This is a genomic window from Streptomyces sp. NPDC017676 (genome assembly GCF_044329325.1).
Classification (GTDB): Bacteria; Actinomycetota; Actinomycetes; order Streptomycetales; family Streptomycetaceae; genus Streptomyces.
In genome coordinates this window covers 114,249-340,105 of sequence record NZ_JBIRJA010000010.1, presented here as the reverse complement: position 1 = coordinate 340,105, position 225,857 = coordinate 114,249, and the positions used below count along the sequence as shown (strand labels likewise).

Annotated in this window: 193 protein-coding genes, 1 tRNA gene and 3 pseudogenes (2 of these 197 cut by a window edge); 95 read left to right on the top strand and 102 right to left on the bottom strand. The window is 72.5% G+C overall.

From position 1 onward, the window contains the following. From pcaH to ACH4LD_RS23805, 5 genes are all read left to right on the top strand, one after another. Positions 1-565, top strand: partial view of a protocatechuate 3,4-dioxygenase subunit beta gene (pcaH, locus tag ACH4LD_RS23825; protein WP_398053757.1) — the 3' portion only. 209 nt of this gene lie to the left of the window's left edge; 565 of the gene's 774 nt are visible here — the last part of the coding sequence; its start codon lies beyond the left edge, outside the window; it ends in the stop codon at positions 563-565. Positions 566-570: 5 nt separating this feature from the next. Continuing rightward, entirely contained in the window at positions 571-1,173 is a 603-nt protein-coding gene (gene pcaG, locus ACH4LD_RS23820) for a protocatechuate 3,4-dioxygenase subunit alpha (protein WP_398053756.1), read from the top strand. Next, positions 1,170-2,510 (top strand): 3-carboxy-cis,cis-muconate cycloisomerase, encoded by a 1,341-nt coding sequence (pcaB, locus tag ACH4LD_RS23815; RefSeq protein WP_398053755.1) that lies wholly within the window; start codon positions 1,170-1,172, stop codon positions 2,508-2,510. Before pcaG ends, pcaB begins: the two co-directional genes overlap by 4 nt. Then, entirely contained in the window at positions 2,507-3,628 is a 1,122-nt protein-coding gene (gene pcaD / locus ACH4LD_RS23810; protein ID WP_398053754.1) for a 3-oxoadipate enol-lactonase, read from the top strand. The genes pcaB and pcaD overlap by 4 nt, the downstream gene beginning before the upstream one ends. Before the next feature lie 77 nt (positions 3,629-3,705). Beyond that, entirely contained in the window at positions 3,706-4,497 is a 792-nt protein-coding gene (locus ACH4LD_RS23805; RefSeq protein WP_398053753.1) for an SDR family NAD(P)-dependent oxidoreductase, read from the top strand. Between the two features lie 49 nt (positions 4,498-4,546). Here ACH4LD_RS23805 and ACH4LD_RS23800 read toward each other — a convergent pair whose 3' ends face one another. Continuing rightward, the gene (locus ACH4LD_RS23800; RefSeq protein ID WP_398053752.1) at positions 4,547-7,228 is read right to left on the bottom strand and encodes an ATP-binding protein; all 2,682 of its coding nucleotides are present in this window, start codon (positions 7,226-7,228) and stop codon (positions 4,547-4,549) included. A 271-nt stretch (positions 7,229-7,499) separates the two neighbouring features. Between ACH4LD_RS23800 and ACH4LD_RS23795 the strand changes: the two genes are divergently transcribed. Continuing rightward, the gene (locus ACH4LD_RS23795; protein ID WP_398053751.1) at positions 7,500-8,615 is read left to right on the top strand and encodes a DUF2510 domain-containing protein; all 1,116 of its coding nucleotides are present in this window, start codon (positions 7,500-7,502) and stop codon (positions 8,613-8,615) included. Between the two features lie 137 nt (positions 8,616-8,752). On the opposite strand, the gene ACH4LD_RS23790 is transcribed toward ACH4LD_RS23795, so the two are convergent. Further along, positions 8,753-9,367: a TetR/AcrR family transcriptional regulator gene (locus ACH4LD_RS23790; RefSeq protein WP_132782627.1), complete on the bottom strand. Its 615-nt coding sequence runs from the start codon at positions 9,365-9,367 to the stop codon at positions 8,753-8,755. Between the two features lie 221 nt (positions 9,368-9,588). Between ACH4LD_RS23790 and ACH4LD_RS23785 the strand changes: the two genes are divergently transcribed. Then, positions 9,589-10,389: a phosphatase PAP2 family protein gene (locus ACH4LD_RS23785; RefSeq protein ID WP_132782628.1), complete on the top strand. Its 801-nt coding sequence runs from the start codon at positions 9,589-9,591 to the stop codon at positions 10,387-10,389. Continuing rightward, positions 10,386-11,348 (top strand): hypothetical protein, encoded by a 963-nt coding sequence (locus ACH4LD_RS23780; protein ID WP_398053750.1) that lies wholly within the window; start codon positions 10,386-10,388, stop codon positions 11,346-11,348. Before ACH4LD_RS23785 ends, ACH4LD_RS23780 begins: the two co-directional genes overlap by 4 nt. 90 nt (positions 11,349-11,438) lie before the next feature. On the opposite strand, the gene ACH4LD_RS23775 is transcribed toward ACH4LD_RS23780, so the two are convergent. From ACH4LD_RS23775 to ACH4LD_RS23735, 9 genes are all read right to left on the bottom strand, one after another. Continuing rightward, positions 11,439-12,251 carry a phospholipid scramblase-related protein gene (locus tag ACH4LD_RS23775; protein WP_398053749.1) on the bottom strand — a complete coding sequence of 271 codons (813 nt, stop codon included), beginning with the start codon at positions 12,249-12,251 and terminating at the stop codon, positions 11,439-11,441. Positions 12,252-12,317: 66 nt separating this feature from the next. Next, positions 12,318-14,366, bottom strand: coding sequence for a phosphocholine-specific phospholipase C (locus ACH4LD_RS23770; protein WP_398053748.1), 2,049 nt, complete (start codon positions 14,364-14,366; stop codon positions 12,318-12,320). 239 nt (positions 14,367-14,605) lie between these two features. Next, positions 14,606-16,783: a discoidin domain-containing protein gene (locus ACH4LD_RS23765; protein WP_398053747.1), complete on the bottom strand. Its 2,178-nt coding sequence runs from the start codon at positions 16,781-16,783 to the stop codon at positions 14,606-14,608. 123 nt (positions 16,784-16,906) lie between these two features. Beyond that, positions 16,907-18,514 (bottom strand): glycoside hydrolase family 13 protein, encoded by a 1,608-nt coding sequence (locus ACH4LD_RS23760; protein WP_398053746.1) that lies wholly within the window; start codon positions 18,512-18,514, stop codon positions 16,907-16,909. A 33-nt stretch (positions 18,515-18,547) separates the two neighbouring features. Beyond that, on the bottom strand, positions 18,548-19,429 hold the full coding sequence (locus tag ACH4LD_RS23755) for a carbohydrate ABC transporter permease (protein WP_398053745.1): 882 nt from the start codon (positions 19,427-19,429) through the stop codon (positions 18,548-18,550). Further along, entirely contained in the window at positions 19,426-20,379 is a 954-nt protein-coding gene (locus ACH4LD_RS23750) for a carbohydrate ABC transporter permease (RefSeq protein ID WP_398053744.1), read from the bottom strand. The genes ACH4LD_RS23755 and ACH4LD_RS23750 overlap by 4 nt, the downstream gene beginning before the upstream one ends. Before the next feature lie 5 nt (positions 20,380-20,384). After that, the gene (locus ACH4LD_RS23745) at positions 20,385-21,737 is read right to left on the bottom strand and encodes an ABC transporter substrate-binding protein (RefSeq protein WP_398053743.1); all 1,353 of its coding nucleotides are present in this window, start codon (positions 21,735-21,737) and stop codon (positions 20,385-20,387) included. Between the two features lie 128 nt (positions 21,738-21,865). Continuing rightward, complete coding sequence (locus ACH4LD_RS23740) at positions 21,866-22,864, bottom strand: LacI family DNA-binding transcriptional regulator (protein WP_398053742.1); 999 nt, start codon at positions 22,862-22,864, stop codon at positions 21,866-21,868. A gap of 459 nt (positions 22,865-23,323) precedes the next feature. Next, entirely contained in the window at positions 23,324-23,995 is a 672-nt protein-coding gene (locus ACH4LD_RS23735) for a hypothetical protein (protein WP_398053741.1), read from the bottom strand. A gap of 241 nt (positions 23,996-24,236) precedes the next feature. On the opposite strand from ACH4LD_RS23735, the gene ACH4LD_RS23730 reads away from it, so the two are divergent. From ACH4LD_RS23730 to ACH4LD_RS23720, 3 genes are all read left to right on the top strand, one after another. Then, positions 24,237-24,893 carry a helix-turn-helix transcriptional regulator gene (locus ACH4LD_RS23730; RefSeq protein ID WP_030643317.1) on the top strand — a complete coding sequence of 219 codons (657 nt, stop codon included), beginning with the start codon at positions 24,237-24,239 and terminating at the stop codon, positions 24,891-24,893. 14 nt (positions 24,894-24,907) lie between these two features. Then, positions 24,908-25,471 (top strand): toxin-antitoxin system, toxin component, encoded by a 564-nt coding sequence (locus tag ACH4LD_RS23725; protein WP_132782638.1) that lies wholly within the window; start codon positions 24,908-24,910, stop codon positions 25,469-25,471. A gap of 333 nt (positions 25,472-25,804) precedes the next feature. Beyond that, on the top strand, positions 25,805-26,032 hold the full coding sequence (locus ACH4LD_RS23720) for a hypothetical protein (RefSeq protein WP_132782639.1): 228 nt from the start codon (positions 25,805-25,807) through the stop codon (positions 26,030-26,032). 78 nt (positions 26,033-26,110) lie between these two features. Here ACH4LD_RS23720 and ACH4LD_RS23715 read toward each other — a convergent pair whose 3' ends face one another. Together ACH4LD_RS23715 and ACH4LD_RS23710 are read right to left on the bottom strand one after the other, a co-directional pair. Further along, entirely contained in the window at positions 26,111-26,803 is a 693-nt protein-coding gene (locus tag ACH4LD_RS23715; protein WP_398053740.1) for a 4'-phosphopantetheinyl transferase, read from the bottom strand. Beyond that, positions 26,751-27,656: a metallophosphoesterase gene (locus ACH4LD_RS23710; protein ID WP_132782640.1), complete on the bottom strand. Its 906-nt coding sequence runs from the start codon at positions 27,654-27,656 to the stop codon at positions 26,751-26,753. The genes ACH4LD_RS23715 and ACH4LD_RS23710 overlap by 53 nt, the downstream gene beginning before the upstream one ends. 444 nt (positions 27,657-28,100) lie before the next feature. Here ACH4LD_RS23710 and ACH4LD_RS23705 point away from each other — a divergent pair, with 444 nt between their 5' ends. The 5 genes from ACH4LD_RS23705 (at position 28,101) to ACH4LD_RS23685 (ending at position 34,326) form a co-directional block, all read left to right on the top strand. After that, a complete protein-coding gene (locus ACH4LD_RS23705) occupies positions 28,101-29,219 on the top strand; it encodes an ATP-grasp domain-containing protein (RefSeq protein WP_398053739.1) in 1,119 nt (372 codons plus the stop codon). Positions 29,220-29,416: 197 nt separating this feature from the next. Next, a complete protein-coding gene (locus ACH4LD_RS23700) occupies positions 29,417-31,102 on the top strand; it encodes a carbohydrate binding domain-containing protein (protein ID WP_132782642.1) in 1,686 nt (561 codons plus the stop codon). A 356-nt stretch (positions 31,103-31,458) separates the two neighbouring features. Further along, complete coding sequence (locus tag ACH4LD_RS23695; RefSeq protein WP_398053738.1) at positions 31,459-32,853, top strand: glycoside hydrolase family 16 protein; 1,395 nt, start codon at positions 31,459-31,461, stop codon at positions 32,851-32,853. A gap of 65 nt (positions 32,854-32,918) precedes the next feature. Beyond that, positions 32,919-33,965 carry an NADP-dependent oxidoreductase gene (locus tag ACH4LD_RS23690; protein ID WP_398053737.1) on the top strand — a complete coding sequence of 349 codons (1,047 nt, stop codon included), beginning with the start codon at positions 32,919-32,921 and terminating at the stop codon, positions 33,963-33,965. Further along, positions 33,952-34,326, top strand: a complete 375-nt coding sequence (locus ACH4LD_RS23685; protein WP_398054118.1) for a MerR family transcriptional regulator — start codon at positions 33,952-33,954, stop codon at positions 34,324-34,326. Before ACH4LD_RS23690 ends, ACH4LD_RS23685 begins: the two co-directional genes overlap by 14 nt. Positions 34,327-34,378: 52 nt before the next feature. Here the strand turns inward: ACH4LD_RS23685 and ACH4LD_RS23680 are convergent, their stop codons facing one another. After that, positions 34,379-35,269 (bottom strand): AraC family transcriptional regulator, encoded by an 891-nt coding sequence (locus ACH4LD_RS23680; protein WP_103817291.1) that lies wholly within the window; start codon positions 35,267-35,269, stop codon positions 34,379-34,381. Positions 35,270-35,415: 146 nt separating this feature from the next. On the opposite strand from ACH4LD_RS23680, the gene tkt reads away from it, so the two are divergent. The 8 genes from tkt (at position 35,416) to ACH4LD_RS23640 (ending at position 45,914) form a co-directional block, all read left to right on the top strand. Then, the gene (gene tkt / locus ACH4LD_RS23675) at positions 35,416-37,491 is read left to right on the top strand and encodes a transketolase (protein ID WP_398053736.1); all 2,076 of its coding nucleotides are present in this window, start codon (positions 35,416-35,418) and stop codon (positions 37,489-37,491) included. Between the two features lie 51 nt (positions 37,492-37,542). Beyond that, entirely contained in the window at positions 37,543-38,688 is a 1,146-nt protein-coding gene (gene tal / locus ACH4LD_RS23670) for a transaldolase (protein WP_132782647.1), read from the top strand. Continuing rightward, on the top strand, positions 38,685-40,274 hold the full coding sequence (gene zwf, locus ACH4LD_RS23665; protein WP_398053735.1) for a glucose-6-phosphate dehydrogenase: 1,590 nt from the start codon (positions 38,685-38,687) through the stop codon (positions 40,272-40,274). Before tal ends, zwf begins: the two co-directional genes overlap by 4 nt. After that, positions 40,271-41,197 (top strand): glucose-6-phosphate dehydrogenase assembly protein OpcA, encoded by a 927-nt coding sequence (opcA, locus tag ACH4LD_RS23660; RefSeq protein WP_398053734.1) that lies wholly within the window; start codon positions 40,271-40,273, stop codon positions 41,195-41,197. The genes zwf and opcA overlap by 4 nt, the downstream gene beginning before the upstream one ends. Position 41,198: 1 nt before the next feature. After that, positions 41,199-42,851: a glucose-6-phosphate isomerase gene (pgi, locus tag ACH4LD_RS23655; RefSeq protein WP_398053733.1), complete on the top strand. Its 1,653-nt coding sequence runs from the start codon at positions 41,199-41,201 to the stop codon at positions 42,849-42,851. Positions 42,852-42,853: 2 nt separating this feature from the next. Then, complete coding sequence (gene gnd / locus ACH4LD_RS23650; protein ID WP_398053732.1) at positions 42,854-43,732, top strand: phosphogluconate dehydrogenase (NAD(+)-dependent, decarboxylating); 879 nt, start codon at positions 42,854-42,856, stop codon at positions 43,730-43,732. A gap of 6 nt (positions 43,733-43,738) precedes the next feature. After that, positions 43,739-44,326 (top strand): histidine phosphatase family protein, encoded by a 588-nt coding sequence (locus ACH4LD_RS23645; protein WP_398053731.1) that lies wholly within the window; start codon positions 43,739-43,741, stop codon positions 44,324-44,326. A gap of 124 nt (positions 44,327-44,450) precedes the next feature. Then, positions 44,451-45,914, top strand: coding sequence for a membrane-associated oxidoreductase (locus ACH4LD_RS23640; protein ID WP_398053730.1), 1,464 nt, complete (start codon positions 44,451-44,453; stop codon positions 45,912-45,914). On the opposite strand, the gene ACH4LD_RS23635 is transcribed toward ACH4LD_RS23640, so the two are convergent. Together ACH4LD_RS23635 and ACH4LD_RS23630 are read right to left on the bottom strand one after the other, a co-directional pair. Beyond that, the gene (locus tag ACH4LD_RS23635) at positions 45,901-47,691 is read right to left on the bottom strand and encodes a TIM barrel protein (RefSeq protein WP_398053729.1); all 1,791 of its coding nucleotides are present in this window, start codon (positions 47,689-47,691) and stop codon (positions 45,901-45,903) included. The two genes, ACH4LD_RS23640 and ACH4LD_RS23635, sit on opposite strands and share 14 nt — an antisense overlap. Positions 47,692-47,839: 148 nt before the next feature. Further along, entirely contained in the window at positions 47,840-48,724 is an 885-nt protein-coding gene (locus tag ACH4LD_RS23630; RefSeq protein ID WP_398053728.1) for a shikimate dehydrogenase, read from the bottom strand. Between the two features lie 163 nt (positions 48,725-48,887). Between ACH4LD_RS23630 and ACH4LD_RS23625 the strand changes: the two genes are divergently transcribed. Both ACH4LD_RS23625 and ACH4LD_RS23620 read left to right on the top strand, forming a co-directional pair. Further along, positions 48,888-49,553 carry a TetR/AcrR family transcriptional regulator gene (locus tag ACH4LD_RS23625; protein WP_030983784.1) on the top strand — a complete coding sequence of 222 codons (666 nt, stop codon included), beginning with the start codon at positions 48,888-48,890 and terminating at the stop codon, positions 49,551-49,553. Positions 49,554-49,812: 259 nt separating this feature from the next. Then, positions 49,813-51,183, top strand: a complete 1,371-nt coding sequence (locus ACH4LD_RS23620; RefSeq protein ID WP_398053727.1) for an MFS transporter — start codon at positions 49,813-49,815, stop codon at positions 51,181-51,183. A gap of 249 nt (positions 51,184-51,432) precedes the next feature. On the opposite strand, the gene ACH4LD_RS23615 is transcribed toward ACH4LD_RS23620, so the two are convergent. Then, positions 51,433-52,023, bottom strand: coding sequence for a TetR/AcrR family transcriptional regulator (locus tag ACH4LD_RS23615; RefSeq protein WP_398053726.1), 591 nt, complete (start codon positions 52,021-52,023; stop codon positions 51,433-51,435). A 102-nt stretch (positions 52,024-52,125) separates the two neighbouring features. Here ACH4LD_RS23615 and ACH4LD_RS23610 point away from each other — a divergent pair, with 102 nt between their 5' ends. Then, the gene (locus ACH4LD_RS23610) at positions 52,126-53,004 is read left to right on the top strand and encodes an NAD(P)-dependent oxidoreductase (RefSeq protein WP_398053725.1); all 879 of its coding nucleotides are present in this window, start codon (positions 52,126-52,128) and stop codon (positions 53,002-53,004) included. Between the two features lie 97 nt (positions 53,005-53,101). On the opposite strand, the gene ACH4LD_RS23605 is transcribed toward ACH4LD_RS23610, so the two are convergent. Next, a complete protein-coding gene (locus ACH4LD_RS23605) occupies positions 53,102-53,539 on the bottom strand; it encodes a PPOX class F420-dependent oxidoreductase (protein WP_398053724.1) in 438 nt (145 codons plus the stop codon). A gap of 119 nt (positions 53,540-53,658) precedes the next feature. Between ACH4LD_RS23605 and ACH4LD_RS23600 the strand changes: the two genes are divergently transcribed. The 3 genes from ACH4LD_RS23600 to ACH4LD_RS23590 all read left to right on the top strand — a co-directional run bounded on the left by ACH4LD_RS23600 (position 53,659) and on the right by ACH4LD_RS23590 (position 57,377). After that, on the top strand, positions 53,659-54,243 hold the full coding sequence (locus ACH4LD_RS23600; protein WP_398053723.1) for a TetR/AcrR family transcriptional regulator: 585 nt from the start codon (positions 53,659-53,661) through the stop codon (positions 54,241-54,243). Beyond that, positions 54,240-55,610 (top strand): MFS transporter, encoded by a 1,371-nt coding sequence (locus ACH4LD_RS23595; RefSeq protein ID WP_398053722.1) that lies wholly within the window; start codon positions 54,240-54,242, stop codon positions 55,608-55,610. The genes ACH4LD_RS23600 and ACH4LD_RS23595 overlap by 4 nt, the downstream gene beginning before the upstream one ends. Before the next feature lie 543 nt (positions 55,611-56,153). Further along, positions 56,154-57,377 (top strand): serine hydrolase domain-containing protein, encoded by a 1,224-nt coding sequence (locus ACH4LD_RS23590; RefSeq protein ID WP_398053721.1) that lies wholly within the window; start codon positions 56,154-56,156, stop codon positions 57,375-57,377. Positions 57,378-57,389: 12 nt separating this feature from the next. Here ACH4LD_RS23590 and ACH4LD_RS23585 read toward each other — a convergent pair whose 3' ends face one another. From ACH4LD_RS23585 to ribA, 4 genes are all read right to left on the bottom strand, one after another. Then, a complete protein-coding gene (locus ACH4LD_RS23585; RefSeq protein ID WP_398053720.1) occupies positions 57,390-58,547 on the bottom strand; it encodes a saccharopine dehydrogenase family protein in 1,158 nt (385 codons plus the stop codon). Beyond that, positions 58,544-59,602, bottom strand: coding sequence for a saccharopine dehydrogenase (locus ACH4LD_RS23580; protein WP_398053719.1), 1,059 nt, complete (start codon positions 59,600-59,602; stop codon positions 58,544-58,546). The genes ACH4LD_RS23585 and ACH4LD_RS23580 overlap by 4 nt, the downstream gene beginning before the upstream one ends. Further along, on the bottom strand, positions 59,599-60,744 hold the full coding sequence (locus ACH4LD_RS23575) for an NAD(P)/FAD-dependent oxidoreductase (protein ID WP_398053718.1): 1,146 nt from the start codon (positions 60,742-60,744) through the stop codon (positions 59,599-59,601). The genes ACH4LD_RS23580 and ACH4LD_RS23575 overlap by 4 nt, the downstream gene beginning before the upstream one ends. Positions 60,745-60,821: 77 nt before the next feature. Continuing rightward, entirely contained in the window at positions 60,822-61,493 is a 672-nt protein-coding gene (ribA, locus tag ACH4LD_RS23570) for a GTP cyclohydrolase II (RefSeq protein WP_103813321.1), read from the bottom strand. 38 nt (positions 61,494-61,531) lie between these two features. Between ribA and ACH4LD_RS23565 the strand changes: the two are divergent. Next, positions 61,532-62,290: pseudogene (locus tag ACH4LD_RS23565) on the top strand (creatininase family protein); the annotation flags it as partial. On the opposite strand, the gene ACH4LD_RS23560 reads toward ACH4LD_RS23565, so the two are convergent. The 5 genes from ACH4LD_RS23560 to ACH4LD_RS23540 all read right to left on the bottom strand — a co-directional run bounded on the left by ACH4LD_RS23560 (position 62,176) and on the right by ACH4LD_RS23540 (position 67,695). Continuing rightward, the gene (locus ACH4LD_RS23560; RefSeq protein ID WP_398053717.1) at positions 62,176-63,411 is read right to left on the bottom strand and encodes a lysylphosphatidylglycerol synthase transmembrane domain-containing protein; all 1,236 of its coding nucleotides are present in this window, start codon (positions 63,409-63,411) and stop codon (positions 62,176-62,178) included. The pseudogene ACH4LD_RS23565 and the gene ACH4LD_RS23560 sit on opposite strands and share 115 nt — an antisense overlap. A 209-nt stretch (positions 63,412-63,620) precedes the next feature. Further along, positions 63,621-64,526: a class I SAM-dependent methyltransferase gene (locus ACH4LD_RS23555; RefSeq protein WP_398054117.1), complete on the bottom strand. Its 906-nt coding sequence runs from the start codon at positions 64,524-64,526 to the stop codon at positions 63,621-63,623. Positions 64,527-65,019: 493 nt separating this feature from the next. Then, the gene (locus tag ACH4LD_RS23550) at positions 65,020-66,201 is read right to left on the bottom strand and encodes a glycosyltransferase family 4 protein (protein ID WP_398053716.1); all 1,182 of its coding nucleotides are present in this window, start codon (positions 66,199-66,201) and stop codon (positions 65,020-65,022) included. After that, the gene (locus tag ACH4LD_RS23545; protein ID WP_132782667.1) at positions 66,198-66,596 is read right to left on the bottom strand and encodes a 6-carboxytetrahydropterin synthase; all 399 of its coding nucleotides are present in this window, start codon (positions 66,594-66,596) and stop codon (positions 66,198-66,200) included. The genes ACH4LD_RS23550 and ACH4LD_RS23545 overlap by 4 nt, the downstream gene beginning before the upstream one ends. Before the next feature lie 109 nt (positions 66,597-66,705). Continuing rightward, positions 66,706-67,695, bottom strand: coding sequence for a zinc-binding alcohol dehydrogenase (locus tag ACH4LD_RS23540; protein ID WP_398053715.1), 990 nt, complete (start codon positions 67,693-67,695; stop codon positions 66,706-66,708). A gap of 107 nt (positions 67,696-67,802) precedes the next feature. Between ACH4LD_RS23540 and ACH4LD_RS23535 the strand changes: the two genes are divergently transcribed. The 3 genes from ACH4LD_RS23535 (at position 67,803) to ACH4LD_RS23525 (ending at position 72,679) form a co-directional block, all read left to right on the top strand. Continuing rightward, positions 67,803-68,567 (top strand): CDP-alcohol phosphatidyltransferase family protein, encoded by a 765-nt coding sequence (locus tag ACH4LD_RS23535; RefSeq protein WP_398053714.1) that lies wholly within the window; start codon positions 67,803-67,805, stop codon positions 68,565-68,567. Positions 68,568-69,126: 559 nt separating this feature from the next. After that, positions 69,127-71,967, top strand: a complete 2,841-nt coding sequence (locus tag ACH4LD_RS23530) for an ABC transporter substrate-binding protein (protein ID WP_398053713.1) — start codon at positions 69,127-69,129, stop codon at positions 71,965-71,967. A gap of 109 nt (positions 71,968-72,076) precedes the next feature. Further along, on the top strand, positions 72,077-72,679 hold the full coding sequence (locus ACH4LD_RS23525) for an HD domain-containing protein (protein ID WP_398053712.1): 603 nt from the start codon (positions 72,077-72,079) through the stop codon (positions 72,677-72,679). 121 nt (positions 72,680-72,800) lie between these two features. Here the strand turns inward: ACH4LD_RS23525 and ACH4LD_RS23520 are convergent, their stop codons facing one another. The 8 genes from ACH4LD_RS23520 to ACH4LD_RS23485 all read right to left on the bottom strand — a co-directional run bounded on the left by ACH4LD_RS23520 (position 72,801) and on the right by ACH4LD_RS23485 (position 82,680). Next, positions 72,801-73,217: a hypothetical protein gene (locus ACH4LD_RS23520; protein ID WP_398053711.1), complete on the bottom strand. Its 417-nt coding sequence runs from the start codon at positions 73,215-73,217 to the stop codon at positions 72,801-72,803. Between the two features lie 455 nt (positions 73,218-73,672). Further along, positions 73,673-74,662: a hypothetical protein gene (locus ACH4LD_RS23515; RefSeq protein WP_398053710.1), complete on the bottom strand. Its 990-nt coding sequence runs from the start codon at positions 74,660-74,662 to the stop codon at positions 73,673-73,675. Positions 74,663-75,533: 871 nt separating this feature from the next. Continuing rightward, the gene (locus ACH4LD_RS23510) at positions 75,534-76,028 is read right to left on the bottom strand and encodes a hypothetical protein (protein ID WP_398053709.1); all 495 of its coding nucleotides are present in this window, start codon (positions 76,026-76,028) and stop codon (positions 75,534-75,536) included. Positions 76,029-76,082: 54 nt separating this feature from the next. Continuing rightward, positions 76,083-77,957, bottom strand: a complete 1,875-nt coding sequence (locus ACH4LD_RS23505) for a discoidin domain-containing protein (protein ID WP_398053708.1) — start codon at positions 77,955-77,957, stop codon at positions 76,083-76,085. Positions 77,958-78,106: 149 nt separating this feature from the next. Next, positions 78,107-79,471, bottom strand: coding sequence for a GH1 family beta-glucosidase (locus ACH4LD_RS23500; protein ID WP_398053707.1), 1,365 nt, complete (start codon positions 79,469-79,471; stop codon positions 78,107-78,109). 29 nt (positions 79,472-79,500) lie between these two features. Continuing rightward, complete coding sequence (locus tag ACH4LD_RS23495) at positions 79,501-80,340, bottom strand: carbohydrate ABC transporter permease (RefSeq protein ID WP_398054116.1); 840 nt, start codon at positions 80,338-80,340, stop codon at positions 79,501-79,503. A 31-nt stretch (positions 80,341-80,371) separates the two neighbouring features. Further along, positions 80,372-81,358, bottom strand: coding sequence for a carbohydrate ABC transporter permease (locus ACH4LD_RS23490; protein WP_398053706.1), 987 nt, complete (start codon positions 81,356-81,358; stop codon positions 80,372-80,374). Positions 81,359-81,363: 5 nt separating this feature from the next. After that, positions 81,364-82,680 carry an ABC transporter substrate-binding protein gene (locus ACH4LD_RS23485; protein ID WP_398053705.1) on the bottom strand — a complete coding sequence of 439 codons (1,317 nt, stop codon included), beginning with the start codon at positions 82,678-82,680 and terminating at the stop codon, positions 81,364-81,366. Positions 82,681-82,997: 317 nt separating this feature from the next. Between ACH4LD_RS23485 and ACH4LD_RS23480 the strand changes: the two genes are divergently transcribed. Beyond that, the gene (locus ACH4LD_RS23480; RefSeq protein WP_398106185.1) at positions 82,998-84,191 is read left to right on the top strand and encodes a phospholipase D-like domain-containing protein; all 1,194 of its coding nucleotides are present in this window, start codon (positions 82,998-83,000) and stop codon (positions 84,189-84,191) included. A gap of 128 nt (positions 84,192-84,319) precedes the next feature. On the opposite strand, the gene ACH4LD_RS23475 is transcribed toward ACH4LD_RS23480, so the two are convergent. From ACH4LD_RS23475 to sucC, 4 genes are all read right to left on the bottom strand, one after another. Next, positions 84,320-84,404, bottom strand: a tRNA-Leu gene (locus ACH4LD_RS23475). A gap of 164 nt (positions 84,405-84,568) precedes the next feature. Further along, positions 84,569-86,143: an aldehyde dehydrogenase family protein gene (locus ACH4LD_RS23470; protein ID WP_398053703.1), complete on the bottom strand. Its 1,575-nt coding sequence runs from the start codon at positions 86,141-86,143 to the stop codon at positions 84,569-84,571. Positions 86,144-86,233: 90 nt separating this feature from the next. Next, positions 86,234-87,115, bottom strand: a complete 882-nt coding sequence (sucD, locus tag ACH4LD_RS23465) for a succinate--CoA ligase subunit alpha (protein WP_398053702.1) — start codon at positions 87,113-87,115, stop codon at positions 86,234-86,236. 11 nt (positions 87,116-87,126) lie between these two features. After that, entirely contained in the window at positions 87,127-88,257 is a 1,131-nt protein-coding gene (gene sucC / locus ACH4LD_RS23460) for an ADP-forming succinate--CoA ligase subunit beta (protein ID WP_398053701.1), read from the bottom strand. 264 nt (positions 88,258-88,521) lie between these two features. Here sucC and ACH4LD_RS23455 point away from each other — a divergent pair, with 264 nt between their 5' ends. The 5 genes from ACH4LD_RS23455 (at position 88,522) to ACH4LD_RS23435 (ending at position 96,510) form a co-directional block, all read left to right on the top strand. Beyond that, on the top strand, positions 88,522-90,204 hold the full coding sequence (locus ACH4LD_RS23455) for a thiamine pyrophosphate-binding protein (protein WP_398053700.1): 1,683 nt from the start codon (positions 88,522-88,524) through the stop codon (positions 90,202-90,204). Between the two features lie 10 nt (positions 90,205-90,214). Next, a complete protein-coding gene (gene frc, locus ACH4LD_RS23450) occupies positions 90,215-91,456 on the top strand; it encodes a formyl-CoA transferase (protein WP_398053699.1) in 1,242 nt (413 codons plus the stop codon). Positions 91,457-91,460: 4 nt separating this feature from the next. Continuing rightward, positions 91,461-93,605, top strand: a complete 2,145-nt coding sequence (locus tag ACH4LD_RS23445) for an acetate--CoA ligase family protein (RefSeq protein ID WP_398053698.1) — start codon at positions 91,461-91,463, stop codon at positions 93,603-93,605. Between the two features lie 116 nt (positions 93,606-93,721). Continuing rightward, on the top strand, positions 93,722-95,110 hold the full coding sequence (locus ACH4LD_RS23440) for an OFA family MFS transporter (RefSeq protein ID WP_132782694.1): 1,389 nt from the start codon (positions 93,722-93,724) through the stop codon (positions 95,108-95,110). A 2-nt stretch (positions 95,111-95,112) separates the two neighbouring features. Beyond that, the gene (locus ACH4LD_RS23435; RefSeq protein WP_398053697.1) at positions 95,113-96,510 is read left to right on the top strand and encodes an OFA family MFS transporter; all 1,398 of its coding nucleotides are present in this window, start codon (positions 95,113-95,115) and stop codon (positions 96,508-96,510) included. 136 nt (positions 96,511-96,646) lie between these two features. Here the strand turns inward: ACH4LD_RS23435 and ACH4LD_RS23430 are convergent, their stop codons facing one another. From ACH4LD_RS23430 to ACH4LD_RS23415, 4 genes are all read right to left on the bottom strand, one after another. After that, positions 96,647-97,324, bottom strand: a complete 678-nt coding sequence (locus ACH4LD_RS23430) for a GntR family transcriptional regulator (protein WP_103813342.1) — start codon at positions 97,322-97,324, stop codon at positions 96,647-96,649. A 185-nt stretch (positions 97,325-97,509) separates the two neighbouring features. Then, positions 97,510-98,457, bottom strand: coding sequence for a beta-ketoacyl-ACP synthase III (locus ACH4LD_RS23425; RefSeq protein WP_398053696.1), 948 nt, complete (start codon positions 98,455-98,457; stop codon positions 97,510-97,512). Between the two features lie 138 nt (positions 98,458-98,595). Beyond that, the gene (locus ACH4LD_RS23420; protein ID WP_398053695.1) at positions 98,596-98,724 is read right to left on the bottom strand and encodes a hypothetical protein; all 129 of its coding nucleotides are present in this window, start codon (positions 98,722-98,724) and stop codon (positions 98,596-98,598) included. Continuing rightward, positions 98,699-100,027: an OFA family MFS transporter gene (locus ACH4LD_RS23415; protein WP_398053694.1), complete on the bottom strand. Its 1,329-nt coding sequence runs from the start codon at positions 100,025-100,027 to the stop codon at positions 98,699-98,701. The genes ACH4LD_RS23420 and ACH4LD_RS23415 overlap by 26 nt, the downstream gene beginning before the upstream one ends. 260 nt (positions 100,028-100,287) lie before the next feature. Between ACH4LD_RS23415 and ACH4LD_RS23410 the strand changes: the two genes are divergently transcribed. The 5 genes from ACH4LD_RS23410 to fdhD are packed head-to-tail and all read left to right on the top strand — an operon-like array spanning position 100,288 to position 106,719. Then, positions 100,288-101,259, top strand: coding sequence for a 2-dehydropantoate 2-reductase (locus ACH4LD_RS23410; protein WP_398053693.1), 972 nt, complete (start codon positions 100,288-100,290; stop codon positions 101,257-101,259). Beyond that, positions 101,256-103,175: a molybdopterin oxidoreductase family protein gene (locus tag ACH4LD_RS23405; protein WP_398053692.1), complete on the top strand. Its 1,920-nt coding sequence runs from the start codon at positions 101,256-101,258 to the stop codon at positions 103,173-103,175. The genes ACH4LD_RS23410 and ACH4LD_RS23405 overlap by 4 nt, the downstream gene beginning before the upstream one ends. A gap of 7 nt (positions 103,176-103,182) precedes the next feature. Next, a complete protein-coding gene (locus ACH4LD_RS23400; protein ID WP_398053691.1) occupies positions 103,183-105,006 on the top strand; it encodes an NADH-ubiquinone oxidoreductase-F iron-sulfur binding region domain-containing protein in 1,824 nt (607 codons plus the stop codon). Further along, positions 105,003-105,863 carry a 2Fe-2S iron-sulfur cluster-binding protein gene (locus ACH4LD_RS23395; RefSeq protein WP_398053690.1) on the top strand — a complete coding sequence of 287 codons (861 nt, stop codon included), beginning with the start codon at positions 105,003-105,005 and terminating at the stop codon, positions 105,861-105,863. Before ACH4LD_RS23400 ends, ACH4LD_RS23395 begins: the two co-directional genes overlap by 4 nt. 7 nt (positions 105,864-105,870) lie before the next feature. Next, positions 105,871-106,719, top strand: coding sequence for a formate dehydrogenase accessory sulfurtransferase FdhD (gene fdhD / locus ACH4LD_RS23390; protein WP_398053689.1), 849 nt, complete (start codon positions 105,871-105,873; stop codon positions 106,717-106,719). A gap of 252 nt (positions 106,720-106,971) precedes the next feature. Here fdhD and ACH4LD_RS23385 read toward each other — a convergent pair whose 3' ends face one another. After that, positions 106,972-107,493, bottom strand: a complete 522-nt coding sequence (locus ACH4LD_RS23385) for an isochorismatase family protein (RefSeq protein ID WP_398053688.1) — start codon at positions 107,491-107,493, stop codon at positions 106,972-106,974. Between the two features lie 19 nt (positions 107,494-107,512). Next, a complete protein-coding gene (locus tag ACH4LD_RS23380; protein ID WP_189886858.1) occupies positions 107,513-107,950 on the bottom strand; it encodes a MarR family winged helix-turn-helix transcriptional regulator in 438 nt (145 codons plus the stop codon). Between the two features lie 129 nt (positions 107,951-108,079). Here ACH4LD_RS23380 and ACH4LD_RS23375 point away from each other — a divergent pair, with 129 nt between their 5' ends. Together ACH4LD_RS23375 and ACH4LD_RS23370 are read left to right on the top strand one after the other, a co-directional pair. Beyond that, positions 108,080-108,997, top strand: a complete 918-nt coding sequence (locus ACH4LD_RS23375; RefSeq protein ID WP_398053687.1) for a zinc-binding alcohol dehydrogenase family protein — start codon at positions 108,080-108,082, stop codon at positions 108,995-108,997. A 115-nt stretch (positions 108,998-109,112) separates the two neighbouring features. Continuing rightward, a complete protein-coding gene (locus ACH4LD_RS23370) occupies positions 109,113-110,978 on the top strand; it encodes an exo-alpha-sialidase (RefSeq protein WP_398053686.1) in 1,866 nt (621 codons plus the stop codon). On the opposite strand, the gene ACH4LD_RS23365 is transcribed toward ACH4LD_RS23370, so the two are convergent. Further along, entirely contained in the window at positions 110,928-111,944 is a 1,017-nt protein-coding gene (locus ACH4LD_RS23365) for a bile acid:sodium symporter family protein (RefSeq protein ID WP_398054114.1), read from the bottom strand. The genes ACH4LD_RS23370 and ACH4LD_RS23365 overlap by 51 nt on opposite strands. A 168-nt stretch (positions 111,945-112,112) precedes the next feature. On the opposite strand from ACH4LD_RS23365, the gene ACH4LD_RS23360 reads away from it, so the two are divergent. Together ACH4LD_RS23360 and ACH4LD_RS23355 are read left to right on the top strand one after the other, a co-directional pair. After that, positions 112,113-112,982, top strand: coding sequence for a LysR substrate-binding domain-containing protein (locus tag ACH4LD_RS23360; RefSeq protein WP_398053685.1), 870 nt, complete (start codon positions 112,113-112,115; stop codon positions 112,980-112,982). A 312-nt stretch (positions 112,983-113,294) separates the two neighbouring features. After that, complete coding sequence (locus ACH4LD_RS23355) at positions 113,295-115,121, top strand: AMP-dependent synthetase/ligase (RefSeq protein ID WP_398053684.1); 1,827 nt, start codon at positions 113,295-113,297, stop codon at positions 115,119-115,121. Here ACH4LD_RS23355 and ACH4LD_RS23350 read toward each other — a convergent pair. Both ACH4LD_RS23350 and ACH4LD_RS23345 read right to left on the bottom strand, forming a co-directional pair. Further along, positions 115,109-118,534, bottom strand: a complete 3,426-nt coding sequence (locus ACH4LD_RS23350; protein ID WP_398053683.1) for a glycosyl hydrolase family 28 protein — start codon at positions 118,532-118,534, stop codon at positions 115,109-115,111. The genes ACH4LD_RS23355 and ACH4LD_RS23350 overlap by 13 nt on opposite strands. 9 nt (positions 118,535-118,543) lie before the next feature. Continuing rightward, positions 118,544-119,320 (bottom strand): heparin lyase I family protein, encoded by a 777-nt coding sequence (locus ACH4LD_RS23345; protein ID WP_398053682.1) that lies wholly within the window; start codon positions 119,318-119,320, stop codon positions 118,544-118,546. A gap of 633 nt (positions 119,321-119,953) precedes the next feature. Here ACH4LD_RS23345 and ACH4LD_RS23340 point away from each other — a divergent pair. Beyond that, positions 119,954-120,790, top strand: a complete 837-nt coding sequence (locus ACH4LD_RS23340) for an aldo/keto reductase (RefSeq protein ID WP_398053681.1) — start codon at positions 119,954-119,956, stop codon at positions 120,788-120,790. A gap of 108 nt (positions 120,791-120,898) precedes the next feature. Here the strand turns inward: ACH4LD_RS23340 and ACH4LD_RS23335 are convergent, their stop codons facing one another. Continuing rightward, positions 120,899-121,510 (bottom strand): hypothetical protein, encoded by a 612-nt coding sequence (locus tag ACH4LD_RS23335; RefSeq protein ID WP_398053680.1) that lies wholly within the window; start codon positions 121,508-121,510, stop codon positions 120,899-120,901. A 207-nt stretch (positions 121,511-121,717) separates the two neighbouring features. Here ACH4LD_RS23335 and ACH4LD_RS23330 point away from each other — a divergent pair, with 207 nt between their 5' ends. After that, on the top strand, positions 121,718-122,410 hold the full coding sequence (locus ACH4LD_RS23330; RefSeq protein ID WP_132782711.1) for a glycoside hydrolase family 75 protein: 693 nt from the start codon (positions 121,718-121,720) through the stop codon (positions 122,408-122,410). Positions 122,411-122,423: 13 nt separating this feature from the next. On the opposite strand, the gene ACH4LD_RS23325 is transcribed toward ACH4LD_RS23330, so the two are convergent. Both ACH4LD_RS23325 and ACH4LD_RS23320 read right to left on the bottom strand, forming a co-directional pair. Beyond that, positions 122,424-123,125 carry an SDR family oxidoreductase gene (locus ACH4LD_RS23325; protein ID WP_398053679.1) on the bottom strand — a complete coding sequence of 234 codons (702 nt, stop codon included), beginning with the start codon at positions 123,123-123,125 and terminating at the stop codon, positions 122,424-122,426. Positions 123,126-123,401: 276 nt separating this feature from the next. Continuing rightward, positions 123,402-124,316, bottom strand: coding sequence for a class I SAM-dependent methyltransferase (locus ACH4LD_RS23320; protein ID WP_398053678.1), 915 nt, complete (start codon positions 124,314-124,316; stop codon positions 123,402-123,404). A 123-nt stretch (positions 124,317-124,439) separates the two neighbouring features. Here ACH4LD_RS23320 and ACH4LD_RS23315 point away from each other — a divergent pair, with 123 nt between their 5' ends. After that, positions 124,440-125,210, top strand: coding sequence for a phytanoyl-CoA dioxygenase family protein (locus tag ACH4LD_RS23315; protein WP_398053677.1), 771 nt, complete (start codon positions 124,440-124,442; stop codon positions 125,208-125,210). Positions 125,211-125,246: 36 nt separating this feature from the next. Here ACH4LD_RS23315 and ACH4LD_RS23310 read toward each other — a convergent pair whose 3' ends face one another. After that, entirely contained in the window at positions 125,247-127,043 is a 1,797-nt protein-coding gene (locus ACH4LD_RS23310; RefSeq protein ID WP_398053676.1) for a glycoside hydrolase family 6 protein, read from the bottom strand. Positions 127,044-127,100: 57 nt separating this feature from the next. Further along, entirely contained in the window at positions 127,101-128,576 is a 1,476-nt protein-coding gene (locus ACH4LD_RS23305; RefSeq protein WP_398053675.1) for a cellulose binding domain-containing protein, read from the bottom strand. Positions 128,577-128,837: 261 nt separating this feature from the next. On the opposite strand from ACH4LD_RS23305, the gene ACH4LD_RS23300 reads away from it, so the two are divergent. The 3 genes from ACH4LD_RS23300 (at position 128,838) to ACH4LD_RS23290 (ending at position 135,250) form a co-directional block, all read left to right on the top strand. Then, the gene (locus tag ACH4LD_RS23300; RefSeq protein WP_398053674.1) at positions 128,838-131,750 is read left to right on the top strand and encodes a glycoside hydrolase family 48 protein; all 2,913 of its coding nucleotides are present in this window, start codon (positions 128,838-128,840) and stop codon (positions 131,748-131,750) included. Between the two features lie 69 nt (positions 131,751-131,819). Then, entirely contained in the window at positions 131,820-134,489 is a 2,670-nt protein-coding gene (locus tag ACH4LD_RS23295) for a cellulose binding domain-containing protein (protein WP_398053673.1), read from the top strand. A 302-nt stretch (positions 134,490-134,791) separates the two neighbouring features. After that, positions 134,792-135,250, top strand: a complete 459-nt coding sequence (locus ACH4LD_RS23290; protein WP_398053672.1) for a cyclic nucleotide-binding domain-containing protein — start codon at positions 134,792-134,794, stop codon at positions 135,248-135,250. 55 nt (positions 135,251-135,305) lie between these two features. On the opposite strand, the gene ACH4LD_RS23285 is transcribed toward ACH4LD_RS23290, so the two are convergent. Beyond that, complete coding sequence (locus tag ACH4LD_RS23285; RefSeq protein WP_398053671.1) at positions 135,306-137,027, bottom strand: GAF domain-containing protein; 1,722 nt, start codon at positions 137,025-137,027, stop codon at positions 135,306-135,308. 460 nt (positions 137,028-137,487) lie between these two features. Here ACH4LD_RS23285 and ACH4LD_RS23280 point away from each other — a divergent pair, with 460 nt between their 5' ends. Next, positions 137,488-137,919: an STAS domain-containing protein gene (locus ACH4LD_RS23280; RefSeq protein ID WP_398053670.1), complete on the top strand. Its 432-nt coding sequence runs from the start codon at positions 137,488-137,490 to the stop codon at positions 137,917-137,919. 52 nt (positions 137,920-137,971) lie between these two features. After that, positions 137,972-138,673, top strand: a complete 702-nt coding sequence (locus ACH4LD_RS23275; RefSeq protein WP_398053669.1) for a response regulator — start codon at positions 137,972-137,974, stop codon at positions 138,671-138,673. Between the two features lie 21 nt (positions 138,674-138,694). Here ACH4LD_RS23275 and ACH4LD_RS23270 read toward each other — a convergent pair whose 3' ends face one another. Continuing rightward, entirely contained in the window at positions 138,695-139,459 is a 765-nt protein-coding gene (locus ACH4LD_RS23270; protein ID WP_398053668.1) for a class I SAM-dependent methyltransferase, read from the bottom strand. A gap of 5 nt (positions 139,460-139,464) precedes the next feature. Continuing rightward, positions 139,465-139,770: a 4a-hydroxytetrahydrobiopterin dehydratase gene (locus ACH4LD_RS23265; RefSeq protein WP_132782723.1), complete on the bottom strand. Its 306-nt coding sequence runs from the start codon at positions 139,768-139,770 to the stop codon at positions 139,465-139,467. A 147-nt stretch (positions 139,771-139,917) separates the two neighbouring features. Between ACH4LD_RS23265 and ACH4LD_RS23260 the strand changes: the two genes are divergently transcribed. The 3 genes from ACH4LD_RS23260 (at position 139,918) to narJ (ending at position 142,359) form a co-directional block, all read left to right on the top strand. Further along, on the top strand, positions 139,918-140,745 hold the full coding sequence (locus tag ACH4LD_RS23260) for a helix-turn-helix domain-containing protein (RefSeq protein ID WP_398053667.1): 828 nt from the start codon (positions 139,918-139,920) through the stop codon (positions 140,743-140,745). Between the two features lie 87 nt (positions 140,746-140,832). Continuing rightward, entirely contained in the window at positions 140,833-141,696 is an 864-nt protein-coding gene (locus ACH4LD_RS23255; RefSeq protein WP_103813496.1) for a helix-turn-helix transcriptional regulator, read from the top strand. A gap of 171 nt (positions 141,697-141,867) precedes the next feature. Continuing rightward, positions 141,868-142,359 carry a nitrate reductase molybdenum cofactor assembly chaperone gene (gene narJ / locus ACH4LD_RS23250; RefSeq protein ID WP_398053666.1) on the top strand — a complete coding sequence of 164 codons (492 nt, stop codon included), beginning with the start codon at positions 141,868-141,870 and terminating at the stop codon, positions 142,357-142,359. A 45-nt stretch (positions 142,360-142,404) separates the two neighbouring features. Here the strand turns inward: narJ and ACH4LD_RS23245 are convergent, their stop codons facing one another. The 3 genes from ACH4LD_RS23245 to ACH4LD_RS23235 form a co-directional block, all read right to left on the bottom strand. After that, entirely contained in the window at positions 142,405-142,830 is a 426-nt protein-coding gene (locus ACH4LD_RS23245) for an OsmC family protein (protein ID WP_398053665.1), read from the bottom strand. Between the two features lie 173 nt (positions 142,831-143,003). Continuing rightward, positions 143,004-145,172, bottom strand: a complete 2,169-nt coding sequence (locus ACH4LD_RS23240) for a phage holin family protein (RefSeq protein ID WP_398053664.1) — start codon at positions 145,170-145,172, stop codon at positions 143,004-143,006. Positions 145,173-145,325: 153 nt separating this feature from the next. Further along, a complete protein-coding gene (locus ACH4LD_RS23235) occupies positions 145,326-145,757 on the bottom strand; it encodes a hypothetical protein (RefSeq protein ID WP_030643559.1) in 432 nt (143 codons plus the stop codon). 84 nt (positions 145,758-145,841) lie between these two features. On the opposite strand from ACH4LD_RS23235, the gene ACH4LD_RS23230 reads away from it, so the two are divergent. Together ACH4LD_RS23230 and ACH4LD_RS23225 are read left to right on the top strand one after the other, a co-directional pair. Then, a complete protein-coding gene (locus ACH4LD_RS23230; protein WP_132783398.1) occupies positions 145,842-146,615 on the top strand; it encodes an MBL fold metallo-hydrolase in 774 nt (257 codons plus the stop codon). Positions 146,616-146,668: 53 nt separating this feature from the next. After that, complete coding sequence (locus ACH4LD_RS23225) at positions 146,669-147,232, top strand: DedA family protein (protein ID WP_398054113.1); 564 nt, start codon at positions 146,669-146,671, stop codon at positions 147,230-147,232. A gap of 20 nt (positions 147,233-147,252) precedes the next feature. On the opposite strand, the gene ACH4LD_RS23220 is transcribed toward ACH4LD_RS23225, so the two are convergent. From ACH4LD_RS23220 to ACH4LD_RS23210, 3 genes are all read right to left on the bottom strand, one after another. After that, positions 147,253-148,323: an MBL fold metallo-hydrolase gene (locus ACH4LD_RS23220; RefSeq protein ID WP_398053663.1), complete on the bottom strand. Its 1,071-nt coding sequence runs from the start codon at positions 148,321-148,323 to the stop codon at positions 147,253-147,255. Beyond that, positions 148,320-149,579 carry an aminotransferase class I/II-fold pyridoxal phosphate-dependent enzyme gene (locus tag ACH4LD_RS23215; protein ID WP_398053662.1) on the bottom strand — a complete coding sequence of 420 codons (1,260 nt, stop codon included), beginning with the start codon at positions 149,577-149,579 and terminating at the stop codon, positions 148,320-148,322. Before ACH4LD_RS23215 ends, ACH4LD_RS23220 begins: the two co-directional genes overlap by 4 nt. 457 nt (positions 149,580-150,036) lie before the next feature. Then, positions 150,037-151,083: a hypothetical protein gene (locus tag ACH4LD_RS23210; protein WP_132782730.1), complete on the bottom strand. Its 1,047-nt coding sequence runs from the start codon at positions 151,081-151,083 to the stop codon at positions 150,037-150,039. A 448-nt stretch (positions 151,084-151,531) separates the two neighbouring features. Between ACH4LD_RS23210 and ACH4LD_RS23205 the strand changes: the two genes are divergently transcribed. From ACH4LD_RS23205 to ACH4LD_RS23190, 4 genes are all read left to right on the top strand, one after another. Further along, positions 151,532-153,328, top strand: a complete 1,797-nt coding sequence (locus ACH4LD_RS23205) for a thiamine pyrophosphate-requiring protein (RefSeq protein WP_398053661.1) — start codon at positions 151,532-151,534, stop codon at positions 153,326-153,328. A gap of 88 nt (positions 153,329-153,416) precedes the next feature. Then, positions 153,417-153,794: a DUF2795 domain-containing protein gene (locus ACH4LD_RS23200; protein WP_103813378.1), complete on the top strand. Its 378-nt coding sequence runs from the start codon at positions 153,417-153,419 to the stop codon at positions 153,792-153,794. Continuing rightward, complete coding sequence (locus ACH4LD_RS23195) at positions 153,791-154,444, top strand: diguanylate cyclase (RefSeq protein WP_132782732.1); 654 nt, start codon at positions 153,791-153,793, stop codon at positions 154,442-154,444. The genes ACH4LD_RS23200 and ACH4LD_RS23195 overlap by 4 nt, the downstream gene beginning before the upstream one ends. Positions 154,445-154,450: 6 nt before the next feature. Further along, complete coding sequence (locus ACH4LD_RS23190) at positions 154,451-154,993, top strand: type 1 glutamine amidotransferase domain-containing protein (RefSeq protein WP_132782733.1); 543 nt, start codon at positions 154,451-154,453, stop codon at positions 154,991-154,993. Between the two features lie 114 nt (positions 154,994-155,107). Here the strand turns inward: ACH4LD_RS23190 and ACH4LD_RS23185 are convergent, their stop codons facing one another. Then, positions 155,108-155,395 carry a DUF6158 family protein gene (locus ACH4LD_RS23185; RefSeq protein ID WP_103813381.1) on the bottom strand — a complete coding sequence of 96 codons (288 nt, stop codon included), beginning with the start codon at positions 155,393-155,395 and terminating at the stop codon, positions 155,108-155,110. Between the two features lie 57 nt (positions 155,396-155,452). On the opposite strand from ACH4LD_RS23185, the gene ACH4LD_RS23180 reads away from it, so the two are divergent. Then, entirely contained in the window at positions 155,453-156,571 is a 1,119-nt protein-coding gene (locus ACH4LD_RS23180; RefSeq protein WP_398053660.1) for a Vms1/Ankzf1 family peptidyl-tRNA hydrolase, read from the top strand. Between the two features lie 28 nt (positions 156,572-156,599). On the opposite strand, the gene ACH4LD_RS23175 is transcribed toward ACH4LD_RS23180, so the two are convergent. Beyond that, complete coding sequence (locus tag ACH4LD_RS23175) at positions 156,600-158,219, bottom strand: ABC-F family ATP-binding cassette domain-containing protein (protein WP_398053659.1); 1,620 nt, start codon at positions 158,217-158,219, stop codon at positions 156,600-156,602. 455 nt (positions 158,220-158,674) lie between these two features. On the opposite strand from ACH4LD_RS23175, the gene ACH4LD_RS23170 reads away from it, so the two are divergent. Continuing rightward, complete coding sequence (locus tag ACH4LD_RS23170; protein ID WP_398053658.1) at positions 158,675-160,171, top strand: bifunctional phosphatase PAP2/diacylglycerol kinase family protein; 1,497 nt, start codon at positions 158,675-158,677, stop codon at positions 160,169-160,171. 130 nt (positions 160,172-160,301) lie between these two features. Next, positions 160,302-161,123: a class I SAM-dependent methyltransferase gene (locus tag ACH4LD_RS23165; RefSeq protein ID WP_398053657.1), complete on the top strand. Its 822-nt coding sequence runs from the start codon at positions 160,302-160,304 to the stop codon at positions 161,121-161,123. A gap of 91 nt (positions 161,124-161,214) precedes the next feature. On the opposite strand, the gene ACH4LD_RS23160 is transcribed toward ACH4LD_RS23165, so the two are convergent. The 13 genes from ACH4LD_RS23160 to ACH4LD_RS23100 all read right to left on the bottom strand — a co-directional run bounded on the left by ACH4LD_RS23160 (position 161,215) and on the right by ACH4LD_RS23100 (position 171,084). Then, positions 161,215-161,511: a gas vesicle protein K gene (locus ACH4LD_RS23160; RefSeq protein ID WP_398053656.1), complete on the bottom strand. Its 297-nt coding sequence runs from the start codon at positions 161,509-161,511 to the stop codon at positions 161,215-161,217. Next, positions 161,508-161,696 (bottom strand): gas vesicle protein, encoded by a 189-nt coding sequence (locus tag ACH4LD_RS23155; RefSeq protein ID WP_014676017.1) that lies wholly within the window; start codon positions 161,694-161,696, stop codon positions 161,508-161,510. The genes ACH4LD_RS23160 and ACH4LD_RS23155 overlap by 4 nt, the downstream gene beginning before the upstream one ends. Further along, the gene (locus ACH4LD_RS23150; protein WP_132782739.1) at positions 161,693-162,496 is read right to left on the bottom strand and encodes a GvpL/GvpF family gas vesicle protein; all 804 of its coding nucleotides are present in this window, start codon (positions 162,494-162,496) and stop codon (positions 161,693-161,695) included. The genes ACH4LD_RS23155 and ACH4LD_RS23150 overlap by 4 nt, the downstream gene beginning before the upstream one ends. Further along, entirely contained in the window at positions 162,493-162,828 is a 336-nt protein-coding gene (locus ACH4LD_RS23145; protein WP_031025541.1) for a gas vesicle protein, read from the bottom strand. The genes ACH4LD_RS23150 and ACH4LD_RS23145 overlap by 4 nt, the downstream gene beginning before the upstream one ends. Further along, positions 162,825-164,051, bottom strand: coding sequence for an SRPBCC family protein (locus ACH4LD_RS23140; RefSeq protein ID WP_132782740.1), 1,227 nt, complete (start codon positions 164,049-164,051; stop codon positions 162,825-162,827). The genes ACH4LD_RS23145 and ACH4LD_RS23140 overlap by 4 nt, the downstream gene beginning before the upstream one ends. Beyond that, positions 164,048-164,695 carry a DNA primase gene (locus ACH4LD_RS23135; RefSeq protein ID WP_207928176.1) on the bottom strand — a complete coding sequence of 216 codons (648 nt, stop codon included), beginning with the start codon at positions 164,693-164,695 and terminating at the stop codon, positions 164,048-164,050. The genes ACH4LD_RS23140 and ACH4LD_RS23135 overlap by 4 nt, the downstream gene beginning before the upstream one ends. 2 nt (positions 164,696-164,697) lie before the next feature. Continuing rightward, complete coding sequence (locus ACH4LD_RS23130) at positions 164,698-164,955, bottom strand: gas vesicle protein GvpG (RefSeq protein ID WP_132782742.1); 258 nt, start codon at positions 164,953-164,955, stop codon at positions 164,698-164,700. A 31-nt stretch (positions 164,956-164,986) separates the two neighbouring features. Then, entirely contained in the window at positions 164,987-165,757 is a 771-nt protein-coding gene (locus tag ACH4LD_RS23125; RefSeq protein ID WP_398053655.1) for a GvpL/GvpF family gas vesicle protein, read from the bottom strand. After that, positions 165,754-166,173: a gas vesicle structural protein GvpA gene (locus ACH4LD_RS23120; protein WP_132782744.1), complete on the bottom strand. Its 420-nt coding sequence runs from the start codon at positions 166,171-166,173 to the stop codon at positions 165,754-165,756. The genes ACH4LD_RS23125 and ACH4LD_RS23120 overlap by 4 nt, the downstream gene beginning before the upstream one ends. Positions 166,174-166,247: 74 nt before the next feature. Beyond that, positions 166,248-166,625 carry a gas vesicle protein gene (locus ACH4LD_RS23115; RefSeq protein ID WP_132782745.1) on the bottom strand — a complete coding sequence of 126 codons (378 nt, stop codon included), beginning with the start codon at positions 166,623-166,625 and terminating at the stop codon, positions 166,248-166,250. Positions 166,626-166,670: 45 nt separating this feature from the next. After that, complete coding sequence (gene ligD, locus ACH4LD_RS23110; protein WP_398053654.1) at positions 166,671-167,606, bottom strand: non-homologous end-joining DNA ligase; 936 nt, start codon at positions 167,604-167,606, stop codon at positions 166,671-166,673. Then, positions 167,603-169,450, bottom strand: coding sequence for a transketolase (locus ACH4LD_RS23105; protein ID WP_132782747.1), 1,848 nt, complete (start codon positions 169,448-169,450; stop codon positions 167,603-167,605). The genes ligD and ACH4LD_RS23105 overlap by 4 nt, the downstream gene beginning before the upstream one ends. A 62-nt stretch (positions 169,451-169,512) precedes the next feature. After that, on the bottom strand, positions 169,513-171,084 hold the full coding sequence (locus tag ACH4LD_RS23100; protein ID WP_398053653.1) for an FAD-dependent oxidoreductase: 1,572 nt from the start codon (positions 171,082-171,084) through the stop codon (positions 169,513-169,515). Between the two features lie 230 nt (positions 171,085-171,314). Here ACH4LD_RS23100 and ACH4LD_RS23095 point away from each other — a divergent pair, with 230 nt between their 5' ends. Next, complete coding sequence (locus tag ACH4LD_RS23095; protein WP_398053652.1) at positions 171,315-172,268, top strand: LLM class F420-dependent oxidoreductase; 954 nt, start codon at positions 171,315-171,317, stop codon at positions 172,266-172,268. Between the two features lie 37 nt (positions 172,269-172,305). Here ACH4LD_RS23095 and ACH4LD_RS23090 read toward each other — a convergent pair whose 3' ends face one another. After that, complete coding sequence (locus tag ACH4LD_RS23090) at positions 172,306-172,740, bottom strand: phage holin family protein (RefSeq protein WP_398053651.1); 435 nt, start codon at positions 172,738-172,740, stop codon at positions 172,306-172,308. Between the two features lie 81 nt (positions 172,741-172,821). Here ACH4LD_RS23090 and ACH4LD_RS23085 point away from each other — a divergent pair, with 81 nt between their 5' ends. After that, positions 172,822-173,169, top strand: coding sequence for a VOC family protein (locus ACH4LD_RS23085; RefSeq protein ID WP_132782751.1), 348 nt, complete (start codon positions 172,822-172,824; stop codon positions 173,167-173,169). A gap of 5 nt (positions 173,170-173,174) precedes the next feature. Here ACH4LD_RS23085 and ACH4LD_RS23080 read toward each other — a convergent pair whose 3' ends face one another. The 9 genes from ACH4LD_RS23080 to ACH4LD_RS23040 form a co-directional block, all read right to left on the bottom strand. Further along, positions 173,175-173,720: a GNAT family N-acetyltransferase gene (locus ACH4LD_RS23080; protein ID WP_398053650.1), complete on the bottom strand. Its 546-nt coding sequence runs from the start codon at positions 173,718-173,720 to the stop codon at positions 173,175-173,177. A 138-nt stretch (positions 173,721-173,858) separates the two neighbouring features. Then, the gene (locus ACH4LD_RS23075) at positions 173,859-174,782 is read right to left on the bottom strand and encodes an LD-carboxypeptidase (RefSeq protein WP_398053649.1); all 924 of its coding nucleotides are present in this window, start codon (positions 174,780-174,782) and stop codon (positions 173,859-173,861) included. Then, complete coding sequence (locus ACH4LD_RS23070) at positions 174,779-176,734, bottom strand: prolyl oligopeptidase family serine peptidase (RefSeq protein ID WP_398053648.1); 1,956 nt, start codon at positions 176,732-176,734, stop codon at positions 174,779-174,781. Before ACH4LD_RS23070 ends, ACH4LD_RS23075 begins: the two co-directional genes overlap by 4 nt. A gap of 15 nt (positions 176,735-176,749) precedes the next feature. After that, complete coding sequence (locus ACH4LD_RS23065; RefSeq protein WP_398053647.1) at positions 176,750-178,066, bottom strand: M20/M25/M40 family metallo-hydrolase; 1,317 nt, start codon at positions 178,064-178,066, stop codon at positions 176,750-176,752. Then, positions 178,059-178,892: a M55 family metallopeptidase gene (locus ACH4LD_RS23060; protein WP_398053646.1), complete on the bottom strand. Its 834-nt coding sequence runs from the start codon at positions 178,890-178,892 to the stop codon at positions 178,059-178,061. Before ACH4LD_RS23060 ends, ACH4LD_RS23065 begins: the two co-directional genes overlap by 8 nt. 70 nt (positions 178,893-178,962) lie before the next feature. After that, a complete protein-coding gene (locus ACH4LD_RS23055; RefSeq protein ID WP_398053645.1) occupies positions 178,963-179,682 on the bottom strand; it encodes a class I SAM-dependent methyltransferase in 720 nt (239 codons plus the stop codon). A gap of 137 nt (positions 179,683-179,819) precedes the next feature. Next, entirely contained in the window at positions 179,820-182,273 is a 2,454-nt protein-coding gene (locus ACH4LD_RS23050) for a SpoIIE family protein phosphatase (protein ID WP_398053644.1), read from the bottom strand. 143 nt (positions 182,274-182,416) lie between these two features. Further along, a complete protein-coding gene (locus ACH4LD_RS23045; protein ID WP_398053643.1) occupies positions 182,417-184,831 on the bottom strand; it encodes an MFS transporter in 2,415 nt (804 codons plus the stop codon). A gap of 162 nt (positions 184,832-184,993) precedes the next feature. Then, on the bottom strand, positions 184,994-185,437 hold the full coding sequence (locus ACH4LD_RS23040) for an SRPBCC family protein (RefSeq protein WP_103813408.1): 444 nt from the start codon (positions 185,435-185,437) through the stop codon (positions 184,994-184,996). A gap of 134 nt (positions 185,438-185,571) precedes the next feature. Between ACH4LD_RS23040 and ACH4LD_RS23035 the strand changes: the two genes are divergently transcribed. The 4 genes from ACH4LD_RS23035 to ACH4LD_RS23020 all read left to right on the top strand — a co-directional run bounded on the left by ACH4LD_RS23035 (position 185,572) and on the right by ACH4LD_RS23020 (position 189,416). Beyond that, positions 185,572-186,615 (top strand): Rv2578c family radical SAM protein, encoded by a 1,044-nt coding sequence (locus tag ACH4LD_RS23035; RefSeq protein ID WP_398053642.1) that lies wholly within the window; start codon positions 185,572-185,574, stop codon positions 186,613-186,615. Between the two features lie 149 nt (positions 186,616-186,764). Then, a complete protein-coding gene (locus tag ACH4LD_RS23030) occupies positions 186,765-188,324 on the top strand; it encodes an alpha/beta hydrolase (protein WP_398053641.1) in 1,560 nt (519 codons plus the stop codon). A 157-nt stretch (positions 188,325-188,481) separates the two neighbouring features. After that, a complete protein-coding gene (locus ACH4LD_RS23025; RefSeq protein WP_398053640.1) occupies positions 188,482-188,901 on the top strand; it encodes a RidA family protein in 420 nt (139 codons plus the stop codon). Next, positions 188,898-189,416, top strand: a complete 519-nt coding sequence (locus tag ACH4LD_RS23020) for a GNAT family N-acetyltransferase (RefSeq protein WP_398053639.1) — start codon at positions 188,898-188,900, stop codon at positions 189,414-189,416. The genes ACH4LD_RS23025 and ACH4LD_RS23020 overlap by 4 nt, the downstream gene beginning before the upstream one ends. A gap of 7 nt (positions 189,417-189,423) precedes the next feature. On the opposite strand, the gene ACH4LD_RS23015 is transcribed toward ACH4LD_RS23020, so the two are convergent. Continuing rightward, complete coding sequence (locus ACH4LD_RS23015; protein WP_398053638.1) at positions 189,424-190,005, bottom strand: adenylosuccinate lyase; 582 nt, start codon at positions 190,003-190,005, stop codon at positions 189,424-189,426. A 387-nt stretch (positions 190,006-190,392) separates the two neighbouring features. Here ACH4LD_RS23015 and ACH4LD_RS23010 point away from each other — a divergent pair, with 387 nt between their 5' ends. From ACH4LD_RS23010 to pssA, 9 genes are all read left to right on the top strand, one after another. Further along, on the top strand, positions 190,393-192,204 hold the full coding sequence (locus ACH4LD_RS23010) for a 3-hydroxyacyl-CoA dehydrogenase family protein (protein ID WP_398053637.1): 1,812 nt from the start codon (positions 190,393-190,395) through the stop codon (positions 192,202-192,204). A 160-nt stretch (positions 192,205-192,364) separates the two neighbouring features. Beyond that, complete coding sequence (locus tag ACH4LD_RS23005; protein ID WP_398053636.1) at positions 192,365-193,183, top strand: TetR family transcriptional regulator; 819 nt, start codon at positions 192,365-192,367, stop codon at positions 193,181-193,183. Between the two features lie 395 nt (positions 193,184-193,578). After that, on the top strand, positions 193,579-194,916 hold the full coding sequence (ccrA, locus tag ACH4LD_RS23000; RefSeq protein WP_398054112.1) for a crotonyl-CoA carboxylase/reductase: 1,338 nt from the start codon (positions 193,579-193,581) through the stop codon (positions 194,914-194,916). Positions 194,917-194,933: 17 nt separating this feature from the next. Then, positions 194,934-196,985 carry a protein meaA gene (locus ACH4LD_RS22995; protein ID WP_398053635.1) on the top strand — a complete coding sequence of 684 codons (2,052 nt, stop codon included), beginning with the start codon at positions 194,934-194,936 and terminating at the stop codon, positions 196,983-196,985. After that, positions 196,982-197,947 (top strand): CoA ester lyase, encoded by a 966-nt coding sequence (locus ACH4LD_RS22990; protein ID WP_014675984.1) that lies wholly within the window; start codon positions 196,982-196,984, stop codon positions 197,945-197,947. Before ACH4LD_RS22995 ends, ACH4LD_RS22990 begins: the two co-directional genes overlap by 4 nt. A gap of 5 nt (positions 197,948-197,952) precedes the next feature. After that, the gene (locus tag ACH4LD_RS22985; RefSeq protein WP_398053634.1) at positions 197,953-198,465 is read left to right on the top strand and encodes a MaoC family dehydratase; all 513 of its coding nucleotides are present in this window, start codon (positions 197,953-197,955) and stop codon (positions 198,463-198,465) included. A gap of 2 nt (positions 198,466-198,467) precedes the next feature. Continuing rightward, positions 198,468-199,673: an acyl-CoA dehydrogenase family protein gene (locus ACH4LD_RS22980; protein ID WP_031096077.1), complete on the top strand. Its 1,206-nt coding sequence runs from the start codon at positions 198,468-198,470 to the stop codon at positions 199,671-199,673. 170 nt (positions 199,674-199,843) lie between these two features. Beyond that, entirely contained in the window at positions 199,844-200,500 is a 657-nt protein-coding gene (locus ACH4LD_RS22975; RefSeq protein ID WP_356339719.1) for a phosphatidylserine decarboxylase, read from the top strand. Between the two features lie 22 nt (positions 200,501-200,522). Continuing rightward, positions 200,523-201,341: a CDP-diacylglycerol--serine O-phosphatidyltransferase gene (gene pssA / locus ACH4LD_RS22970; RefSeq protein WP_014675980.1), complete on the top strand. Its 819-nt coding sequence runs from the start codon at positions 200,523-200,525 to the stop codon at positions 201,339-201,341. Between the two features lie 70 nt (positions 201,342-201,411). On the opposite strand, the gene ACH4LD_RS22965 is transcribed toward pssA, so the two are convergent. After that, the gene (locus ACH4LD_RS22965; RefSeq protein ID WP_398053633.1) at positions 201,412-202,554 is read right to left on the bottom strand and encodes a glycerate kinase; all 1,143 of its coding nucleotides are present in this window, start codon (positions 202,552-202,554) and stop codon (positions 201,412-201,414) included. Positions 202,555-202,731: 177 nt separating this feature from the next. Here ACH4LD_RS22965 and ACH4LD_RS22960 point away from each other — a divergent pair, with 177 nt between their 5' ends. Together ACH4LD_RS22960 and ACH4LD_RS22955 are read left to right on the top strand one after the other, a co-directional pair. After that, positions 202,732-203,805, top strand: a complete 1,074-nt coding sequence (locus ACH4LD_RS22960; RefSeq protein ID WP_398053632.1) for an ADP-ribosylglycohydrolase family protein — start codon at positions 202,732-202,734, stop codon at positions 203,803-203,805. A 28-nt stretch (positions 203,806-203,833) separates the two neighbouring features. Further along, positions 203,834-204,328, top strand: a complete 495-nt coding sequence (locus ACH4LD_RS22955) for an NUDIX domain-containing protein (protein WP_398053631.1) — start codon at positions 203,834-203,836, stop codon at positions 204,326-204,328. 24 nt (positions 204,329-204,352) lie between these two features. Here ACH4LD_RS22955 and ACH4LD_RS22950 read toward each other — a convergent pair whose 3' ends face one another. Next, positions 204,353-204,553, bottom strand: a complete 201-nt coding sequence (locus tag ACH4LD_RS22950; protein WP_103813424.1) for a type II toxin-antitoxin system VapB family antitoxin — start codon at positions 204,551-204,553, stop codon at positions 204,353-204,355. 109 nt (positions 204,554-204,662) lie between these two features. Between ACH4LD_RS22950 and ACH4LD_RS22945 the strand changes: the two genes are divergently transcribed. Next, positions 204,663-205,388: an SIR2 family NAD-dependent protein deacylase gene (locus ACH4LD_RS22945; protein ID WP_398053630.1), complete on the top strand. Its 726-nt coding sequence runs from the start codon at positions 204,663-204,665 to the stop codon at positions 205,386-205,388. Positions 205,389-205,415: 27 nt separating this feature from the next. Here ACH4LD_RS22945 and ACH4LD_RS22940 read toward each other — a convergent pair whose 3' ends face one another. The 3 genes from ACH4LD_RS22940 to ACH4LD_RS22930 form a co-directional block, all read right to left on the bottom strand. Next, on the bottom strand, positions 205,416-205,907 hold the full coding sequence (locus ACH4LD_RS22940) for a methylated-DNA--[protein]-cysteine S-methyltransferase (protein WP_398053629.1): 492 nt from the start codon (positions 205,905-205,907) through the stop codon (positions 205,416-205,418). Between the two features lie 9 nt (positions 205,908-205,916). Continuing rightward, positions 205,917-207,395, bottom strand: a complete 1,479-nt coding sequence (locus tag ACH4LD_RS22935) for a DNA-3-methyladenine glycosylase 2 family protein (RefSeq protein WP_398053628.1) — start codon at positions 207,393-207,395, stop codon at positions 205,917-205,919. Between the two features lie 88 nt (positions 207,396-207,483). After that, complete coding sequence (locus ACH4LD_RS22930) at positions 207,484-208,356, bottom strand: methylenetetrahydrofolate reductase (protein ID WP_398053627.1); 873 nt, start codon at positions 208,354-208,356, stop codon at positions 207,484-207,486. A 618-nt stretch (positions 208,357-208,974) separates the two neighbouring features. Here ACH4LD_RS22930 and ACH4LD_RS22925 point away from each other — a divergent pair. From ACH4LD_RS22925 to ACH4LD_RS22915, 3 genes and pseudogenes are all read left to right on the top strand, one after another. Beyond that, entirely contained in the window at positions 208,975-209,691 is a 717-nt protein-coding gene (locus ACH4LD_RS22925) for a B3/4 domain-containing protein (RefSeq protein ID WP_398053626.1), read from the top strand. Positions 209,692-209,698: 7 nt separating this feature from the next. Beyond that, positions 209,699-209,974, top strand: a pseudogene (locus ACH4LD_RS22920) (GntR family transcriptional regulator); the annotation flags it as partial. A 477-nt stretch (positions 209,975-210,451) separates the two neighbouring features. Next, positions 210,452-211,594 (top strand): annotated as a pseudogene (locus tag ACH4LD_RS22915) (PLP-dependent aminotransferase family protein); the annotation flags it as partial. A 68-nt stretch (positions 211,595-211,662) separates the two neighbouring features. Here the strand turns inward: ACH4LD_RS22915 and ACH4LD_RS22910 are convergent. The 5 genes from ACH4LD_RS22910 to ACH4LD_RS22890 all read right to left on the bottom strand — a co-directional run bounded on the left by ACH4LD_RS22910 (position 211,663) and on the right by ACH4LD_RS22890 (position 217,098). Next, positions 211,663-212,115 carry a hypothetical protein gene (locus ACH4LD_RS22910; protein WP_398053625.1) on the bottom strand — a complete coding sequence of 151 codons (453 nt, stop codon included), beginning with the start codon at positions 212,113-212,115 and terminating at the stop codon, positions 211,663-211,665. 164 nt (positions 212,116-212,279) lie between these two features. Beyond that, the gene (locus ACH4LD_RS22905) at positions 212,280-212,789 is read right to left on the bottom strand and encodes an O-acetyl-ADP-ribose deacetylase (RefSeq protein WP_398053624.1); all 510 of its coding nucleotides are present in this window, start codon (positions 212,787-212,789) and stop codon (positions 212,280-212,282) included. A gap of 22 nt (positions 212,790-212,811) precedes the next feature. Then, a complete protein-coding gene (locus ACH4LD_RS22900) occupies positions 212,812-214,230 on the bottom strand; it encodes a phytoene desaturase family protein (RefSeq protein ID WP_398053623.1) in 1,419 nt (472 codons plus the stop codon). Between the two features lie 87 nt (positions 214,231-214,317). Next, on the bottom strand, positions 214,318-215,163 hold the full coding sequence (locus ACH4LD_RS22895) for an inositol monophosphatase family protein (RefSeq protein ID WP_132782779.1): 846 nt from the start codon (positions 215,161-215,163) through the stop codon (positions 214,318-214,320). A 114-nt stretch (positions 215,164-215,277) separates the two neighbouring features. Continuing rightward, positions 215,278-217,098 carry a gamma-glutamyltransferase family protein gene (locus ACH4LD_RS22890; RefSeq protein ID WP_398053622.1) on the bottom strand — a complete coding sequence of 607 codons (1,821 nt, stop codon included), beginning with the start codon at positions 217,096-217,098 and terminating at the stop codon, positions 215,278-215,280. A gap of 292 nt (positions 217,099-217,390) precedes the next feature. On the opposite strand from ACH4LD_RS22890, the gene ACH4LD_RS22885 reads away from it, so the two are divergent. The 4 genes from ACH4LD_RS22885 (at position 217,391) to ACH4LD_RS22870 (ending at position 220,720) form a co-directional block, all read left to right on the top strand. After that, positions 217,391-218,389 (top strand): isopenicillin N synthase family dioxygenase, encoded by a 999-nt coding sequence (locus ACH4LD_RS22885; RefSeq protein WP_398053621.1) that lies wholly within the window; start codon positions 217,391-217,393, stop codon positions 218,387-218,389. 168 nt (positions 218,390-218,557) lie between these two features. Continuing rightward, positions 218,558-219,517 (top strand): zinc-binding alcohol dehydrogenase family protein, encoded by a 960-nt coding sequence (locus ACH4LD_RS22880; protein WP_398053620.1) that lies wholly within the window; start codon positions 218,558-218,560, stop codon positions 219,515-219,517. Between the two features lie 103 nt (positions 219,518-219,620). Further along, positions 219,621-220,052, top strand: coding sequence for a group 1 truncated hemoglobin (locus ACH4LD_RS22875; RefSeq protein WP_398053619.1), 432 nt, complete (start codon positions 219,621-219,623; stop codon positions 220,050-220,052). A 44-nt stretch (positions 220,053-220,096) separates the two neighbouring features. Beyond that, entirely contained in the window at positions 220,097-220,720 is a 624-nt protein-coding gene (locus ACH4LD_RS22870) for an NADPH-dependent FMN reductase (RefSeq protein ID WP_398053618.1), read from the top strand. An 824-nt stretch (positions 220,721-221,544) separates the two neighbouring features. On the opposite strand, the gene ACH4LD_RS22865 is transcribed toward ACH4LD_RS22870, so the two are convergent. Continuing rightward, complete coding sequence (locus ACH4LD_RS22865) at positions 221,545-222,996, bottom strand: MFS transporter (protein ID WP_398053617.1); 1,452 nt, start codon at positions 222,994-222,996, stop codon at positions 221,545-221,547. Between the two features lie 325 nt (positions 222,997-223,321). On the opposite strand from ACH4LD_RS22865, the gene ACH4LD_RS22860 reads away from it, so the two are divergent. Next, positions 223,322-223,795 (top strand): MerR family transcriptional regulator, encoded by a 474-nt coding sequence (locus tag ACH4LD_RS22860; protein WP_132782786.1) that lies wholly within the window; start codon positions 223,322-223,324, stop codon positions 223,793-223,795. Positions 223,796-223,963: 168 nt separating this feature from the next. Here the strand turns inward: ACH4LD_RS22860 and ACH4LD_RS22855 are convergent, their stop codons facing one another. The 3 genes from ACH4LD_RS22855 to ACH4LD_RS22845 form a co-directional block, all read right to left on the bottom strand. Further along, positions 223,964-224,719 carry a cyclase family protein gene (locus ACH4LD_RS22855; RefSeq protein WP_398058711.1) on the bottom strand — a complete coding sequence of 252 codons (756 nt, stop codon included), beginning with the start codon at positions 224,717-224,719 and terminating at the stop codon, positions 223,964-223,966. Next, a complete protein-coding gene (locus ACH4LD_RS22850) occupies positions 224,716-225,537 on the bottom strand; it encodes an aromatase/cyclase (protein WP_398058712.1) in 822 nt (273 codons plus the stop codon). Before ACH4LD_RS22850 ends, ACH4LD_RS22855 begins: the two co-directional genes overlap by 4 nt. A gap of 309 nt (positions 225,538-225,846) precedes the next feature. Continuing rightward, positions 225,847-225,857, bottom strand: the end of a protein-coding gene (locus tag ACH4LD_RS22845) for an NAD(P)H-binding protein (RefSeq protein WP_398058713.1). Its footprint extends 871 nt past the window's final position; 11 of the gene's 882 nt are visible here — the last part of the coding sequence; the start codon falls outside the window, past its right edge; it ends in the stop codon at positions 225,847-225,849.

The following is a 225,857-nucleotide window of genomic DNA, read 5'->3' as shown; positions in this document are numbered from 1 at the left end:
CTTCGGGGAGCGCGACCTCACCGAGGTCGACAACGACCTCACCCGGCAGCACACCGGGGAGCCCATCGGCGAGCGGATCACCGTCTCCGGGCGGCTGCTGGACCGGCACGGACGCCCGGTCCGCGGCCAGCTGATCGAGATCTGGCAGGCCAACTCGGCCGGCCGCTACGCCCACCGGCGCGAGCAGCACGACGCCCCGCTGGACCCGAACTTCACCGGCGTCGGCCGCGCCCTCACCGACGCCGAGGGCCGCTACCACTTCACCACCATCCAGCCGGGCCCCTACCCGTGGCGCAACCACGTGGGCGCCTGGCGCCCGGCGCACATCCACTTCTCGGTGTTCGGCACGGCATTCACCCAGCGGCTGGTGACGCAGATGTACTTCCCGAACGACCCGCTCTTCCCGTACGACCCGATCCTGCAGTCCGTGACGGACGACGCGGCCCGGCAGCGGCTTGTCGCCACCTACGACCACGGCCTGTCGGTGCCGGAGTTCTCCCTCGGCTACCACTGGGACATCGTGCTGGACGGCCCGGCCGCCACCTGGACGGAAGAAGGACGCTGACCGCCATGACGATCATCGATCCGAGCAGCGCGGAGCAGGTGCTGCCCACGCCGTCGCACACCGTCGGCCCGTTCTACGGCTACGCGCTGCCCTTCCGCGGCGGCGAGGAGATCGCGCCGCTCGGCCACCCGGACACGGTCACCGTGCACGGGTACGTCCTCGACGGCGACGGAGAGCCGCTGCCCGACGCGCTGATCGAGCTGTGGGGTCCGCGTCCCGACGGCACCGTCCCGCACGTGGACGGCTCCCAGCGGCGCGACCCGGCCACCGGCGGTCACCTGGGCCGCAACGGCGTGGAGTTCACCGGCTGGGGCCGCGTCCAGACCGACGCCGACGGCCACTGGTACGCCCGTACGCTCCGGCCCGGCGCCCGCGGGCGGAACGCGCCGTACCTCAGCGTGTGCGTCTTCGCGCGGGGCCTGCTCGTGCACCTGTTCACCCGGATCTACCTGCCGGGCGACGAGGCCGCGCTGGCCGCCGACCCGCTGCTGACCCGGGTGGGTGACCGGCGCGACACGCTGATCGCGCGCGAGGAGGCGGACGGCGCCTACCGTTTCGACATCCGCCTTCAGGGCGAAGGCGAGACGGTCTTCCTGGAGTTCGAGTGACATCCGCTTCCCCTCCCTGCGCCGACACCGGCCTGCTCGCCCCGGAGTGGGCACGGTCGGGCGCCGCGTCCGAGACGAGCGACCACGGGTATCTGCGGGCCCTGCTCGACGCGGAGGCCGCGCTGACCCGGGCGCAGGCCGCGCTGGGCCTCGCCCCGGCCGGGGCCGCGGCGGCGGTGACCGAGGCGGCCGTCCCGGACCGGTTCGGCATCCGCTCCCTGGCGGCGCGGACCGCGGACGGCGGCAACCCGGTCATCCCGCTGGTCGCCGACCTGACCGCGGCGGTCGGCGCCGAGTACGGCTCCTACGTCCACCGGGGCGCCACCAGCCAGGACATCATGGACACGGCGACGATGCTGGTCGCCGCGCGCACCCTGGCCCCGGTCCTGGCCGACCTCGGCCGCACCGAACGGGCGCTGGCCCGCCTCGCCGCCGCACACCGGGACACGGTGCTGCCGGGGCGGACGCTCACCCAGCACGCCGTCCCGACGACGTTCGGGCTGAAGGCGGCCGGCTGGCGCTCGCTGGTCCTGGACGCGCGCGACCGGGTCACCCGGGTCCGGGACGCGCTGCCCGTCCAACTCGGCGGCGCCGCCGGGACCCTGGCGGCCTTCCGGGCGTACGGCGCCGAGGACGCGACCGCTCTGACGCGGGCCTACGCCAGAGAAGTCGGCCTAGCCGCCCCGGCGTTGCCCTGGCACACCCTGCGCACCCCGGTGGCGGACCTGGCGGGGTGCCTGGCCTTCACGGCGGGGGCGCTGGGCAAGTTCGCCGTGGACGTCCTGACGCTGTCGCGCACCGAGATCGGCGAGGTGAGCGAGGGCAGCGGCGGCGGCTCGTCGGCCATGCCGCACAAGGCGAACCCGGTGCGCGCCACGCTCCTGGCGTCCGCCGCCCGGCGCGCCCCGCAGCTCGCGGCCTCGCTGTACGGCTGCCTCGCCGCCGAGGACGAGCGGCCGGCCGGCGCCTGGCACGCCGAGTGGGAGCCGCTGCGCGACCTGCTCCGGCTGGTGGGCGGCGCGGCCACCCACGCGGCGGAGCTGGCCGAGGGGCTGCGTGTGCACCCGGCGGCGATGCGCCGGAACCTCGGCATCACCCGGGGCCTGATCGTCTCCGAGCGGCTGTCGGCCGCCCTCGCGCCCGTCCTCGGCCGGGCACGTGCCAAGGAACTGCTGACCGAACTGGCCCGCCGCGCCCACGCCGAGGACCGTCCGCTCTCCGAACTGCTGCCTGAAACAGACGAGTTGAAGGACGTCGATCTCGACGACCTGCTCGACCCCGCCCACTACACCGGCTTCGCCGGTCCCCTCACCGACCGCGCCCTGGAGCGACCTTGACCGTGAAACTCCTCAACCACCAGGAAGAAGGCCCGGCTTCCGCTCCCCCGCTGCTGCTCGGTCCCTCGCTCGGCACCTCCCTGGCCCTGTGGGACCAGGTCGCGCCCGAACTGTCCGCAGCCCACCGGGTCGTCCGCTGGGACCTGCCCGGGCACGGGGGCTCGGCGGCGGACCTGATCGCGGCGGGCGCGACCGTCGGCGACCTTGCCGCGCTGGTGCTGGAGCTGGCCGACGCCCTCGGCATCGACCGGTTCGCGTACGCGGGCGTGTCCCTGGGCGGCGCCGTCGGCCTGCACCTGGCCGTCCACCACCCCGAGCGGCTGTCCTCGCTGGCAGTGCTGTGCTCCTCCGCCCACTTCGGCGGGGAGGCCCCCTGGCGGGAGCGGGCGGAGCGGGTGCGCCGCGAGGGCCTGGACGGGCTGGCGGACAGCGCCGAGGGGCGCTGGTTCACGCCCGGGTTCAGCGTGCCGGGGCTGGTCCGCGACCACCGGGAGGCCGACCCGGAGGCGTACGCCGCCTGCTGCGACGCGCTCGCCGCGTTCGACCTGCGCGACCGGCTCGGCGACATCACCGTACCGACGCTGCTGGTGGCGGGCCGGCAGGATCCCGCGACCCCGCCCGCCCATCTGCGGGAGATCGCCGACGCGGTGACGGCGGCGACGCTGGTGGAGCTGCCCGGGGCCTCCCATCTGGCGCCGGCGCAGTGCCCTCGGGCCGTGCTGACCGCGCTGCGCACCCACCTCGACGGGCCGCCGGCGAGCGGTACGGCGGTGCGCCGGGAGGTGCTGGGCGACGCCCATGTGGACCGCGCACAGGCCCGGCAGACCCCGTTCACGGCCCGCTTCCAGGACTTCATCTCCCGCTACGCCTGGGGGGAGATCTGGACCGACCCGACGCTGTCCCGCCGCGAGCGCAGCATGATCACGCTGACCGCGCTGGTCGCCCACGGCCACCACGACGAGCTGGCGATGCATGTCCGGGCGGCGCGGCGCAACGGGCTGACGCCGGAGGAGATCGGCGCGGTGCTGTTGCAGACCGCCGTGTACTGCGGGGTGCCGGCCGCCAACTCGGCGTTCGCGACGGCCCAGCGGGTCCTCGCCGAGGAGGAGACGGGCTGAGGGACGAGGGTGACCCTGCCGGTCGTACTTCCGGCAGCAACTCGTTCCCGGCGCCCGGGCGTGCCTAGGCTGGCGGCATGTCCACTGTTCTGATCACCGGCGCCACCTCCGGGCTCGGCCGGTACGTCGCCTTCGAGCTGGTCCGCTCCGGTCACCTCGTCCTGGCCCATGGTCGTGACCGGGCGCGCACCGAGCGGCTGGTCGAGGAGCTGCGCACGGAGGGCGCGGCGGAGGGGTTCGTCGCCGATCTGGCCCGGCTGGCCGAGGTCCGGGAGCTGGGCGCGCGGGTTGCCGAGGCGCATCCCGGCCTCGACGTGCTGATCAACAACGCGGGCGTGGGCGGTGGGACACCGGGCTCCGGGCGGGAGCTGAGCGCTGACGGGCATGAGCTGCGGCTCGCCGTGAACTACCTCGCGCCCGTGGTGCTGACACGCGCCCTGCTGCCGGTGCTGCGGGCGAATCCGCCGGCCCGGATCGTCAACGTCGGCTCGGCCGGCCAGGAGCCCGTCGATTTCGCCGATCCCGGACTCTCCCGTGGCTACAGCGGGATCTCGGCCTACTGCCGCAGCAAGTTCGCGCTCGCCGCGTACACGTTCACCCTGGCCGAGGAGCTGGCGTGCAGCGGCGTGTCGGTGAACGTGCTGCACCCCGCGACCTACATGGACACGGCGATGGTCCGCGAGGGCGGCATCACCCCGTGGAACTCCGTCGCCGACGGGGCACCGGGCGTGCTGGCCCTGGCCACCCGGGAGACGGGCAGCGGCGGGTACTACGACGGGACCCGGCCGGCGCGGGCACACGAGGCGGCGTACGACGGTGACGTGCGCGAGCGGCTGGCGGCGGTGACGGAGCAGCTGCTCGGTCTGTGACCCGGGGGACGCCGGGTGAGTGCGAGCCCCGCCCCGCCTCCGGCACGGCTCAGCGCAACCCCCGTCCCGTCTCCAGCACCCCCCGTGCCTGGGCCACCAGGTGCTCCGCGCCGCACGCCCGGGCCAGGTCCAGGCCCCGGCCCAGTTCGGCGACCGAGCGGGCGGCGATGCCGTACTCGACGCGGGCCGCCGCGTGCTCGTACTGGCAGGGTGAGGCCTCCAGGTAGGTGACGGCGCGGGCGGCGAGCTGCACCGCCCGCTGTCCCGTCGCCAGGGCGGCGGCGCAGCGCAGGGCCTCGCCTATGGCGGTGTCCGTGCCGAAGCGCTCGGCCTGCCGGCGGGCGTCGGCCGCGAGCTGGGCGGCACGGTCCGGGTCCTGCCCGGCGAGCGCCTTGGCGAGGTCGATGGACCAGGGCGCGAGGACCGGGTTGTGGCCGCCACGGGAGGCGGCGGTCTTCTCGGCGGCCTCCAGTTCGTTGATGCCGTCCTCGGTGCGGCCGACGGCGAGCAGCAGCCGGCCGCGTACCGAGCGGATGTCGGGCAGCACGATGGTGGAGGGGTACGGCGGCGCGAAGCCGTACCGTTCGGCGACCGACCAGGCCTCCTCGACCCTGCCCCGGGCCAGCAGGGTGTCGACCAGACCGCAGGTGGCGGACCAGTACAGGGGCAGGCGGCGGCCGACGCGTTCGGCGAGGACCAGGGCCTCGCGCAGCGTGGACTCGGCGTCGCGCAGCCGGCCCTGTCTGCGGTAGGCGAGCCCGAGGAAGGCGTTGGCCAGGGAGAGGTGGCCGCCGCGCCAGCCGGCCGTGGTGTAGACGCGCCGGGCTTCGGCGAACAGGCTCTCGGCGCGGTCGAGCCGGTCGGCGTAGGTGTAGGCGCTGCCGAGCATCATCAGCAGTTCCATGCCCCACTCGGTGTCGGTCCAGCCGAGGCCGGGCGCGAGGCGGCCGTTGACCAGGGCGCGGTCGCACAGCTCGATGACCTCGTCGGCGCTCTCGCCGTGGGTCATCGCGTCGAAGCCGCGCAGGATCAGCAGGGCGCGTTCGGCGTTGTCGCGGCCGGCACAGGTGCTCGCCAGCTCGGCCAGGCGCCGGGAGCGGGCCGGGGAGACGGTCTCGCCGTGGATGCCCTCCCACATGAACTGGAAGGCTTGCAACCGCATCCGGACGGGACCCGCCTCGTGCCGGGCGGCCTCGGCCTCTACCGTGCGGACGGCCTCCTCCAGCTGGTCGTTGTGGAGCAGTGCCTGGGAGAGGCGGACGACGGCGTCGACCCGGTCGTCGCCGTCGAGGCCGGGCATGGCGAGGGCGCTCTGCAGATGGTCGATGGTGACCGCGGGGTTGGTCAGCAGGGTGGCGCAGCCGAGTTCGTAGAGGACGTGCGCGTGCACCTCGGGGAGGGGCGGTTCCGCCAGGGCGCGTTCCAGGCAGCGGCGGGCCGCGTCGGGCGCGCCGACGGCGAGGTGTTCGCGGGCGGCCTCGCGCAACTGCTCGACCAGTTCCTCGTCGTCGTCCGGGTGCACCTTCAGCAGGTGGCGGGCGGCCTCGGCGGCGCCGCGGCCGCGCTCGGTGATCATCTGCGCGGCGACGCCGTGCATGGCGGTGCACACGCCGGGCGGGATGGAGTTGTAGACCGCGGTGGCGATGAGGGGGTGGACGAACTCCAGCTCGCCGCCGGTGCGTTCGGTGCCGGCGGACGGTCCGGGTTCGGTGAGGATGCGGGCGGTGCAGAGGAGTTCGGCGCACGTGCGGGCCAGTTCGTCGTTCATGGTGGCGAGTTGGGCGACCATGTCGACGGTGATGCCGGTGCCGAGGATGGCGGCGGCCCAGGCGAACCGGGTGGCCTCCAGGCCGAGGCCCTTGAGCCGGTCGACCAGTCCGCCGCCGCGGGCGGCGCGGTTGAGGGCGCGCAGCTCTCCCGCCTGCGCCTCGACGGGCGGCAGTTCGCTGTCCTGGACCTTGGCGAGGAGTTCGACGGTGTCGTAGGGGTTGCCGCCGGTGACGGCCCAGACCTCGCGGCAGAACGCGTCGTCGGCGTGCCGGCCGACGGTGGCGCGGGTGAGTCCGGCGGTGGCGTCCGGGGTGAGGGCGCTGAGGGTGGGGACGGGGCGGCCCGCGGCGGCCACCGCGTCGAGCAGGCGGGCGCTGTCCCCGGTGACCTCGCCGGGCCGGCGGGCGACCACGACGAGGACGGACAGGTCGTCCAGGCGTTCGGCGAAGGCGGCGAGCCAGCGCAGGGTCTCCTGGTCGGCCCAGTGCGCGTCGTCGACGAGCAGGACCAGCGGCCACTGGCGGCGGGAGAGCCGGCGCACGGCGGCGACGAGCCCGTCGCAGACGTACTGCGGGTCGGCGTTGTCGGCCTGCGGTTCCGCTATGCCGAGGGCGGGACCGGCGATGTCGTACCAGTCGCCGAGGTACTCGCGGGCCTCCTCGGGCAGCAGGGACAGCAGCGCGGGCTGGAGGAGCTGCCGTACGACGTGGAACGGGACGGATCTCAGCGTCTCGGCGCCGCGTGCGGACCAGACGGCGCAGCCCCGGCGTTCGGCGATGCGCCGGGTCTCGGCCAGCAGCGCGGTCTTGCCGAGTCCCGCCTCGCCCCGGATGACCAGCAGGCTGCCCCCGGACGACTGGTCCGCGCACAGGACGTCGAGCGCCTGCGCGACGGTGGCGAGCTCGGCGTCCCGTTCCCACAGGGGAGCCGAGCCGGCCGCCGACGGCCGTCCCTCCGTCATCCCGTTACCTCCCCAGGTCGCCCGAATGACGTACAGACCCCGAGCGTAGTCGTCGGGCGGGGCCTTCGGTGGCCGCTCGCGGCAGCTCTTGCCCGGCCGGGTGAAACAGGGGGCGGGCAGGCGACGCGACCGCCCGCGCGACCAGCGGACGGGGTGTCAACGGCCCCTGTGGGAAGGCGCACCGAGAAATCGGGGGAAAAATACTCCGCTTCGTCCCGTTGGCGGCGGATCCTCTCATCCCGCTTTCACGCTCGCCTCATACGGTGGGGGCATGACGCAGGTGACTCCTCCCGGGTGGTACCCCGACCCCGGGCAGACGAACGACGGTCCGCCCACCGAGCGCTGGTGGGACGGCAAGGCCTGGACGGACCGGACCCGCCCCGCCGGCACGTCCGCCACGTGGGGTCCCCCGGGCGGGCCGGCGGCGGACGGCGCACCGCAGCCGGCCGGGCCGGTCCACCCGGCGGGTCCGGCGGCGCCCTCGGCTCCCGCCGGGTTCGGCGCCTACCCGGGGTATCCGGAACAGCAGGGGCATGCGGGCGGGCAGGGGTATCCGGCGTACCCGGCCCCGCCACCCGCCCCGTCCCGGCGCCGGCTGCGCACGGGCATAGCCGTCGCGGTGACGGCCGCGGTCCTGGCGAGCATCGGGGTCGGCGTGTACGTCCTCACCAAGGACGGCGGGGGCGGCGACGACCGCGCCGGGTCGCGGCAGGGGCCGGGCGGCGGGCAGGACGGCGGCCAGGGCGGGCCGTTCGGCGGGCCCGGCGGCGACTCGGGCGGGAGCGGCGGCTCCGGAGGCTCCGGCGGGTCCGGTGGGGCCTCGCCGTCCCCGGGCCAGTCGGAGGCGCCGAAGGTCAAGGGCGGCGGCTCCGTGACGGACCCGGTCAACGGCATCAGCCTGCCGGTGCCGAAGGGCTGGACCGGACAGGCGATCAGCGTCGGGGCGCAGGTGACCTCCGACGACGCCTACAAGTGCCCCGGCAACCCGGCCCAGACGTGCACCGCGGGCGGCGCCTACACGGCCCCGGCGGTGGCGCTGGGCATCGAGGCCGACACGGCGGAGAAGGTCGCGAAGGCGGACATCGCCGCCAACGCCAAGCAGTCGTACGGCGGTACCACCTACGGCAGCATCACCTCGCACGAGGTGCTGGCCTCCGAGGCGGTGACGGTGGCCGGGCAGAAGGGTTACCTGGTGCGCTGGAAGGCGGTCACCAGCAAGGGATCCGACGGCTATGTCGAGTCGGTCGCCTTCCCCTCCCCCAACGAAGCCCGGCAGATCGTGGTGGTCCGCTTCGGCGTGGACGTCGGGCAGAAGCTGTCCGTCATCGACGAGATCCTCAAGGGGATCAAGGTCTCGTCCGGCGGCGGGAGCGGTCAGGACGTCTGAGAGACGGATCGGCCGGGTGGGATTCCCCTCCGCTCAAGGGGAACCCCACCCGGCCGGGGGGTGCGCGCCGCCCCCGTCCCCACGGTGCGGCGCGGGCAGGTCGCCGTCCAGTCATCCCGTGAACGGCGGCCTGGGTCTCATGTCAGTCCGAGCGAGGGCAGCACGGCGGCCTCCACGAAGCGGACGAGGTAGTCGGAGTCGGCGTAGTGGCCGTCGAGCACCGGCCGCACGCGCAGGACGCCGAACATCATGGCCGGGATGTACTCCAGCGCCGGGTGGTCCGGCCGGACCTCGCCCCGGGCCACGCCCCGGGCCAGGATCTCCTCCAGCGCGGCGATCTCCGGGTGCACCAGTGCCTCGCGCAGCGCCTGGGCCAGCTCCTGGTCCGCCGTCACCGCGTGCCCCAGCGCCTGGAGCAGCCGGGTGTCCTTGCCGGACCAGTCGCCGGCGGTCCGTGCGGCCTGGCGCAGGTCCTCCGCGAGCGATCCGGTGTCGATGCCGGCGAACCTCACCCGGCGGTTGGCGCGCAGCGCCGCCGCGACGAACTGCGGCTTGGTCTTCCACTGCCGGTAGAGCGTGGACTTGCTGCACCGGGTGCTGGCGGCGATGCCCTCCATGGTGACGGAGTCGTATCCGCACTCGCGGATCTGTTCCAGCACGGCGTCGAAGAACTCCCGCTCACGCTCCGGCGTGATCTTGGAGCGGCGCGAGGCGACGACCGTGTCCGGTGCGTCCGCGGCCTGCGACGTCATGCGGTGCTTCCCCTCACTCGTGCCTGTTTCCCGTGCTGCGCGGTGCCTGGTCCCCGTGCGTGTCTCCAGTGTGGCGCACATCAATCGATACGCCAGTGTACCGGTACTCGACCGTATCGGTACACTGGCGTATCGGTACGGCAACGTATCGATGAGTTCCGGTGCGGACCGGGGCTCGTCCGCACCACGACACGCACCATCGTCAGCGAAGGGGCCGGGGGATGAATGCCCGAACCGAGCCTGCGGAGGCGGAGGGGGAACCGGAGACTCCGGCCCGTCCGTCCCTGATACGTGAGTTCCTGCTCGTCGCCGGGCTCTTCCTGGTCTACAAACTGGGCCGCCAACTGGCCACCGGCCACACCGCGGACGCCTTCCGCAACGCCCGGCACGTCTGGCACCTGGAGCGGAGCGTCCACCTCCCCCGCGAGACCGCCGTGCAGTCGGCGCTGCTGCACGGCGACACCCTCGTCCACCTGGCGAACACCTACTACGCGACCGTCCACTTCCCGGCCACACTCGCCTTCCTGGTCTGGCTGTACCTGCGGCGGCCCGCGCACTACGTCTGGGCCCGACGGGTCCTCGCGGTCCTCACCACCGCCGCCCTCGTGCTGCCGTTCACGTTCCCGCTGGCCCCGCCGCGCATGCTGACCGGGACGGGCCTGGTGGACACCGCCCGGATCTACGGCCCGTCGGTGTACGGCCCGCCGTCCAGCGACCACCTCTCCAACCAGTTCGCGGCCATGCCCTCGCTGCACTTCGGCTGGGCGCTGATGGTGGCGATCGGCCTGATGGCCGCCACCCGGTCCCGCCGGCGCCGGCTGTGGCTGCTGCATCCGCTGGTCACCCTGCTGGTGATCGTGGGCACGGCGAACCACTACTGGCTCGACGCGATCGTCGCCACGGCCATGCTCGGCCTCGCCCTCGCGGTCGTCCCTCCGCCGCGGCGCACGCCCACTACGGCGGGCCGCGGCACCGGTCTGCTGAAGCCGCGCGAGGCCGTCCTGGCGGGAGCGGGCCGATGAGCGCCGCCACCCTGGCCGCCCTCGGCCTGTCGCTGGTGTCGGCCGTCGCCTACGCGCTGGCCGCCGTCGCCCAGGAACGGCTCGCCGCGCGCAGCGCCGGCACCGGTCTGCTGCGACTGCTGGGCACCGGCGCCTGGTGGTCGGCGGTCGGGCTGAACGCCGTCGCCGCGCTGCTGCACGTCGTCGCCCTCAAGTACGGCCCGCTGACCGTCGTACAGCCGCTGGGCGCGCTCACCCTGGTCGCCGCCGTGCCCCTGGGCGCGCGGGCGGCCGGCCGGCGGGTCAGCGCGGTGGAGTGGCGCGGTACGGCGCTCACCCTGCTGGGGCTCGCCGCGCTGCTGGTCACCGCCTCCGGTCCGGCGCCCGCCCGGGTGCTGTCGCTGACCGAGGCCCTGGTGGTCGCGGGTACGACCGCCGCCGCGATCGGTCTGCTGTCCTGGCCCGGCGCCCGGCCGGGCCTCAGGCACGCCACCGCGTCCGGCTTCGCCTCCGGGGTCGCCTCCGCGCTCACCCAGACGGTGACCGTGGCGGCGACGGACCGCTCGGGCCCGGTGCTGAGCACGGAGGTGATCGTGGTGGCCGTGCTCGTCGCCGGGTTCGCCGTCGGCGGGCTGCTGCTGTCCCAGACGGCCTATCGCGGCGGACTCGGCGCCCCGCTGGCCGTGGTCACCCTCACCAACCCGGTGGCCGCCGCGGTGATCGGCCTGACGCTGCTGGGGCAGGGCCTCCAGGGCGGTGCCGCCGGGGTGCTGCTGGCCCTGGCCGGCGCGGGGCTGGCCTCCTGGGGCGTGGTGCTGCTGACCAGGGCGGCACCCGCGCCCGCCGGCCAGGACGAGTCCGGCGGCGACGACGAGCACCCGGTGGCGGCCGTGCTGGCGCTGGAGCCGGGTACGGCGACCGCGGAGCCGGTGCTGCTGCCCCGGCAGCCGGACCAGCCGGGGCACCTCACGGCCCTGTGACCACCCGGGCACACGGCGGCGGCCGGTGCGCGCGTTCCGCGGGCACCGGCCGCCGTCGCCGTGCTGCTTCCTGCCGTCCGGGCGTCCCGGTCAGCCCCAGCCGCGCGCGTCCTGCTTGAGCGCGGTGTCCACCGTCAGCGCCGTGGCCACCACGAGGCTCAGCAGCGGTTCGGGCAGTTGGTAGTGGATCTGCAGGACGTAGTTGTCCGCCGTCGTGAACAGGGTCTTGGCGAGGCCTTCCCAGGTCTTGGTGATCCGGGCGACCTCGTTGTCGGCGTGGTCGACGATCGCGAAGTTCCAGGCGCGCCAGTTCTCCGCCTTGATCGCGCCGACCTGCCGGCCGTTCGCCGTCATCGCGAAGTTGATCTTCCCGATCATGTTCTTCTGGACGATCTCGCCGACCGGTGAGCCGTCCGGGCGGGTCACGACCACCCGCGACTTGAAGATCTTCGCGGGCCGGGTCAGCAGCAGCTGCGGCCGGCCGTGGGCGTCGCGGATCTCCAGCTTGTGGGTGAGGAACTGGTCCAGGCTGGAGACGAAGCGCAGGATCTTGCGCAGCACGCCCTGACCGACCTGGGTGACCGAGCCGATCTCCCGGCCGTTCTGGTCCATGACCTTGTACTCGTTGGTCAGCTCGATCAGCTTGGCCTTCTGGTTCACGACCAGGACGGGCTCGGTGAAGAGGGTGCCGCCACCGGGGCCGCCGCCCGCGACGCCGGCCTGCTGCTGCACCTGGCGCTGCACCTTGGCGTCACCGGCCTGCTGCGGCGGAACCTGCCCGGCCTGCTGCTGGGCCGGGTTGGTGTGCTCGGTCCACTGCGTGCCGTCCCAGTAGCGGAGCGTCTGGGCCGCTCCGTGCGGATCCGGGTACCAGCCTGCAGGAGTGTTCGATTGCGTGGTCACCGGGGCACACTACCCTGATATGACCGGTACCTGACCAGTCCGCACGGAGCGGTGTTCATCGCCCGTTCACCCCGTGACGATCGCCGGGTCGCTGACGCCGGGCCGCCCGTTCTCCACGTGCCCGGCGAAGCCGCGCAGGAAGGCCGGGTCGGCGTCGAAGGTCACGGTCAGGTCGTACCAGCGCTTGCTCGCCGCGAGTGCGACGGTGTGCCGCACGGTCGCGCCGGGCCGGACCGTCACCGTCACCGGCTTGCCGCCGTAGCCGTCGACCAGCTTCAGCTTCGCCGTGCCGGAGCCCTTGTTGGTGAAGGTGAGCTCCACGTCGTCGCCCTTGTGACGGGCGGTGACCTCGGGGCCGGCGGCCTTGTTGCGGCCCTTGAAGACGCGCAGGAAGCCGTTGGGGCCGTGCACGGTGAGGTCGTAGTCGCCGCCGGAGTACACCGAGTTCCAGGTGTCCGAGAGCGTCTTGCCGGCCTCCGTGGTGTACGTCCAGGGGCCGTCGGTCCGGCTGTCGGACGTCACGAGGAAGACCGCGCCCGCGTGCGCCCCGGAGCCGAACGTGAGCGTGAACTTGCCGGCCGCGGTGTCCGCCGAACCGTCCACCAGGGGGGCGTACTTCAGCGGACGGGTGGGCCTGCTGCCCCGCTCCTGCCGGGGAAGCGTTCCGTTGGCGGGAGGCTTGGGCACGTAGTCGGGGTGGCGGTCGTGGTCCTTGGGCTGGTAGCCGGCCGTGGAGGGCAGCACGACCCGCGCGGTGTCCTTGCGGGAGAAGTCGAAGGCACTGGTCAGGTCGCCGCACACGGCCCGCCGCCAGGGCGAGATGTTCGGCTCCTGGACACCGAAACGACGCTCGATGAACCGGATGATCGAGGTGTGGTCGAGGGTCTCGGAGCAGACGTACCCGCCCTTGCTCCAGGGGGAGACCACCAGCATCGGCACGCGCTGGCCGAGCCCGTAGGGGCCGGCGACGTGGCCGGCGTCGCCCTTGAACAGGTCCGGCGCGGGGTCGACCGTCGACTTGCCCTGGGCGGCCGAGGCCGGCGGGTAGGGCGGGATGACGTGGTCGAAGAAGCCGTCGTTCTCGTCGTAGGTGATGAACAGCGCGGTCTTCCCCCACACGTCGGGGTCGGAGGTGAGCGCGTCGAGGACTTGGGAGACGTACCAGGCGCCGTAGTTGGCGGGCCAGTTCGGGTGCTCGGTGAAGGCCTCGGGGGCGACGATCCAGGAGACCTGGGGCAGCTTGCCGCCCTGGACGTCCGCCTTCAACTGGTCGAAGAAGCCCTCGCCCTTGCGGGCGTCGGTGCCGGTGCGGGCCTTGTCGTACAGCGGGTCGCCGGGCTTGGCGTTCCGGTACTGGTTGAAGTACAGCAGCGAGTTGTCGCCGTAGTTGCCGCGGTAGGCGTCGTTGATCCAGCCCCAGCCGCCGTTCGCGTCGAGGCCGTCGCCGACGTCCTGGTAGATCTTCCAGGAGACCCCGGCCCGCTCCAGGCGCTCGGGGTAGGTGGTCCAGCCGTAGCCCGCCTCGTCGTTGCCGAGGACCGGGCCGCCGCCCTTGCCGTCGTTGCCGGTGCAGCCCGTCCACATGTAGTAGCGGTTCGGGTCCGTGGAGCCGATGAAGGAGCAGTGGTAGGCGTCGCAGATGGTGAAGGAGTCGGCGAGCGCGTAGTGGAAGGGGATGTCGTCGCGGGTGAGGTACGCCATCGTCGTGGCGGACTTGGCGGGCACCCACTTGTCGTACTTGCCACCATTGAAGGCGGTGTGTCCGTCGTTCCAGCCGTGCGGGAGGTCCTGGATGAAGGCCAGGCCCAGGTCGTCGGCGTCCGGGTGGAAGGGCAGGACGTCCTTCGTGCCGTCGGACTGCTTCCAGACGGACCTGCCGTTCTGGGTGACCGAACGGGGGTCGCCGAAGCCGCGGACTCCTCGGAGCGAACCGAAGTAGTGATCGAAAGAACGGTTCTCCTGCATGAGGACGACGATGTGCTCGACGTCCTCCACCGATCCGGTGCGGTGGTGGGCGGGCAGGGCGGCCGCGCGCTGGATGCTGCTGGACAGCGCCGTGAACGCCGTGGTGGCGCCCGCGATCTGGAGGAAGCGCCGCCGGTTGACTTCGGGCATGGGTGAGGGTCCTCTCGTCCTGACGTACGCGATACCCGCCAGATGACGGAATCCGCGCGGAGCGAGTGTTCCAAGAGCAGCGAACGTCAGGGAAGGGTGCGATGGCGCGCACATGAAGTCGTGGGTACGGGAGGAAACCGGGTGCCGCCCGGACTCTCACCGGCCCCATGGGTGTGTGCGGGCGCCCCGGCCCGTCGTGGTGCCGGGGCGCCCGGTCCGGGCTGTGCGGGTCGGGGCGGTCAGGGGGTCTGGTACGCCTCCACCTCGCTGAACTGGCCCGCCGGCCAGCCCGTGTTCGCGGTGACGGTCAGGCGTAGGTAGCGCAGGTTCGTGCCGCTCGGCAGAGTCACGGTCGCGGTGTTGCCGGTGGCCGGGTCGAAGCGGTAGCCCTGCGCGCCCAGTACGGTCGAGTAGCCGGAGCCGTCGGTGCTGCCGAGCACCGTGACGGTCTGGGTGCGGGCGCCCCAGGCCGAGGACGGCGGCAGCTTCAGCACCAGGCGGCGCACGGCGTAGGAGGAGCCGAGGTCGACGGTGAGGGACTGCGGGAAGGCGTTGTTGGTGGACTCCCAGTACGAGTTCGCGTCGCCGTCGACCGCCTTGCCGGGGGTGTAGACGTCCTGGGAGCCGGTCGCGGTGGCCGGGCGGCCCTTGGCGAGGTTGCGGTTCGGGTCGGGTTCCGGGTTGCCCTGCCCCGGCTGCGGCCAGGTGGAGCAGTCCGACCAGGTGCTGGACCAGCCGGAGTTGCCGCCGCCGTCGGTGAGGGCGAAGGAGCCGGAGTTCGCCGGGTAGGGGCAGTTGTAGACGCCGGCCGCGCCGACCTGGGTCGCGGTGACGTTCTTGAAGGTCGCCGCGCCCTGGGCCTCGGCCTGGACCACGACCGTGCCGGTGTTCCGCACGGTCGCGCCGGTGACGTTGACGTTCCGCACCGGGTAGCCCTGGCCGCCGCCGGAGACGAACTCGAAGGCGCTGTAGGGGCTGTCGGTGATCGTCGTGTTGGTGATGTTCACGGTCGCGTTGATGGCGCTGTCGTAGGAGTCGACGCGCAACGCGCCCATGGGGTGGTTCCAGTTGGGGTTCATCGCGCCGGTGCGCACCAGCGTGTTGCCGTCGACCGTGATGGTGCCGGCGAGGGGGTGGAACGGGTCGAGGAACTTCTGGTTGGAGATGGCGATACCGCTGCCGAGGGCGTTGGTGTCGGAGACCAGGTTGTTGCGCACGGCGATGTCGGTGCCGCCGTAGATGGCGATGCCGTTGGCGAGGTTGGGCTGCGAGATCGTGTTGTTCTCGAAGCTGGAGTCGGTGTCCGGGGAGTACAGCGACCACATGGCGAGGGAGTCGTCGCCCTGGTTGCGCAGGAAGTTGTTGCGGACGCGGACGCCCTTCGCCGTGCCGTTGAGGTTGAGTCCGTCGGCGGTGGTGTCGAGGATGCGGTTGTTCTCCACCACCAGGTTGTCGTTGTTGCCCGTGAGCCACAGGCCGACCTTCAGGTGCTGGATCCACATGCCGGAGACCGAACTGTTCGGTCCGAGTGAGCCGTTGACGAAGTTGTCCGGGCTGGAGTCGACGCGTTCGGTGACCTCGCCGATGACCGCGAAGTCCTTGATGCGGACGTTGCCCGCCGAGCCGGACTGGTCGATGAAGCGCGAGGTGTGCACGACCGAGTACCAGCTGCCCGCGCCCTGCAGGGTCACGTTCTGGACGCCGCTGAGCGAGGACGTGACACGGTAGTCGCCCGGCGGTATCCACACCGTGCCGCCCTGGGCGGCGGCGATGGCGTCGCGGAAGGCCTGGGTGGAGTCGCCGTTGCCGCTGGGGTCGGCGCCCTTGGAGACGACGGACACCGAACCGGCGGGCTGGCCGGCGGCCGGGGCGACCTGTTCGAAGTCGGCGACGTCGACGGTGACCTGGACGCCGGCCGCCTCCACGGCGACCTTGTCGCCGGCCTGGACGTTCTGCCCGATCAGCAGCCGGGTGTTGTCGAAGAAGTGGTGCGTCTTCGCGCCGGGGATCCAGCCGGTGTCGACGTAGGAGTACTTGGAGGTCACCGGGAGGGTCTTGGCGAGCTTGGTGCCGTTGACGTACACGTTCAGGGATCCGGACTGACCGTCCGGCACGCTGTAGGCGACGTTCACCGCGTTGGCGGCGCGCGGCACGGTGAACTCCACCCGCTGCCCGGGGGACAGCCGGACGGCCTGCCGGCCGGAGGCCTCCGAGGCGAGGCTGCCCTGGGTGTAGTCCGGACCGATCTTCGTGCCGTTGCCGGTCGCCGACTCGGCCTCCACGGAGGTGAAGGGGAGGGTGGCGCCCGCGACCGCGTGGGCGGCCGGGGCGACGCTGACGAGCATGCCCGCGGCCAGGGCGACGACCGCCCCGATGGCCGGCATGCGCCGGAGGTGTCCGGCGGTGCTGGGGTGCATGTGCTGATCCCTTCGTGGTGGGGGTGCGGGGGATAGCAAGGTGCGTATCTACGGGCGCGGCTCGGACGCGCGACCAGCCGCCGTACGGCCCGGCTCGGGCGCGCCACCGGGCCGCCGCGCGGCTCAGGCGCGCAGCCAGGCCGCCGTGTCCTGCGGCAGCCGGCCCGCGTCGTCCAGCGGGCCGCTGCTGAGCAGGAGCCGGGAGTGCGCGGGCAGGTCGGCGGGCGTGGCCGCGAGGTTGACCACGCACAGCGCCGCGTCCGCGCGGGAGAAGGCGAGCACGCCGTCGGGGGCGGGCAGCCAGGTCAGGGGGCCGTCGCCGAACTCGGGGCGCAGCGCGATGGCCTGGCGGTAGAGGGTGAGCAGGGAGTGGGGGTCTCGCTGCTGCCGGTCGACCGCGTACGAGGGCCAGTCGGCCGGCTGCGGCAGCCAGGGCTCCTCGCGGGAACCGAAGCCCGCGTACGGCAGACCGGCGGCCCAGGGCAGCGGCACCCGGCAGCCGTCACGGCCGGGGTCGGCGCCCCGCGAGCGGAAGTACATCGGGTCCTGGATGCGGTCGGCCGGGATCTCGGCCTCCGGCAGGCCCAGCTCCTCGCCCTGGTAGAGGTACACCGATCCGGGCAGCGCGAGCGACAGCAGGGCGGCGGCCCGCGCCCGCCGGGTGCCGAGCGCCAGGTCGGTGGGGATGCCGGAGGCCCTGGTGGCGAAGTCGAAGGCGGTGTCCTCGCGGCCGTACCGGGTGACCGTGCGGGTGACGTCGTGGTTGCACAGCACCCAGGTGGCCGGGGCGCCGACGGGGGCGTGCTCGGCGAGGGTGGTGTCGATGGAGGCGCGCAGCCGGCCGGCGTCCCAGGGGCAGGACAGGAACGAGAAGTTGAAGGCGGTGTGGAGTTCGTCGGGGCGCAGGTACCGGGCGAAGCGTTCGGCGTCGGGGAGCCAGACCTCGCCGACGAACACCCCGCCGTACTCGTCGGCCACCCGGCGCCAGGAACGGTAGATGTGGTGGAGTTCGTCGCGGTCGACGAACGGGTGCGGCTCCGGGTGGGCGGCGAGGTCGGGAAGGTCCGGGTCCTTGGCGAGGAGGGCCGCCGAGTCGATGCGGACGCCGGCGACGCCCCGCTCGAACCAGAAGCGCAGGATGTCCTCGTGCTCCTGGTGGACCGCCGGATGCGCCCAGTTGAGGTCGGGCTGTTCGGGGGTGAACAGGTGCAGGTACCAGTCGCCGTCGGGCAGGCGGGTCCACACCGGGTCGGTGGAGCCGACGAACTGGGACGGCCAGTCGTTCGGCGGGAGTTCACCGTGCGCGCCGCGTCCGGGCCGGAAGTGGAACAGCTCGCGCTCGGGGCTGCCCGGCCCGGCGGCGGCCGCGGCCCGGAACCAGGGGTGCTGGTCGGAGACGTGGTTGGGCACGATGTCGACGATGGTGCGGATGCCCAGCTCACGGGCCTCGGCGATGAGTTTCTCGGCCTCGGCGAGGGTGCCGAAGGCGGGGTCGATGGCCCGGTAGTCGGCGACGTCGTAGCCGCCGTCCTTCAGCGGGGACACGTACCACGGTGTGAACCACAGGGCGTCCACGCCGAGTTCGGCGAGGTACGGCAGCCGGGCGCGGACGCCCGCGAGGTCGCCGGTGCCGTCGCCGTCGCCGTCCGCGAAGCTGCGGACGTACACCTGGTAGATGACGGCCGAGCGCCACCAGTCAGGGTCTTTCCGGGCATGGCTGGGCTGTCCCACTGGGCTTGCCTTTCTGTAGACGGGGCGGCGGCGTCAGCCCTTGGTGCTGCCCGCGCTGATCCCGGCGATGATGTGCCGCTGGAAGACGAGGAACAGCGCCACCATCGGGATGCTGGCGATCACCATCGCGGCGATGAGCACGGTGAGCTGGATGTTCTGCGACAGCTGGACCAGGGCGACGCTGATCGGCTGCTTGCCGGTGTCGGAGAAGACCATCAGCGGCCACAGGAAGTCCTGCCAGACGGCGACCAGCGCGAAGATCGACACCACGCCGAGCACCGGCCTGGACATGGGCAGGACGACGGACCACAGGACGCGGAGCCTGCCGGCGCCGTCGATCTCGGCGGCCTCCAGGACATCGCGCGGCAGCTGATCGAAGAATCGTTTGAGCAGGTAGAGGTTGAAGGCGTTGGCGACGGCCGGCAGCCAGATGGCGAGAGGGTCGTTGAGCAGGCTGGTGTGGATCAGCGGCAGGTCGGCGACGGTCAGGTACTTCGGGACGACCAGCGCCTGCGCCGGGACCATGAGCGTGGCGAGGATGCCGCCGAGGACCACTTTGCCGAAGGCGGGCCTCAGCTTGGACAGGGAGTAGGCGGCGGCCGTGCAGAACACCAGCTGGAAGGCCCAGGCGCCGGCCGCCTGGACGAGCGTGTTCCCCAGGTGCCGGGGGAGCTCCATGAGGTCCCAGGCGTCGGTGTAGCCGCTCAGGTGCCAGTGCTCGGGAAGGAGCGTCGGCGGGGTGCGGGCCACCTCGTCCGGGGACTTCAGGGCGCCGGTCGCCATCCAGTACACGGGGAAGAGGAAGGCGAGCGCGAAGAGGACGACGGCGGCCGTGAACACCGTCCAGTAGAGGATCCTCCCGCGCGGGCGGGCGAGGGTGACCGGGGAGATCAGGGTGCGGGTGCCGGTGGTCATGCGTCCGCCTCGGAGCGGGTGAGCCGCAGGTAGACCGCGGAGAAGGTGCCGAGCAGCAGCAGGAGCATCACGCTGAGGGCGCAGGCGCCGCCGAAGTCGTTGTAGAGGAAGGCGTACTTGTAGATGAGGTAGAGGACGGTGACGGTGGCGTTCTCGGGGCCGCCGCCGGTGATGACGAACGGTTCGGTGAACACCTGCATGGTGGCGATGATCTGGAGGAGCATCAGCATCAGGATCACGAACCGGGTCTGCGGGACCGTGACGTGTCGGACGCGCTGGAGGAGGTTCGCGCCGTCGAGTTCGGCCGCCTCGTAGAGCTCGCCGGGGATGGACTGGAGGGCGGCCAGGTAGATGAGGACGGTGCCGCCCATGTTGGCCCACGTGGCGACGATGACCAGGGAGATCAGGGCGGTGTCGGTGCCATTGGACCAGTTCGAGGTGGGCAGGTGCAGGAAGCGCAGCGTCTCGTTGGCGAGGCCGGCTCCGGGGTCGTAGAACCACTTCCACAGCAGGGCGCTGACCACCGGCGGGATCATCACCGGCAGGTAGACCACGACCCGGAAGAAGGCTTTGGCGTGCCGCAGTTCGTTGAGCACCAGGGCCAGGACGAAGGGGATCGCGAAGCCGATCAGGAGGGCCAGCAGGGTGAAGGTGAGGGTGTTGCGCCAGGCGGCCGTGAACTCGGGGTCGTGCAGGACCCGGGTGAAGTTGGCGGTGCCGACCCACTCGGGCGGTGAGCCCGGGGTGTACTTCTGGAAGGCGATGACGACCGCGCGGATCGCCGGGTACCAGGAGAACAGGGCGAAGCAGAGCAGGCCGCCGAGGAGGAAGCCGTAGGCGTGGACCTGGTCGGTGAGGCGGCGCCGCCTCCGGTCCCCTGCCGGGGGCGGCGCCGGGACCGGGGGGACGGCGGCGTGCGCCGAGGGCCGTCGCTCGGCCGTCTTCGTCATGGTGGTCAGCTCCGGGCCAGAATGCTGTCGATCTTGCCGGACGCCTCCTTGAGGAGCTGGTCGACGTCGGCGTCCTTCTTGGTGAGGACGGCGGAGACGGTGCCGTCGAGGACGGAGTAGATCTGCTGGGCGTGCGGCGGTTCGATCTTCAGCTGGAGCTTGTGGTTGCCGTCGAGGAACGCCTGGTAGTTCTCCACCGGGACGTTGGCGTTGGCCTTCTTCACCCGCTGGTCGGTGGCGTCGGCGGCACCGGTGAACAGGCGCGGCTCGGGCAGGCCGACGGGGGCGTCGTGCTTCTTGGCGCGCGCGTAGTCGCCGAGGAAGCCCTTGCCCGGGGTGAGGAACATGTGGTCGAGCCACTTCAGGCCGGCCCGGATCTGGGCGGGCGTGGCCTTCTTGTTGAACATGTAGCCGTCGCCGCCGATGAGGGTGCCCTTGCCGCCCGGCATGGGGGCCAGGGCGAGGTCCTTGTAGTTGCCGCCCTTCTCCTTGACGAGGATCGGGATGTTGTCGGGGGCGGCGAGGTACATGCCGAGCTTGCCCGAACCCATCATCTGCTGCGCGTCGTTGATGATGAGGAGCTGCTTGCTGCCCATCGAGTCGTCGGTCCACCGCATGTCGTGCAGGTTCTTCAGGACGGCGCGGCCCTCGGGGGTGTCGATGGTGGCCTTCTTGCCGTCGGCGCTGACGACGTCGCCGCCCTGGGAGTACAGCTCGGCGGTGAAGTGCCAGCCGCCCTGGTTCTGCGCGCTGTAGTCGGCGTAGCCGACGGTGCCGTCGCCGAGGGCGGCGATCCTCTTGGCGGCGGCGCGGACCTCGTCCCAGGTCGCCGGGGGCTTGTCGGGATCCAGTCCGGCCTTCTCGAAGAGCGCGCGGTTGTAGATCAGCCCCATCGAGTATCCGGTGCGCGGGATGCCGTAGACCTTCCCGTCGACGGTGTAGATGTCCCGCAGCTGCTTCTGGATGCTGTCGTAGTTCTTGAGTTCCTTGAGGTACGGGGTGAGGTCGGCGGCCTGGCGGACGTCGACGACGTGCCGCGCGTCCGTGAAGTACGTGTAGAACACGTCCTCCATCTGGCCGCCGGCGAGCTTGGCGTCGAAGGTCTTCGGGTCCTGGCAGGGGAAGGCGTCGTGCGCGACGACGTCGATGTCCGGGTTGGCTTCCTCGAAGGACGCGACGTCCGCCTCGAAGAAGGAGCGGTCGAGCTTGGCGCTCCTGGGCGGCTCGCAGTTGACGGTGATACGGGTCTTGCCGCTCGCCGAATCGTCGTCACCGGACCCGCAGGCGGTGGCGGCGAGGGCGAGGGACGAACAGACGCCGATCGCGAGGACGGCACGGCGGAACCCGGTGTGTCTCATCGGTGGACCCCTCATGGCACTCATGGCAGGAGCGGTGGGCGTCGCACACTCAAGCACCGCCGACATCGGACCGCAAGATGTCGCGCAGAATCTGCAATTGTTTGACAGCGTGACGGAGCTATCTGATCTCAGTCGCGCGGGGCTTGCGCGGTGGAGCCGCGCACCACCAGCTCCGGCTCGAACAGCAGCTCCTCGGCGGGTACGGCGGTGCCCCCGATCTGCGCGTTCAGCAGCTCCACGGCCGCGCGCCCCATGGCTTCGATGGGCTGGCGGACGGTGGTCAGCGGGGGCTCGGTGCAGTTCATGAACGCCGAGTCGTCGTAGCCGACGACCGAGATCCGGCCCGGGACGCTGTACCCCTTGCGGCGCGCCGCCCGGACGGCGCCGAGTGCCAGCGGGTCCGAGGCGCAGATGATGCCGGTGACGCCCCGGTCGATCAGGCGTGCTGCGGCGGCGTGACCGCCCTCGATGGAGAAGATGGCCCGCGCGACGAACTCGTCCGGCAGCTCGCCGGCGATCGCGCGGGCGGCGGCCAGCTTGCGCGCCGACGGCACGTGGTCGCCGGGGCCGAGCACCAGGCCGATGCGCTCGTGCCCGAGGGAGGCCAGGTGCCGCCAGGCCTGCTCGACGGCGACGGCGTCGTCGCAGGACACGCCCGGGAAGCCGAGGTGTTCGATGGCCGCGTTGACCAGCACGACCGGGATGTTGCGCTCGGCGAGCAGCCGGTAGTGGTCGTGCGGCGCGTCGGCCTGGGCGTACAGGCCGCCGGCGAAGACGACTCCGGAGACCTGCTGCTGGAGCAGCAGCTCCACGTAGTCCGCTTCCGACACCCCGCCCTTGGTCTGGGTGCACAGCACCGGGGTCAGCCCGAGCTGGGCCAGGGCACCGCCGATGACCTCGGCGAACGCCGGGAAGATGGGGTTCTGCAACTCGGGCAGGACGAGACCGACGAGCCGGGCGCGCTCACCGCGCAGCTGGGTGGGACGCTCGTAGCCGAGGACGTCCAGAGCCGTCAGCACCGCCTGCCGGGTGACTTCGGAGACTCCGGGCTTGCCGTTGAGGACCCGGCTGACCGTGGCCTCACTGACCCCGACCTTCTTCGCCACTTCCGCAAGTCGTCGCGTCATGAGCGCAAGCGTAGCGCAAATCATGCAAGCGGTTTGCGTCAAGGGGGCGCGTGGAGTCGGGGCGCGGGAGGACTCGGGGGCCCGGGAGGAATCGGGGGGGCGTGCGCAAGGCGTCTGGGGCGCGCGCCAGGAGGTGGGTCCGCATGGGGAGTCGGGGGTCCGGGCGAGAGTCGGAGCCATGCGCAACGAGTCGGTGGTGCCCCACGAGTCCGGGGCGTGCCCCACGAGTCCGGGGCGTGCGCAAGAAGCCCCTGGCGTGCGCAAGAAGCCGCCGGCGTGCGCAAGGAGTCCGGGGCATGTGCCGAGAGTCGGGGGCGTATGCCAGGAGTCGATGGCGCGCGCCGGGAGTCCCCCGGGGTGCCCGCCGGGAAGGCAGCGGCGCCGCTCGGCCCGTGTGCGGCCGGTGTTCCGGTCCGGCGCCCGGCGCCGTCGGTGGCCCGGAACGCCGGCGGTGCCGGGTCAGTCCTCCGTGGACGGCACGACCGTCAGGTGCGAGGCGGCGTCCCGCGGGCGGCGCGGACGGCGGACCGGTACGGCGGGCCGGCGGGGGTCGCGCAGGACCATCGTCAGACGCCGGTAGCCCAGCTCCCGCAGCACCGGCGGGATCTCCTCGACGATGCGGCACTCGGTGCGCCCGCGCCGCGGGTCCGGGTGGTGCAGGAGGCGTACCGCGCCGTCGAGGCGGGTCGCGGCCTCACCGACGGCCCGTATCCAGTGCGGCAGGCCCTGCCGGTAGGCGGCCTCCATGATCGGGTCCTGGGCGATCTCCCGGCGCACCGCCTGGAGTTCGTGGTCGTGCGTGTGGGTCTCCAGGGCGGTGCGGAGCTGGGCCAGCATCGGCAGGCACCAACCGGGCTCGTGCTCGCCGAGGACCTCGCCGGCGTCCGGGTGGAAGAGCACGAACCGGAGGAAGTTCTCCCCCGGCATGGCCGTGGGGTGGGGGCGCACACCGTGGAAAAGTGTCTCGAACGCGCTGTTCGCCATGACCACGTTCCAGTGGTGGTCGACGACCAGGGACGGGCAGGACTGTGACTCCAGCAGCGCTCCGTAGTCCTGGAGGTACGCCTGGATCTCGCAGGTGTCGGGGACGGGCCGCGGTGCCGGCCGCTGCCCTCCTGCCTGATGTGCCATCGGGAGGTCACCCCTCTTGCCTCTGCGGCCTTTCTCGCGGCGATGCGATCCTGGTGCCCAGGCAAGAGCCATGTCAACTATCGTGGCATTTCGTGCCGGTCGACGGCTGAAATTCGCCACAGTTGTGGCGACACCTGGATGCGAGTTCGAGGCACCCGCTACTCTCCGGGAAGTTCACGGCGATCGCTCGTGAGAAGCACGGACGCATCTGAAGCCCTCTAGAGACGTAGGAGTTCTGTCGGTGACGGATGGCTACGAGGATCCGGGCGCCTCGGCGACCGCCCAGCTGCCGGCCGTCGTCGCCCGCGTCACCGCGCTCGCCGACCGCCTCGGCGTCCCGCACGCCGAGGTCTTCGACGTGGGGCGGCTCTCCATCGCCTGCGGGGTGCCGGAGCCGGTGGTCAAGGCTCTGCTCAGCGGTCGGCCCGCGGGCGAGCCGGACGTCCAGGCCCGCTTCCTCCAGCGCCTGGACCTGCTGCGCCGCACCCGGCTGAAGCCGGGCGGCCGCCGTTACACCCAGCAGGAGATCGCCGACGGCGCGGGCATGTCACGGCAGCAGGCCGGTGCCCTGATCAACGGCGACCGGCGGCCCACCATGGAGCACTGCGACGCCCTCCAGCGCTTCTTCCGGGTGCACGCCGGCTTCCTCACCGCGGAGGACCCCGAGGCGCTGGCGGGCGCGCTGCAACGCACCGAGCAGGAGCTGCTGCAGAAGCTCGCGGACCGGGAGCGGGCCGCCGCCGAGGACCCGGAGGATCCGCTGGAGCGGCTGCTGCAGGACCACGGCGTGCGCGGAATCGCCTGGCGCGCCGCGCAGTTGCCCACCGACCAGCACCGGGACAAGGTCGCTGAGTGGCTCGACATGCTCCTGGAGAGCGTCAAGCGGCCCGAGTCGTGAGCCGGGGGAGAACTGTGGGCATCGGCAGGGACATGCGCCGGCTGTGCAACGAACTGGTGGGCGGGCTCACGCTGCCCGTGCCCGCGCCTCCGGGTGAGCTGTACCGCGCGCTGTGCGAGGCGATGAGCCACCGGCGTGGGCGTCCGGTGCACTTCCGTACGGCCGTCTTCCCGCCCGGCACGGCCAGCGGACTGTGGCTGGACCTGACCGACCGGGACGTCGTCGTGGTGGAGGAACGCACCGCGCCCGAGCACCAGTTGGTGATCCTGGGCCACGAGCTGTGGCACATGCAGGCCGACCACTGCGGGCTCCACATGGACGGCGTCGGCGTCGGCGCCGCGACCCGGCTGCTGGGCGACCACACCGACCAGGAAGCGCTCCAGGCGGCGGTGCAACGCGTCGCGGCCCGCAGCCGCTTCGACGCCGCCGATGAGCGGGACGCCGAGACGTTCGGACTGCTGCTGGCCAGCAAGTGCCGTACGTGGTTGGCCGGTTCGGCGCTGCGCGGGCCCGTGCAGCGGGACGGCGTGGCCGGCCGCATCGAGGCGTCGCTGGGATACCCGGGTCCACAGGGCTGAACCGGACGGGTCTCGCCGGCCGGGCGGCTCCGCGGCGCCCGGGGTGCGCTCGACGCCGTGCACGCGAGAAGCCGACACCGCACCGGACCCGACCGGACCGGACCGGACCGGACCGGGTTGTGACGCACGGAAGTTGAGAAACGTTTCGCCGGGTCGGGCAGCACGTCGTGCGGGACGATCGGGGCGGTTCCGCCTCGGCTGAGCGGGCTAACCGGCGCGGAGCCGGGCGGCGTTGTCAGTGGTGGGCGGCAAGCTGGGAGTGTGCGCCGTACGACGCGGTGCACGGCGCCGCAGGGCGCGTGACCGTGACGCCTACTCGGGGAGAGCCGACCGATGCCCACCGCCGTACTGACCGACCGCGAGCGTACCGCCGTACAGGCCTACCTGCGCCTGCTGCATACGGTGCGCGCCGCCTTCGACGGGCCACCGGACGAGGACCGGCCCGCCGTCGTCCCGCCCGTCGTGCTCGCGGAGGCCGAACAGGCACTGGCCCGGGCGGGGCTCGCGGGCAACGAGGCGGAGTTCTTCCGGCTCCTGCACGACTGGTGCCGGCCAAGCTGAGCGTCGTGACGGCTCAGCGCCGCCGCCGTCACCCGTACGACGCGGTGACGGCGGCGGTGGCGGCGGCCTGGGCCGCTGTCAGAGGTGTGGGGCGGGGTGCGGTATGACCACCGACGTGGCCACCACGCCGTGCCGTACGGTCCACCGGCCCTCGAAGGTCTGGAGCCGGTGCCCGCCGACCAGGGGGCCGGGGACGAGGAGCTCGGCGTGCAGGGCGCCGGAGGTTTCGCCCTCGGCGTCCGGCCGCACGGTGATGTCGGCCTCGGAGAAGTCCAGCCAGGTGCGGGTGAGCGGGAACCACGCCTTGTAGACGGACTCCTTGGCGCTGAACAGCAGCCGGTCCCAGTGCACGGCGGGCCACCGCGCGGCCAGCCGGCCGAGCCGCTCGGCCTCGGCGGGCAGGAAGACGGAGGGGCCCACCCCGTCCGGCAGCGGTCCGTGCGGTTCGGCGTCGATCCCCAGGGAGACGAGGTCGGTGGCGCGGACCAGCGCGGCGGCGCAGTAGCCGTCGCAGTGGGTCATGCTGCCGAGCAGCCCGTCCGGCCAGCGCGGGGCGCCCCGCTCGCCGGTGAGCACGGGCTGCCCAGGCACGCCGAGCTTCTCCATGGCGCGCCGGGCGCAGCCCCGGGCGGCCGCGAACTCACGGCGCCGCTTGGCCACCGCGCGCGCGACGAGCGCCTCCTCCGCCGGGTGGAGCGGGGAGTCCCACAGCGGGTCGTCAGCGCGCGCCTCCACGGCCACGACCGACTCCGGGAGCAGCTCCTCGATCACCTGCTTCGACCTCCATCGGCAGGACGCGGCGCAGCCTTCCCGGCGGATCCGGGCGCTTGCGCCACTCGCGTGGGTATCCCACGGAGACCTCCATGAACCGGACTCCGTCGTGCCAGGTGGTGCGGGGGATGTGCAGATGGCCGTAGACCATGGTGGCGACCCGGAACCGGCGGTGCCAGTCGGCGGTCAGCGTGGTGCCGCACCACATGGCGAACTCGGGATGCCACAGGACCTCGGTGGGGTGCCGGTCCAGCGGCCAGTGCCCGGCCAGCACGGTCGGCAGGTCCGCGGGCAGCTCGGCCAGCCTGCGCTCGGTCTCGGCGACCCGGGCCCGGCACCACGCCTCACGGGTCGGGTAGGGGTCGGGGTGGAGCAGGAACTCGTCGTTGCAGACGATGCCCGTGCTCTCCGCGTAGGCCAGGCCCTCCGCCTTGGTGGCGGAGCCGGCCGGCAGGTACGAGTAGTCGTAGAGCAGGAACAGGGGGGCCACGACGACCGGACCGCCCGCGCCGTGCCAGACGGGGTAGGGGTCCTCGGGGGTGACGACGCCCAGCTCGCGGCACACCTCGACCAGGTGCTCGTAACGGGCGACGCCACGCAGCGTGACCGGGTCGCTCGGATGGGTCCACAGCTCGTGGTTCCCGGGTGCCCACAGCACCTTGCGGAAGCGGCTCGCGAGGGTGCCGAGGGCCCAGCGGATGTCGGCGACGGTCTCCGCGACATCGCCGGCCACGATCAGCCAGTCGTCGTCGCTCTCGGGGCGCATGCCGTCGATCAGGGCGCGGTTGTCCGGATAGCCGATGTGGAGGTCGCTGATGGCCAGCAGCTGTCCGGCCCCGGCCGTCGACTCCACCCCGCACACCCCTTCCGATCATCTGATGACACAACGAGAACACATGCCCGGGGCACCGGACAAGAGGTTCCCCCCGCCGCGTGTCGCGATCCGGGCCCGGTCCGCCGCCTGTCGCGATCCGGGCTCGGTCGCCTCGCGCGCGTCCGGGACGGGACGGCCCGCGCCTCCGTGACCGGACGGCCCAGGAATCCGTGATCGGACGGCCCGCGCCTCCGTGACCGGACGGCCCGCGCCTCCGTGACCGGACGGCCCGCTCCTCCGTGACCGGACGGCCCGCGAATCCGTAACACCCGCGTTGCACGGCGGACCCTTGGAAAGCCGTATGATCGCCCCAACACCAGCGCCCTCAACCCCCCTTTTCCCGGGGCTGTTTGGTGACCCTTCCTCCCTCCTGCCCGGGCACGGGCCGCTCCGCCCTGCCCGCACACCCGAAAGGCGGCCTGCATGCTCTCTCGCGTACGCGTCTGGCTCAACCGCACGTACGCGGAGAACGTGTTCTTCATGGATCAGCTGCGGAGAAATCCCAGCGACCGCGCGGTCGAGATCCACGCCACGCACGGCGACCCGGACTCCCCGGTGCTGGCCGCCGCCGACACCGCCGAGCTGGAGCCGGAGGGCCTGTCCCCGGCCGCGTACGTGGAGTACGCCCTCGACCAGTGCGCCCGGCGCGGCATCGACGTGTTCGTGCCCCGGCTGCACCAGGCCGCGATCGTGGCGCACCGGGCCGAGTTCGCGGCGGCCGGTACGGCGCTGCTGGCACCGACACCCGAGGCGGTCGCCGTGTTCGAGGACAAGGGGATCGCGTACGAGGCGGTCCGCTCGGTGGGTGTCCCGGTACCGCCGTGGCACCGGGTCCGCACGGCGGACGAACTCGTCGCCGCCGTCGAGGAGTTGGAGGCGGCCGGGCACCGGGCGTGCTTCAAGCCGGCCGCAGGCGCGGGCGGGGTCGGCTTCCGGATGATCACCCGGGCCCCCTTCTCGCTCACGCACCTGACCGGCTTCCCGGGCCCGTACGTACAGCTCGACCTGGTCGTGGAGGCGCTGCGGCGGGCCGAGGAGCCCGTGGACTGGCTGGTGATGCCGCGCCTGGAGCAGCCCGAGGTGTCCGTCGACTGCCTGACCGGGCCGGACAACCGGGTCCGGCTCGCGGTGGGCCGCACCAAGAACGGCCGCCGCCGGGGCTTCACCCTGGACGAGCGGTGGCTGGCGCCGGCCCGGCTGATCGCGGAGGGCTTCGGACTGCACCACCTGTCCAACATCCAGTTCCGGATGCTCGGCGACCGGCCGGTGCTGTTGGACGTCAACACGAGGCCCGCGGGTGGCCTGCACCAGCTGTCGCTCTGTGGGGTGAACGCGCCGTGGGCCGCCGTGCAGGTGGCACTGGGCGAGGACCCGGGGGTGATCGAGCCGCCGTTCCTGGGGCAGGACTACACGGTGGTGTCGGGGCCGCGTCCGCTGGCGCCCGCGGCGCTTCCGCGGCAACGCGTGGAGTCCGAGGTCCTGCTGCCCGCGGTGCCGGCGCCCGTGCGGGCGGCTTCGGCCGGCGAGGTGCTGCCGCTCTAGGTCGCCGGGCGGCCGCGGGTGCGCCGTGGCTCGTCGCGCGCTTCTCCGTGACCTTTCCCGGGCGCCGGGGCCCACCGGTATGGACCAATTCCGTTCTTCTCCTTGACAGGGCGGATTGGTCCATACCAAATTCGTTGACGCAACGCTTCCGCACTCCCCTGCACTCCCGAACACCCCACCCCTGACAGGGAGATCGCGTGCGCGACACACTCGGGCGTCCCAGACGCCGGCTTCTCGCCCTGCTCGGCTCCGCCGCCCTCGCGGTCGGCGGGGCCATCGCCCTCCCCGGTACGGCCCACGCGGCCAACATCCTCACCAACCCCGGCTTCGAGTCCGGCGGCCTCTCCCCCTGGACCTGCACCGGCAACCTCGGTTCGGTCGTCTCCTCCCCCGTGCACGGCGGCGCCAAGGCGCTCCAGGGAGCGGTGACGTCGAGCGACAACGCCCAGTGCAGCCAGACGGTCGCCGTGCAGCCGAACACGACGTACAGCCTCAGCGGCTGGGTGCGCGGCAGTTACGTGTACCTGGGCGTCAACGGCGGCGCGTCCACCTGGACCTCGTCCCCGTCGGCGTACAGCCAGCTCAGCGTCTCCTTCACCACCGGCGCCTCGCAGACCAGCGCCACCATCTATGTGCACGGCTGGTACGGCCAGGGCACCTACTACGCCGACGACATCGGTCTGGACGGCCCGGGCGGCGGAGGTGGCGGTGACACCCAGGCGCCGACCGCGCCGAGCGGGCTCACCTCCACCGGCAAGACGTCGTCGAGCGTGTCGCTGAAGTGGAACGCGGCCACGGACAACACGGGCGTGACGGCGTACGACATCTACAGCGGGGCCAACCAGCTCCTGAGCGTCTCCGGTACGTCGGCCACGGTCAGCGGGCTGTCGCCGAGCACGAGTTACACCTTCACCGTGAAGGCGCGGGACGCGGCGGGGAACACCTCGCCGGCCTCCAACTCCGTCACCGTGACGACCGACGCGGGCACCGGCGGCGGCACCGGCTTCAAGCAGGCGGCGCCGTATCTGTACCAGGGCTGGGGCGACCCGCCGAGCCCGACCACGGTGATGAACGCGACCGGGGCCAAGTGGTTCACGATGGCGTTCGTGCTGGACTCCGGCGGCTGCACCCCGGCCTGGGACGGCAGCCGGCCGCTGACCGGCGGCGTGGACCAGTCGGCGATCAACCAGATCCGGTCCGCCGGTGGTGACATCGTCCCGTCGTTCGGCGGCTGGTCGGGCAGCAAGCTCGGTGCCAACTGTTCCTCCGCGAGCGCGCTCGCCGGGGCGATCCAGAAGGTGGTCGACGCGTACGGCCTGAAGGCCATCGACTTCGACATCGAGAACTCCGACGAGTTCGAGAACGAGGCCGTGCAGGCGAAGATCCTCACCGCGCTGAAGACGGTCAAGGCCAACAACCCCGGCCTGAAGACCATCGTCACCTTCGGCACGTCCACCACCGGGCCGACGTACTACGGCAACCGGCTCATCGAGCAGGCGCAGGCGCTGGGCGCGAACATCGACGTGTTCACCATCATGCCGTTCGACTTCGGCGGCGGCTCGGACATGTACGGCAACACGGTGAACGCGGCGGAGGGGCTGAAGAACAAGCTGAAGTCCACCTTCGGCTGGGACGACGCCACCGCCTACGCGCACATCGGCATCTCCGGCATGAACGGCCTGTCCGACCAGCAGGAGACGACGACTCCCGCGATCTGGACGCAGATCCGGGACTGGGCCAACTCGCACCACATCGCGCGGCTGGCCTTCTGGTCGGTCAACCGCGACCGGCCCTGCCCGGGCGGCGGTGTCGCCGAGAACTGCTCCGGGATCAGCCAGAGCAACTGGCAGTTCACCTCGATCACGGCCGGCTTCACCGGCTGACGCTCCGGTGAGGTGACGCGGAGGGCCGCTCGGCGGAGCGGCCCTCCGTTGTCGTGTGCGACACGCCGGGGGCGCACCGCATACCCCCCCGGCCCGGGAAGGGGCCCTGCGGACCGCTGCCGAAGCTGTGCTGGGCGGACTGGGCGGCGGGCAGCGCGGTCTGCGCCGGTACGGGCGGCTTCACCCCGTGAACTGCCCTACGCTGCAAGGACTTTCCTTGCTTCAACTCTTGACGGTCCCGGGGGCGGGGAGCACATTGGCGGCACCGTGAGAGCGCTCTCAAGCACGGACACCGGGGCACGTTTGAGAGCGCTCTCACGGAACCCCCGCACACACCCGTACCCGAGAGGCTCCCCATGAGCGCATCCTCCGGCATCCCCAGACCCCGCCCGCTGCGGCGCGCGTTCACCGCCGCCGTCGCCACGCTCGGCCTGGCCGCGGCCCTCGCCACGGCCGCCACCGCGCCCGCCGACGCCTCCGCGCCCGCGCCGCCCTCGGGCTGGACGCAGATCTTCGCGGACGACTTCAACGGCGCGGCCGGCTCCGGCGTCAACACGGCCGACTGGCAGTACGACACCGGGACGTCCTACCCCGGCGGCGCCGCCAACTGGGGCACCGGCGAGGTGGAGACGATGACGTCGAGCACCAGCAACGTCGCGCTCGACGGGAACGGCAACCTGCTCATCACCCCGCGCCGTGACGCCTCCGGCAACTGGACCTCCGGCCGGATCGAGACCACCCGCACCGACTTCCAGCCCCCGGCCGGCGGGAAACTGCGCGTCCAGGCGCGCATCCAGATGCCGAACGTCACCGGCGCCGCCGCGAAGGGGTACTGGCCGGCGTTCTGGATGCTCGGCGCGCCGTTCCGCGGCAACTACTGGAACTGGCCGGGCATCGGCGAGCTGGACATCATGGAGAACGTCCAGGGCCTGAACACCGACTGGGCCACGATGCACTGCGGCACCAACCCGGGCGGCCCCTGCAACGAGACCTCCGGCATCGGCAGCTCCACCTCCTGCGCCGGCACCACCTGTCAGGCCGGCTTCCACACCTACGCGATGGAGTGGGACCGCTCGACCAGTCCCGAGGAGATCCGCTTCTACCTCGACGGCGTCAACTTCCACACGGTCAGGGCGAACCAGGTGGACGCGACGACGTGGGCGAACGCCACGAACCACGGCTACTTCCTCATCCTCGACGTCGCGATGGGCGGCGGCTTCCCGGCCGCGTTCGGCGGCGGCCCGGACAGCGGGACCGAGCCGGGCCACCCGATGGTCGTCGACTACGTACAGGTCCTGCGGTCCTCGGGCGGCGGCACCACTCCCCCGCCGACCGGCAACCGGGACGCCTACAGCCCCGTCCAGGCCGAGTCCTACGACAGCCAGTCCGGTGTCGTCACGGAGACCACCACGGACACCGGCGGCGGCCAGGACATCGGGTCCCTCGCGAACGGCGACTGGGCGCTGTACAAGGGCGTCGACTTCGGTTCCACGGCGGCGAAGCAGTTCTACGCCCGGGTCGCGAGCGGTGCGGCCGGCGGGGTCAGCGGTCTGGTCGAGGTGCGCCTCGACAGCCGTGGCAACGCGCCCGTCGGCAGTTTCGCCGTGGCCAACACGGGCGGCTGGCAGTCCTGGCGGACGGTCCCGGCCAACATCGGCGCGGTGACCGGTACGCACGACGTCTACCTCACCTTCACCAGCGGCCAGCCGGCCGACTTCGTGAACGTGAACTGGTTCGACTTCGGTCACTGACCGGAGGAAGCCCGCGGCGCTCGGGGTTGACCTTCACGCATACGTCAACCCCTAGCGTCACCGGCATGACGACCACACCGACCTTCACCCGCACGGGCCTTGAGGTCCGCCTCGCCGCCCGGCCGCAGGGACTGCCCGCACCCGGTGACATGGAGATCGCCGAGGTGGCCGTGCCGGATCCGGCGCCGGGCGAGGTCCTCGTCCGCAATCTGTTCCTCTCCCTGGACCCCGGCATGCTGCTGCTGATGGCGGAGGACGCCCTGCTGCCGCTCCCCCGCTACGAGATCGGTGCGCCGATGCACGGGGACGCGGTGGGCGAGGTCCTGGTCTCCGCGCACCCCTCCCTCTCCCCGGGCGACCTGGTGGTGCACCGGCTGGGCTGGCGGGAGTACGCGGTGGCCGGCGCCGGGGCGTTCCGGCGGGTCGACCGGGACGCCTACCCGACCCCGTCCCTGCACCTGGGCTTCGGGCTCGTCGCCTACGCGGGCCTCGTGCAGGTGGCCGGGCTCCGGCCGGGCGACACGGTGTTCGTGTCCAGCGCGGCCGGTGCGATCGGCGGTCTGGCCGGGCAGATCGCCCGGCTGATGGGAGCGCGGCGGGTGATCGGCAGCGCCGGCTCGGCGGCGAAGGTGGCGCACCTGACCGGGCGGCTCGGCTTCGACGCGGCTTTCGACCACCACGACGGGCCCGTCCTGGACCGGCTCCGCGAGGCCGCGCCCGACGGCGTCGACGTCTACTTCGACAACGTCGGCGGCGAGCAGCTGCGGGCCGCGATCGAGGTGATGAACGAGCACGGCCGGATCGCCCTGTGCGGAGCGCTGCACCGGCAGTCCACCGGCCGTCCCGATCCGGGGTTCGGCGATCTCGTGACCGTCATCGCGAAACGGCTGACCCTGCGCGGCTTCACGGTCCGCGAACACCTGGACCGGGCGGCCGAGTTCGGGGAGCGGTTCCGCGGCTGGCTGCGGGACGGCTCGATCGTCTACGACGAGACGGTCGTCGACGGTCTGCGGGGCGCCCCGGCCGCGCTGACCGACCTGGTGCGCGGCCGGTACACCGGGAAGACCGTGGTCCGGCTGGGCGTTGCGAGCGACCGTGATGCTGATCGGTGAACTCGCCTCGGCGACGGGCGCGACCACCCGGGCCCTGCGCTACTACGAGGAGCAGGGCCTGCTGGAGTCGGAGCGGTCCCCGGCCGGGTACCGGGTGTACCGGCCGGAAGCGGTGACCCGGGTCCGCAATGTGCGCGACCTGCTGGCCTCCGGGTTCACCGTGGAGAACGTGAAGTCCTTCGTCCGCCACCTCGACAGCGACCTGCCGGAGGTGTTCGCGTACGCGGAGTCCTGCGCGGGCAACTACGCGGTGGGCGCACGCCGGGTGGCCGAGCTCCAGGAGCGGATCGAGTCGCTGACCCGGATGCGGGACACCCTCGTGCGCCGGATGCCGTGGCTGGCGGGCGAGCCGCCGGCCTGAGCGGGTCCGGGCGGGCCGGCGCGGTGCCGCGGTCCGGCAGCGGCCCGAGCACTCAGCGCAGCTCGGCCCGGAAGGCCACCGGTGTCTGGCCGGTGTGCAGGTGGAAGAACTTGGAGAAGTTCGCCGCGTCGGGGAAGCCCACGGCCACCCCGACGCGGCCGATCGGCAGGTCCGTGTGGGCGAGGAGGCGCTTGGCCTCCAGCACGACGCGCTTGTCGATGAAGCCCTTGGGTGTCTCGCCGGTGGCCGCGCGGACGGCGCGGACCAGGGTGCGGCGGGAGTAACCGAGCGCGTCCGCGTAGGCGCTGACGCTGTGGTTGGTGGGGAAGCCCCGCTCGACGGCGTCCCGGAAGCGGGTGAAGGTGCTGTCGGCGTGCTGCCGGGAGGTCTCGGCCGAACTGGCGGCGAGATGCGCGAGGCGCAGCAGGCACGCGGTCAGACTGTGCCTCAGGACGGCCGTGTGCAGGCTGAGCGGGAGCGTCTCGGTGTCCTCGTACTCGCGGCGGAGCTGGTCGAAGGCCGCGTGGAGCGCGGCGAGCTGCGCGGGGTCGGGGTGCAGCAGCGGCGGCAGGTCGTAGCGGTACAGGCCGGCGGCCTCGACGGTGGCGCGGGGCAGGAAGCCGGGCTGCATGGTCAGGACGGTTCCGCGGTACACGGATTCACGGGAGAACCGGTGCACCTGTCCTGGGCGGATCCACAGCAGGTCGCCGGCCGTGGCCTCGTACTCGGCGAAGTCGATCATGTGCCGTACCGGGCCGTCGATGAAGAGCATGACGACGTGGAAGTCGATACGGTGGACGCGGTGCAGGGGGGCGTCGACGTGCCAGCGGTGGTCGGTGCCCATCGGGCCGATCTGCATGCCGACGCCACCGACGGCCAGGTCGGCCGGGAAGGGGAACGTTCTGATCCCGTCACCCTCAGCTTGGTGTCTTATGCCCGTCATGCCCGGTTCATCCTATCCCTGTCGCGTGATCACTGTCCCAGATTCACCACAGGCTGACACACCCCGACCTTTCCTCGAAAAAGTCAGACTTTTAAGTTTGAACGCGTCCGGCCAGCCATCCCGTACTGAACGAGGACTTCTTGAAGATGACTACGCAGACTTCCGAGAGCTTCGAGTGGACCGACCTCGACCGGCGCGCCGTGGACACCGCCCGACTTCTGGCGGCCGACGCGGTGCAGAAGGTGGGCAACGGACACCCGGGCACCGCGATGAGCCTGGCCCCTGCCGCGTACACGATCTTTCAGAAGGTGATGCGTCACGACCCGGCCGACCCGGAGTGGACCGGCCGTGACCGGTTCGTCCTCTCCCCCGGCCACACCTCGCTGACCCTCTACACACAGCTCTTCCTCGCCGGCTACGAGCTGGAGCTGGACGACCTCAAGGCGTTCCGCACGCACGGCTCGAAGACGCCGGGCCACCCCGAGTACGGGCACACCGCGGGCGTGGAGACCACCACCGGCCCGCTCGGCCAGGGCGTCGCCAACGCCGTCGGCATGGCGATGGCCGCCCGCTACGAGCGCGGTCTGTTCGACCCGGAGGCCCCCGCCGGCACCTCCCCCTTCGACCACACCGTATGGGCCATCGTCTCCGACGGCGACCTGGAGGAGGGTGTCTCCGCCGAGGCCTCCTCGCTCGCCGGCCACCAGAAGCTGGGCAACCTGGTCTTCGTCTACGACGACAACCACATCTCCATCGAGGGCGACACCGCGACCGCCTTCTCCGAGGACGTGCTGAAGCGGTACGAGGCCTACGGCTGGCACACCCAGCGCGTGGAGCCCACCGCCGAGGGTGACATCGACGTCCCCGCCCTCCACGCCGCGCTCAAGGCCGCCCAGGCCGAGACCGAGCGGCCCTCGATCATCGCCATGCGCACGATCATCGCCTGGCCGGCCCCGAACGCCCGGAACACCGAGGCCTCCCACGGCTCCGCGCTCGGCGAGGAGGAGATCGCCGCCACCAAGCGCCTCCTCGGCTTCGACCCGGAGCGGACCTTCGAGGTGGCCGACGAGGTCCTGCGGCACACCCGGCGGGCCCTGGACCGGGGTGCCGAGGCGCACGCCGCCTGGGACAAGCGGATCGCCGAGTGGCGTGCCGCCAACCCCGAGCGGGCCGAGCTGTTCGACCGCGTCAGCAAGGGCGAGCTGCCCGAGGGCTGGGAGGAGAGCATCCCGGTCTTCGAGGAGGGCAAGTCGGTTGCCACCCGCGCCGCCTCCGGGAAGGTGCTCCAGGCGCTCGGCCCGGTGCTCCCCGAGCTGTGGGGCGGCTCCGCCGACCTGGCCGGCTCGAACAACACCACCATCGACAAGAGCAGCTCCTTCCTGCCGCAGGGCAACCCGCTGCCCGGGGCCGACCCGTACGGCCGTACCGTGCACTTCGGCATCCGCGAGTTCTCCATGGCCGCGGAGATGAACGGCATCGCCCTGCACGGCAACACCCGGATCTACGGCGGCACCTTCCTGGTGTTCTCCGACTACATGCGCAACGCCGTCCGGATGTCGGCGCTCATGCAGCTGCCGGTGACGTACGTGTGGACGCACGACTCCATCGGCCTCGGCGAGGACGGCCCCACCCACCAGCCGGTCGAGCACCTGGCCTCGCTGCGCGCCATCCCGGGCCTGAACGTCGTCCGCCCGGCGGACGCCAACGAGACCGCGATCGTCTGGGCCGAGATCCTGAAGAGGCACGCCACGCACCCGGCCCCGCACGGGCTCGCGCTCACCCGCCAGGGCGTGCCGGTGTACGCGCCGAACGCGGACGCGGCCAAGGGCGGCTACGTGCTGCGCGAGTCCTCGACGGAGGTCCCGGAGGTGATCATCATCGCGACGGGCTCCGAGGTGCAGCTCGCCGTGGCCGCGCGGGAGCGGCTGGAGGCCGAGGGGATCGGTACGCGGGTGGTGTCCATGCCGTCCGTGGAGTGGTTCGAGGAGCAGCCGCGCGAGTACCGCGAGCGGGTGCTGCCGCCGGCCGTGAAGGCCCGGGTCGCCGTCGAGGCCGGCATCGGCCTGACCTGGTACCGGTTCGTCGGTGACGCCGGACGCATCGTCTCGCTGGAGCACTTCGGTGCCTCCGCCGACGCCAAGACCCTGTTCGCCGAGTTCGGCTTCACCCCAGAGAACGTCGCTGCGGCGGCCCGCGAGTCGCTCGCCGCCACCCGCGCCTGACACCGGCGCACACCGAGCACACCGACGCACAGAAGACGCACAAAAAGAGAGATGAGCACAGTGACCGAAGCAATCCCGACCCCGGGAGCCCTCAAGCGCCTCGCCGACGAGGGGGTGTCGATCTGGCTGGACGACCTGTCCCGCAAGCGGATCACCTCGGGCAGCCTCGCCGAGCTGGTGGCGAGCGGAAGCGCCGTCGGTGTCACCACCAACCCGTCCATCTTCCAGGCCGCCATCGGCTCCGGTGAGGGCTACGAGGAGCAGCTGACCGACCTCGCCGTACGCGGGGTGACGGTCGACGAGGCCGTACGGATGATGACGACCGCGGACGTGCGGGACGCCGCCGACATCCTGCGTCCCGTGTACGACGCCTCGGGCGGCCGTGACGGCCGGGTCTCCATCGAGGTCGACCCGCGCCTCGCCCACGAGACCGAGGCCACGGTCGCCGAGGCCAAGCAGCTCGCCTGGCTGGTGGACCGGCCCAACGTGATGATCAAGATACCGGCGACCAAGGCGGGTCTTCCGGCGATCACCGAGGTCATCGGCCTCGGCATCAGCGTCAACGTGACCCTGATCTTCTCCCTGGAGCGCTACCGCGAGGTCATGGCCGCCTACCTGGCCGGTCTGGAGAAGGCCCGCGAACGGGGCATCGACCTCTCCACGATCCACTCGGTGGCGTCCTTCTTCGTCTCCCGCGTGGACAGCGAGATCGACAAGCGGCTGACCGCCCTCGGCACCGAGGAGGCCCTCGGCCTCAAGGGCCGCGCGGCCCTCGCCAACGCCCGTCTCGCCTACGAGGCGTACGAGGAGGTCTTCGCGTCCGACCGCTGGCTGGCGCTCGCCGGGGACAAGGCGAACAAGCAGCGCCCGCTGTGGGCGTCCACCGGTGTGAAGGACCCCGCGTACAAGGACACTCTGTACGTGGACGAGCTCGTCGCGCCGGGCACCGTCAACACCATGCCGGAGGCCACGCTGAACGCGGTCGCCGACCACGGCGAGATCACCGGTGACACGGTGACCGGCGGCTATGCGCAGGCCCGCGCGGACCTGGCCGCCGTCGAGCGGCTCGGCATCTCCTACGACGAGGTCGTCCGGCAGCTGGAGGACGAGGGTGTCGCCAAGTTCGAGGTGGCCTGGCAGGACCTTCTGGACGCCGTAGCGAAGTCCCTGAAGAGCAAGGGAGTTGACGCCCGATGACCGAGAACGCACCCGCCCAGGCGCCCGCACCCGAGGAGGTGCGCGTGCCGGTGGCCCCGGCCGCCGACTGGGAGAACCCGCTGCGGGACGCCCGGGACCGCCGGCTCCCCCGCATCGCCGGGCCGTCGGGCCTGGTCATCTTCGGAGTGACCGGCGACCTGTCCCGCAAGAAGCTGATGCCGGCCGTGTACGACCTGGCCAACCGCGGTCTGCTGCCGCCGGGCTTCTCCCTCGTCGGGTTCGCCCGCCGGGACTGGGCCGACCAGGACTTCGCGCAGGTCGTGCACGACGCCGTGAAGGAGCACGCCCGCACCCCCTTCCGCGAGGAGGTGTGGCAGCAGCTCGCCGAGGGCATGCGGTTCATCCCCGGCGACTTCGACGACGACACCGCGTTCAAGCAGCTGAAGGACGCCGTCGACGAGCTGGACTCCTCCCGGGGCACCGGCGGCAACTTCGCCTTCTACCTCTCGGTGCCGCCGAAGTTCTTCCCGAAGGTCGTGCAGCAGCTGAAGAAGCACGGCCTGGCCGGCCCGCCGGAGGGTTCCTGGCGGCGCGCGGTCATCGAGAAGCCGTTCGGGCACGACCTGGACAGCGCGCGCGAGCTGAACAAGATCGTGCACGAGGTGTTCGAACCGGACCAGGTGTTCCGGATCGACCACTACCTCGGCAAGGAGACCGTCCAGAACATCCTGGCGCTGCGCTTCGCCAACCAGATGTACGAGCCGATCTGGAACCGGTCGTACGTCGACCACGTGCAGATCACCATGGCCGAGGACATCGGCATCGGCGGCCGGGCCGGCTACTACGACGGCATCGGCGCCGCCCGGGACGTCATCCAGAACCACCTGCTCCAGCTCATGGCGCTGACCGCCATGGAGGAGCCGATCGCGTTCGACGCGGAGGCGCTGCTCACCGAGAAGCTGAAGGTGCTGAAGTCGGTGCGGCTGCCGGAGGACCTGGGCCGGCACACCGTGCGCGGCCAGTACGCGGCCGGCTGGCAGGGCGGCGAGAAGGTCGTCGGCTACCTCCAGGAGGACGGCATCGACCCCAAGTCGAAGACCGACACCTTCGCCGCGATCAAGCTGGGCATCGACAACCGCCGCTGGGCGGGCGTCCCGTTCTACCTGCGCACCGGCAAGCGGCTCGGCCGCCGGGTCACCGAGATCGCGGTGGTCTTCAAGCGGGCCCCGCACTCGCCGTTCGACTCCACCGCCACCGAGGAACTGGGGCAGAACGCGATCGTCATCCGCGTCCAGCCGGACGAGGGCATGACCGTGCGCTTCGGCTCGAAGGTGCCGGGCACGTCGATGGAGATCCGGGACGTGTCGATGGACTTCGCCTACGGCGAGTCGTTCACCGAGTCGAGCCCGGAGGCGTACGAGCGGCTCATCCTGGACGTACTGCTCGGCGACGCCAACCTGTTCCCCCGTCACCAGGAAGTGGAAGAGTCCTGGAAGATCCTCGACCCGATCGAGGAGTACTGGGCGTCGCACGGCAGGCCGGCGCAGTACGCGTCGGGCAGCTGGGGACCGAGTGAAGCCGACGAGATGCTCGCACGAGACGGACGGAGCTGGCGCAGGCCATGAAGATCGACCTGACCGACACCACGGCAAGCAAGATCAACAAGGCGTTGGTGCAGGGCCGCCGCGCCATCGGGACGCCCGCCGTGGGCATGGTCCTGACGATGGTCATCGTCACGGACGAGGAGAACGCCTACGACTCGATCAAGGCGGCCGAGGAGGCCTCGCACGAGCACCCCTCGCGCACCCTGGTCGTCATCCGGAGGCAGGCCCGCACCCTGCGCGACCGCACCCACTCGCGGCTCGACGCCGAGGTCCGGGTCGGCTCCGAGGCCGGCTCCGGCGAGACGGTGGTGCTGCGCACCTACGGCGAGGTGTCCGACCACGCCGACTCGGTGGTGCTGCCGCTGCTGCTGCCGGACGCCCCGGTGGTCGTGTGGTGGCCGGGGGACGCGCCCGAGGCGCCGTCCAAGGACCCGCTGGGCGCGCTCGCCCAGCGCAGGATCACCGACCTGTACGCCGTCGAGCGGCCGCTGGAGGTCCTGAACGCCCGGGCCCGCACCTACGCGCCCGGTGACACCGACCTCGCCTGGACCCGGCTGACCCTGTGGCGGTCCATGCTGGCCGCGGCCCTGGACCAGGCCCGGGTGAAGGTGACCTCGGCGGCCGTCGAGGCCGAGGCCGACAACCCCAGCGCCGAGCTGCTCGCCCGCTGGCTCCAGGCCCGCCTGGGCGTCCCGGTGGACCGGGTGCACAGCGCCGGCCCGTTCGTGACGGCCGTACGCCTCGGCACCGCGAACGGCGAGATCGTCGTCGACCGCCCCGAGGGCCCGCTGGCCACGCTGACCCTGCCGGGCCAGCCGCCGCGCACCCTCGCCCTGAAGGTCCGCCCCACCTCCGAACTCATCGCCGAGGAACTGCGCCGCCTCGACGCGGACGAGATGTACGCCATCGCCCTCCAGGGCGAGGGCACCAAGGAGAACGCCTGAGATGGCCGAGTACCCCAAGCTCACCCACCGGCCAGAGTGGACGGCGCTGGCCGACCACCGTGCCCAGGGCCAGCCGCACCTGCGCGAGCTGTTCGCGGCGGACCCCGGCCGCGCCGAGCGGTACGTCGTGCGGGTCGGCGACCTGCACATCGACTACAGCAAGCAGCTGATCACCGACGAGACCCTGGCACTGCTCCAGGAACTCGCCACCGCCACCGGCGTGTTCGCGCTGCGGGACGCCATGTTCCGCGGTGAGAAGATCAACCTCACCGAGCGGCGGGCCGTGCTGCACACCGCGCTGCGCGCCCCCCGGGACGCGGTGGTCGAGGTCGACGGCGAGAACGTCATACCGAAGGTGCACGCCGTGCTCGACAAGATGGCCGGCTTCGCCGAGCGGGTCCGCTCCGGCGAGTGGACCGGTCACACCGGCCGACGCATCAGGAACATCGTCAACATCGGCATCGGCGGCTCCGACCTCGGCCCCGCGATGGCCTACGAGGCGCTGCGCCCGTACACCGCACGGGAATTGACGTTCCGGTTCGTGTCGAACGTGGACGGCTCCGACCTGCACGAGGCCACCCGCGACCTGGACCCGGCGGAAACGCTCTTCATCGTGGCGTCCAAGACGTTCACGACGATCGAGACGATCACCAACGCCACCTCCGCCCGCTCCTGGCTGCTGAACGGCCTGGACGGCGACGAGAAGGCCGTGGCGAAGCACTTCGTGGCGCTGTCCACGAACGCCGAGAAGGTCACCGAGTTCGGCATCGACCCGGACAACATGTTCGAGTTCTGGGACTGGGTCGGCGGCCGGTACTCGTACGACTCCGCCATCGGCCTCTCCCTGATGATCGCCATCGGCCCGGACCGCTTCCACGAGATGCTGGACGGCTTCCGGATCGTCGACGACCACTTCCGCACCGCGCCCGCCGAGGCCAACGCCCCGCTGCTGCTGGGCCTGCTGGGCATCTGGTACGACAACTTCTTCGACGCCCAGACCCACGCGGTGCTGCCGTACTCGCACTACCTGTCGAAGTTCACCGCGTACCTCCAGCAGCTGGACATGGAGTCCAACGGCAAGTCGGTGCAGCGCGACGGCAATCCGGTGGAGTGGCAGACCGGCCCGGTCGTCTGGGGCACCCCGGGCACCAACGGGCAGCACGCCTACTACCAGTTGATCCACCAGGGCACCAAGCTCATCCCGGCCGACTTCATCGGCTTCGCCCGCCCCATCGGCGAGCTGAGCGACGAACTCAAGGCCCAGCACGACCTGTTGATGGCCAACTTCTTCGCCCAGACCCAGGCGCTCGCCTTCGGCAAGAGTGCCGAGGAGGTCCGCGCGGAGGGCGTGGCCGAGGAGCAGGTCGCGCACCGCACCTTCCGCGGCGACCACCCCACCACCACCATCCTCGCCACCGAGCTGACCCCGTCGGTGCTCGGCCAGCTCATCGCCCTCTACGAGCACAAGGTGTTCGTCCAGGGCGCCGTGTGGAACATCGACTCCTTCGACCAGTGGGGCGTGGAGCTGGGCAAGGTCCTCGCCAAGCGCGTCGAACCGGCCCTCACCGAAGGCGCGGACGTGCCGGGTCTCGACCCGTCCACCACGGCCCTCGTCGCCGCCTACCGCACTCTCAAGAACGCATCGGAGAACTGATCATGCAGCTCGGTCTCATCGGTCTCGGCAAGATGGGCGGCAACATGCGCGAGCGGATCCGCCGCGCCGGCCACACCGTCGTCGGCTACGACCGCAACCCTGAGGTCTCCGACGTCAAGAGCCTCGCCGAACTGGTCGAGAAGCTCGAAGCGCCCCGCCAGGTGTGGGTGATGGTCCCGGCCGGCACGGCCACCCAGACCGTCATCGACGAACTCGGCGACCTGCTCTCCCCCGGTGACACGGTCATCGACGGCGGCAACTCCCGCTGGACGGACGACGAGAAGCACGCCGCCGCGCTCGGCATCAAGGGCATCGGCTTCGTCGACGCCGGCGTCTCCGGCGGTGTGTGGGGCCTGGAGAACGGCTACGCGCTCATGGTCGGTGGCGACAAGGAGAACGTGGACCGGCTCCAGCCGATCTTCGACGCGCTCAAGCCGGAGGGCCCGTACGGCTACGTCCACGCGGGCCGGGTCGGCGCCGGGCACTTCTCCAAGATGGTCCACAACGGCATCGAGTACGCCATGATGCAGGCCTACGCCGAGGGCTGGGAGCTGCTGGAGAAGGTGCACTCGGTGGAGAACGTCCGCGAGGTGTTCCGCTCCTGGCAGGAGGGCACGGTCATCCGTTCCTGGCTGCTGGACCTCGCGGTCAACGCCCTGGACGAGGACGAGCACCTGGAGAAGCTGCGCGGCTACGCGGAGGACTCCGGCGAGGGCCGCTGGACCGTCGAGGCGGCCATCGACAACGCCGTACCGCTCCCCGCGATCACGGCGTCCCTGTTCGCCCGGTTCGCCTCGCGGCAGGACGACTCCCCGCAGATGAAGATGATCGCCGCGCTGCGCAACCAGTTCGGCGGCCACGCGGTCGAGAAGAAGGACTGACCTGCCGTGGGGGACCTCCTGCTGGTCCGCCACGGTGAGACGGAGTGGAGCCTGTCGGGACAGCACACCAGCTTCACCGACCTGCCCCTCACGGAGCACGGCGAGGAACAGGCCAAGTCCCTCGCCCCGCTCCTCACCGGCCGGACCTACGCCCTGGCGCTCGCCAGCCCGCTGAGCCGCGCCCTGCGCACCGCCGAACTGGCGGGCATACCCGGGGTCGTACCCGACCCCGACCTGCACGAGTGGGACTACGGCGGCTACGAGGGCGTCACCACCGCCGAGATCCACCGCACCCGGCCCGACTGGGACCTGTGGACCGACGGCGTGCCACCCGGCCCGGCGGGACATCCGGGCGAGTCGCCCGAGGAGATCGGCGCCCGCGCCGACCGGGTCCTGGCCCGCCTGTCCCCGGCCCTCGCACAGGGGGACGTGGTCCTCGTCGCCCACGCCCACTTCCTGCGCGTCCTCACCGCCCGCCGGCTGGGCCTGCCGCCCGCCGAGGGCCGGCTGTTCCAGCTCGCCACCGGCACGGTCAGCCGTCTGTCGACGGAACACGACCGCCCGGTGATCACGGAGTGGAACGTACGGCCGTAGCCGGCACCACACAGCCGTGTGCCCCCGGTCCGCCGACAGCGGCGCACCGGGGGCACACGCGTGCAACGCCCCGGCGGTCCGGGCGGATTGACAGGTACCTGGCCCTCGGGTGAGAGTCCCGCTGATGGAGATCAACGATCTGACGGCGGCCGAGGAACGGGTGTGGCGGGCGTTTCCGCGCGGGGAGGCCGTGGACTTCCGGGAGTCGCCCGGCGAGGACCCCGCCGACGGGGCCGGCTGGGGCGCCGGACGGACCGTGCGGGCCCAGGTGTTGCGGGCGCTGCTCCTCGGCGGGCCGCGGCAGGACGGGGAGACCGCCGCGCTCAGTCTCGCCGGCGCCCGGATCACGGGCCGGCTGGACCTTCAGTACGCGACCACCGACCACCCGGTGCGGCTGCGGCACTGCCACTTCGACGAGGCCCCGCGGTGCCACGCCGCCCGGCTGCGCGAGCTGAACCTCAGCGAGTCCGTCCTGCCCGGACTGGTCGCCCACGCCGTGCAGGTCGACGGTGTCGTGCGGCTGACCCGCGCCCGGTGCACGGGGATCGTGCGGCTGGGCGGCGCCCGGATCGCCGGCAGCCTGTACCTGGAGGGCGCCGAGGTGGCCGCGCCGGACGCGGAGGAGCCGGTGCTCCAGCTCAACCAGGCCGCGGTCGGCGCCGACCTGTGGGCGCCGGGGCTGCGCACCCACGGGCGGACACGGCTCAGCGGCGCGACCGTCGCCGGGTCGGTCAACCTCAGCGAGGCGCGGCTCGGGAATCCCGGGCACGACGCGCTGGAGGCGGAGACCTTCGCCGTCGGCGGCGACATGCTGGTGCGGTACGCGCAGGTGCGCGGCTCGATGGGCCTGCGCGGCGCCCGCATCGCCGGGCGCCTCGACCTGTCGTACACCGCCCTCTCCCATCCGGGGGGTTCGGCGCTGCGGGCCAGCAGTACGGCCATCGGCGAGCTCTGGCTGCGCAAGGGGCCGCCGATGGAAGGCGCCCTCAACCTGCGCCGCGCGCAGATCGACGTCCTGTTCCTGGAACCGGAGTCGGCGCCCGGCGAGGTGCTCCTCAACCACCTGTCGTACACCTCCCTCGTCCCGCACGAGCCCGCCGAGCGCCGTCTGCCCATGCTGGAGCGCGACCGCGACGGCTACACCCCGCACGCCTACGAGCAGTTGACGGCCGCCTACCGGCGCGTCGGCGACGACCACGCGGCCCGGCTGGTGCAGCTCGCCAAGCAGCGCCGGCACCGCCGCACGCTCCCCTGGTACGGCCGGCTGTGGGGCCTGGTCCAGGACGTCACCGTCGGCTACGGCTTCCGGCCGCTGCGCGCCGCCGGCTGGCTGCTCTCGCTGCTCGCGCTCGGTTCCGTCGTCTTCGCGCTGCACCACCCCCGGCCGCTGAAGGCGGGCGAGGCACCGCCGTTCGACCCGGTGTTCTACACGCTCGACCTGCTGCTGCCGGTGATCTCCTTCGGGCAGGACTCCGCGTTCGCTCCGCGCGGCGGCTGTCAGGTGCTCGCCTACGTCCTCGTCCTCACCGGCTGGATCCTGGCGACGACGGTGATCGCCGGCGTCACCCGCGCGGTCAGCCGCCAGTGAAGCCGCGCACCGCGTGCTGGGCCGCCAGCCGCACCGGGGCGTTCACGGCGCCGTAGCCCTGGTAGCCCGGATCACGCTGGACGAGCTCGAAGAAGACCCGGCCGACGGTCTCGGTGTAGCAGTGCCGGAAGGCGCCGCCCGCCTCGCGGTCGTACAGGATGCCGAGCTCGCGGTACGTCTCCAGCTCACCGTCGGCGAACTCGTACCGGGCGGCCAGGTCGTCGTGGTAGTTGGCCGGTACCGGCAGCAGCCGTCCGCCCGCCGCGCGGAAGGCGCGGGCGGCGGCCACCACGTCGTCCACGGCGAGCGCGATGTGCGCCGCGTGCAGGGTGTCGTCACCGGGGGCCGCGCCGACCGCGAGGGCGATCCGGACGCTGCCGTCGGCATTGGTGACGGCACGGCTGCGCAGGAGGCCGTAGGGGTCGGCGAGGTCGACGCTCTCCTGGGCGTGCAGTCCGAGGACGCTGCGGTGGAAGAGCGTCGCCTCGTCGAAGTGGTGCCAGGGCTGGGCGAGCGCGAGGTGGTCGATGCGGGCGACCGAGACGGGTACCTCCGCCAGGTCCTCGAAGTCGGCGCGCCAGTCGGGGAGTCCGGGGCGTCCGGTGGCGCAGAAGAAGAGCTCCGTGCCGTCGGGTGCGGCCACCGCGTCGAGCGCGACGTCCTCGGGGGCCCGGCGCCGGGGCAGCACCGGGGCCAGCAGGGCCTCCGCGCGGCGGGCCGCGCCGGCCGGGTCCGGGGACTCCAGGCCGATCGCGGCGAGCCGGGTGCCCGCGCGGCGGGCGGCGGGGCCGGTGTTGACCAGGACGCGGGCCGCGCCGCGCTGCCACAGGTCGACGGGTTTGCCGCGGTGCCGTGCGGCCCGGGTGAAACCGAGGGCACCGAGCAGAGCGGTGACGGGTTCGGCGTCCGGGGTGAGGAGTTCGGCGAAGGCGACGCCGGCCGGGACGACAGGGGCGGGCAGCCCGGCCACCCCGACGGCCTCCTGGAGGAGCAGCAGGGAGCGGTGGGCGTCGACGGCGGTGGGACCGGCGTCGGCCTGCCGGAAGACGTCGTTGAAGACCTCCAGGGAGAGCGGGCCGCGGTAGCCGGTGCGCAGCACATGGGTGAGCAGGCCCGGGAGGTCGAAACCGCCCTGGCCGGGGAAGCAGCGGTAGTGGCGGCTCCACTGGAGGACGTCCATGGCGAGCAGCGGGGCGTCCGCCAGCTGGAGGAAGAAGATCTTCTCGCTGGGGATGTCCTCGATGCCCTTGGGGTCGCTGCCCCGGGACAGGATGTGGAAGCTGTCCAGGCAGGTGCCGAGGGCGGGGTGCCCGGCGGCCTCGACGATGCGCCAGGCGTGGTCGTACGTACTGACGTGCCGCCCCCAGGCGAGCGCCTCGTACGCCACCCGGATGCCGAACTCGTCCGCCAGGTCGGCGAGCCGGCTGAGCTGCTCGGCGGCGAGGGCGTCGTCGTCCAGGGCGTCCGGGGAGACGTTGGAGCAGACGAGGACGGTGTCGGCGCCGAGCCGCCGCATCAGCTCGCACTTGTGCCGGGCACGGCGGAGATTGCGCGCGAAGACCTCGTCCGGCACGGCCTCGATGTCCCGCATCGGCTGGTAGAGGTCGATGGCCAGACCGAGGTCGGCGCAGCGGGCCCGGATCTCCTCGGGCGACAGGGGGCAGGCGAGGAGATCGTTCTCGAAGATCTCCACCCCGTCGAACCCGGCACGGGAGGCGGCGGTGAGCTTCTCGGTGAGGGGGCCGCTGAGGGAGACGGTGGCGATGGAGGTGTGCACGGGGTGGACTCCTTGGGGTTCAGGGTGCCTGTGCCGCGCCCCCCCGGGGGGGTGCGGGGCGTGTTCGCGCGGGCGGCCCGGCGACGGGTGGGACCGTCACAGGTGGCTCCGCCGCGTGGGCGCGACCGCCACGACGGGCCCGCGGCCGTCAGCCGGCGACGCTCCCCGAGCGCTCCGCCCCGGCCAGTTCCTCGATGTCGGCCAGCATCCGCGCACTGTCCGGCTCCCGCCCGGTGAACAGCCGAAACGCGTCGGCGGCCTGGAAGACGGCCATCCCGCCCCCGCCCAGCACGGCGCAGCCGACCGCCCGGGCGGCCCGCACCAGCTCCGTCTCCAGCGGTCGGTACACCACTTCGGCGACCCACAGGCCGCGCCTCAGCAGCTCCGCCGGCAACGGCAGACCGGGATGGGCGGCCATACCGGTCGGCGTGGCGTGCACGAGGCCGTCGGCGTCGCGCAGCAGCTCCGCCAGCCGGTCCGCCGTCGCCGCCACCGCCCGGCCGGGGCCGAAGTGCCGCTGGAGGGAGGCCGCCAGGGTGGCGGCCCGGTCGGGCAGGGCGTCCACGACGGTGACCCGGCCGGCACCGAGGGTGAGGACGGCGTGCGCGACGGCCGCGCCGGCGCCGCCCGCGCCGAGCTGGACGACCCGTTCCATCGGGGCGTCCGGGAGGCCGCGGGCGAAGGAGGCGGCGAAGCCGGTGACGTCGGTGTTGTGCCCGACCGCCCGGCCGCCGTCGAAGACGACGGTGTTGACCGCCCCGAGCGCCTCGGCCCGCGGGTCGAGCGCGTCCAGGTGCGGCAGGACGAGCTGCTTGCAGGGGTGGGTGATGTTGAGCCCGTCGAAGCCGAGGTCGCGGGCGGCGCGGACCAGGTCGCCGACCGCCTCCGGCGGCACGCCGAGGACGTCGGTGTCGAGCAGCCGGTACAGGTACCGCAGACCCTGCCGGTCCGCCTCCCGGTGGTGCAGGGCCGGGCTGAGCGAGGGGCCGATCCCGGACCCGACCAGCCCGACGAGATACGAGTCCTTGGCCACGCGGGACCTCCCAGGGCGAGCTAATGTACGAACCAGTACGTTAGCTATATCAGCCGTACGGGTGGTTCGGAAGACCCCCGCCGCGCTCCGGAGCCCTGCTTCTACAATCACCGGCACGCGAACGAGCGCGCCGCCCCGGCGCCTCACGGCCCGAAGGACAGCGATGACCAGCGTCGACGAACCGGTACGACCCGGCGGGCGGGTGCGCGACGCCGCCCGCACCAAGGCCGAGATCCTCGACGTGGCCACGCAGGAGTTCGCCCGGGCCGGCTACGACGGCGCCCGCGTGGACGAGATCGCCGCCCGCACCCGCACCACGAAGCGGATGATCTACTACTACTTCGGCGGCAAGGAGCAGCTGTTCACGGCCGTGCTGGAGCGGGCGTACGGGGTGATCCGGGACGCCGAGCAGGAGTTGGACGTGGACCACCTGGACCCGGTGGCCGCGATCCGGCGGCTGGCCGAGCTGACCTTCGACCACCATGAACGGCACCCGGACTTCATCCGGCTGGTCAGCATCGAGAACATCCACGGCGCCGAGCACATCGCGGCCTCCGAGAAGCTCGGCCGGATCGGCTCCCCGGCACTGGACGTGATCCGCCGCATCCTCGCCGCCGGGCAGGAGTCCGGGCTGTTCACGGCCGACGTGGACGCGGTCGACCTGCACGCGATGATCAGCTCGTTCTGCTTCTTCCGGGTCGCCAACCGGCACACGTTCGGCGCCCTGTTCGGCCGGGACCTGGTGGACCCGGCGCAGCGGGAGCACTACCGGACCATGCTCGGGGACATGGTGATCGCCTATCTGACGGCGGAACGGGCGGCCGGCTGACGGTTTTTGCGGGCGGTCGGCCGACGGTTTCGCGGGCGGCCGGGTGACGGTTTCGCGGACCAGCCCGCCGACGGCTTCACGGGCGGACTGTCGGGACCGGGGGCGCGCGAGCCCTTGACAGCGGGGAAACACGGGCGCAACATCCCACCCAACCACGACTAACTACCCAGTGGGTTAATTAGCCGCCGCGATCCGGCCCTCGCCCCCGCTCACTCCCCCTCCCTCCGCAGGGTGGAGTCCTCCCCGAAGGAGCACCGCCGTGTCCGTCCCCGCCCCCGCCCCTGCTCCCGCCCCCGGCCCCGCGGCCCCGCCCGGCCAGCCCTGGAAGGCGGCCACGGCCGCCTGGATCGGCAGCGCGCTGGAGTACTACGACTTCTTCCTCTACGGCAGCGCCGCCGCCCTGATCTTCCCGAAGGTGTTCTTCGACGCCTCCGACCCGGCGACCGCGACCCTGCTCTCGCTCGCCACCTTCGGCGTCGCCTACGCGGCCCGGCCCCTCGGCGCGCTGGTCCTCGGGCACGTCGGCGACCGGCTCGGCCGCAAGAAGATCATGGTGTTCACGCTCGTACTGATGGGCCTGTCGACGTTCCTGATCGGCTGTCTGCCCACCCGCGCGCAGGTGGGCACGCTCGCGCCCGTGCTGCTGGTGCTGTGCCGCGTCCTGCAAGGCGTCTCGGCGGCCGGCGAACAGGCGAGCGCCGGCTCGATGAGTCTGGAGCACGCGCCGCCGGACCGGCGCGGCTTCTTCACCAGCTTCACGCTCAGCGGCACCCAGGGCGGTCAGCTCATCGCCACCCTCGTCTTCATCCCGGTCGCCCAGCTGCCCGAGGAGCAACTGCTGTCGTGGGGCTGGCGGGTGCCGTTCTGGCTGAGCGTGGCCGTCGCCGTCGTCGGCTGGGTGATCCGGCGCCGGCTGCACGAGACCCCGGCCTTCGCCCGGCAGGCGGCGGACGGGGGCGTGGCCCGGCTGCCGCTCGCGGTGCTGCTGCGCGAGCACTGGGCGGATGTGCTGCGGGTGATCGCGGGTGCGCTCATCGCGTCGGTCAGCACGGTGTTCACGGTGTGGGCGCTGGCGTACGCCACGAGCGACGCGGTCGGCATGTCCCGTACCGCGATGCTGTGGGTGGGCGCGCTGGCCAACCTGGTGGCGCTCGGCGCGATCCCGTTGTGGGCGACGCTGTCGGACCGCGTCGGGCGCCGGCCGGTGTACCTGATCGGGGCGGTCGGCAGCGCGGTGGCGATGACCGGTTATCTGTGGGCGATCTCCACGGGCTCCTATCCGCTGACGCTGCTGCTCGGCGTCGTGGCCTTCGGCATCGTCTACAGCGCGGCGAACGGCGTGTGGCCCGCCTTCTACGGCGAGATGTTCGCGACCCGGGTCCGGCTGTCCGGCCTCGCGATCGGCACGCAGACCGGTTTCGCGGTGGCCGGGTTCGCGGTGACCTTCGCCGCCGAGATCGCCGGTCCGGGCGGCGACGACTGGGCGGCGGTGGCCCTGTTCACGGCGGCACTGTGCGTCCCGCCGGCGCTCGCCGCGCTCACCGCCCGCGAGACACACCGGGTGCCGACGGAACTGCTCGGCGAGCGGGCGGCGCGGGAGGCGTCCCGCCGGGAGCGGGTTCCGGTCTGACACCCGGGGCTGACCATGAGGGTGGCCAGGAACTCGGGCCCGGGCGGCGTCCGCCGGGGGCCGGGGGCCTGCCCGGCGGAGGGGTCACGCGGGTGGCGTCCCGCCGGGGACCAGGGGCCTGCCCGGCGGAGGGGTCACGCGGGTGGCGTCCCTTCCGGGAGCGGTCATTGCGTGGCACCCGGGCGGAGGGGTCGCGCGGTGGCGTCCCTCCCGGGGCGACCAGAGGCATGCCGCCACGGGCCAGGGTGCTCAGGAGCCCGTGGCGGCGTCCAGAAGCGGGCCGAGTTCCTCCACGACCGTCGACAGGGGCCGCACGTCCCGCTCGGCGCGTGCCATCAGGATCGCGCCCTCCAACGCGCTGATCATGAGGGTGGCCAGGGGCTCGGCGCGGGACGGGGGGACGCCCATGTCCGTCAACGCCTCGGCGACCGGGCCCCGCCAGGTCGCGAAGGCGGTGGCCGCCGCCTCCCGGGTCGAGTCGCCGGACGTGGCGCAGTCGACGGTGGCGGCGGCGACCGGGCATCCCGCCGCGAAGCCGTCCGCCGCGTACTCGTCGGTCCACTGCGCGGCCATCGCCGCGAACAGGCCGCTCGGCGTCGGCCGGTCGAGTCCGGCGAGGAAGCGGGCGACCCGCTTGCCCGCGTACCGGCCGGCCCATGCGACCGCCTCGTTGACCAGCTGTTCCTTACCGCCAGGGAAGTAGTGCTGGAGGGAGCCGCGCGGTGCTTCCGCGTGCGCGGCGACCTCCCGCATGCCGGTCGCGGTGACCCCCTGCCGCCGGATGAGCTGGGCCGCGCTGAACACCATCCGCTCCCGCGGTCCGCGCCGCGCCTGCGTCATCGTCGACCTCCGTTCCTCCCGCGCCACTGTATGACCACCGTCATAGCGACGGCTACTATGACCGCTGTCATAGTCGACCCGTGGCGCGGAGGGCGGCCTGCCATGAACGTGGGATTCATCGGTCTCGGAGTGATGGGGCGGCCCATGGCCCTGCGTCTGGCGTCGGCCGGCACCCCCCTGGTGGTCTGGAACCGGACCCCGGAGCGGACGGAGCCGCTGCGCGCGGCCGGCGCGGAGGTCGCCGCGGACGCCGGCGCGGTGTTCGCGCGGGCCGAGGTGGTGCTGCTGATGCTCGCCGACGAGACGGCGACGGACGCGGTCCTCGGCCGGGGCACGCCCGGACTGGCCGCGCGGGTCGCGGGCCGGACCGTCGTCCACATGGGCACGACCTCCCCGGAGTACTCCCACGCCCTGGAGACCGAGATCCGCGCCGCCGGCGGCCGCTATGTCGAGGCGCCCGTCTCCGGGTCCCGGGTGCCGGCGGAGCAGGGGCAGCTCGTGGCCATGCTCGCCGGGGAGGAGGCCGCCGTGGCCGCCGTACGGCCGCTGCTCGCGCCGATGTGCCGGGAGGCGTTCGCGTGCGGTGCGGTGCCGGGGGCGCTGCTGATGAAGCTGGCGGTGAACATCTTCCTGATCACCCAGGTGACCGGGCTGACCGAGGCGTTCCACTTCGCCGAGCGGCAGGGTCTGGACCGCCGGCTGTTCCTGGACGTCCTGGACGCGGGCCCGATGGCCAGCGGGGTGTCCCGCATGAAGGCGCCCAAGCTGCGCGAGCGGGACTTCGCGGTGCAGGCGGCGGCGCTGGACGTGCTCAAGAACAACCGGCTGATCGCCGAGGCCGCCCGCAAGGCCCGTCTCGCCTCCCCGCTCCTCGACGTCTGCCACATCCTGTTCGAGGAGACGGTGGCGCAGGGGTACGGCGGGGAGGACATGGTCGCCGTCCTGCGGGCGATCGAGGCACGGACCGCGGAGTCGCCGTGAGCGGGCGGGCGTGGGCCCGCGCTCACAGGCATCGTGACCGGGCCGGCGACCGTGGGCCTGCCGGTCCAGGCACCGTGAGCGCACGGGCCGCCGTGGGTCAGCCCTTCGGGATGCCGTACACCCTTTCGACGTGCAGCCGGACCACCAGGCGGCGGTCGCGGACCATCGCGGCCCGGTAGTCGTCCCAGTCGGGGTGCTCACCGAGGACGTCCCGGTAGAGCCGGATCAGCTCCTCGACGGTCTCGTCGTGCGGGTCGGCGGCGACCGGCGTCAGCTCGGCGGTGCCCTCGGCGACGGTGTACGCCCAGCGGTCGTCGCTGGTGACGTGGTACGAGGCACGGGGGTCCCGGCGGAGGTTGCGGGTCTTGGCGCGGTCGTCGGTGACCGAGATCCGGATGATCCCCTCGTCGGGGTGATAGGCGTGACTGACGTTGGACAGCTGGGGGCGGCCGTCGCGCCTGAGGGTGACCAGTACGCCGGCGTGTCCCGCGGAGAGGAGGCCGAGCAGCGCGTCCTGCGAGGAGTCCTGGGTCATACGAACCCCAACTCACGGCGGCCCCCGGCGCATTCCCCGCGGACAGCGATCGGCAGACATCGGTGCACCTCGACAGACCGCGGTAGACAGTGTCTACGCCCGCCTGGTAGACACTGTCCATGACTGACTCCGACCTGGGCCTGCGGGCACGCCTGGTGGACGTGGGCGTGGAGCTGCTGGCCGCCGAGGGTCCGCAGGCGCTGACCCTGCGGGAGATCGCCCGGCGCGCGGGCGTGTCGCACGGTGCGCCGCGCCGCTACTTCCCCACCCACCTCGAACTGCTCTCCGCCATCGCCCGACGGGGCTTCACCGAGCTGGGCGAGCGGGCCCACTCGACGCTGGAACAGGAGGCCGGAGGACCACGCGCCCAAGTGGCGGCGCTGGCGCGGACGTACCTGGAGTTCGCACTGGAGCGGCCGGGCATGTACGAGCTGATGTTCCGTCATGACGTGCTGGAGAGCGGCCATCTGGGTCTGCGGGACACGAGCCTTCCGCTGTTCAGCCTGCTGGCGGGGCTGATCGGTGACGCGGACCCCGATGCCGACGCCCGGCGGGTGGCGGGCGCCCTGTGGGCGAACCTGCACGGAACGGCCCAGCTGTGGCGCTGGCGCAGTCTGCAACTCGCCCTGGGCGAGGACGATTTCGGCCCTCTGCTCGACACCGTCCTCACCGCGCACCTGGGCGGGCCGGGGGGTGGCCGGTGAACCGGTCCTGGACGCTGGCGAGCAGCGTGGCGGGCGCGGTGGTCGTCGCGCTGGACGGTACGGTCCTCACCGTCGCGCAACCCAGTCTGCAAAAGGAGTTGGACGCGTCGTTCGCCGAGGTGCAGTGGACCAGTACCGCGTATCTCGTCGCGGTCGCGAGCCTGCTGGTGTTCGCGGGGCGGCTCGGTGACCGGTACGGGCAACGGCGGGTGTTCGGGCTCGGCATGCTGGGCTTCGGCGCCGCCTCGGTCGGCATCGGCCTCGCGCCCGGGGTGGGGTGGGTGATCGGACTGCGGGCGGTGCAGGGTGTGTTCGGGGCGCTGTCGCAGCCGGCCACGCTGGGCATGCTGCGGGCCGCCTACCCGCCGGACCGGCTCGCGTCGCCGCTGGCCGTGCGGACCGCCGCGATCGGGCTGGCGGCGGCAGCGGGACCGCTGCTGGGCGGGGCGCTGGTGACCGGTCTCGGCTGGCGGGCGGTGTTCTTCGTCAACGTGCCGCCCGCGCTCGTCTTCGGCCTGCCCGCCCTGCTCCGCCCGGAGCGGCGCCCGGCACCCGCCCGGACCCCGCTGGACCTGCCCGGGGCCGTCCTGCTCGCGGTGACCCTGGCCGGCCTGGTGTACGCGGTCACGGCCCGGCCGGTCTCCGGCGCGGGCCTCGCCCTGTCCGGGGTGACGGCGGCCGTGCTCGTCCGGCACGAGCGGCGGACGGCGAGCCCGCTGCTGCCGCCCGAGGTGATCGGCTCGCGTGCGGTCGGGGCGGCGCTCGGCGTCCTGGTCGCCGTCTCCGCGTCCCTGTTCGGCACGCTGTTCGTCGCCACGTACGTCCTCCAGCGCCACCTCGGCCTCGACCCGTTCGCCAGCGCCCTGCGCAGCCTGCCGCTGGCCGTGTTCATGGTGGTCTCGGCCTCGCTGTGCCCCGCCCTGCTGCGCCGGTGCGGTGCGCGGGCGACGACGGCGGGGGCGACGGCGGTGCTCGCGCTCGGCGTCCTCGTGCTGTCCGGGGCCACCGGCGCACCCGCGCTCGGGTGCGGGTTCGCGCTGCTGGGCGCCGGGTTCGGCACGGTGATGGTGGCGGCCACCCAGGTGATCGTGCGGCGGGCGGAGGTGACAGTGGCCGGGGTCGCGGGCGGGTTGCAGCAGACCGCGCTGAACGTCGGTCCGGCCGTGGGCGTGGCCGGCGCGACCGCGCTGCTGAGCACGGGCACCGGCCCGACCCTGCTCACCCTGGCGGCCCTGACCGTCCTCGCCCTGCCGGCGACCCGCGCCCTGCCCACCCGCGCACGCCCGGCCCCGCCGGCAGCGGCCGCGCCCCCGCTCCCCCACACCCCGGAGACACAGATCCAGGCCGCTGCTCCTCCGCGACCATGAGGAACGCCACCGCAGGAAGCCGCCACGCACCCTGACCGGCGCACCCGCCGGCCCCCGCCCCCGCCCCGTCCGCAACGCCCTCGTCCCAGGCCGCTGCTCCTCCCCGACCACGAGGAACGCCACCGCAGGAAGCCGCCACGCACCCTGACCGGTGCACCCGCCTGCCCCGCCCGGCCCCGTCGGCAACGCCCTCGTCCCAGGCCGCTGCTCCTCCCCGACCCGTCGGCGATGCCCCCCGCCCCGGCCGTGCTCCTCCGCGACGCTGAGGAGGATGCCGGCGGCAAGCCGAGACACTCCATGAGGGGCCCCGCGGCCAGCCGGGACACTCCATGACGACGGCGCCCCACCGGCCCTGTCCCCGCCCCGCCGGCCCCACCCCGCCCGCCGGCGCCCCCGGCTCCCCACCCCCCACACACGTCGAATCGATCACACCGTCCCCGGATGGCCCCCTCCCGACCAGCGGTCCTGCGCGACGATGAGAGGTGGGTGCGGGCCCGCGCGGGAGTCGGGACGCATCGGGGACGACGCGACCGGAGGAGAGCGATGGGACAGCTGCGACAGGATGTGGAGCCGGCGGAGGCGGGGCTGGACGCCGGGGCGCTGGACCGCCTGGACCAGCACTTCGCCCAGCACGTCGACGCGGGACGCCTGCCCGGCTTCCTGGTGGCCGTGGCCCGCGGCGGACGGGTCGCGCATCTGACCACGTACGGGCTGCGGGACGTGGCCGCCGGGCTGCCGGTCGAGCCGGACACGCTGTGGCGGATCTACTCGATGACCAAGCCGGTCACCGCGGTCGCGGTGCTGCTGCTGGTGCAGGAGGGCCGGCTGTCCCTGGACGACCCGCTGGACCGTCATCTGCCCGCCTTCGCCGACCCCCGTGTGTATGTGGAGGGTTCGGGCGCCGACGTGCGCACCCGCCCGGCCGCAGGTCCCATCCTGATCCGGCATCTGCTCACCCACACCGCGGGCCTGACGTTCGGCTTCTACCACCGCCACCCGGTGGACGCGCTCTACCGCGAGGCGGGCCTTGAGTACTCGGTGCCGCCGGGCAAGGACCTGGCGGAGACCGTCGAGGTCTACGCGCGCATGCCGCTGCAGTTCGACCCGGGCACCCGGTGGAACTACTCGGTGGCCTCCAACGTACTGGGCCGGGTGATCGAGGTGGTCTCCGGGCAGCCGCTGGACGCGTTCTTCGCCGAGCGGATCCTCGGCCCGCTCGGCATGACCGACACCGGCTTCCACATCGCGCCCGGACAGGCGGACCGGCTCGCCGAGTTGTACGGCGAGACGGACGAGGGCGGGATCGAACCGGTGCCGGGTCTGCCGGTGCGCGGCCGGCCGCGGTTCCTGTCCGGCAGCGGCGGCCTGGTCTCCTCCGCGTACGACTTCCACCGGTTCATGGAGCTGCTGCGCCGCGGCGGCGAGCTGGACGGCGTACGGCTGCTCGCCCCGGAGACGCTCGCCCTGATGACCCGCAACCAGCTCCCGGGCGGGGCCACCATCCGCTCCTTCGGCGCCCCGGTCCACCAGGAACCGGGCATGGACGGCCTCGGCTTCGGCTTCAACGTCTCCGTCGTCACCGACCCGGCCCGCACCCTGGCGCCGTCCCACCCCGGCACGTACGGCTGGACCGGCGTGGCCACCACCGCGTTCTGGATCGACCCGGCCCACGACGTGACCGTGCAGTTCATGAGCCAGGTGCGCCCGAAGAGGCTGAAGGTCTTCCCCGAGCTGCGGCGGCTGGTGCACGAAGCCGTGACGGACTGACCCAGCGGCCGGCTACTGGCCCAGAGTCAGGGTGAACTCCAGCCCGTCGTCGGCGAGTTCGGCCAGCCAACGGTCCGCACGCTGGGCGGTCTCCGCCGCCCGGTGCAGACCGGCCCGCAGGCTGCCGTCCAGGATGTGCCGCACACCGAGGGCGAGCGGGCGGGAGACACAGCGGGCCATCGCGGACTCCTCGGCGTCACCGGTCAGGTCGAGCAGGTAGGCGCCGGTCCAGTGCCGGCCCTCGCCCGCGTCGACCTTGAGGGAGACGGAGAGCACCACCCGGTCGCGGTCGGCGTCCGTGGTCGGGTGGGCCGCCGCCAGCCGCCGCGCCAGCGCGGCGATCCGTTCGTCGTCGTCCGTCGTCAGCTCCTCGAAGACCGGCTCCCACGCCTTCAGCCACCCGTCCAGCCGGAGGGTGCCCCGGACGAAGGTGCGCGGGGTCCAGGCGGCGGGCAGGCCGTACTGGGCGACGAAGGGGACGCTGTCGCGGTTGGGGTACGCCTCGAAGGTCTCGCCGTCCAGGACGAGCGGGCGGGTCGCCTCCCAGGGCCGGTCGGCCGTGGTCTCGACGCCGTCCTCCAGATACCGCGCGGGCGAGCGCAGGGCGCCCAGCACACCGAGCGGCGCCCAGCTGAAGCGGTAGCGGAAGTCGTTCGGCACGGCCGGGACGCCGCCGCAGTACGAGGTGAGCCGGTAGGAGGCCGGGGTGTGCTCGCCGACGCGCGCCCGGGCCCGGCCGATGAGGCTGTGCGCGAAGAGGTGGTCGATGCCCGGGTCCAGGCCGGTCTCGGTGAGCACGACCAGGCCCGCCGCCTGAGCCGCCTCCGTGTGGGCCAGCAGTTCCGGCGACACATAGCTGGAGCAGGCGAAGTGCGCCCCGGCCCGTACGCAGACGGCCAGCAGCCCGGCGTGCTCCGGTGCGGGCAGCATCGACACCACGACGTCGCCGGGCTCCAGCGCTGCGGCGAGGGCGGCCGGGGCGGTGAGGGCGCGGGGCTCGGCCCGTCCGGTCAGGCCGAGGCCGGCCAGCGCCTCGGCCGCGCGGTCCTCGGTGCGGTGCCACAGCAGGACCCGGCCGGCCGTACGGCACAGGCCGGCGAGCCCGCTGCCGGTGGACAGTCCGGCGCCGACCCAGTGGACGGTTCCGCTCGCCGGGACACGGTCGGTCATGAGCACGACTCCCCTTGCTCGGTGCCGAGTTCACGGCAGGCCTGGTGGAACCGGTCGAGACAGCGGCCCCAGGCGCCGCCCGGGCCGAAGGCGAGCAGCTGCGGCAGCAGGGCCGCCGAAAAGTCGACGCTGGACTCCCGGGGCAGCAGCGACGGGAGGTTGTCGATGGCGATCAGGTCCAGCGGCGGCTCCTTGCGCAGCCGGCGCACGGGCTCGGTCCAGTCCGTCGTACGGTCGTAGACCGGCAGGACGTTGAACGGGGAGCCGACGTCACAGGTGACGTCGCACAGGGTGCGCAGCCGGCGGGCCGGGGAGTCCAGGTCCTCCTCGCGCAGGAACGGCGGGACCAGGGTGGTGGCGAGGACCGCGTTCACCATCACCTCGTGCCCGAGCAGGGCCCGCCGGTCCAGGTCGCGGGTCTCCGCCAGGTCCCAGCGGGTCGCCTCGACACCCGCCGTGCCGAAGGCCGCCGACGCGCCCCGCCCGCTGCGCCCGAGGGCGCCGATCACCAGCGCCGTGAACTCCGTGTCCCCGGGCGCCGGCCGCAGTACGGCGTCCAGGTCGTCCTTCGTCGTGGGCGTCAGCGGTGCCGTCAGCCGGCCCCGGTGCTGGAGCACGGCGAGCGCGGCCCCCAGATACCCCGCCCAGTAACCGAAGGCGGCGAGCCGGCGGCCCTCGTCGTCCACCAGGTACTCCAGGTCCAGCAGCGCCCCGCCGCCGGCCGTGAACCGGCGCAGCAGCCCGGCGGCGCCCGGCTGCTGTTTGTAGGCGTGCCCGAAGAAGATGTGCCGGTGGATCAACTCCGCCGGTTCGTCAGGGAGTTCCTTCAGGCCGAGGATCACGGCGTCGCGGGGTGCCGCCACCCAGGAGCCCGCCGGGGCGCGGCGGCAGCCGGCCGCCTCGTACTCCTCGATGGGGAAGATCCGCTGCGTGGACTCCTCGACGGTGAGGGTGATCCCGCTGTCGACCAGCCGGCGGGCGTCGGCGGGGACGACGGGCGTGCGCCGTTCGGTCGTACGGGGCTCGTGGCGCAGCCACAGGTGGAGCTCGGTCATACCAGGTTGGCCTCCGGGCGCGGGGCGTCGGCCGCGAACCGGCCGGCGCTCAGGGGGCTGATGTCCAGGAAGGGTACGCGGCCGAGGTACAGGTCGCGGATCACCTCGCCGACGGCCGGGCCCTGGAGGAAGCCGTGCCCGGAGAAGCCGGTCGCGTACAGGAACCGGGACACGTCCGGCGCCTCGCCGATCAGGGCGTTGTGGTCGGGGGTGTTCTCGTACAGGCCCGCCCAGCCGCCGGTGCGGGGCAGGTCGAGCAGGGCGGGGGCGCGCTGCCGCATCGCCTCGGCGAGCCGCGGGATCCACCGGTCGTGGGTGTCGGTGGCGAAGCCGGGCCGCTCGTCGGGGTCGGACATGCCGAGCAGCAGGCCGGGGCCCTCCCGGTGGAAGTAGAGGCTGGTGGTGAAGTCGATGGTCATGGGCAGCGTGGGCGGCAGGCCCGGCACCGGTCCGGTGACGGCGATCTGCCGGCGCAGCGGCCGTACCGGCAGCTCCACGCCCACCATGGCGCCGACCGCCCGGGACCAGGCGCCGGCCGCGCAGATCACCGTGCCGGTCTCGATCCGGCCGAGGGTCGTGCTGACGGCGGTGATGCTGTCGCCGCGCAGTTCGATGCCGGTGACCTCGGTGTGGCGCAGGATGCGGGCGCCGTGGGCGCGGGCGGCGCTCGCGTAGCCGTGGACGACGGCCTCCGGGGTGCAGTGGCCGTCGTCCGGGGAGTACGCGGCGGCCAGCAGGCCGTCGGTGCGGATCAGCGGGGAGAGGCGGCGGGCCTCCTGTGGGGTGAGCAGGCGGCTGGGCACCCCGAGGGAGTTCTGCAACCGCACCCCCGCCTCGAAGGAGGCGACCTGACCGGGCGTGGAGAGCAGGAACAGGTAGCCGACCCGGTGCAGCCCGATGTCCTGCCCGACCTCCTCCTCGAACCGGCCGAACGCCTCCAGGCTGCGCGCCCCCAGCCGGATGTTCAGCTCGTCGGAGAACTGCGCCCGTACTCCCCCGGCGGCCTTAGAGGTGGAGCCGGCGGCGAGTTCGTCCCGTTCGACGAGGACGACGTCCCGCACCCCGGCCCGCGCCAGGTACCAGGCGATGCTCGTGCCCATCACCCCGCCGCCGACGACGACCACCTCGGCCCGAAGGTTCACGCCGCCTCCTCCACCGTGCCGCACGCCCGTCGCCTGATCCTTTCCGGAACCCGGCCCGCCCAACCGGCGACCGGCGTTCAGGAGCCGTGGGCGACGGCGTCCAGATGGGGCAGGTGGTGGTCCATCCGCTCCCGCTTGGTCCGCAGGTACGTGATGTTGCTCTCGCACGGCTCGATCAGCAGCGGCACCTGCTCGGCGACCTGGACGCCGTGCCGGACCAGCGCCTCCCGCTTGCGCGGGTTGTTGGACATCAGCCGTACCGAGCGCACCCCGAGGTCGCGCAGGATCTCGGCGGCCACGCCGTAGTCGCGGGCGTCGACCGGCAGGCCGAGCGCGAGGTTCGCCTCCACCGTGTCCAGGCCCTCCGCCTGGAGCGCCATCGCGCGCAGCTTGGCGAGCAGACCGATGCCGCGGCCCTCGTGCCCCCTCAAGTAGACGACGATGCCGCTGCCTTCGGCGACCACCGCACGCATAGCCGCCTCCAGCTGGTCCCCGCACTCGCAGTGCCGGGAGCCGAACGCGTCCCCGGTCAGGCACTCCGAGTGCAGCCGGGTCAGCACGTTCTCGGTACCGATCTCGCCGTACACCAGGGCCACCTGCTCGTCACCGCGGTCGTGGTCCAGGTAACCGACCGCCTGGAATTTCCCGTACACGGTGGGCAGCGGTGCATTCACGACGCGTTCCGCGCCGGAACGCCGCGGGGACTTCTTGCCGAGTACGCCGATGTTGACGCCGGTGTTTTCTGTCATGATCTGATTCCTAAGCAGAGACGAAAGGCCGTGAAAAGATGAGTGGTTCGGGCGCGCGGACGGCGACGTACGGGGTGGTGAGCGGCGTGGTGCCGACGGACACCACCGAGGACGTACGGACCCGGGGGGCGGGCGTGTCAACACAGGTCGCCGTCCTTCCCGTCGGGAGCTTCGAACAGCACGGTCCGTTCCTTCCGCTGGCGACCGACACGCTGGTCGCCTGTGCCGTGGCGCGGGAGATCGCCGCCGCGTACCCGGTGCACCTCCTCCCTCCGGTGACCGTGTCCTGCTCGCACGAGCACGCGGCCTGGCCGGGGACCGTCAGCATCTCCGCCGTGACCCTCCACGCGGTGGTCTCGGACATCGCGGCGTCGCTGCGCCGTTCGGGCGTCGAGGCGCTGGTCGTCGTCAACGGGCACGGCGGCAACTACGTGCTGGGCAACGTCGTCCAGGAGGCCTCCGCGCGCGGTGAGCGGATGGCGCTGTTCCCGGCCGCCGAGGACTGGGAGGCGGCGCGGGAGCGGTCCGGGGTGGTCACCTCGCTGCTCACCGACATGCACGCGGGAGAAATCGAGACCTCGATTCTGCTGCACGCTCACCCCGAATTCGTCCGCCCTGGTCACGAGTCCGCCGATTTCGTCGCCGACGACCGTCGCCATCTGCTCACCGTGGGAATGTCCGCCTATACCGAATCGGGTGTCATCGGCCGTCCTTCCCTGGGTTCGGCGGAAAAGGGGAAGGAACTGCTGGCGAGCCTCGCGGAATCCTTCGAGCCGTATTTCAGGCTGCTCACCTCGGCGCCGGACCGGGACTGACTCCTGCCGGCGGCCGCCTGCCGACCGGGACCCGTGGGGGCGGCCCCGGTCGGCGGGCGGTCGCCGGCGGCGGGGGTGGCGGACGGTGTGGCGGGCTCGGCGCGCAGGGTCTCGTACCAGCGCAGGAGCAGGACCACGGCGCCGGGCAGGCTCGCCACGAAGCTCAGTACGCCGTAGACGACGGCGACCGCGACACCGGTGTCCGCGCCGAGTCCCGACGCGCCGAACGCCCAGGCGGTGACGCCCTCGCGGGGGCCGAAACCGCCGACGTTCAGCGGCAGCCCCATGGCCAGCAGCGCCAGTACCGCGAGCGGCAGCAGCACCGCGACCGGCGCGGCCGAGCCGGCCACCCGGGCCGCCACGACGAACATGACCAGGTGCCCGGCCAGGACGACCGCGGAGGACAGTGCGACACCCGGCCCGCTCTGCCGGGACGCCAGTCCCCGGCGGGCCTCGCCGAGCGTCCGGCGCAGCGCGCCGTGCCGGCGGGCCGGCGGACGGTTCATCCGTACGGCGAGTACGACGGCCAGCGCGCCGACAGCGGCCAGCGCCGTGAGCGGGGCGAAGCCACGGACCTCGGCGCGCACCGGCGACGGCAGGGTCAGCAGCACCGCCGCGCCCGCCACGGCCAGGGCGACCTGCCCCGCGACCCGCTCCAGTACGACCGCCTTCACCCCGCGCCGGACGTCACCCGCGCTCTGCCCGTGCCGGACCGCCCGGTGCACATCGCCCAGGATTCCGCCGGGCAGGGCCGCGTTCAGGAACAGCGCCCGATAGTAGTCGGCCACGGCCGCTCCCAGCGGCAGCCGCAGCCGCAGACCCCGGGCCACCAGCTGCCAACGCCACGCGCTGCACACGGTGGTGACCACGCCGACGCCCAGCGCCGCCAGCACCGTCACGGCGTCGATGCGCCGCAGTCCGTCCAGCAGCGCGCCGGTACCGAGCCGCCACAGGAGCGCGCCGAGGATACCGGCTCCGACGAGGGTGCCGACGTGGGTACGGAGGGTACGAGAGTCGCGGCGCCGGGGGGCGGCAGGCGCTTGCGGGGGCGTCGCGTCCGCGCGGAGCGCCTGCTCCTGTGCCTCTGCCTGTGCCTGCGTCATGGGCGGGCAAGAGGGAGCCGGGTGGGGCACGGCGCCTGCCGGTTCCGCGGGTGCCGTACGCGCGTGCGTGCCGGTGTCCTCGCCAGCCGTTGCCGTACGCGCGGACGTGCCGGTGTCCTTGCCTGCCGGTTCCGCGGGTGTCGTACCCGCGTACGTGCCCGTGTCCGCCCCCGCCGGCACCCTCGTGCCCGCTGCCGTCGTCCTCCCGCTCACGCCGCCGCGCCCCTCGGCCGGGGCAGCGCCAGCAGGTCGGTGTGGTGGACGGTGACCCGCAGCGCGCCGGCCGCGCAGGCGGCGAGCCGGGTGCTCAGGTACGTCTCGGCCCGGTCGCCCAGGTCCGGCCGTTGTTCGACGGCGGCGCCCACCCAGCCGCGCAGCCACTGCTCGGTCAGCGCGGCCTCCTCGGCGCCGAGCCGCCACGGACTCGCGTGCACCCGGACCGTCGCCCCGCGCTCGGCGAACGCCTCGCAGGCCACGGTGACCGCGTCCGGGCCGAGCAGCCCGCCGCGCCGCTGGTGGGCGTTGAACGCCTCGGCGATCTCGGCGTCCAGCGGGTCCTCGGGGGCGAGTTCGACGCGTCCCGCGACGGAGAGGGTGAGCAGAGCCGGGCAGCCGGCGCCCACGCAGGCGTCCGCCAGGGCCTCGATCTCCTCCCGGGTGAGCACGTCGAGCAACGCGGACGCGGTCACCAGCGAGGCCCCGGTCAGCGCGTCCGGGGTGAGCCGGGCGACGTCACCGCGCCGGGTCTCCACCGTGACGCGGCTGCCGTCGGCGGCCGAGCGCGGGGAGGCCACGGCGGCGAAGTGCAGCAGGTAGGGATCGCGGTCGTGCAGGATCCAGTGCTGGGCGCCGTCGAGGCGGGGTGCGAGCCAGCGGCCCATCGAGCCGGTGCCGCAGCCCAGGTCGTGCACGACCAGTCCGCCGCACCGGCCCGGCAGGTTGGCCAGCCGGATCCGCAGCGGGTCGAGCAGTTCCTGCGCGCGGGCCGCCGCGTCGGCGACTTCCCGCAGTTGCAGCCACTCGGGCGCGTACCGCGGGGGTTCCTCCTGGTGCGCGTCCCGCAGTCGTACGGTGGACCGCTCGCCGGGACGGGCGACGGGCCCGGCACCGGCGATGACCGGACCGGCGGTGCCGTCACCGGCGGAGCCGCCGGCACCGGTCGGCCCGGTCCCCGGCGTGCCGCCGCGCTCGCACGCCCCGGAGGGGCCCCCGGCACCGGTCTCTCCGTCGAGCGCCTCCGCGCCCAGCCCTGTGCCCACGATCTCCACGACCGGTACCTCCTCGCTCCGCGCACGCGCGACTCCCCGCACGGACTCGCCCTCGCGGGGCCCGGGCTGAGCCGGAATCAGCCCGCCCGAGCCGGCCCGCGCGGGCACCGCCTCACCGTCCCGCACCCCACTCATACGGACCCCCCTCCACCAGGCCCCGTCCCAGCCGGAACCCGCTCGCGCGCACCCGGCCGGACCGCCATGGCCTCACCGTCCCGCACCCCGCTCACGGACTGCCCTCCCCTGTCGTCGGCGGAAGCGGAAGCGGAGGCGGAGTCGCCGCGTCCGTGTGCCCGCCCCCGGACCGGAGCCGCCTCTTCGCCTCCGTGCTCGTGCCCGCTCACGCCGTCCTCCTCGGTCGTTCCGGAAGGCGGCCGAGGACCGCCGCGAGGCTCCGGGCGGTGGTCGCCCAGCCGTCGAGGGCGGCGCGGCGGCCGCGGGCCGCGGCCTTCAGGCGGCGGCGCACGTCGGGTTCGCCGAACCAGCCGCGCAGTTCGGCGGCGAGCGCGGCGGGGTCCTCCGGCGGGACGAGGATGCCGGGCACCCCGCCGTCCGGGGCGCGGCCGACCGCCTCGGGCAGTCCGCCGACGTCGGTCGCGAGGACGGGGATGCCCCGGGCGAGGGCCTCGGTGACCGCCATGCCGTAGGTCTCGGCGTAGGAGGTGAGGACCATCAGGTCGGCGGCGGCGTAGGAGGCGTCGAGGTCGGCGCCGGAGCGCGGGCCGGTGAGGCGCAGGCGGTCGGTGAGACCGTGCCGGGCGATCAGCTCCCGCAGGTGGGCCACGTAGTCGGGGTCGTGGCCGAGGCCGCCGACGCACTCGCAGATCCACGGCAGGTCCCGGACCGCCGCGAGTGCCGCCACCAGCCGGTGCTGGCCCTTGCGCGGGGTCACGGCGGCCACGCACAGCAGCCGGGAGACGCCGTCGGTGCCGGGTGCGAGGGGCGCGATGTCGGCGCCGGGCGCGGCCACGTGCACCCGGTCGGGGGCGAGTCCGTGGTGGGAGACGAGCCGGCGGACCGCCCAGTCACTGGTGGCGATCACCGCGGGCACCGCCCGCAGCACCGTCCGCTCGCGCGCGTCCAGGTCGGCGGCGACGGCCGGGTCCAGGCCGGTCTCGTCACCGAGGGGGAGGTGGACGAGGACCGCGAGGCGCAGGCGCCGCGCCTCGGGGACGACGGTCTCGGGGACTCCGCAGGCGACGAGGCCGTCGAGGAGGACGACGGAGTCGTCCGGGAGGCTCCCGAGCGTGCGGGCGAGCGCTTCGCGGGCGGTGGCGTCCGGGCGCGGCCAGGTGCCGGGTACGGCGTGGCGGGTGACCTGCCAGCCGAAGCCGGGCAGGTCCAGGCAGACCCGGCGGTCGTAGGCGTTGCCGCCGCTGGGTGCGGCCGGGTCGTCGACGCCGCCCGGCATCACGAAGTGCACGCTGCGCAGGGACATGGGGATGATTCCGGCGTTCGGGGCGGCGCTGGGCTGCGCGGGCACGTACGCGAGGCGGGCCCGCTCCACGGTCAGGTCGGTCACAGGCCACGCTCGTAACTCGCCCAGGCGATGTGCGACTCGTGGAGCGTGACGGTGATCCCGGCGAGGCCCTTGGCGCCCTCGCCGAGCGCGCCCTTCGCGATCCGCTCGGCGAGCCGGTCGGCGACGACCTTGGCCAGGAACTCGGTGGACGTGTTGACGCCGGCGAACTCCGGCTCGTCGTCGAGGTTGCGGTAGTTCAGCTCCGCGGTGATGGTACGCAGTTCCTGCGTGGCCAGGCCGATGTCGACCACGATGTTGTCCTCGTCCAGCTGCTCGCGGCGGAACGTGGCGTCCACGAGGAACGTGGCGCCGTGCAGGCGCTGCGCGGGTCCGAAGACCTCGCCGCGGAAGCTGTGGGCGATCATGATGTGATCGCGGACGGTGATGCTGAACAACGGACGACCCTCCAGGTGCGGCGCGTCTGGTCCCCCGCCTTGCCCGCCGGGGGATGCCGTGTAGTACGGCTCTTCGCTTCCCCGTGTTCAGCCGTTCCTCACTCTTTTCTCAGGTCAGGCCGGTCTCCGTGTACCGGATCCGGTGGCACAGTGCGGGGATCTCACCGGACGCCAGCCTGGGCATCACGTCCGGGAGTTCCTCGAAAGCGCTCTCCCCGGTGATGAGCGCGTCCAGCGCCGGGTCGGCGAGCAGGTCCAGGGCGAGCGCCATCCGGTCGGCGTAGGTACGGCCGGACCGGGCGGCCGGGGAGACGGTGCCGACCTGGCTGCCGCGCACGGTGAGCCGGCGGGAGTGGAAGGCCTCGCCGAGCGGCAGGGCCACGCGCCGGTCGCCGTACCAGCTCAGTTCCACGACCGTGCCCTCGGGGGCGAGGAGTTGCAGGGACCGGGTGAGGCCGGCCTCGGTCGCGCTGGCGTGGACGACGAGGTCGCAGTCGCCGAGGGCGTCGGCCGGTGCGGCGAAGTCGATGCCGAGCGCCTCGGCGGTCTCGGCGCGGGCCGGGTCGGCGTCGACCAGTTGGAGGCGGACGCCGGGGAAGCGGGCGAGCAGCGCGGCGACCGAGCAGCCGACCATGCCGCCGCCGACGACCGCGATCCGGTCGCCGAGCAGCGGTGTCGCGTCCCACACGGCGTTGACGGCGGTCTCGACGGTCCCGGCGAGCACGGCCCGCCCGGCGGGCACCCGCTCGGGCACGACGGTGACTGCGCCCGCCGGAACGACGTAACGGCTCTGGTGGGGGTACAGGCAGAAGACGGTACGGCCCTTCAGTGCGGCCGGGCCCGCCTCGACCACGCCGACGCTGAGGTAGCCGTACTTCACCGGTGCCGGGAAGTCGCCCTCCTGGAACGGCGCCCGCATCACGGTGTGCTGGCTCTCCGGCACGCCGCCCCGGAAGACGAGGGTCTCCGTGCCCCGGCTGACTCCGGAGTACAGGGCCCGGACCAGGACCTCGTCCTCGGCGGGCTCCGCGAGGGTGACCTCGCGCAGCTCCCCGTGGCCGGGCGAGCGGAGCCAGAACGCGCGGGCCGACCGGTTCATCGGCATCCTCCTGAACGATCGGGAAGTTGTTCACGTACCGAGTTGTGCACAGGCCGCGCACAGTACGCGGCGTTGATCGACTCTGTCACTCGGCCGGAGGGTGTGCGGTGGCCCTGAACAACACGTATGACGCGAGGCTCCAGCAGGAGACCGCTGTGGGAGCGGGTGTGCAGATCCTGCTGCTGGCCCTGCTCGGCTCGGCGATCGGCATGGGGCCGGTCGGCTGGCTGACGGGGCTCGCCTTCGCGTTCGCCACCTGGGCGGTCCTCTCGCGTGCCCTGCATCGCTCCCGGCTGCGTTCCTTCGGCCCCGCGAACCGGGTCACGCTGGGCCGGGCCACCCTGGTCGGCGGGGTGACCGCGCTGGTCGCGGACTCCTTCGAGAGCGCGCCTCCGGTGACGCTGCTGGTCGCGCTGACCGCCGTCGCCCTGCTGCTGGACGGCGTGGACGGCAAGGTCGCCCGCCGCACCGGCACCTCCTCCGCGCTCGGCGCGCGCTTCGACATGGAGGTCGACGCGTTCCTGATCCTGGTGCTGAGCGTGTACGTGTCGGCGCAGCTCGGACCGTGGGTCCTCCTGATCGGTGGGATGCGTTACGCGTTCGTCGCCGCGGCCCGGCTCGCGCCCTGGCTGACGGCGCCGCTGCCGCCGTCGTTCGCCCGCAAGACCGTGGCGGCGATCCAGGGCGTCTGCCTGCTGGTCACGGGCGCGGAGCTGCTCCCCCACGCGGCGAACCTCACGATCGTGCTGCTGGCGCTGGGTTCGCTGGTGTGGTCGTTCGGACGGGACGTGCTGTGGCTGTGGCGCAACGCGCGAGCCGTGCGCCCGGCGCCGGCGCGGCGGGTACGGGAACTGGTGCCGTCGGGCCGCTGACGGCCTGTGCCGCCGAGGACATCCGGCACCCCCGCATGCCGACGCCAGGCGAGTGTCGGTCTCCCCGGACCCCCACGACTCCCCCCGGTGGAGAGGCACAGCCACCCACCGCGCCACCGCCCGCGCGGCGTTCCGCCGGGAGCGGTTGTCACCGCCGGGAATGATCCCGTCGGGCCGCTGACGGCCGGTGCCGCCGAGGGCGTCCGGCACCTCCGCAGGCCGACGCAGTCCGGCACCGTCGGGCTTCCCCAATTTCCCCGACTCCCCTGATCGCTCGCCCGGATCTGCTCCGGGTACGCCCCCGCCCAGGCACGCGCCCACACCCGGGTCCGTAGGGCAGCGGCTCCTGAGCCCCCGTCAGAGCGCACCCCTCCCCTCGCTGAAGAGGCACAGCCCCCACCGTGCCGGCGCCCGTGCGGCGTTCCGCCGGGAGCGGTTGTCACTGCTGGGCGATATCCTCAAGAGCGCTTGTGACACATGTGTCTTCAGACCACGGGGGGTGTCCATGCACGGCCGTGATCACGGCTTCCTTCAGGACTGCCCGGGTGATCACCCGGGCATGTCGACCGAGGCCGGAATCGACGTCCAGCGGCAGCTGGAGTCCCTGATCCAGGACTTCCGGACCAGCGATCGCCCGATGCCGGTCATCGTGCTGCACGCCGAGGACCTCGCGGACGACGACCGCGTGACCGAACTCGTCGACGAACTGCGCGAAGGACAGCAGCGCCACGGGACGCGCCTGGCCGTCGCCCCGACCGAGCCGCAGCCGGGGGACGTCGACCCGCTGGCCAGGGCCACGCGGCTCCTGTGGGACCTCGGCGACTGGCGGAAGTGGGGCGGCCGTTCCGCCGCCTACCGGCCCTACTCCTTCCCGCGCCTCAACCTCGTCCGCGCCCTCCAGGAGGCCACCGACGCCCCGGAGATGCGCGAGCACTGGCCGACCGCCCCCGCCGGCACACCGGACGGCAACGCGCAGCGGGAGCAGGCCCAGACGCACCTGCTGCGCATCCTGGCCCGGCAGCGCTGGCGGCCCCGCAGGCCCTCGCGCTGGCACCGGCAGTTGCTCCTCAACGACGTCCAGCAGTTCCTGCCCATGGGCATCCTGGGCGCGTTCACCGCGCTGCTCACCCGCCCCGAGTGGTACGTCGCCGCTCTGGCGGGCATCGGGCTGATGATCCTGCTCGCCGGCCTCAACCACGTCCCCGGACGCGCCCCCCTCTTCCTGTGGCTGCGCACGGAGAGCCGGTGGTTCCTGACCACGACGTTCCTCCAGTCCGCCGCCCGCCGCCGGTCGACCAGCGTGCGGCTGCTGCGGCCCGTCAACTCGTGGCGGGCGATAGCGGCCCGCGCCTACGACGTGGCCGAGGCGATGCGGGAGGGCGGCCCGTTCCCGCTCCAGCTGTACGTGCTGGCGCTGTTCGAGGACCTGCGGGACAACCACCGGCGCGCCAGCTGGGATCTGCGGGGCCTCAAGCGGACGCGTCCGCCCGTGCTGTTCCTGCGCCGGATCAGCCGGGAGAACGGCGGTGTCGAACTGATCAGGGCGGTGAGCGACGTCCGCAGCCGGCGCAGTGAGCTGGACCCGCTGCTGATCGTGGGGGGCATGGCGGCGGGCGACGCGGCGCTGCTCGACCGCGGCACGGACGCGGAGCCACCGGCCGGCCGGCCGCAGCCCTTGCGCCTCCAGCAGCGTTTGCGGCACTGGTACGACGAGTGGGCGGGGAACCTCCGGGCCGACCAGTCGCCGAGCCGGACGAACGCCCTGCCCTGGGTGCTCAGGGTGCCGCTGCCCCGCGACGAGCTGGTGCAGTTGCGGCAGACGGACTGGCGGTGCGTGCGGGCCAGGCACCGGCCCGCCCTCGCCCGCGTGGTGTGGTCGGCGTACAGCCTCGTCCTCGTCCTCGTCCTCGCCGGCACCGCGGGTGTCGTCCACTCCCTCGAACTGCACCGTGCCTACTGCTCGGCGGGCCTGGTGAGCGCCGATCGCGACACCGTACGGCGTCCCGCGCCCGGCGGCGGCACGGAGTGCGTCGGCATAGCCACCGGAGACGTGCGGTTCGGCGCGTACCTCGCGGGCGGCGCCGACGGGGACGGCAGGAGGATGCGTGAGCTGGAGGACCTGGTGCGCGCCGAGAACGCCGACGTGCTGCACCACCACCCCGGCACGTACGTCACCGTGGTGTACGCCGGACCACTGAGCTCCTCCGCGACGGACTCCTCCCTCGTCAAGGGCGCCGAGGAGCTGGCCGGCGTGTACCTGGCGCAGCGTGTGGTCAACGAGAACTACACGGTGAAACTCCGGGTGCTGCTCGCCAACGCGGGTGTGGACATGGGGCAGCAGCGCGTGGCGGCGGACGCGATCGCCCGGTACGCCGACCGCGACCCGACCGTCGTCGGCGTGGTCGGCTTCGGACGTGACCTGCAGAGCAGCACCTACGTCACGCGCCGGCTCCACGAGGTGGGACTGCCCATCGTCTCCGGCACCAACTCGGCGACCTACCTGCCGAAGCGGTTCTCCAACTGGTTCAGCCTCGCGGCTCCCGACGAGCACCAGGCGGAGGCGCTCGGCTTCGTCGCCCGGCAGCTGCGGGCCCGGGAGAAGGACCCGTACGCGCTGGTGCTGGCCCGCGACACGAAGGACTCGCAGGACCGCTACACCAGCGAACAGGCCGCCTACGGCGGGAAGATGCTGCTCCGGGAACGGTTCCGGATGCTGCCCCAGGAGCGCTACCGGGTGGCGAACGGCAAGCCCGAACTGCGGCAGCGCGCGGGGAGCATCTGCCGGGCGAAGAACGTTCCCTCGGTGATCTACTTCGCCGGACGGGTCGAGGACATCGGCCCGCTGATGACCCAGCTGGGCACCGAACCGGGCTGCGCGGACCGGGAGATCTCCATCCTCACCGGCGACGACCTGAGCAAGGCCAGGTTCTCCGGCACCGGCGGCCGTGACGGCGTGGCCCCGAGGATCACGCTCTACCACACCGCCCTGGCCGAGCTGCGGGAGGCCGCGTCCACGACCGCCTTCTACGAGGACGCCGCCAAGTACCTCCCCTGGCTGGAGGGCAAGAAGGTCACGTACGACTCCGCCGACTTCGCCAGCGGCCAGACGGCCCTCGCCCACGACGCCACGCGTGCCCTGTACTGGGCGGCCAGCCTCGGCGACGTGCGCCAGAGCCGCGCGGCGACCTGGGTGAACCTCAGGGGCGTGAAGCTCGACGGGATGGCCACCGGGACGATCGACTTCACCGACGCACCGCTGTACGGCGAACGGCGCGGCCACAGCATCGTGATCAAGCGGGTCCGCAGAACCCCTCGCGGGGTCTCGGAGACGGAGGTGCTGTGCAGCAGACCGGCCGGCAGCACCAGGCCGCTCAGTGTGAAGGAGTGCTCGATCGGCTGACCCGGGCCGGCCCGGACCGGAGAGGCCGGGCCGGCGCAGGGCGGAACCGGGCCGACGCAGGGCGGGAGGGCCGTACGGTCGGCTCCACGGCGGTTGTTACGCTCGCCGGATGAGCATTCCGGGACCCGACGAGATCCGTGCGCTGCACGAGAAGTACGCGCCCACCGCCGAGGCGTTCGCCCTCGTCCACACGCACTGCGAGATCGTCTGGAGCGTCGCCCGGCAGCTCCTGTCCGCCCCGCGCCTCGGCCACCTCGACGCCGATCTGGTCCGCGCCGGCTGCCTCCTGCACGACATCGGCGTCTACCGCCTCTACGACGCCGACGGACGGCTGGACCACGCGCAGTACATCCGGCACGGACTGCTCGGCCACGAGATCCTGGAGCAGGAGGGCTTCCCCGAGCCGCTGCGCCGGTTCTGCTCCCACCACACCGGAGTCGGCCTCACCCGGCACGACGTCCTGAGCCAGGGTCTCCCCCTGCCTCCCGCCGACTACCTGGCGGTGACGGAGGAGGAGCGACTGGTGATGTACGCGGACAAGTTCCACACCAAGTCCCGCCCATCGGCGTTCCTCACCGCCGACGAGTGCGCCGCCCACGTCCGCCGTTTCGGCGAGGAGAAGGTGACCGCGTTCCAGGCGCTGCGGGCGGAGTTCGGCGAACCGGAGCTGTCGCGGGCGGTGCCGTGCGGCGGCACGTCTGCCGGCTCCTGACGCACTTCGGGGCCGACACCGCTCAAGGTACCCGGCCGGAACTCGCTACAGGCAACCGCCCGGCGTTACCGCCTCCTCATAACGGTCGAGGGGCCCGGGAACGGCGGCTGCGGGAAGCTTCTCACGCGCCGCGCATCAGCTCCGCGTTGACGGCGTCGACACGTGCGTACAGGGGACCTCCGGTGATGATGCCCTCCCCCATACCCCGGCGACACGGATCGACGTCGATCACGGTGACGAGCGCGTTGCCCAGTCCGATGACCACCCACCAGGTCCGCTCGTCCGACCGCACCCGCCAGGTCGACTTCACCCACTTTCCGGTGTCCGTGCGCACCTCTGCCGAGACGATCTCCCAGCTTGCCGGATCGAAGCGGGTCAACGTCCACAGCGGCGCATCTCGTTGCTGGAGCCGTTCGGTCACGTGCGTGCCATGTGCTCTCAGCTGTACCGGTTCGCTCAGGATGTGCCGGACTCGCCTGAAGAGGGAGTCGGGGCCTGAGTCGACGTGGAAGCGGGCGGTCTCGAAGCGGGGTGGCACGGTGAACTCCTTGATGAGGGAAAGTCCTGACGACACTACGGAATCAGCGGTGACGCCGGAACTGGTTGGAGTCCCACCCGCAGTGCGTTGCATCGGACTGGCGGCCGGTGGGCCGAGTGCGACTTCTTGTCGTCGCAGGCGCGCAGGGTCAGCGGCCATGCTGAGATCGCACAGGTTCACCGAGTAAAGCGCGCGCCGTCGAAGTCCGCGACTCGCGCCGCGACCGTGGCGACCGCAAGGCGTTCAGGAAGAGAGCGGTACGCGCCGCTCGGCCAGGCATGCCTGGGCGCGGCGAGTGGGCGAGACGGGCGGGTCCTCGCCGACCTGCGAGGCCCGCACGCACCTCGTGGTTCAGCAACCGGCCCCGGCCTCGGACACCACCTCGCGCCCCCGCCCGCAACCGGTACACGTGGAGCGACGAGAACGCCACCGAGCGTGTGCCGTCGGCGGACGGTTCAGACGCGGTGGAACACGTCGAGCGGGCCGTAAGCAGTCGGCTCGCTGCCGGCCAGCTCGGGATGGCTGCCCACGCGGTCCCGGAGGATGCCGACGGTGTCGGGCCACACGGTGAAGTGCCCTCCGTTGCCGACGAGAATGCGGTCCCAGTCCTGGGAAGCCGACACACCGACTCGGTCGATGACGAACCCGCGGCAGACGGCCGCGTCCTGATCGAGCGTGCGCACCAGTGCGGCGACCGCCTCCTCGCGGTCGGGCACGGGGATGTCGGTGAGGAGCAGCGTGATGCTCTGCGTCGTCTCGTCCGTGCGTCGCACGATGCCGGTCAGGGACTGGTCGTAGCCCTTCCAGCAGGTGAACTCGATCTTCGAGTACCGATCGTCGGCCAGGGCAGCGGCCAGGGCAGCGCCCTCACCCATCACCGGCTCACGGTTTCCGACCGGCGTCTCGCGGAACCCGAAGAGGGCATTGGTCAGCGGGTGCACGGCGGAGAGCCCGGCGGTGTCCAGATGCGTGAGGAGCTGATGGGCGCGCGCGCTGTCCAGCTTCGGCACGTACCAGGTGAAGAAGCCCGCGGCCTTGGGCGGGGTCGCAGCGGGGGCGTTGTCCGGGAACTCCTCCTGGAAGATGCGCCTGGCCTGCTCGTCGGGCACGACAGGGACCGTGTAGTTGCTGGTCCGGATGTGGTCCAGGAACTCCTGTGGCAGGGCAGCGTGGTGACGACGTACGTAGTGCGTGAGATCGACGGGCCAGAGCCAGGTGCCGTCCGTCACCAGGGATCCGGAGCCCACGATCCACTCTTCGCCGGTGAGGACGTCGCGCTCGGCGCCCATCGTGGAGTAGATCTCCAGGCCCGATTCCAGGTAGGCGCCGATACGGTCCTCGTCCCAGGGTCCACTGTCCTGTACGGCGTCTCGCAGCGACGGCGCATCGTCTGCCGCGGTGGCCTGGCCGCCGATCTCCCGGTAGAAGCCCGCTCGCTTGATCATTTCCACTCCTGTGAGCCTGCCGCTGGTGGGCCATGGGCAGGTAGGTGCGCCAGTAGCCATTGTTGCCGATGGTGGGGGTCTGGTTGAGGCCGAGCCGGGGGGACGTTCCCACCTTGCTCGTGGGCGCCGTCACGGGCACGCCGAGCTCGTTGGCGACGGACTGCGCGAGGGGCAGCTCGGGCGGTCTCGCGTCCGCGCCCGAGTAGCAGGAGATGAGGCGGACCGGTTCACCGTGGTAGTTGGGATTGCTGCGGATGGCGTCCGCGATGTGATTGGGGTGCACTTCGAAGTCTGTGAGGGTCTTTCCCGCGGCGTTGACGCGGCCGGGTACGAACACCCCCTCGTCCGTGCCGTGGACGACCAGGTCGTGTACGTCGGGGACACGGAGTAGACCGGATCACCCGAGACCAGCTCGTGGTCGCCGGCCCGCGCCGGTGCGACGGGAATCTTCGAGTCGGGAGACTGGATCAGCTTCCACGTACGGGACTTGTGCATCTCGTCGAGGGCCGCGCTGTTCAGCCGGAAGCCGTTGAACAGGCTCTCCCTGGAGGAGAATGCCGTGCGCCTGTACGGCGGCGCGAGCGAGGGGCTGCTGGTGAAGGTGGAGGACCGCCCGGTCCGCCACCGCGCCGTGCGGGCGAACTGAAGCGCCGCTCAGCCACGCCTCTTCCACCCCTGGCACCGGTTGGTCTTGGAGTACTCCCCTTGTTGAGCGTCACCCACCCCGGCCCGTCGAGCAGTGCCTTCCCGATGGCGGTCACGCCGCCCGAGCTGGACGCCAAGCAGCACGAGAACTGGTCCGGTTATCCGAGCCGGTTCCTGGCGGAGGCGGGCGTGCGAAGCCGACCCGCGCACGCGCCGGTCGGCTGGATCAACCGCGCTGCGCGTACCGGTAGTCGTAGTAGTCCTCGCCGCCCACCAGGACGGAGGTGACGTGCCTCGGGAGACCGTCGGCGTCCCGCTCGACCTCCTGTGAGGTCTGCCGGGTGAAGCCGAGCGACACGCCGGGGATCACCGGGTACTCCGGCTGCGACGTGTCGACCGTCCAGCCCCGGCCGGCGGCACGACGGAAGAGGTCCACGGCGGGGGTGGTGAAGACCTCGTCCCCGTGGAGCAGGACGCGCGTGCCGGAGGTGTGGCCCTGGCCGGGCCACCACAGCTCGATCGCGGTGACGAGGGTGCCACCCTCGACCAGGGCCTGCACGCCGACGTGGTCGAGGGTCCAGGACGCCTTGGCCGAGTTCCGGCCCGGGCGGCGCAGCACGCGGTGCTCGCCCCAGTCGGGGACCGCGGCGAGCGCCTCGTCGAGCGTCATGCCCAGCAGGATCGGCGCGACTCCGCGCGGCGGGTCGAGCACCAGATCCATCGCCGGCCCCTCAGTCCTTCGCGGCTCCTCGTCTCAGGATGCCTCAGTTCATCGTCAGCCCTTCTGCTCGACCCGCACCCAGTCGATCTCGGCCTGCACTCCCCCGCCCGCGATCCGGTCCACGCTGGACTGCGGCAGGCCCCAGTAGGGGGTGGTGACCTTGTTCCAGCCGGCCGGGTAGGCGCCGCCGAGGGCGAGGTTCAGGATGACGTACTGGTTGTGGTCGTAGACCCACTGGCCCCGGGTGGACTCCAGCTTGTTGCGGGTCGTCTCCTGGACCAGGCGGTCGTCGACGAAGAACCGCATCGCCGTCGGGGTCCACTCGACCGCGTAGGTGTGCCACTGGTCGGCCGTGCCGCCGCCGGGGTACGTCTGGCGGGCGCCGATGTTGCCGTCGGCCGAGTAGCCGGGGCCGTGCAGGGCCGTGCTGGTCCAGTCGGGGTAGCCGATGTTCTCCATGATGTCGGTCTCGCCGGAGGCCGGCCAGGAGACGGAGGGGTCGTCCACGTTGCTGCCGAGCAGCCAGAACGCCGGCCAGAACCCGTCGCCGACGGGCAGCTTCATGCGGGCGCTGACCCTGCCGTAGGTGAAGTCGACGTGGGTGTTGGTGTCGACGCGGCCGGAGGTGAAGTCGTAGGTGCCGCCGCCCGCGCGGGTGCAGCCCTTGCAGTACTTCGCCCGGAGGATCAACTCCCCGTTCTCGGTGCGGACGTTGTCCGGGGAGTCGACGTACGCCTGCGACTCGCCGTTGACCGGGCCCATCTCGGTGCCGGTGCGCACCACCCGCCACTTCGAACGGTCGAGCGAGGCGCCCGTGAAGTCGTCGAAGAAGGTGGTGCGGTAGGTTCCCGGCTGGTCGGCGGGCAGGGCCGGGTAGGCGGCGGAGGCGCTGCCGCCGGTGCCCCAGACCTGGAACTCGTACAGCGAGTATCCGAACTGGGCGGTGGCGGGGGCCGGGTTGTAGAAGGAGCGGCGCTCCTTGCCGAGCATGCGGACGTAGCGGCCGGTGACCGGTGCGGGGAGGGTGACGGTGTCGTGCAGGCCCACGGCCTCGGCCGGGGACTTCACGTTGGCGCGACGGGCGGCCACGTCGGCGGCCGAGGGCTGGTACACCGTGCGCCAGGTGCGGTTGTCGTCGGAGACCTGGAGCTGGTAGTCGACGGCGTAGGCCGCCTCCCAGTAGAGGTCGACGGAGGAGATGACCGAGGGGGCACCCAGGTCGACCGAGACCCAGCGGTCCGCGTTCCAGTCGCTGGACCAGCGGGTCGCGTCGTCCTTGAGGTTGGCGGGCCAGCCGCCGTCGGTGACGAACGCGGGTGAGTTCCCCGCGTGCTGGTAGAAGTCGGAGTACGCGGGGTGGTTCAGGGCGAGGTTGGTGCGGGTGGTCGACGCGGGCGCCGGTTCGCCGCCGTAGACCTTGAAGTTCCACAGCGAGTAGCCGTACGGCGTGGCTCGTTCGAGGCCGCGCAGGCGGACGTAGCGGCCGGTGACCTCCTGGGGGTAGGTGTGCGCGGTGACCGAGCCGCCGGTGCCCGCCGTCTCGGTGTAGAAGGGCGTCCAGTCGGTGCCGTTGCGGGACGCCTCCAGCACGTAGCGCTTGCCGTAGGCGGCCTCCCAGTCGAGGACGACGCGGTCGACGCGGATCACCGAGCCGAGGTCGACGCGGATCCAGGCGTCGTCGGCGAAGTCGCTGGACCAGCGGGTGGCGCCGTTGCCGTCGAAGGCGAGGCCGGGCGCGGTGCCGGCGTTCTCGCTGCCGGAGGCGGTGACGGCCGCGGGGTTCACCGCGTAGGCGGTGGCCGCTCGGTCGGTGTCCCAGCTCGCGGCGGCGGGGGCCGCGGCGGCGGGCTCGGCCAGGAGCGGGCCGGAGCACAGCAGGGCCGTGGTGGCCAGGGCGGCGAGCAGGGTGCGGGGGATGCGGCTGGGCATGCGGCTCTCCTTGTGGGGTGGAGGTGCGCTTCCTGATCTGTGTCACGCTTTCTGATCTATGTCGCGTACATGACAGCCATGGGGACTCTGCGGGGCGGGCCGGTGGACACGCACTCCCCAGTCGTGTCCACCGGCCGTCCGGGCCGGGCTCAGGCGGCCCGGCGTGTCTGGCCGCGGTGGACGCGGACGATGTCCGCGTACCGGTGGCCGGTGCCCTTGATCGTGCGGACCTGGGTGCGGTAGTCGACGTGGACCAGGCCGAACCGCTTGTCGTAGCCGTACGCCCACTCGAAGTTGTCCAGCAGCGACCAGGCGAAGTAGCCGGCCAGCGGGGCGCCCTTGCGGGCGGCGGAGGCGCAGGCGGCGAGATGGCGCTCCAGGTAGTCCTGGCGCTCGGGGTCGTCGACGCTGCCGTCGGGACGGACCACGTCCGGGAAGGCGGAGCCGTTCTCGGTGACGTAGATCTTCCGGGCGCCGTACTCCTCGGTGAGCCTCAGCAGCAGGGTCTCGATGCCGGACGCGTCGATCTCCCAGTCCATGCCGGTGCGCGGGACGCCCTCGCGACGGACGGAACGGACGTACGGAGCGGGCCCCTCGGGGTCGTCGGCGACGTACGCCGGGAAGTAGTAGTTCAGCCCGAGCCAGTCGAGCGGGGCGGCGATGGTGGCCAGGTCGGCGTCGTCCACCGGGAGTTCAACCCCGTAGGTCTCCACCATGTCGGCGGGGAAGCCGCGGCCGTGCACCGGGTCGAGCCACCAGCGGTTGACATGACCGTCGTGCCGGCGGGCCGCCGCCAGGTCCTCGGGGCGGTCGGTGACCGGGTGCACGGTGGAGAGGTTGTTGACGATGCCGACCTGGGCGCCGGGAGCGGCGGCGCGGATCGCCTGGGTGGCGAGGCCGTGGCCGAGGAGCAGGTGGCAGGAGGCGCGGACGGCGGCGGTGAGGTCGGTCCAGCCCGGCGCCATCGTGCCTTCGAGATGGCCGATCCAGGCCGAGCAGGACGGCTCGTTGAGGGTGGCCCAGAGCGTGACCCGGTCGCCGAGGCGCTCGGCGACGACGGAGGCGTACTCGGCGAACGCCAGGGCGGTGTCCCGCTCCGGCCAGCCGCCGCGGTCCTGGAGCACCTGCGGCAGGTCCCAGTGGTAGAGCGTGACGGACGGGGTGATGCCCGCCTCCAGCAGGGCGTCCACCAACTCGTCGTAGAAGGCCAGCCCCTTGGGGTTCACCGCACCGGTGCCCCCCGGGACCACCCGCGGCCAGGCCACGGACAACCGGTAGGCGTTCACGCCCAGTTCCCGCATCAGCCCGATGTCCTCGCGCCAGCGGTGGTAGTGGTCGCAGGCGACGTCGCCGTTGTCACCGTTCGCGATCTTCCCCGGGGTGTGGGAGAAGGTGTCCCAGATCGAGGGCGAACGGCCGTCCTCGGCGACGGCCCCCTCGATCTGGTACGCCGCTGTGGCCGTGCCCCACAGGAAGTCGTGCGGGAGGGCGGCGAGGTCGATGGGTTCGGACACGGAAGTCCCTTCGGGATCAGGGGTGTGGGTCACTTGACGGCGCCCGCCGTCAGACCCGCGACGAGATAGCGCTGCAACAGCAGGAAGCCGGCCACCACGGGCACGCTGACGACCAGCGAGGCGGCCATGATCTGGTTCCAGTAGACGTCGTAGAGCGTGGAGTAGCCCTGGAGGCCGACGGCGAGGGTGCGGGTGGTGTCGTTGGTCATGACCGAGGCGAAGAGCACCTCTCCCCAGGCGGTCATGAAGGCGTAGACGGCCACCGCGACGATGCCCGGGATCGCGGCCGGTACGACGATCCGGAACAGCGCGCCGAGCGGTCCGCAGCCGTCCACCAGCGCCGCCTCGTCCAGGTCGCGCGGCACCGAGTCGAAGTAACCGATCAGCATCCAGATGGAGAACGGCAGCGAGAAGGTGAGGTACGTCAGGATCAGCCCGCCGCGGGAGCCGAACAGGGCGATGCCGGTGGCGTTGCCGATGTTGACGTAGATCAGGAAGAGGGGGAGCAGGAAGAGGATGCCCGGGAGCATCTGCGTGGACAGCACGGTGACCGTGAAGACACGCTTGCCGCGGAAGTCGTAACGGCTGACGGCGTAGGCCGCGAACACGGCGATGACCACCGAGCAGACGGTCGCCGCCCCGGCCACGATCAGCGAGTTCATGAAGTACTTCGCGAGCGGCACGGTCGACCAGATGTCGATGTACGGCCGGATGGTCAGCTCGCTGGGCAGCCAGCGGAATTCGCCGGTGACGTCGGCGAGCGGCTTCAGCGAGCTTGAGATCATCACGTACACCGGGATCAGCACGAACCCGGCGAGCAGGGTGAGGAACACCCTGCGCGACCACACGAACGAACGCGGGGGCGCCATGGGCGAGTTGCGCGGCGGCGCCAGCGACGGGTCATGCATCGGAGGCCCTCCGTCCGCGCGAGGTCAGCAGCAGGTAACCGCCCGTCACGACGAGCAGGAAGAGCAGCAGGAGGACGGACATGGCCGAGCCGGTGCCGAAGTTCCAGGCGACGAAGGAGGACTGGTAGATGTGCACCGAGATGAGGTCGGCGGCCTCGGGAGCGGCCTTGCCGAACAGCACGTACGGCGTGTTGAAGTCGTTGAACGTCCACAGGAACAGCACGAGGATCAGCACCTGGTTGACCGGGCGCAGCGACGGCAGGGTGATGCGGCGGATCTGCTGCCACATCCCTGCGCCGTCCAGCGCGGCGGCCTCGTACAGCTCTCGCGGGATGTTCTGCAGGCCGGCCGTCACGATGAGGAACGCGAACGGCCAGCCCTTCCACACGGACACGGTGAGCAGGGCGTAGAAGCTGTTGTCGCCGATGAGCCAGAAGGACCGCTTGTCGGTGAGGTGCAACTGGTCGTGCAGCACGTGGTTCACCAGGCCGTTGTCGTGCTGGAACATGAACACCCAGGTGATGACGGCCGCGTAGACGGGCAGCGCGTACGGCACCAGGAACAGGGCGCGCAGCAGGCCGCGCCCCCGGAAGGTGTCCTGCATGTAGACGGCGGCGGCCGTGCCGATCAGCCAGCACAGGCCGACCGACAGCAGGGTGAAGCCGACGGTGATGCCGAAGGACTGGAGCAGCGCCTTGCCTACGGGGGCGTCGAAGTCCACCGACACCCTGTAGTTGTCGAAGCCGTTCCAGGGGGCGGTGCCCCAGTCGCGGATGTAGAACTGGGTGAGCTCCTTGAAGCTCATCACGATGCCGATCACCATCGGCACCAGGTGGACGAGGAGTTCCAGGAGCAGGGCGGGGAGGAGGAGCAGGTACGGGAGCGAGACGCGTCTGATCCGCCCGGTGCGGCGGCGGGGTTCGCGCGCCGCACCGGGGGACGTGTCACGCACCGGTTCCTTCAGTGCGGTGGTCGTCATCGTGGTCAGGCCGCCGGCATCTGCTGCTGGGCCTTCTCGAGCTTCGCCTTGACCGAGTCGGTGGTCACGGCGCGTCCGGCGGCGGCGTCGGCGAACAGCTCCTTGACGGCCGTACCGACAGCCGTCTCGAACTGCGACTCGGACGGCACCTGCGGCAGCACCGCGGCGCTCTTGGCGAGCGTGTCCTTCAGCACCGCGGTGGCCGGCGTGTTGAACGCCGGGTCGCCCTGGGCGGACTTGACCGGCGGGATGGAGCTGTAGGCCGTGTTGAGGATCTTCTGCTCGGCGTCGGAGGTCATGAACTTCACGAACTTCGTGGCGCCGTCGAGGTTGTGGGTGTTCTTGAAGACGGCGATGTTGATGCCCATGAACGCCGAGTTGACCTGGGTACCGGGGCCGGGCGTCCCGGAGATCACCGGCACCGGCGCGACGCCGTAGGCGTCCTCGCTCATGCCCTGGGACTTGAGGTTGGCGGCGGCGGACTGCCACAGCAGCATCGCCTGCTTGCCCTTGGCGAAGTCGCTGACGGACTGGTTCTGCGCGTACTCGGCGTCGCCGGCCGGGATGACCTCGTCCTTGGCCATCAGGTCGACGTAGCTCTTCACCGCCTCGACCACCTTGGCGTTGGTGAAGTCGGGCTTGCCGTCGGCGGTGAAGAAGTCGGCCCCGTGCTGCTTGGCGAAGACGAAGACGTGGTGGATGTTCTCCGAGACGTTCGCGCCCTCTGCGCCGAGCACTGACTTGCCCTTGGCCTTGATCTTCTTGCCGTCCGCGACCAGCTCGTCCCAGGTGGCCGGAGGCTTGCTGATCCCGGCGTCGGCGAAGATCTTCTTGTTGTAGTAGAGGGCGTACGCCATCGAGTACAGGGGTATGGCGGCCGGATCCTTGCCCTGGACGCCGGTCGAGCCGAGTGCGGTGTCGGAGAACCGCTCCTTGCCGCCGATCTTGGCGAAGTTCTTCTCGTCCCACGACAGCAGCCCGCCGGTCGCCTGCAGGGAGGCACTCCAGGTGTTGCCGATGTTCAGCACGTCCGGGCCCTGGCCGGAGGTGGTCGCGGTCAGGATCCGGTTGAGCAGATCCGACCAGGGCACGACCTCAAGCTTGACCTTGATGCCGGTCTGCTTCTCGAACTTGTCGAGCTCGGGCTGGAGAACCTGCTCGTCCAGGGCGACACTGGCGCTCTGGTTGGAGGCCCAGTACGTCAGCGTCTTGGGCGAGTCGTTCGACCCGCCGTTGGTGGACGATCCGCCTCCGCAGGCCGTGGCCGCGAGGGCGAGAGACAGGGTGACGGCGCCTACGGCCGCGGCTCGGATCCTGCGCATGGCTCCCGGGTCCCTTCAGGGATTGCACTCATGACTTAATTTAGGACGTGAGTTAACCGCCCGGAGAGGCGATCGTCAAGGGATTCGACAGAACAGTTGGGCCGTGCGGAAGGGCGCACGGAAGGCCGCGCGGAAGGCCGTGTGCGGAGTCCTTCACCGCGCCGGCCGCGCCGGCCACGCGGTACCCGCCCAAGACGCGGTTCAGGTGGGGACCGTTGCCACGGACAGCAGTGAACGGGCAACCTGGCGCTGGCTCCTGACATACGCTCAGTCCCGACCCGCCATGCGAAGGGATCGTTGTGCGTCGACTGACGAAGATGTGGAGGACGGTCCTGGCAGCCGTCCTGCTCCCCGCGACCGTCCTGATTCTCTCCAGCCCGGCCCACGCCGCCGTCACGGTCACCACCTCGGCCGTCTTCAACGACCCGGCAGGCACCACCGCCGACCAGAACCGGATCCGCGACTACATCGTCAGCCTGATCAACGCCACCCCGGCCGGGGAGTCGATCACGGCCGCGGCCTACACGTTCACCGACGACACGGCCGCCCAGGCGCTGGTCGACGCCAAGGCGCGAGGCGTCAAGGTCCGCCTCATCGTGGACCACACCACCGTCACCATGAGCGGAGGCGAGTACACCACCCTGGCCGACGGCCTGGGCACCGACCGCACCCAGCCGTCCTGGGTGATGGCCTGCCCCAGCGCGCGCGGCTGCATCGGGGACCGGGAGCTCACCTCCGGGGATCCGGCGATCAACCACAACAAGTTCTGGCTGTTCTCCAACGTGGGCGGCGCGAGCAACGTGGTGGTGCAGACCTCGCACAACATGACCACCTCACAGCGCACCACCTACTTCAACAACGCCGTGACGATCCCGGACTCCGGCCTGTACGGCATCTACCAGTCGTACTTCTCGGACCTGCTGTCCTACGGCTCCTCCTCGTCGGGCTCCGACACCTACTACAAGACCCCGACCAGCACCACCGGCCCGTACAAGGCGTACTTCTTCCCCCGCCACGAGGCGTCCGGCACGTCGTGGAACAACGACGCGAGCACCGACACCGTCAAACTGGTCCTGGACAACGTCAGTTGTTCCGGGGGCACCCAGATCCGCGTGGGCATGAACCTCTTCAGCCGCGACGAGGTCGCCCAGGAACTGGTCAGCCTGGTGAACTCGGGGTGCTCGGTCTACCTGGCGGCCGACGGCGCACCGGGTTCCATGAGCCAGGCCGTGACGGACACCCTCTACGGCAAGCTGACCAAGCGGGTGGAGTGCTACGAGAACAGCCCCGACGGCACCTACAAGATCGGGGTGCACTCCAAGTACCTGCTGATCCAGGGGACGTACGACGGGGTCGCCAACCGCAAGCTGGTGTGGACCGGAAGCCACAACTACACCTACTCGGCGCTGCGGGCCAACGACGAATCACTGCTGAAGATCGACAACCCGGCGATCTACGACCAGTTCAAGGCCAACCACGACACGCTGATGAGCTACTGCGCCGGGAGCTGAACCCGTTCCGCCGGCCGGCCCGCACCGGGATCCGGCCGGCGGTGCCGGACACCGTGCGGCGGATACGCAAAAAAGCGAGGACCGCGACCCTCAGGTCGAGGCCCTCGCCACCGTGTCGTCACAGCGAGTGTCCGAGGGGGGACTTGAACCCCCACGCCCGATAAAGGGCACTAGCACCTCAAGCTAGCGCGTCTGCCATTCCGCCACCCGGACCAGGTGTCTGCCGCCTTGCGGGGTGTGTTCCGCGCGGCGACATGGACAACAATACCAAGGTTTCGGAGTGCGTTTCACCTGCGTATCCGTCCGCAGGGAGGAGGCAGGGCGCCGGATTGCCGACGGTGTACCGTCCGCGAGGTCCTGTGTGCCGAACGTGAGAATCAGGGCATGAGCTGGTACTCCGGGAAGTTCCCGGGCAGCCGCTCCCCCGCCGGGCCCCGCGTCACCGCCCGGACCAGGAGCTCACCGCCGACGAACGCGCCGCGCCAGGACGCGCCGAACCCACCGAACAGCTCGTCCCGGTCGCCGCGGGAGCGCGGGACGCCGTGCCCGGTCTTGAAGGCGCGGATCTGCGGGGCGAGCCGGTCGTAGACGGCCCGGTCGTCCGTGGCGAGCGTGGCCACCAGCGCGCCGTTGGAGGCGTTCATCGCGGCCAGCAGCTCGGCCTCGGTGTCGACGAGGACGATCGTGTCGACCGGCCCGAAGGGCTCGGCGTGGTGCAGCGGCGAGGACGGCGGCGGACCGAGCAGGGCGATCGGGTGGACGTAGGCGGAGGTGTCCTGGCCCGGCAGGAAGCGCGCCTCGTCCGGCCGGCCCCGGTACAGCGGTACGGCACCCCGGTCGACGGCCTCGGTCACCTGGTCGGTCAGCTCCTTGGCCTTGGCCGCGTTGATCAGCGGTCCGAAGTCCAGCTCGGGGAGCGGATCAGCCGGGTCCGCCACGGCGAGCGGGTGGCCCACGCGGACGGCCCGGACCGCCGGCAGGTAGGCGGCGAGGAACGTGTCGAAGAGGGAGCGCTGGACGACGAAGCGCGGGTAGGCGGTGCAGCGCTGTTTGCCGTAGTCGAAGAGCCGGGGGACGACGGCGGTGAGCGCCGCCCAGTCGGAGAAGTCCCAGATGCCCCAGGTGTTCAGGCCCTCCTGTTCCAGTATGTGCCGTTTGCCCAGGTCGGCGACGGCGGTGGCGACGGCCGCACCGGTGTCGCGGCCCCCGACGAAGGAGACGCAGCCGATCTCCGGCGCCCGCACCAGCGCCTGGTTCAGCTCGCGCCCGCTGCCGCCGACCAGGGTCAGCGGCACCCCCTCGCGGGCGGCCAGCGCCGCGGCGAGAGTGAGGCACGCGACACCGCCGTCGGTCGGGGTCTTGGCGATGACCGCGTTGCCGGCCAGCGCCTGCACGAGAGCGGCGTGCACGAGCACGCTCATCGGGTAGTTCCAGCTGGCGATGTTCGACACGGGCCCGTCCAGCGGGGTCCGGCCCGTGAGCATCGGTTCGATACCGTCGACGTACCAGCGCACGCCGTCGATCGCCCGGTCCACGTCCGCGAGCGCGAGCCGCCAGGGCTTGCCGATCTCCCAGACGAGCAGCAGCGCGAGCAGTTCGCGGTGCTCGGCGAGCGCGTCCAGGGTGGCGGCGACGCGGGCCCGCCGTTCGGGCAGCGGGATGTGCCGCCAGGCGCGGTGCTGGTCCAGGGCGGCGCGTACGGCCTGGTGGGCGGTGTCGCCGTCCAGGCGGGGCGCGCCGGCGATGGGGGTGCCGTCGACCGGGGTGGTCGCGGGCAGTGTCCGGCCGTCGGGACGCCAGACACCGGCCCACAGATTGCCGGCGCCCTGCTCCCGGAAGGCCTCGGGGGCGACCATGAGACAGCGCTGCCAGGCGTCGGCGTAGGAGGTGCCGGGTTTCAGGAGTGCGACGGGGGGAGGGGTCGGGGGCTGCGGGGTGAGGGTGGGTGCCATGCGTGGTCTCCGCTCTCGCTGGGCGGGGATGGAAGGTGGGGGGAGCTGCCGTTTCTCAGGGGCGGCGGTGCGGGAAGCACGCGCCTCGGCTCAGCCCTGCCGCAACACCTCCAGCACCACTCTGGCCGTCTCCGTGGGGGTGCGGCCCACCCGGACCCCGGCCGCCTCCAGGGCCTCCTGCTTGGCGCGGGCGGTACCGGTGGAGCCGGAGACGATGGCGCCGGCGTGGCCCATGGTCCGGCCCTCGGGCGCGGTGAACCCGGCGATGTAGCCGACGACGGGCTTGGTGACGTGGTCGCGGATGTAGGCGGCGGCCCGTTCCTCCGCGTCGCCGCCGATCTCCCCGATCAGGACGATCAGTTCGGTGTCGGGGTCGTCCTGGAACGCGGCCAGGCAGTCGATGTGACTGGTGCCGACGACGGGGTCACCGCCGATGCCGACGCAGGTGGAGAAGCCGGTGTCGCGCAGCTCGTACATGAGCTGGTAGGTCAGGGTGCCCGATTTGGAGACCAGGCCGATACGGCCGGGCTTGGTGATGTCGGCGGGGATGATGCCCGCGTTCGACTGGCCCGGGGAGATCAGGCCGGGGCAGTTGGGTCCGATGATCCGCGTGCCCCGCTGCCGCGCGTACGCGGTGAAGGCGACGGTGTCGTGGACCGGGATGCCCTCGGTGACGACGACGGCCAGCGGGATCCGGGCGTCGGCGGCCTCGGTGACGGCCGCCTTGGCGAAGGCGGGCGGGACGAAGACGACGCTGACGTCGGCGCCGGTCGCGCGCACGCCGTCGGCGACCGAGCCGAAGACGGGCAGCGGGTGCCCGTCGACGTCGACGGTACGGCCGGCCTTGCGCGGGTTGACCCCGCCGACGACGTTCGTGCCGGCCGCGCGCATGCGCCGGGTGTGCTTCATGCCCTCGGCGCCGGTCATGCCCTGGACGAGGATCTTGCTCTCCGTGGTGAGGTGGATGGCCATGTCCGGGCTCCTCAGTCGGTGTGGGCGAGTTCGGCGGCCCGGCGGGCGGCGCCGTCCATGGTGGCGACCTGTTCGACCAGCGGATGGGCGCGCGCGTCGAGGATCGCCCGGCCGCGCGCGGCGTTGTTGCCGTCGAGGCGCACGACGAGCGGCTTGGTGGGCCGGAGGCGGTCGACGGCCGCCAGGATGCCGTCGGCGACGGTGTCGCAGGCGGTGATCCCGCCGAAGACGTTGACGAGGACGCTGCGCACGGCGGGGTCGGCGAGCACCACCGAGAGCGCGTCGGCCATGACCTCCGCCGAGGCTCCGCCGCCGATGTCGAGGAAGTCGGCGGGGCGGGCGCCGCAGCCGGCGACCACGTCGAGGGTCGACATGACGAGGCCGGCGCCGTTGCCGATGATCCCGACCTCGCCGTCGAGCTTGACGTAGTTGATCCCGCGGGTGGCCGCCTCGGTCTCCAGCGGGTCCCGGTCCTCCGCGTCCTCGGCTCCCCAACGGGTCTGCCGGAAGCGGGCGTTGTCGTCCAGGGTGACCTTGCCGTCGAGGGCGAGGATGTGTCCCTGGGCGGTGCGCACGAGCGGGTTGACCTCGACCAGCAGGGCGTCCTCGGCGACCAGCACCTGCCACAGCCGGACGAGGACGTCGGCGGTCCGCGGCGGCAGCCCGGCGGCGCTCGCGATCTCGCCGGCCCTGGCGGAGGTGACGCCCTCGGCCCGGTCGACCGGGATGCGCGCCACGGCCTCCGGGTGGTTCGCCGCCACCTCCTCGATGTCCACCCCGCCCCGCGCGGACGCGATGGCGAGGAAGCCGCCGGCCGCGCGGTCCAGGACGTAGGAGACGTAGAACTCCTCGGCGATGTCGACCGGTTCGGCCAACATCAGGGTGCGGACCCGGTGGCCGTTGATGTCCATGCCGAGGATCTGCCGGGCCGTCAGTTCGGCGGCGGCCGGGTCGGCGACGAGCCGGACTCCGCCCGCCTTGCCGCGCCCGCCCGTCTTCACCTGTGCCTTGACCACAGCCCGGCCGCCGAGCCGCCGGGCGATCTCCCGCGCCCCCTTGGGTGACTGGGTGACCTCGGCCCGCGGCACCGGGATGCCGTGGTCCTGGAAGAGCTGTCGTGCCTGGTGTTCGTACAGGTCCATGCCGGCTCCTGTCTGCGGGGATCATCGCGCGCTCCGGTGACTTGATTCGCCCGGACACCGATGACCGAAAACTGTGTACGCCCCCTGGACACCACCCACTGGATGCGGGATAACAAGCTTCATACAGTATTCGTCGACTGTATGCAATCTACTGCATACAGCCTGCCGCTGTACGTATCGCCGCACGTATCGCTGTACGTCCGCTGTACGCACCCCCTGCCCCGCGAGCCGCACAAACTCCTACGAAAGGGACGGGACTTCGCCATGCCCGACGACACCCAGGACGTGATCTCCGGTGGCCATCTCGTTGCCAAGGCGCTGAAGGCCGAAGGCGTCGACCGCATCTACACCCTGTGCGGCGGCCACATCATCGACATCTACGACGGCTGCGTGGACGAGGGAATAGAAGTCGTCGACGTCCGACACGAGCAGGTCGCCGCGCACGCCGCCGACGGCTACGCCCGTATCACCGGCAAGCCGGGCTGCGCGGTGGTCACCGCGGGGCCCGGGACGACCGACGCCGTCACCGGGGTCGCCAACGCCTTCCGCGCCGAGTCCCCGATGCTGCTGATCGGTGGTCAGGGCGCGCTCACCCAGCACAAGATGGGGTCCCTCCAGGACCTGCCGCACGTCGACATGATGACGCCGATCACCAAGTTCGCGGCGGCGGTGCCGGACACGGCACGCGCGGCGGACATGGTGTCGATGGCCTTCCGCGAGTGCTACCACGGCGCACCCGGCCCCTCCTTCCTGGAGATCCCCCGGGACGTCCTCGACGCGAAGGTCCCGGTCGCCAAGGCCCGGGTGCCGCGGCCCGGCGCCTACCGGGCCTCGACCCGCTCGGCCGGTGACCCGGAGGCCATCGAGAAGCTCGCCGACCTGCTCGTCCACGCCGAGAAGCCGGCGATCCTGCTGGGCAGCCAGGTGTGGACGACCCGGGGCACCGAGGCCGCCATCGAGCTGGTGCGCACCCTGAACGTCCCGGCGTACATGAACGGCGCCGGACGCGGCACGCTCCCGCCGGGCGACCCGCACCACTTCCAGCTCTCCCGCCGGTACGCCTTCTCCAACGCCGACGTCATCGTCATCGTCGGCACCCCGTTCGACTTCCGCATGGGGTACGGCAGGCGCCTCTCCCCCGACGCCACGGTCGTGCAGATCGACCTCGACTACCGCACGGTCGGCAAGAACCGCGACATCGGGCTCGGCATCGTCGGAGACGCCGGCCTGGTGCTGAAGTCGGTGACGGAGGCCGCCTCCGGGCGGCTGAACGGCGGTGCGGCCCGGCGCAAGGAGTGGCTGGACGAACTGCGCGCGGCCGAGCAGACGGCGATCGAGAAGCGGCTGCCGCAGCTGCGGTCCGACGCCTCCCCGATCCACCCGTACCGGCTGGTCAGCGAGATCAACGACTTCCTGACCGAGGACTCGGTCTACATCGGCGACGGCGGAGACATCGTCACCTTCTCCGGACAGGTCGTCCAGCCCAAGTCGCCCGGCCACTGGATGGACCCGGGCCCCCTCGGCACCCTCGGCGTCGGCATCCCCTTCGTGCTCGCCGCCAAGCAGGCCCGCCCCGACAAGGAGGTGGTCGCCCTGTTCGGGGACGGCGCCTTCTCCCTCACCGGCTGGGACTTCGAGACCCTGGTCCGCTACGACCTGCCGTTCGTCGGGATCGTCGGCAACAACTCCTCGATGAACCAGATCCGTTACGGGCAGGCCGCCAAGTACGGCAAGGACCGTGAACGGGTCGGCAACACCCTCGGCGACGTCCCGTACGACAAGTTCGCGCAGATCCTCGGCGGTTACGGCGAGGAGGTCCGCGACCCCGCCGACATCGGCCCCGCCCTGCGCCGCGCCCGCGAGTCCGGCAAGCCGTCGCTGATCAACGTCTGGGTCGACCCGGACGCGTACGCCCCCGGAACCATGAACCAGACCATGTACAAGTGAGGTGGCCCGCATGACTGGAACGCCCACCAAGGCCCTGACCGGCATCCGCGTCCTGGACATGACCCACGTCCAGTCCGGGCCGTCCGCCACCCAGCTCCTCGCCTGGCTCGGCGCAGACGTGGTCAAGCTGGAGGCACCGAGCGGCGACATCACCCGCAAGCAGCTGCGGGACCTGCCGGACGTCGACTCCCTGTACTTCACGATGCTCAACTGCAACAAGCGGAGCATCACGCTGAACACCAAGACCGAGCGCGGCAAGGAGATCCTCACCGAGCTGATCCGGCGCTCGGACGTCATGGTCGAGAACTTCGGACCGGGCGCCGTCGACCGGATGGGGTTCACCTGGGACCGCATCAAGGAGATCAACCCGCGGATCGTCTACGCCTCCATCAAGGGGTTCGGGGACGGCCCGTACACCAACTTCAAGGCGTACGAGGTCGTCGCGCAGGCCATGGGCGGGTCGATGTCCACCACCGGTTTCGAGGACGGGCCGCCGCTGGCGACGGGGGCCCAGATCGGGGACTCGGGGACGGGTGTGCACGCCGTGGCGGGCATTCTCGCGGCGCTGTTCCAGCGCGAGCGGACCGGGCGCGGGCAGCGGGTCAACGTGGCCATGCAGCACGCGGTGCTCAACCTGTGCCGGGTGAAGCTGCGGGACCAGCAGCGCCTGGCGCACGGGCCGCTCGCCGAGTACCCCAACGAGGACTTCGGCGAGGAGGTCCCCCGCTCGGGGAACGCGTCCGGCGGCGGTCAGCCGGGCTGGGCGGTCCGGTGCGCGCCGGGCGGCCCGAACGACTACGTGTACGTCATCGTCCAGCCCGTCGGCTGGAAGCCGATCACCGAACTCATCGGCCGGCCCGAACTCGCCGAGGACCCCGAGTGGGCGACCCCGGAGGCCCGGCTGCCGAAGCTGAACAAGATGTTCCAGCTGATCGAGGAGTGGTCGGCGACGCTCCCCAAGTGGGAGGTGCTGGAGCGGCTGAACGCGCACAACATCCCGTGCGGCCCGATCCTGTCCACCAAGGAGATCATCGAGGACGCCTCGCTCGCCGCCAACGAGATGGTGGTCCGCGTCCCGCACCCCCAGCGCGGTGAGTTCGTGACCGTCGGCAGCCCGCTCAAGCTCTCCGACTCCCCCGTGGAGGTGACCGGCTCACCCCTCCTCGGCGAGCACAACGAAGAGGTGTACGTCGGCGAACTGGGCCTCGGCGACGAGGAACTGCGCCTGCTGAAGTCGAACGGGGTGATCTGACGTGATGGCCGAGGACCGGGTACTGCGGGTGCGGTCCCTGCTGGAGTCGGTGCGGGCCGAGGGCCGTACCGCGCTGACCGCGCCCGAGGGCCGGGTGGTCGCCGAGGCGTACGGGATCGCCGTACCGGGCGAGGAGCTGACGACGGACGTGGACGAGGCGGTGGCCGCGGCGGCGCGTCTCGGCGGGCCGGTGGTGATGAAGATCGTCTCGCCGGACATCCTGCACAAGACCGAGGCCGGCGGGGTCGTCGTCGGGGTGGAGGGCGCGGCCGGCGTGCGCGCCGCGTTCCACCGGATCGTGGAGAACGCGCGTGCCTACGACGCCGGGGCCCGGATCGAGGGCGTGCTGGTGCAGGAGCTGCTGCCGGCGGGCCAGGAGGTCATCGTCGGCGCGGTCACCGATCCGACCTTCGGGAAGGTGGTGGCGTTCGGGCTCGGCGGGGTGCTGGTGGAGGTGCTGAAGGACGTCACGTTCCGCCTCGCGCCGGTCTCCGCCGACGAGGCGCTGTCGATGCTCGACTCCATCCGGTCGGCGGAGGTCCTGCGCGGCGTCCGCGGCCGGGCCGGTGTGGACCGGTGGGCGGTGGCCGAGCAGATCCGGCGGGTGTCCCAACTCGTCGCGGACTTCCCGGAGATCGCCGAGGTGGACCTCAACCCGGTGATCGCGACGGCGCACGGCGCGGTCGCCGCCGACATCCGGATCCTGCTCGCCGAGCGGCAGCCGGTACCGCGCAGGAGGTACGCGCGCGAGGAGATCCTCGCGTCCATGCGGCGGCTGATGCAGCCCTCCTCCGTCGCCGTGATCGGCGCCTCCAACGAGCCCGGCAAGATCGGGAACTCGGTGATGCGCAACCTGGTCGACGGCGGCTTCGCCGGGGACATCCACCCGGTGAACCCCAAGGCCGACGACATCCTGGGCCGCAAGGCGTACAAGAGCGTCACGGACGTGCCCGGCGAGGTCGACGTGGCCGTCTTCGCCATCCCGGCACGGTTCGTCGCCGCGGCCCTGGAGGAGGTGGGGCGCAAGGGCGTCCCCAACGCCGTCCTGATCCCCTCCGGCTTCGCGGAGACCGGCGAGCACGAGCTCCAGGCGGAGATCGTGGCGATCGCCGAGCGGCACGGCGTCCGCCTCCTCGGCCCGAACATCTACGGCTACTACTCCACCTGGCAGGACCTGTGCGCCACGTTCTGCACGCCGTACGACGTCAAGGGCGGGGTGGCGCTGACCTCGCAGTCCGGTGGCATCGGCATGGCCATCCTGGGCTTCGCCCGCACCACGAAGACGGGTGTGTCGGCGATCGTCGGCCTCGGCAACAAGTCGGACCTGGACGAGGACGACCTGCTGACCTGGTTCGGGGAGGACCCGCACACCGAGTGCATCGCGATGCACCTCGAAGACCTCAAGGACGGGCGGGCCTTCGTGGAGGCGGCCCGCGCGACCGTGCCGAAGAAGCCGGTCGTGGTCCTGAAGGCGGGCCGTACGGCGGCGGGCGCCAAGGCGGCCGGTTCGCACACCGGCGCGCTCGCGGGCGACGACGCGGTGTACGACGACATCCTCCGGCAGGCCGGGGTCATCCGGGCGCCGGGCCTGAACGACATGCTGGAGTACGCGCGCGCGTTGCCGGTGCTGCCCACCCCGCAGGGTGACAACGTCGTGATCATCACCGGCGCGGGCGGCAGCGGTGTGCTGCTGTCGGACGCCGTGACGGACAACGGGCTGTCCCTGATGGAGATCCCGCCCGACCTGGACGAGGCGTTCCGCCGGTTCATCCCGCCGTTCGGCGCGGCCGGCAACCCGGTGGACATCACCGGGGGCGAGCCGCCGTCGACGTACGAGGCGACGATCCGGCTGGGTCTGGAGGACCCGCGCATCCACGCCCTGGTGCTCGGCTACTGGCACACGATCGTCACCCCGCCGATGGTGTTCGCCGAACTCACCGCGCGGGTGGTCGCCGAGTTCCGCGAGCGGGGCGTCGAGAAGCCGGTCGTGGCGTCGCTCGCCGGTGACGTCGAGGTCGAGGAGGCCTGCCAGTACCTGTTCGAGCGGGGGGTCGTGGCGTATCCGTACACGACCGAGAAGCCGGTGGCGGTGCTCGGCGCGAAGTACCGGTGGGCGCGGGCGGCCGGACTGTTGGGGGGCGGTTCATGAGCTGAGCGGAACGGGGCCGGCCCGCGGTGCGCGCCGGCCGGCCCCGGGACCCGTCTGCGCACGAAAGGCATGGGACAGGGGGCGCTGGCCAGAACTTTCGACGCAAGGGGTGAGCGATGAGAACGACCGATTACTCGACGTCCGTGCCGTACCGGGAAGTGACGGACCGGAACGGGCGCGTGTACCGGGTCGGCGAGTCCGACATCGACATCATGGGCCGCAGGCGCACCTGGATGGTCGTCCTGCCCTGGGTGGGCATGATGGGCATCAGCTCCGCCGAGTACGCGTTCACGTCGGCGGAGGACACGCTCCACGAGGCGCATCTGTGGAGCAACGGGCACATCTTCTGGCTGATGGGCGTCTGGGTGTTCTTCCAGGCGGCCGTGGCCTTCCCGGCGGGGCAGCTGCGGGAGAGCGGCCGGCTGCCCGCCCGTACGGCGATGCTGCTCGGCGCGGTCGGCACGCTGCTGGGCTATCTGTCACTGGCGTACGCGCCGCACGTCGCCGTCGCCTACCTCGGCTTCGGCATGTGCAGCGGCATCGGCGCCGGCCTGGTCTACGCGACCTGCGTGAACATGGTCGGCAAGTGGTATCCGGAGCGCAAGGGCGGCAAGACCGGCTTCGTCAACGGCGGCTTCGCCTACGGCTCGGTGCCGTTCGTGTTCCTGTTCACGTCGTACATGGACCTGGGCAACTACCGGAACGTGCTGGTCACGGTCGGCGTCGGACTGTGCCTGGTGGTGGCGTCCGCCGGCTGGTTCTTCAAGGACCCGCCGAAGAACTGGTGGCCCGCGCACGTCGACCCGCTCATGGTGACCCACGACCCGAAGATCCGGCGGGCGCTGGAGAAGAACCCGCCGGCCGTGAAGCAGTACACCCCCAAGGAGGCGGCCCGTACCCCTGTTCTGTGGATGATGTGGTTCTGTCTGCTGTGCACGGCCGGGATCAATATCTTCGGCATCGCCTTCCAGGTGCCGTTCGGCAAGGACATGGGCTTCGCGGGCGGGATCGTGGCGACGGCGATGTCCCTGAAGGCCATCGTCAACGGCACCGGGCGCGGGGTCATCGGCTGGATATCCGACCGCTACGGGCGCCGCCACACACTGATCATCGTGTGCGTCGTGCTCGGCTCGGCGCAGTTCGGTGTGCTGGTGTCCGGCCAGATGGGCAGCATGCCGTTCTTCCTGCTGTGCTCCATGGTCTCCGGTTTCGGCGGCGGGGCGATCTTCCCGCTGTTCGCGGCCATGACGGCGGACTACTTCGGCGAGAACAACAACGCCTCCAACTACGGGATGGTCTACAGCTCCAAGCTCGTCTCCGGGCTCGTCGGTTCGGGCCTGGGCGCGGTCGTCGTCGACGCGTGGGACTACCACGGCGCGTTCGTCCTCGCGGGCTCCGTCGGGCTGGCCTCCGCGGTACTGGCGCTCTTCCTGAAGGCCCCGGGCAGGCCGAAGGCCCGGCGCATCGTCCCCAACCCGCACCCCCTCGGTGAGGAGATGGCATAAGCATGACGGCAGATCCACTCTCGGCCGACCTGCACGCCGCACCACGTCCCTATCGCGAGGTGACCGACTCGCACGGCCGCGTCTACCGCGTGGGCGAGACCGACCGGGACATCCTCGGCCACTCCCGCAAGCTGATGGTCTACCTGCCGTGGATCGCCATGATGGCGATCAGCGTCTTCGAGTACGCGTACGGCTCCGCGGAGGACACCCTCTCGCACGCGCACGGCTGGACCCAGTCCAACACCTTCTGGATCCTCAGCGTCTGGGTGTTCTTCCAGGCCGGCATCGCCTTCCCGGCGGGCTGGCTGCGCGAGAGAGGCGTCCTGACCGCCCGCCGTGCGATGTACGCGGGGTCCGGCCTGTGCCTGCTCGGGTTCCTGGCCCTGTCGCACCTGGACGACGTGTGGCTGGCGATCCTCGGCTTCGGCGTGGTCGGCGGCATCGGCGCCGGGCTGGTGTACGCGACGTGCATCAACATGGTCGGCAAATGGTTCCCCGAACGGCGCGGCGCCCGCACGGGCTTCGTCAACGGCGGCTTCGCGTACGGCTCGCTGCCGTTCATCTTCATCTTCAACTACGCCTTCGACACGGAGAACTACCACCGGGTCCTGGACCTCATCGGCGTCTACGTGATGATCGTCGTGTTCGCCTCGGCGTTCTTCTTCAAGGACCCGCCGAAGAACTGGTGGCCGGCGGACATCGACCCGCTCACCTTCTCCGGCGACAGCAAGAACGCCCGGTCGCTGGCGAAGAACCCGCCCGCCGTACGGCAGTTCACGCCCAAGGAGGCCATCCGCACCGGGATGCTGCCCCTTATGTGGATCTCCATCGTGATGACCGCCGGCGTGTCGATCTTCGGGATCTCCTTCCAGGTCGACTTCGCCAAGGAGGTGGGCTTCGGCCCGCTGGTGGCGGCGTCCTCGATGGGCGTGATGGCGGTCATCAACGGCATCGGCCGCGGTGTCGTGGGCTGGCTGTCGGACCACTGGGGGCGCAAGACGACCCTCGTCTTCGTCATCGTCGTCCTCGGACTCGCCCAGTTCGGCGTCATCTGGGCCGGTGACGTCCGCAGCGAGTGGCTGTTCCTGTTCTTCGCCTTCCTCTCCGGCTTCGGCGGCGGCGCCTTCTACCCGATGTTCGCCGCGCTGACCCCGGACTACTTCGGTGAGAACTACAACGCCACCAACTACGGCCTGGTGTACAGCGGCAAGCTGGTCAGCGGCCTGTTCGGCGGCGGCCTCGGCTCGATGGTGGTCGGCGCCTGGGGCTACAACGGCGCCTACGCGCTGGCCGGCGGTGTCTCGATGGTGGCGGCGGCGCTCGCGCTCCTGCTGCGCCAGCCGGGCCGCACCGCCGGCGGCGAGCCGGTACCGGCCGTGAAGCCGCACCCGGCCACCTGACCGCCGGGCTCGACCGGTGTCCCCCCTCCCCGACCGGCTCGTCGGCCGGGGAGGGGGGACTCGGCGTCGGCCGGGGCGTTCCCTGTGGGGTGGCGCCGGCTCACCCCCGGCCCGGGCGGGCTGCCCGGAGACCCGGTCAGGTCGCGTTCCGCTCGTGGTACGAGCGCCGGGTGTGCTCGGTGTGCGCGCGCATCAGCCGGGTGGCGCGCTGCTCGTCACGGGCGGCGATCGCGGTGATCAGCTCGCGGTGCTCGCGCCACGACTGCCGGCCGCGCTGCCGGGCCACCGGCGTGTAGTACCAGCGGACCCGCCGGTCCACCTGGGCGGCGAGCCCGGCGAGGACGGTGTTGCCGGCCAGCTCCATCACCTTGGCGTGGAAGGCGGCGTTGAGGGCGACCGCGCGGTCCACGTCCTCGGCCGCCACCGCCGCCTCGCCCTCGGCGCACAGCTCCTCCAGCACGGTGATGCCGGCGCTGTCCGCGTGCGCGGCGGCCAGCCGGGCGGCCTCCGCCTCCAGCAGGGTGCGGACCGTGAGGAGCTGGTCGGCCTCCTCCTCGGTCGGCTCGTGCACGAACGCGCCCTGCGCGGGCCGCAGATCGACCCACCCCTCGGTGTTCAGCCGCTGCAAGGCCTCGCGCACGGGCTGCCGCGAGACGCCGAGGTGTCCGGCGAGTTCGCTCTCCACGAGGTGCTGGCCGGGCTGCAGGGCGCGGGTGGTGATGAGTTCCAGCAGCGCCTCGTAGACGCGCTCACGCAGCGGGCCGGGCCGTTCCAGCTTGGGCACCGCCCCCTGCGGCAGTCCGGTCGACAACATCGCGGTCCCCTCCTGAGCAGGTCTGACGCGTGGACCCTGAGACGCTCACTTCGGCTCAGTATCAATTGTCTTTCGTCTACAGTCTACGGTGCACAGTATTCAGCACCAGGCGTACGGAAGCACGGGGCAATCCAGCCGAGTACGCAACCGAGCCCCCTGCGGCTCGTATGGGCGCCGGGCGCCCGCTACGGGCACCGCACGACCTGACCGGCGTACGACAGGTTGCCGCCGAAACCGAACAGCAGCACCGGGTCGCCCGTGCTGAGCGCTCCCCGTTCGGCCAGCTTGGAGAAGGCCAGCGGGATGCTGGCGGCCGAGGTGTTGCCGGACTCGGTGACGTCGCGGGCGACCACCGCGTTGACGGCTCCCAGCTTCTCGGCCAGCGGCTCGATGATCCGCAGGTTGGCCTGGTGCAGCACGACCCCGGCGAGGTCCTCGGGTGCCACCCCGGCCTTCTCGCAGGCCTGGCGGGCGATGGCCGGCAACCGGGTGGTGGCCCAGCGGTAGACGCTCTGCCCCTCCTGGGCGAACCGCGGCGGCGTGCCCTCGATCCGCACGGCGTGCCCCATCTCGGGCACCGAGCCCCACAGCACCGGCCCGATCCCCGGCTCGCGGTCCGGTCCGCACGCCTCCACCACGGCCGCCCCGGCGCCGTCGCCGACGAGGACACAGGTGGAGCGGTCGGTCCAGTCGGTGACGTCGGACATCTTGTCGGCGCCGATGACGAGCGCCCGGGTCGCGGCGCCCGCCCGGACCGTGTGGTCGGCGGTGGCGAGGGCGTGGGTGAACCCGGCGCAGACGACGTTGACGTCCATCGCGGCCGGCCGCGGGATGCCGAGGCGGGCGGCCACCCGGGCGGCGGTGTTCGGGGAGCGGTCGATCGCGGTGGACGTGGCCACCAGCACCAGGTCGATGTCGGCGGGCGCGAGTCCGGCCGCGGCGAGGGCCTTGGCGGCGGCGTGCGCGGCCAGTTCGTCGACCGGTTCGTCGGGACCGGCGATGTGCCGCGTCCGGATGCCCACCCGGCTGCGGATCCACGCGTCGCTGGTGTCGACCATGCCCGCCAGGTCGTCGTTGGTGAGCACCTTGGCGGGCTGGTAGTGACCGATGGCGGCGATGCGCGAGCCGTTCATGCCGGGGTATCCCCTCGTGCCGTGGGTAGCGGGATCCACAGTCTGATCAGTGACTCGCGAGTACGACGGCAGGTGAAGCCACAGGAATCGGGCGCCCGGGTTGTCGGCTTCCCTCAGCCCCCCCGGACGCCCGGCCCTTCACCCTGTGAACAGCTGTGTCGCCTTCCGCACCAGCTCGTACAGGCCGTAGGCGAGGGGTGTGCCCACCCACAGCCAGGCGAGGGCGATCAGGCCCCTGCGGCTAGGCGGGCTGCTGGCGCTGGGCATCTGCGGCCTCCCTGGGGGCGGGGACGTGGTGGCGGGGGTGGACGGGACGGACGAGTTCGCCGGCGACGAAGCCGACGACGAGCAGGCCGATCATGATGCCGAACGACATTCCGTACAGCGACGGGCCGTGCTTGTCGGCCGCCTCCTGCCGGTCGGCGATCCAGTTGACGATCAGCGGCCCGAGCACGCCGGCCGTGGACCAGGCGGTCAGCAGCCGGCCGTGGATGGCACCGACCTGGTAGGTGCCGAAGAGGTCCTTCAGATAGGCGGGGATCGTCGCGAAACCGCCGCCGTAGAAGGAGAGGATCACCAGCGCGCACAGCACGAACAGCGGTTTCGAGGTGTCCCCGAACAACGCGATCAGCAGGTACATCAGCGCGCCGACGCCGAGGTAGACACGGTAGATGTTCTTGCGGCCGACCCGGTCGGAGGTGGCGGACCAGCCGATGCGGCCCGCCATGTTGGCGGCCGACAGCAGCGCGACGAAGCCGGCCGCTGCCGAGGCCGACACGGGGGTGGAGCTGTCCGCGAAGAAGTCCGTGATCATCGGCGCGGCCTTCTCCAGGATGCCGATGCCGGCGGTCACGTTCATGCACAGCACGACCCACAGGCACCAGAACTGCGGGGTGCGCACGGCCTCGCGGGCCGACACCTGCACGCCGTCGACGGCGCCCGGCCCGCTCTCGACGGGCTTCTCGGTGCGCGGCACCCGGATCAGGAGGACGCCGAGGGTCATGAAGGCGGCGTACGACAGCCCGTGCACCAGGAAGGCGAGGGCGATGCCATCGTTGTCGGAGCCGAAGGATCCGAGCATCTGGGCCGACCACGGCGAGGCGATCAGGGCGCCGCCGCCGAAGCCCATGATGGCGATGCCGGTGGCCATGCCCGGCCGGTCCGGGAACCACTTGATCAGGGTGGAGACGGGCGAGATGTAGCCGATGCCCAGGCCGATCCCGCCGACGAAGCCGTAGCCGAGGACGATCAGCCAGTACTGCTCCGTCCTGGCGCCGAGGGCGGAGATCAGGAAGCCGGAGGAGAAGCAGACGAGGGCCACGGTCATCGCCCAGCGCGGCCCGTTGCGCTCGACGAGCGTGCCGCCGAACGCGGCCGACAGCCCGAGCATCACGATCGCCAGCTGGAAGGGCAGCGCGCTCTGGGTGCCGTCGAGATCCAGAGCGGATTCGAGCGGCGGCTTGAAGACGCTCCAGGCGTAGGCCTGGCCGATGGAGAGGTGGACGGACAGGGCGGCGGGCGGGACGAGCCAGCGGCTCCAGCCCGGGGGTGCGACAGGGGGGCTGCTCATGACGCCGGACGGTAGGGCGGGGCACGGGAGTTGAGAAGCCGGCCGTCGACCGTATGCGGTGAACGGTATGCGCACTGCGCTCAACGGTCGCCGTGCGAGCCCGGGTTCGTCGCGCGAACCCTGCACCGGTCGCCGCGCGCACCCTTGCTGACACCAACTCCATACTGTAGACAATATTTCGTCGACAGGATTCAGCCGACGCGTCCGCCGGCTCCCGTCCTCACCTCCGCGGTATCCCTCAAACCGAACGGAGCGTCCCTGTGAAAGTCGCAGTCCTCGGCGCCGGTGCCATCGGCGCCTACGTCGGTGCCGCGCTCCACCGCGCCGGCGCCGACGTGCACCTCATCGCCCGTGGACCGCATCTCGCGGCCATGAGGCGGCACGGCGTACGCGTGGTCAGCCCGCGCGGTGACTTCACCGCGCACCCCCACGCCACCGACGACCCGGCCGAGGTCGGCCCGGTCGACCACGTCTTCCTGGGCCTGAAGGCCACCGCGTACGCGGCGTGCGGGCCGCTGATCGCACCCCTGCTGCACGAGCGCACCACGGTGGTGGCCGCGCAGAACGGCATCCCCTGGTGGTACTTCCACCGGCACGGCGGCCCCCACGACGGCCACCGCCTGGAGAGCGTCGACCCCGGCGGCGCCGTCAGCGCCGTCCTCGCCCCCGAACGGGCCGTCGGCTGTGTCGTCTACGCGGCGACGGAGCTCCAGGCGCCCGGCGTGGTGCGGCACGTGGAGGGCACCCGGTTCTCCCTCGGCGAGCCGGACCGCAGCGTCTCGGCGCGCTGCCTGGAGCTGAGCGGGGCCATGCAGGCCGGCGGGCTGAAGTGCCCCGTGGAGCCGGACCTGCGCAACGACATCTGGCTCAAGCTGCTCGGGAACATCTCCTTCAACCCGATCAGCGCCCTGGCCCGGGCCACCATGCGGCAGATGTGCCGGCACGGCGGCACCCGCCGGGTCATCGAGACGATGATGCGCGAGACGCTCTGGGTCGCCGAGGCCCTCGGCTGCGAGGTGGGCGTCTCCATCGAGCGCCGGCTCGCGGGTGCGGAACGCGTCGGCGACCACCGCACCTCCACCCTCCAGGACCTGGAGCGCGGCAAGCCGCTGGAGCTGGACGTGCTGCTCGCCGCCGTGGTCGAACTCGCGGAGATCACCGGCGTGGAGGTGCCCACCCTGCGCACCGTGCACGCCATCTCGGACCTGCTCGCGCTGAGGAGCGCCGCATGAGGAACCGGCAACCGAAGACCTACACCCGGCTGACGCGCCCCCTGGTCCGCGACCGTCGTGACGAGCCGTTCCGGGAGGCGGGCTGGCAGGAGGCGCTGGACCGCGCCGCCCGGGGCCTGGAGCGCAACCGGGGCGCGTTCGGGATGTTCTCCTGCGCCCGCGCCACCAACGAGATGAACTACGTGGCGCAGAAGTTCGCACGCGTGGTGATGGGCACCAACAACGTCGACTCCTGCAACCGGACGTGTCACGCGCCGAGTGTGGCGGGGCTGTCGGCCGCGTTCGGCTCCGGCGGCGGCACCTCGTCGTACGAGGAGATCGAGCACACCGACGTCATCGTGATGTGGGGCTCCAACGCCCGTTTCGCGCACCCGATCTTCTTCCAGCACGTGCTGAAGGGCATCCGGGGCGGCGCCCGGATGTACGCCGTCGACCCGCGCCGGACCTCCACCGCCGAGTGGGCGGAGAGCTGGCTCGGACTGAACGTCGGCACCGACATCCCGATGGCGCACGCGATCGGCCGGGAGATCATCCGCGCCGGGCTGGTGAACGAGGCGTTCGTCGGGCGGGCGACCACCGGCTTCGAGGAGTACCGCAAGCTGGTCGAGCCCTGGACGCTGTCCCTGGCCGAGAAGGTGACCGGTGTACCGGCCCGCGCCATCCGCGAGCTGGCGCACGCCTACGCCCGCGCCGAGCGGGCCCAGCTGTGCTGGACCCTCGGCATCACCGAGCACCACAACGGCACCGACAACGTCCGCGCGCTGATCAACCTCTCCCTGCTCACCGGTCATGTCGGCCGCTACGGCTCCGGGCTCCAGCCGCTGCGCGGGCAGAACAACGTGCAGGGCGGCGGCGACATGGGCGCCATCCCCAACCGGCTGCCCGGCTTCCAGGACATCCTCGACCCGGGCGTCCGGCTGAAGTTCGAGTCGGCCTGGGACACCGTCATCCAGCCGCACTACGGGCTGAACCTGACGGAGATGTTCGAGGCGATGGAGGACGGCCGGCTGCGCGCGGTGTACTGCGTCGGGGAGAATCCGGCCCAGTCGGAGGCCGACAGCGAGCAGGCCGTGCGCCGTCTGAAGGCCCTGGACTTCCTGGTCGTCCAGGACATCTTCCTCACGAAGACCGCCGAGCTGGCGGACGTGGTGCTGCCCGCGACCGCCGGCTGGGCGGAGACCGAGGGCACCACCACCAACAGCGAGCGGCGCGTGCAGCGGGTGCGACGGGCCGTCACCCCGCCCGGCGAGGCCCGCGAGGACATCGACATCATCTGCGAACTGGCCGCCCGGCTGGGACACGACTGGAAGTACGCCGACGCGGAGGCCGTGTGGAACGAGCTGCGGTCGGTGTCCCCGGACCACTACGGGATGACGTACTCCCGGCTGGAGGAGCACCAGGGCATCCAGTGGCCCTGCCCGAGCACGGAGGAGCTCGAACCGCCTTTCCTGCACGGCCGGTTGTGGGAACCGGACCCCGGGCGACGGGGCAGGCCGGCGCCGTTCGGGCTGGTGCAGCACGATCCGCCGGTGGACCTCACCGACGAGGAGTACCCGGTCCGGCTCACCACCGGCCGGCGGCTGGACTCCTACAACACCGGTGTGCAGAGCGGCGGTTTCGCCTCGCCGCTGCGGCGCGGCGAGTACATCGAGCTGTGCCCGGAGGACGCCGAGCGGTACGGGGTCGTCGTCGGCGAGGAGGTGCGGGTGTCCTCACGGCGGGGCTCGGTCGTGGCGCCCGTGTGGATCGACACGGCCCTGCGCCCCGGCCTCGCCTTCATGACCATGCACTTTCCCGACGAGGTCGACACCAACCAGCTGACCATCGAGGCGAACTGCCCGATCGCGGGGACGGCGGAGTTCAAGGCGTCGGCGATCCGGATCGAGAAGCTGCCCGCAGTGACCTATGTGAGGTGACCCACCCGTGGACCTGCACTTCGGCGACAGCAAACCGACGGACGAGGAACGCGCCGCCGTGGACGCGCTGCTGGGACCCCCCGAATCCGCCTGGGAGGGCGCGGACCGCACCGACGCCGACCTGCGATGGGCGCGTGGCGGCCGGGCGGCCCGCGACCGGCGCGATCTGCTGCTGCCGGGGCTGCACGCCCTCAACGACCGCGTCGGCTGGATCAGCGAGGGCGGCCTCGGCTATCTGTGCCGCAGGCTGACCGTGCCACCGGCCGAGGCGTACGGGGTGGCCACCTTCTACGCCATGTTCTCCGTCCGGCCGCGCCCCGCCACGGTGCTGCACGTCTGCACCGACCTGGCCTGCCTGGCCGCCGGTGCCGAGGAGGTGTGCGCCGGGATCGAGGCGCGGCTCGGCCCCGGCAGCGGGGTGAGCGTCGAGCGTGCCCCTTGTCTGGGCCTGTGCGAACGCGCCCCGGCCGCGCTGGCGGTCCGGGCGGGCGAGCCGGTGCGGACGGCGGTGTCGGCGCCCGTGTCCGTGACGGAGGCCGTCGACGCGGCGGGCGCGCCCGACGCGGCGCCCGAGGAGCCGCCGGCCGTGACGGCGGTGCCGCAGGCGGGGGACCCCTCGCTGACCCTCCTGCGCCGGGTGGGCGTGGTGGACCCGTCCTCGCTGGACGACTACCGGGCGCACGGCGGCTACACGGCGCTGCGCCGGGCCTTCGCGCTCGGCCCGGCCGGGGTGATCCGGGAGGTGACGGACGCGGGCCTGGTCGGACGCGGCGGCGCCGCCTTCCCCACCGGCCGCAAGTGGCAGGCCACGGCGTCGCAGCCGGACCATCCGCACTACCTGGTGTGCAACGCCGACGAGTCGGAGCCGGGGACCTTCAAGGACCGGGTGCTGATGGAGGGCGATCCGTTCGCGCTGGTGGAGGCGATCACGATCGCGTCGTACGCGGTCTCCGCGCACCGGGCCTTCGTCTACATCCGCGGTGAGTACCCGCGGGCGGTCCGCCGGGTCCAGCACGCGATCGACCAGGCACGGGCCCGCGGTCTGCTCGGCGACGACATCCTCGGCCAGGGCTACCACCTGGAGATCGAGATCCGGCGCGGCGCGGGCGCCTACATCTGCGGCGAGGAGACCGCCCTGTTCAACTCCATCGAGGGGTACCGGGGCGAACCCCGCAGCAAGCCGCCCTTCCCCGTGGAGAAGGGCCTGTTCGGCAAGCCGACCGCCGAGAACAACGTGGAGACGCTGGTCAACGTCCTGCCGATCCTGACCATGGGCGCCCCGGCGTACGCGGCGATCGGCACGGCGCGCTCCACCGGCCCGAAGCTGTTCTGCGTCTCCGGCAGCGTGGACCGGCCCGGGGTGTACGAGCTGCCGTTCGGTGCCACGCTGGGCGAGCTGCTGAGCCTGGCCGGCGTGCGCGCGGGGCTGCGGGCGGTGCTGCTCGGCGGGGCGGCCGGCGGATTCGTACGGCCCGACGAGCTGGACCTCCCGCTCACCTTCGAAGGCACCCGAGAGGCGGGCACCACGCTCGGCTCCGGGGTGGTGATGGCCTTCGACGGCACCGTGCCGCTGCCCCGGCTGCTGCTGCGCATCGCCCGGTTCTTCCGGGAGGAGTCCTGCGGCCAGTGCGTGCCCTGCCGGGTCGGCACCGTACGGCAGGAGGAGGCGCTGCGCCGGATCGCGGACCGCACCGGCGCCGGTGCCGCGGACGACATCGCCCTGCTGCGGGAGGTCGGCCGGGCGATGCGGGACGCCTCGATCTGCGGTCTGGGACAGACCGCGTGGAACGCCGTGGAATCCGCCATCGACCGCCTGGGGGCCTACTCATGACCGCGATACCGATCGGGGTGCCGCGCCGGCTGGTCGAGTTCACACTCGACGGGCAGGAGGCCCGGGTTCCCGAGGGCGCCACCGTCCTCGACGCCTGCCGGGCCGCGGGCAAGGACGTGCCGACGCTGTGCCAGGGCGACACCCTGCGCCCGAAGAACGCCTGCCGGGTGTGCGTCGTGGAGGTCGAGGGGTCGCGGACGCTGGTGCCGGCCTGCTCGCGCCGGGCCGAGCCCGGCATGGAGGTGCGCACGGACACCGAGCGGGTCCGGCACAGCCGGAAGGTCGTCCTGGAGCTGCTGGCCTCCTCGGCCGACCTGTCGACGACGCCACGGGCCGCCGAGTGGATCAAGGAGTACGAGGCGAAGCCGGACCGTTTTGGCCCCGACGCGGCGCGCCTCAACGACGAGCCGAAGATCGACAACGAGCTGTACGTACGCGACTACGCCAAGTGCATCCTCTGCTACAAGTGCGTCGACGCCTGTGGCGACCAGTGGCAGAACTCCTTCGCCATCTCGGTCGCCGGACGCGGTTTCGACGCGCGGATCGCCGTGGAGCACGACGCGCCGCTGACCGACTCGGCCTGCGTGTTCTGCGGCAACTGCGTGGAGGTGTGCCCGACCGGGGCGCTGTCCGCCAAGCGGGAGTTCGACCTGCGGGCGGCCGGCGACTGGGACGAGTCGCGGCAGACGGAGACGACCACGGTCTGCGCGTACTGCGGGGTGGGCTGCACACTCACCCTCCATGTGCAGGACAATGAGATCGTGAAGGTCACCTCACCGCACGACAATCCGGTGACCCACGGCAACCTCTGCATCAAGGGCCGTTTCGGCTACCAGCACGTACAGAACCGGGGCTGATCAGACCATGGGACGAGTCACGGAACGACGCAAGGTCCTCCGCATCCGGGACGGGGCGGTCTCCACCCGGCCGGACACGCTCGTCGCCGAGGAACCTCTGGAGATCCGGCTGAACGGCAAACCGCTCGCGATCACCATGCGCACCCCCGGCGACGACTTCGCGCTGGCGGCCGGCTTCCTGGTGAGCGAAGGAGTCCTCGCCACGGCGTCCGACCTGCAGAACATCGTCTACTGCGCCGGGGCGACGGTGGACGGTTCGAACACGTACAACGTGGTCGATGTGAAGACCGCGCCGGGCGTCACGCTCCCGGACTTCACCCTGGAGCGGAACGTCTACACCTCCTCCTCGTGCGGGCTGTGCGGCAAGGCCAGCCTGGACGCCGTCCGTACGACCGCGCGCTGGCCCATCGCCGACACTCCCCCGCTCCGGGTCACCCCCGAGCTGCTCGCGAGCCTTCCCGACCGGCTGCGGGCGGCCCAGCGGGTGTTCGACCGGACCGGGGGCCTGCACGCGGCGGCCCTGTTCAGCGAGGACGGGGAGCTGCTGGACACCCGGGAGGACGTCGGCCGGCACAACGCGGTCGACAAGCTGGTCGGCCGGGCCCTGCAGAACAACGCCCTGCCGCTGTCCCGGACGATTCTGATGGTCTCCGGCCGCGCCTCCTTCGAACTGGCGCAGAAGGCGGTGATGGCGGGCATCCCGGTGCTCGCGGCCGTGTCGGCGCCGTCCTCGCTGGCGGTGGACCTGGCCGCCGAGACGGGGCTGACCCTGGTGGGCTTCCTCCGGGGCAGCTCGATGAACGTGTACGCGGGCCAGGACCGGATCGCCCTGCGGGAGGCGGCCGCCCAGGGCTGACCGGTCCCCGCGGCACGGCGGCGGGACCCCGCCCGGCGGGGAGCGCCCCCTGCGCCTGCGGGGTCCCGTCATTTTCGCTTCGTTCGCCTTCGGAGGCGCCTCAGCCGGTGTCGAGACCGCGATCGTGCTCAGCGCTTCGCGCCTCCGCGCGTTCGCGGTCTCGACACCGGCGCGCCCCCTGCGGCTCTCTTCGCGGCCGACGCGCGGGGACAGTCGCGCTTGGTGGGCCCTTGCCCCTCGTCGGGTGGCTGTTCAGGCAAAGGTCAGTTCCTTCGACCTCGTCACCGTGCCCAGTCTCGGGAAGTCGAGGCGTACCGATGCATCGTGTTCGGCCGCGGTGAACGCTGCCATGGTGTCCTCGGCGAAGACCAGGTCGTAGCCGAGGTCGGCGGCGGCGCGGGCGGTGGACTCGACACCCAGGTTGGTGGCGATGCCGCCCAGCACCAGGGTGGTGACGCCCCGTTCGCGCAGCCGCTCGTCCAGTGCGGTGCCCTGGAAGGCGCCGAGGGTCCGCTTGACGACCTCCAGGTCGCCGTCGCGGCGCAGGCCGGGCACCAGCCCACTGCCGGGTGGCTGTTCGGCTACGGCGGGGCGTTCGACCCGGACGAGGACGACGAGGGCACCGGCGCGGCGGAAGGCGGTCGCCAACTCCTCGGCAGCAGCGAGTACTTCGGTGCCTTTGCGGGGTTCCAGGGGCAGCGCGACGATGCGGTCCATCAGGTCGACGAGGAGGAGGGCGGTGCGCTGCGGATCGAGCATGGGAGCTGCGGTCATGACGGAACGTTAGCCGTCGTCAGCCGTCCGTGCCGGAAATCCGGATCAACAGGCCCATGAACTGATCGCGTTCGGCGGCCGACAGTGGAGCGAGCAGTTCGTCGTTGGCCTCGCGGGCGGCCTTCTCGCAGCGCACGAGGAGACGGGCGCCCTCCTCGGTGAGGGAGACGGCGTTCTTGCGCCGGTCGCGGGGGTCGGGGGCGCGCTCCACCAGACCGGCGGACTGCAGGTCGTTCAGGATGCCGACCACGTCCTTCGGGTCGAGGCGCACGCCGCGGCCGAGGTCCGCCTGGGCGACCGGGGCGAGGTCGCGGACGGCGGAGAGGACGACGTGGTGCCACATCTTCAGCCCTTCCGCCGCGAGGGCCTCGGCGACCAGGGCACGGCCCCGTGCGGCGGCCCGGCCGAGGAGCCAGCTGGGCAGGGAGCGGATCGCGGGCAGGGGTGCTTCGGCCATGACGGCAGCCTAGCCGAAGAATCATTGGACTTCCCAATGAACTCTCCGCTACCGTTGGGGCTCCCAACGATTTCATGGGTGTTCCCAACGATTCGCGTGTGCCGGGTACGCCCGGCCCCTGGAGGTTCGATGCGTCGCGTACGGTACGAGTCCACCGGCGGCCCCCTGTTCGTGGAGGAGGTGCCCGCCCCCGTACCCGGCCCCGGTGAGCTGCTGGTGCGCTGCGCGGCCGTCGGGGTCACGCTCCCGGTGGTCCGCAAGGTGACCGAGGCTCCGGAGCCGGTGCCGCTGGGCGGTGAGATCGCGGGCGAGGTGGTGGCGGCCGGCGAGGGCGTGACCCGCTTACGCGCCGGTGACCGGGTGACCGGGCTGTGCTTCGGGCACGGGTACGCCGAGTACGCCCTGCTGCACGAGGCCATGGCCTCACCGGTGCCGGACGGCGCGGACCCCGTGACCGCGGTGGCGCTGGTGCGCAGCGGACTGGTGGCTCGGGGGGCACTGGAGGCGGCCCGCCTCGCGCCGGGGGAGTCGGTCCTCGTCACGGCGGCGGCGAGCGGCGTGGGACACCTCGCCGTGCAGCTCGCGCGGGCGCGGGGCGCGGGGCGGGTCCTGGGGGCCGTGTCAGGGCGGGCGAAGGCGGACTTCGTGCGCTCGGTCGGTGCGGACGACTGCGTGCGCTACGGCGACGAGAGCTGGGGCGATCCCGTCGACTGCGTCCTGGACGCCGTCGGCGGCGAGCTGCTCACCCCGGCCCTCGCGACCCTCGCCCCGCACGGCCGCCTGGTCGCCTACAGCTCGGGCGGCGGCACCGTCCAGGCGTACGACCTGCTGGTGGGGGCCAAGTCGGCGATCGGCTTCCAGATGGCGCTCATCGCCCGCGGCCGGCCGGAGCTGTACGAGCGCTGGCGGCGGGAGCTGTGGCGACTCTTCGCCGAGGGCGCCCTGAAGCCCGCCGTGCACGGGGAGTTCGCCCTGGAGGACGCGGCGGCGGCGCACGAGGTGATCACGGGCCGGGCCAACCTCGGCAAGGTCGTCCTGCGTCCGTGACCGTCCGCACGCTTCTTGTGACCCGCGCCACTGCCAACTACCGTTCATGGGACGCACGTTGGACGTGGGATGTGCGGATGTCCAGATGTCCGGCCGACGAAGGGCAGGTCGCACCGTGCCGTCAGGTCTTCGCGCCCGTATCGGATCAGCCCTCGCCACCGCGGCGGGCCTGGTCCTGCCGTTCCTCCCCGCTCATCCGGCGCACGCCCAGCCGGCGGCCGGTTCCCCGGTGTTCGAGCAGCAGGTGCTGTTCAAGGCCGCCCAGGACCCCGGGTACGCGTGCTTCCGCATCCCGGCGGTCGTCGAAACGGCCGACGGCACCCTGCTGGCGTTCGCCGAGGGCCGCGTCCTCAACTGCGGGGACGCGGCCGACATCGACATCGTGCTCAAGCGCTCCACCGACGGCGGGCGTACCTGGGGCCCGTTGCGGGTGGTCAACGAGGGTGCCGGCGACACCCATGGCAACCCGGCCCCGGTCGTGGACCGTGTCACCGGCCGCGTCTGGCTGGCGGAGACGTACAACACGGGCCGTACGGACAGCGCCAGTTGCTCGGTCCCCTGCGACCGCACCCCGCATCTGCAGTACAGCGACGACGACGGCCGGACCTGGTCCCCGCCGCGCGATCTCAGCCCCGAGATCCTGCCCGCCGACTGGAACTCCTGGTACGCCACCGGTCCCGTGCACGGCATCCAGCTCACCCGCGGCCGGTACGCCGGACGCCTGGTGTTCGGGGTGAACACCGAGACCTGGGACGGCAGCCGGGTCACCGCCAACCACGCGGCCCTGATCGTCAGCGACGACCACGGCGGCCACTGGCGGATCGGCGCCACCGACACCTGGCCCATCGCCGCCGACGGCACCTTCCGGCAGAAGCCCTCCGAGCTGACGCTCGCCGAGCGCGGCGACGGTTCGGTCCTGGTCAGCGGACGGGAGCAGGACGGCACCGACCTCGGCCACCGCACCCAGGCCGTCAGCCGCGACGGCGGCGGCAGCTTCAACGCGCCCTTCCGCGGCCTGCCGGACCTGTACACCCCGCAGGTGCAGGGAGCGCTGCTGCGGCTGGGCGACCGCCTGCTGCTCGCCTGCCCCGGCGATCCCGACCGGCGCCGCACGATGATGATCCGCTCCTCCTACGACGGCGGCCGGACCTGGGACGGCGTCGACCGCGCCGCGGTGGTCACCACGGACTGGTCCGGCTACTCCGACCTGGTGCGCGTCGACTCCGGCACGGTCGGCCTGCTGTACGAGGGCGGCGCGGTGGACGCCCGCGACGAGATCCGCTTCGCCCGCTTCACCGAGGACTGGCTCGGAGCGCGCCGCGGCCCCGATCCGGTCACCGCCGACCTCGCCCCGCGCGCCCGCCCGGCGGCGGTGCTGGGCGGGCCGGAGCAGACGGACGGGGTGTCCGGGGGCGCGCTGGAGTTCGACGGCACCGACGACGCCGTACGCCTGCCGTACCGCACCGGGCTCCCGCTGGGCACGAAGGACTTCACGGTGTCGCTGTGGTTCCGGTACACGGCGACGGCCGGGGAGCAGCCGCTGCTGTGGATGGGCGGGATCGGCACCAGCCAGCCGCAGGTGTGGCTGCGCGGGGAGCCGGCGGACCACCGGGTGCGGGGGCTGATCACCGTGCGGAACGGAGCCGCCCCGCCGCAGACCGTGGCCGTGCGCACGGACACCGCGTACAACGACGGCCGGTGGCACCACGCCGTGCTCCGCCGCGGCGGGGGCCGGCTGTCCCTGTCCGTCGACGGTGCGCTGTCCTCCGCCGCCGACGTGCCGGGCTCCGTCAGCCGCAACTCCCCCTTCGGCGTGCACCTCGGTCAGCGCATGGACAGCCGTGCCTTCCTCACCGGCGCGCTGGACGAGGTGCGCGTCTGGGACCGGGCGCTCACCGACGCGGAACTCGCCGACCCGCGGGTGCTGCGGTCACCGCAGGACACGGTGCTGTGGCTGCCCCTGGACCGCGTGCGCGGCTGACGCGCCGGGGCCGTCCGGGGCCGCCTCCGGGTCACGGGCGCGCCGCTTGGCGATGACCGCGCACACCATCAGCTGCATCTGGTGGAAGAGCATCAGCGGCAGGACGGCCAGCGAGGCGTGGCTGCCGAACAGGACGCTCGCCATCGGCAGCCCGGAGGCGAGGGACTTCTTCGACCCGGCGAACTGGATGGCGATCCGGTCCTCCCGGACGAAGCCGAGCGCCTTGGCGCCGTACCAGGTCAGCACCAGCATCACGGCCAGCAGGACGGCCTCGACGCCGAGCAGTCCGGCCAGCCGCACGGGGCTGACCTGGTGCCAGATGCCCTGGGCCATGCCCTCGCTGAACGCGGTGTAGACGACCAGCAGGATCGAGCCGCGGTCGACCAGCCCGAGGACCTTCTTGTGCCGGGTGACGAACCCGCCGATCCAGCGGCGCAGCACTTGCCCGGCGAGGAACGGCACCAGCAGCTGGAGCACGATCTTCACCACCGAGTCGGCGGAGAACCCGACCGCGTCACCGCCGAGCAGCCCCGCCGCGAGCAGCGGCGTGAGGACGATGCCGGCGAGGGAGGAGAAGGACCCGGCGCAGATCGCGGCGGGCACGTTGCCCCGGGCGATCGAGGTGAACGCGATGGACGACTGGATGGTGGAGGGCACCAGCGTCAGGAACAGCAGGCCCTGGTAGAGGGGCTGGGTCAGCAGGACCGGGACCAGTCCGCGCGCGGCGAGCCCGAACACCGGGAAGACGACGAAGGTGCAGATCAGCACGGTGACGTGCAGCCGCCAGTGCTTGAGCCCGTCCAGCGCCTCACGGGTGGACAGCCGGGCGCCGTAGAGGAAGAAGAGGAACCCGATCGCGGCCGTGGAGGCACCCGAGCTCACGTCGGCGGCGGTGCCCCGGGCCGGCAGGAGCGCGGCGAGACCGACCGTGCCGAGCAGCAGCACGATGTACGGGTCGATCGGCATCCAGGTCGGCCAGCGCAGGCGTTTCACGGTGCTCCGATTGCTGTGGGTGACGTACGGTCGCGGGCCCGCAGGGCCCCCGTCGATTGTCCTCCTCCGGCCGTTGATCGGGAATCCCGGATACCGCTCTGACTGTCATCATGTTCCGCGATGAGCGGCTAGGCTCGGACGGTGTACGAACCGACGCACCTGCGCACCTTCCTGGCGGTCGCCCAGACGCTGAGCTTCACGCAGGCCGCCCGGCGGCTGGGGCTGCGCCAGTCCACGGTCAGTCAGCACGTGCGGCGACTGGAGGACGCGGCCGGCCGGCAGCTCTTCTCCCGGGACACCCATTCGGTGGAGCTGACCGAGGACGGCGAGGCGATGCTGGGGTTCGCCCGCCGCATCCTGGAGGTGCACGAGCAGGCGACGGCGTTCTTCGGCGGCACGCGCGTGCGTGGCCGGCTGCGCTTCGGCGCCTCGGAGGACTTCGTCCTGACCCGGCTGCCGGAGATCCTGGAGGCGTTCCGCTACGACCACCCGGAGGTCGACCTGGAGCTCACGGTCGAGCTGTCCGGCACCCTGCACGAGCGGCTGGCCGCCGGGAAGCTCGACCTGGTGCTGGCCAAGCGGCTCCCGGAGGATCCGCGCGGGGAGCTGGTCTGGCGGGACGACCTGGTGTGGATCGGCGCCGAGCGGCTGCGGCTGGAGCCCGAGCGGCCCGTTCCGCTGATCGTGTACCCGCCGCCGGGCATCACCCGGGCCCGCGCGCTGGAGGTGCTGGAGCGGCAGGGCCGTGACTGGCGGATCGTGTGCACGAGCGGCAGCCTCAGCGGGCTGATCGCGGCGGCCCGCGCCGGCCTCGGGGTGATGGCCCACTCCCGGCGGCTGATCCCGCCGGGCCTGTTCCGGCTGCCCGACCGGGCCGGCCTGCCCGAGCTGGGCAAGGTCGACTTCGTCCTCGTCCACGGCCACCGCCGGGGCCCGGCCGAGGCCGCCGCGGACGCGCTGGCGGCGGCGGTCCTGGCGGGCGGCGAGCGCCTGCGACGCACCAGCGGCTGACCCACGGCTCCCGTGCCGGGGGGCTTCCCGCGGCCCGTGGGCGAGACGTGTTCCGGGGCCGTTCCGCGCGCGTGGTGCCGTAATCGGCGCGTACAGATTCGGTGGAGATTACGGCACCGAAACTTACTGACCCGTCAGTAGTTGTGTCCGGCCCTTCCCCATGTGCGGGCATTTCAGGGTCCCCGTCCCGGCGGAACGTGAGGTTTGCTCGGTTTCCGCACCCCTCCCGCACGCCGATCGGGTGGGGTAGCTTTCACGGCGCTGTGCGGTGCGTGGACCAACGTCACTGAGGCGCGAACACGGGGAGCGAGGTTGCGCGAGTTCACCAACCCTCCGTTGGCGTCGCCGCCGCCGGTGGGCGGTCTGGCAGACGTCGTCTTCGACCATGCCCGGACCGACCCGCTGCACATCGCGCTCGGCCGCAAGGACGCCTCGGGGCAGTGGCGGGACGTCACCGCCGCCGAGTTCCGCGACGAGGTCATGGCCCTCGCCAAGGGGCTGCTGGCCCGCGGCATCCGCTTCGGCGACCGGGTCGCGATCATGTCCCGCACCCGCTACGAGTGGACCCTGTTCGACTTCGCCCTGTGGACCATCGGCGCCCAGGTGGTGCCCGTCTACCCCACCTCCTCGGCCGAGCAGTGCTTCTGGATGCTCTACGACGCCGAGGTCGCCGCGGCGATCGTGGAGCACGAGGACCACGCGATGACCATCGCCACCGTCATCGACCGGCTGCCCCGGCTGCGCCAGCTCTGGCAGCTCGACGCGGGCTGTGTGCAGGAGCTGTACGACGCCGGGGCCCACCTGGACGACGAGGTGGTGCACCGGCACCGGGAGGCGGTCACCCCGGACTCGGTGGCCACCGTCATCTACACCTCCGGCACCACCGGCCGCCCCAAGGGCTGTGTGATCTCCCACGGCAACTTCATGTTCGAGGCGGACACCGTGATCCAGCGCTGGGAGCCGGTGTTCCACTCGAAGAAGGGGGACGAGGCGTCGACGCTGCTGTTCCTGCCGCTGGCGCACGTCTTCGGCCGGATGGTGGAGGTCGCCGCGATCCGCGGCCGGGTCCGCTTCGGCCACCAGCCGCAGCTGCACGCCGCCGCCCTCCTGCCCGACCTCGCCGCCTTCCAGCCGACGTTCATCCTCGCGGTGCCGTACATCTTCGAGAAGGTGTTCAACGCGGCCCGCCGCAAGGCCGAGAAGGAGGGCAAGGCGGGGCCGTTCGAGAAGGCCGTCGACATCGCTGTCAGGTACGCGGAGGCGGTCGAGGCGAAGGCGTGGGGCACCGGGCCCGGCCCCTCGGCGGGGCTGCGGATGCAGCACCAGTTCTTCGACAAGCTGGTGTACGCGAAGATCCGGGCCGCGATGGGCGGCCGGATCCGGAACGCGATGTCGGGCGGATCGGCGATGGACCGCCGGCTGGGGCTGTTCTTCGCGGGCGCGGGCGTGCAGATCTACGAGGGGTACGGCCTGACCGAGTCGACGGCCGCGGCGACCGCCAACCCGCCCGAGCGCACCCGCTACGGCACCGTGGGCCAGGCCATCCCGGGCACGACCGTGCACATCGCCGACGACGGGGAGATCTGGCTGCACGGCTCGAACGTCTTCCAGGGGTACCTGAACAACCCCAAGGCCACCGACCAGACCCTGCACGACGGCTGGCTCGCCACCGGCGACCTCGGCTCCCTGGACGAGGACGGCTACCTGACGATCACCGGCCGCAAGAAGGAGATCCTGGTGACCTCCGGCGGCAAGAGCGTCTCCCCGGGCGTGCTGGAGGAGCGGGTCCGCGAACACCCGCTGGTCAACCAGTGCATCGTCGTCGGCAACGACCGCCCGTACATCGCGGCCCTGGTCACCCTCGACCAGGAGGCGGTCGAACACTGGCTCCAGATGCGCGGCAAGCCGAGGATGACCCCGGCCAAGCTGGTGCACGACCCGGACCTGGAGACGGAGGTGCGGCGGGCGGTGGTCGCCGCCAACACCCTCGTCTCCCAGGCCGAGTCGATCCGCACCTTCCGCATCCTGGCCCAGCCGTTCACCGAGGAACACGGCCTGCTGACGCCGTCGCTGAAGCTGAAGCGGAAGGCCATCGAGAAGGCGTACGCGACCGAGGTCGAGGCCCTCTACCGGGGCTGACCCGACCGCCGGCCTGGACGAAACCCTGGTCCTTCGGACCGGCCGCGGCCGACGCGTCGGCCTGCGCCTTGATCTTCGCCTGCCGGCTGCCGCCGCACGAAGCCCCAACTGTCCCGGCCCATGGCAGGGCGCAGGGCGGCCTGCCCGTTGCCCGGGCGGACGCGCACGGCGGTTGCCGGGGTGGCGTACGACGTGCCGACCCAGGCCTCGTCGATCCGCAGCCGCTGGTAGCGGGTGGTGTCGGTGGCGGCGGCCCAGGTGGAGTCGACCTCCAGGCGGACGTACCGGGCGGTGGCGGCGGTCAGGTCGATGCCCTGGACGCCGCGTGCGCTCGGCAGCCGGCCGGTCTTCACGGCACTCCCCCAGTGCGTGCCGTCGTCGCTCAGGAACACCTTGTACGCCTTGATCCGGGCCGACTGCTCGGTGTCGGAGCGGGCGTAGGCGACGGAGTCCTCGCGCTGGTCGAGCCCGAGGTACCGCACCCTCTTCGCCGAGCCGAGGTCGAAGGTGAGGGTGACGGGGAGGGTCTTGCCGTTGTCCCAGTAGGTGAGGTGGTCGCCGTCGCCGGCGGCGGTGCCGGGGTGGCCGCTCGCCGAGGCGCTCGTGGTGACGGTGACGCCGGACAGGATGCCCTGCCGGCCTGCCGTGGTCACCTTGAAGACGGTGTCGTACGGGTCCCAGGCACCGAGCCCGGTGAGCGTGAGCACACCGCCGGACTGCGACCAGGACACCGCCTTGCCGGTACGGAGGTCGCTCACGGACGCGACGCGGTAGCCGTTGTCGCGGATGCGCAGGGTCCCGGTGCTGGGCGGGGTCAGGACGTGGACGTACTGCCGGTCGGGGTCGCCCTTGGCGATGGTGGTCACGCCGTGGGCGCCGTCGTTCCAGAAGCCGGGCTTGAGGCCGCCGTACATGTAGCCGCCGCCCTCGGTGCCGTGCAGGGACTCCCAGACGGGGTCGAGGTAGCTGTCCGCGAAGGTGTTGAAGGCGGCCTGGTTGGCCGGGAACCTGCCGTTGACCTGGGCGGTCTCGGCCATCAGGGCCTTCACCGAGGAACCGGCGTTGGTGATCAGCCGGCCGAGGGTGAGCCCCCGGTCGACCGCGGGATCGGAGCCGTCGTACCACCAGGCGCCGGTCGACGGCAGTTTGAAGTCCGCCTCGGTCAGGCGAGGCTGGGCGGTGTACACGGCCTGCGGATAGTCGTACGCCGGCGTCATCCCCGTCTTCTGCTCATTGCTGATCATGTCCATGATCGGCGTGTCCTCGTTGTTGTTGCTGAGCGTGTACGAGGGGCGCTTCTCGCGGATCTGCTCGTAGAGGTGGTGGCTCTCCCAGTAGGCGTTGTCGTTGTCGATCCAGAAGCCGCCGAGGTCGGGGTAGCGGTCCATGACCTCGAAGAAGTTGTCGTAGGAGAACCGGCCGAAGCCGTCGCGGGTGGTCAGGTCCACGTCCTCGCCCTTGTAGGCGGAGTACGCGGCCGAGTCGAGCCATTCGTGGCCGCCCTCGGCGTGCCACTGGGGGTCGTCGGTCATGTAGAGGATGACCTTCATGCCCTTGGCCTTGGCGGCGCCGATCAGCTCACCGAGGAAGTCCCGCTGGGTGGAGCAGGAGCCGGGGATCCCGGACGGCCAGGGGCGGGCGTAGCCCAGCCGGCTGTGGAAGGTCGCCAGGACCAGATACTGCGTGTGCAGTTTCCTGGCCTCGTTCACCCAGTAGTCCGGCGTCCAGCCGCCGCTGGTGACGTCCTTCTCCCAGGCGGCGCAGCTCGTGTGGGCGGGCGCGGTGCGCAGGCCCCAGTGCAGGAAGAGGCCGCCGACGGAGTCGCGGAGGAAGGCCTGGCGGGTCTCGTCCGCCGCACGCGGGCGCACCGGCGTGGAGCAGTCCTGGCGGGAGCCGCTCGCCGAGACCCGCAGGGCGCCGCCGGAGGTGGTGCGGCTGTCGCTCAGGCAGTAGCCGGTGACGTTCCGCAAGCCCATGTCGTACGGGGAGCCGTCGCCCTTCTGGGCGGTGAACCGGGTGAAGCGCAGGCCGCTCGCCGCGTCGGCGATGACGGCGGGGCGGCCGTCGTCGACGGCGAAGCGCACCCTGCTGTCGGTGAAGCGCACGTCGTCGGCGTCGTGCAGGTACCAGCCGTAGGCCGGCCGGGTCCCGATGCTCTTCGGGTTGTAGTCGGTGGGGTCGTTGTCGGGCACGCCGGCGGACATGGTGCCGTTGCCGCCGGGCACGGTGATCTCGACGTCGTCGAACCGCACGTGGCTGATCCGGTGGCCGCTCTCGCCCCACAGGGTCGGGCTGAAGGACGGGCTGCCGCCGGTGGCCCTGATGTGGTCGTAGGTGATGTCGCTGATCGAGCCGACACCAGGACTGTTCCCGCACCGTTTCCGGGTGCCGGTCTTCTGCATGATCGGCGAGTGGACGTCCGTCATGGTGATGTCGCGGTAGTGGACGTCGGAGATCTTCGCGCCGTCCATGGAGACCATGCCGAGCCCGGACTTGCCGGCGCCCTCGATGCGGATCTTCTCGAACCGGTAGTCGGAGAAGTCGCCGCAGGTCTCGGAGCCGAACATCAGGGCGTTGCAGCAGCGCGCGGACAGGTGGGAGTCGCTGACCCGGACGTGGCCGTTGGGGAGCTTGGCGCCGAGGGCGTAGTCGCTCTTGAAGACCAGGGCGTCGTCGTTGGCCTCGATGTGCGCGTGGGTGACCGTGACGTCGGTGGTGGAGATGATGTTCCAGCCGTCGCGGTCGCTCGCGGTGTCGATGGTCAGACGGTCGGAGACGACGTTCTGGCAACCGTTGACCAGGGCGGCGAAGTGGCCGCCGCGGCGCAGGGTGAGGCCGTCGCCGAGCCGCAGTCCGTCACACCGGGTCAGGGACAGGATCTTGTCGGCCTCACCGGACCTGGGGGTGCCGGTGATCAGGTTGCCGGCGCCGTCGATGACTCCCTCGCCGGTGAAGCCGATGTTCGTCAGCCGGTCGCCGTAGATCATGGCGTTGTGGAAGTGGCTGTGCCCGTAGTCCTGGTACGCGTCGTTCGGGTTGGGCTCGGGGGCGTCGTAGGTGTCGGCCGAGGAGCCCTGGAGGGTGGCGCCCTTGTCGAGCTGGAGCGTCACGTCGCTCTTCATGTGGATGGTGTTCTTGGACTTGTAGGTGCCGGCGGGGAAGCGGACGGTGCCGCCGCCGGCCGCGTTGGCCGCCGTGATGGCCTTGTCGACGGCGGGGGTGTCGTTGGTGGACCCGTCGCCCTTGGCGCCGTAGTCGCGCACGTCGTAGACGGCGGCGGTGTGCCGCTGCGGGGCCGCGAGGGCCGACGGGTGGGCGAGTCCGAGGACGACGGCGAGGACGCAGAGCACGACGGCCGCCGCCGGCCTTCCGTGCGCGCCCGGGAGGCGCGCCTGACGGTTCGGCGAAAGCATGACGACCCCTCAGACGAGTTGGTAGCCTCGGAGGTTGGTGAGGAGCAGGTAGGTGTCCTGGAGCGATCCGGAGGTGTCGCCGAGGGAGCGGTAGATGCCCCACTTGGGGCGGACGCGGTCGGCCAGGAAGGTGTCCCCGGTCTTCGACTTGTCGAGGACCGTGGTGGAACCGCTCCTGAGGATCCAGCGGACGGAGCCGGCCGAGCCGTTGCCGATCTTGACCTGGAAGTCCACGTCGGTCCATTTGTCGTGCAGCGGGTCCAGGTCCGCCCGGCCGACGAGCACGTCGCCCTCGACGATCTTCAGCTCGATGGTCTGCTTGCCGTCCACCCGGCGCAGGGACTGCACGACGATCGGCGAGGAACCGGCGCCGGGCTGCTTCATCTGCATGATGTGCGTGAACGTGGTGGTGGCCTTCAGGCTGCTGGGGATGTACATCGAGTAGGTGATCCGCCAGGTCTGACCCTCGGTCCACTTCAGATAGCTGCTGCCGCTCGTGCGCAGCCCGGTGACCTCCTGCCGCTGGCGGTCGTCCGAGGTGTCCCGGTCGACCTTGTGCATGTCGAAGCGCCAGTTGTCGCCCGTGGGGTGGATGTGGGGGTGGCCGGCCGGATGGGAGTCCGCGCGGTCGTCCTCGATGGTCTCGAAGGCGCCGAGCCCGTCGGTGCGCGCCGAGGGCGACCACTTCAGCTGCCAGGACGCCGCGTGGGCGCCGGTCGAGGGGACGATCGCCGCCGCGGCACCGCCGAGCGCGGCTCCGAGTACCGCTCTTCTGGATGTGTTCATGACACTCCTCTGTCTCGCAGTTGTTCGTTCGTGATCAGCAGGGCCCGGAAGGCCGTGGAAGCCGTCGGCGGCCCGCTCCCCCGGCCAACTTCCTCCGAAGGCCCAGGAGTTCCGCTCGCGGCCGGCCGTCGGCGCCGCCCGCAGGCGTCGGCGTCTCACGACCCTCCTTCACGTCGGCGTCTCTCGGCCCTCCTTCACGGCGGGCGCACGCCGGCATCTCCCACCGTCTCCACGAGGCGGCGACCAGGGCTTTGCCAGACCTTTTCATCCGATGTCTGGGCACTGGGCGCGTGGGATCGACACGGCATGGCGGGGCTCTCGTTCATGTGGGTGCACCCGACTTCCTGAGGGTGGGGAATCTCAGAGGGGAAGCAGCGGCCGTGGTCAGAGGCCCTTCACATGCATGCACCGGGTTCAGCAACACGTCCGGTGGCGCGATACAGAGTCGCGGCACCACGGTCACCGGTCAATGGTCCGGACCGAGAACGTCGGATGCATTTCCGGCCATTCTCCGCCGGGGACGCTGACTCACCGGTCAGTCTCAGCGGATTCCGCGGTCAGGAATGCGAAGCGGGCCGTGATCGTTGACGATGGGAGTACCACGTTGTCGACAACCGAAGGATCAAGAGGCTCGTGAGCAGCAAGGTCCCCCCGATCATCCTCAACAACGGCGTCGAGATGCCCCAGCTGGGCTACGGCGTCTGGCAGGTGCCGGACGACGAGGCCGAGCGGGCCGTCACCACGGCGCTGGAGGCCGGGTACCGCAGCATCGACACCGCTGCGATCTACGGCAACGAAGAGGGCACCGGCAAGGCCATCGCCGCCTCCGGCCTGCCCCGCGAGGACATCTTCGTCACCACCAAGCTCTGGAACAGCGACCACGGTTACGACTCCACGCTGCGCGCGTTCGACACGTCGCTGGAGAAGCTGGGGCTCGACTACGTCGACCTCTACCTGATCCACTGGCCGCTGCCGTCCCGGGGTACGTACATCGACACCTACAAGGCGTTCGAGAAGCTGCACGCCGACGGCCGCGTCCGCGCCATCGGCGTCTCCAACTTCCTTCCCGAGCACCTGCGGCGGCTGATCGCGGAGACCTCGGTCATCCCCGCGGTCAACCAGATCGAGCTGCACCCGCACCTGCAGCAGCGCGAGGCGCGCGAGTTCCACGCGGAGCAGGGCATCGCCACGGAGGCCTGGTCGCCGCTCGGCCAGGGCAAGGGCCTGCTGGAGGTGCCGGCGATCGTCGCCATCGCGCAGAAGCACAACCGCACCCCGGCCCAGGTCGTGCTGCGCTGGCACGTCCAGCTCGGCAACGTCGTGATCCCGAAGTCCGTGACGCCGTCCCGGATCAAGGAGAACATCGAGGTCTTCGACTTCAGCCTGGACGACGAGGACCTCGCCGCGATCAGCGCGCTCAACGAGGACCGGCGCCTGGGTCCCGACCCGGCCACCTTCGACGTGGGCTGACAGCCGGAGCCGGACGCACGCCCCGCACCACCCGGCACGGCCGTGCGCCCCGCACCACAGCGGGGCGCGCGGCCGTGTGCCGTCCGGCACCCCGCGTCAACCGGCCGCTCAGTCGTAGCGCACGTCCGCGTGCACGACCTCGAACTCCTCCAGGCCGACCACGTCCGCGTGCGCCTTGGCCGACGCCGCGTGCCGCAGGCCCGCGACGGCCGCGCGTGAGGCGGCCAGGGAGGCGCGGTCGAGGAAGAGGGAGCCGGTCATGGCCCGTCCCCGGTCCCGGTCGATCAGCAGGGTCGTCTCGGCGAGTCCGGGCAGCGACTCGGACCTCGGCACCACCGTGGCCCGGAAGGTGTCGACGACCAGATCGGCGTCGCGCGGGTCGAACTCCATCCTGGTGACGCGCAGTCCCCCGCCGTGCCGCGGGTGGCTGACCTCATGGAACACGGCGGCCTCGTAGTTGGCGACCGTCATGGTGCCGGCGAAGGGCTCCAGGAGCCCACTGCGCCGCTCGCGCATCACCTCGTCGCTGTTCCGCCGCGCCTCCTCGGTCTCCCACCAGCTCACCGTGAGGAGCTTGCCGAGTTCCCGGTCCGCGAACACGCCCGCGCCGCGGTAGCCGGGGCGTTCCTCCAGCAGGTCCCGCCCCTCGCTGTTCACCGACCGGATGGCCGCGTCCAGCAGTGCCGGATCACCGGTCGCGTACACCGCACGGACGAACATGAGCCTCACCTCCGGGAGGAAGGGGACCGCCGACAGTGCCGGACAGAACGGATACATCCGTCTTGTCCAGTCTTACCGTCGAGGGAACTCACCGCAATACGCACAGGTTTCGGCCGTTCGCAACACCAGGGTTGACGGGAGCATGGCGAAGAGGCCACCGTGTACGGCACCCGGTAAGGAAACTTTCCTAACAGAAGGGTCCCCCACATGCGTTTCCGAACCCTCACCCTCGCCGCGGCCTCCGGCACCGCCCTGCTCGCCGCCGGCCTGCTGCCCGCGCACGCCTCCGCCGCCTCCCCCAGGTCCGCGCAGGAGGGCACGGTCAGCGCCGCCGACCTGCTCGCCAAGGTGACGTCCTGTTCGCAGATCTCCAACGGCAAGTACCGCACGGACGAGGAGACGTCGGCCACGGTCCCGGTGTGCGGCAAGAACGGCGCGGTGTTCTGGAAGGCCGACATGGACATCGACTGCGACGGCCAGCGCACCACCAACTGCAACGAGGACCGCGACCCCTGGTACCAGGACGACACCGCCTTCCACCAGTCCGACGGCAAGCCGCTGAAGGCGGAGACCCTGCCGTACGTCGTCGTGCCCAGCACCAGCAGCATCTGGAACTACTCCAACGCCGGCATCAAGGGCGGCGGTGTGGTCGCCGTCATCTACAACAACAAGGTCGAGTACGCCGTCGTCGGCGACACCGGCCCCACGCAGATCATCGGCGAGGCGTCGTACGCCACCGCCAAGGCGCTCGGCATCGACCCGGACCCGGCCACCGGCGGCGCCGACTCGGGCGTGACCTACATCCTGTTCAAGAACTCCAAGGTCTCCCCCATCGAGAGCCACAGCGCGGCGGTCTCCCTCGGGGACCAGCTGGCCAAGCAGTTCATCGCCAGCAACTGAGGCGCCCCCTCGGTCAGTTGGGCTGGCCGAGCGGGCGGATGACGACGGTGTTGACATCGACCCCGGCCGGTTGCCGGATCGCCCACACCACCGAGTCGGCGATCTGGCCGGCGGTGAGGAGGTGCCCCGGGGGCAGGCTGCCGAAGCCGTCCCAGAAGGGGGTCTCCACCCGGCCGGGGGCGACCAGCGTGACACCGATGCCGAACTCCGTGACCTGGCGCCGGGTGTTCTCGGCGAGACCGGTCACCGCCCACTTGGTGGCGCCGTAGAGGTTGCCCGGAGTGTTCACGAACCCGGCCACGCTGCCGACCAGGACGATCCGGCCGCGGGTCTCCTTCAGCGCGTCGACGGAGGCGCGGACGAGGAGTGCGGGACCGAGGACGTTGGTGAGGACCATCTCGGTCCAGCCGGACGGGTCGCCCTCCGCCACGGTGTCATGGGTGGCGAAGCCGGCGTTGGCGACGACGGTGTCCAGCCGGCCGTACGCCTTGAGCGTGCGGTCGACCGCGTTCTGTATGTCGTCGTACGCCGACGCGTCACCGGCGACCGTCAGCAGTCCCTCCGGATTCCCCAGGCTCCCGGCGAATTCCCGCAACCGCCGCTCCCCGCGCCCGGTGACGGTGACCCGGTGTCCGGCATCCAGCAGTTGCCGCGCCACAGCGGCGCCGATACCGCTGCCTCCGCCCGTGATGAGCGCGACCGGAGCGTCGTTCATGAGATCCCCCTGCGTTGTGTGTGTCCCGCGGTGTCGAAGACGCCCGGAGTCCATCACTTGGAGACCACTCGAAGTCAAGCCCCCGCCCCGCCGGGCCGGCTAGGTCCTGTCGTCGAACTCCCGTCGTCCGCCCGGAGGGCGGGCCGTGCGGCGTCAGGTGCGTGCTCTCGCCGTGCCGGCCACAGGCCCTCGTACTGGGCGTACTCGGGTCTGGGGCCGGTGCGGCGAGAGTGCGTGCATGGCGTCGCGCGGCAGACGGGAGTTTGACGACAGGGCCTAGCCCCGGCGGACCGCCGTGTGCACGGTGTACGCGCCCAGCACGAACACGTCCGGCCTCACGTGGACGCTCGCCGGGTCGGACGGGTCGAGCAGCCGGTCCAGGGTGGCGCGGTCGTCGGCGTCCAGCGCGTCGCCGAGGCCCTCGCGCAGCCGGGACAGGTGCGCGACGACGTAGGCGCGGGCCGGATCGGTGACGGGGGCCGGCAGGTCGAGCAGGAAGGTCCGGGTACGGGCGTGCTTGAGGCCGGCGGCGGTCAGCAGGGCGGGCCAGTCCTCGGTCTCGGCGACGGAGCCCGGCAGGTCGGCGCGCATCCGGCCGAACCACTCCTCCTCCAGGGCGTCCAGCCGTGCCTGGAGTCCGGGGCGGCCGATCCCGATGTCCCGGGGCAGGAAGCGGGAGGGCAGACCGCCTTCCTGGAGGGCCAGGGTGCCGCCGGGGGCGAGCCGTTCGCCGAACGCGGTGAGCGCCGCCCGCTGGTCACCGAGGTGGTGCAGACTGCGGCTGGCCCACAGCAGGTCGGCCGGATACTCCAACTGGTCCAGCACCTCGGGCAGTTCGCCGGTGACGGTGTCGAAGCGGTCGGCGACGCCCCGGCGGACGGCCCGGGCGCGGGCGCGCTCCAGCAGGGGCGCGGTGGCGTCGACGGCGACGACCCGGGCCCCGGGGAACACCTCGGCGAACAGGCAGGAGACCACTCCCGGTCCGCTGCCCGCGTCCACGATCAGCCCCGGCTCGGTCACCTCCCGCGCGAGCCACGCCATGGCCCGCTCGTACACCGGGGTGAACAGCTCCGCCTGCGCCTCCAGCAGGGGGCCCATCTCGTTCCAGTCGATGTCGGTGCCGTGGTGCCCGTGGCCGTGCCCGTGGCCCTGCCGGTGCGCGGTGTCGTGGTGGTGGTGGTCGTGCGCCATGGTGGTCAGCCTCTCCTCCGGTTGCGGTCAGGGTGCGACGGCATGCCGGACGGAGGCCAGCGGCGTTGCCGATGCGGCAAAAACGGGGTGCGTCCCGGCAAGGTCACCGGCGACGATGGGCCCGTGGACGACAACCTGGTGAAACGCTTCGTCGAAGACGGGTTCGTGAAGATCGAGGGAGCCGTCCCGCCACGGGTCGCCGCGGACTGCGCGCGGCTGCTGTGGCGGGAGACGGGCTACGACCCCGAGGACCGCGCCACCTGGAAGGACCCGGTGGTGTGGGTGGGCGGCATGGCCCAGGGCCCGTTCGCGGCGGCGGCCAACTCCCCGGCGCTGCACGACGCGTTCGACGCGCTGGTGGGCGCCGGACGCTGGGAGCCGCGCTACTCGCTGGGCACCTTCCCGCTGCGCTTCCCGCACCCCGAGGAGCCCGACGACGCAGGGTGGCACATCGAGGGCAGCTACCTCCCCGAGGGCCGGGCGCACTACCACACCAACCTGCGCTCCCGGGACCGCGCGCTGCTGATGCTCTTCCTGTTCAGCGAGGTCACACAGGACGACGCCCCGACCCGGATCCGGGTCGGCTCGCACCTGGACGTGCCCGCGGTGCTCCGGCCGTACGGCGAGGCGGGGGCGTCCTTCCTGGAACTCGGCCCCCGGGTGGCGGCGGCCTCGGCCCACCGCCCCCTCGCCCACGCCACGGGCCGCCCCGGTGACGTCTACCTCTGCCATCCGTTCCTGGTGCACGCGGCCCAGCCGCACCACGGCACCCGGCCCCGCTTCCTGGCGCAGCCTCCGCTGCTCCCGGCCGTGCCGTACGAGCTGGACCGGGCGGACGGGGCGTACTCACCGGTGGAGCGTGCGATCCGCCGGGGCCTGACCGGCGCGGTCTGAACCGCTGCGGTCCGGCCCCGGCGGACGCTCACCCCGCTACGGCAGCGGCGGGTAGGCGTTCTGCATGAGCTGCTGGAACTGGGCGGAGAACCAGTGCCCGGCCAGCGGCGAGTTCGGCAGCGCGCCCGTGGGGTTGTTGCCGTTGCGGGCGTTGCCGCCGTAGGTCGGGTCGCACATCCGGTCGAAGCCCTTGCCCTCGTCGTTGGAGATGGCGGAGCTGGCTCCGTCGGACTCCCCCGGGGGCTTGACCCAGACGTAGGCGTCGATCCCGGCCGCCGGGGCGGCGGTCGGCCGTTCACCGAGGCCGGCGCCGCTCTGGTTGCACCAGTTGCCGGCGTGGATGCGCCGGTCGATGCGGCTGCCGTTGACGTAGTCGTCGACGGAGGTCAGGGGGCCGGACTTGGTGGGCCTGGCGGAGCCGCCCCAGCCGTTGCGGGAGGTGTCGATCAGCATGCCGAGGTTGCTGTTGAACCCGGACGCGACGAGCTTGTCGCGCAGGGCCTGGGCGAAGGACTGCTCGTCCACGTACTGGTTCCAGTCGACCCACTTCGACTGGCGCACGGTCTGCCCGTTGACGCTGTCGGTGACCTTGAAGTACGGCTCCTTGGTGGCGCTGTAGTTGGCGGTGTTGACGATGAAGCCCGTCACGTCGTTCACGCTCGCGCCGTTGGTGGTGGCGACCTTGTAGAACTCCTGGACGGTGGGCCCGAAGTTGGAGTCCCAGCCGAGCCAGGCGTGGTGGCCGGCGTCGATGTAGTTGTAGACGTTCGGGATGGCGCCCAGCTTGTCGAGGGCGTAGCTGACGCCCTTCTCGTAGTTGCCGTTGGACTTCATGGTCGCGCAGGCGTCGGTGCTGCCCGCGGTGCCGCCCGCGTTGGTGACCAGGTTGGGCAGCGAGTCCGGCTCGATGACGGTGGCGATCCGCAGGCCCGCGTACTTGGGGTCGGAGAGGATCGACGCGATCGGGTCGATGTACTGGCTCTTGTACTTGTCGATGTCGTTCGGACCCAGTTCTCCGTTGGAGGCGAGGGCGGAGCAGTCGCGGCCGGGCAGGTCGTAGATGACCAGCTGGACGACGAGTTCGTCCGAGCCCTTCTGCTTCAGTGCCTCGTCCAGGTGGGCGCGCAGGCCCATCCCGCCGTTCACGCCGTTGATGGCGGCGATCCGGTCGAGCCACACGGCGGTGGGCTGGTTGGCGATGCGGCTGCCGCCCGGTTCGGCGGCGGCGTGCGCCGACCACTCCGGGTTCACGTAGCCCTTGGCCCCGCTGTAGGGGTTGTCGACGCGGTTGCCGGTGCCTCCACCGCCGTCTCCGCCACCCGTGCCCCCACCGGTGTCTCCGCCGGTTCCGCCACCGGTTCCGCCGCCGGTGTCCCCACCGGTGCCGCCGCCGCTGCCGCCGCTGCCGTCGTCCACGTTGCAGGTGACGCCGTCGAGCGTGAAGGTGGCGGGGACGGAGTTGGTGCCGCTGAACGTGCCGTTGAAGCCGAAGCTGACCGTGCCGCCGGTCGCGAGCGCGCCGTTGTAGCTCTCGTTGGCCGCGGTGACCGCGGTGCCGTTCTGGCTGATCTTCGCGTTCCAGCCGTTCGTGACCTTCTGGGTCCCGCCGTACGACCACTTCAGCGACCAGGCCGACTTGGCGGCGCCGTTGTTGGTGATGGTCACGGCGGCGGTGAAGCCGGTGTCCCACTGGCTCTGGATCTTGTAGTCGACGGCACAGGGCACGGCGGCGACGGCGGCGCCCGGGCCGGCGGGCAGGGCCGCGAACGCCGTTCCGGAGGCTCCGGCGAGGAGGCCCAGGGCCACCAGCAGTGTTGTCTTGGTACGAGTCATGAGTGCGGGTTCCTTCGGTGTTCCGTGGGATCTACGGGTTGGATCCACGGTTTGGATCTACGGGTTGAGGGCGCGCAGATGGTCACGCAGCCCGGCGCCGTACGCGGTGGGAGTGCCGTCGTAGGCGGAGATCAGGGACGGCCCGGAGGAGCAGTCCCAGGTGTTCCAGGTCCAGCCGAGGTAGGACAGGTCGTGGTCGTCGAACCACTTCATGACCCGGTCGGTGAACCCGTGCGCGCAGGTGTTCTCGCCGATCTCCCCGGCCACCAGAGGCACTTGGGCGGCGACCGGGGCGAGGGTGGAGTTCCAGCAGCTCTCGCTCGCGCAGGAGTTGAAGTTGTAGACGTGGTACGCGGCGGCGAGATTGCCGGCCGGGTCGGTCGGCCTGTACGCGGTCCACTGGCTGAGGTCGTTCGAGTACGCCAGGCCGCCGGCCATGATGACGTTCTTCGCGCCGGTGGCCCGGACGCTGTCGACGAGGTCCTGCATGCCGGCGACCTCGTAGGAGATCCCGGGGCAGGTGCCCCCGTCCCGCCAGCACGTCCAGGCGTCCGTGGCGCTGGAGGCCGCCCGGTCCGGGTACGGCTCGTTGAACAGGTCGAACACGGCCGCCCGGTCGTCCTTGAAGGCGCTCGCCACCGAGGACCAGAACGCCGGGGAGTACCGCATGTCGGGCATCGGCTTCTGGCAGGTGGCGTGCACGTCGGAGCAGCCGGCCGAGTTCCCGGTGTACTGGCCGTAGGACCAGTGCAGTTCGAGGACCGGGGTCATGCCGTGCGCCTCGACGCGCGCCACCAGTTCCTTGACGGCGGCGATGTAGTTCGCGCCGCCGTACTCGGGCTTGACGTCGGACAGGCCCAGCCAGCACTCCTCGTTGAGCGGGATGCGGACGGTGTTGGCCTTCCAGTCGGCGATCGCCTTGACCGCCGCGTCGTCGACGGGTCCGTCCCAGATGCCGTAGCCCTGTACGCACATGAACTCGCCGCCGGACCGGTTGACGCCGAGCAGGCGGCGGGTGGTGCCGTCGGCGTCCACGAGCTTGTTGCCGGAGACCCGCAGCGCGGGCGGGGTGCCGCCGGACGGCGGCGGGGTAGTCGGCGGCGGGGTGGTCGGCTCCGCGTCGACGTTGCAGGTCGTGCCGTTGAGCTTGAACGCGGCCGGCGCGGGGTTGCTCCCCGACCAGGAGGCGAGGAAGCCGGCGCTGACGCTCGCACCGGTGCCGAGCGCGCCGTTCCAGCCCTCGTTGGCCGCGGTCACGGTGGTGCCGGACTGGGACCACTTCGCGTTCCAGCCCTGGCTGACCTGCTGTCCGCCGGCGAAGTCGAAGGTGAGCTTCCAACCGCTCAGCGCGGACTGGTTGTTGGTGACCTTCACCGAGCCCTGGAAGCCGCTGTCCCACTGGCCGGTGACGGCGTACTCCACCGTGCAGGCGGGCGTGGCTCCCTGGGCCGCCACCACCGGCACGACCACGCTCCCGACGAGCGCGACCGCACCGGCGGCGGCTAAAAGTACTGAACGCGGGGGGTGTCGCATGAGCGACTCCTTGCAGCTTGGCGCGTCGTGACGGACGCGTCGACTGAACGGAACCGCTCCCACTGGTGCGAGTGAAGGTAGCGCCAAGTGGCCGGTCTGCCCAGAGGAGTTGCTCGACTTTTCCGCGACCGGATCCGTCGAATCTTTTCGACTCTTCAAGCACCTTGACCGCTCCGGGCCCCGTCCCCACTATGGGAGCGCTCCCACTGGTTCAAGCCTTGACTTCTCCCGAGCCGCACGCCCGCAAGGAGGAACCAGCACATGGATCCCGGACGCAGACGCACAGCCGTGCGTCGGTTGTGGACCGCGGCGGCCGCCGCGTTCGCCCTGCCCCTGACGATGCTCGCCACCGGCACCCCGGCCGCGCACGCGGCGACGGTGCAGTGCAGCGTCGACTACAAGACCAACGACTGGGGTTCGGGCTTCACCGCCGACCTCACGATCACCAACCGCGGTACCGACGCCATCGACGGCTGGACGCTGACGTACGCCTACACGGGCAACCAGAAGCTGTCCAACGGCTGGAACGGCACCTGGTCCCAGTCGGGCCAGACGGTCACCGTGAAGAACGCCTCGTACAACGGCACGATCGCGGCGGGCGCCGCCGTCTCCACCGGCGGCCAGTTCACCTACAGCGGCAGCAACACCGCCCCCACGTCCTTCGCCGTCAACGGCACCACCTGCGCCGGCGCGCACCAGCCGCCGGTGACCGTGCTGACCAGCCCGAGCGCGGGCGCGGTCTACTCGCAGGGCGAGGCGGTGCCCCTCGCGGCGACCGCGGCGGCGGCCGACAACGCGACCATCGGCAAGGTGGAGTTCTACGACGACACCACGCTGCTGGGCACGGACACGAGCGCGCCGTACTCGCTCTCGGTCTCCAGTTTGACCGTGGGCAGTCATTCTCTGGTGGCGAAGGCGTACGACAGCCTGGGCGCGTCCGCCGCCTCCACCCCGGTCGGCATCACGGTCGCCTCCGGGCCCGCCGTGGTCGCCTCGCCGTCCCAGCTCGGCGTCCAGCAGGGCAAGTCGGGCACGTTCTCGGTGAAGCTGTCGACGCAACCGAGCGCGAACGTGACGGTGAGCACCAGCCGCACCAGCGGCAACACCGGCCTGTCCGTGACGGGTGGTTCCGCGCTGACCTTCACCCCGTCGAACTGGAACACCGCGCAGACGGTGACCGTCACGGCGGACTCCTCCGGCACCGGCAGCGCGACCTTCACCGCGTCGGCCACCGGCCACACCAAGGCGACGGTCACGGTCACGGAGCTGCCCGCGTCGAAGGCGTACGACGCCCGCTTCCTGGACCTGTACGGGAAGATCACCAACCCGGCGAACGGCTACTTCTCCCCCGAGGGCATCCCGTACCACTCGGTGGAGACGCTGATCGTCGAGGCCCCGGACCAGGGTCACGAGACCACCTCGGAGGCGTACAGCTATCTGCTCTGGCTCCAGGCGATGTACGGCAAGGTGACCGGCGACTGGTCCAAGTTCAACGGCGCGTGGGACATCATGGAGAAGTACATGATCCCCACCCACGCCGACCAGCCGACGAACTCCTTCTACAACGCCTCCAAGCCGGCCACGTACGCGCCCGAGCTGGACACCCCTAACGAGTACCCGGCGAAGCTGGACTCGTCCGTGTCGGTCGGCCCGGACCCGATCGCCGGTGAGCTGAAGTCGGCCTACGGCACGGACGACGTCTACGGCATGCACTGGATCCAGGACGTGGACAACGTCTACGGCTACGGCGACGAGCCCGGCAAGTGCGAGGCCGGTCCGACGGCCACCGGACCGTCGTACATCAACACCTTCCAGCGCGGCTCCCAGGAGTCCGTCTGGGAGACGGTCCCGCAGCCGACCTGCGACGCCTTCAAGTACGGCGGCAGGAACGGCTACCTGGACCTGTTCACCGGCGACTCCTCCTACGCCAAGCAGTGGAAGTACACGGACGCCCCGGACGCGGACTCCCGCGCCGTGCAGGCCGCGTACTGGGCGGACGTGTGGGCCAAGGCGCAGGGCAAGAGCGCCGACGTGTCCGCGACGGTCGCCAAGGCCGCCAAGATGGGCGACTACCTGCGGTACGCGATGTACGACAAGTACTTCAAGAAGATCGGCAACTGCACGAGCCCGTCCTGCCCGGCCGGCACCGGCAAGGACGCCTCGCACTACCTGCTGTCCTGGTACTACGCCTGGGGCGGCGCCACCGACACCTCCGCCGGCTGGGCCTGGCGGATCGGCTCCAGCCATGTCCACGGCGGCTACCAGAACCCCCTCGCCGCCTACGCGCTCAGCTCGGTCGCCGACCTGAAGCCCAAGTCGGCGACGGGCGCGACGGACTGGGGCAAGTCGCTCCAACGGCAGCTGGAGTTCTACCAGTGGCTCCAGTCGTCCGAGGGCGCCATCGCGGGCGGCGCGACCAACAGCTGGCAGGGCCGGTACGCCTCCCCGCCGGCCGGCGCGTCCACCTTCTACGGCATGTACTACGACTGGCAGCCCGTCTACCACGACCCGCCGTCCAACCAGTGGTTCGGGTTCCAGGCGTGGTCGATGGAGCGGGTCGCCGAGTACTACCAGCAGACCGGGAACGCCTCGGCGAAGGCGATCCTCGACAAGTGGGTCAAGTGGGCGCTGTCCAAGACCACGATCAACCCGGACGGCACCTACCGCATCCCCTCCACCCTCCAGTGGTCGGGCCAGCCCGACACCTGGAACCCGTCGAGCCCCGGCGGCAACAGCGGGCTGCACGTCACCGTCGCGGACTACACCGACGACGTCGGCGTGGCCGCCGCCTACGCCAAGACGCTGACGTACTACGCCGCCAGGTCCGGTGACGCCACCGCCAAGTCCACGGCGAAGGCGCTGCTGGACGGCATGTGGAACAACCATCAGGACAGCCTCGGCATCGCCGTCCCCGAGACCCGCACCGACTACAGCCGGTTCGGCGACAGCGTGTACGTGCCGAGCGGCTGGACCGGCACCATGCCGAACGGCGACGCGATCAACTCGTCGTCCACGTTCGCCTCGCTCCGGTCCTTCTACAAGAGCGACCCGAACTGGTCGAAGATCGAGGCCTACCTCAAGGGCGGCGCCGCGCCCGTCTTCACGTACCACCGCTTCTGGGCCCAGGCGGACATCGCCCTGGCCATGGGCTCGTACGCGGAGCTCCTGGAATAGACCGGCACCTCTTCACGGGCGGTCCCCACCCACACCGGGGGCCGCCCCCGTCATGAGAGGACTCCCGCCATGCTCAGAACCCGCATCCTCACCGCCGTGCTGGCCCTCGCCGCCGGCCTGCTGTCCGGCACCCCGCCCGCACTCGCCGGCTCCGCCCCGCGCACGGCCCTCGCCGCGGACACCTACACCTGGAAGAACGCCCGGATCGACGGCGGCGGCTTCGTCCCCGGGATCGTCTTCAACCGCTCCGAGAAGAACCTGGTCTACGCCCGCACCGACATCGGCGGCGCCTACCGCTGGCAGGAGCCGACGAAGACGTGGACACCGCTGCTGGACTCCGTCGGCTGGAACGAATGGGGCCACACCGGCGTGGTGAGCCTGGCCTCCGACCCGGTCGACCCGGACAGGGTGTACGCGGCCGTCGGGACGTACACCAACAGCTGGGACCCGACGAACGGCGCGGTGCTGCGCTCCGCCGACCGGGGCGCGAGCTGGCGGAAGGCCGACCTGCCGTTCAAGCTGGGCGGCAACATGCCCGGCCGGGGCATGGGCGAGCGGCTGGCCATCGACCCGAACCGCGACAGCGTGCTGTACCTGGGCGCGCCCAGCGGCAAGGGCCTGTGGCGGTCGACGGACTCGGGGGCGACCTGGTCACAGGTGACGAGCTTCCCGAACCCCGGCACCTACCGCCAGGACCCGAGCGACACGAGCGGGTACGCGAGCGACAACCAGGGCATCGTCTGGGTCACCTTCGACGAGTCCACGGGGACCTCCGGCAGCGCGACGAAGACGATCTACGTCGGGGTCGCCGACCAGGACAACGCGGTCTACCGCTCGACGGACGCGGGCGCCACCTGGACCCGGCTGGCCGGCCAGCCGACCGGACACCTCGCGCACAAGGGCGTGCTGGACGCGGAGAACGGGTTCCTGTACCTCGCCTACAGCGACAAGGGCGGTCCCTACGACGGCGGCAAGGGCCGGCTGTGGCGGTACGCGACGGCCACCGGCACCTGGACGGACATCAGCCCGGTCGCGGAGGCGGACACCTACTACGGCTTCAGCGGGCTCACGGTCGACCGGCGGCACCCGTCCACCGTCATGGCGACCGCGTACAGCTCCTGGTGGCCGGACACCCAGCTCTTCCGCTCCACCGACAGCGGCGCCACCTGGACGAGGGCCTGGGACTACACGTCGTACCCCGACCGCGCGAACCGGTACACCATCGACGTGTCCTCCTCCCCCTGGCTCACCTTCGGCGCGCACCCCTCCCCACCCGAACAGACGCCGAAACTGGGCTGGATGACGGAGGCCCTGGAGATCGACCCGTTCGACTCCTCCCGGATGATGTACGGGACGGGCGCCACGCTCTACGGCACCGAGAACCTCACCGAGTGGGACAGCGGCGGCCGGTTCACGGTGAAGCCGATGGTGCGGGGCCTGGAGGAGACGGCGGTCAACGACCTCGCGGCGCCGCCCTCCGGGGACGCCCGGCTGTTCAGCGCGCTCGGTGACATCGGCGGCTTCCGGCACACGGACCTCACCGAGGTGCCGTCGATGATGTACACCTCCCCCACCTTCACGACGACCACGAGCCTGGACTTCGCGGAGTCGGATCCCGCCACGGTGGTCCGGGTCGGCGACCTGGACTCGGGCCCGCACATCGCGTTCTCCACGGACAACGGCGCCGACTGGTTCGCCGGGACCGATCCCCCGGGCGTCTCGGGCGGCGGCACGGTGGCCGCGGCGGCGGACGGCAGCCGGTTCGTGTGGAGCCCGGAGGGCACCGGGGTGCGGTACGCGACGGGCTTCGGCACGTCCTGGTCGGCGTCGAGCGGCATCCCGGCCGGCGCGCTCGTCGAGTCGGACCGCGTCGACCCCAGGACCTTCTACGGCTTCAAGTTCGGGAAGTTCTACGTCAGTTCGGACGGCGGCGCGACCTTCACCGCCTCCTCCGCGTCGGGTCTGCCGAGCGGGGACAGCGTGCGCTTCAAGGCGCTGCCCGGCACGAAGGGCGACATCTGGCTGGCGGGCGGGGCGACGGACGGCGCGTACGGCCTGTGGCACTCCACGGACGGCGGCGCGAGCTTCACCAGGCTGCCGAACGTCGAGCAGGCCGACACGATCGGCTTCGGCAAGGCCGCGGCGGGAGCCTCGTACCAGACGCTCTACACCAGCGCGAAGATCGGCGGAGTGCGCGGCATCTTCCGCTCCACGGACCAAGGGGCGAGCTGGACCCGCATCAACGACGACGCCCACCAGTGGGGCTGGACGGGCGCGGCGATCACCGGCGACCCACGGGTGTACGGCCGGGTGTACCTCGCGACCAACGGCCGGGGCGTCGTGTACGGCGACACGTCCGACACGAGCGGCGGCGACGGCGGCGGGAGCGGTGGCGGTGGTACGAATCCTCCTCCTGCCGGCGCCTGCACGGTCAGTTACAAGATCACCAACCAGTGGGCCGACGGCTTCCAGGCGGACGTACGGCTGACCAACACCGGCACGACGGCCTGGAACGGCTGGTCCCTCGGCTGGACGTTCCCGGACGGCCAGAAGATCACGCAACTGTGGAACGCCGACCACACGCAGTCGGGTCCGGCGGTGACGGCGAAGAACGTGAGCTGGAACGGCACCGTGACGGCGGGCTCCTCGGTCGCCTTCGGCTTCACGGGAAGCTGGTCGGGCGCGAACACGAGGCCGGCGGTGTTCACCCTGGGCGGCCGGACCTGCGCGACCGGCTGACCTCGCGGCACTGGTGCGGCGGCGGTTCCCGTGGTGTGCTGGTGGTGACGGGAAGGACGCGTTGCAGACGCGGGGAAGCGGCCGGCAGCCGCGCACCGCGCAATCCTGATCCGCGAGAAGCGGGTGACGCCCTTCCCGTCCTGTCGTGCCCGGGGCCGCCGCGCACGCCGCCCCTGTGCCGAGCGGCACGGGGCCCCGCTGTTCCGGGCCGAAGGGCCCCGGTCCGGGGGCCGTGCGGCCCCTGGTGACGGACGGCGGGCGCGGTCAGCCTGGAGGCGGGAGCGAGGAAGGGAGCCTCCGCGATGACCTCCGCCACCGCCATCACCGCAGCTCTGCCGGCCGAGCAGCGTCCCCCGCTGATGCGTCTCGCGCGCGCGGTCGCGTTCGAGGCCGGCACCCGTCTGTTCGAGGAGGGCCGGCGCGCCGACCGCTTCTGGATCGTGCGTACCGGCACCGTCGCCCTCGACCTGCACGTCCCCGGCCGCCGTCCCGCCGTCATCGAGACCCTCGGGCACGGCGAACTGGTCGGCTGGTCCTGGCACTTCCCGCCGTACCTCTGGCACCTCGGCGCCGAGGCGATGAGCCCGGTGCGGGCCTGGGAGTTCGACGCCGGCACCGTGCGCGCGATGTGCGCGGCGGATCCCGAGTTCGGCCGGGCGATCGCGGCCTGGGTGGGGCGGGTGGCCGCCCAGCGGCTGCACGCCTCCCGGGTCCGGCTGCTCGATCTCTACGCCCCGTACGGCAGCGGTGGTCCGGCCTGACCGCCGTACCTCCGCGGACAGGGAGACGGCCCGCGCGCGTCCTGGTCGCGGACCGTCACCCGGCGGGCAGCGGGACCCGCCAGCTGAGCGTGGTGCCGCCGCCGTCCGGGCGGGCCAGCTCCAGGCTCCCGCCGAGCTCCGCCGCACGCTCGGCCATGTTGCGCAGCCCGCTGCGGCGGCCGTCGGGCGCGATGCCCACACCGTTGTCCGAGACGGTCAGGCACACCTCGCGGCCGTCGGTGGTCAGCACCACCTGGGCGCGGTCGGCGCGCGCGTGCCGGGCGATGTTGGTGAGGGCCTCGGAGAGCACGGCCATGACGTGGTCGGCGATCTCGGGCGGTACGTCCGTGTCCACCAGGCCCTCCATGCGCACGCTGGGCGCGAGGCCCAGGACGGGGGCCGCCTCGCCCACCGTGCGCACGACCCTGGCGCGCAGCCCGCCGCCGCTGCCGGCGCCCGCGCGGGTCCGCAGCCCGAAGATCGTCGACCTGATGATCTTGATGGTCTCGTCGAGGTCGTCCACGGCCCGCAGGACCCGCTCGGCGGCCTCGGGGTGCTCGATGAAGCGGCCCGCGCTATGCAGGGTCATCCCGGTCGCGAACAGCCGCTGGATGGCCAGGTCGTGCAGGTCCCGGGCGATCCGGTCGCGGTCCTCCAGCACTGCTATCTGCTGGGCGTCCCGCCGGCGCTCGGCCAGTTCCATGGCGATCGCGGCCTGGGCGGCGAACCCCTGGAGCATCTCGGTCTCCTTCGCAAGGAAGACCGGCCGGCCCGCCTCGCGGGCCACCAGGACCACCCCGCGCACACCGCCCTCCCCGGTGCCGATGGGCACGGCCACAGCGGGGCCGAGACCGCCGAAGCGGGGGGGTTCGGACGAGATCCGGGTGTCGTGGTTGACGTCGTCGCTGGTGACCGGGGCCGCGGCGGAGAAGGCCAGGCCCATGAGGCTGTCCCGCGGGGGCAGCACGAGCCCGCGGTGTGCCTCCGCCTCCGCTCCCACGGCGATCTCCACGGAGAGCGACCCGGTGTCCGCCATGGGCATCGCCACCGCCGCCAGGGCCGACCCCGTGATCTCCCGGGCGCGCTCCGCGATCAGCTCCAGGGCCTCCGCGCGCTCGCTGCCGGACATCAGACGGTGGCCGATCTCCGCGTTCGCCAGCAGCCAGCGCTCGCGCAGCCGGGACTCCTCGTACAGGCGGGCGTTGTCGATCGCGACGCCGGCGGCGACGGCGAGCGTCGACAGCACCGACTCGTCCTCCTCGTCGAAGTCCGCGCCCCCGCGCTTCTCGGTCAGGTAGAGGTTGCCGAAGACCTGGTCGCGGACCCGGATCGGAACGCCGAGGAAGCTGTTCATCGGCGGATGGCCGGGCGGGAAGCCGTACGAGGCGGGGTGCTCGGAGATCTTCGGCAGGCGCAGCGGTTCCGGGTGCCGGATCAGCTCGCCGAGGATGCCGTGCCCCTCCGGGTACGGGCCGATCGCGGCGATCTCCTCCTCGCAGACGCCGACGGTGTGGAAGGCCGACAGGGTCCTGCCGTCGGGTCCGATGACGCCGAGGGCGGCGTACTCGGCGTCCACGAGCACGGCCGCGGCCTCCACGATCGAGCGGAGCGCCTGTTCCAGCTCCAGCTCGCGGCCGACGGAGAGGACCGCCTCCAGGAGGCTGTGCACCCGGTCGCGGGTGCCCCGAGCCGCGTCGATCCGGGCCTGCAGCTCCTCCAGCAGCTCGTCCAGCCTGAGCTGCGGCAGGCGTAGGCGGGGCTCCTCCGGGCGGTCCACCACGTGCCTCCAGGTCCCCTCGCCGCGCCGGCCCGGCGCCGACGGGTCGTCTCCACGGTATCCGGTCCGGCCCCGGGGGGGCGGCGTGCGGTGCCGGCCCCCGCCCACCGGCCGGAGCCGGGACCATCGGCCGCCGGCCGGGGACATCCGGCACCGGGAGAACGGACGGCTCCCGCCGACAGTGGGCCCAGGATCGGCATCGATCCCCCGCGGTGCCGCTCCGCCGCATCGCCCTGACCGCCCCGGGTGCCGCGAGCGGTCGTCCTGACCGCCCCGCGTGCCGCGAGCGCAGGGCAGCGCTGCCGGCCGACGGGCGGGGCGCACCGCAGGAGCGCCGGCTCTGCGCTCCGGGGCCGTATCCCGCCGGCACCCGGCCGGTACGGGGCCGGGTGCCGGCGGGACCCGGAGAGAGGGCCGACCGGCCCTTCCGGGACGCGGGCGAGCCCGGTTCGCTGGGTCCATGCCCGAGAACCACGAGCCGCCCGGGTCGGCACTCCTCGCCGGGCCCGTCGCGGCACCTGCGCACCAGGACGGCCCCGGCCCCACGGTGCTCACCCTGCACGGGGAGATCGACCTGCTGACCGCGCCGGCCCTGTCGGAACGGCTCGACGCGCTCACCGCGCGTCCGCGCCCCGACCTGGTCCTGGACCTGCGGCCGACCGAGTTCATCGACTGTGCCGGGCTGGGCGTCCTGTGCCGGGCGCGCAACCGGGTCCTGGCCCGGGGCGGGCGACTGCGTCTGGTCACGGACAGCGTCCGCTTCCTGCGGATGCTGCGGGTGACGGGCCTGGGGGGCGTCTTCGACGTACGGCCCCGGCTCCCCGGGCCCGCGCGGGGCGCCGGGCGAGTGGGGCCGGTCGGCCCTGGTGCGTGCGGCACCGGCGGGTCATGATCGGGCTCAGGGACAGTCCGCAGCCTGCCGTCCCGGGGAAGAAGAGGTCGCCATGCCCGAGACACGCACCTTCACGGAGCAGGACCCGATCCGGGTCTTCCTGGTGGACGACCACGAGGTGGTCCGGCGCGGCCTGGCCGACCTGCTCGGCACCGAGCCGGACATCCGCGTGGTGGGTGACGCGGACACCGCCGGGCACGCGCTCGCCCGCGGTCCCGCCCTGCGCCCGCACGTCGCCGTGCTCGACGTGCGCCTGCCCGACGGCGACGGCATCTCGGTCTGCCGGGAGCTGCGCGACCGGATGCCGGGGCTGGCCTGTCTGATGCTCACCTCGTTCGACGACGAGGAAGCCCTGCTGGACGCCATCATGGCCGGGGCCTCCGGTTACGTCCTGAAGCAGATCAAGGGCTCCGACCTGGTGTCGGCGGTCCGTACCGTCGCCTCCGGACAGTCGATGCTGGACCCGGCGACCACCGCCCGGCTGATGCGCTCCCTGCGGGCCGACCCGGCCGGGAACCCGTCCCTGCCACCCGAGTTGGCGGGCCTGTCACCGCGCGAACGGGACATCCTGGCGCTGGTCGGGGACGGGCTGACCAACCGTCAGATCGGCCAGAGGCTCTACCTGTCGGAGAAGACCGTCAAGAACCACATCTCGCGCCTGCTGGCCAAACTGGGGGTGCAGCGCCGGGTCCAGGCCGCGGTCCTCGCCTCCCATCTCGGCCGACCGGGGCCGGAAGGACGCTCGTCGCGCTGAGACGGACGGGACGCGCTCGATTCACGGTGTCCCGGAAGGAGCCGGCGCCGGCTTGCGGAAGGCTCTCAGACCGAAGCGGGGGTCGGGGCGGGGGCGGTCCTGGTCGGGGAGCCCGGCCAGGCGCGTGGCGAACTCCTCGGTGCGCGGCTCACCGGGCGGCAGCAGGGTGAACCAGCCGCGGCGCAGGTCGGCGATGGTGCTGCGGGGGCTGCGGCCCTGCCCGGAGCCACGGAAGGAGCCGTGCCCGGCGGGCCGGAGTCCGTGCCGGGTGGCGTGGGCGGTGACGGTTCCGGCGGCGTCGGCGGCGGGACGGCGCGGGCGGGCGGCGAGGACGGCGTCGATGTCGCTGCCGACGTCGTGCGCGGCGGCCTTGTCGACCGTGGTGACGTACACCCCGCCGGGCCGCAGCACGCGGGCGCACTCGCCGACGACCGCGGCCACGTCCTCGGGGTCGTCCAGCAGGTGCAGCAGCCAGATGCTGGTGACCGCGTCGAAGGCGCCGTCCGGGAAGGGCAGTCGGCGGCTGTCGGCCCGTACGATCGCGCCGGGCAGCCGGGCCGACGCCCTGCGGACCATGGCCGGGCTGAGGTCCGCGCCGATCACCCGCAGCCCGGGTCGTGCGGCGGCGAGCCGCCGGGTGACGATGCCGGTGCCGCAGGCGACGTCGAGGAGGCGGCCCGGACCCCCGGGTATCAGACCGAGGACGGCCTGTGCGGCCTCCTGGGCGCGGGCCTCGCCGCCGCGCGAGGCGTCGTAGTCGCCGGCTTCCTTGTCGTAGTCGAGCACATCGCTCAGTGTGCTCCGTGACCCGGGGCGACGTCCTCCACCCTGCGGGCGAGGGCGAAGTCCTTCGCGGTGACGGCGCCGCCCGCGCTGTGGGTGTGCACGCTGAGGGAGACGGTGTCGTAGCCGAGGGTGAGGTCGGAGTGGTGGTCCAGCTCGTCCTGGATGCCGGCGATGTGCATGACGAGGGCCGCCGCGGCGAAGTGGGAGCCCAGCCGGTAGGAGCGGGTGAGACGGTCGCCGTCCACCGACCAGCCGGGCAGCTCGGCCAGCCGGTCCTCGATCTCCTTCTGCGACAGCGGTTCGACGGCCATGGCCCGGGCTCCCTTCGCTGCGTGCCCCCTGCGGGGCGTGGCGGGTACGGGCTCAGACTGCCACGCCGGCCAGGGGCTCGGCACACCGGCGCGGCCCGGGCACAAACCGCTCGTTCCCCCGCCCCGGGCTCGACTAGGGTCGGCGGCATGCCTCTCCCCGTGTCCGTTCCCACCGCCTCCGTCGACGTCACCGGCAAGGGCGTCGGCCCGCTGTTGCGCGCGTGGCGGGAGCGGCGGCGGATCTCGCAGCTGGACCTGGCGCTGCGCGCCGACTCCTCCGCGCGGCACATCAGCTTCGTCGAGACCGGCCGGTCCCGGCCCAGCGAGGAGATGGTGCTGCGGCTCGCCGAGCAGCTCGACGTGCCGGTGCGGGAGCGCAACGCCCTGCTGCTGGCGGCCGGTTACGCGCCGCGCTATCCGGAGACCCCGCTGGACGACCCGGCGCTGGACGCGCTGCGCGACGGCATGGAGCGGCTCATCCGGGGCTACGAGCCCTACCCCGCGCTGGTGGTCGACGCCGGCTACACGGTGGTCGCCGCGAACCGGGGCATCGCCCTGCTGCTGGACGGCGTGCCGGAGGAGCTGATGGAACCGGCACCGAACGCGATGCGGCTGACCCTGCACCCGGAGGGGCTGGCACCGCGCATCCGGAACCTGCGGGAGTGGCGAGGGCATCTGCTGGCCCAGATGGAGCGGGAGATCGCCCTGCACCGCTCGGACCGGCTGCGCGCCCTGTACGAGGAGGTGGCGGCCTATCCGGTGCCCGAGGAGCCGGTCGACGGCGAACCGGCCGAGCCGGTGCCGTACTTCGCGCTGCCGCTGCGCATCGAGCATGCCGGGCGGGTCCTGTCGTTCGTGTCCTCGATCTCCACGTTCAACACGCCGATGGACGTCACGGTCGCCGAACTCGCCATCGAGACGTTCCTGCCGGCCGACCCGGCGACCGCGAAGTACCTGCACACGCAGTCCGGTTGAGGTTCATCACCTCGGGCACGTGTGCGAGGCGGCAACACGTGACAGACTGCTCCCCGCGTGAATCGGTGCGCAGGGGAGGGCGTGGCGGTGAGTGAGCGGCGGGCTGCGCCCACCGTGGGCCAGGTGGTGCTGGGCAAGCGGTTGCAGGAGCTGCGGGAGGCGGCGGGCCTGAGCCGTGAGGAGGCCGCCCGGGTCCTGCGGGTGGCGTCGGCGACCGTACGGCGGATGGAGATGGCCGAGGTCGCGCTGAAGATCCCTTACGTGCAGGTGCTGGTGACCACCTACGGGGTGCCCGAGGAGGAGGCCGACGCGTTCGTGCGGCTGGCCGAGGAGGCGAACCAGCCGGGCTGGTGGCAGCGGTTCCACGACGTGCTGCCGGACTGGTTCAGCCTGTACGTCAGCCTGGAGGGCGCGGCCCGGGTCATCCGTTCCTACGAACCGCACTTCGTGCCCGGTCTGCTGCAGACCGAGGACTACGCGCGCGCGGTGCTGGAGGCGGGGACGATCGGGCAGACCTCGCCGGAGACGGTCGAGCGGCACGTCTCGCTGCGCATGGAGCGGCAGCGGCTGCTGGAGCGTGAGGACCCGCCCCATCTGTGGGTGATCATGGACGAGACGGTGCTCAGGCGCCCGGTGAGCATGCGGCCCGAGGTGCTGCGGGACCAGCTCGACCGGTTGCTGGAGTACGCCGGGCGGGACCGGGTCACCTTGCAGATCGCCGAGTTCGCGGCGGGCCCGCACCCGGGGACGTACGCGCCGTTCACGTTGTTCCGGTTCGCCGAGCCGGAGCTGCCGGACATGGTGTTCACCGAGTACCTGACCGGCGCCCTCTATCTGGACTCGCGTCAGGAGGTGGCCGCGCACCTGGAGGTGCTGGACCACATGACGGCCCGGGCCGCGTCCGCCCAGCGCACGCTGAAGCTGCTGAGGGAGCACCGCGAGAGCCTCTGAGGCCGGGGTGACCCGCAGGGGCCCGCTGGTGCCGCTCGTGGTCCGGGCGTGACCCGTACGGGTCTGCGGACAGGTGCGTCGCCGGGGCCGCCCCTAGGTTCTGAGTAGTGCCCGAGGGGTGCGGCCCCGACCACGCGGGCGGGCCCGCCCCGGCGACGCGAAGGAGGCCCGATGCCCTCGGACGCGGTGCTCCACCAGGCGGCGGCGCTGTGCCTGACCTACCCGGACGACGGTCTGATCGCCCGGCTGCCGCTGCTGCGCGAGGCCGCCCCGCCGCTGCGGGCGTTCACCGACCACGCGGCCGTCACCCCGCGGCGGGAGCTGGCCGCGCACTACGTACGGGTCTTCGACGTCGGGAACCGGCACAGCCTGTACCTGAGCCGGTGGCACGACGACGGCACCCGGCGCGGGACGCCCCTGGTCCGCTTCCAGGACGTCTACCGCCGGCACGGTCTGGAGTGCAGCGGCGAGGAGCTGCCGGACTTCCTGCCGGCGGTGCTGGAGTTCACCGCGCGGACCGGCGACACCAGCCTGCTGACCGAGCACCGCGACGGTCTGGAGCGGCTGCGTACGGCGTTGACCGACTACGGCACCCCGTACGCGGACGTCCTGGACGCGGTCTGCGCCACCCTGCCGGCCGCGCCCACCGCAACGCCCCCATGACCGTGCACCCCGGCCGGGCGGCCGGGGTGCGCCGACTGCCGGGCGTCAGGCCAGCTCGGCCGTCAGGGTGATCGTCGTACCGGTCAGGGCCTGGCTGACCGGGCAGTTCTTCTTGGCGTCCTCGGCGGCGGACCGGAAGCCGTCAGCGTCCAGGCCGGGCACCTCGCCGCGCACGGTGAGGTGGATGCCGGTGATGCCCTCGCCGGGCTGGAAGGTGACGTCGGCGTTGGTCTCCAGCCGGGTGGGCGGGGTGCCGGCGCCGGCCAGGGCGTGCGAGAGGGCCATGGAGAAGCAGCTGGAGTGGGCGGCGGCGATCAGCTCCTCGGGGCTGGTCCTGCCGTTCGCGTCCTGGGCGCGCGAAGCCCACGTGACCGGCTGCTGGCCGATGCCGGAGGAGTCGAAGGTGACGATGCCGCTGCCTTCGAGCAGGTTGCCTTCCCAGACGGTGTGCGCGGTGCGCGTGGTTGCCACGATGCTTCCTTTCGCGAGTGTCGCGGTTCCGGGGTTCCCGGATGTCCCTATCCGATCACATCCGGGCTCGTCGCACTCCGCAGACCGGCCCACGGGCCGTGAACGGCAGGTGACGTCCCCGCACGATCGGACAGGCGGGTTCCCCGCGCCGGCGGTGCGGGCGCGGCCGGATGTCAGGCGGCCCGCTCCTCCTCCACGTCCGGGGTGAGCGGCACCTGGGGCCCGTCCAGCTCGCTCAGCCAGCGGCGCAGCACATGGTGGATGTGCTCGGCGCCGGTCAGTTCCTCCCCGTCCCCGGCCGGTGCGGACAGCTCGTGCGGGGAGAGCAGGAACGGGTGGGACTGGGCGCCGCCGAGGCCGCCGTGCGAGCCGATCTGTTCCTCGAAGGCGAGGACTTCGCCGTCGGCTGGGTCGTAGGCGGAGTTCACCATGATGTCGGCGGTGTGCGGGAAGGAGTGGGTGCGGCGGACGGCGTCGGCGGCGCCGGGGCCGAAGCGGGCCAGCGGGCCGGACTCGTCGTCCAGCTCGGCCAGGGGGATCTCGGCACCGTAGGCGCCGAGGACGACGCCGTCGTGCTCCTCGCTGCGCACGAGGAGGAAGCCGATGCCCGGGTGGTTGGCGAGGGTGGTGAGCAGGGCGGGGTGCCGGGCGTCGATCTCCTCCTTGGTCATGCGGTGCGGGACGTCCGGGAAGGAGATGAGGCCGAGGTTGCCGGAGGCCAGCACGATCGGCTCGGAGCGGCGGGAGGGGCGGTGGTGCTCGCCCTTCTCCTCCACCGGGCGGCGCAGGGCGGCGCGGACGGCGGCGCGGGCCTCGGCGCCGCTGCGGGTGCGCTGGGCCCGGCGCGGGACGGGCAGTCCGCAGCCGGCCCGGACCAGGTCGCCGAGGGTGAGGCCGTAGCGGGCGTGGAACGTCTCGCCGGGGCTCTGCCCGTGGTCGGAGAGGACGACGATCCGGTAGGGGCGCGGGGCGTGTTCGGCCACCCGTTCGAGGAGGGCGAGGGAGCGGTCGAGGCGTTGCAGGACCTTCTCGGCGTCGCGGCTGCGCGGGCCGGAGTGGTGGGCGACCTCGTCGTAGGCGACGAGGTCGGCGTAGACGGCGGTGCGGCCGGCGAGCATGTCGCCCATGACCGCGGCGACGACGACGTCCCGTTCGACGACGGTGGCGAAGGCGCGGACGAACGGGTAGAGGCCGCCCCGGCCGACGCGCGGGCGCTGTCCCCGCAGCCGGGCACGGGTGGACTGGCCGATCTCGCGGCCGACCTCGGCGACGAACGACAGGGCGGTGCGGACGGCGCCCGCCGGGTCGCGGAAGTAGGCGAAGTACCCGGCGCGGGAACGGTTCCCCGGGCCGCGGCGGCGGGTGGCGATCGACAGGACGAGGGCCTGCTCGCCGGCGCCGCCGCTGAACAGGTTGCCCCGGCTGGCGCCGTCGACGGTGAGCAGTCCGCCGTCGCCGGTGTGCCGTATGGCCCGGCGTTGCAGCTCGGCGGCGCTCGTCGGCCGGTTGCAGACCATCACCTCGCCCCGGTCCTTCTCGTACCAGCGGAACGCCGGAACGTCGAAGGTGGAGCCGTGCAGGATGCCGAGCTGGCTGGCGCCGGTCTGGCTGGACCAGTCGGTGCGCCAGGGCGTGAGGCGGTGGGTGGGCCGGGCGCGGCCGGCCGCCGGGCGCGGGGTGCCGGCCGCCGGGCGCGGGGTGCCGGCCGCCGGCGGTGTGCGGTCGCCCTCGCTCGCCGGCCGTACGCCGTCGCCGCCGGACAGCCAGCGGCCCACCGTCGGCATCAGCCCCTTGCGGACCGCGTCGACCAGGACGTCGTGGCCGACGCCGTCGAGCTGCACGCACAGCAGTCCGGGCGCGGTGGGGCAGGGCGGATGGTCCCGTCTGCCGCGGGTGGCCAGGCGGTGCAGGCGGCGCCGGTAGGTCTCGTCGTCGCGCACGGCGAGGGCCGCGCCGGTGGCGGACGCGACGGCGGACATCACGGCGGCCACGATGACGGCGGTCTCGGGCGCGGCCTCGCCGCGTCCGGAGGGGTTGATGCGCAGGGCGAGCAGCAGCAGGGAGCCGTTGAGGAAGAAGACCAGCAGGCCGAGGACGAGGGCGGGGACGAGCAGCAGCAGGCGGACCAGGAGCGGCCAGACCACGGCCGAGAGGATGCCGAAGGCGCCGGCACCGCAGGCGGCGGCCACGGCGATGCGGGTGGCGCTGTCGCCGTCGGCGGACTGGAGCTGGAAGTCGGGCAGGATCGCCGCGAGGACCAGCATGGTGACCGTGGAGACCGCCCATACGGCGACGCTCCGCCCGATCTGACTGGCGATCCGTCGCCACCGCACCCCGCGCACGCCCCGCACACCTCACGTCCCGGCCCTCCCTCACCCGGTGGCCGGGGGGCCTCCTCTCGCTTCACCGGCCCGATCGGGCCGGCTCCACCTTGTCACACGCGCGGGCGTCCGCCCGGACGGGCCGTCGGACAGGGGACGCGGACGGGGACCGCGTCACCGCCCGTCGTAGCCGGCCGTCGGCATCGACAGCCGGCGGTGCACCCGGGCCTTCATCTGCGCGTCGTACGCCGGCTCGGCCCGCCCCACCGTCTCCACGCGTACGCCCCGGCGCGCGCACTCGGCGGTGAACTCCTCCACCGACGACAGGGCCCTGCGCAGCACGCGGAGGCTGGGCGCGACGAACACGTCCACCCCGGGACGCACCCCGTCCCAGAGCGCGCAGTGGTCGAAACGCAGCCCGCCGACGAGAAGTTCCCGGGCGACCACGTAGCCGCGCTCGGCGGCCCAGCGGGCGCACATCGCGTGCTGGCTGCGCGAGTCCACCAGGAAGGGGTCGGCCTCCAGCTCCTCCAGGGGTGTGAGGCTGGCGATGGCGGTGACCCGCACGGTCGTGAGCGCCCCGAAGGCACCCCGCGGCTGTCCCATGGCGTCCCCCTCACCTCCGGGTTTCGCCGCCGACCCTACTCCTGCCCGTAGGCTTCGGGGAGTCGCGTGAAGGAGGCGAAGAAGGTGCCGGTGGAGATCACGTGGTGGGGTCACGCCACCTGTGCGCTGGAGGATGCGAACGTACGCCTGCTGACCGACCCCCTGTTCGCCCGCCGGCTGGCGCACCTGCGACGGCGCCGGGGTGCGGTGCCGCCCCCCGGGGCCCGCCGCGCGGACGTGGCGCTGGTCTCCCACCTGCACGCCGACCATCTGCACCTGCCGTCGCTCGCCTGCCTCGACCCGGGCACGCGCCTGCTCGTGCCCCGGGGCGCACCACGGGCGGTACCCGGTCTGCGCCGGCTGCGACAGCTGCGGATCACCGAGGTGGCCCCCGGGGACGAGGTGCGGATCGGCGAGCTGCTGGTGCGTGTGGTGCCGGCGCTGCACGACGGGCGGCGGCTGCCGGTGGGTCCGCACCGCTCGCCCGCGCTGGGCTACGTCATCGAGGGCGAGGCGCGGACGTACTTCGCAGGGGACACCGGGCTGTTCGACGACATGGCCGAGCGGGTGGGGCCGGTGGACGTGGCGCTGCTGCCGGTGGGCGGCTGGGGGCCGTATCTCGGGGAGGGCCATCTGGACGCGGGACGCGCGGCACGCGCGCTGGCCCGGCTGGCGCCGCGGATGGCGGTGCCGGTGCACTACGGCACGTACTGGCCGATCGGCATGGACGCGGTGCGCCCGCACGAGTTCCACGCGCCGGGCGACGAGTTCGTGCGGCTGGCGGCGGTGGCCGCGCCGGGGGTGGCGGTGCACAAGCTGGGGCACGGGGAGAGCGTGCGGCTGGAGGTCGCGCGGTGACCTGGCTCGCCGACGCGTCGCGGGCGGTGACGCCCGGGTCGACGCAGCAAGTGATGGGCTATCCCTCGCTGTTCCTGCTCGTGCTGATCGGGGCGCTGGTGCCGGTCGTGCCGACGGGCGCGCTGGTGAGTTCCGCGGCGGTGGTGGCGTTCCACCAGACGGCGCCGCTGTCGCTGGCGTTGGTGTTCGGGACGGCGTCGCTGGCCGCGTTCCTGGGGGACGCGGCGCTGTACTGGCTGGGGCGGCGCGGGATGCGGTCGAAGAACGGGTCGCGGTGGCTGGAGGCGATACGGTCGCGGGCGCCGGAGGAACGGCTCGCGCAGGCGCGGCAGAAGCTGGCCGAGCACGGGGTGGCGGTGCTGGTGCTGTCCCGGCTGGTGCCCGCCGGGCGGATACCGGTGATGCTGGCCTGTCTGATGGCGGAGTGGCCGCTGAGGCGGTTCGCGCGGGGGAATCTGCCCGCCTGTCTCGCCTGGGCGGCCACGTACCAGGTGATCGGGATACTGGGGGGTTCCCTGTTCGCCGAGCCGTGGGAGGGGGTCGTCGTGGCGGTGGTGCTGACGGTTCTGATCAGCGCGGCGCCCGGTGTGTGGCGGCGGGTCCGGGCTGCCGGGTGAGGGCGCGCCGGGACGCGGCGTCAGTCCAGCACTCCTGAGGCGCCGACCGGCAGGTCCCACAGGTCCTCGCGCTCAAGCCCCGCCTTCTCCCAGGCCGTCCGCACTCTGGTGAGGGGCTCCAGGACCGGTTCGACGGAGAGGATGAACGTGGCCCAGTGCATGGGGGCCATGCGGCGGGCGCCGAGGTCGAGGGTGGCCTGGACCGCTTCCTCCGGGTCGCAGTGGACGTCGCTGAGCCACCAGCGGGGGTCGTAGGCGCCGATGGGCATCAGGGCGAGGTCGATGCCGGGGTAGCGGCGGCCGATGCGGGAGAACCAGTGGCCGTAACCGGTGTCGCCGGCGAAGTAGAGACGCTGTCCGTCGGAGTCGGTCAGGACCCAGCCGCCCCACAGGCTGTGGCAGGTGTCGGTGAGGGTGCGCTTGGACCAGTGGTGGGCGGGGACGAAGTCGAAGCGGACGCCGGAGAGTTCGGCGCCCTCCCACCAGTCGAGTTCGGTGACGCGGGTGAACCGGCGGCGCCGGAACCAGCGGCCGAGGCCGGCGGGTGCGAACACCGGGGTGTCGCGCGGGAGTCGGCGCAGGGTGGGGGCGTCCAGGTGGTCGTAGTGGTTGTGGCTGATGACGACGGCGTCGACGCGGGGCAGGCTCTCCCAGGGCACGCCCACGGGGGTGATGCGGGCCGGGGTGCCGAGGATGCGGCGGGACCAGACGGGGTCCGTGAGGACGGTCAGGCCGCCGATGCGGACGATCCAGCTGGCGTGTCCCGCCCAGGTGACGGCGAGGGTGCGGGTGTCGACGCGGGGCAGCGGGGCCGGTGCGTAGGGCAGACGCGGGATGTCGGCGAGGCCTTCGGGTCCGGGGCGCACGGCGCCTTCGCGGGCGAAGCGGGCCATGGCCTTCAGACCGGGCAGCGGGGCGGTGAGCCGGTCGTGGAACGTGCGGGGCCAGACCCGGTGTTCGCCCAGCGGGCGGGGCTCGGCCAGGGGCGGGAGAGGGGGCGCGGGGCGGGGCGGCGTGCCGGGTTCGCCGGCTGCCGTGGTCGTCGTCGTGGCCGGGCCGGGCTCATGCGTCTGCTGCGTCTGCTGCGTCATCGAGGAGGCTCCCATCGCTGAGCGTCGTCGCGGAGATCGTCGAAGGCCGACCTCAAGGAGATCAACGCGCGTTGCACGTGTGGCAGTTCCAACGGTTCGGGTGACGTGAGGGATTCGGTGCGTTCCTCGTCCGTGGCGCCCAGCAGGGGCCCGGTGGCGAGCCGGACGCGCAGCGCTCCGAGGTCGTCGCCGAAGCGGTGGCCGCCGGGCGCGGGCATACCGAGCCGTGCGGTGAGGAGGTCCTCCAGTTCCTGGGCGTCGCCGACGCCCTGGGCGGCGAGCGGTTCACGCAGCGGGCCGAGATCGACGTACAGGTGCCGGCCGGCCTGCGGGGGCCGGGCGAACGCGCCGGCGGCGACGACGGCGGCGTGCGCGGCGGCGGCCACGCGCGCGTGCAGCCGTACGGTGGCCTCTCGGCGTTCGATGACGGGCGGGGGTTCGTCCAGGGCGTAGCCGGCGGCCGCGGCGACCGGTGTGGGAAGACGGGCGCCGAGCGCGGTGAGGATGTCGAGCACGCGCGCGTGGAGGTGCCGTCCGCCGTCGGTGGCCGGGAAGCGGGCGATGGCGGCGGGCCAGCCGGGGGGCAGCAGGGCGCCGGCCAGGTCGGTGACGACGGTGACCTGGTCGGGCCACATTTCGGCGGGACTGATCAGGACGGTGTCGTGCGGGACGTGCAGGGTGTCGCGCCAGGTCTCGTCGCTGACCAGGTGCAGGCCCTCCGCGGTGGCGGCCTCGACGGTCTCGTGCAGCAGTTCGGGCGGGGTGACGGTGGCGGTGGGGTCGTCGGCGACCGACAGCACCAGCAGCCGGGGGTCACCGCCCTCGGCGCGGACCCGGCGGACGGTCTCCAGCAGGGCGTACGGGTCGGGGACCCCGCCGCCCTCGGCCGGGGTCGGCACATGGAAGGCGGGCCGGCCGAGGATGCGGGCGTACGGCGCCCACCAGGCGGGGCAGGGCCGGGGTACGAGGACGTCCGCGCCGTCGCCGGCGAGCGCGGCGGTCAGGGCGAGCAGCAGGGCGGGGGCGCCGGGTCCGGCGGCCACCTGGTCGGGGACGCAGGGCAGGCCGCGCCGGGTCCAGTAGCCGCAGGCCGCCTCCAGCAGGGCGGGGGCGCCGCCGACGGGATGGGCGTCGGCGCGGCTCGCGGCGGCGGAGAGTACGGCGGACAGTTCGGGGAGCACGGGCAGGCCGTCGCCGGGGAGCGGCGGGCCGTAGCGGACGGGGCCGTGGCCTTCTCCGGGGTCCGTCCGCCGCATGTCGCCTCCGCGCAGTCCGTGGTGCCGTCGTGCCGCCCGCTGCGGGCCGCGCTGTCCGTTGTGCCGTCGTGCCGCCAGCCGCGGAGTGCTGTCCGTGGTGCCGTCGTGCGCCCGTTGCGGGCCGTGTTGTCAGTGGTGTCGTCGTGCCGCCCGTTGCGAGCCGCTCAGTCCGTCATGCCGTCGTGCCGCCCGTTGCGGGCCGCGCAGTCCGTCGTGTCGTCGTGCGCCCGTTGCGGGCCGTCCTGTCCTCATGGCCTGCTGTGCCGTCCGCGTGTGCCGTGTGGGTCTCCGACCTGTCGGGGCGGGTGTCCGTCTCGTCGTCCGTGTCGTGCCGTGTCGTGTGGTGTCCCGGGCCGGCTGTGCGGCGGGCGGTTGTGGTGAGGTCCCCCGGCGGCGTCCTCGGGAGGTGTGTACCCGCCGGACGGCGCTCCATGGGCGGTGCCGGAAGTTGCCCGGATCACATCCCCGCGGGTTCGCCCTCCCGGAACCGCCGGTGGCCGAACAGCCGGTAGACGGCGCCCGCGCAGGCGGCGGCGATGAGGGCGGCGCCGGCGGCCAGTGCGGGTACCGAGTCGTCGAAGGTGCCGCCCTGTCCGGCGTCCACGCCGTGCTGGACGCCGGCGGGCGCGCAGGTGTCGGAGCCCTGGGACTCGCGACAGGTACGGCCGTCCGAGCAGCCCCCCTCCCGGGACTCCGCGCACCAGTGGTCGTCATGGCCGCAGGAGCCCGCCCCCGCGCCGGCTCCCGCCCCCGCGCACTCCCGCCCGGAACCGTCCTGCCCGGCGGGGTCCTTGCCCGTCCCGGCGGCGTCCTTGCCCGTGCCGTCCCGCCCGGCGGAGTCCTTCCCGGTGTTCTGCCGTCCACCACTGTCCTGCCCGACACCGTCCCGCCCGGCTCCCGTCCCACCGCCGTCCTGGCCGCCGCCGTCCGGTCCGGTCACCTGTCCGGGCCCCACCTCGCCACCGCCCACCCGGCCGGCACCGTCCGGGCCGACACCGTCCGCGCCCAGAGCGTCCGGGCCGAGACCGTCCCACCCTTCGCCCGCCCCGTTCCCGGCTTCCGGGTCCCCGAGGCCGTCCAGCCCGGGCACGGCCGCCTCGCCGCCCTCCCGCCCGGCGTTCTGCGGGCTGTCCTGACCGCACGGTGTGCCGTCCACGCAGGCCGTGGTCGGCGCGGTCGGGGCCTCGCCGCTCCGGGTGAGGGGGGAACCACCGGTGGACCGCTTGCCCGGGGCCGCGGAGACGGACGGACAGGGGCCGTCGGCGGTCCGGGCCGCGCCGGGACCGGTGGCCGGAGGAGTGCTCCCGGTGCGGTCCTGGGCGGTGGTGCGGACGGCGCCCGGGGCGGCGGCCGGCGCGCCCGGCGACGGCCCGCCGACGGGGTCGCAGAGCGCGGACACGGTGCGGGTGCCCGAGGCGGGGTCCGCGACGGCGGCGGGGCCGGCCAGGGCGAGCACGGCGCCGGCGGCGAGGGCGGTGGACAGGGCGCGGGCGGTGCGGCGCATGGAAGGGGCTCCTCGGCGGACGGCGGACGGCGGACGGCGGACGGCGGACGGCGGACAACGGGCGGCGGACAACGGGCGGCGGCGGGACGGCCGGACGTCGGTACCCGGTGCGGCGTACACCGGCGTACCGGTCGCGCCGGTCGCGCCGGTCGCGCGCGGTGTGACCGTCGTACGGGGCGTCGGCGACACCGTGCGGTGCCCGGGTGACGGGGGCACGGGGCCGTGCCCTCGCTGCCATGACAGCCCGCGTCCCGCCGTGCCGCGCGCGGCCGGAGCCCATTCGCGGGACACGCGGGGCCGGCCGGGTGACAGTCCGGCCGGCGGCACGCACGAGGCGCCCCGGAACCCGCCCCCGTACCCGCCCCCGGAGGTTTTCCGTCCCCCGCGCAGGTGACTCGGTAAGCGCTGACCGGATCGTCCGCTTCGCACTGCACCGGGAGGTCTCTCCATGAGCACCAAGGTCTCCGACCACATCCTCGAACGCCTGCGCGCTTGGGGGGTGGAACAGGTCTTCGGCTACCCGGGTGACGGCATCAACGGGCTGCTCGCCGCCTGGGGCCGCGCCGAGGACCAGCCGCGGTTCATCCAGTCCCGGCACGAGGAGATGTCCGCGTTCGAGGCGGTCGGGTACGCGAAGTTCAGCGGCCGGATCGGGGTCTGCGCGGCGACCTCGGGGCCGGGGGCCATCCATCTGCTCAACGGCCTGTACGACGCGAAGCTGGACCATGTGCCGGTGCTGGCGATCGTCGGGCAGACCAACCGGACGGCGATGGGCGGTTCGTACCAGCAGGAGGTCGACCTGCACACGCTGTACAAGGACGTCGCCTCGGAGTTCGTCGAAACGGTGACCGTGCCGGAGCAGCTGCCGAACGTGCTGGACCGGGCGATCCGGACGGCGTACGCCCGGCGCTGCCCGACCGCGCTGATCATCCCCGGCGATGTGCAGGAGCTGGACTACTCGCCGCCGACGCACGAGTTCAAGATGGTGCCCTCCAGCCTGGGGATGAGCGACTACACGGCGACCCCGACGGACGAGGCGCTGCGCCGGGCGGCGGACGTGCTGAACGCGGGCGACAAGGTGGCCGTCCTGATCGGACAGGGTGCCGCGGGCGCGGTCGCGGAGGTCCGGGAGGTCGCCGAGCTGCTCGGCGCGGGGGTGGCGAAGGCGCTGCTCGGCAAGGACGTGCTGAGCGACGAGCTGCCGTACGTCACCGGGCCGATCGGGCTGCTCGGCAGCCGGGCGTCGTACGAGATGATGCGGGACTGCGACACGCTGCTGACGATCGGCTCGTCCTTCCCGTACACGCAGTTCATGCCGGACTTCGGCAAGGCGCGCGGGGTGCAGATCGACATCGACCCTCACATGATCGGCATGCGCTACCCGTACGAGGTGAACCTGGTCGGTGACGCCCAGGCCACGCTGCGGCGGCTGATCCCGCTGCTGAAGGCGGAGGGCCGCGGGCGCGAGTGGTACGACACGGTCTGCGCGAACGTGAAGCGCTGGCACGAGACGATGGAGCGGCGGGCCGGGCTGTCGGCCGATCCGATCAACCCGGAGCACGTGGCCCGCGCGCTGGACCCGCTGCTGCCGGACAACGCGATCCTCACCTCGGACTCGGGGTCGGTCGCCAACTGGTACGCGCGGCACATCACGATGCGGCCGGGCATGCGCGGTTCGCTGTCCGGGACGCTGGCGACGATGGGCCCGGGGGTGCCGTACGCGATCGGCGCGAAGTTCGCGCACCCCGACCGGCCGGTGTTCGCCCTGGTCGGGGACGGGGCGATGCAGATGAACGGCCTGGCGGAGATGATCACGGCGGCCAAGTACCGGGACCGCTGGTCGGATCCGCGGCTCGTGGTGGCGGTGTGGAACAACCAGGACCTGAACCAGGTGACGTGGGAGATGCGGGCGATGGAGGGCGCCCCGTCGTTCCTGCCGTCGCAGTCGATCCCCGATGTGCAGTACGCGGCGTTCGCCCGGTCGCTCGGTCTGACCGGGATCCGGGTGGAGAAGCCGGAGGACGTGGAGGCGGGCTGGCGGGCCGCCCTGGACGCGGACGGACCGGCGGTGATCGAGTTCCTCACCGACCCCGCCGTACCGCCGATCCCGCCGCACGCCAGCTGGGAGCAGATGGAGGCCACGGCCGCGTCGATCCTCAAGGGCGACGCCGACCGGGGCTCGATGGTCAAGCAGGGGCTGAAGGCGAAGGTCCAGGAGTTCCTGCCGGGCCGGCAGAAGCACTAGGCCGAGCGGTGGCCGGGCGGCGCCGACCCCGTGTCGGACGTGCGGTACCGGGTACGCGGTGCGGACCTTCGACCCTCTGGAGGGAGACATGCAGCGAGGCAGTGACCGGCTGAGCGTCCACCGGGACGACGAGATGAAGCACGAACTGAAGGGGCTGCTCCGGTCCGGCCATCCCACGCGCGTGGAGGAGTGGCACGACCCGGAGCCGGCCGCGGACGACGATCCGGAGGTGTGGAGCGGACCGGTGGGCGGTCTGGGGTCTCCGGCATCGCTGGAGCGGACCCGGCTGGAGCTGGCCCGGCACCTGAGCCGGCACGCCTTCCCGGCGAAGCCGGGCGAGCTGGCCCGGGCGCTGCGCCGGAGCAACGCGCCCGGCGGGCTGATCGACGCGGTGGCCGCGCTGCCCCACGGCGGCCGGTACGAGAACATGCAGCAGCTGGCCGAGGCCGTGGTGGGCGGCGCATGACCCAGGACCAGGCGGCCGACATCGCGCGCGGTGCCACGGTCGACGTGGGGGACGCCACCACGCGGTTTCTGCTGTACGGGCTGCTGCCCGGCTGGTTCGTGCCGGGGCTCGCCGACTGGGCGGTGCACCGGCGGACCCGGATCGAGGACACAACGGGGACGAAGGAGTCCCTGATCCATTCGTTGATGATGGCCGAGGTGGGCCTGCCCATCGCGCTCACCCTGCGCTACGAGGTCAATCCGCTGCTGCTGTCCGTGCAGCTCGGCGCGGCGGCGGTGCACGAGGCGACGGCGCTGTGGGACGTGCGGACCGCCGTCCACAGCGACCGTGAGGTCAAACCCGTCGAGCAGCACATCCACAGTTTTCTGGAGTCGCTGCCGTTCGGCGGGCTGGCCTCGCTGATGTGCCTGCACGCCGATCAGGTGCGGTCGCTGCTGCGCGGGGGGCGCGGGGACCCGGACGCGTGGCGTCTGGTGCCGCGCCGGCGCCCGCTGTCGGCCGGCTACCTGGCGGGCATCGGTCTCGCGATCGGCGCGTGCGTGCTGCTGCCGTACGGCGAGGAGCTGGTGCGCTGCCGGCGGGCGGCCCGAGCGAGGAAGCGCCGGGCCCGGGCCCACCGGGCCACGCTGCGGAAAGTGAAAGGAAGCTGAGCAATCATGCGTATCGCGTTTCTGGTGGCACCCGAGGGCGTCGAGCAGGTCGAGCTGACCGAGCCGTGGCAGGCGGCCTCCGGTGCCGGGCACGAGCCGGTGCTGGTGTCGACCCAGTCCGGGAAGATCCAGGCGTTCAACCACCTCGACAAGGCGGACACGTTCCCCGTGGACGAGGTGGTGGGTGAGGCGTCGGCCGTGTCGTTCGCGGGTCTCGTCCTGCCGGGCGGGGTGGCCAACCCGGACTTCCTGCGGATGGACGAGAAGGCCGTCGCGTTCGTGAAGGACTTCTTCGAGCGGGGCCGTCCGGTCGCCGCGATCTGCCACGCGCCGTGGACGCTGGTGGAGGCGGACGTCGTACGCGGCCGGGTACTGACCTCCTGGCCGAGTCTGCGCACGGACATCCAGAACGCCGGCGGCACCTGGGTGGACGAGCAGGTGAAGATCTGCGACCACGGCTCCAACCAGCTGGTGACCAGCCGCAAGCCGGACGACCTGAAGGCGTTCTGCGACGCGTTCCTGCACGTGTTCGCCGGCGAGGCCGGCTGACCGGACGCGGAGGGTGAGGGGGCCGGCCCGTCAGGGGCCGGCCCTTTCGTGTGGGTGCCTTGTCCGGTCTCGTCCGGTGAGGGTGCCGTCCCGCGGGTGTCCCGGTGGACGGCGTCAGGTGCCGGTCGTGCCCGGAGTCGCCGCCTCGCCGCAGCCGCGCTCACGGGCGCCCTCCCGGGTGCGGGCGGCGCTCACCAGGCGGCGGGGGTTGCGGCGCAGGTACTCGCCCTCCAGCTGCGCCATGCGCTCGTTGTGGGCCCGCAGTGCGTCGTTCGAGCCGTACAGGAGAGTGTCGTGGCGCGTGCGGTGGATCGTCTCCAGCTCCTTCATGAGCTGCTGGTCGTCCAGCCGGCTGGGGTCGACTCCGGTCATGGTGGTGCCCCGCTCGTCGTGTTCGTTCATGGGCTACGGGTACCCGCCCGGCACGCACTGCCCCCGAGCGATTTCCGGGAGGAATCCATGGAGCTCGCGTTCCTGAATCCACTGTACGAACATCCGGGGTCCTGGGCCTCCGCGTACATCGACCTGTCGCAGCACGACGAGGACATGGGACACCGGCGGCACCTGACGGCGGAGGCGGTGGCCCGGCAGCTGCGCGAGCAGGGCGCCGACGAGGCCACCTGCCGGGCGGTGTACGACACGGTGGACGCGCTGCGGCACAGCACGGAGCCGTACGGGCGGGCCGTCTTCGCCCGCAACGGCGAGGTCGTGCTCCAGGTACCGCTGACCCAGGCCCCGCCGCAGGGCCTGGTGCACTGGGGCACCCTGCCGCACGTCACACCGCTGCTGGACCTGGCCGGGGAGGACCCGGTGTCGCTGGTGGCGTACATCGACCGCACCGGTGCCGACTTCGAGCTGCGCAGCGCGGTGCTCCAGGAGGAGGCCGGGCACGTCACGGGCAGCCGGCAGTGGCCGATGCACCGGGCGAAGGCCTCCGACTGGTCCGAGCGGCACTTCCAGCTGAAGGTGGAGAACACCTGGGAGCACAACGCCCGGGAGGTCGCGGACGCCCTCGCGGCCTGCCAGGCCGAGACCGGGGCCGACCTGCTGATCCTGTGCGGGGAGGAGCGTGAGTGCCGGTCCGTGCACGAGCAGCTTCCCCAGCAGCTGCGGGACCGGACCGTGGAGGCCGCGCACGGCATCGGCAGCAGGCTGCTGCCGCGGGAGGTCGAGGACATCCGGGCCCGGCACGTCCGGGAGCGGGTGCTGGCCGAGGTGGACCGGTACCGGGCGGCCCGGACACCCGACGAGGAGCGGCGGGCCGCGGCGATCGAGGGCGTGCCCCAGCTGATCGAGGCGGCGCGCGAGCACCGGCTGGCCGAGCTGCTGATCCGCCCGGACGCGCCGGACACGCACCGCGAGGTGTGGATCGGCGAGGCCCCGGACCAGCTCGCGGCCCGCCGCACGGAGCTGAGGAGCATCGGCGAGCAGCACGCCTGGCCGGCCCGCGCCGATGACGCGCTGGTGCGGGCGGCCGTGGTGACGGACGCGCCGGTCGTCTCGCTGACGCCGGTGCTGGAGGAGACCGGCGACGAGGTCGCGGCGGGCGGCATGGGCGCGCTGCTGCGCTGGAAGTGACGGCCCCGGCGCGGCGGGCGGGTCCGGGTTACCGGGCCCGCTCCACCCGCCGTTCGTCCCAGACCGGTTCCGGTGTCTCGCGGACCCGGCCGTCGGAGCCGAAGACCAGGAAGCGGTCGAAGGAGCGGGCGAACCAGCGGTCGTGGGTGACCGCGAGGACCGTGCCCTGGAACGCCTCCAGACCCTCCTGGAGGGCCTCGGCCGACTCCAGGTCGAGGTTGTCGGTGGGCTCGTCCAGGAGCAGCGCGGTGGCGCCGGCCAGTTCCAGCAGCAGGATCTGGAAGCGGGCCTGCTGTCCGCCGGAGAGCCGGTCGAAGCTCTGTTCGGCCTGCTGGGTGAGCTCGTAGCGGCGCAGCCGGGACATGGCGGCGCCCCGGTCCTGGGCGTGTTCCTTCCAGAGGATGTCGAGGAGGGTGCGGCCCTGGAGCTCGGGGTGGGCGTGGGTCTGGGCGAAGTGGCCGGGCACGACCCGGGCGCCGAGCTTCCACTCCCCCGTGTGGGCGACGTCCTCGCCGGCGAGGAGCCTGAGGAAGTGCGACTTGCCGGAGCCGTTGGAGCCGAGGACGGCGACCCGTTCGCCGTAGAAGACCTCCAGGTCGAACGGCTTCATCAGCCCGGTCAGTTCGAGCCCCGCGCAGGTGACGGCCCGTACGCCGGTGCGGCCGCCCTTCAGCCGCATGGTGATGTCCTGCTCGCGGGGCGGCTCCGGCGGCGGGCCGGCCTCCTCGAACTTGCGCAGGCGGGTCTGGGCGGCCTGGTAGCGGGAGGCCATCTCATGGCTGACGGCAGCTGCCTGACGGAGCGTCAGGACGAGTTTCTTCAGCTGGGCGTGCTTCTCGTCCCAGCGGCGGCGCAGCTCCTCGAAGCGGGCGAAGCGTTCGCGGCGGGCCTCGTGGTAGGTGGCGAAGCCGCCGCCGTGCACCCAGGCGTCGGCGCCGGCCGGGCCCGGTTCGACGGAGACGATCTTCTCGGCGGCGCGGGCGAGGAGTTCGCGGTCGTGGGAGACGAACAGGACCGTCTTCCGGGTCTCCTTGAGCTGTTCCTCCAGCCACCGCTTGCCGGGCACGTCGAGGTAGTTGTCCGGCTCGTCCAGCAGCAGCACCTCGTCGGTGCCGCGCAGCAGCGCCTCCAGCACGAGCCGCTTCTGCTCACCGCCGGAGAGGGTGCGCACCTGCCGCCACTGGGCGCGTTCGTAGGGCACGCCGAGGGCGGCGGTGGTGCACATGTCCCACAGGGTCTCGGCCTCGTAGCCGCGCACCTCGGCCCAGTCGGCGAGGGCCTGCGCGTACCGGAGCTGGGCCGCCTCGTCGTCGACGGTCATGATGGCGTGCTCGGCCTCGTCGACCGCCTTCGCCGCCTCGCGGATGCGGGGCGGGGCGACGGAGACGAGGAGGTCGCGCACGGTCGTCTCGTCCCGTACGGAGCCGACGAACTGGCGCATGACGCCGAGGCCGCCGCTGACGGTCACACTGCCGCCGTGCGGTTTCAGCTCGCCGGAGATCAGCCGCAGCAACGTGGTCTTGCCCGCGCCGTTCGGGCCGACCAGGGCGACGGCGGCCCCTTCGCCCACCCGGAAGGACACATCGCCGAGCAGCGCCCTCCCGTCGGGGAGGTAGTACTCCAGGTGCGCGGCTTCCAGATGTCCCATGGCCAGGCATTCTCCGAGCCACCCCACGCCCGGGGCAAACCGTTATCCGCAACCCTGGCCCCGCGGCCCCGACGGGGAACGGCACGAGCGGGCCCGCCGGGGGGCACCGGCCGACGCCGGGGGCCACGACCGGACGACCTCCTGGCGCCGGGCATGGCCAGAGGTGAGGGCCGACGTGGGGGGCACGGCCCGACATCCTCCTGGCGCCGGGCCCGGCCAGAGGTACGGGCCGACGGAGGGCGCCACGGTCCGACGACCTCCTGGCGCCGGGCATGGCAAGGCGTACGGGCCGACGCGGGAGCCACGGCCCCACGCCCCCCCCTGGCGCCGGGCATGACTGAAGGTGCGGGTCATGTGCGCCGGACGCCGGGCAGACGCATCCGGGTTCTCCCCCGTACCGGGCCGGTTGCCGGGGTGCGGGACAAGAAACGGGCCCTTCCGGGTAACCGCACCCCATGAGCCCAGACGTGGACCTGACTGCCCCCGCGACCGCCGCCCGCGCCCCGCTGCGCACGCTGCTCGACCTCGACGGCCGCCTGTTCAACGCCGCCGCCGCCTGGCACTGGCCCGGCGCCGAACGCGTCCTGCCCCGCCTGAGCCGCGGCGCGAACCACGGGGTGCTGTGGTTCGCGACGGCCGCCGCGATGGCCGCGAGCCGTACGCCCCGGGCCCGCCGGGCGGCGGCCCGCGGGCTGGTCTCGCTCGGCCTGGCCTCGCTGACGATCAACACGCTCGGCAAGCGCTCGGTACGCCGGGCCCGGCCGGTGCTGGACCCGGTGCCGCTGGTGCGGCAGCTCAAGCGGCAGCCGATCACCACGTCCTTCCCCTCCGGCCACGCGGCGTCCGCCGCCGCCTTCGCGACCGGTGTCGCCCTGGAATCCCCGGCGTGGGGCGCGGCGGTGGCACCGGTGGCGTTCTCGGTGGCGGCGTCCCGCGTGTACACGGGGGTGCACTTCCCGAGCGACGTACTGGCCGGGGCGGCACTCGGCGCGGGCGCCGCCTTCCTCGTACGGCGTCTGGTGCCGACCCGCTCGCAGATCCAGCGGCCCGCCCGGCCGCGCGCCGCGGTCCCCGCGCTGCCCGAGGGCGACGGCCTGGTGATGGTCGCCAACCGGGCGTCGGGGACGGCTGACCGGGTGCGGGCGCTGCACGACGCGCTGCCGCGGGCGGAGATCGTCGAGTGCGCGCCCGAGGAGGTCGGGGACGAGCTGGAGAAGGCGGCGGCCCGGGCCCGGGTGCTCGGGGTGTGCGGGGGCGACGGCACGGTGAACGCGGCCGCCGTGGTCGCGCTGCGGCACGGGCTGCCGCTCGCGGTACTGCCGGGCGGCACCCTCAACCACTTCGCCTACGACCTGGGCGTGGAGGACGAACGCCAGCTGGCCCAGGCAGTCCGGTACGGCGAGGCGGTCCGGGTGGACGCGGTCCGGTTCACCACCCGGGAGGCGCGGGGGCTGTTCCTGAACACGCTGAGCCTGGGCGTGTACCCGGAGCTGGTGCGCGCGCGGGACAGCTGGTCGAACCGGATCGGCGGCTGGCCGGCCGGGGTGCTCGGCGCGCTCCGCGTGCTGCGCGCGGGCCGGCACCCGCTGGAGGTGGAGCTGGGCGGCGAGCGGCGACCCCTGTGGCTGCTGTTCGTCGGCAACGGCGTCTACCACCGCATGGGCCTCACACCGGGCCGCCGCACCGACCTGGCCGACGGCCTGCTGGACGTGCGGGTGGTGCACGGCAACGGCAGGCCCGCGCTGCGGCTGCTCACGGCGGCGGTCGCCGGTCCGCTGACCCGCTCGCCCGGGCACGCCGCGGTCCAGGTGAACCGGCTGCGGCTGACCGGCATCGCCCCGGGCACCCCGCTGGCGTACGACGGTGAGGTGACGGCCGTGTCGGGCGAGATGACCCTGGAGAAGCTCCCGGAGGCACTGACGGTCTACCGCCCTCTCCCGGACACCCGTTGAGGCACGCGAGACCGCCCGCAAGTCCACATAATGAAACCCGGGTCTCATCATTCGGCACACCCGCGTACGGTTGAGCCGTACCGGCGGACGGGTCCGGCCGGTCCGCCGACGAGGGTGAAGGGGTTCAGCCATGCCGAAAGCGCAGGAGACCGCCGTCTACACGCACGGGCACCACGAGTCCGTGCTGCGTTCGCACACCTGGCGGACCGCCGCCAACTCCGCGGCCTATCTGCTCGGCGTGCTGAAGCCCCACATGAGGATCCTGGACATCGGCTGCGGCCCCGGGACCATCACCGCCGACCTGGCGGAACTGGTCCCCGACGGCCGGGTCACCGGCGTCGACCGGGCACCCGGCGTCCTGGAGCAGGCCCGGGCCACCGCGGCCGACCGCGGTCTGACGAACGTCGACTTCGCGGTGGCCGACGTCCACGCCCTGGACTACCCGGACGACACCTTCTGCGTGGTCCACGCCCACCAGGTGCTCCAGCACGTCGGCGACCCCGTGCGGGCGTTGCGCGAGATGCGCCGGGTGACGAAGCCGGGCGGGTTCATCGCCGTACGGGACGCGGACTACGCGGCGATGACCTGGTATCCGGCGGTGCCCGGCCTGGACGACTGGCTGGACCTGTACGAGCGGGTGGCCCGGGCCAACGGCGGCGAACCCGATGCCGGGCGCCGGCTGGCGGCCTGGGCGCGGGCGGCGGGCCTGCGGGACGTCACGGCCGGCTCCAGCACCTGGACGTTCGCCACGCCCGAGGAGCGGGCCTGGTGGAGCGGGCTGTGGGCGGACCGCACCCTCGCCTCCGACTATGCCGACCGGGCCACGCGCGGAGGTCACGCGACGGCGGAGCGGTTGCGGGCCGTGTCGGAGGCCTGGCGGTACTGGGGCCGACGGGAGGACGGCTGGTTCGCCGTCCTGCACGGGGAAATCCTGTGCCGGAAAGAAGCCTGATTCGCGAATTCCGGGAAACACGCGCCCGCAGGAGGTTCACCTTCACATCATGGTTCCCATGTGAGCGGCCCACCGCGCTGAATCCACCGCACTAGTGCCCATCGCGCGGAAGCAGCGGTCCGAGCGGCCCGAGGTCCAGGTTGAGGTCCTCGGGCCGCAGGCCGTACCGGTCCCGCAGCTCGGCCATCCGATCCTCCAGGAGCATCAGGGTCAGCCCGATCCGCTCCTCCTGCTCCTCGGTCAGCTCCCCGGTGTCGAAGCGGCGAACAGCCTGCCGCTCCATCAGCTGGCGCAGCAGCTCCACCACGGTGAGCACGAGTTTCACCAGGTCGCGTTCGACCGTGTCGGGTTCCAGGTCGAGCCGGTTGCGGCGCTGCCGCGCGGTCATAGGAGCTCCTCGAAGGGCGAGGGGACCTGCTGGTTCACGGAACTGATCAGCGCGTTCAGGTCGATGCGGACGAGATCGACGTCCGCGATGCGCAGGGTGATGTCGCCGGTGATGACGACTCCGCCGGCCAGCAGCCGGTCCAGGAGGTCGACCAGCGCGATCTCGCGGCGTTCGACTACGGTCACCGGCCCTCCCCCGATTTCACACCCGGTTCCGCTGCCGATTCCTCACCGGAAAAGGAGTACGCGGCCCACGGACCGGTGAGTTCCACCCGGATTCCGGGCGCCTCGTCCTTGGTCCGGTCGACCAGTTCCACGAATTCCTCGGAATGCGCCCGGGGCACCAGATAGGCAGCGTTGAGCACATTTCGTCCCGGCGTTCCGGAGAGCGCGGAATTCTGTGGGGGATGCATCCGGAAATCCTCGGCGCGCTCGGCGAGGCGCTCGTGCAGGGAGTGGGCGAACCGCTCGGCCCGCTGCCACTTCTCCTCCTGCGCGTGGCTGTGCTGGCGCCGCCGGCGCAGATAGTCCCGCCCGCTGACCGGCCGGGCCGCCGCGGCGGGCTCGGGCTCCGGCTCGGCGGGCTCGGGTTCCAGGTACACCTTCACGCCCCACTCCACCCGACCGTGCAGCCGGTCGAGCAGGCGCCGGAAGTCCTCTTCACGGGCCTCGATCATCATGCGGACGGCGCTGTCGTCGCGGAAGACGGTCGCGAGCCGCAGCGGCAGCGGGGTGGTGACCGTGGTGAGCGCGTCGACCACTCCCTGGTGGGCACGGGCGGTCGAGGCCAGCCAGTCCAGGTCCTCCAGGTGGGCCTTCAGCGCGTCCTCGCAGAAGTCGGCCTCGGGGACCGTACTGACCACCGCGACGAGCCCGTGATGGTGCAGCAGCGCCGGCGGGGCGCCGCCCACGCCCCGCAACTCGGCCTGCAAGGGCGTCCCGAAGGAGCGGCAGACGGCGTACACGTACCGCAGTCCTGTCGTCATGGTGCCTCCTTCGGGGCGCGGCCCGACTCCAGTTCCTCCAGCCGGGCGAGCCGTTCTCGCAGCTCGGCGTTCTCCCGGGTGAGCTCGTCACGCCGGGCCCGGGAGGAGAGGGCCGGGTCGCTCTCCCACCAGTCGATGCCCATCTCCTTGGCCTTGTCGACCGAGGCGACGATGAGGCGCAGCTTGACGGTGAGCAGTTCGATGTCGAGCAGGTTGATCCTGATGTCCCCCGCGATGACGACACCCTTGTCGAGTACACGCTCCAGGATGTCCGCGAGGTTCGCCCCCGAGCCCTGGCCATAGGGCTCGGGAAAGCGGCTGGGTGTCGTCATCGACGGCTCCCGCGCTCGGCGAACTCAGGCTCCTCTTCCTCGTACTCGCCTTCCTCGCCTTCCTCGCCTTCCTCGTCCTCCTCGTCCTCAGCGGGCTCCTCGGCCTCGTTCTCGTACGAGTCCTCCTCGCCCTCCTCGTCGCCTTCCTCGTTCTCGTCCTCGTACTCGCCCTCGTAGGGCTCCTCTTCTTCCTCCTCCTCTTCCTCCTCTTCCGAGCCCTCGCGGCCCTCGGGCTCCTCCCCCTCTTCCTCCTCTTCCTCCTCTTCAGGGCCCTCCCGGCCCTCAGGCTCCTCTTCCCCCTCTTCTTCCTCTTCTTCCTCGTCCTCTGCCCGGGGCTCCTCCTCCTCCGCGAGGGCGTCCTCGTGGCTGCGGACCACCTCGCCGTCGCGGATCTCGCCGCGCCAGCTGTCCTCCGCCTCTCCCTTGAGGGTGATGAAGCGGGCGAAGTTCTTCAGGTCCAGCCTGGCCCGGCGGCCCTGGGCGCGCCAGATGTTGCCGGTCTTCTCGAAAAGGCCGGTGGGGTAGTACTCGATGACCAGCAGGACCCGGGTGAGGTTCTCCTCCAGCCGGTGGAAGGAGACCACGCCCTTGGTGGTGCCCTTGGCGCCCTCCGAGGTCCACTGGATGCGGTAGTCGGGGATCTGCTCGGTCGTCTTCGCCTTCCAGCTGCGACTGGACCAGAAGATCTTCGCCTGCCAGTCGGAGTGGGTGTCGTCGGCGCGGTTGGCGCTCTTGACACCCTTGGCGAAGGCAGAGAAGGACTGGTACTGGGTCCACTGGTCGTAGGCGGTGCGCAGCGGTACACCGACGTCGACTGACTCGATGATGACGGTGGGCTTCTTGCCCGCGCCGCCCTTCTTGCCCTTGCTGCCGCCGAGGCCGCGCAAGGTGCCGAGCACCTTGTCCTTGGCGTGGGAAGCGCCCAGCTCCAGCGCGGAGCGCAGCGGTCCCTTGCCCTGGGCGAGCTTGCGCCCGCCCTCCAGCGCCAGTTTGGCGAAGCCCGGGCTCTTGCCCTCGGCGATGTCGTTCAGCTTGCCGGTGGTCTGGCCCAGCTTGCGGCCGAGCCCGACCAGCATCCGCTGGCCCTGTGCGCTCAGATACTCCTGGGCCTCTTCCTTCAGCCGGCCGGCTGCCTCGCTGTGGGCGAGGCCGGCCAACGGGGCCGCTATACCATCCGTGGCCTGTCCGGCCTTGGAGGTCGCTCTTCCGAGGGTCTCGGTCATCGGTCATCGCCGCCCTTCGACTGCCGGGAGACGGCGCTCCGGGCGGCACCGCCGACCGCCGCCGTCTTCTTCGCGGCCGTCTCGCGTGCCGCGTCCGTCTTCTTGGCCGCGGTCTTCTTGGCCGGGGCCTTGTCGGCTGCCGTCCCACCGGGAGCCTTCTTCGCCGGAGCCTTCTTCACCGGCTTCTTGCCCGTCCGCTTCCGGGGCGCCTCGTCCGCGTCACCCCGGTCCTCCCCGTTGGAGGGTGTCTCACCCCGCGTCTCCTCCTGTTCCTCCTGCTCCTCGTCCTCGCTCTCTTCCCGCTCCTCGTCGGAGCCGGTCGGCACGACTCCGGACAGCTGCTCGCGTACCTGCGACGTACGACCGTGCAGCCGGTCGGCGAGCGAGTTCATCTGCCGCTCGACCATCGCACCGGAGGCGGCCTTGCCGACGCCGCGCAGATCCTGGCGCAGCTGGTCGCCGATCTCCTTGAACTGCGGATTGTTCTTCAGCTGCTGGTTCACCAACTCCGCGAGCATCTTCGGGCTGAGATTGAGCTTCTTTCCGGCCACGGCGGAGCCGATCGCGAGCGCCATCTTCAGCTTCTTGGTGCGTCCGAGCAGATATCCGGCCCCTACGGCGAGGCCCAGTGCGGTTCGGTTCATGGTCACGTCCCAGTGCCTGTCGTGTCCCCGTGATGCAGGGCGATCTCCAGCCGGTCGAGCAGTTCGTCCTCGCGCCGGTCGAACTCCTCCTCGGTGATCTCGCCCGCCTGAAGCTGCTCCTCAAGGCGGGCCAGCTCGGCCCGGACGGTGGCCGGGTCGTAGTAGATCCGCTCCGCCTCCCGGAGCACCTGCCGAATCGCCCACGCGCTGCCGCGCGCCGGTGCGAAGGGCAGCAGCAGCACCTCCGAGATCAGTCCCACGGATCTCCTCCTTCCGTCCGGGCCCCGGCCGCTATGACGCTCCGGCGTCTGCGCCGGCCGTGGCGCCCGCGGACGCGGTCGGGCCGGGTTCGACGAAGCTGTACGGCGGCAGCGGGCCGTTGACCCGCAGTTCGAGATGGGCATGGCTCTTGCGCACCCGCTCGGCGGCGGCCAGGAAGTCCTCGGCCGAGTCGCGGGACACCAGGAACGAGACGTTGAGCAGCCAGCCGGTGGACTCGGGGCCCACGCTGACCGCCGCAGCACACGGCTGGAGCAGGCGCTGCACCTCGGCGGCGTCCTCGGCCTCCTTGGCCTTGACGGCGCCGGCGACCATCTCGCCGAGGCGGATCCGGTCGTCGTAGCTGCCGCCGCCCGCCTGCCGGTTGGCCTCCGCGAGGGCGCGGAGCTCCGCGTTCTCGGCCATCACGCGGTGCAGGACGGCCTCCTCGATGTGGGTGGCCTTGACGTTGTACTCGACCTTGCCCTCCAGCTCGCGCAGCCGCTCCAGGTAGTGCTCGGCCCGCTCGGTCAGCACCGACGTGACGGTGTCGTCGTCGGGCGAGACGCTGCCGAAGCGCATGGGCAGCACACAGCCGGCCGCGCCCGCCTCGGCGAGCACGTTCTGGTGCGCGAGGAGGTCCCGGCGCTTGGGGCGCAGGCCCTCCGGGGCGTCGCTGACGACGGCGGCGAGCTCTCCCGCGGTGAGGACCCGGACGGACCGGGGCGGTTCACCCACTCCGGTCATCCCCTCGGGGAGCGCCGGGTGCGAGCGCGCGGTGATGCCGTAGACGTACGTGCTCACTCCTCTTCCTCCTTCCGGCGGGCCGCGGTCTTACGGGGACGCCGGGGCTCGGCCTCGCCTTCCTCCCGCGCCTGCTTGAACGCCTCGGATATGGTCTGGGCGGCGCCGGACAGCGCGCCCTTGGACTTGCCGCGGGCTCCGCTCTCGGTGATCTCGCCGACGAGATCGGGCAGTCCGGGGGCCTTGCGGGGCCCTGCCTCCAGGTCGAGGCGGTTGCAGGCCTCGGCGAAGCGCAGATAGGTGTCGACGCTGGCCACGACGACCCGGACGTCGATCTTCAGGATTTCGATGCCGACCAGGGAGACCCGTACGAACGCGTCGATGACGAGTCCCCGGTCGAGAACCAGCTCCAGGACGTCGTAGAGGCCGCTGCTGCCGCCTCCGCCGCCGGACTGCTGTGCCGGGACAACGGTCATGCCGGCCGCTCCTCCTCGTGAGATTGGTGGATGGTCGGGGCCACGCCGGGTGCGTGGCCGCCGGACGCGGGGGCCTAGCCGCCGGATCGGCGTGCGTCGGCCCGCCCGCGCTCGTATCGGCGAACGCGCCGGTAGCCGGTGAGCTGACCCTCGGGGTCCAGGTCGACCTGGTAGCTCGCCATCAGGCTCATGGTGTCCGGGACCCGTGCGAGTTCCATCACCTCGACCTCCAGCGACCAGCCGTCCTCGGTCTGCACGAAGGAGGACACGGTCTCCGGGACGAGTCCCGTCAGTTCGGCGAGCTGGCTGCGCGCCTCGCGCAGCACCTCCATCAGGGTCGGCCGCCGGTCTTCCGTCTCGTTCTGTGGGGTGTCGTGCGTCTGATCGGTGTTGTCCGACTTCTGGGATTTCTGTGAATTCTGTGACTGTGATGTGCTGTGTGTGTTCGACATGGCCACCTCTTCCTGCGGGTGGCCCCTCATTCCTTGGCCAAACCTTCAGGAACGGATGTCGGCGAGACGGCGCCGGGCGGGGCCCAGGGAGCGCCCGCGGGCCGGCAGCCCGGCCCACGGGTCGGTGCGGGCCTGGTCGACGGCGTCGGCGAGGGTCCAGCGGCGGGCGTCGAGACCGGGGTCGTCGAGCTGCTCCCAGGTGAGGGGGACGGCGACCGGGGCACCGGGGCGGGCGCGGACGCTGAAGGGCGCGACGGCGGTCTGGGCGTACCCGTTGCGCTGCACGTCGAGGTAGAGGCGGTCGCCGCGTTCCTGTTTGCGGGCGGCGGTGGTGAGCCGGTCCGGGTGCCGTGCCGCGGCGAGTTCGGCGACCTCGTGCGCGAACTCCCGTACGCCGTCGAAGTCCTGGCGGCCGTCGAGCGGGACGACGAGGTGCAGTCCGCGCGAGCCCGTGGTCATCGGGGCGGCGGGCAGGCCGAGTTCGTCCAGCAGTCCGCGCAGCCGGCCGGCGGCCTCGCGGACGGCGCCGAAGTCGTCCCCGGGGGGATCGAGGTCGAAGACGAGCCGGTCGGGGTGGTCGAGGCCGCCCGCCCGGTCGGTGCGCGAGAGCCAGCGGTGCAGGGTGAGGCAGGCCTGGTCGGCGAGGTACAGGAGCGTCGCGGTGTCGTCGCAGACGACGTGCGTGACCGTGCCGCCCTCCTTGGCGACCTCGGCCCGGGTGATCCACTCCGGGTAGTGCTCCGGGGTGTTCTTCTGCATGAACCGCTGGCCGTCGAGGCCGTCGGGATAGCGTTCCAGCATCAGCGGACGGCCCCGCAGGTGCGGCAGCAGGTACGGCGCGACGGACCGGTAGTAGTCGGCGAGGTCGCCCTTGGTGTACTCCTTCGCGCCCCCGTCGCCGGGGAAGAGCACCTTCCCCGGCCGCTTGATCTCCACCGTGCGGTGGCCCGCGCGCAGGGTCCGCGCGTCGTCGGGGCTCATCGCACGACCGCCTCCTCGACCAGCATCCTGGCCGCCGCCGTGATGCCCAGGGCGTCGATGCCGGCCGCGTACAACTGCTCGTCGGGCGCGGCCGAGCCCGGCATGGTGCGCACCGCGAGCCGGACCAGACGGGGCACCGGCCTGCCGTCGCCGAACACCTCCGCGACGGCGTCGCCGAGGCCGCCCTCCGGGTGGTGGTCCTCCACCGTGAGCAGGCAGCCGGTCTCCTCGGCGGCCCGGTGCAGGGTCTCGGCGTCGACGGGCTTGACCGAGTACAGGTCGATCACCCTGACCCGGATGCCGTCCGCGGCGAGCCGGTCGGCGGCGGCCAGCGCCTCGGGCACGGTCACCCCGGCGGCCACGACGGTCAGCCGGTCCTCCTCACTGGCGCGCAGCGTCTTGCTGCCGCCGACCGGGAACTCCTCGTCGGGGCCGTAGATCACCGGTGTCTTGCCGCGGGAGGTGCGCAGGTAGCGGATGCCGTCGAGGCCGGCCATGGCCGCGACGAGCCGGGCGGTCTGGTTGGCGTCGCACGGGTACAGCACCGTGGAGCCGTACACGGACCGGAACATCGCCAGGTCCTCCAGGCCCATCTGGGACGGCCCGTCCTGCCCGATCGCGACGCCCGCGTGCGAACCGACCAGGTTGATCCCGGAGCCGCTGATCGACGCCATGCGCACGAAGTCGTGGGCGCGGGTCAGGAACGCCGCGAACGTGGAGGCGTACGGCACCCAGCCGCGCGCGGCCATGCCGACGGCCGTGGCGACGAGCTGCTGCTCGGCGATGTAGCACTCGAAGAACCGGTCGGGGTGCGCCTTGCCGAACTCCTCGGTGCGGGTGGAGTCGCCGACCTCGCCGTCCAGGGCGACGACGTCGCCGCGGGCGGTGCCGAGCGCGGCGAGGGCCTTGCCGAAGGCGTCCCGCGTCGCGGCCTCCTCGCCCAGCTCGAAGCGCGGCAACTGCACCACCTCGGTGGTGAGCGAGCGCAGCGCGGCGGCGGCCTGCGGCTCGGACACGCGGACGTGCAGCGAGCGCGGCCCGCCGAGTTCGGCGATGGCGTCCTCGGCCTCGGGCAGCGGCTTGCCGTGCAGGCCCTCGCGGTCCTCGACGGCGGCCACGCCCTTGCCCTTCAGGGTGCGGGCGAGGATCACGGTGGGCTGCCCGGTGGTGGACAGCGCCTCCCCGTAGGCCCGGTCGATCGCGTCGACGTCATGGCCGTCGATCTCGATGGTGTGCCAGTCGAAGGCCTGGAAGCGTCGGGCGTAGGCGTCCAGGTCGTGGCCGTGCCGGGTGGGGCCGCGCTGGCCGAGCCGGTTGACGTCCACGACGGCGACGAGGTTGTCCAGGTTCTCGTAGCCGGCGTGTTCGGCGGCCTCCCACACCGAGCCCTCCGCCAGTTCGCTGTCGCCGCACAGCACCCACACCCGGTAGTCGGTGCGGTCCAGCCGTTTCCCGGCGAGCGCGATGCCGACCCCGACCGGCAGGCCCTGGCCGAGCGAGCCGGTGGCCGTCTCCACCCAGGGCAGCCGCCGGGGCGTCGGATGGCCCTCCAAGCGGCTGCCGAGCTTGCGGAAGGTCACCAGCTCGCCGTCCTCGATCGCGCCGACCGCCTTGTACGCGGCGTACAGCAGCGGTGAGGCGTGTCCCTTGGACAGCACGAAGCGGTCGTTCGCGGGGTGCTCGGGGCGCTCGAAGTCGTAGCGCATGTGGTTCGCGAGCAGGACGGCCAGCAGATCGGCGGCGGACATCGAGGACGTGGGGTGTCCGGATCCCGCGGCGGCGGACGCCCGCACGCTGTCCACGCGCAACTGCTGTCCCAGTTCGACGAGTTCGTCGGTGTTCATGAGTCTCCTCGGTCTCGTTGCGCCCGGTCGCGGTCGAGGCGGTCGGTCGCGCTCCGGCGCGGTCAGTCGGTTTCGTTCGCGCGGTCCGCGGGATCGGCGGGGTCCGTGCGCTGGACGGGGCCGGGGGCCGGATGGTCCGGCCCGGCACCGGCGGACTCGCCGCCGGGCTGGTTCTTCGCGGGCTCACCACCGGGCTGGTTCCTGGCGGGCTCGCCGCCCGGCTGGTTCCTGGCGGGCTCGCCGCCCGGCTGTGGCTTCACCGGTTCCTCGGGCCTCGGCTTGTGCGTCATGAGTTCCTCTCCTGCCTGTGCGGCCGTCCGCTCCGGGCCGCCCGGTACCCGCGCCAGTTCCGGTGAGGCCGTGTCCAGCGGGACCGACCAGGCTCGTACCAGGCCCAACTGGACTCCCTGGCGCGGGAGTACGGCGTCCAGCAGCCAGTCGGCGGCGACCCGGACGCGGTTGCCGGGCAGCGCCGCCAGGTGGTAGCCGCGGGTGACGGCACCGGCCGCCGGGCCGGACAGCGGGATGCCGAACGGGTTGGCGGCGGCCCTGACCCCGCCGAGGTCGACGGCGAAGCCCAGGTCCCGGTGGCGGTACGGGCGCCGGCGCCGGCCGAGGCCGAGCGAGCCGGCCACGTTCTCCGCGGCCACCCGGCCCTGCCGCCAGGCGTGCTGGGCCGTCATGGGCGTGAACTTCCCCGGACGCTCCAGGTCCGGTACGGCGGCCGCGTCCCCGCAGGCGAACACGTCGGTGCGGCCCGGCAGCTGCAGACAGGGGTCGACGATCAGCCGGCCGCGCTCCAGCGGCTGCCGGACGGACTCCACCAGCGGATCCGGCCGCACGCCCACGCACCACACCAGCGTCCGGGACGCGACGAACTCCCCGTCGGTGAGCAGCACCCCGTCCCGGGTGGCCTCCCGCACCGACGTGCCCATCCGTACGTCGACGCCCCGGGCCCGCAGCACCCGGTCGGCCGTGCGGGACAGCCGCTCGTCCATCTCCGGCAGCACGCGCGGCGCCACGTCCAGCAACATCCAGCGGGGCCGCAGGCCGCCGGGCAGCGGGTGCCGGCGGACCAGGCGGTCGGTGAGCATCTGCAGGTGGGCGGCCACCTCGGTGCCGGTGTAGCCGGCGCCGACCACCACGAACGTGCACCGGGCGGCGCAGCTCTTCGGGTCCTCCTCGGCGGCGGCGAGTTCCACCTGCCGGGTCACGTGGTCGCGCAGGTAGAGCGCCTCGGGCAGTCCGCGGAAGCCGTGCGCGTGCTCGGCGACACCGGGGATCGGCAGCAGCTTGTTGACGCTGCCGACGGCCAGCACCAGCCGGTCGTAGCCGAGGGTGCCCGCGCCGCCCTCGGGGTCGGAGTAGCTCACGGTCCGCGCGTCCAGGTCGACACCGTCCGCCTCGCCGAGCACCAGGCGCACCCCGCGCAGCGTGCCGGGCAGCGACACGGTGACCCGGCGGGCCTCCAGGACCCCGGCGGCGACCTGCGGCAGCAGCGGCAGGTACAGGAAGTAGTCGGTCGGGTTCAGCAGGATGATGTCGGCCCGGTCGCGGGTCAGCCGGGCCAGGGTGCGCGCAGCCCGGTACCCGGCGAAACCGGCGCCGACGATCACGACGCGAGGTCGGCTCACGGTGCGCCTCCGGCGGTGTGGCTCGTCCGAGGTCTTCCGCGTAACCGGGGCCGGGGCACCCAAACGCCGGGCCGGTCACCCGGACGCCGCTCCGAGCACTCGAACGCCCCCGCCGCACACCGCCGGGGCGCACCGCACACCGCCGTGCCGGCGTTTCGCGCTGTCGGCCCCGGTTACCCGGGCCGCGTCCGGATCAGATCACCAGCGTCGCCCGCGCGGAGGTGCCCCCCATGCCCGAGTACGGCTATTTCCTGGCGAGCGAGGAGCACGACCCCGCAGCCCTCGTCGAACAGGCCCGGATGGCCGAGCAGGCCGGTTTCCAGGCGCTGTGGATCTCCGACCACTACCATCCGTGGAACGACGCGCAGGGACAGAGCGCGTTCGTGTGGTCGGTGATCGGCGCGCTGTCGGAGGCGGTGTCGCTGCCCATCGAGACCGCAGTGACCTGTCCGACCGTGCGGATGCACCCGGCGGTCGTGGCGCAGGCCGCGGCGACCAGCGCGGTGATGACGGAGGGCCGCTTCCGGCTCGGCCTCGGCACCGGCGAGGCGCTGAACGAACACATCCTCGGCGACCCGTGGCCGCCGCTGCACGTGCGCCTGGAGATGCTGGAGGAGGCGATCCAGGTGATGCGCCGCCTCTTCACCGGCGAGGAGGTCAACCACCACGGCACGCACTACACCGTGGAGAACGCCCGTCTCTACACCGTCCCGGAGGAACCCGTCCCGATCGACATCTCCGGCTTCGGCCCGAAGGCGACCTCGCTGGCCGCCCGCGTGGGCGACGGCTACATCACGATGATGCCGGAGGAGGAGATGGTCACCCGGTTCCGCAAGGGCGGCGGCGGGGCCAAGCTGGTCAGCGGCGGCACGAAGGTCTGCTACGGCGCCGACCGCGACGAGTGCGTCCGTACGGTACACCGGCTCTGGTACAACGAGCTGCTGCCCGGCGAGATGGGGCAGGTACTGCCCTCGCCGCGGCACTTCGAGCAGTTGCAGGAGCTGGTCACCGAGGACATGGTGCGGGAGAAGTCGGTGTGCGGGGACGACGTGGACGAGCACGTCTCGGCGCTGAAGGCGTTCGCCGACGCCGGGTTCGACCGGGTGTACGTGAACCAGATCGGGCCGGACCAGCGGGGGTTCTTCGACTTCTACCGGACGAAGGTGCTGCCGCAGCTCGGCTGAGGGGCGGGGCGGGGCCGGCGGCCCCGCCCTCGCGCCGTCAGGCCCGGTTGTGGGGTGCGTCCGGCGGTGTCTGTGGCGTCGGGGGAGTCTCCGGCATCGGCGGGTACGGCATCCCCAGACCGCCCGGCGGTGCGGCCGGCGCGGTGCCGCCGACCACGCGGTGCGGGGCTTGGGGTCCGTGCCCCGAGTGGGCGGCGCCGCGCAGGAAGTAGGCCACCGCGCCCAGGAGCGCCGCGGTGATCAGCGCCGCGGCCCAGCCGGGCAGGCCGATCGCCAGGGCCAGGCCCACGGCGAGGGCCACCGCGCCGCCCGCGTACAGGGCGGCGGCACCCGAGGCGGCGTAGAGCACGGCGGTGCGGCGCTGTTTGCGGGACTGCTCGCGCAGCTCGTCGCGTACCGTCTCGCGTGCCACCTGCGCCAGCTCCTCGACGAGGTGCCTGTCCAGATGTTCCAGGTGATCCAAACGGTCCATACCCTGCGGGTACCCGCCGGGCACAGCGGGTAACGCCGGGGGGCCTGCGCGCGCCCGGCGGCCCCAACTAGGCTCGGGCGCATGGAGATTCTGGGCGCCTCGCTGCGCATCTGCGTCGACGACCTCGAAGCCGCGATCCCCTTCTACGAGAGCCTGTCGGGCGGCACGGCCCTGCGCTTCCAGCGCGGCGGCGTCCAGGTCGCCGCGGTCGGTTCCTTCCTGCTCATGAGCGGTCCCGAGTCGGAGCTGGAGATCCTGCGCAAGGTGACGGCGACGATCGCGGTGAAGGACGTGGACGAGGCCCACCGGCTGCTGACCGGGCTGGGCGCCACGATCGTCGCGGGGCCGGTACCGACGCCGGTGGGCCGCAACCTGCTGGCGGTGCACCCGGACGGCTCGGTCTTCGAGTACGTCGACCAGCGGGGCTGAGCCGCTCAGTCGCGCATCTCGGCGGTGAGGGCCCAGCGTTCGTGATCGCGCCAGGCCCCGTCGACGTGGATCATGTCGGGTGAGAAGCCCTCCAGGCGGAACCCGGCGCCCCGGGCGAGGGCGATGGAGGCCGCGTTGCCCGGCTGGACGTTGATCTCCAGCCGGTGCAGGCCGAGCGGCCCGAAGGCGTACCCGATCACCAGCTCCAGCCCTTCGCGCATCAGGCCCCGCCCGGCCGCGTGCGCGAAGGCGCCGTAGCCGAGGGCGCCGCACTGGAAGCCGCCGCGCACGATGTTGTTGATGTTGATGAAGCCGGCGATGGCCCCGCTGTCCTTCTCGCACACCAGGAAGCCGGCCCGGGCCGGATCCTCGATGAGCCGGCCGGCGTAGTCGGCGTACGCCTCCTCGGTGTCCGGCGGGAACAGCCAGGGCCGGTGCAGGTCCTTGCTCTCCCGGGCCCGTGCGGTGAACTCGGGGCCGTCGGCGAGGGTGAAGGGGCGGATGGCGACGCGCGGGCCCTCGGCGAGGGGACGGGACGGCGGGTGCGGCATCCGGCCAGCCTACGGCGTTCGCGCGGCGCCGGCTCGTCCGACCGGCCCTCGCGTCAGCGCCGGTCGGTCCGCGTCCGCGCGCCCGCCCGCACCTCGGTGCGACGCCGGCCCCTGACACTCAGCCTGACCGCCCCCGCGTCAGCGCAGCGCCGGCTCGTCCAGTGTCAGCGTGCCCGTCTCCGCGTTCAGCGTGGCCGCGACTCCGAGCGGGATCGTCAACGCCCCTTCGCCGTGGCCGAATCCGACGTTCTCCGCGACCGGGACCCCGAGTCCGCCGAGCCGGTCGGCCAGCAGGGGCCGCAGCCCGGCGTAGTCCGAGCAGTCCTCCCAGGAGCCGAGCAGCACCCCGTGCACCCCCTCCAGCCAGCCGGAGCGCAGCAACTGGGTGAGGTAGCGGTCCAGCCGGTACGTCTCCTCGCCCACGTCCTCCAGGCAGAGCAGTCCGCCGCGCGCGGAGGGCCGGGCGTGCGGGGTACCGAGTTCGGCGGCGAGCAGGGAGAGGCAGCCGCCGAGGGTGACGCCCCGGGCCCGGCCGGGGACGAGGGCCGTACCGCCGGAGGCGATCGTTTGGACGGTCTCGGGGGCGAACAGCGTGGCCCGCAGGTGCTCCTGGGCCCGCGCGTTCTTGATGAAGTCGATGCCGGCCGCCACCGGCCCGTGCAGGGTGGCGAGGCCCAGGCGGGTCGCGAAGGCCTCGTGCAGGACGGTGATGTCGCTGAACCCGACGAAGACCTTGGGCCCGGCCGCCCGCAGCGCGTCCCAGTCGAGCAGGTCGACCATGCGCTGCGCGCCGTAGCCGCCGCGGGCGCACATCACGGCGTCGACGGAGGGGTCGCACCAGGCGTTCTGGAGGTCGGCGGCGCGGTCGGCGTCCGTGCCGGCCAGGTAGCCGAACTCGGGGTGCCGGTCCAGGACATGCGGTCCGACCACCGGGTCGAGGTCCCAGCCGCGCAGCACGTCCAGGCCCGCCTGGATCCGCTCCTCGGGCACCGGTCCGCTGGTGGCTACGACGGCGACCCGGGCACCGGGGGCCAGCCGGCGTGGTCGCAGGAGTTCCTTCACTGGTTCAGCTCCACCTTCGGCACCGGCGGTGTCGGGTCGAGCCCGAACACCTGGGCGTACAGGGACAGTTCGGCCTCCAGGGCGCGGATCATGGTGTCGGCCCGGCGGAACCCGTGCCCCTCCCCCGCGAAGGTGAGGTAGGCGTGCGGCACGCCCCGGCCCGCGATCCGGGCGAGGAAGCGTTCGCACTGGGCGGGCGGGCAGATGACGTCGTCCAGGCCCTGGAGGAGCAGGAACGGCGCGGTGAGCCGGTCGGCGTGCGTGGTCGGTGAGCGGTCGGCGTACCGGGCGGGCACCTCGGCGCGCGGGCCGATCAGCGACTCCAGGTAGCGGGACTCGAAGTCGTGGGTGTCGCCGGGGCCCCAGGTGGCGAGGTCGAGCACCGGGTAGATGACGGTGCCGCAGGCGTAGACGTCGGTCGTGGTCAGGGAGGCGGCGGCGGTCCAGCCGCCCGCGCTGCCGCCCCGGATCGCCAGCCGGGCGGGGTCGGCGGTGCCCTCCTCGGCGAGGGCCCGGGCGACGGCCGCGCAGTCCTCGACGTCGACCACGCCCCACTGCTCGCGCAGCCGCTCCCGGTAGGCCCGGCCGTACCCGGTGGAGCCGCCGTAGTTCACCTCGGCGACGCCGATGCCCCGCGAGGTGAAGTAGGCGATCTCCAGGTCCAGCACGAGCGGCACCCGGCTGGTGGGGCCGCCGTGCGCCCAGATGACGTACGGCGGCAGCTCGCCGTCGGGCGCGGTGCGGGCGGGGTGGTGCGGCGGGTAGAGCTGGGCGTGCACCTCGCGGCCGCCGGGGCCGGTGAAGGTGCGGGCCCGCGGCTCCGGGTAGTAGGCGGGGTCGACGGGGTCCTGGTGCCGGCAGCCGATCACCCGGGAGCGGCCGGTGGCGGTGTCCAGTTCGACCACTTCGTAGGCGGTGCGGGGGCCGGCCGCGACCGTGACGACGCGTGTGCCGTGGGTCGCGAGGCCGGCGGCGCACTCCGTCCACGGTCCGACGGCGTCCACGATCTCGCCGGACTCCGGGTCGAGTATCCCGAGCGCGGCCGGCCCTCGACCGTGGAGGACGGCCAGGAGACCGTTGTCCAGGGGCGCGAACCAGCGCAGTCCGAGCTGCCACAGCGGCCCGCCGAACTCCTCCTCGCGCGGACACAGCGGGGTGCCGTCGCGGTAGAGGTTCCACCAGCCGCTGCGGTCGCTGACGTACAGCAGGCCGCCGTCCGCCGACCACTCGACCTGGGCGACGGCCTCGTCCGGGCCGCCGGCGACGGTCCGCGCGTCCTTCAGCAGGCCGTCCTCCGTCACCTCGGCGACCAGCAGCTCCGTCCCGTCCCACGGCATCCGCGGGTGGTCCCAGGCCAGCCAGGCGGCCCGCCGGCCGTCCGGGGAGAGCCGGGCACCGGTGACGAACCGGTGCCGGGGCCCGATCAGCTCGCGGACGGCGGCGCGGTCGCCGGCGGCCGAACCGTCCAGCGGTACGGCGGCCTGCACCCGCCGGATGTCGTCGGGGCCGTCCCCGGTGGACTCCTCCAGCACGCACCAGACCTCACCGCGGGCGAGGTCGATCCGCGGCTCCGCCCAGCGCAGGCCGCCGCCCACCGGTGAGACCGGGGTGAGCGGGGCGGGCTCGCCGCCTGGCTCGTACCGGTACAGCCGCTGGTCGGCGAAGTGCACGAAGACGATCAGCGGCCGGCCGTCGTGAACCACCCCGGTCCAGGGCCGGCCGCCGTACTCGATGACCCGGCTGCGCACGTTCCACGGCGCGGGCAGCACGGACTCCTCGCCCCCGTCGGTCCGCCGCCGCACCAGGGCCCGCCGGCCGCCCTCGGCCGGCCGGGGCTCGGTCCACCAGACCTCGTCCCCGACGAAACCCACCCAGTCCGGCCGCCCGTCGTGCGCGGCGGCGAGGGCCGCGTCGATCGGCGAGGGCCACGATCCGTACGGCGCGCTGCGCATTTGCTCCCCCATCGTCTAGGCCGTCCGCAGGAACCGGTCCAGGACGCGGACCCCGAAGTGCAGTGCCTCCACGGGCACCCGCTCGTCCACTCCGTGGAACAGCGCCTGGTAGTCGAGGTCCACGGGCAGCTTCAGCGGGGCGAAGCCGTAGCCGGTGATGCCCAGCCGGGAGAACTGCTTGGCGTCCGTGCCGCCCGACATGCAGTACGGCACCACGTGCCCGCCCGGCGCGAACTCCTCCACCGCTGCCCGCATCCTCGCGAACACCGGCGCGTCCACCGGTGCCTGGAGGGCCACTTCGCGGTGCGCGAACTCCCAGTCGACGTCCTGCCCCGTCAGCTCGTCCAGCGTGGCGGTGAACTCCTCCTCCGCACCGGCCAGATAGCGCCCGTCCACGTGGGCGACCGCCTCGCCCGGGATGACGTTGAGCTTGTAACCGGCGTCCAGCATGGTCGGGTTGGCGCTGTTGCGGACGGTCGACTCGACCAGCTTCGCGGCCGGGCCGAGCTTCTCCAGCAGCCGGTCCACGTCGGTGAAGTCGGGGTCGATGCCGTACAGCCCGGCGAGTTCGGTGAGGGCGGCCCGTACGGTGGGCGTGAGCCGGAGCGGCCACTCGTGCTCGCCGATGCGGGTGACGGCGGCGGCGAGCCGGGTCACCGCGTTCTCTCTGTTCACCTTGGAGCCGTGCCCGGCCCTGCCCCGCGCGGTGAGCTTCAGCCAGGCGGTGCCCCGCTCCCCCGCGGCGACCGGGTAGATCTCCCGCCCGGACCCGTCGTGGAAGGTGAAGGCGCCCGACTCGCTGATGCCCTCCGTGCAGCCCTCGAAGAGTTCGGGGTGCCGGTCGGCGAGGAACCCGGAGCCGTCCTCGGCGCTGGCCTCCTCGTCGGCGGTGAACGCGAGGACGATGTCCCGGCGGGGCCGCACGCCCTGCCGGGCCCAGCACCGGACCACGGCCAGGATCATCGCGTCCATGTTCTTCATGTCGACGGCGCCCCGCCCCCACACCACGCCGTCCCGGACCTCGCCGGAGAACGGGTGCACGGTCCAGTCGGCGGCCTCGGCCGGCACCACGTCCAGGTGCCCGTGCACCAGCAGCGCGTCGGCGGACGGGTCGGTGCCCTCGATGCGGGCCACGACGTTGGTGCGGCCCCGGGTACGCTCCAGCAGCAGCGGGTCCAGGCCCGCCCCCGCCAGCCGTTCGGCCGCGTACTCGGCGGCGGGCCGCTCCCGGCAGTCCCCGCCGCCCCGGTTGGTGGTGTCGATGCGGATCAGGCCGGAGGTGAACTCCACGACCTCGGCCAGGGCCAGTTCGTCGGCCTGCTGGTCAGCCATACTGCTCCTCCACGGCGGCAGAGACGATCGTGGTGACCGCCTTGAACGTCCTGATCCCCTCGTACATCGTGGCGCTGGTGTACGCCACCTTCCGCTCCCCGGTCCGCGCCACGCCCGGCACGACGGTCGCGGCCATCGCGAGATGTTCGGCGTCGAACTCGACGGCGACCGTGAACGGGCCGTCATCGACCGGTGGGTGACGGACCGCCAGCCGGGCGGCCTCCTTGGCCGCCGCGCGGATGTCGGCCGCGGTCCGGGCCGGCGTCCGGCACACGGCCGCGTACCGCGACACATGGTCCTTGACGGCGACCTTCGGGGCCTCGGGCGCGTAGCCGAGGGCGTCCTCGCAGGCCACGTCGTCGCCGGTGACGAGGACGACGGGGACGCCGTACTCGGCGACGACGCGCGCGTTGAGCAGACCCTCGCTGGCGCGGACGTCGTTCAGCCACACCCCGGTGATCTGGTTGGCCAGGTAGGTGTGGGCGAGGACGCCCTCCATGCCGGCGCCCGCGTGGTATCCGACGAACGCGATGCCGTCGACGTCACCGTGCTGGACGCCCTCCACCATGGACAGCGCCTTGTGCCGGCCGGTGAGCATCTCGACCCGCTCGTCGAGCCGCTCCAGGAGGAGGTTGCGCATGGTCCAGTGGGCCTCGTTGACGAGCACCTGGTCGGCGCCGCCGTCGAAGAAGCCCTCGACGGCGGCGTTCACGTCCGAGGTGAACATCGAGCGGCACCGCTCCCACTGCGGCGTCCCCGGCAGCACGTCGGCGGGCCAGGTGACGCCCGTGGCCCCCTCCATGTCGGCACTGATGAGGATCTTCATGGTCGGTCACGTTACGCGTCGAGCGGCGGACAGGCTACGACCTCGCCGGGGGAAGCGATCTCGGGTCCGGTCAGGCCCCGGCGAGGACGAACCAGCGGGCCGGCAGGTCGATGCGGGTGCCGTCCGCGAGGTGCTCGGTCTGCGGCAGTACCGTCTCGCCGTCGGCCAGGACGGTGAGACCGGCCTTGACGAGCAGTCGCGGTATCTCCTCGTCGGGTGCGTCGGCGGGCTTGAGGCCGTGGTGGAAGACGCGCTGGAGCTTGGGGCCCGGGCCGCCCGGCTCGGACGCCGCCCGCCGCAGGACGTCGCGCGAGCCGGAGGTGAGCTCGACCACGAAGGCCCGGCCTTCGGTGCCGATGAGTTCGGCGACGGCGGCGGCCACCGCGGGGCGCGCGGCCGGTTCGCTCTGGTGGATGACGGCCCGCATGTAGACGTGGCTGTCGCCGAGCCGCTGGTGCAGGGCGCGGACGGCGTCCGTGTCGGTGAGGTCGAGCTGCTGGAACTCGACGGGGGCGCCGTTCGCGGCGCGGCGGGCGTGCTCGACGGCGGCGTGCGAGAGGTCGACGCCGACGGCGCGGGTGAAGCGGGTGGCCAGGTAGCGGGTCTGGGTGCCGTTGCCGCAGCCGAGGTCGACGATCGTCCGGCCGTTGTCGGCGTGGGCCAGGAGCAGTTCGCTGTGCGGTGCGGCGCTCAGGGAGGGGTCGGCGTCCCAGATCGCCTCGCCCCGGCCGTCGGAGGTTTCACTCCAGTAACTCTCCCACGCGTTGCGGTAGTTCTCCGAGACGTTCATACGATCTCCCCACGGGTCGGTTCCGTGATCGGGATATCGCGGGGACGGGGAGCAGGGCAAGAGCCGGGCGGTCACCTTCACGAGATGTACGGCCCCTGGTCGCTCGGGGCGCGCGGTCCGCGTGCCCCGTCCTGCTGTCAGTCGCGGGTGGTGACGGCCTGCTCGAACCAGACGGTCTTGCGGTGTCCGCTGCCGCTGGCGCCCCACTCCCGGGCCAGCCGGCTGACCACGCGCAGGCCACGGCCCGACTCGTCGTGGGGGCCGGCGCTCAGCATGGCGGGCAGGGCGGGTTCGTCGTCGGTGACCTCGAACAGCAGCGCGTCCGTGCGGACCACCCGCAACCCGATCCGGTCGCTCTCCGCGTGCCGGACGGCGTTGGTGACCACCTCGCTGACCAGCAGCTCGGCCGTCTCCACGGCCTGCGGCAGGCCCCACTCCAGGAGCCGTTCGCGGACCAGGCGGCGGGCGCGGGCCACCTCGCGCGGGTCGGCGTCGAGCCGCCACTCGGCGACGTGCTCGTCGGGGATGCCGTTGAGACGGGCCATGAGCAGGGCGACGTCGTCCTTGCGTCCGCCGCGGGTGTTCAGGGCGCGGATGATGGTGTCGCAGGCGTCGTCCATGGAGGCCGCGGGGTGGGCGGCGGACTCGCAGAGCGCGGCGAGGCCCTCGCCGATGTCGGAGCCGCGCACCTCGACCAGGCCGTCGGTGCACAGCACCAGCCGGTCTCCGGGCGCGACCTTGACCCGCCTGACCTCGAAGGGGACGCCACCGACGCCGATCGGCGCTCCGGTGGGCAGTTCGAGGAGTTCGCTGCTGCCGTCCTCGGCACGGACCAGCACGGGCGGGATGTGGCCGGCGTTGGCGAGGGTCAGGTCGCCGCGGATCGGGTCGTACACGGCGTACAGGCAGGTGGCGAGGTAGGTGTCGCCGAGCCTGCGGGCCAGGTCGTCCAGGTTGCGCAGCAGTTGGGCGGGCGGGGTCTCCATCGCGGCCATGGTCTGCACGGCGGTGCGCAACTGGCCCATCATCGCGGCCGAGTTGAGGCCGTGTCCCATGACGTCGCCGACCACGAGGGCGGTGCGGGAGCCGGGCAGTTTGATGGTGTCGAACCAGTCGCCGCCGATCCGGCCGAGCCGGGTGCCGGGCAGATAGCGGGTGGCGATGTCGCAGCCGGGCATCCGCGGGGTGACCTGCGGCAGCATGCTGTCCTGGAGGGTGTCGGCGACGTTCTCCTGGTAGGTGTACATACGGGCGTTGTCGAGCACGAGGCCCGCGCGGGCGGCGAGTTCGGCGCCGGTGGTGCGGTCCATGTCGTCGAACTGCGGCCGGTCGGGGCGGCGCATCAGCACCATGAAGCCGAGGACGACGTTGCGCGCCTTGAGCGGCACGATGAGCAGCGACCGGCCGCCGATGAGGGGCCGCAGGTCGCGCTTCTCGAACTCGCCGGAGATGCGCTCGGAGAGCTCCTCGGTGACCCTCGGGACGAGCACCGGCTCGCCGGTGACCATGCACTGGTAGAAGGGGGTGTGCTCGGGGAAGGCGAAGGCCTCGCCGACGGGCACGGTGTCGTCCCAGCGGCCCGGTTCGTCGTTGTGCTCGACCCAGACGCGGAACATCACGGTGCTGGCGTCCGGCGGGCCGTCCGGGAAGCCTTCGCCGGCCAGCACGGCGGCCCGCAGATGGGTGCCGGCGAAGTCCGCGAACCGGGGCACGGCGGCGCTGGTGACCTCGCGGATGGTCTCGCCGAGGTCCAGGGAGGAGCCGATGCGGGAGCTGACCTCGTTGAGGAACTCCAGCCGCTCGCGGACGGCGGCGTACTCCAGGTCCAGTTCGGCGCCGGCCGGGACCACGGCCACGGCCCGCTGCCGCGGTGCGTCGGCTTCCTCGGCGCGGGTGCGCCCGGGGCGGCGGGGCACACCCCAGTACGGGGTCACGGGCACCCGGTCGTACTGGCTGAACTCCAGGACCGGATAGCCGAGTTCGAGGACCTGCGCGACGATGCGGGCGCTGAGTCCCGGACCCATGTTGGGCAGGATCTCGGGCAGCCGCCGTTCGAGTTCGTCGGAGGCGGGCAGTTCGGTGTGGCGGGCGAAGCCGGGCGAGATGCGTTCGGCGGTCTCGTCGTCGTAGCCGCGTTCGTCGCGCAGCCGGGTGGCGTCGGCGGCGAGCACGAGCAGCCGCGCGGGGCCCGGGCCGACCAGCGGGTAGGCCCACCACAGCACGTCCAGCCGCTCCCCGTCGGGCGTCCGCGGGGGCGGGCGGAGACGGGCGCGCCCGGCCGTGGCGTAGCCGGTGTGCCCGCCGAGCGAGTTCTCCAGGTCGGGGCCGGGCCCGTCGTACGTCTCGTACGCGTCCGGCAGCGCGCCGTCCTGGAGGTCCTCCGGCAGGGCACCGGAGACGGGCAGCAGGTCGGCCGCGGGCTGTCCGACGGCGTCCTCACGGCTGACGCCGAACAGGCGCCGCGCGCCGGTGCTCCAGTGGGACACCAGCCCGGCCCGGTCGACGACGACCACGGCCAGCGGAATCCGGCCCGCGGCGGTGTCGCCGATGCCGCGCCCGGGAGCTGTGTCCCGCTCGCTGCCACGGTCCATGGCCCAGGCCCTCTCTCCCCACGGCTGTCCGCAAACGATCTGTGCCGCCCGCCACTACGGTAAGACGACCGCCGGTCGCGATGTGTGGCAATCCTGGAATTGGTTTCAGCGGATCGCTCCGGCGCGGCCGGCGGGCGCCCCGCTCAGTCCTCGTGGCCCAGTTGGAGGTCCCGTTCCGTCCGGCCACCCCCCGCGACCTGCAACACCGTGGCGACCGGCGGGTAACCTGCGGCGATGACGGTGTACTCGCCGGAGGAGAGATCGACGAACCGGAACGTTCCGTCGGCTCCGGTGGTGAGGGTGTCGACGACGTTGCCGGCGGCGTCGAGCAGGGTCACGCGCGCGTCCTCCACGGGCCGTCCGCCGCTCGCCCGGACGGTGCCCCGCAGCACGGCGCCGCCCGCGAGTTCGACGTCCTGCCGGGTCTCCCGGGAGGCCTGCACGCTGACCGGGAGGGCGGCGGGCCGGAAGGCCGGGGCGCTGGCGGCGAGGGTGTACTCGCCCGCGACCAGTTCGGTGATGACGTAGCCGCCCTCGCGCCCGCTGCGGGTGCTCGCGACGACCTCGCCGTGCACGTTGGTGAGGGTGACGGTGGCGTCCCGGACGGGGGTGCCGTCGGCGGTGAGCACGCTGCCGGCGAGGCGGCCGGCGCCGCCGAGGACGACGTCGAGCTCGACGGGGCGTTCGCCGACGGTGACGGAGACGGCCTGCGGCTGGTGCCCGCCGGCGGCGGCGATCAGCACGTACGAGCCGGAGCCGGGCGTGCTGAGCGCGTACCGCCCGTCGTCGCCGCTGGCGCCGCGCCCGATCTGCTGTCCGGCGACGTCGATGAGGGTGAGGGCCGCGCGGGGCACCACGGTGCCGTCGGGGTGCTGCACGGTGCCGCAGACGGGGACCCCGGCGGCGTAGGGCGCCCGGGCACCGGGGATCGAGGCGGTCACGGTCTGCGGCTCCGTTTCGGCGGTGTTGTGGGACACCAGTGGTTTCTCCTTGAGGAAGAAGGCGATGAGCAGGCCGAGGGCGAGCACCGGGACCAGGTAGAGGAAGATCCGGGGCATCGCGTCGGCGTAGGCGCGGATGTAGGCGTCGCGCAGGGCCGGGGGCAGCGCGTGGACGAGCTGCGGGGTGATCGAGTCGGCGGCGGGCAGTGCGCTGCCCGCGCGCGGGGGCAGCTCCTCGCGCAGCGAGGAGGCGAGCCGGTCGGCGAAGAGGGTGCCGAAGACGGCGGCGCCGACGCTGCCGCCGATCTGCCGGAAGTAGTTGTTGGCGCTGGTGGCGGTGCCGAGGTCGGCGGGGCGGACGGAGTTCTGCACGGCGAGGACGAGGACCGGCATGACCAGGCCGATCCCGGCACCGAGCACGGCCATCCAGATGCTGTAGTGCAGCCGGGGGGTGTCGGTCTGGAGCCGGGACAGCAGCCACATGCCCACGGTGGCGACGGCGCAGCCGAGCACGGGGTAGATCTTGTAGCGGCCGGTGTGGCTGATGAGCTGTCCGCCGATGATGGAGGTGCCGACGATCCCGGCCATCATGGGCAGCATCAGCAGCCCGGACTCGGTGGCGCTGGCGCCGTCGACCATCTGGAGGAAGGTCGGCAGATAGCTGGCGGCGCCGAACAGGGCGACGCCGATCACCAGGCCGACCAGGCCGCTGAGGGTGAACACGGAGTCGCGGAACAGTCTCAGCGGGATGAGGGGTTCGGCGGCGAAGTGCTCGGCGACCAGGAAGAGGGCGGTGGCGACGAGGGCGCCGGCGCCGAGGCCGAGGATCTGCCGGGAGCCCCAGGCGTACTCGGTGCCGCCCCAGCTGGTGAGCAGGACCAGGCAGGTCGAGGCGGCGGCGAGCAGCAGGGTGCCGAGGACATCGAGCCGGCCGCGTGTGCGCGGCCTCGGGAGTTTGAGGACGACGGCGATGACGGCCAGGGTGACCAGTCCGAAGGGGACGTTGACGTAGAAGCACCAGCGCCAGGAGAGGTGATCGGTGAAGTATCCGCCGAGCAGCGGTCCGGCGACGGAGGCGAGACCGAAGACGGCGCCGATCAGGCCCATGTACCGGCCGCGCTCCCGGGGCGGCACGATGTCGGCGATGATCGCCTGCACACCGATCATGAGGCCGCCGGCGCCGACGCCCTGGACCGCGCGGAAGGCGATGAGCTGGTCCATGGTCCCGGCCCGGCCCGCGAGGGCGGAGCCGAGGACGAAGACGGCGATGGCGAACTGGAAGACGCCCTTGCGGCCGACCAGGTCGCCGAGTTTGCCGTAGACCGGCAGGCCGATGGTGGAGGTGAGCAGGTAGGAGGTGATCGCCCAGGACATCTTGTCCAGGCCGTGCAGCTCGCCGACGATCTTCGGCAGGGCGGTGGCGACGATCATCTGGTCGAGGGCGGCCAGCAGCAGGGCCAGCATCAGCCCGAAGAACACCAACCGCACCCGGCGGGGCCCGATTCCGGCGGGCGGCGCGGGAGGCGGCGGCGCGGGAGGCGGCGGCGCGGCCGCGGTCTGCTCGCCGGAGACCGGTGCCACGACCGGCTCGCGCTTCACCAGTGTCGTCCCGCCCACGTACCGCTCCCCTCGTCACACCCGTTCACATTTCCCGCGTAAGGCGACAACTGCGAACAACTGCGGCGAGTTACGGCACGATCCGGTATGGACCGGAGATGCACTCGAACCGGTGAAGGGGCCGGCCGGCGGTCAACCCCCCTTCACCGGTGGGTGCTTGGACTACTTCTCGACCTCGGCGGCGAGCCGGGCGAGCAGGGCGTCGTAGATCCGGCCGAGGCCCTTGGGCGCGAAGGTCTTCTCGAAGAAGCCGCCGATGCCGCCGGCGCCCTGCCAGGTGGTGGTGACGACCACGCGGGACCTGCCCTCACCGGCGGGGGTGACGCGCCAGGTGGTGACCATGGAGGAGTTGCGGTCCTTCTCGACCAGCTCGCCGTCCGTGGGCTCGCTGACCTCCAGCAGGCAGTCGCGCACCCGCTTGCTGGTGGCCTGGAGCTTCCAGTGGACGAGGGTGCCCTCGCCGTCGCCGCCCTCGCGCACCTCGTACTCGCTGAACTGCTCGGGCAGCAGCTTCTGCCGCGTGCCGCGGTAGTCGGCGAGGGCGTCGAACACCTTCTCCGCGTCCGCCGCGACGACCCGCTCCGTAGTGGCCTCGACCTGCGCCATTGCGTTCCTCCACGACCTGGTTCCTCGGGGTTGGGGCAAGCCAACCACCCCGGCGCCCGGCCGCCCAAATCGGGGCTCGCACGATCATGGGAACGTATGTTCTATTCTGTGGGCAGTGCGAGCGAGGAGGCGTCATGCGCTGGGAGAACCTCACAGACGAGAGCGAACACGGCCGGGCCGCCGATGCCGTGCTGTTCGGCGCGGACGCCGTCACCACCCGGACGTTCGACACGCCCGAGTTCGCGGGGATCACCTTCCACGAGGTCCGGGCGCGCTCGGTGCTGAACCGGGTGCCGGGTGCCTCCCGCATGCCGTTCGAATGGACGGTCAACCCCTACCGGGGCTGCACGCACGCGTGCGTCTACTGTTTCGCCCGCAAGACGCACGGCTACCTGGACCTGGACACCGGCATCGGCTTCGACACCCAGATCGTGGTCAAGGTGAACGCCCCCGAGGTGCTGCGGCGCCAGCTCGGCTCCCGCCGCTGGCAGGGCGACCACGTGGCGATGGGCACCAACGTCGACTGCTACCAGCGCGCCGAGGGCCGCTACCGGCTGATGCCGGGCATCATCTCCGCGCTCACCGATCACGCGAACCCGTTCTCGATCCTCACCAAGGGCACCCTGATCCTGCGTGACCTGGACCTGCTGGTGCGGGCGGCGGAGGTGACGGACGTGGGCGTCTCGGTCTCCGTCGGGTTCCTGGACGCCGGGCTGTGGCGCACGGTGGAGCCGGGCACGCCCGCGCCCGAGCGCCGGCTGGACGTCATCCGCACCTTCGGGGAGCACGGGATCGGCTGCGGGGTGCTGATGGCGCCGGTGATCCCGTTCCTGAGCGACGACCCGGCGCAGTTGCGGGCCACGGTACGGGCCATCGCGGCGGCCGGGGCCACCTCCGTCACCCCCTTGGTGCTGCATCTGCGCCCCGGCGCCCGGGAGTGGTTCATGGCCTGGCTCGGACAGCACCACCCGCACCTGGTGCGGCGGTACGAACGGCTGTACGCGGAGGGCGCCTACGCGCCCAAGTGGTACCAGCGCCGGATCACCCGCCAGGTGCACGAGCTGGCGCAGGAGTACGGCATCGGGCCCGCGCGCGCCGGGCTGGCCCGCCGGATCCGCCCGGCCGAGCCGGCACCGGCCCCCACCGAGCCGGAGCCGGTCCAGCTCAGCCTCATGTGAGGACGCCCAGGGTCGTTCGAGGGCATCCCGCGGCCCGATCGGGTCACGTGGCCCCGCAACGCGTTCCTCAGGGCCCCGGCTCCGGGACGATCCGGCGAGAACCGTGAACCCCGCGGTTCGCCGAAGACCTCCGTCCCGGGAGGACCCGTATGAGAACACGCGCAGCCCTGCTGTGCGCGGCCGCGGCCGTCACCGTACTGGCGGGCCCGGTCACCGCCGCACCCGCGCGGGCCGCCCGGCCCGCGCAGCTCGGCTGGAAGAAGTGCGGCACCACCGACTTCCCCAGGCTCCAGTGCGCGTCCCTGACGGTGCCGCTGAACCACGCCGACCCGTCGGGGCGGCGGATCACCATCGCGCTGTCCCGCGTCCCGCACACCGCGCGGGCCACGCAGGGTCCGCTGCTGGTCAACCCGGGCGGCCCCGGCGGCAGCGGACTGACGCTCGCCGGGTTCGTCGCCTCGTCGCTGCCGAAGAGCGTGGCGGCCCGGTACGACGTCATCGGCTTCGACCCTCGCGGGGTCGGCCGCAGCCGGCCGGCCCTGGACTGCGTGCCCGGCCACTTCAAGCCGGTGCGCCCCGACTCCGTACCGGCCACGCCCGCGCTGGAGCGGGCCAATCTCGACCGCGCCAGGTCCTTCGCCGCGGCCTGCGGCCGCAAGTACGGCGACCTGCTGCCGTACCTGGACACGGTCAGCTCGGCCCGGGACCTGGAAGCCGTCCGCCGGGCGCTCGGCGCGAAGAAGATCAGCTACTTCGGCTACTCCTACGGCACCTATCTGGGAGCGGTGTACGCGAAGCTGTTCCCGGGGCGGGTGCACCGCCTGGTGCTGGACTCGATCGTCGACCCGAAGGGCGTCTGGTACGAGGACAACCTCGGCCAGGACTACGCCTTCGACGACCGCCACCGGGCGCTGACGGCCTGGATCGCCAGGTACGACTCCAGGTACGGGCTGGGCAAGGACCCCGCGAGGATCGAGGCCCGCTGGTACGCGATGCGGGCGGCGCTGGCGAAGAAGCCGGCCGGGGGCCGGGTCGGCGCCGCCGAGCTGGAGGACACCTTCACGCCCGGCGCCTACTACAACGGCTACTGGCCCCGTCTCGCCGAGGCGTTCGCGGCCTGGGTCCACCACGGGGACACCGGGCCGCTGGTGGAGGCGTACCGGAAGTTCGGTGCCGTGGACGCCGCGGGGGACAACGGCTACAGCGTCTACGCGGCGGTGCAGTGCCGGGACGCGGCCTGGCCGCGCGGCTGGAACAGGTGGCGTGCGGACGCCTGGGACGTGTACGCGAAGGCACCCCTGATGGCCTGGAGCAACGCCTGGTACAACGCGCCGTGCGCCTTCTGGCCCACGGCCCCGCTGCGGCCGGTGGACGTCACCAACGGCACGCTCCCGCCGGCGCTGCTCTTCCAGGCGACCGACGACGCGGCGACCCCCTACTCCGGCGGCGCCACGGCCCACCGGCTGCTGGCCCGCTCCAGCCTCGTGGTCGAGGAGGGCGGCGGCAACCACGGCGTCACGCTGAGCGGCAACGCGTGTCTGGACCAGCACCTGGCCGCGTACCTCGGCGACGGCAGGGTCCCGCGCGGCGGCGGCGCGGTGGACGCGGTCTGCCCGAAGACCCCCGACCCCACGCCGCCGAAGGGCAAGGCGGCGCCGCCGACGTCCAGCGGCTCGACCCTGCACGGCCTGCTGGGCTTCCACGGGTAGCCGGCACACCAGTCTCCCGGCAACGCGCGCGACCCGCCGGAACCTCGGCTTCCGCCGGCAGACGACGCATCAGGTGCCCGGTACCTCACCCGGCCGTGTCGGGCAACCTGCCCGGTCCGTCGGGGCGTTGTCAGTGGGGTGGGTCATCATGGGGGCCATGAGCGAACCCACCCGGGCCGGTCGTGGACCGACCCGCATCCCCGCACCGGCCGGGGTGTTCCCCGCCTCCCAGTACACCCATGTGGTGACCGCGACGGGGCGCCTCGTCGCGGTCTCCGGCCAGCTTCCCCTCGACGAGGACGGCGAGCTGGTCGGCGCGGGCGATCCGGCGGCCCAGGCGCGGCAGGTCTTCGCGAATCTCCGGCGCTGCCTGGCCGCAGCGGGAGCCGGTTTCGAGGACGTGGTGAAGCTGACGTACTTCGTCACGGACATGGCCCACATGCCGGTGATCCGCGCGGCCCGCGCCGCCCACATACCCGACGACCGCCTGCCCGCCTCCTCGGCGGTCCAGGTGGCCGGGCTGGTGGCGCCGGAGTTCCTGCTGGAGGTCGAGGCTCTCGCCGTGGTGGCCCCGTGAGTGCCCTGACGGTCCGGGAGATGACCCTCGCCGACTGCGACCGCGTCTCCGAGATACGGATCCGCGGCTGGCAGCACGCCTACCGGGGGCTCATGCCGCAGCCGTACCTCGACGGGCTCAGCGTCACCGCGGACGCCGAGCGGCGGCGGGCCCGGTTCGCCGAGGGGAACGGCTCCGTGGTGAACCTGGTCGCCGAGCGGGCCGGCACGGTGGTCGGGTGGGCGGCGCACGGGCCGTACCGGGACGGCGGGACGCGCACTCGCGACGCCGAGCTGTACGCGATCTACGTCGACCCGGCCCGGCTGGGCGGCGGGATCGGGCGGGCGCTGCTGGCCGCGTCGGCCGAGCGGTGCCGGGCGTATCCCCGCATGCTCCTGTGGGTCCTCAAGGACAACGCGTCCGCCCGCCGCTTCTACGAGCGCGCCGGGTTCCGCCCCGACGGGGCCGAGGAGCCCTTCGACGTGGACGGCGTACCGGTGCCCGAGGTGCGGTACGTGAAGACGCTGGGCGGCTGACCGGGCGTCAGCTCGGCTGCTGCTCCGGTATCCGCGCGAGCGCGTGCACCGCGGCCTCGGCGAGCGCGGGGTGCGCGAGGGCCTCGGTGAGGACCCGCCGGGCGCGGGCGTCGCCGAGCGCGCCCAGGCCCTCGACACAGGCGAGGGCCACCCGCCGGTAGGGGTCGTGCGGGCGCAGCCGCCGCTCCAGCGTGGTGATCAGCGCGGGCACGGACTCCGGGGCGCGCAGCGCGACCAGGAGCCGTACCGGGTGCAGGGCGTAGGCGACGCGGAGTTCGTTGGTGGCGAGGGCCGCGGCGGCCCGGGCCGTGCGCGGGTCGCCGAGCCGGGCGAGGGCGTGCGCGGCGGAGGCGCAGCGCGGCGGGTCGCGGTGGTTGAGCAGCAGCACCAGGGACTCGAAGGAGCGCCGGTCACCGGCCCGGCCGAGGCAGAACGCGGCCAGCTCCCTGGCCCAGAGCGGCTGTCCGGGCGCGGTGAGCACCTCCGCCAGTTCGTCGTGGTCCCCGGTGGCCAGCAGGTGCTCGAACGCGGCCGAGCCGCCCGACTCCTGCCGTAAGCGCTCCGTGAGCGATCGCAACTCTTCGTCCACGAGGTCCAGCGTAGGCGGGTCGTGGCGGCCGGGGGAGGTACATCACAAAGTCGGTTCTCCTCCGGGGACTGGCGCGCTCGTTACCCGCCGGTTAAGCTCATACGAGCGAGTAACCCTCTCGCACTTCCGCTGGCGACGGTCTGGTGACGCGGCCGTCGCGAGCGAGCAGGTCGGTTCGGTACGCCATGTGTACCGCAGTACGACCCGGCTTCGGGACAGAGCCGGTCGGACGTTCCGCCGTTCCCGGGCGTGTGCATGCCCGTGGCACCGGCGCCCCCGGGCGTGTGCGCTCGCAGCCCGGCAACACCCGCACCCTCTCGCCCCGTGGTGCGCCCTCCGGCGCACCCGGCGCGCCCCTCGTCGTCACCTCATTCCTGGAGTCCCGCGATGGCCACTCCCCTGTCCGACTCAGCTCTGTCCCCGTCCCCGCTCAAGACGATCGCCGTGGTCGGCCTCGGCACCATGGGCACCGGCATCGCCGAGGTCCTCGCGAAGGCCGGCCGCGAGGTGATCGGCATCGACATCAGCGAGGCGCGGACCGCGCAGGCGCTCGCCACCCTGGAGGCCGCCACCGCCCGCGCCGTGGCACGCGGCCGGCTCACCGAGGACGAGCGCGCCCGGGCACTGGCCCGGGTCCGTACCGCCACCGACCTCACCGCGGCGGCCGACGCCGACCTCGTCATCGAGGTGGCCCCGGAGTCGTACGAGATCAAGCACCAGATCTTCCGCGAACTGGACGGCATCGTCCGCCCGGAGACGATCCTGGCGACCGGCACCAACGCGCTGTCGGTGACCCGGCTGGCGGCCGACTCGGCCCGTCCCGAGCGCGTGCTCGGCCTGCACTTCTTCAACCCGGCACCGGCGATGCGGCTGGTGGAGGTCGTCTCCTCGGTGCTGACCGCGCCGCAGGCCGTGGCGGCCGTCACCGACCTCGCGATCGAGCTGGGCAAGGAGCCGGTCGCGGTCGGCGACCGCCCCGGCTTCGTCGCGGACGGGCTGCTCTTCGGCTACCTCAACCAGGCCGCCGCCATGTACGAGGCCAAGTACGCCTCCCGCGAGGACATCGACGCGGCGATGCGGCTCGGCTGCGGCCTGCCCATGGGCCCGCTCGCCCTGCTGGACCTGATCGGCGTGGACACCGCGCGGACGGTCCTGGAGGCGATGTACGCCGAGTCCCGGGACCGGCTGCACGCCCCCGCCCCGATCCTCAAGCAGCTCAGCGAGGCGGGCCTGACCGGCCGCAAGTCGGGGCGCGGTTTCTACACCTACGAGGCGCCGGGCAGCGGGACGGTCGTGCCGGACGCGCTGACCCCGGCGGCGGGCACCTCCCCGGTCGCGGGCCGCGAGGTGCGCTCGGTGGGCGTGGCCGGCTCGGGCACCATGGCCTCCGGCATCGCCGAGGTGTTCGCCAAGGCGGGCTACGACGTCGTCCTGGCCGCCCGCAGCGAGGAGAAGGCGCAGGCCGCCAAGGCCCGTGTCGGCAAGTCGCTCTCCCGCTCCGTCGACAAGGGCCGGCTGACCGCCGAGGCCGCGGCCCTGGTCCTGGACCGGATCACGCCGGCGGCCTCCTACGACGCCTTCGCCGAGGTCGACCTGGCGGTCGAGGCGGTCGCCGAGGACCTGGAGATCAAGCGGCAGCTGTTCGCCACGCTGGACAAGGTGTGCAAGCCGGGCGCGGTCCTGGCCACCACGACCTCGTCGCTGCCCGTCGTCGCCTGTGCCCGCGCCACCTCGCGCCCGCAGGACGTGATCGGCATGCACTTCTTCAACCCGGCACCGGCGATGAAGCTGGTGGAGATCGTGCGGACGGTGCTGACGGCGGACGACGTCCACGCGACCGTGCGCGAGGTCTGCGCGAAGATCAGGAAGCACGCGGTGGACTGCGGCGACCGCGCCGGATTCATCGTGAACGCGCTGCTGTTCCCGTACCTCAACAACGCGATCAAGATGGTGCAGGAGCACTACGCGTCCCTCGACGACATCGACGCGGCGATGAAGCTGGGCGGCGGCTACCCGATGGGCCCCTTCGAGCTGCTGGACGTGGTCGGGCTGGACGTCTCGCTGGCCATCGAGAAGGTGCTGCACCGCGAGTTCCGCGACCCCGGTCTCGCCCCGGCTCCGCTGCTGGAGCACCTGGTGGCCGCGGGCTGCCTCGGCCGCAAGACCGGCCGCGGCTTCCGCGAGTATGCCCGCCGCTGACGGCGTCGGCGACTGGTCCCGGACGGAGCCGGACTGGGGCGGACTGCTCGACCCGGGCGGCTCTCCCCCGCCCGCCCGGCCCGGTGGTCCCCCGCCCTCCGGGGGCGGGGGACACCCCGGACCTGCGCATCGAGCTGCGCGCATGCAGTACGTTCGGGTCATGTCCCAGCCCGCCAAGTCCTCACGTACACCAGCTACGCCCGACGCGCCGGAAAGTGCCGCAGGCAGCCGCGCGGCCGCCCAGCGGCTCAAGATGCGCCGGGAACTGGCGGCAGCAGCCATGGAGCTGTTCGCGACCAAGGGGTACGAGGCCACCACCGTCGACGAGATCGCCGCCGCCGCCGGCGTCGCCCGGCGCACCTTCTTCCGCCACTTCCGCTCCAAGGAAGAGGCGATCTTCCCGGACCACGACGACACGCTGATCCGCGCGGAGGCGGTCCTCAACGCCGCGCCCGCGCACGAGCATCCGCTCGACACCGTGTGCCGGGGCATCAAGGAGGTCATGAAGATGTACGCGGCGCGGCCGGACATCTCGGTCGCCCGCTACAAGCTCACGCGTGAGGTGCCCACCCTGCGCGAGGCCGAGATCGCCTCCGTGGCCCGCTACGAGCGCCTGTTCACGCGGTATCTGCTCGGCCATTTCGACGAGCACGCGCACGCCGACGACGCCAACGACGATCCGCTGCTGGCGGAGGTCGCCGCCTCCGCCGTGGTCACCGCGCACAACCACGTGCTCAGGCGCTGGCTGCGGGCGGGCGGCCAGGGGGACGTGGAGGCCCAGCTGGACCACGCCTTCGCCATCGTGCGCAAGACCTTCGGTACGGGGATCGGGGCCGGCCGCGGCACGGCCTCCCGCTCGGCCGCCCCCGCGCCGGCGGCAGCCTCCGTCGAGGGCGAGGTACTGGTGACCGTCGCCCGCACCGACGCACCTCTGGAAGAGGTCATGCGCACCATCGAACAGGCCCTCAAGGAGCGCTGACCCACCCTCTCCCCCTGTGACAACGGCCACCCTCCGGGTGGCCGTTTTTGCATGTCAGCGCCCTTTTTGACCCGCCCGGACAGGCCCATTCGATCGATCATCGCTCATCTGTCAAGTAAAGATTTCATTTGAGAGGAAGTTCTGGCACTCAGTGCCTTGCGGGGTGACACGCGGTGTCATACGTTGAAGGTGTCCGGGCTGTCCCCGCAGACCATCACCTGCGCGCCCGAACGCCTGCGTCACAGGCAACCTCCCGCGCCACAAAGCGCTGCCGAAGCACCACCGAGCCGAACCGACGGCACACCCTCACCACCCTCAGCAGCACTGACAGCACCGACGAACCCACAGGCGCCCCTCCCTCAGGGCGCTCACCCGCCGGAGGCAACACCGTGACCGTGAAGGACATCCTGGACGCGATCCAGTCGAAGGACGCCACGTCCGCCGACTTCGCCGCCCTGCCGCTCCCCGAGTCGTACCGTGCGATCACCGTCCACAAGGACGAGACGGAGATGTTCGCGGGCCTGGAGACCCGCGACAAGGACCCGCGCAAGTCGATCCACCTGGACGAGGTCCCCGTGCCCGAGCTGGGCCCGGGCGAGGCCCTGGTGGCCGTCATGGCCTCCTCGGTGAACTACAACTCGGTGTGGACCTCGATCTTCGAGCCGGTGTCGACGTTCGCCTTCCTGGAGCGCTACGGCAAGCTGTCGCCGCTGACCAAGCGCCACGACCTGCCGTACCACATCATCGGCTCCGACCTCGCGGGCGTCGTCCTGCGCACCGGCCCCGGCGTCAACGCCTGGCGGCCCGGTGACGAGGTCGTCGCGCACTGCCTCAGCGTCGAGCTGGAGTCGCCCGACGGCCACGACGACACCATGCTCGACCCCGAGCAGCGCATCTGGGGCTTCGAGACCAACTTCGGCGGCCTCGCGGAGATAGCGCTGGTCAAGACGAACCAGCTGATGCCGAAGCCGAAGCACCTCACCTGGGAGGAGGCCGCGGCCCCGGGCCTGGTGAACTCCACCGCCTACCGCCAGCTGGTCTCCCGCAACGGCGCCGCCATGAAGCAGGGCGACAACGTCCTGATCTGGGGCGCGAGCGGCGGGCTCGGCTCGTACGCCACGCAGTTCGCGCTCGCGGGCGGCGCCAACCCGATCTGTGTCGTCTCCTCGCCCCAGAAGGCGGAGATCTGCCGCTCGATGGGCGCCACGGCGATCATCGACCGCAACGCCGAGGGCTACAAGTTCTGGAAGGACGAGCACACCCAGGACCCCAAGGAGTGGAAGCGCTTCGGCAAGCGCATCCGCGAACTCACCGGCGGCGAGGACATCGACATCGTCTTCGAGCACCCCGGCCGCGAGACCTTCGGCGCCTCCGTCTACGTCACCCGCAAGGGCGGCACCATCACCACCTGTGCCTCGACCTCGGGCTACATGCACGAGTACGACAACCGGTACCTGTGGATGTCCCTGAAGCGGATCATCGGCTCGCACTTCGCCAACTACCGCGAGGCGTACGAGGCCAACCGCCTGATCGCCAAGGGCAAGATCCACCCGACGCTGTCGAAGACGTACTCCCTGGAGGAGACCGGCCAGGCGGCGTACGACGTCCACCGCAACCTGCACCAGGGCAAGGTCGGCGTGCTCTGCCTCGCCCCCGAGGAGGGCCTGGGCGTGCGTGACGAGGAGATGCGCGCGAAGCACATCGACGCCATCAACCGCTTCCGGAACGTCTGAGAGCCGGGAGGTCATAGATGACAGAGCGTCAGACAGCGCCTGCGGCGCGAAAGGAAAGGGACCGGCCGTGGCTCATGCGGACGTACGCCGGTCACTCCACGGCCGAGGCGTCCAACGAGCTGTACCGGCGCAACCTCGCCAAGGGCCAGACCGGTCTGTCGGTGGCGTTCGACCTGCCGACGCAGACCGGCTACGACCCCGACCACATCCTCGCGCGCGGCGAGGTCGGCCGGGTGGGCGTGCCCGTCGCGCACCTCGGTGACATGCGCCGGCTGTTCCAGGACATCCCCCTGGAGCAGATGAACACCTCGATGACGATCAACGCCACCGCCATGTGGCTGCTGGCGCTCTACCAGGTCGTCGCGGAGGAGCAGGGCGCGGACATCACCAAGCTCCAGGGCACGACCCAGAACGACATCGTCAAGGAGTACCTGTCCCGCGGGACGCACGTCTTCCCGCCGGAGCCCTCGCTCCGCCTGACGACGGACATGATCGCGTACACGGTCTCCCACATCCCGAAGTGGAACCCGATCAACATCTGCAGCTACCACCTGCAGGAGGCCGGGGCCACACCGGTGCAGGAGATCGCGTACGCGATGTCCACCGCGATCGCCGTCCTCGACGCCGTGCGCGACTCCGGCCAGGTGCCGCGGGAGCGCATGGGTGACGTGGTCGCCCGTATCTCCTTCTTCGTGAACGCGGGCGTCCGCTTCATCGAGGAGATGTGCAAGATGCGCGCCTTCGGCCGCATCTGGGACAAGGTCACCCGTGAGCGGTACGGCATCGAGGACCCCAAGCAGCGCCGGTTCCGGTACGGGGTCCAGGTCAACTCGCTCGGCCTGACCGAGGCGCAGCCGGAGAACAACGTCCAGCGGATCGTGCTGGAGATGCTGGCGGTCACCCTCTCCAAGGACGCACGCGCGCGTGCCGTGCAGCTCCCCGCCTGGAACGAGGCGCTGGGCCTGCCCCGGCCCTGGGACCAGCAGTGGAGCCTGCGCATCCAGCAGGTGCTCGCCTACGAGAGCGACCTGCTGGAGTACGACGACATCTTCGAGGGCTCGAAGGTGATCGAGGCGAAGGTGGACCGGCTGGTCGAGGACACCCTCGCGGAGATCGACCGCATCCAGGAGATGGGCGGCGCGCTGGCCGCCGTGGAGTCCGGCTACCTCAAGTCGCAGCTGGTCGCCTCGCACGCCGAGCGCCGGGCCCGGATCGAGTCCGGCGAGGAGAAGATCGTCGGCGTCAACATCTTCGAGGGCACCGAGCCGAACCCGCTCACGGCCGACCTGGACACGGCCATCATGACGGTCGACCCGGCGGTCGAGGCCCGCGTCATCGACTCGCTCCAGCGCTGGCGGGACACCCGCTACCAGCCGCCCTTCAATCACCCGCGCCCCTGCAAGGCGCTGGAGCGGCTGAAGGAGGCCGCCAAGGGCACCGACAACCTGATGGAGGCGACGCTGGAGTGCGCCCGCGCCGGGGTCACCACCGGCGAGTGGGCGGGCGCCCTGCGCGAGGTCTTCGGCGAGTACCGGGCGCCCACCGGGGTCTCCTCCGCGCCGGTGGCCGTCGCCGCCGAGGCCGGCTCGGCGCTCGCCGAGGTCCGCGCCAGGGTGGACGCCACCGCCCGTGAGCTGGGCGTCGGCAAACTGCGCTTCCTGGTCGGCAAGCCCGGCCTGGACGGGCACTCCAACGGCGCCGAGCAGATCGCCGTCCGCGCCCGGGACGCCGGCTTCGAGGTGGTGTACCAGGGCATCCGGCTCACCCCCGAGCAGATAGTGGACGCGGCCCTGGCCGAGGACGTGCACGCCGTGGGCCTGTCGATCCTGTCCGGCTCGCACGCCCGACTGGTCCCCGATGTGCTCCAGCGGCTGCGTGTGGCCGGTGCCACAGATATACCGGTGATCGCCGGTGGCATCATCCCCAACGGTGACGCGGAGCAGCTGAGGGAAGCCGGAGTGGCCGCCGTCTTCACCCCGAAGGACTTCGACATCACCGGGATCATCGGCCGCATCGTCGACGAGATCCGGAAAGCGAACAAGCTCGACCCCCTGGAGGTCCCCGCATGACCACGCCTGTCAACCGCCTTCGCCCGCGGCGTTCCTGCCTGGCCGTGCCGGGCTCGAACCCGCGCTTCCTGGAGAAGGCGCAGGGCCTCCCCGCGGACCAGGTCTTCCTGGACCTGGAGGACGCGTGCGCGCCGCTCGCCAAGCCCGAGGCCCGGCACACCATCGTCAAGTTCCTCAACGAGGGTGACTGGACGGGCAAGACGCGCGTGGTCCGGGTCAACGACTGGACGACCGAATGGACGTACCGGGACGTCGTCACGGTGGTGGAGGGCGCGGGCCCGAACCTGGACTGCATCATGCTGCCGAAGGTGCAGAACGCCCAGCAGGTCGTCGCCCTGGACCTGCTGCTGACGCAGATCGAGAAGACGATGGGCTTCGAGGTCGGCCGGATCGGCATCGAGGCCCAGATCGAGAACGCGCAGGGCCTGAACAACGTCAACGAGATCGCGCAGGCCTCCCCGCGCGTCGAGACCATCATCTTCGGCCCGGCCGACTTCATGGCCTCCATCAACATGAAGTCACTGGTCGTGGGCGAGCAGCCGCCCGGCTACCCGGCGGACGCCTACCACTACATCCTGATGAAGATCCTGATGGCCGCCCGCGCCAACGACCTCCAGGCGATCGACGGCCCCTACCTGCAGATCCGCAACGTCGACGGCTTCCGCGAGGTCGCCGGCCGCGCCGCCGCGCTGGGCTTCGACGGCAAGTGGGTGCTGCACCCGGGCCAGGTCGACGCCGCGAACGAGGTGTTCTCGCCCTCGCAGGAGGACTACGACCACGCCGAGCTGATCCTGGACGCGTACGACTACTACACGTCCGAGGCGGGCGGCAAGAAGGGCTCCGCGATGCTCGGCGACGAGATGATCGACGAGGCCAGCCGCAAGATGGCCCTGGTCATCGCCGGCAAGGGCCGTGCCGCCGGCATGCGGCGCACCAGCACGTTCGAGATCCCGGAGGCGTGACGGCGATGCAGTTCGGACGCACGTACGAGGAGTTCGAGGTCGGGGCGACGTACAAGCACTGGCCGGGCAAGACGGTCACGGAGTACGACGACCACCTGTTCTGTCTCCTCACCATGAACCACCACCCGCTCCACATGGACACCAACTACGCCGAGAAGACGACCGACTTCGGCAAGAACGTGGTGGTCGGGAACTACGTCTACTCCCTCCTGCTCGGCATGTCCGTCCCGGACATCTCCGGAAAGGCGATCGCCAACCTGGAGATCGAGTCGCTCAGGCACGTGGCACCGACCTTCCACGGCGACACGGTCTACGGCGAGACGACCGTGCTGGACAAGTGGCCGTCGAAGTCGAAGAACGACCGCGGGATCGTCTACGTCGAGACCAAGGGCTACAAGCAGGACGGCACCCTGGTGTGCGTCTTCCGCCGCAAGGTGATGGTGCCCACCGAGACGTACATCAAGGAGCGCGGCGGCGAGCAGCCGGGCCGCCCCGAGCTCAAGGAGCAGGAGAAGTAGCCATGGCCCGTCTCGCCCAGACCGCCGGTCTGACCGACGTCCAGCAGGAGATCCTCTCCACCGTCCGGGACTTCGTCGACAAGGAGATCATTCCGGTCGCGACCGAGCTGGAGCACCGCGACGAGTACCCGCAACAGATCGTGGACGGCCTGAAGGAACTCGGCCTCTTCGGCCTGATGATCCCCGAGGAGTACGGGGGCCTGGGCGAGTCGCTGCTCACCTACGCGCTGTGCGTGGAGGAGATCGCCCGCGGCTGGATGTCGGTGTCCGGCATCATCAACACCCACTTCATCGTCGCGTACATGCTCAAGCAGCACGGCACGCAGGAGCAGAAGGACCACTTCCTGCCGAGGATGGCGGCCGGTGACATCCGGGGCGCCTTCTCGATGTCGGAGCCGGGCCTGGGTTCCGACGTGTCGGCGATCACGTCGAAGGCGGTCAGGGACGGCGACGAGTACGTCCTGAACGGTCAGAAGATGTGGCTGACGAACGGCGGCACGTCGTCCCTCGTGGCCGTGCTGGTCCGGAGTGACGAAGGACACCCCGAGGGCACGGCGCCGCACAAGTCGATGACGACCTTCCTGATCGAGAAGGAGCCGGGCTTCGGCGAGGTCCGCCCGGGCCTCACCATCCCCGGCAAGATCGACAAGATGGGCTACAAGGGCGTCGACACGACCGAGCTGATCATGGACGGACTGCGCGTTCCGGCCGATCGGGTGCTCGGCGGGGTCACCGGCCGAGGTTTTTACCAAATGATGGACGGCGTCGAGGTCGGCCGGGTCAACGTGGCCGCGCGTGGCTGTGGCGTCGCTCAGCGCGCCTTCGAGCTGGGGGTCCGGTACGCCCAGCAGAGGCACACGTTCGGCAAGCCGATCGCCCAGCACCAGGCCATCCAGTTCAAGCTGGCGGAGATGGCGACCAAGGTCGAGGCCGCGCATGCGATGATGGTCAACGCGGCACGCAAAAAGGACTCCGGGGAGCGAAACGACCTGGAAGCGGGGATGGCGAAGTACCTCGCCTCCGAGTACTGCAAGGAGGTCGTGGAGGATGCCTTCCGGATCCACGGCGGCTACGGCTTCTCCAAGGAGTACGAGATCGAGCGCCTCTACCGCGAGGCCCCGATGCTGCTCATCGGTGAAGGTACCGCCGAGATCCAGAAAATGATCATCGGGCGCAGGCTGCTCGAAGAGTATCGATTCCAGGGCTGATTGTCCGGGTACGGGGTGTTTTCTTCGAGAAGAAGATCACACCCCGTAGACACTCTTCGGCCGCCGACTCGGCTTCCTGGCTTGCCCAGTTGTGGCCCGCGACCGGTACGATCCCGGGAAAGCCGCCGTCCCCCGTCAGAGCGCGGCATCATCCGCTACGAAGGTCATCCATGCCCCACAGCCAAACCTCTGCACCTCGCGACAGCCGAGCCGGCGTACGCCTCGCGCGCGGAGCATCGCCGTGGCTTCTCCCGACCGTCGCCACCGCAGCCCTCAGCCTGGCCCGCGCTCGCCGCTCGGGCGTCGCCAAGGCCGTCGCCGTGCCCGCCACCGCGCTCGCGGCGGGCATGCTGTGGTTCTTCCGCGACCCCGAGCGCGAGATCGCCCCGGGCCGGGTCATCTCGCCCGCCGACGGTGTGGTGCAGAGCATCATGCCGTGGAAGGACGGGCGTACCCGCGTCGCCATCTTCATGAGCCCGCTCAACGTCCACGTCAACCGGGCGCCCCTCGCGGGCACCGTGACGTCCGTCGAGCACATCCCCGGCGGCTTTGTTCCGGCTTTCAACAAGGAGAGCGAGAACAACGAGCGCGTAGTCTGGCATTTCGACACCGAACTCGGCGACATCGAGATGATCCAGATCGCCGGCGCGGTGGCCCGCCGCATCGTGCCCTACATCCCTGAGGGCACGAAGGTCGAGCAGGGCGACCGTATCGGTCTGATCCGCTTCGGCTCGCGTGTCGACCTCTACCTGCCCGAGGGCGTGGAGGTCGCGGTCGAGGTCGGCCAGAAGACCGTGGCTGGGGTGACTCGCATTGACCGTGATTGATCCGGAGACCCAGGCGGGCTGGGTGCCCGAGGCCGACGAGGTGGACGACGAGGAGGAGATGCCTCTTTCTCTCCGCCTGTCGATAGCGGACACCCTGACGCTGGGCAACGCCACGTGCGGGTTCATGGCGGTGTACTTCACCACCACCGGCATCCTGATCCCGCACCTCACCGGCAGCCAGGAGTCCGGCATGGCCCGCCACAGCGCGGCCACGGCGGTCATCCTGATGCTCTGCGCGGCGGTCTTCGACCTGTTCGACGGGCTGGTGGCCCGCAAGCTGCGCTCGTCGCCGATGGGCGCGGAGCTGGACAACCTCTCCGACCTGATCAGCTTCGGGCTGGCCCCCGCGTACTTCGTCCTCGTCTACGGCATGGTCGCGGACGACGCGCACCAGCGGGTGGCGGCGGTGGGCGCGATCGTGGTGCTGCTGGCCGTGGTGCTGAGACTGGCCCGCTTCAGCTGCGTGACCATGAAGGACGGCATGTTCCAGGGCATGCCCTCGCCGTTCGGCGCGCTGACGGTCGTCTCGATCGTGCTGCTGGAGCTGCCGTTCGTGGCGACCCTGCTGGCGATCCTCGGGACCGCGTGGCTGATGGTGAGCCGGGTGGAGTACCCGAAGCCGCGCGGCCGTCTCGCCGGCGCGATGCTCTCCTGGATCGTGCTGTCGATGGGGCTGCTGGCGGCGTGGGCCTTCGACGCGCCCAGCGGACAGCTGCTCCTCCAGACCGGCTGTGCGCTGCAGCTGGTGATGGGCGCGGTGATTCCGCTGTTCGCCACGGCGCGGCGGGTGAACAACTTCCGCGACAACCGCCGTGAGGCCCGGGCGGCACAGTTGCCGTAGCCCGGCGTACGACGAGGGCCCCCTACCCGGTGCGGGTAGGGGGCCCTTTGCTCGTGCGGACCTGGGTTCGTCAGCTCAGGTGGTCCTCGGCGATCCGGGCGGCGACCCGCTCCAGGATCGGTCCGGCGTCCGCGATGCACCTGGCCACGTCCGGCTCGACGGAGGTCAAAGGGTAGGCCTGGGAGATCCCGGCCGCCAGCAGTGCCTCCGTCGGCAGGGCCAGCCGCCCGCACACCGCCACGACCTCCTTGCCGGCCGCCCGTGCCGCCGCGGCGACCCCCGCCGGTGCCTTGCCGTGCAGCGTCTGCTCGTCCAGCGACCCCTCCCCGGTGATCACCAGCGAGGCCCGCTCCAGGGCGGGCGCGAAGCCCAGCACGTCCAGCATCACCTCGATGCCGGGCCGGAACCGCGCACCGAGCAACAGGGCCCCGTAGCCGATGCCTCCGGCGGCCCCCGCCCCCGGCGCCGCCGCGTACTCGGCGGCCCGCGACCCGGCCTCGGCCTCGGCCTCCAGCACCTTCGCGAAGTGCGTCAGCGCGGCGTCCAGCGTCTCCACGTCGTCCGGCGAGGCCCCCTTCTGCGGGCCGTACACCGCCGACGCGCCCTTCGGCCCGGTCAACGGGTTGTCGACGTCGCTGGCCAGCACCAGCACGACCGAGGACAGCCGCGGGTCGAGGCCGGACAGGTCCGCCCGGGCGAGGTCGGCGAGTCCGCCGCCGCCCGGCGACACCGGCTCGCCCTCCTCGGTCAGGAACCGCGCGCCCAGCGCGGACAGCATGCCGGCGCCGCCGTCCGTCGTGGCGCTGCCGCCGACGCCGAACACGATCGTCCGCGCGCCCGCGTCCAGCGCGGCGCGCAGCAGCTCCCCGGAGCCGTACGTCGAGGCGGTCAGCGGCGCGAAGACCCCGGCCGGCAGCCGCTGCAAGCCGCTCGCCTCGGCCATCTCCACCACCGCGGTGCCGTCGCGCAGCGCGAACGCCGCCGTGACCTCCGCGCCGAGCGGCCCGGCGACCCGTACCTGCCGACGCTCGAAACCGGCCGCGACCGCCGCGTCCACGGTTCCGTCGCCGCCGTCGGCCACGGGCAGCGCCTCCACCCGGAGGTCCGGCACGACCCGGCGCAGCCCGGCCGTCACCCGCTCGGCGACCTGCACGGCCGTCAGCGAGCCCTTGAACTTGTCCGCGGCGATGAGCACCCGACGGGTCTCGTTCACTGCAGCGTCCGCCACCTTGTCTTCCCCTTGCTCTCCGGGCCCCGCGCACGTCGGGGCCAGTCGCGCCGCTGTGACCATAACCGCAGGACACCCCCGCCGTCATGCCCCGCCCGAACCCTGGTCAGGACCGGGCCAGGCCGCTGGGAGCCGGGCGGGCAAAGTGGGTACACCCCTGCCATGAGCACCCAGCGCACCGGTCCGGACCTCGCCGACCGCGTCCACGGCGGCTGGCTCGGCCGGATCGCGGGCAACATGCTCGGCAAGCCGGTCGAGCAGGGCGAGGTGTGGACGCGCGACCGCATCGACCGCTATCTGCGCCGGGCCGCCGCCCTGCCGCTGACCGACTACATGCCCGAGCCGGCCGACGCCGAGGAGGCCGCCGTACTGCGTCCGGAATGGCGCTGTTGCGTACGCGGCCGGATCCACGGCAGCTGCCGGGACGACGACGTCGACTACGCGATCCTCGGCCTGCACCTGCTGGAGATCCACGGCTTCGGCTTCAGCACCGAGCAGGTCGGCGACCTGTGGCTGCTCAGACTGCCGTACCTGCAGACGTTCACGGCGGAACGGGCCGCGTACCGGAACCTCGCGAACGGGCTGAAACCGCCGCTGACGGCGACGTACGACAACCCGTACCAGGAGTGGATCGGGGCGTTGATCCGCGCCGACGTCTACGGCTGGACCTGCCCCGGGGACCCCGCCCGGGCCGCCGGGCTGGCCCGCCGGGACGCGGTGCTCTCGCACACCGGCAACGGCGTGTACGGCGCCATGTGGGCCGCCGCGCTGATCTCGGCGGCCTTCACCGCCGCGACCGTCCGGGACGCTCTGGACACCGCGCTCTCGGTCGTCCCGGCGAGCAGCCGCCTGGCCCGGACCGTGCGGCGGGTGACGAGCCTGCACGAGGCACGGCTGCCGTGGGAGGAGACCCTGGCCACGGTGTCCACGGAGACCGCGGGGCTCGGCTGGATCCACACGGTCCCGAACGTCGCCGTCCTCGCCGCCGGACTGCTGTACGGCGACGGCGACTTCACCCGGACCATCGCCCTGACCGTGCGCGGCGGCCTGGACACCGACTCCAACGGGGCGACGGCCGGTTCGGTGGCCGGGGTCCTCACCGGGGCGCAGGCCATTCCGGCGAGCTGGCGGGACCCGCTGGAGGACACGGTGCGCAGCGCGGTGTTCGGCTTCGACGGCGTACGGATCAGCGCGCTGGCCGAACGCACCCTGCGGCTGGCGACGAGCGGGACGTAGCCGGCGGCCGGCTGGTTACCCTTCCTCAATGACCACGACCCAGGATTTCGCCGCGTACATCGCGAGCCTGCCCCGCGTCCTCGCCGGGGCCGCCGCCCTCTTCCGGGACGCCGAGGGGCGGGTGCTGCTCGTCGAACCCAACTACCGTGACGGCTGGGCCCTTCCGGGTGGGACCATCGAGTCCGACGACGGGGAGACACCGCGCCAGGGCGCCCGCCGGGAGACGCTGGAGGAGATCGGGCTCGACCGGGAACCCGGCCGGCTGCTGGCCGTGGACTGGGTGCACGGCACGGGCAGGCCGCCGCTGGTGGCGTACCTGTACGACGGCGGTGTCCTGACCGAGGGCGAGCTGAAGGCCATCCGTCTCCAGGAGGAGGAACTGCTCTCCTGGCGCCTGGTCGCCCGCGACGACCTCACCGCCCATCTGCCCGGGGCGCTGGGCCGCCGAGTGCTGGCCGCGCTGGACGTCCTCGCGGCCGGCTCCGGGACGGCGGAACTGGAGAACGGCCACCGGGTGGCCTGACCGCCCGGCCCGTCGCGTGGCCGCTCAGCCCTCCTGATCGCGCGGCTTGGCGTCGACCTCGCGCAGCGCGTCGTCCCTGGCGGCGACGCGTGCCTCGGTGCGGTGCCCGCGCTCGATGTAGTCCCGGACGACGAGCTCGACGGCGTCCTGCGGATTCCCCACCCCCGCGAGCACCATGACCTCCACGACGAGCTGGGCATCGAGCGAGACAGTCACCTTGGCCATGCGGGGACGCTAGCACCGGGGGCCGCGCCGCGGGACTGTCCCGCCGCCGGATCCGTCCCAGCGGTTATCCGCATGCGGCGGCCACGCCGCTCGCCCTACCCTCGATGCCATGGCCAAGCCTCTCGTCGCCCTGCTCAGCGGGGCCGGTATCTCCACCGACTCCGGCATCCCGGACTACCGCGGGCCGAACGGCCTGTGGCGACGGGACCCTGAGGCCGAGAAGCTCGTGACGTACGAGTACTACATGACGGACCCGGAGATCCGCCGGCGGTCCTGGCAGATGCGCCGCGAGAACCGGACGCTCCAGGCCGAACCGAACGCGGCGCACCGCGCCGTCGCCGAGCTGGAGAGGTCCGGCGTCCCGGTCCGGGTCATCACCCAGAACGTGGACGGCCTGCACCAGCTCGCCGGCATGCCCGCCCGCAAGGTGCTGGAACTGCACGGCAGCGCCCGCAGCGTGGTGTGCACCGGGTGCGGGGCCCGCGGACCGATGGAGGACGCCCTCGCCCGGGTGGACGCCGGAGAGGCGGACCCGCCGTGCCTGGAGTGCGGCGGCATCCTGAAGTCGGCGACCGTGATGTTCGGCGAGCGGCTGGATCCGGTGGTCCTCGGACAGGCCGTGGCCGTCACCAAGGCCTGCCAGGTGTTCATCGCCGTGGGCAGCAGCCTCCAGGTGCAGCCCGCGGCCGGCCTCGCCGGCGTGGCCGCCGACCACGGCGCACGCCTCGTCATCGTGAACGCCGAACCCACGCCCTACGACGACCTGGCGGACGAGATCGTCCGGGAGCCGATCGGCACCGCGCTGCCCGCGCTCCTGCGCACCCTGAGCGGCTGACCGCCCGTCCGGCGTCGGTCAGCGGGGTCAGAACAGCGCGGTTCCCTGTTCGAAGTCCAGCAGGCGTCGTTTGCGGTCGAGGCCGCCGCCGTAGCCGGTGAGGCTGCCGTCGGAGCCGATCACGCGGTGGCAGGGGACGATGATGCCCACGGGATTGCGGCCGTTGGCGAGGCCGACGGCGCGGGAGGCCCGGGGGTTGCCGAGGGCGTCGGCCAGTTCGCCGTAGGTGCGGGTCTCGCCGTACGGGATGGCGGTCAGCTGCTGCCAGACGCTGCGCTGGAACGGTGTGCCGTGCAGGCCGAGCCGGACGGTGAACTCCTTGGTCTCGCCCGAGAAGTACGCCGTCAGCTGCTCGGCCGTCTCGGCGAAGACGGGCAGGGTGTCGTCGCGCGGGCCGAACCTCTCGTCGCCGGGGCGGTGCCGCTGGTCCACCGTGTACAGGCCGCACAGGGCGTCGTCGGCGTCGGCGACGAGGGTGAGCGGCCCGTAGGGGCTGTCGATCACGGTGTGGTGGTTCATCGGGGTCCTTCAGGCCGGGAGGAAGTTGATCGGGTGGCTGTCCGTCGCCCACAGGTACTGCACGGCGTACGACCGCCAGGGCCGCCACAGCTCCGCGCGGGCGGTGAGCGCGGCCGGGGTGGCCGGCAGGCCCAGCTCCTTCGCCGCGCGCCGGATGCCGAGGTCGGTGGGGAGGAAGGCGTCGGGCTCACCGAGGGCGCGCATGGCGATGACGTCAACCGTCCAGGGCCCGAAGCCGGGCAGCGCGAGGAGCCGGGCCCGCGCCTTCGCCCAGTCGGCCTCCACGCCCAGGTGCAGGCCGCCGTCGGCGAGTTCGCGGACGAGGGTGGTGAAGGTGGTGCGCCGGGTCCGGGGCATTGCCAGGGTCTCCGGGTCGATGCCGGCCAGCGCCTCGGGTGAGGGGAAGAGGTGCGTGAGGCCGCCTTCGGGGTCGTCCAGGGGCTTGCCGTGCGCGGTGACCAGGCGGGCCGCGTGGGTGCGGGCGGCGGCCGTGGAGACCTGCTGCCCGAGCACGGCCCGGACGGCGAACTCGGCCTCGTCGACCGTGCGCGGCACCCGGCGGCCCGGGGCGCGGTCGACCAGGGGCGCGAGGGACGGGTCGGTGCGCAGATGGCCGTCGACCGCCACCGGGTCGGCGTCCAGGTCGAGCAGGCGGCGGCAGCGGCTGATGGCCACGGTCAGATCGCGCAGGTCGCTCAGGGTGAGGCGGCAGGCGATGTGGTCGGGGCGGGGCGCGAGCGCGGCGATGCCGTGGCCGTACGGCAGCCGCAGGGTGCGGCGGTAGGCTCCGTCGCGCCACTCCTCGACCCCGGGGACGGCGGTGGCGGCGAGGTGGCCGAAGAGGTTGGACGGGTTGAGCGGGGCGCGGAACGGCAGCCGCAGGGTCACCACGCCGGGGGTGCCCGCGCCGCTCTTCGGCGCCCGGGCGCGCAGCTCGCTCGGGGACAGGGCGAAGACCTCGCGGACGGTGTCGTTGAAGGCGCGGACGGAGGCGAAACCGGCCGCGAACGCGATCTCCGCCATCGGCAGGGCCGTGGTCTCGATGAGCAGCCGCGCGGTCTGGGCCCGCTGCGCGCGGGCGAGCGCGAGGGGGCCGGCGCCCAGCTCGGCGAGCAGCTGGCGCTCCACCTGCCGGGTGCTGTAGCCGAGCCGGGCGGCGAGTCCGGGCACGCCCTCGCGGTCCACGACCCCGTCGGCGATCAGCCGCATGGCCCGCGCCACGAGGTCGGCGCGCGCGTTCCACTCCGGGGAGCCGGGGCTGGTGTCGGGGCGGCAGCGCTTGCAGGCCCGGAACCCGGCCTGCTGGCAGGCGGCGGCACTCGGGTAGAACGTCATGTTCTCCGGCTTGGGCGGCACGACCGGGCAGCTCGGCCGGCAGTAGATCCGGGTTGTCAGGACGGCCGTGAAGAACCATCCGTCGAACCGCGCGTCCTTGGACTGCACGGCGCGTACGCAGTGCTCCCGGTCGTGGTGCATCCCTGTCTGCATGCGCCCAGCATGGCCCACCGCACGCCCCGGCCGCTGGCGAAAATCCGACATCTACGTGGGCCTGGCCAGGGCTCCCGACCGCCTCTTCTCATGATCGAGCGGTCTGCCGCTCCTCGCTGATCCGTTCGGATCCGTGGCGGAAGCGGGTGATCCAGTCGGCGGTGGTCCGCAGGCCGCCGAACGTGTAGAAGTGCACCTTCACCGTGCCGTGCCGGGCCGGGTCGTACCGGTCGGCCAGTGCGTGCAGGAAGCGGTCCGGGCCGGCCGTACCCACCAGGTTGGTCAGTGAGAAGCCGTACTTGCGGGCCACGGAGGCGCTGGTGCCGACGCCGAACCGGCCGGCGTAGCGCAGCAGTCGGCGCACCCCCGCGGGTCCGGGGACGCCGACGCGGACGGGCAGGTGCACGCCCCGCGCGCGGAGGGCCTCCAGCCAGGCGAGCACCGGGTCGGCGTCGAAGCCGAACTGGGTGATGACGTCGCCGGTGAACCGGCCGGCCCCGATGGCCGCCGCCTTGTCCGTGAGCGCCGACCACAGAGCCGGGTCGGCTATGCCGGGGTGGCCCTCGGGGTAGCCGGCGATGCCGATGTGCCGGACGCCGTGGCGCCGCAGCAGCCCGGTGCGCAGCACGGCGAGGGCGTCCTCGTAGGGCCCCTCGGGCCGGGCCGGGTCGCCGCCGACGAGGAACACGTTCTCCGCGGTGCCGTCGGCCGCCAGCCCGGCGAGGAACTCCTCCAGGGCTGTGCGGGAGGGCAGGCGGCGCGCGGAGATGTGCGGTACGGGGACGAAACCGAGCCGCTTGACCGCGCGGGCGGCGGTCAGCCGCGTAGCGGTGTCCTCTCCGGCGAGGAACGTGATGTTGATCCGGGTGCCGGGCGGGACACTGTCCCGCGCCTCCTCCAGTCCGGGCACGTCCTTGCCGGTCATCTCCAGCGAGAAGTCGTCCAGCAGCGCGGGGTCCATCGTGCTCCTCGTACTCCTCGTACTCCTCGTGCTGTCACACGGCTCACCGCGGCCGCCACAACTGTGGTCGGGCCGGGCCGATGATGTCACGCGGCGGAGGTGGGGTCCGCGGGCAGGGGCCGGGGGCAAGCGGTGGGGGGCGACCGGCGGGCGGCGCCCGGGGCGCGGCCGGTGGGTGGCGCCGGGGCGCGGCCAGCGGGCCGGCACCGGGACGCGGCCAGCGGGCCGGCACCGGGACGCGGCCAGCGGGCCGGCACCGGGACGTGGCCCAGGGCTGGGGTCCTGGTTCGCGTCGACGGGCTGGGGTCCTGGTTCGCGTCGACGGGCTGGGGTCCTGGTTCGCGTCGACGGGCTGGGGTCCTGGTTTGCGTCGGGGGGGCCGGGGTCCTGGTTTGCGGGCCGGGGCTGGGTGCCGGGCGCGTTACTTCAGGGCTTCGGGCGCGGAGTTCGGGGTCCGGGCGCGGAGTCCGGGGTTCGGGGCGGCGAGTTATGGACCGGTGATCCGGGCCTTGTTTGGTCCTGGCCGCCGGGCCAAGGGGCGGGCAGGGTGGTGCTCCCGATCATCGAGGAGGTCCCGTTGAGCGTTCCGTCGAACCCGGCTGCCCGAGCGGTGGTGGCGTGACCGTGCGATTCCGGCATGCCGACCCGGTCCGGGCCGCCTTCCCCGACCTGTCCGCCGGTGCGCTGTACGCCGCCGGCGTCGACGCCCCCGTGGACACCGGGCCACGCGCCGCCGCGTACACCGTCCGGGCCGCCGCACGGCTGGCGGGGGCCACCGAGGGCGAGTTCCCCGAGGTGCTGGCCTGGCGGCGGGCCTTCGCCCGGATGGGGCTGAAGCCGACGCAGTACCGGTCCGCCTCCGAGTCGCTGCTGCGCCGGCTACGGAAGGAGGGCGCGCTGCCGCGCATCCATCCGCTGGTGGACCTGTGCAACGCGATCTCGGTGGCGTACGCGGTTCCGGTGGCGGTCCTGGACGTCGACCGGATCACCGGGCCGCTGCTGGAGGTGCGCCCGGCCCTCGGGGACGAGACGTACACGGCGTTCGGCGGCGCCGTCGAGCATCCGGCGCCCGGCGAGGTGACCTTCGTCGACTCCGCGGGCCGGGCCCACGCCCGCCGCTGGACCCACCGGCAGAGCGGCCACTCCGCGGTCGGCGCGCACACCGGGCGCGTGCTGGTGGTGACGGAGGCGATGCATGAGGGCGGCGCGGAGAGCGTGGCCGAGGTGCTGAAGACGGTTCGAGGAGGAGGTGGCGGAGCACTGGGGAGCCCCCACGGCGACGGCCGTGCTCACCCCGGCCGCTCCGGAGTTCGTCTTCGGCGGCTGACCGGCTGAGGGCAGTATGGGCAGGGTGGACGAGGGGCGGGACACGGTGGAGGTGCCGGCGCGCGGCTCGGACTTCCTGCAACTGGCGGTCGCCGACGTGCCCGCCGGCGGGAAGGTGGAGTGGCTGGCCGGACGGCTCCGGCAGGCCATAGCCGACGGCCGGCTGACGGTGGGCAGCAGACTGCCGCCGACCCGGGTGCTCGCCGCGGAACTGCGCGTGTCGCGGGGCGTGGTGACAGAGGCGTACCGGCGCCTCGCCGAGGACGGCCAGGTGGCGGGCCGCCGACGAGGGGGCACGGTGGTGCTGGCGGCGCCCTTCACCACCATGCCACCGCCGGCTCCGGCTGACCGGGGCGGGGACGGGGACGCGCCGGGCACGGGGGACGCACCGGGCACGGGGGACGCGCCGGGCACGGGGGGCTTGTCAGGCACGGGAGACGTGGGTGTGCGCGGGGCGCATGGCGGGGGTGCGGCCGGCGACACCTCCCGCTCCCCTGAGCCCTCCCCCGGCCAAGGCGCCGATCAGGGCGGCGGCCCGCAGTACTCCCGTCGGGTCGTCAACGGCTCCGCCGGGTCCTACTCCCGCCCAGACATCCCCGGATCCGCCGGGTCATACCCCGGTCCAGACACCCCCGACGGTCCCAGACCACACCCCGGTTCACACAACCCTGACTCCCCCCGACCACACCCCGGCCCACACACCCCCGGCTCCCCCGAGCCCTCCGCCGGTCCAGACCCCGGTGGGCGCGGTCCGTCGTATGGCTGTGGGCCCGGTGGGTTGTTCGGTGGGGAACCCGGTGCGGCGGTGTTCGACGCGTTGCGGACCGCGCCGGCCGCTGTCGACCTCACGCCTGGCCGGCCCGACCTCACCACCTTTCCCCGTGCCGCCTGGCTGCGGGCCGAGCGGGCCGTGCTCGCCGAGTTGTCCGCCGAGGAGCTCGGCTACGGCGACCCGCGCGGCGCGCCCCGGCTGCGGCGGGCCGTCGCCGACTGGCTCGCGCGTGTGCGGGGCGTGCGGGTGGAACCGGACGCGGTGCTGATCGTCGCGGGCACCGCGCAGGCGCTGACCCTGCTGCACCCGGTGCTGCGGGCGGACGGCGTCCACGCGGTCGCGGTGGAGGACCCCGGCTCGCTGGGGGCCCGCCAGCACCTGCGGAACGGGGGCCTGGCCACCCCGCCGGTGCCGGTCGACGAGGAGGGCGTACGGGTCGACGCGCTGCGGGCCACCGGTGCCCGGGCCGTCCTGCTCACGCCCGCCCACCAGTTCCCGACCGGCGTGGTGACCAGCGGTGAGCGCCGGCGGGAGTTGCTGGAGTGGGCGCGGGACGGCGGGCTGATCCTGGAGGACGACTACGACGCGGAGCACCGCTACGACCGGCCCCCGGTCCCCGCGCTGCGCGCCCTGCTGGCCGACCGGGTCTGCTACCTGGGCAGTGTGTCGAAGCTGCTCGCGCCGGCGCTGCGGATCGGCTGGCTGGTGGCCCCGGCCCGGTACCGCACGGCACTGGTCGACGCCAAGCGCTTCAACGACCTGGGCAACGCGGTGCTGCCGCAGCTCGTGCTCGCCCGGCTGATGGAGTCCGGTGAACTGGAGCGGCACCTGCGGCTGGTGCGCGGGCGCCACCGCAGGCGCCGGGACGCGATGATCGCCGCGCTCGCCGAGCATCTGCCGGGGGCTCGGGTGCACGGGGCCGCGGCGGGCCTGCACCTGACGGTGACGTACGCCTCCGACGTGCCCGACACCGAGTTCGCGGCGGCGGCGCTCGCACGCGGTGTGAAGTGCCAGCCGCTGTCCTGGCACCGGCAGTCGCCCGGCCCGCCCGGTCTGGTCCTCGGTTACGCGGCCACCCCGCCGGGTGTCGTGGCGCAGGGCGTGGCACTGCTCGGCAGGACCCTGCGGGAGCTGGCGTGACGGACTGACGTGCCGGCCTGGCATGGACGGCCTGGCGTGCCTGGGGTGCGCCCGGCGCCTGCGGGGTCTCAGGCCGGCGCTTCGCGGTGCGACGCCAGCGCCCAGAGCACGAAGACGTCGATCGCCAGCAGGACCAGTGACCAGACGGGCGCGTACGGCAGGAACAGGAACTGCGTGACGAGGCTGAACGCCACGAGGACCATACCGACGATGCGCGCCCAGGCCATACCCATGAGCAGGCCGACGCCCGTCGCCAGGACCAGGGCGCCGATGACGATGTGGATCGTGCCCCAGCCGGTGAGGTTCATCTTGTAGATGTAGCTGCCGATGCGGTAGTAGACGGCGTCCCCGGCGACCGCGGCGATCCCCTGGAAGAGGGCGAGGAGACCGCTGCACATCATCAGGACTCCGGCGAACGTGACGCCGCCGGTCGCCCAGGCACCGCCGCGGGCGCCGGGTTGCCGCGGCGGCCACGAGCCGCCCGAGCTGGTCGGTCCGGTGGGCTGTGCTGCCTGGCTCATGAGCGTGTCCTCTCTGCCTCCCCGTTCGTCCGGATCCCCCGCGTGTTCGCGGGGAGCACGTGGGGCACTCCGAGCGTTGGCCAGACAGCCGCGCGGCGCATCGAGGGATACGCCGTTCGGGTGACCCCCCGGCGATCGGCCGGGTCGGTCGGCGGCGGTGTCCGTCAGCCGGCCTGCCGGGCGAACGCCTCGTACGCCCGTGCGTCGAAGAGCACGAACCGAGCCTCCTCCACGGCCGTCGGCGTGTCGCGTACGGTCTCCAGCGCGATGCGGGCCGCGTCGTCCATCGGCCACCGGTAGACGCCGGTGGAGACGGCCGGGAAGGCGACGGTCCGGGCGCCGAGTTCGTCGGCGACGCGCAGTGACTCGCGGTAGCAGGAGGCGAGCAGGTCGGAGCGGTCCTCGGTGGGGGACCAGACGGGTCCCACGGTGTGGATCACCCAGCGGGCGTCCAGTTCGCCCGCCGTGGTGGCGACCGCCCGGCCCGTGGGGAGGCCCTTTCCGTACCGGGAGGCGCGCAGGGCGCGGCACTCCTCCAGGATGGCGGGGCCGCCCCGGCGGTGGATCGCGCCGTCCACGCCTCCGCCGCCGAGCAGGGAGGAGTTCGCCGCGTTGACGATGGCGTCGGCGTGCTGCCGGGTGATGTCGCCCTGGACGAGGGTGATGGCGGTCATGTCTTCCTCGGCTGAGGGGTCGTCATGTCTGTCTCAGTCTCCGCCAGACGGCCTTGGCCGCGTTGTGTCCGGACATTCCGTGGACGCCGGGCCCGGGCGGGGTGGCCGAGGAGCAGATGAAGACGGCCGGGTGGGGGGTGTGGTACGGGAACAGGGTCGGCTTGGGGCGCAGCAGCAACTGGAGTCCGGAGGCCGCGCCGCAGGCGATGTCGCCGCCGACGTAGTTGGCGTTGCGGGCGGCCATCTCGGCGGGTCCGGCGGTGGCGCGGGCGAGCACGCGGTCGCGGAAGCCGGGGGCGAAGCGCTCCAGCTGGCGTTCTATGGCGTCGGTGAGGTCGCCGGACCAGCCGTTCGGCACATGGCCGTAGGCCCAGAAGACGTGCTTGCCCTCGGGGGCGCGGGTCGGGTCGACCAGGCTGGGCTGCACGGTGATCATGAACGGTCTGTCGGGGGCGCGGCCCTCGCGGGAGGCGGCGCGCAGGGCGGTGCCGATCTCGGCCTGGCTCGCGCCGATCTGGACGGTGCCGGCGGTGCGGGCCTCGGGCGCGGTCCAGGGCACGGGGCCGTCCAGCGCGTAGTCGATCTTGAAGACGCCGGGGCCGTAGCGGTAGCGCGCGTAGTGGTCGCCGAAGCCGGCGATCCGGGCGAGCGCGGCGGGCGAGGTGTCGAAGACGTACGCGCGCGCGGGGGGCAGGTCGTCGAGGCGCTTGACCTCGTAGTCGGTGTGCACGGCGCCGCCGAGGTCGGTGAGGTAGGCGGCGAGGGCGTCGGAGATGGCCTGGGAGCCGCCGCGGGGCACCGGCCAGCCGCGGGCGTGGGCGGACAGGGCGAAGACCAGTCCGACGGCGCCCGTGGCCAGGCCGTTCAGCGGCGCCATGACGTGGGCGACCAGGCCCGCGAAGAGGGCCTTGACCCGCTCGTCCTTGAAGCGGCGCATCAGCCAGGTGGACGGCGGGAGCCCGGCCAGGCCGAAGCGGGCCAGGGTGACGGGGTCCCGGGGCAGCGCCGTCAGCGGCAGGGACATGAAGTCGCGGACCAGGGTGTCCCAGTGGGCGAGGAGCGGCTCGACCAGTCTGCGGTACGCGCCCGCGTCGCGCGGTCCGAAGGAGGCGGCGGTCTCGGCGACCGAGCGGGAGAGCACGGCCGCGGTGCCGTCCGGGAACGGGTGGGCCATGGGCAGCGGGGCGTGCAGCCATTCGAGGCCGTACCGGTCGAGCGGCAGGGCGCGGAACGCCGGGGAGTTGATGCCGAGGGGGTGCGCGGCCGAGCACGGGTCGTGCCGGAAGCCGGGCAGGGTCAGCTCCTCGGTGCGGGCACCGCCGCCGACGGTGGGCTTCGCCTCGAACAGGGCCACGGAGAAGCCGCGGCGGGCCAGCTCCACGGCTGCGGTCAGTCCGTTCGGTCCCGCACCCACCACGACCGCATCGAGCATCGACGGCACCTTCGGACCCCTTCGTCAGCCGATGGCCATTCGCGACCAGGATATGCCGGGGGTCTGACACCGCCCCGGCCCGGGTGGCCCCGGGGCTCAGGACGCGGTGCGCAGCAGGTCCGCCACCCGGCGGGCGGTGGCGGCGTCCCGGGCGGCGGTGAACGGCAGTGCGTTGCCGCCGGTGACGCGGAACGGCTCGCCGGTCAGGGTGAGGTGCGTGCCGCCCGCCTCCTCGACCAGGAGCAGACCGGCCGCGTGGTCCCAGGCGGCCTCCCAGGAGAACGCGACGGCGTCCAGCTCGCCCCGGGCCACGGCGAGGTACTCCAGGCCCGCCGAGCCGCACGCGCGCGGGGCGATGCCGTCGGTCCACAGGGGCCGCAGGGCGCGCTTCTGCCCGTCGGTGGTGTAGTCCGGGTGGGAGGTCGCGACGACGAGGTCCCGGCCCGGGGCGGGCGGGCCCGCGAACAGCCGCTCGCCGTCGAGGAAGGCGCCCCGGCCGCGGACGGCGGTGGCGAACTGGTCGCGCGCCGCCGCGTAGGTCCAGGAGGCGATCACGACGCCCCGCTGGACGAGCGCGACCAGGGTGCAGAAGCCGTCGTCGCCGTGCACGAACTGGCGGGTGCCGTCGACCGGGTCGACGATCCACACCGGTACGTCGTCCTGGAGCGCCCGGTACACCGCCGGGTCGGCGTGCACCGCCTCCTCGCCGACGACCACCGAGCCGGGCAGCAGGGCGCCGAGGTCCTCGGTGAGCCGCAGCTCGGCGAGGCGGTCGGCGTCCGTCACCAGGTCGTGCGGGCCGCTCTTCTGGTCGACCTCGTGCGCGGCGAGGCGGCGGAAGCGGGGCAGGATCTCGGCCGCGGCGGCCTTGCGGACCGCTTCCTCCACGTCGGCCGAGCAGCGGGCGAGAAACTCGTCGATGGTTTCCGTCTCTTCGATCATGCCTCCCATGAGAGCACGTCCCACTGACAATCCCGGCCCGCATTCGGTGTACTCGGGGTGGAATCAGGGTGAACAGCGGGGATCGGCACCGCCCGCCGGGCCCGGGCACGGCCGTCAGCGGCCGACGGCGTACCCCTGCATGCCGCGCGGATTGGCCGCCGCCGACAGCACACCGGTCTCCGGGTCCCGGGCCACCGCGCACAGCCGCCCCTCTGACCAGGCGGGACCGACGGTGACGTCGTGGCCGCGCCGCCGCAGCTCGTCGATCACCCCGGCGTCCATGCGGGACTCCACGGTCACGCCGCCGGCGTGCCGGCCACGCGGGTGGAAGGAGCTGGGGTGGTTGTCGTTGTGCCAGTTGGGGGCGTCGACGGCGCCCTGGAGGTCGAGGCCGCCGCGGACGGGGGCGCGCAGGGCGGCGGCCAGGAAGAAGTGCAGCTGCCACTGGTCCTGCTGGTCGCCGCCTGGCGTGCCGAACGCCATGACCGGTACGCCGTCGCGCAGCGCGAGGGACGGGGTGAGGGTGGTGCGGGGGCGGCGGCCGGGGGTGAGGGAGCCCGGCAGGCCCTCCTCCAGCCAGGTCATCTGCAGGCGGGTGCCGAGCGGGAAGCCCAGCTCGGGGACGACGGGGTTGGACTGGAGCCAGCCGCCGCTGGGCGTGGCCGCGATCATGTTGCCCCAGCGGTCGACGACGTCCAGGTGGCAGGTGTCGCCGCGGGTCGTGCCGTCGGCGGCGACCTCGGGCTCGCCGGGCAGGCTCGCGACGGTCGGTTCGCCGGCGCCCATCGGGTCGAAGCCGTGCTCCGCACCGGCCCGCACGCGCGCGTGTGCCCGTGCGGGCAGCCGCGGGGTACGGCCGCCGGGGCTGCCGGGTCGCAGCCCGTGGTCCGCCTTCTCGCCGACGAGGGCCCGCCGGGCCGCGTTGTACTCGTCCGACAGCAGGTCGGCGAGGGGAACCTCGGCGGCGTCCCCGTACCAGGCCTCGCGGTCGGCCATGGCGAGCTTGCAGCCCTCGATCAGCAGGTGGACGTAGTCGGCGGAGCCGTGGGCGGGCAGTTCGTCCGGGAGCAGGGCGAGCTGCTGGAGCAGCACCGGTCCCTGGCTCCAGGGGCCGGCCTTGCACACCGTCCAGCCGTTCCAGTCGTACGTCACCGGTGTCTCGTAGGTCGCCGACCAGCCGGCGAGGTCGGCCTCGGTGAGGGTGCCGGTGTGCCGCTCGCCGCTGGTGTCCAGGGTGGGCCGGCGGGACTGCCGTGCCAGGGCCTCGGCGATGAAGCCGGAGCGCCACACCTCACGCGCGGCGTCGATCCGGGCCTCCCGGCCGCCCGCACGGGAGGTCTCGGCCAGCAGCCGCTTCCAGGTGGCGGCCAGGGCGGGGTTGCGCAGCAGCGTGCCGGGGCGCGGTGCCCGGCCGCCGGGCAGGTACAGCTCCGCCGACGAGGTCCACTCCGTCTCGAACAGCCGCCGTACGCTCTCGACGGTCAGGCCGACGTTCTCCACGGGCGCGTGTCCGTGTTCGGCGTAGCCGATGGCGTACTTCAGGACGTCGTCCAGGGACTTGGTGCCGTGGTCGCGCAGGAGCAGCAGCCAGGCGTCGAAGGCACCGGGCACGGCGGCGGCGAGCGGTCCGGTGCCCGGTACGAGATCCAGCCCGAGCCCCCGGTAGTGGGCGGCCGTCGCGCCCGCCGGGGCCACGCCCTGCCCGCACAATACGCGCACCGCGCCGCCCGCCGGGGCGAGCAGGATCGGCACCTCGCCGGCCGGCCCGTTGAGGTGCGGCTCCACGACATGCAGCACGAACGCCCCGGCCACCGCCGCGTCGAACGCGTTGCCCCCGTCCTCCAGCACCGCCATCGCCGACTGGGAGGCGAGCCAGTGGGTGGAGGACACCATGCCGAAGGTGCCCTGGAGGGTGGGGCGGGTCGTGAACGTCATCTCTCACCTCGGTGTGCGGGGGCGTCGGTCGGCCTGCCCACCCTCACACAGTCCGCGGGGAGATTCCGGGGTTCCGGACACGGAGCCCCCGGAGCGCGGGAGCGCGGTGCGGTCATTTTGCCGACGCGTGGAGAAATCCGCCCTGGACGCACCGCGAACAGCCGTGGAAACATCCGGAGTTGTTTTTCTCCTCCCGCCGGTCCGGGAATACGACGGCGGTCCTCCGCGCGGCCCGGGCCGTTCCGTTCCGCGAGCGCCGGCCACGGGCTCGTCATTCGCAGAAGGAGCAGCATTGTCCCGATCAGCCGATCGCTTCTTACCGGTGGACGGATACGTGCCGGTCATCGATCTGTCCGCCACCCGGACCAAGGCCGGGGAATTGCTCGTCGCCCAGGCGATCACCGGCGCCTGCGAGACGTCCGGGTTCTTCACCCTCGTCGGCCACGGTGTGGACCAGGATCTGATCGACCGCATGTACGCCGTCTCCGGCGCGTTCTTCGAACGGCCCGCCGGGGAGAAGGCCGAGGTGGCCGTCTCGCCGGGCACGCACGGCCTGTACGCCGACGCCGGCAGCGCCGCGAAGAGCCTGGGGAACAACGCGCCCCCGGACCTGAACGAGGTCTTCATCGCCGGTGTCCGGGGCGACCTCCCCGTGGAGTCGCGGGCCCCGGACGGGAACACGGCGTCGCCGTGGGGAGCCGTGAACCGCTGGCCCGGGACGCCCCCGGAGTTCCGGGCGGTGTGGCACGCGTACATGGCGGCCATGGAGCGGCTCGCGACGGACGTGATCCGCCTGTTCGCCCTCGCCCTGGGCCTGGACCGGCACTTCTTCGACGACAAGATCGACGACGGCATGTCGACGCTCGCGGCGAACTACTACTATCCGCTGACCGAGCCGCCGCTGCCCGGGCAGTTGCGCAAAAGCGCCCACACGGACTGGGGGACGCTGACGATCCTCCACCAGGACGGGACCGGCGGGCTGGAGATCGAGCAGAGGCGGCGCGGCTGGCGCGAGGTGCCCTTCACCGAGGGCGGCTTCGTCGTCAACATCGGTGACCTGATGGCGTTCTGGACCGCCGGGCGGTGGGTGTCGACGCTGCACCGGGTGCGCAATCCCGCCGAGGGGCACACCGGGGCGCGGATCAGCATCCCGTTCTTCCACATGCCCCGCCACGACGCCCCGGTCGAACCGCTCTTCCCCTTCTCCGACGCCACCACCGAGACACGGTTCCGCACCGCCACGACGCCGGGCGAGTGGTACCGGGAACGGCTGGCGGCGATGGTCGGCTGACCACGTACCGCGCCGTTCCGGTCCGTGTGCGTACGGCGTCCCGCTGGCGAGTGCGTAGAGCGTCCCTCTAGCGCGGAGCGGCACCGTGATCCGGAGCGCACCCTGTAGGCGTCCGGAAGGGTTCACGATGTCGAGCAGCAGGTCCTCGCAGGACGGGCGGGAGCGGCCATGAGGGCGGCGGTGCTGCACGCGGTGGGAGAACCACCGCGCTGCGAGGAGGTGCCGGAACCGCGGGCGGCGGAGGGCGAGGAGGTCGTCCGGGTGACGGCCTGCCCACTGACCAACCTGGACCGGGCCCGGGCCGCGGGCACGCACTTCTCGTCGCCCACCACTCTGCCGGCGGTGTGCGGCGCCTCCCTGGCCGCCGGCCGTCTGGAGGACGGCAGCCGGGTCCTGTTCCGGTCGTCGGGCGGCACCATGGCCGAACGGGCGGTGACCCGGCGCGCCTGGTGCTCGCCCATTCCCGACGCCGTGGAGGACGCGTTGGCGGCGGCGGTGCAGAATCCCGGGGTGTCGGCGTGGAACGCGCTGGAGTGGCGGGCGAAGCTGCGGCCGGGCGAGTCCGTGCTGGTGCTGGGTGCGACCGGTGTGGCCGGACAGCTCGCGGTGCAGATCGCCAAGCACCTCGGCGCGGGCCGGGTGGTGGCCGCAGGACGCAATCCGCGGGTGCTGGCCGGGCTGCCCACGCTGGGCGCGGACGCCGTCGTCCGGCTCGACCAGCCCGACGACGCGCTGCGCGGCGCACTGCGCGAGGCCGCCGGCGGCACGGACTACGGCGTGGTGCTCGACTACCTGTGGGGGCACCCCACCGAGGTCTTCATCAGCACGCTCGGCTCCGCCGACATGGAGCTGCGGTTCTCCCGCACCCGCCTCGTCCAGATCGGTGTGATGGCCGCGCCCACGCTCAGCCTGCCCGCCGAGGTGCTGCGCAGCAGCGGGCTGGAGATCGTCGGCAGCGGTACGGGCAACGCTCCCCCCGCCGAGGTGCTGGCCCGCGAACTCGGCCGGGTGCTGGACCTGCTGGCCGGCGGCGAACTGCGCCTGGAGATCAGCCGGGTCCCGCTCGCCCGGGTGCGGGACGTCTGGGATCTCGACCAGCGGGGCCGCCGGACCGTACTCGTGCCCTGACCCCCGCCTACCGGCCCGCTCCGCCGTTGCCGGGTGCTTGAGCGGATTTTGAGCAGGCGGGTGAAGTGTGGTGCCAGCGACGGATCATGTGAGGAGAAGATTCATGACGGAGTCAGCACGGACCCCCTCCCTCTACGAGCGCCTGGGCGGGACCATGGGTATCGCCGCGGTGATGGACGTCCTCACGGACAGGCTCTACGACAATGTCTCCGCCAACCGGAATCCGTATGTGCAGAAACTGCACGAGACGAATTCCCGGGCGGGGTTCAAGTTCATGGTGACGGCGTGGTCCATTCAGGAGACCGGCGGGCCGAAGTGCTATCCGGGGCGTGATATGCGGGAAGCCCACGCCGACATGGTCGCGACGGAAGAGGACTTCGACATCGTGGCCCTGGAGATAGCCGCCACGCTGAGCTACTGCGGGGTGCCGCAGCAGGAGGCCAAGGAATACCTGGACATCATCGAGAGCTACCGGCACGACGTGCTGACTGCCTCGCACGGCAAATCGCCGGCCGCTTCCCCGCTCAGCGCGTGACGCGCGACAGGGCCGTGCCGCTCCGGCAGGAGGATCGGGGGTCCATGCCCAGCCTGATGATCGTCGTCGGCTCGACCCGCCCCGGCCGGGCCGGACTTCCCATCACCCGGTGGTTCGCCGAGCGGACCCGGGCCCACGGTGGGTTCGACACGACCGTGGCGGACCTCGCGGAGCTCGACCTGCCGCTCCTCGACGAACCGAACATCCCCCGGCTCCGGCAGTACACCCAGCGGCACACCAAGGAATGGAGCGCGACCGTGGAGGCGGCGGACGCGGTCGTCTTCGTCACCCCGGAGTACAACTTCGGCTACCCGGCCACCGTCAAGAACGCGATCGACTACCTCCACCAGGAGTGGCACCACAAGCCGGTCGGGTTCGTCTCGTACGGCGGAGTGGCCGCCGGCACCCGGGCGGTGCAGCAGCTCAAGCAGGTCGTGACGACGCTGCGGATGCTGCCGGTGTTCGAAGGGGTCCACATCCCCTGGCACCCGCGGTACATCGCGGACGGGCAGTTCCGGGGCACCACGGAGATGGAGCAGGCGGCGGCCGCCATGCTGGACGAACTGCTGCGCGTGGAAGCTGCGCTGCGCCCCCTGCGGCTGAGGTCCGAGGGCGCCGGATCCCCCACCACCGGGCCCGGCGACGGCCCTTCCCCCCAGGGCGGTTGACCGCGCGCGGGCCGCCGACGGGTTCCGCGGGCTCGCGCCGCTCCGCGGCCCCGCAGCCCTGCCGCCGTCCGCCGCGGGCAAGCACCGGCACCCCGACCGGCCCCCGTACCGCTGGCGTCCGCCACGCGGTGCGGGGGCCGGTGGCATGGAACCGTCCGGGCGAAGGGTCGGACCGGCGGACGGACGGGCGGACGGGCGGACGGGCGGACGGGCGGACGGGCGGACGGGGACGAGCGTGGTTCGCGCACGGCGCTCCGGGCAGGACGGCGCCCCGCCACCGAACCGCCGCCGGCGTGGGCCCTCTTCCGGGGCGGGCCGGCGATGCATGGCCGCCCGGCACGGTGGCGCGGCGGCGCTGTCGTCCAGCGCCGCGTGCCCCGGCGCCCGCCCCTCCGGGCGACGCTCGCTCCTCCGGCCCACGCCCGCCCCTCCGGGCAACGCTCGCTCCTCCGGCCGCGTCCGCCCCTCTGGCCGGCGCTCGCTCCTCCGGCCTTCGCCCTCCTCGGCCGCGCCCGCCCCTCCGACCGGCGCCCGCTCCTCCGGCCTTCGCCCTCCTCCTCCCCACGCCCGCCCCTCGGACCGCGCCCGCCCCTCCGGCCTTCGCCCTCCTCCGATCGTGCCCGCCCCTCCGGACGACGCTCGCTCCTCCGGCCCACGCCCGCCCCTCCGGCCGGCGCCCGCCCCTCCGGCCGGCGCCCGCTCCTACTGACCGGCTCCCCTGCCACAGGCACCGCGGCACCGTTTTCGAAACGCACCGCCGGGGAGGCGCGCGGTGCCGGGTTCGTGCACCGCGTGCCTCCCCGCCCGGTTCCTCGCGCGGGTGGTCAGCGGCGGCCCGCCGGCTGGGGAGCCGCGCCCCGGTCCACCTCCTCGAAGAGGGCCGCCGCCCGGGCGGCGGTCTCCTTGGCCCAGGTGCCGGTGCTGAGCAGCGCCAGGGCGACGATGCCGAGGCCGAGGCCGACCAGCAGCCACCAGACGCTGTGTTCGGCGTGGGTGTACGCGGTGCCGCCGTGGGCCACCGAGCTGCCCACGATCGTGCCCGCGATGGCGACGCCCAGGGTGGTGCCGGTCTGCCGGCCGGCGGAGGCGAGGGAGGTGGCCACGCCCGCCATGGACCGGGGCATGCCGGAGACGGCGGTGTTGGTGATCGGCGGGTTGATGGTGCCCTGGAAGACGCCGATCAGCAGGTAGATCGCGAGCAGGGCCGCCAGCGGGGTGGACGGCCCGATGAACAGCGACACGGCGCCGCCGGCCGCCAGCGCGGTCCCGGACACCAGCAGGGGCAGCCTGGGGCCGTGCGCGCCGACGTACTTGCCGGTGCGCGGGGAGAGCAGCACGATCAGCAGGCCGACCGGCAGCACGCACAGCCCGGCCTTGAGCGCCGACATGCCGCGGATCTCCTGGAGGTACAGGGTGGTGACGAAGAGGAACGCGCCGAAGGCGCACAGGGCCCCGAAGGCCATGAGGATCGCCGAGCTGAAGGGCACGCTGCGGAAGAGCCGGAGCTCCAGCAGCGGGTCCGCGCGACGCAGTTCGTAGCCGACCGTGGCGAGCGCGGCGACCACGGTGACGGCGAGCAGCGCGACGATGGTCGGCGAGCCCCAGCCCAGCTTGTTCGACTCGATGATCGCGTAGACCAGGCTCCCCAGCATGAGGATCACCAGGAGCTGCCCGACGGGGTCGGGGCGGCGGGCCCGCGGGGCGCGGGACTCGGGGACGTACAGGGCGGTCATCACGATCGCGACCGCCACGATCGGCACGTTGATCCAGAAGATGGAGCGCCAGTCGAACGCGTCGACCAGGGCGCCGCCGAGGATCGGGCCCAGTGCGAGCGACAGGCCGGACATCGAGCCGAACACGCCGATGGCCTTGGCCCGTTCCTTGGGCTCCGGGAAGGTGGTGGCGATGATCGCCATCGCCACCGGGTTGAGCATGGTGCCGCCGACGGCCTGCACCGCGCGGGCACCGATGAGCCAGCCGATGCCCGGCGCCAGGCCGCACAGGAGCGAGCCGAGCCCGAACGCGGCGAGACCGAGCAGGAAGACGCGCTTGCGGCCGATCCGGTCGGCGGTGGAACCGGCCAGCAGCAGGAAGCTCGCCAGCACCAGGGTGTACGCGTCGACCGTCCACTGGAGGCTGGACACCGAGGCGTTCAGGTCGTCACGGATGTTCGGCAGCGCGACGTTGACGATGGAGATGTCCATGACGACGACGATCATGCTGGCGCAGCAGATAGCCAGCACCAACGACCGTCGCTGGGGACTGAGTTCGGTCATGTGGGTCCAATCCACTCGGAGGCCACCGCAGACCAGCGCGGGTGACGTGGGTCAAGGGCCGTGCCGGTGCGCGTCGGACGGGGACGGGGGATGAACCCGGTCCGATGACGCACCGGCACGACGGTCAGGCCGGCGGAACTGCCGTACCGCCGGGATTTCCTGGACACTTCGCAGGGACGGCGGGCCCGCCGGAGCGGGTGCTGCCGCGGGACACCGAACCCGGGCGCTGTCAGTCCGCCCCTGCTCGCAGCCCCGCTCCGGGCCTTCCCGGGACGGCCTCCGGCCGCGTTGAAGCGCTCATGTCCCCGACGGTACAATTTAGAGCGTGCTCGAAATCAAGCCGCTCACGCGATCACAGTCCGTTCGCCCGCAGGCCGAGCCCGACCCAGGTCTGACCATCGCCGAGGCCGCGCGCCGCACCGGCGTCAGTGTCCACACGCTGCGCTACTACGAGCGTGTCGGTCTGGTCATCACCGACGTCGACCGAACGCCCGGCGGTCGGCGCCGCTACCACCAGCGGGACCTGACCTGGATCACCCTGTGCACCAAGCTCCGGGCGACCGGGATGCCCATCAAGACCATCCGGCGGTACGCCGAACTCGTCGCCGCCGGGTACGGCAACGAGGAGGAGCGCCTGGCCCTCATGGAGGCACACCGCGCCGAAGTCGCCGCGAAGATAACGGAGTTGCAGGAGAACCTGGCGCTCCTCGACCACAAGATCGACGTCTACCGGGGCCGGCTCGCCGCCGGTGACGCCGACCAGCTGTGGGTGCCGCTCCCGGAGACCCGGGCCGGCTGAGGAGGTCCCGCACCGCCCGCCGTACACCGAAAGAGCGGGGCGGGGGCCCGGGCCGGGCCCCCCCCCCCCCCCCGGGGGCGGGGGGGGCCCCCCCCCCCGCCCCCCCCCCCCCGGGGGGGGGGGGGGGGGCGGGCCGGCCCCCCCCCCCGCTCCCGTGTCCGGTGCGGCTCACCGCTCCTCTACGATCGCGACCACCCGTGTCCATCCCGCGCCGAGCCCGGTGAGCTTGACGGGGAAGCAGGCCACGGTGAACCCGGTGGCCGCGGGCAGCTCGTCCAGGTGCGCGAGCTTTTCGAGCTGGCAGTACGCGTGTTCACGTCCGTACAGGTGGGCCGGCCAGAGGAAGGCGTTGTCCCCGGTCTCCCGGTAGTCGCCGATCATGGCACCGAAGGGCCGGTCGAAGCCCCAGCTGTCGATGCCGATCACCTTGACCCCGCGCTCGACCAGCCAGGCCGTGGACTCCCGTGTCATACCGGGGTGGTGGGCCCGGTAGGCGTCGGTGCCCCACAGCCGGTCGGCACCGGTCCAGATCAACACGATGTCCCCGGGGCGGAGTTCGTGCGGGATCTTCGCGAGCGCGTCCTGGACGTCGGCGGCCGTGATGCCGGCGCCGGGCGGGACGTGCCGCAGGTCGAGCCGGACCCCCGGCGCGTAGCACCAGTCCAGCGGAACCTCGTCGATGGCCGCGGCCGGACGTCCCCCGCTGGTGACCCCGTAGTGCAGCGGCGCGTCCATGTGGGTGCCGGTGTGCGTGGTCAGCGTGACGGTCTCGTTCGTGATCGCCTCGCCCTCGGGGAAGTCCTCGGGGGTCAGGCCGAGGGCGGCCGGCGCGGAGGCGTGGTCGATGAGGTCCACCTCGACCGGTGTCGCCTCGCTGGGGCCGTCCAGCACCGGCACGCTCAGGTCGATCAGGCGCCTGCTCACGCGGGCGCTCCGACGGACTGGGCGCGCCGCTCGGCCTCCTTGCGGACCGCGTCGAGGTCGGCGTGGCTGTTGCGGTCGACGGCGGCCCGCAGCAGCCGGGACGCCTCCTCCTGGCTGGGCACGGCGTCGGTGGGGCGGGCGGCGAAGTCGTGCGTGATGACGAGCTGGGTGCGGTTCTCGTCCAGCGGCAGGGCGCGCCACTCACCGCCCATGAACTCGATCATCGGGGCGTTCTCCAACTGCCGGTAGGCGATGGTGCGGCGCTCGCGGTCGAGGTCGCGGCGGGTCACCCAGCTCTGCCGCTGCCCGCTGACGTCGACCACCAGCCTGGCGATCTGGTAAGTGTCGGTCTCCTCCAGCATGGTGGAGGACTCGGTGGGCGGGAACAGCTCGGAGTAGCGCTCGATGTCCGCCAGCACGGCGTAGACGACGTCCGCGTGCGCCTCGACGGTCACGGTGTGCTCGGTGTGGAACATGGAAGGTCCGTTTCCGATGCTCGACGGCAGCATCTGCTCGTGGTTCGCGTACGCGGCCTCGTAGTTGAGCTTTCCGCGCCATTTCCCGATGAACTCGTGCACGGCGGGCCGCTCGGAGAACTCCTTCAGGGTCGCCACGTCGGCGCAGGAGAACTGCGCGATGTGGGTCGCGGTCATCCCCTTGCTCTTCTCGTCGACGGGCAGCAGGACGTGCGGCTTCCAGCCGAAGCCCGTGACCAGGCCGGAGCCGGTCGCGAGATCGCGCAGCCCGTCGAAGAACTGCCGGATGCCGTCCGTGTCGGCCTCCGGCGGGAACCGGTAGATGAGGGTGTGCACGATCATGCTGTCCTCCGGGTAGTGGGCTGCACGGCGGGCGCGCTGAAGGCGGTGGACCGGCGGAACGGGGTGTCGTGCCCCGGCCGGACGGCCGGCCCCCCGCGATCACGTGAGCCGCGGCCCGGCGCCCACCGGCGTCCCGCGGCACGAAGGAAGCGGTGGCCGGCCGTGGCCGGGCCGGCACCGCCGGAAGGGGGACGCCCTCCGCCGCCTCCGTCCGACCGCGGGCCGCGGGGCGGCGTCCCTCATGGGGAACGACGCTAGGCAGCGGGCCTAGAGGAATCCTCAACCGGCTCTGCACGCCGGCGGAGCCGGTCAGCCGGCCC

What these genes read in the sequence shown, in the direction of transcription:
- pcaG (WP_398053756.1), top strand. Translation starts at nt 571, where the DNA reads ATGACGATCATCGATCCGAGCAGCGCGGAGCAGGTGCTGCCCACGCCG.
- ACH4LD_RS23805 (WP_398053753.1), top strand. Translation starts at nt 3,706, where the DNA reads ATGTCCACTGTTCTGATCACCGGCGCCACCTCCGGGCTCGGCCGGTAC.
- ACH4LD_RS23800 (WP_398053752.1), bottom strand. Translation starts at nt 7,228, where the DNA reads ATGACGGAGGGACGGCCGTCGGCGGCCGGCTCGGCTCCCCTGTGGGAA.
- ACH4LD_RS23795 (WP_398053751.1), top strand. Translation starts at nt 7,500, where the DNA reads ATGACGCAGGTGACTCCTCCCGGGTGGTACCCCGACCCCGGGCAGACG.
- ACH4LD_RS23790 (WP_132782627.1), bottom strand. Translation starts at nt 9,367, where the DNA reads ATGACGTCGCAGGCCGCGGACGCACCGGACACGGTCGTCGCCTCGCGC.
- ACH4LD_RS23785 (WP_132782628.1), top strand. Translation starts at nt 9,589, where the DNA reads ATGAATGCCCGAACCGAGCCTGCGGAGGCGGAGGGGGAACCGGAGACT.
- ACH4LD_RS23780 (WP_398053750.1), top strand. Translation starts at nt 10,386, where the DNA reads ATGAGCGCCGCCACCCTGGCCGCCCTCGGCCTGTCGCTGGTGTCGGCC.
- ACH4LD_RS23770 (WP_398053748.1), bottom strand. Translation starts at nt 14,366, where the DNA reads ATGCCCGAAGTCAACCGGCGGCGCTTCCTCCAGATCGCGGGCGCCACC.
- ACH4LD_RS23765 (WP_398053747.1), bottom strand. Translation starts at nt 16,783, where the DNA reads ATGCACCCCAGCACCGCCGGACACCTCCGGCGCATGCCGGCCATCGGG.
- ACH4LD_RS23755 (WP_398053745.1), bottom strand. Translation starts at nt 19,429, where the DNA reads ATGACCACCGGCACCCGCACCCTGATCTCCCCGGTCACCCTCGCCCGC.
- ACH4LD_RS23750 (WP_398053744.1), bottom strand. Translation starts at nt 20,379, where the DNA reads ATGACGAAGACGGCCGAGCGACGGCCCTCGGCGCACGCCGCCGTCCCC.
- ACH4LD_RS23745 (WP_398053743.1), bottom strand. Translation starts at nt 21,737, where the DNA reads ATGAGACACACCGGGTTCCGCCGTGCCGTCCTCGCGATCGGCGTCTGT.
- ACH4LD_RS23740 (WP_398053742.1), bottom strand. Translation starts at nt 22,864, where the DNA reads ATGACGCGACGACTTGCGGAAGTGGCGAAGAAGGTCGGGGTCAGTGAG.
- ACH4LD_RS23735 (WP_398053741.1), bottom strand. Translation starts at nt 23,995, where the DNA reads ATGGCACATCAGGCAGGAGGGCAGCGGCCGGCACCGCGGCCCGTCCCC.
- ACH4LD_RS23720 (WP_132782639.1), top strand. Translation starts at nt 25,805, where the DNA reads ATGCCCACCGCCGTACTGACCGACCGCGAGCGTACCGCCGTACAGGCC.
- ACH4LD_RS23705 (WP_398053739.1), top strand. Translation starts at nt 28,101, where the DNA reads ATGCTCTCTCGCGTACGCGTCTGGCTCAACCGCACGTACGCGGAGAAC.
- ACH4LD_RS23695 (WP_398053738.1), top strand. Translation starts at nt 31,459, where the DNA reads ATGAGCGCATCCTCCGGCATCCCCAGACCCCGCCCGCTGCGGCGCGCG.
- ACH4LD_RS23690 (WP_398053737.1), top strand. Translation starts at nt 32,919, where the DNA reads ATGACGACCACACCGACCTTCACCCGCACGGGCCTTGAGGTCCGCCTC.
- ACH4LD_RS23685 (WP_398054118.1), top strand. Translation starts at nt 33,952, where the DNA reads ATGCTGATCGGTGAACTCGCCTCGGCGACGGGCGCGACCACCCGGGCC.
- ACH4LD_RS23680 (WP_103817291.1), bottom strand. Translation starts at nt 35,269, where the DNA reads ATGACGGGCATAAGACACCAAGCTGAGGGTGACGGGATCAGAACGTTC.
- tkt (WP_398053736.1), top strand. Translation starts at nt 35,416, where the DNA reads ATGACTACGCAGACTTCCGAGAGCTTCGAGTGGACCGACCTCGACCGG.
- tal (WP_132782647.1), top strand. Translation starts at nt 37,543, where the DNA reads ATGAGCACAGTGACCGAAGCAATCCCGACCCCGGGAGCCCTCAAGCGC.
- zwf (WP_398053735.1), top strand. Translation starts at nt 38,685, where the DNA reads ATGACCGAGAACGCACCCGCCCAGGCGCCCGCACCCGAGGAGGTGCGC.
- opcA (WP_398053734.1), top strand. Translation starts at nt 40,271, where the DNA reads ATGAAGATCGACCTGACCGACACCACGGCAAGCAAGATCAACAAGGCG.
- pgi (WP_398053733.1), top strand. Translation starts at nt 41,199, where the DNA reads ATGGCCGAGTACCCCAAGCTCACCCACCGGCCAGAGTGGACGGCGCTG.
- gnd (WP_398053732.1), top strand. Translation starts at nt 42,854, where the DNA reads ATGCAGCTCGGTCTCATCGGTCTCGGCAAGATGGGCGGCAACATGCGC.
- ACH4LD_RS23640 (WP_398053730.1), top strand. Translation starts at nt 44,451, where the DNA reads ATGGAGATCAACGATCTGACGGCGGCCGAGGAACGGGTGTGGCGGGCG.
- ACH4LD_RS23625 (WP_030983784.1), top strand. Translation starts at nt 48,888, where the DNA reads ATGACCAGCGTCGACGAACCGGTACGACCCGGCGGGCGGGTGCGCGAC.
- ACH4LD_RS23615 (WP_398053726.1), bottom strand. Translation starts at nt 52,023, where the DNA reads ATGACGCAGGCGCGGCGCGGACCGCGGGAGCGGATGGTGTTCAGCGCG.
- ACH4LD_RS23610 (WP_398053725.1), top strand. Translation starts at nt 52,126, where the DNA reads ATGAACGTGGGATTCATCGGTCTCGGAGTGATGGGGCGGCCCATGGCC.
- ACH4LD_RS23605 (WP_398053724.1), bottom strand. Translation starts at nt 53,539, where the DNA reads ATGACCCAGGACTCCTCGCAGGACGCGCTGCTCGGCCTCCTCTCCGCG.
- ACH4LD_RS23600 (WP_398053723.1), top strand. Translation starts at nt 53,659, where the DNA reads ATGACTGACTCCGACCTGGGCCTGCGGGCACGCCTGGTGGACGTGGGC.
- ACH4LD_RS23590 (WP_398053721.1), top strand. Translation starts at nt 56,154, where the DNA reads ATGGGACAGCTGCGACAGGATGTGGAGCCGGCGGAGGCGGGGCTGGAC.
- ACH4LD_RS23585 (WP_398053720.1), bottom strand. Translation starts at nt 58,547, where the DNA reads ATGACCGACCGTGTCCCGGCGAGCGGAACCGTCCACTGGGTCGGCGCC.
- ACH4LD_RS23580 (WP_398053719.1), bottom strand. Translation starts at nt 59,602, where the DNA reads ATGACCGAGCTCCACCTGTGGCTGCGCCACGAGCCCCGTACGACCGAA.
- ribA (WP_103813321.1), bottom strand. Translation starts at nt 61,493, where the DNA reads ATGACAGAAAACACCGGCGTCAACATCGGCGTACTCGGCAAGAAGTCC.
- ACH4LD_RS23560 (WP_398053717.1), bottom strand. Translation starts at nt 63,411, where the DNA reads ATGACGCAGGCACAGGCAGAGGCACAGGAGCAGGCGCTCCGCGCGGAC.
- ACH4LD_RS23540 (WP_398053715.1), bottom strand. Translation starts at nt 67,695, where the DNA reads ATGAACCGGTCGGCCCGCGCGTTCTGGCTCCGCTCGCCCGGCCACGGG.
- ACH4LD_RS23530 (WP_398053713.1), top strand. Translation starts at nt 69,127, where the DNA reads ATGTCGACCGAGGCCGGAATCGACGTCCAGCGGCAGCTGGAGTCCCTG.
- ACH4LD_RS23525 (WP_398053712.1), top strand. Translation starts at nt 72,077, where the DNA reads ATGAGCATTCCGGGACCCGACGAGATCCGTGCGCTGCACGAGAAGTAC.
- ACH4LD_RS23515 (WP_398053710.1), bottom strand. Translation starts at nt 74,662, where the DNA reads ATGATCAAGCGAGCGGGCTTCTACCGGGAGATCGGCGGCCAGGCCACC.
- ACH4LD_RS23510 (WP_398053709.1), bottom strand. Translation starts at nt 76,028, where the DNA reads ATGGATCTGGTGCTCGACCCGCCGCGCGGAGTCGCGCCGATCCTGCTG.
- ACH4LD_RS23505 (WP_398053708.1), bottom strand. Translation starts at nt 77,957, where the DNA reads ATGCCCAGCCGCATCCCCCGCACCCTGCTCGCCGCCCTGGCCACCACG.
- ACH4LD_RS23495 (WP_398054116.1), bottom strand. Translation starts at nt 80,340, where the DNA reads ATGGCGCCCCCGCGTTCGTTCGTGTGGTCGCGCAGGGTGTTCCTCACC.
- ACH4LD_RS23490 (WP_398053706.1), bottom strand. Translation starts at nt 81,358, where the DNA reads ATGACGACCACCGCACTGAAGGAACCGGTGCGTGACACGTCCCCCGGT.
- ACH4LD_RS23485 (WP_398053705.1), bottom strand. Translation starts at nt 82,680, where the DNA reads ATGCGCAGGATCCGAGCCGCGGCCGTAGGCGCCGTCACCCTGTCTCTC.
- ACH4LD_RS23480 (WP_398106185.1), top strand. Translation starts at nt 82,998, where the DNA reads ATGTGGAGGACGGTCCTGGCAGCCGTCCTGCTCCCCGCGACCGTCCTG.
- ACH4LD_RS23470 (WP_398053703.1), bottom strand. Translation starts at nt 86,143, where the DNA reads ATGGCACCCACCCTCACCCCGCAGCCCCCGACCCCTCCCCCCGTCGCA.
- sucD (WP_398053702.1), bottom strand. Translation starts at nt 87,115, where the DNA reads ATGGCCATCCACCTCACCACGGAGAGCAAGATCCTCGTCCAGGGCATG.
- sucC (WP_398053701.1), bottom strand. Translation starts at nt 88,257, where the DNA reads ATGGACCTGTACGAACACCAGGCACGACAGCTCTTCCAGGACCACGGC.
- ACH4LD_RS23455 (WP_398053700.1), top strand. Translation starts at nt 88,522, where the DNA reads ATGCCCGACGACACCCAGGACGTGATCTCCGGTGGCCATCTCGTTGCC.
- frc (WP_398053699.1), top strand. Translation starts at nt 90,215, where the DNA reads ATGACTGGAACGCCCACCAAGGCCCTGACCGGCATCCGCGTCCTGGAC.
- ACH4LD_RS23445 (WP_398053698.1), top strand. Translation starts at nt 91,461, where the DNA reads ATGGCCGAGGACCGGGTACTGCGGGTGCGGTCCCTGCTGGAGTCGGTG.
- ACH4LD_RS23440 (WP_132782694.1), top strand. Translation starts at nt 93,722, where the DNA reads ATGAGAACGACCGATTACTCGACGTCCGTGCCGTACCGGGAAGTGACG.
- ACH4LD_RS23435 (WP_398053697.1), top strand. Translation starts at nt 95,113, where the DNA reads ATGACGGCAGATCCACTCTCGGCCGACCTGCACGCCGCACCACGTCCC.
- ACH4LD_RS23430 (WP_103813342.1), bottom strand. Translation starts at nt 97,324, where the DNA reads ATGTTGTCGACCGGACTGCCGCAGGGGGCGGTGCCCAAGCTGGAACGG.
- ACH4LD_RS23425 (WP_398053696.1), bottom strand. Translation starts at nt 98,457, where the DNA reads ATGAACGGCTCGCGCATCGCCGCCATCGGTCACTACCAGCCCGCCAAG.
- ACH4LD_RS23420 (WP_398053695.1), bottom strand. Translation starts at nt 98,724, where the DNA reads ATGCCCAGCGCCAGCAGCCCGCCTAGCCGCAGGGGCCTGATCGCCCTC.
- ACH4LD_RS23415 (WP_398053694.1), bottom strand. Translation starts at nt 100,027, where the DNA reads ATGAGCAGCCCCCCTGTCGCACCCCCGGGCTGGAGCCGCTGGCTCGTC.
- ACH4LD_RS23405 (WP_398053692.1), top strand. Translation starts at nt 101,256, where the DNA reads ATGAGGAACCGGCAACCGAAGACCTACACCCGGCTGACGCGCCCCCTG.
- ACH4LD_RS23395 (WP_398053690.1), top strand. Translation starts at nt 105,003, where the DNA reads ATGACCGCGATACCGATCGGGGTGCCGCGCCGGCTGGTCGAGTTCACA.
- fdhD (WP_398053689.1), top strand. Translation starts at nt 105,871, where the DNA reads ATGGGACGAGTCACGGAACGACGCAAGGTCCTCCGCATCCGGGACGGG.
- ACH4LD_RS23385 (WP_398053688.1), bottom strand. Translation starts at nt 107,493, where the DNA reads ATGACCGCAGCTCCCATGCTCGATCCGCAGCGCACCGCCCTCCTCCTC.
- ACH4LD_RS23380 (WP_189886858.1), bottom strand. Translation starts at nt 107,950, where the DNA reads ATGGCCGAAGCACCCCTGCCCGCGATCCGCTCCCTGCCCAGCTGGCTC.
- ACH4LD_RS23375 (WP_398053687.1), top strand. Translation starts at nt 108,080, where the DNA reads ATGCGTCGCGTACGGTACGAGTCCACCGGCGGCCCCCTGTTCGTGGAG.
- ACH4LD_RS23365 (WP_398054114.1), bottom strand. Translation starts at nt 111,944, where the DNA reads ATGCCGATCGACCCGTACATCGTGCTGCTGCTCGGCACGGTCGGTCTC.
- ACH4LD_RS23350 (WP_398053683.1), bottom strand. Translation starts at nt 118,534, where the DNA reads ATGCTTTCGCCGAACCGTCAGGCGCGCCTCCCGGGCGCGCACGGAAGG.
- ACH4LD_RS23345 (WP_398053682.1), bottom strand. Translation starts at nt 119,320, where the DNA reads ATGAACACATCCAGAAGAGCGGTACTCGGAGCCGCGCTCGGCGGTGCC.
- ACH4LD_RS23335 (WP_398053680.1), bottom strand. Translation starts at nt 121,510, where the DNA reads ATGTTCGTCCGTGCGGTGTACGCGACCGGTGATCCGGCACTGCTGGAC.
- ACH4LD_RS23330 (WP_132782711.1), top strand. Translation starts at nt 121,718, where the DNA reads ATGCGTTTCCGAACCCTCACCCTCGCCGCGGCCTCCGGCACCGCCCTG.
- ACH4LD_RS23325 (WP_398053679.1), bottom strand. Translation starts at nt 123,125, where the DNA reads ATGAACGACGCTCCGGTCGCGCTCATCACGGGCGGAGGCAGCGGTATC.
- ACH4LD_RS23320 (WP_398053678.1), bottom strand. Translation starts at nt 124,316, where the DNA reads ATGGCGCACGACCACCACCACCACGACACCGCGCACCGGCAGGGCCAC.
- ACH4LD_RS23310 (WP_398053676.1), bottom strand. Translation starts at nt 127,043, where the DNA reads ATGACTCGTACCAAGACAACACTGCTGGTGGCCCTGGGCCTCCTCGCC.
- ACH4LD_RS23305 (WP_398053675.1), bottom strand. Translation starts at nt 128,576, where the DNA reads ATGCGACACCCCCCGCGTTCAGTACTTTTAGCCGCCGCCGGTGCGGTC.
- ACH4LD_RS23300 (WP_398053674.1), top strand. Translation starts at nt 128,838, where the DNA reads ATGGATCCCGGACGCAGACGCACAGCCGTGCGTCGGTTGTGGACCGCG.
- ACH4LD_RS23295 (WP_398053673.1), top strand. Translation starts at nt 131,820, where the DNA reads ATGCTCAGAACCCGCATCCTCACCGCCGTGCTGGCCCTCGCCGCCGGC.
- ACH4LD_RS23290 (WP_398053672.1), top strand. Translation starts at nt 134,792, where the DNA reads ATGACCTCCGCCACCGCCATCACCGCAGCTCTGCCGGCCGAGCAGCGT.
- ACH4LD_RS23280 (WP_398053670.1), top strand. Translation starts at nt 137,488, where the DNA reads ATGCCCGAGAACCACGAGCCGCCCGGGTCGGCACTCCTCGCCGGGCCC.
- ACH4LD_RS23275 (WP_398053669.1), top strand. Translation starts at nt 137,972, where the DNA reads ATGCCCGAGACACGCACCTTCACGGAGCAGGACCCGATCCGGGTCTTC.
- ACH4LD_RS23265 (WP_132782723.1), bottom strand. Translation starts at nt 139,770, where the DNA reads ATGGCCGTCGAACCGCTGTCGCAGAAGGAGATCGAGGACCGGCTGGCC.
- ACH4LD_RS23260 (WP_398053667.1), top strand. Translation starts at nt 139,918, where the DNA reads ATGCCTCTCCCCGTGTCCGTTCCCACCGCCTCCGTCGACGTCACCGGC.
- narJ (WP_398053666.1), top strand. Translation starts at nt 141,868, where the DNA reads ATGCCCTCGGACGCGGTGCTCCACCAGGCGGCGGCGCTGTGCCTGACC.
- ACH4LD_RS23235 (WP_030643559.1), bottom strand. Translation starts at nt 145,757, where the DNA reads ATGGGACAGCCGCGGGGTGCCTTCGGGGCGCTCACGACCGTGCGGGTC.
- ACH4LD_RS23225 (WP_398054113.1), top strand. Translation starts at nt 146,669, where the DNA reads ATGGGCTATCCCTCGCTGTTCCTGCTCGTGCTGATCGGGGCGCTGGTG.
- ACH4LD_RS23220 (WP_398053663.1), bottom strand. Translation starts at nt 148,323, where the DNA reads ATGACGCAGCAGACGCAGCAGACGCATGAGCCCGGCCCGGCCACGACG.
- ACH4LD_RS23215 (WP_398053662.1), bottom strand. Translation starts at nt 149,579, where the DNA reads ATGCGGCGGACGGACCCCGGAGAAGGCCACGGCCCCGTCCGCTACGGC.
- ACH4LD_RS23210 (WP_132782730.1), bottom strand. Translation starts at nt 151,083, where the DNA reads ATGCGCCGCACCGCCCGCGCCCTGTCCACCGCCCTCGCCGCCGGCGCC.
- ACH4LD_RS23205 (WP_398053661.1), top strand. Translation starts at nt 151,532, where the DNA reads ATGAGCACCAAGGTCTCCGACCACATCCTCGAACGCCTGCGCGCTTGG.
- ACH4LD_RS23200 (WP_103813378.1), top strand. Translation starts at nt 153,417, where the DNA reads ATGCAGCGAGGCAGTGACCGGCTGAGCGTCCACCGGGACGACGAGATG.
- ACH4LD_RS23195 (WP_132782732.1), top strand. Translation starts at nt 153,791, where the DNA reads ATGACCCAGGACCAGGCGGCCGACATCGCGCGCGGTGCCACGGTCGAC.
- ACH4LD_RS23190 (WP_132782733.1), top strand. Translation starts at nt 154,451, where the DNA reads ATGCGTATCGCGTTTCTGGTGGCACCCGAGGGCGTCGAGCAGGTCGAG.
- ACH4LD_RS23185 (WP_103813381.1), bottom strand. Translation starts at nt 155,395, where the DNA reads ATGAACGAACACGACGAGCGGGGCACCACCATGACCGGAGTCGACCCC.
- ACH4LD_RS23180 (WP_398053660.1), top strand. Translation starts at nt 155,453, where the DNA reads ATGGAGCTCGCGTTCCTGAATCCACTGTACGAACATCCGGGGTCCTGG.
- ACH4LD_RS23175 (WP_398053659.1), bottom strand. Translation starts at nt 158,219, where the DNA reads ATGGGACATCTGGAAGCCGCGCACCTGGAGTACTACCTCCCCGACGGG.
- ACH4LD_RS23170 (WP_398053658.1), top strand. Translation starts at nt 158,675, where the DNA reads ATGAGCCCAGACGTGGACCTGACTGCCCCCGCGACCGCCGCCCGCGCC.
- ACH4LD_RS23165 (WP_398053657.1), top strand. Translation starts at nt 160,302, where the DNA reads ATGCCGAAAGCGCAGGAGACCGCCGTCTACACGCACGGGCACCACGAG.
- ACH4LD_RS23160 (WP_398053656.1), bottom strand. Translation starts at nt 161,511, where the DNA reads ATGACCGCGCGGCAGCGCCGCAACCGGCTCGACCTGGAACCCGACACG.
- ACH4LD_RS23150 (WP_132782739.1), bottom strand. Translation starts at nt 162,496, where the DNA reads ATGACGACAGGACTGCGGTACGTGTACGCCGTCTGCCGCTCCTTCGGG.
- ACH4LD_RS23145 (WP_031025541.1), bottom strand. Translation starts at nt 162,828, where the DNA reads ATGACGACACCCAGCCGCTTTCCCGAGCCCTATGGCCAGGGCTCGGGG.
- ACH4LD_RS23140 (WP_132782740.1), bottom strand. Translation starts at nt 164,051, where the DNA reads ATGACCGAGACCCTCGGAAGAGCGACCTCCAAGGCCGGACAGGCCACG.
- ACH4LD_RS23135 (WP_207928176.1), bottom strand. Translation starts at nt 164,695, where the DNA reads ATGAACCGAACCGCACTGGGCCTCGCCGTAGGGGCCGGATATCTGCTC.
- ACH4LD_RS23120 (WP_132782744.1), bottom strand. Translation starts at nt 166,173, where the DNA reads ATGACCGTTGTCCCGGCACAGCAGTCCGGCGGCGGAGGCGGCAGCAGC.
- ACH4LD_RS23115 (WP_132782745.1), bottom strand. Translation starts at nt 166,625, where the DNA reads ATGTCGAACACACACAGCACATCACAGTCACAGAATTCACAGAAATCC.
- ligD (WP_398053654.1), bottom strand. Translation starts at nt 167,606, where the DNA reads ATGAGCCCCGACGACGCGCGGACCCTGCGCGCGGGCCACCGCACGGTG.
- ACH4LD_RS23105 (WP_132782747.1), bottom strand. Translation starts at nt 169,450, where the DNA reads ATGAACACCGACGAACTCGTCGAACTGGGACAGCAGTTGCGCGTGGAC.
- ACH4LD_RS23095 (WP_398053652.1), top strand. Translation starts at nt 171,315, where the DNA reads ATGCCCGAGTACGGCTATTTCCTGGCGAGCGAGGAGCACGACCCCGCA.
- ACH4LD_RS23090 (WP_398053651.1), bottom strand. Translation starts at nt 172,740, where the DNA reads ATGGACCGTTTGGATCACCTGGAACATCTGGACAGGCACCTCGTCGAG.
- ACH4LD_RS23085 (WP_132782751.1), top strand. Translation starts at nt 172,822, where the DNA reads ATGGAGATTCTGGGCGCCTCGCTGCGCATCTGCGTCGACGACCTCGAA.
- ACH4LD_RS23080 (WP_398053650.1), bottom strand. Translation starts at nt 173,720, where the DNA reads ATGCCGCACCCGCCGTCCCGTCCCCTCGCCGAGGGCCCGCGCGTCGCC.
- ACH4LD_RS23070 (WP_398053648.1), bottom strand. Translation starts at nt 176,734, where the DNA reads ATGCGCAGCGCGCCGTACGGATCGTGGCCCTCGCCGATCGACGCGGCC.
- ACH4LD_RS23065 (WP_398053647.1), bottom strand. Translation starts at nt 178,066, where the DNA reads ATGGCTGACCAGCAGGCCGACGAACTGGCCCTGGCCGAGGTCGTGGAG.
- ACH4LD_RS23060 (WP_398053646.1), bottom strand. Translation starts at nt 178,892, where the DNA reads ATGAAGATCCTCATCAGTGCCGACATGGAGGGGGCCACGGGCGTCACC.
- ACH4LD_RS23055 (WP_398053645.1), bottom strand. Translation starts at nt 179,682, where the DNA reads ATGAACGTCTCGGAGAACTACCGCAACGCGTGGGAGAGTTACTGGAGT.
- ACH4LD_RS23050 (WP_398053644.1), bottom strand. Translation starts at nt 182,273, where the DNA reads ATGGACCGTGGCAGCGAGCGGGACACAGCTCCCGGGCGCGGCATCGGC.
- ACH4LD_RS23040 (WP_103813408.1), bottom strand. Translation starts at nt 185,437, where the DNA reads ATGGCGCAGGTCGAGGCCACTACGGAGCGGGTCGTCGCGGCGGACGCG.
- ACH4LD_RS23035 (WP_398053642.1), top strand. Translation starts at nt 185,572, where the DNA reads ATGCGCTGGGAGAACCTCACAGACGAGAGCGAACACGGCCGGGCCGCC.
- ACH4LD_RS23030 (WP_398053641.1), top strand. Translation starts at nt 186,765, where the DNA reads ATGAGAACACGCGCAGCCCTGCTGTGCGCGGCCGCGGCCGTCACCGTA.
- ACH4LD_RS23025 (WP_398053640.1), top strand. Translation starts at nt 188,482, where the DNA reads ATGAGCGAACCCACCCGGGCCGGTCGTGGACCGACCCGCATCCCCGCA.
- ACH4LD_RS23010 (WP_398053637.1), top strand. Translation starts at nt 190,393, where the DNA reads ATGGCCACTCCCCTGTCCGACTCAGCTCTGTCCCCGTCCCCGCTCAAG.
- ACH4LD_RS23005 (WP_398053636.1), top strand. Translation starts at nt 192,365, where the DNA reads ATGTCCCAGCCCGCCAAGTCCTCACGTACACCAGCTACGCCCGACGCG.
- ACH4LD_RS22995 (WP_398053635.1), top strand. Translation starts at nt 194,934, where the DNA reads ATGACAGAGCGTCAGACAGCGCCTGCGGCGCGAAAGGAAAGGGACCGG.
- ACH4LD_RS22990 (WP_014675984.1), top strand. Translation starts at nt 196,982, where the DNA reads ATGACCACGCCTGTCAACCGCCTTCGCCCGCGGCGTTCCTGCCTGGCC.
- ACH4LD_RS22985 (WP_398053634.1), top strand. Translation starts at nt 197,953, where the DNA reads ATGCAGTTCGGACGCACGTACGAGGAGTTCGAGGTCGGGGCGACGTAC.
- ACH4LD_RS22980 (WP_031096077.1), top strand. Translation starts at nt 198,468, where the DNA reads ATGGCCCGTCTCGCCCAGACCGCCGGTCTGACCGACGTCCAGCAGGAG.
- ACH4LD_RS22975 (WP_356339719.1), top strand. Translation starts at nt 199,844, where the DNA reads ATGCCCCACAGCCAAACCTCTGCACCTCGCGACAGCCGAGCCGGCGTA.
- ACH4LD_RS22960 (WP_398053632.1), top strand. Translation starts at nt 202,732, where the DNA reads ATGAGCACCCAGCGCACCGGTCCGGACCTCGCCGACCGCGTCCACGGC.
- ACH4LD_RS22955 (WP_398053631.1), top strand. Translation starts at nt 203,834, where the DNA reads ATGACCACGACCCAGGATTTCGCCGCGTACATCGCGAGCCTGCCCCGC.
- ACH4LD_RS22950 (WP_103813424.1), bottom strand. Translation starts at nt 204,553, where the DNA reads ATGGCCAAGGTGACTGTCTCGCTCGATGCCCAGCTCGTCGTGGAGGTC.
- ACH4LD_RS22945 (WP_398053630.1), top strand. Translation starts at nt 204,663, where the DNA reads ATGGCCAAGCCTCTCGTCGCCCTGCTCAGCGGGGCCGGTATCTCCACC.
- ACH4LD_RS22940 (WP_398053629.1), bottom strand. Translation starts at nt 205,907, where the DNA reads ATGAACCACCACACCGTGATCGACAGCCCCTACGGGCCGCTCACCCTC.
- ACH4LD_RS22935 (WP_398053628.1), bottom strand. Translation starts at nt 207,395, where the DNA reads ATGCAGACAGGGATGCACCACGACCGGGAGCACTGCGTACGCGCCGTG.
- ACH4LD_RS22930 (WP_398053627.1), bottom strand. Translation starts at nt 208,356, where the DNA reads ATGGACCCCGCGCTGCTGGACGACTTCTCGCTGGAGATGACCGGCAAG.
- ACH4LD_RS22910 (WP_398053625.1), bottom strand. Translation starts at nt 212,115, where the DNA reads ATGAGCCAGGCAGCACAGCCCACCGGACCGACCAGCTCGGGCGGCTCG.
- ACH4LD_RS22905 (WP_398053624.1), bottom strand. Translation starts at nt 212,789, where the DNA reads ATGACCGCCATCACCCTCGTCCAGGGCGACATCACCCGGCAGCACGCC.
- ACH4LD_RS22895 (WP_132782779.1), bottom strand. Translation starts at nt 215,163, where the DNA reads ATGATCGAAGAGACGGAAACCATCGACGAGTTTCTCGCCCGCTGCTCG.
- ACH4LD_RS22890 (WP_398053622.1), bottom strand. Translation starts at nt 217,098, where the DNA reads ATGACGTTCACGACCCGCCCCACCCTCCAGGGCACCTTCGGCATGGTG.
- ACH4LD_RS22880 (WP_398053620.1), top strand. Translation starts at nt 218,558, where the DNA reads ATGAGGGCGGCGGTGCTGCACGCGGTGGGAGAACCACCGCGCTGCGAG.
- ACH4LD_RS22875 (WP_398053619.1), top strand. Translation starts at nt 219,621, where the DNA reads ATGACGGAGTCAGCACGGACCCCCTCCCTCTACGAGCGCCTGGGCGGG.
- ACH4LD_RS22870 (WP_398053618.1), top strand. Translation starts at nt 220,097, where the DNA reads ATGCCCAGCCTGATGATCGTCGTCGGCTCGACCCGCCCCGGCCGGGCC.
- ACH4LD_RS22865 (WP_398053617.1), bottom strand. Translation starts at nt 222,996, where the DNA reads ATGACCGAACTCAGTCCCCAGCGACGGTCGTTGGTGCTGGCTATCTGC.
- ACH4LD_RS22850 (WP_398058712.1), bottom strand. Translation starts at nt 225,537, where the DNA reads ATGATCGTGCACACCCTCATCTACCGGTTCCCGCCGGAGGCCGACACG.